At 71.5% G+C, this 230,686-nt stretch carries 198 protein-coding genes and 13 pseudogenes (2 of these 211 only partly in view); 96 read left to right on the forward strand and 115 right to left on the reverse strand.

Annotation, left to right across the window (positions count from 1 at the left end; genetic code table 11):
* The 4 genes from Phou_RS08525 to Phou_RS08540 form a co-directional block, all read right to left on the reverse strand.
* Nucleotides 1-296 carry the 5' portion of a lycopene cyclase domain-containing protein gene (locus Phou_RS08525; protein WP_173055085.1) on the reverse strand. The gene continues 13 nt to the left of window position 1, outside the view, so the window shows 296 of its 309 coding nt (coding positions 1-296); its start codon is at nucleotides 294-296; the stop codon falls past the left edge of the window.
* Nucleotides 293-607: a lycopene cyclase domain-containing protein gene (locus Phou_RS08530; RefSeq protein WP_173055087.1), complete on the reverse strand. Its 315-nt coding sequence runs from the start codon at nucleotides 605-607 to the stop codon at nucleotides 293-295. The genes Phou_RS08525 and Phou_RS08530 overlap by 4 nt, the downstream gene beginning before the upstream one ends.
* A 2-nt stretch (nucleotides 608-609) precedes the next feature.
* Nucleotides 610-981 carry an Rv2175c family DNA-binding protein gene (locus Phou_RS08535; protein WP_173055089.1) on the reverse strand — a complete coding sequence of 124 codons (372 nt, stop codon included), beginning with the start codon at nucleotides 979-981 and terminating at the stop codon, nucleotides 610-612.
* A 343-nt stretch (nucleotides 982-1,324) separates the two neighbouring features.
* Entirely contained in the window at nucleotides 1,325-1,687 is a 363-nt protein-coding gene (locus tag Phou_RS08540; protein ID WP_173055091.1) for a hypothetical protein, read from the reverse strand.
* Nucleotides 1,688-1,766: 79 nt separating this feature from the next.
* Between Phou_RS08540 and pknB the strand changes: the two genes are divergently transcribed.
* Genes pknB through bfr form a run of 4 tightly spaced genes read left to right on the forward strand, consistent with a single transcriptional unit; the run spans nucleotide 1,767 to nucleotide 5,438 of the window.
* A complete protein-coding gene (gene pknB / locus Phou_RS08545) occupies nucleotides 1,767-3,722 on the forward strand; it encodes a Stk1 family PASTA domain-containing Ser/Thr kinase (RefSeq protein WP_173055093.1) in 1,956 nt (651 codons plus the stop codon).
* Between the two features lie 46 nt (nucleotides 3,723-3,768).
* Nucleotides 3,769-4,653 (forward strand): deoxyribonuclease IV, encoded by an 885-nt coding sequence (locus Phou_RS08550; protein WP_173055096.1) that lies wholly within the window; start codon nucleotides 3,769-3,771, stop codon nucleotides 4,651-4,653.
* A gap of 56 nt (nucleotides 4,654-4,709) precedes the next feature.
* A complete protein-coding gene (locus Phou_RS08555; RefSeq protein ID WP_173055098.1) occupies nucleotides 4,710-4,901 on the forward strand; it encodes a (2Fe-2S)-binding protein in 192 nt (63 codons plus the stop codon).
* A gap of 54 nt (nucleotides 4,902-4,955) precedes the next feature.
* Nucleotides 4,956-5,438, forward strand: coding sequence for a bacterioferritin (gene bfr / locus Phou_RS08560; RefSeq protein WP_173055100.1), 483 nt, complete (start codon nucleotides 4,956-4,958; stop codon nucleotides 5,436-5,438).
* A 52-nt stretch (nucleotides 5,439-5,490) separates the two neighbouring features.
* Here bfr and Phou_RS08565 read toward each other — a convergent pair whose 3' ends face one another.
* On the reverse strand, nucleotides 5,491-5,946 hold the full coding sequence (locus Phou_RS08565) for an SRPBCC family protein (protein WP_246273412.1): 456 nt from the start codon (nucleotides 5,944-5,946) through the stop codon (nucleotides 5,491-5,493).
* A 129-nt stretch (nucleotides 5,947-6,075) separates the two neighbouring features.
* On the opposite strand from Phou_RS08565, the gene Phou_RS08570 reads away from it, so the two are divergent.
* Entirely contained in the window at nucleotides 6,076-6,645 is a 570-nt protein-coding gene (locus Phou_RS08570) for a GNAT family N-acetyltransferase (protein WP_173055104.1), read from the forward strand.
* 869 nt (nucleotides 6,646-7,514) lie between these two features.
* On the opposite strand, the gene Phou_RS08575 is transcribed toward Phou_RS08570, so the two are convergent.
* From Phou_RS08575 to Phou_RS08585, 3 genes are all read right to left on the reverse strand, one after another.
* Nucleotides 7,515-8,534: a threonine aldolase family protein gene (locus tag Phou_RS08575; RefSeq protein ID WP_173055106.1), complete on the reverse strand. Its 1,020-nt coding sequence runs from the start codon at nucleotides 8,532-8,534 to the stop codon at nucleotides 7,515-7,517.
* Complete coding sequence (locus Phou_RS08580; protein WP_173055108.1) at nucleotides 8,531-9,922, reverse strand: class II 3-deoxy-7-phosphoheptulonate synthase; 1,392 nt, start codon at nucleotides 9,920-9,922, stop codon at nucleotides 8,531-8,533. Before Phou_RS08580 ends, Phou_RS08575 begins: the two co-directional genes overlap by 4 nt.
* An 869-nt stretch (nucleotides 9,923-10,791) precedes the next feature.
* On the reverse strand, nucleotides 10,792-11,601 hold the full coding sequence (locus Phou_RS08585) for a DUF6807 domain-containing protein (protein WP_173055110.1): 810 nt from the start codon (nucleotides 11,599-11,601) through the stop codon (nucleotides 10,792-10,794).
* 95 nt (nucleotides 11,602-11,696) lie between these two features.
* On the opposite strand from Phou_RS08585, the gene Phou_RS08590 reads away from it, so the two are divergent.
* From Phou_RS08590 to Phou_RS55380, 7 genes and pseudogenes are all read left to right on the forward strand, one after another.
* Nucleotides 11,697-12,728, forward strand: a complete 1,032-nt coding sequence (locus Phou_RS08590; protein WP_246273417.1) for a LacI family DNA-binding transcriptional regulator — start codon at nucleotides 11,697-11,699, stop codon at nucleotides 12,726-12,728.
* A gap of 75 nt (nucleotides 12,729-12,803) precedes the next feature.
* The gene (locus Phou_RS08595) at nucleotides 12,804-13,148 is read left to right on the forward strand and encodes an L-rhamnose mutarotase (protein ID WP_173055114.1); all 345 of its coding nucleotides are present in this window, start codon (nucleotides 12,804-12,806) and stop codon (nucleotides 13,146-13,148) included.
* On the forward strand, nucleotides 13,141-14,301 hold the full coding sequence (rhaI, locus tag Phou_RS08600; RefSeq protein WP_173055116.1) for an L-rhamnose isomerase: 1,161 nt from the start codon (nucleotides 13,141-13,143) through the stop codon (nucleotides 14,299-14,301). The genes Phou_RS08595 and rhaI overlap by 8 nt, the downstream gene beginning before the upstream one ends.
* A 4-nt stretch (nucleotides 14,302-14,305) precedes the next feature.
* Nucleotides 14,306-14,737 (forward strand): class II aldolase/adducin family protein, encoded by a 432-nt coding sequence (locus Phou_RS54355; RefSeq protein ID WP_281365010.1) that lies wholly within the window; start codon nucleotides 14,306-14,308, stop codon nucleotides 14,735-14,737.
* Entirely contained in the window at nucleotides 14,647-16,353 is a 1,707-nt protein-coding gene (gene rhaD, locus Phou_RS08605) for a bifunctional rhamnulose-1-phosphate aldolase/short-chain dehydrogenase (RefSeq protein WP_281365011.1), read from the forward strand. Before Phou_RS54355 ends, rhaD begins: the two co-directional genes overlap by 91 nt.
* On the forward strand, nucleotides 16,350-17,780 hold the full coding sequence (locus Phou_RS08610; RefSeq protein ID WP_173055118.1) for a rhamnulokinase: 1,431 nt from the start codon (nucleotides 16,350-16,352) through the stop codon (nucleotides 17,778-17,780). The genes rhaD and Phou_RS08610 overlap by 4 nt, the downstream gene beginning before the upstream one ends.
* 653 nt (nucleotides 17,781-18,433) lie before the next feature.
* Nucleotides 18,434-18,520 (forward strand): annotated as a pseudogene (locus Phou_RS55380) (hypothetical protein); the annotation flags it as partial.
* Nucleotides 18,521-18,641: 121 nt separating this feature from the next.
* On the opposite strand, the gene Phou_RS08615 reads toward Phou_RS55380, so the two are convergent.
* Nucleotides 18,642-19,808, reverse strand: a complete 1,167-nt coding sequence (locus Phou_RS08615; protein WP_218578877.1) for a Glu/Leu/Phe/Val family dehydrogenase — start codon at nucleotides 19,806-19,808, stop codon at nucleotides 18,642-18,644.
* A gap of 79 nt (nucleotides 19,809-19,887) precedes the next feature.
* On the opposite strand from Phou_RS08615, the gene Phou_RS08620 reads away from it, so the two are divergent.
* The 9 genes from Phou_RS08620 (at nucleotide 19,888) to Phou_RS08660 (ending at nucleotide 31,229) form a co-directional block, all read left to right on the forward strand.
* Entirely contained in the window at nucleotides 19,888-20,532 is a 645-nt protein-coding gene (locus Phou_RS08620) for a class I SAM-dependent methyltransferase (RefSeq protein WP_173055120.1), read from the forward strand.
* 110 nt (nucleotides 20,533-20,642) lie between these two features.
* A complete protein-coding gene (locus tag Phou_RS08625; protein ID WP_173055122.1) occupies nucleotides 20,643-20,795 on the forward strand; it encodes a hypothetical protein in 153 nt (50 codons plus the stop codon).
* A 4-nt stretch (nucleotides 20,796-20,799) separates the two neighbouring features.
* Nucleotides 20,800-21,978, forward strand: a complete 1,179-nt coding sequence (locus tag Phou_RS08630) for an FxsB family cyclophane-forming radical SAM/SPASM peptide maturase (RefSeq protein WP_173055124.1) — start codon at nucleotides 20,800-20,802, stop codon at nucleotides 21,976-21,978.
* Nucleotides 21,979-22,112: 134 nt separating this feature from the next.
* Nucleotides 22,113-23,297, forward strand: a complete 1,185-nt coding sequence (fsxC, locus tag Phou_RS08635; protein WP_173055126.1) for an FxsC protein — start codon at nucleotides 22,113-22,115, stop codon at nucleotides 23,295-23,297.
* 104 nt (nucleotides 23,298-23,401) lie between these two features.
* Nucleotides 23,402-24,073, forward strand: a complete 672-nt coding sequence (locus tag Phou_RS08640; protein WP_173055128.1) for a TIR-like protein FxsC — start codon at nucleotides 23,402-23,404, stop codon at nucleotides 24,071-24,073.
* Complete coding sequence (gene fxsT, locus Phou_RS08645) at nucleotides 24,060-27,983, forward strand: FxSxx-COOH system tetratricopeptide repeat protein (protein ID WP_173055130.1); 3,924 nt, start codon at nucleotides 24,060-24,062, stop codon at nucleotides 27,981-27,983. Before Phou_RS08640 ends, fxsT (Phou_RS08645) begins: the two co-directional genes overlap by 14 nt.
* A gap of 151 nt (nucleotides 27,984-28,134) precedes the next feature.
* A complete protein-coding gene (locus Phou_RS08650; protein ID WP_173055132.1) occupies nucleotides 28,135-28,326 on the forward strand; it encodes a hypothetical protein in 192 nt (63 codons plus the stop codon).
* Nucleotides 28,327-28,344: 18 nt separating this feature from the next.
* Nucleotides 28,345-29,514: an FxsB family cyclophane-forming radical SAM/SPASM peptide maturase gene (locus Phou_RS08655; protein WP_218578879.1), complete on the forward strand. Its 1,170-nt coding sequence runs from the start codon at nucleotides 28,345-28,347 to the stop codon at nucleotides 29,512-29,514.
* On the forward strand, nucleotides 29,511-31,229 hold the full coding sequence (locus tag Phou_RS08660; RefSeq protein WP_173055134.1) for an HEXXH motif domain-containing protein: 1,719 nt from the start codon (nucleotides 29,511-29,513) through the stop codon (nucleotides 31,227-31,229). The genes Phou_RS08655 and Phou_RS08660 overlap by 4 nt, the downstream gene beginning before the upstream one ends.
* A 4-nt stretch (nucleotides 31,230-31,233) precedes the next feature.
* On the opposite strand, the gene fxsT (Phou_RS08665) is transcribed toward Phou_RS08660, so the two are convergent.
* Together fxsT (Phou_RS08665) and Phou_RS08670 are read right to left on the reverse strand one after the other, a co-directional pair.
* A complete protein-coding gene (gene fxsT, locus Phou_RS08665; protein ID WP_173055136.1) occupies nucleotides 31,234-35,148 on the reverse strand; it encodes an FxSxx-COOH system tetratricopeptide repeat protein in 3,915 nt (1,304 codons plus the stop codon).
* A 25-nt stretch (nucleotides 35,149-35,173) separates the two neighbouring features.
* Nucleotides 35,174-36,415 (reverse strand): TIR-like protein FxsC, encoded by a 1,242-nt coding sequence (locus Phou_RS08670; RefSeq protein WP_173055138.1) that lies wholly within the window; start codon nucleotides 36,413-36,415, stop codon nucleotides 35,174-35,176.
* A 180-nt stretch (nucleotides 36,416-36,595) separates the two neighbouring features.
* Between Phou_RS08670 and Phou_RS08675 the strand changes: the two genes are divergently transcribed.
* Nucleotides 36,596-37,771, forward strand: a complete 1,176-nt coding sequence (locus Phou_RS08675) for a cytochrome P450 (RefSeq protein WP_246273418.1) — start codon at nucleotides 36,596-36,598, stop codon at nucleotides 37,769-37,771.
* An 81-nt stretch (nucleotides 37,772-37,852) separates the two neighbouring features.
* On the opposite strand, the gene Phou_RS08680 is transcribed toward Phou_RS08675, so the two are convergent.
* Nucleotides 37,853-38,026 (reverse strand): hypothetical protein, encoded by a 174-nt coding sequence (locus tag Phou_RS08680; protein ID WP_173055141.1) that lies wholly within the window; start codon nucleotides 38,024-38,026, stop codon nucleotides 37,853-37,855.
* Nucleotides 38,027-38,246: 220 nt separating this feature from the next.
* On the opposite strand from Phou_RS08680, the pseudogene Phou_RS55385 reads away from it, so the two are divergent.
* Nucleotides 38,247-38,480 (forward strand): annotated as a pseudogene (locus Phou_RS55385) (transposase); the annotation flags it as partial.
* Nucleotides 38,481-38,715: 235 nt separating this feature from the next.
* On the opposite strand, the gene bioD reads toward Phou_RS55385, so the two are convergent.
* Nucleotides 38,716-39,453, reverse strand: a complete 738-nt coding sequence (gene bioD / locus Phou_RS08685; protein ID WP_173055143.1) for a dethiobiotin synthase — start codon at nucleotides 39,451-39,453, stop codon at nucleotides 38,716-38,718.
* Nucleotides 39,441-40,577 (reverse strand): 8-amino-7-oxononanoate synthase, encoded by a 1,137-nt coding sequence (locus Phou_RS08690; protein ID WP_173055145.1) that lies wholly within the window; start codon nucleotides 40,575-40,577, stop codon nucleotides 39,441-39,443. The genes bioD and Phou_RS08690 overlap by 13 nt, the downstream gene beginning before the upstream one ends.
* A gap of 35 nt (nucleotides 40,578-40,612) precedes the next feature.
* Between Phou_RS08690 and bioB the strand changes: the two genes are divergently transcribed.
* Together bioB and bsaP are read left to right on the forward strand one after the other, a co-directional pair.
* Complete coding sequence (gene bioB / locus Phou_RS08695; RefSeq protein ID WP_173055148.1) at nucleotides 40,613-41,608, forward strand: biotin synthase BioB; 996 nt, start codon at nucleotides 40,613-40,615, stop codon at nucleotides 41,606-41,608.
* Nucleotides 41,605-41,805, forward strand: coding sequence for a biotin synthase auxiliary protein BsaP (bsaP, locus tag Phou_RS08700; protein WP_173055149.1), 201 nt, complete (start codon nucleotides 41,605-41,607; stop codon nucleotides 41,803-41,805). Before bioB ends, bsaP begins: the two co-directional genes overlap by 4 nt.
* Before the next feature lie 49 nt (nucleotides 41,806-41,854).
* Here the strand turns inward: bsaP and Phou_RS08705 are convergent, their stop codons facing one another.
* Complete coding sequence (locus Phou_RS08705) at nucleotides 41,855-42,802, reverse strand: GGDEF domain-containing protein (protein WP_173055151.1); 948 nt, start codon at nucleotides 42,800-42,802, stop codon at nucleotides 41,855-41,857.
* A gap of 319 nt (nucleotides 42,803-43,121) precedes the next feature.
* Here Phou_RS08705 and Phou_RS08710 point away from each other — a divergent pair, with 319 nt between their 5' ends.
* Nucleotides 43,122-43,328, forward strand: coding sequence for a DUF397 domain-containing protein (locus Phou_RS08710; protein WP_173055153.1), 207 nt, complete (start codon nucleotides 43,122-43,124; stop codon nucleotides 43,326-43,328).
* A 69-nt stretch (nucleotides 43,329-43,397) separates the two neighbouring features.
* On the opposite strand, the gene Phou_RS08715 is transcribed toward Phou_RS08710, so the two are convergent.
* The 3 genes from Phou_RS08715 to Phou_RS08725 form a co-directional block, all read right to left on the reverse strand.
* A complete protein-coding gene (locus tag Phou_RS08715; RefSeq protein ID WP_281365064.1) occupies nucleotides 43,398-44,222 on the reverse strand; it encodes an SAM-dependent methyltransferase in 825 nt (274 codons plus the stop codon).
* A 16-nt stretch (nucleotides 44,223-44,238) separates the two neighbouring features.
* Nucleotides 44,239-45,060, reverse strand: a complete 822-nt coding sequence (locus Phou_RS08720; protein ID WP_281365013.1) for a helix-turn-helix domain-containing protein — start codon at nucleotides 45,058-45,060, stop codon at nucleotides 44,239-44,241.
* 221 nt (nucleotides 45,061-45,281) lie between these two features.
* Nucleotides 45,282-47,645, reverse strand: coding sequence for a glycoside hydrolase family 9 protein (locus Phou_RS08725; protein ID WP_246273423.1), 2,364 nt, complete (start codon nucleotides 47,643-47,645; stop codon nucleotides 45,282-45,284).
* A 399-nt stretch (nucleotides 47,646-48,044) separates the two neighbouring features.
* Here Phou_RS08725 and Phou_RS08730 point away from each other — a divergent pair.
* Nucleotides 48,045-49,609: pseudogene (locus Phou_RS08730) on the forward strand (aldehyde dehydrogenase family protein).
* Between the two features lie 399 nt (nucleotides 49,610-50,008).
* Here the strand turns inward: Phou_RS08730 and Phou_RS08735 are convergent.
* The 8 genes and pseudogenes from Phou_RS08735 to Phou_RS08770 all read right to left on the reverse strand — a co-directional run bounded on the left by Phou_RS08735 (nucleotide 50,009) and on the right by Phou_RS08770 (nucleotide 58,696).
* Nucleotides 50,009-51,073 carry a GNAT family N-acetyltransferase gene (locus Phou_RS08735; protein WP_173055159.1) on the reverse strand — a complete coding sequence of 355 codons (1,065 nt, stop codon included), beginning with the start codon at nucleotides 51,071-51,073 and terminating at the stop codon, nucleotides 50,009-50,011.
* A gap of 75 nt (nucleotides 51,074-51,148) precedes the next feature.
* Nucleotides 51,149-51,892, reverse strand: coding sequence for an ACT domain-containing protein (locus Phou_RS08740; RefSeq protein ID WP_173055161.1), 744 nt, complete (start codon nucleotides 51,890-51,892; stop codon nucleotides 51,149-51,151).
* Between the two features lie 135 nt (nucleotides 51,893-52,027).
* Nucleotides 52,028-53,074, reverse strand: coding sequence for a LacI family DNA-binding transcriptional regulator (locus Phou_RS08745; protein ID WP_173055163.1), 1,047 nt, complete (start codon nucleotides 53,072-53,074; stop codon nucleotides 52,028-52,030).
* A 66-nt stretch (nucleotides 53,075-53,140) separates the two neighbouring features.
* A pseudogene (locus tag Phou_RS08750) lies at nucleotides 53,141-54,567 on the reverse strand (GH1 family beta-glucosidase).
* Nucleotides 54,564-55,415, reverse strand: coding sequence for a carbohydrate ABC transporter permease (locus tag Phou_RS08755; RefSeq protein WP_173055165.1), 852 nt, complete (start codon nucleotides 55,413-55,415; stop codon nucleotides 54,564-54,566). The pseudogene Phou_RS08750 and the gene Phou_RS08755 overlap by 4 nt, the downstream one beginning before the upstream one ends.
* 10 nt (nucleotides 55,416-55,425) lie before the next feature.
* Nucleotides 55,426-56,397: a carbohydrate ABC transporter permease gene (locus tag Phou_RS08760; protein ID WP_173055167.1), complete on the reverse strand. Its 972-nt coding sequence runs from the start codon at nucleotides 56,395-56,397 to the stop codon at nucleotides 55,426-55,428.
* Between the two features lie 113 nt (nucleotides 56,398-56,510).
* Complete coding sequence (locus tag Phou_RS08765) at nucleotides 56,511-57,806, reverse strand: ABC transporter substrate-binding protein (RefSeq protein ID WP_173055169.1); 1,296 nt, start codon at nucleotides 57,804-57,806, stop codon at nucleotides 56,511-56,513.
* A 344-nt stretch (nucleotides 57,807-58,150) separates the two neighbouring features.
* Complete coding sequence (locus tag Phou_RS08770; RefSeq protein ID WP_173055172.1) at nucleotides 58,151-58,696, reverse strand: plasmid pRiA4b ORF-3 family protein; 546 nt, start codon at nucleotides 58,694-58,696, stop codon at nucleotides 58,151-58,153.
* Nucleotides 58,697-58,862: 166 nt separating this feature from the next.
* Between Phou_RS08770 and Phou_RS08775 the strand changes: the two genes are divergently transcribed.
* The 16 genes from Phou_RS08775 (at nucleotide 58,863) to Phou_RS08850 (ending at nucleotide 77,947) form a co-directional block, all read left to right on the forward strand.
* On the forward strand, nucleotides 58,863-59,594 hold the full coding sequence (locus Phou_RS08775) for a pyrimidine reductase family protein (RefSeq protein WP_173055174.1): 732 nt from the start codon (nucleotides 58,863-58,865) through the stop codon (nucleotides 59,592-59,594).
* A gap of 93 nt (nucleotides 59,595-59,687) precedes the next feature.
* Nucleotides 59,688-61,436 (forward strand): ATP-binding protein, encoded by a 1,749-nt coding sequence (locus tag Phou_RS08780; protein ID WP_173058203.1) that lies wholly within the window; start codon nucleotides 59,688-59,690, stop codon nucleotides 61,434-61,436.
* Complete coding sequence (locus tag Phou_RS08785) at nucleotides 61,433-62,581, forward strand: exonuclease SbcCD subunit D (protein WP_173055176.1); 1,149 nt, start codon at nucleotides 61,433-61,435, stop codon at nucleotides 62,579-62,581. The genes Phou_RS08780 and Phou_RS08785 overlap by 4 nt, the downstream gene beginning before the upstream one ends.
* Nucleotides 62,578-65,067, forward strand: coding sequence for an AAA family ATPase (locus tag Phou_RS08790; RefSeq protein ID WP_173055178.1), 2,490 nt, complete (start codon nucleotides 62,578-62,580; stop codon nucleotides 65,065-65,067). Before Phou_RS08785 ends, Phou_RS08790 begins: the two co-directional genes overlap by 4 nt.
* A 121-nt stretch (nucleotides 65,068-65,188) precedes the next feature.
* Nucleotides 65,189-66,139 (forward strand): hypothetical protein, encoded by a 951-nt coding sequence (locus tag Phou_RS08795; RefSeq protein ID WP_173055179.1) that lies wholly within the window; start codon nucleotides 65,189-65,191, stop codon nucleotides 66,137-66,139.
* Between the two features lie 176 nt (nucleotides 66,140-66,315).
* Nucleotides 66,316-67,170 (forward strand): spermidine synthase, encoded by an 855-nt coding sequence (locus tag Phou_RS08800; protein WP_173055181.1) that lies wholly within the window; start codon nucleotides 66,316-66,318, stop codon nucleotides 67,168-67,170.
* A 94-nt stretch (nucleotides 67,171-67,264) separates the two neighbouring features.
* Nucleotides 67,265-67,954, forward strand: coding sequence for a sigma-70 family RNA polymerase sigma factor (locus Phou_RS08805; protein ID WP_173055184.1), 690 nt, complete (start codon nucleotides 67,265-67,267; stop codon nucleotides 67,952-67,954).
* A complete protein-coding gene (locus Phou_RS08810) occupies nucleotides 67,951-68,742 on the forward strand; it encodes an anti-sigma factor family protein (RefSeq protein ID WP_173055186.1) in 792 nt (263 codons plus the stop codon). The genes Phou_RS08805 and Phou_RS08810 overlap by 4 nt, the downstream gene beginning before the upstream one ends.
* A gap of 212 nt (nucleotides 68,743-68,954) precedes the next feature.
* On the forward strand, nucleotides 68,955-69,650 hold the full coding sequence (locus tag Phou_RS08815) for a hypothetical protein (RefSeq protein WP_246273741.1): 696 nt from the start codon (nucleotides 68,955-68,957) through the stop codon (nucleotides 69,648-69,650).
* 257 nt (nucleotides 69,651-69,907) lie between these two features.
* Nucleotides 69,908-70,657 carry a DUF4142 domain-containing protein gene (locus Phou_RS08820; protein ID WP_173055188.1) on the forward strand — a complete coding sequence of 250 codons (750 nt, stop codon included), beginning with the start codon at nucleotides 69,908-69,910 and terminating at the stop codon, nucleotides 70,655-70,657.
* Nucleotides 70,658-70,998: 341 nt separating this feature from the next.
* Complete coding sequence (locus tag Phou_RS08825) at nucleotides 70,999-71,844, forward strand: DNA-3-methyladenine glycosylase family protein (protein ID WP_246273742.1); 846 nt, start codon at nucleotides 70,999-71,001, stop codon at nucleotides 71,842-71,844.
* Nucleotides 71,845-72,290: 446 nt separating this feature from the next.
* Nucleotides 72,291-73,145: a Pecanex-like protein 1 gene (locus Phou_RS08830; protein WP_308784429.1), complete on the forward strand. Its 855-nt coding sequence runs from the start codon at nucleotides 72,291-72,293 to the stop codon at nucleotides 73,143-73,145.
* Nucleotides 73,146-73,254: 109 nt separating this feature from the next.
* Nucleotides 73,255-74,016, forward strand: coding sequence for a YcnI family protein (locus Phou_RS08835; RefSeq protein ID WP_173055194.1), 762 nt, complete (start codon nucleotides 73,255-73,257; stop codon nucleotides 74,014-74,016).
* A gap of 71 nt (nucleotides 74,017-74,087) precedes the next feature.
* The gene (locus Phou_RS08840; RefSeq protein WP_173055196.1) at nucleotides 74,088-75,296 is read left to right on the forward strand and encodes an acyltransferase family protein; all 1,209 of its coding nucleotides are present in this window, start codon (nucleotides 74,088-74,090) and stop codon (nucleotides 75,294-75,296) included.
* A 13-nt stretch (nucleotides 75,297-75,309) separates the two neighbouring features.
* Nucleotides 75,310-76,380 (forward strand): ATP-dependent DNA ligase, encoded by a 1,071-nt coding sequence (locus Phou_RS08845; protein ID WP_173055198.1) that lies wholly within the window; start codon nucleotides 75,310-75,312, stop codon nucleotides 76,378-76,380.
* A 4-nt stretch (nucleotides 76,381-76,384) separates the two neighbouring features.
* The gene (locus tag Phou_RS08850) at nucleotides 76,385-77,947 is read left to right on the forward strand and encodes an alpha/beta hydrolase (protein ID WP_173055200.1); all 1,563 of its coding nucleotides are present in this window, start codon (nucleotides 76,385-76,387) and stop codon (nucleotides 77,945-77,947) included.
* Here Phou_RS08850 and Phou_RS08855 read toward each other — a convergent pair.
* On the reverse strand, nucleotides 77,901-78,335 hold the full coding sequence (locus Phou_RS08855) for a potassium channel family protein (protein ID WP_173055202.1): 435 nt from the start codon (nucleotides 78,333-78,335) through the stop codon (nucleotides 77,901-77,903). The two genes, Phou_RS08850 and Phou_RS08855, sit on opposite strands and share 47 nt — an antisense overlap.
* Before the next feature lie 78 nt (nucleotides 78,336-78,413).
* Between Phou_RS08855 and Phou_RS08860 the strand changes: the two genes are divergently transcribed.
* Nucleotides 78,414-78,863, forward strand: coding sequence for a GNAT family N-acetyltransferase (locus tag Phou_RS08860; protein WP_173055204.1), 450 nt, complete (start codon nucleotides 78,414-78,416; stop codon nucleotides 78,861-78,863).
* A 135-nt stretch (nucleotides 78,864-78,998) separates the two neighbouring features.
* Here the strand turns inward: Phou_RS08860 and Phou_RS08865 are convergent, their stop codons facing one another.
* Complete coding sequence (locus Phou_RS08865; RefSeq protein ID WP_246273425.1) at nucleotides 78,999-79,550, reverse strand: CGNR zinc finger domain-containing protein; 552 nt, start codon at nucleotides 79,548-79,550, stop codon at nucleotides 78,999-79,001.
* 94 nt (nucleotides 79,551-79,644) lie between these two features.
* Between Phou_RS08865 and Phou_RS08870 the strand changes: the two genes are divergently transcribed.
* Complete coding sequence (locus Phou_RS08870) at nucleotides 79,645-79,833, forward strand: hypothetical protein (protein WP_173055206.1); 189 nt, start codon at nucleotides 79,645-79,647, stop codon at nucleotides 79,831-79,833.
* 204 nt (nucleotides 79,834-80,037) lie between these two features.
* Here Phou_RS08870 and ligD read toward each other — a convergent pair whose 3' ends face one another.
* Nucleotides 80,038-81,069, reverse strand: a complete 1,032-nt coding sequence (ligD, locus tag Phou_RS08875) for a non-homologous end-joining DNA ligase (protein WP_173055208.1) — start codon at nucleotides 81,067-81,069, stop codon at nucleotides 80,038-80,040.
* Between the two features lie 27 nt (nucleotides 81,070-81,096).
* Nucleotides 81,097-81,558: a hypothetical protein gene (locus Phou_RS08880; RefSeq protein ID WP_246273430.1), complete on the reverse strand. Its 462-nt coding sequence runs from the start codon at nucleotides 81,556-81,558 to the stop codon at nucleotides 81,097-81,099.
* Between the two features lie 78 nt (nucleotides 81,559-81,636).
* Here Phou_RS08880 and msrB point away from each other — a divergent pair, with 78 nt between their 5' ends.
* From msrB to Phou_RS08900, 4 genes are all read left to right on the forward strand, one after another.
* Nucleotides 81,637-82,053 (forward strand): peptide-methionine (R)-S-oxide reductase MsrB, encoded by a 417-nt coding sequence (msrB, locus tag Phou_RS08885; protein WP_173055210.1) that lies wholly within the window; start codon nucleotides 81,637-81,639, stop codon nucleotides 82,051-82,053.
* Nucleotides 82,054-82,148: 95 nt separating this feature from the next.
* Nucleotides 82,149-83,828, forward strand: a complete 1,680-nt coding sequence (locus Phou_RS08890; RefSeq protein WP_173055212.1) for a right-handed parallel beta-helix repeat-containing protein — start codon at nucleotides 82,149-82,151, stop codon at nucleotides 83,826-83,828.
* 86 nt (nucleotides 83,829-83,914) lie between these two features.
* Nucleotides 83,915-85,189, forward strand: a complete 1,275-nt coding sequence (locus Phou_RS08895; protein WP_173055214.1) for a type VII secretion protein EccE — start codon at nucleotides 83,915-83,917, stop codon at nucleotides 85,187-85,189.
* Nucleotides 85,186-86,355: a hypothetical protein gene (locus Phou_RS08900; RefSeq protein ID WP_173055216.1), complete on the forward strand. Its 1,170-nt coding sequence runs from the start codon at nucleotides 85,186-85,188 to the stop codon at nucleotides 86,353-86,355. The genes Phou_RS08895 and Phou_RS08900 overlap by 4 nt, the downstream gene beginning before the upstream one ends.
* 278 nt (nucleotides 86,356-86,633) lie before the next feature.
* Here Phou_RS08900 and Phou_RS08905 read toward each other — a convergent pair whose 3' ends face one another.
* Nucleotides 86,634-87,068: a VOC family protein gene (locus Phou_RS08905; protein WP_173055218.1), complete on the reverse strand. Its 435-nt coding sequence runs from the start codon at nucleotides 87,066-87,068 to the stop codon at nucleotides 86,634-86,636.
* A 6-nt stretch (nucleotides 87,069-87,074) separates the two neighbouring features.
* On the reverse strand, nucleotides 87,075-91,040 hold the full coding sequence (gene eccCa, locus Phou_RS08910) for a type VII secretion protein EccCa (RefSeq protein ID WP_173055220.1): 3,966 nt from the start codon (nucleotides 91,038-91,040) through the stop codon (nucleotides 87,075-87,077).
* A gap of 104 nt (nucleotides 91,041-91,144) precedes the next feature.
* On the opposite strand from eccCa, the gene eccD reads away from it, so the two are divergent.
* A complete protein-coding gene (gene eccD / locus Phou_RS08915; protein WP_173055222.1) occupies nucleotides 91,145-92,551 on the forward strand; it encodes a type VII secretion integral membrane protein EccD in 1,407 nt (468 codons plus the stop codon).
* A gap of 6 nt (nucleotides 92,552-92,557) precedes the next feature.
* A complete protein-coding gene (gene eccB, locus Phou_RS08920; RefSeq protein ID WP_173055224.1) occupies nucleotides 92,558-93,943 on the forward strand; it encodes a type VII secretion protein EccB in 1,386 nt (461 codons plus the stop codon).
* Between the two features lie 60 nt (nucleotides 93,944-94,003).
* Here the strand turns inward: eccB and Phou_RS08925 are convergent, their stop codons facing one another.
* Genes Phou_RS08925 through Phou_RS08935 form a run of 3 tightly spaced genes read right to left on the reverse strand, consistent with a single transcriptional unit; the run spans nucleotide 94,004 to nucleotide 96,026 of the window.
* Nucleotides 94,004-95,236 carry a S8 family serine peptidase gene (locus Phou_RS08925; RefSeq protein ID WP_173055226.1) on the reverse strand — a complete coding sequence of 411 codons (1,233 nt, stop codon included), beginning with the start codon at nucleotides 95,234-95,236 and terminating at the stop codon, nucleotides 94,004-94,006.
* Nucleotides 95,233-95,451 (reverse strand): hypothetical protein, encoded by a 219-nt coding sequence (locus Phou_RS08930; RefSeq protein ID WP_173055228.1) that lies wholly within the window; start codon nucleotides 95,449-95,451, stop codon nucleotides 95,233-95,235. Before Phou_RS08930 ends, Phou_RS08925 begins: the two co-directional genes overlap by 4 nt.
* A 14-nt stretch (nucleotides 95,452-95,465) precedes the next feature.
* Nucleotides 95,466-96,026, reverse strand: coding sequence for a hypothetical protein (locus Phou_RS08935; protein WP_173055230.1), 561 nt, complete (start codon nucleotides 96,024-96,026; stop codon nucleotides 95,466-95,468).
* A 57-nt stretch (nucleotides 96,027-96,083) separates the two neighbouring features.
* On the opposite strand from Phou_RS08935, the gene Phou_RS08940 reads away from it, so the two are divergent.
* A complete protein-coding gene (locus Phou_RS08940; RefSeq protein WP_173055232.1) occupies nucleotides 96,084-96,590 on the forward strand; it encodes a hypothetical protein in 507 nt (168 codons plus the stop codon).
* Here Phou_RS08940 and Phou_RS08945 read toward each other — a convergent pair.
* From Phou_RS08945 to Phou_RS09020, 21 genes and pseudogenes are all read right to left on the reverse strand, one after another.
* Entirely contained in the window at nucleotides 96,587-97,489 is a 903-nt protein-coding gene (locus tag Phou_RS08945) for an ADP-ribosyltransferase family protein (RefSeq protein ID WP_173055234.1), read from the reverse strand. The two genes, Phou_RS08940 and Phou_RS08945, sit on opposite strands and share 4 nt — an antisense overlap.
* 62 nt (nucleotides 97,490-97,551) lie before the next feature.
* Complete coding sequence (locus tag Phou_RS08950) at nucleotides 97,552-97,848, reverse strand: hypothetical protein (RefSeq protein WP_173055236.1); 297 nt, start codon at nucleotides 97,846-97,848, stop codon at nucleotides 97,552-97,554.
* A 616-nt stretch (nucleotides 97,849-98,464) separates the two neighbouring features.
* Nucleotides 98,465-98,980, reverse strand: a complete 516-nt coding sequence (locus Phou_RS52380; RefSeq protein ID WP_281365065.1) for an ADP-ribosyltransferase — start codon at nucleotides 98,978-98,980, stop codon at nucleotides 98,465-98,467.
* A gap of 212 nt (nucleotides 98,981-99,192) precedes the next feature.
* Nucleotides 99,193-102,771 (reverse strand): hypothetical protein, encoded by a 3,579-nt coding sequence (locus Phou_RS52385; protein ID WP_246273431.1) that lies wholly within the window; start codon nucleotides 102,769-102,771, stop codon nucleotides 99,193-99,195.
* Nucleotides 102,726-104,108 (reverse strand): hypothetical protein, encoded by a 1,383-nt coding sequence (locus Phou_RS56150; protein ID WP_503827002.1) that lies wholly within the window; start codon nucleotides 104,106-104,108, stop codon nucleotides 102,726-102,728. The genes Phou_RS52385 and Phou_RS56150 overlap by 46 nt, the downstream gene beginning before the upstream one ends.
* A gap of 2,104 nt (nucleotides 104,109-106,212) precedes the next feature.
* Complete coding sequence (locus tag Phou_RS56155) at nucleotides 106,213-106,521, reverse strand: SUKH-4 family immunity protein (RefSeq protein WP_503827004.1); 309 nt, start codon at nucleotides 106,519-106,521, stop codon at nucleotides 106,213-106,215.
* A gap of 127 nt (nucleotides 106,522-106,648) precedes the next feature.
* Nucleotides 106,649-107,107, reverse strand: a pseudogene (locus tag Phou_RS56160) (toxin glutamine deamidase domain-containing protein); the annotation flags it as partial.
* Nucleotides 107,108-107,310: 203 nt separating this feature from the next.
* On the reverse strand, nucleotides 107,311-107,619 hold the full coding sequence (locus Phou_RS56165; RefSeq protein WP_503827005.1) for an SUKH-4 family immunity protein: 309 nt from the start codon (nucleotides 107,617-107,619) through the stop codon (nucleotides 107,311-107,313).
* Nucleotides 107,620-107,794: 175 nt separating this feature from the next.
* A pseudogene (locus tag Phou_RS08960) lies at nucleotides 107,795-115,921 on the reverse strand (toxin glutamine deamidase domain-containing protein); the annotation flags it as partial.
* 21 nt (nucleotides 115,922-115,942) lie between these two features.
* On the reverse strand, nucleotides 115,943-116,611 hold the full coding sequence (locus Phou_RS08965) for a hypothetical protein (RefSeq protein ID WP_173055242.1): 669 nt from the start codon (nucleotides 116,609-116,611) through the stop codon (nucleotides 115,943-115,945).
* 21 nt (nucleotides 116,612-116,632) lie between these two features.
* Entirely contained in the window at nucleotides 116,633-117,547 is a 915-nt protein-coding gene (locus Phou_RS08970; protein WP_173055244.1) for a hypothetical protein, read from the reverse strand.
* Nucleotides 117,548-117,904, reverse strand: a complete 357-nt coding sequence (locus Phou_RS08975) for a hypothetical protein (RefSeq protein WP_173055246.1) — start codon at nucleotides 117,902-117,904, stop codon at nucleotides 117,548-117,550.
* A complete protein-coding gene (locus tag Phou_RS08980; RefSeq protein ID WP_173055248.1) occupies nucleotides 117,888-118,310 on the reverse strand; it encodes a YbaB/EbfC family nucleoid-associated protein in 423 nt (140 codons plus the stop codon). The genes Phou_RS08975 and Phou_RS08980 overlap by 17 nt, the downstream gene beginning before the upstream one ends.
* A gap of 67 nt (nucleotides 118,311-118,377) precedes the next feature.
* Nucleotides 118,378-119,268: an SseB family protein gene (locus Phou_RS08985; RefSeq protein ID WP_173055250.1), complete on the reverse strand. Its 891-nt coding sequence runs from the start codon at nucleotides 119,266-119,268 to the stop codon at nucleotides 118,378-118,380.
* A 3-nt stretch (nucleotides 119,269-119,271) separates the two neighbouring features.
* Entirely contained in the window at nucleotides 119,272-120,099 is an 828-nt protein-coding gene (locus tag Phou_RS08990; RefSeq protein ID WP_173055252.1) for an SMI1/KNR4 family protein, read from the reverse strand.
* A 262-nt stretch (nucleotides 120,100-120,361) separates the two neighbouring features.
* Nucleotides 120,362-120,970, reverse strand: coding sequence for a hypothetical protein (locus Phou_RS08995; protein ID WP_173055254.1), 609 nt, complete (start codon nucleotides 120,968-120,970; stop codon nucleotides 120,362-120,364).
* The gene (locus Phou_RS09000) at nucleotides 120,967-123,018 is read right to left on the reverse strand and encodes a hypothetical protein (protein WP_173055256.1); all 2,052 of its coding nucleotides are present in this window, start codon (nucleotides 123,016-123,018) and stop codon (nucleotides 120,967-120,969) included. The genes Phou_RS08995 and Phou_RS09000 overlap by 4 nt, the downstream gene beginning before the upstream one ends.
* A gap of 8 nt (nucleotides 123,019-123,026) precedes the next feature.
* Nucleotides 123,027-123,998, reverse strand: coding sequence for a hypothetical protein (locus Phou_RS09005; RefSeq protein ID WP_173055258.1), 972 nt, complete (start codon nucleotides 123,996-123,998; stop codon nucleotides 123,027-123,029).
* Between the two features lie 125 nt (nucleotides 123,999-124,123).
* A complete protein-coding gene (locus Phou_RS09010) occupies nucleotides 124,124-124,420 on the reverse strand; it encodes a WXG100 family type VII secretion target (protein ID WP_173055260.1) in 297 nt (98 codons plus the stop codon).
* Nucleotides 124,421-124,451: 31 nt separating this feature from the next.
* Nucleotides 124,452-124,874 (reverse strand): WXG100 family type VII secretion target, encoded by a 423-nt coding sequence (locus tag Phou_RS09015; RefSeq protein ID WP_173058207.1) that lies wholly within the window; start codon nucleotides 124,872-124,874, stop codon nucleotides 124,452-124,454.
* Between the two features lie 184 nt (nucleotides 124,875-125,058).
* Nucleotides 125,059-125,334, reverse strand: coding sequence for an isoamylase early set domain-containing protein (locus Phou_RS09020; RefSeq protein ID WP_173055262.1), 276 nt, complete (start codon nucleotides 125,332-125,334; stop codon nucleotides 125,059-125,061).
* A gap of 112 nt (nucleotides 125,335-125,446) precedes the next feature.
* On the opposite strand from Phou_RS09020, the gene Phou_RS09025 reads away from it, so the two are divergent.
* Nucleotides 125,447-125,884 (forward strand): GNAT family N-acetyltransferase, encoded by a 438-nt coding sequence (locus Phou_RS09025; protein ID WP_173055264.1) that lies wholly within the window; start codon nucleotides 125,447-125,449, stop codon nucleotides 125,882-125,884.
* 1 nt (nucleotide 125,885) lies between these two features.
* Here Phou_RS09025 and hemQ read toward each other — a convergent pair whose 3' ends face one another.
* Nucleotides 125,886-126,587, reverse strand: coding sequence for a hydrogen peroxide-dependent heme synthase (hemQ, locus tag Phou_RS09030; RefSeq protein WP_173055266.1), 702 nt, complete (start codon nucleotides 126,585-126,587; stop codon nucleotides 125,886-125,888).
* A 76-nt stretch (nucleotides 126,588-126,663) separates the two neighbouring features.
* Nucleotides 126,664-128,003: pseudogene (locus Phou_RS09035) on the reverse strand (FAD-dependent oxidoreductase).
* A 117-nt stretch (nucleotides 128,004-128,120) separates the two neighbouring features.
* Here Phou_RS09035 and Phou_RS55390 point away from each other — a divergent pair.
* Both Phou_RS55390 and Phou_RS54365 read left to right on the forward strand, forming a co-directional pair.
* A pseudogene (locus Phou_RS55390) lies at nucleotides 128,121-128,609 on the forward strand (SDR family NAD(P)-dependent oxidoreductase); the annotation flags it as partial.
* Nucleotides 128,610-128,704: 95 nt separating this feature from the next.
* Nucleotides 128,705-128,881: an SDR family oxidoreductase gene (locus Phou_RS54365; RefSeq protein WP_281365015.1), complete on the forward strand. Its 177-nt coding sequence runs from the start codon at nucleotides 128,705-128,707 to the stop codon at nucleotides 128,879-128,881.
* On the opposite strand, the gene hemE is transcribed toward Phou_RS54365, so the two are convergent.
* Nucleotides 128,855-129,925: a uroporphyrinogen decarboxylase gene (gene hemE, locus Phou_RS52390; RefSeq protein ID WP_173055268.1), complete on the reverse strand. Its 1,071-nt coding sequence runs from the start codon at nucleotides 129,923-129,925 to the stop codon at nucleotides 128,855-128,857. The genes Phou_RS54365 and hemE overlap by 27 nt on opposite strands.
* A 114-nt stretch (nucleotides 129,926-130,039) precedes the next feature.
* On the opposite strand from hemE, the gene Phou_RS09050 reads away from it, so the two are divergent.
* The gene (locus Phou_RS09050; protein ID WP_173055270.1) at nucleotides 130,040-130,606 is read left to right on the forward strand and encodes a DUF3000 domain-containing protein; all 567 of its coding nucleotides are present in this window, start codon (nucleotides 130,040-130,042) and stop codon (nucleotides 130,604-130,606) included.
* A 140-nt stretch (nucleotides 130,607-130,746) separates the two neighbouring features.
* Here Phou_RS09050 and Phou_RS09055 read toward each other — a convergent pair whose 3' ends face one another.
* Nucleotides 130,747-131,757 (reverse strand): hypothetical protein, encoded by a 1,011-nt coding sequence (locus Phou_RS09055; RefSeq protein ID WP_246273438.1) that lies wholly within the window; start codon nucleotides 131,755-131,757, stop codon nucleotides 130,747-130,749.
* 1 nt (nucleotide 131,758) lies between these two features.
* Nucleotides 131,759-132,913, reverse strand: a complete 1,155-nt coding sequence (locus tag Phou_RS09060) for a S1C family serine protease (protein WP_173055272.1) — start codon at nucleotides 132,911-132,913, stop codon at nucleotides 131,759-131,761.
* Nucleotides 132,914-133,161: 248 nt separating this feature from the next.
* Between Phou_RS09060 and Phou_RS09065 the strand changes: the two genes are divergently transcribed.
* From Phou_RS09065 to Phou_RS09085, 5 genes are all read left to right on the forward strand, one after another.
* Nucleotides 133,162-134,478, forward strand: a complete 1,317-nt coding sequence (locus Phou_RS09065; RefSeq protein WP_173055274.1) for a ribonuclease D — start codon at nucleotides 133,162-133,164, stop codon at nucleotides 134,476-134,478.
* Between the two features lie 80 nt (nucleotides 134,479-134,558).
* Nucleotides 134,559-135,749: a thiolase family protein gene (locus Phou_RS09070; RefSeq protein WP_173055276.1), complete on the forward strand. Its 1,191-nt coding sequence runs from the start codon at nucleotides 134,559-134,561 to the stop codon at nucleotides 135,747-135,749.
* Nucleotides 135,746-137,800, forward strand: coding sequence for a 3-hydroxyacyl-CoA dehydrogenase NAD-binding domain-containing protein (locus Phou_RS09075; RefSeq protein ID WP_173055278.1), 2,055 nt, complete (start codon nucleotides 135,746-135,748; stop codon nucleotides 137,798-137,800). The genes Phou_RS09070 and Phou_RS09075 overlap by 4 nt, the downstream gene beginning before the upstream one ends.
* Nucleotides 137,801-137,930: 130 nt before the next feature.
* The gene (locus tag Phou_RS09080; RefSeq protein WP_173055280.1) at nucleotides 137,931-138,713 is read left to right on the forward strand and encodes a transporter substrate-binding domain-containing protein; all 783 of its coding nucleotides are present in this window, start codon (nucleotides 137,931-137,933) and stop codon (nucleotides 138,711-138,713) included.
* A complete protein-coding gene (locus tag Phou_RS09085; RefSeq protein ID WP_173055282.1) occupies nucleotides 138,710-140,323 on the forward strand; it encodes a cation:proton antiporter in 1,614 nt (537 codons plus the stop codon). The genes Phou_RS09080 and Phou_RS09085 overlap by 4 nt, the downstream gene beginning before the upstream one ends.
* 61 nt (nucleotides 140,324-140,384) lie before the next feature.
* Here Phou_RS09085 and htpG read toward each other — a convergent pair whose 3' ends face one another.
* The 13 genes and pseudogenes from htpG to Phou_RS52395 form a co-directional block, all read right to left on the reverse strand.
* Nucleotides 140,385-142,235, reverse strand: coding sequence for a molecular chaperone HtpG (htpG, locus tag Phou_RS09090; RefSeq protein ID WP_218578884.1), 1,851 nt, complete (start codon nucleotides 142,233-142,235; stop codon nucleotides 140,385-140,387).
* A gap of 89 nt (nucleotides 142,236-142,324) precedes the next feature.
* Entirely contained in the window at nucleotides 142,325-143,530 is a 1,206-nt protein-coding gene (locus Phou_RS09095) for a sensor histidine kinase (RefSeq protein WP_246273441.1), read from the reverse strand.
* Nucleotides 143,527-144,234: a response regulator transcription factor gene (locus tag Phou_RS09100; protein ID WP_173055284.1), complete on the reverse strand. Its 708-nt coding sequence runs from the start codon at nucleotides 144,232-144,234 to the stop codon at nucleotides 143,527-143,529. Before Phou_RS09100 ends, Phou_RS09095 begins: the two co-directional genes overlap by 4 nt.
* Nucleotides 144,235-144,354: 120 nt before the next feature.
* Nucleotides 144,355-145,680 (reverse strand): outer membrane protein assembly factor BamB family protein, encoded by a 1,326-nt coding sequence (locus tag Phou_RS09105; RefSeq protein ID WP_173055286.1) that lies wholly within the window; start codon nucleotides 145,678-145,680, stop codon nucleotides 144,355-144,357.
* A gap of 2 nt (nucleotides 145,681-145,682) precedes the next feature.
* Nucleotides 145,683-146,942, reverse strand: coding sequence for an outer membrane protein assembly factor BamB family protein (locus Phou_RS09110; protein WP_218578886.1), 1,260 nt, complete (start codon nucleotides 146,940-146,942; stop codon nucleotides 145,683-145,685).
* A 40-nt stretch (nucleotides 146,943-146,982) separates the two neighbouring features.
* Complete coding sequence (locus Phou_RS09115) at nucleotides 146,983-148,290, reverse strand: outer membrane protein assembly factor BamB family protein (protein WP_173055290.1); 1,308 nt, start codon at nucleotides 148,288-148,290, stop codon at nucleotides 146,983-146,985.
* A gap of 45 nt (nucleotides 148,291-148,335) precedes the next feature.
* The gene (locus tag Phou_RS50595; protein WP_178134957.1) at nucleotides 148,336-149,673 is read right to left on the reverse strand and encodes a hypothetical protein; all 1,338 of its coding nucleotides are present in this window, start codon (nucleotides 149,671-149,673) and stop codon (nucleotides 148,336-148,338) included.
* Nucleotides 149,674-149,730: 57 nt separating this feature from the next.
* A pseudogene (gene dxs, locus Phou_RS09125) lies at nucleotides 149,731-151,676 on the reverse strand (1-deoxy-D-xylulose-5-phosphate synthase).
* 24 nt (nucleotides 151,677-151,700) lie between these two features.
* Nucleotides 151,701-152,837 carry an ABC transporter ATP-binding protein gene (locus Phou_RS09130; protein ID WP_173055292.1) on the reverse strand — a complete coding sequence of 379 codons (1,137 nt, stop codon included), beginning with the start codon at nucleotides 152,835-152,837 and terminating at the stop codon, nucleotides 151,701-151,703.
* Between the two features lie 71 nt (nucleotides 152,838-152,908).
* Nucleotides 152,909-153,724, reverse strand: a complete 816-nt coding sequence (locus Phou_RS09135; RefSeq protein ID WP_246273443.1) for a carbohydrate ABC transporter permease — start codon at nucleotides 153,722-153,724, stop codon at nucleotides 152,909-152,911.
* Nucleotides 153,721-154,635: a carbohydrate ABC transporter permease gene (locus Phou_RS09140; RefSeq protein WP_173055294.1), complete on the reverse strand. Its 915-nt coding sequence runs from the start codon at nucleotides 154,633-154,635 to the stop codon at nucleotides 153,721-153,723. The genes Phou_RS09135 and Phou_RS09140 overlap by 4 nt, the downstream gene beginning before the upstream one ends.
* Nucleotides 154,619-155,905: an ABC transporter substrate-binding protein gene (locus Phou_RS09145; protein ID WP_173055296.1), complete on the reverse strand. Its 1,287-nt coding sequence runs from the start codon at nucleotides 155,903-155,905 to the stop codon at nucleotides 154,619-154,621. The genes Phou_RS09140 and Phou_RS09145 overlap by 17 nt, the downstream gene beginning before the upstream one ends.
* 398 nt (nucleotides 155,906-156,303) lie before the next feature.
* Nucleotides 156,304-156,456, reverse strand: a complete 153-nt coding sequence (locus Phou_RS52395; protein WP_246273831.1) for a hypothetical protein — start codon at nucleotides 156,454-156,456, stop codon at nucleotides 156,304-156,306.
* Between the two features lie 327 nt (nucleotides 156,457-156,783).
* On the opposite strand from Phou_RS52395, the gene Phou_RS09155 reads away from it, so the two are divergent.
* A complete protein-coding gene (locus Phou_RS09155) occupies nucleotides 156,784-157,011 on the forward strand; it encodes a hypothetical protein (RefSeq protein ID WP_173055298.1) in 228 nt (75 codons plus the stop codon).
* A gap of 24 nt (nucleotides 157,012-157,035) precedes the next feature.
* Here Phou_RS09155 and Phou_RS09160 read toward each other — a convergent pair whose 3' ends face one another.
* Together Phou_RS09160 and Phou_RS09165 are read right to left on the reverse strand one after the other, a co-directional pair.
* The gene (locus Phou_RS09160) at nucleotides 157,036-158,241 is read right to left on the reverse strand and encodes a class I SAM-dependent RNA methyltransferase (protein WP_173055300.1); all 1,206 of its coding nucleotides are present in this window, start codon (nucleotides 158,239-158,241) and stop codon (nucleotides 157,036-157,038) included.
* Nucleotides 158,242-158,243: 2 nt separating this feature from the next.
* Entirely contained in the window at nucleotides 158,244-160,247 is a 2,004-nt protein-coding gene (locus Phou_RS09165) for an APC family permease (RefSeq protein ID WP_173055302.1), read from the reverse strand.
* A gap of 92 nt (nucleotides 160,248-160,339) precedes the next feature.
* On the opposite strand from Phou_RS09165, the gene Phou_RS09170 reads away from it, so the two are divergent.
* Together Phou_RS09170 and Phou_RS09175 are read left to right on the forward strand one after the other, a co-directional pair.
* Complete coding sequence (locus Phou_RS09170) at nucleotides 160,340-161,005, forward strand: potassium channel family protein (protein ID WP_173055304.1); 666 nt, start codon at nucleotides 160,340-160,342, stop codon at nucleotides 161,003-161,005.
* Nucleotides 161,002-161,697, forward strand: coding sequence for a potassium channel family protein (locus Phou_RS09175; RefSeq protein ID WP_173055306.1), 696 nt, complete (start codon nucleotides 161,002-161,004; stop codon nucleotides 161,695-161,697). Before Phou_RS09170 ends, Phou_RS09175 begins: the two co-directional genes overlap by 4 nt.
* An 8-nt stretch (nucleotides 161,698-161,705) precedes the next feature.
* On the opposite strand, the gene Phou_RS09180 is transcribed toward Phou_RS09175, so the two are convergent.
* The 4 genes from Phou_RS09180 to dut all read right to left on the reverse strand — a co-directional run bounded on the left by Phou_RS09180 (nucleotide 161,706) and on the right by dut (nucleotide 164,120).
* Nucleotides 161,706-162,362, reverse strand: a complete 657-nt coding sequence (locus Phou_RS09180) for a DUF3159 domain-containing protein (protein WP_173055308.1) — start codon at nucleotides 162,360-162,362, stop codon at nucleotides 161,706-161,708.
* Nucleotides 162,363-162,365: 3 nt separating this feature from the next.
* Nucleotides 162,366-162,746 (reverse strand): OB-fold nucleic acid binding domain-containing protein, encoded by a 381-nt coding sequence (locus Phou_RS09185; RefSeq protein WP_173055310.1) that lies wholly within the window; start codon nucleotides 162,744-162,746, stop codon nucleotides 162,366-162,368.
* Between the two features lie 106 nt (nucleotides 162,747-162,852).
* Complete coding sequence (locus tag Phou_RS09190) at nucleotides 162,853-163,614, reverse strand: DUF3710 domain-containing protein (RefSeq protein ID WP_173058212.1); 762 nt, start codon at nucleotides 163,612-163,614, stop codon at nucleotides 162,853-162,855.
* Nucleotides 163,611-164,120, reverse strand: coding sequence for a dUTP diphosphatase (gene dut / locus Phou_RS09195; RefSeq protein WP_173055312.1), 510 nt, complete (start codon nucleotides 164,118-164,120; stop codon nucleotides 163,611-163,613). Before dut ends, Phou_RS09190 begins: the two co-directional genes overlap by 4 nt.
* 42 nt (nucleotides 164,121-164,162) lie before the next feature.
* On the opposite strand from dut, the gene Phou_RS09200 reads away from it, so the two are divergent.
* Entirely contained in the window at nucleotides 164,163-164,642 is a 480-nt protein-coding gene (locus Phou_RS09200; RefSeq protein ID WP_173055314.1) for a DUF3093 domain-containing protein, read from the forward strand.
* Here Phou_RS09200 and Phou_RS09205 read toward each other — a convergent pair.
* Complete coding sequence (locus Phou_RS09205; RefSeq protein WP_173055316.1) at nucleotides 164,639-165,412, reverse strand: hypothetical protein; 774 nt, start codon at nucleotides 165,410-165,412, stop codon at nucleotides 164,639-164,641. The genes Phou_RS09200 and Phou_RS09205 overlap by 4 nt on opposite strands.
* Nucleotides 165,413-165,425: 13 nt before the next feature.
* Nucleotides 165,426-165,722 (reverse strand): DUF4193 domain-containing protein, encoded by a 297-nt coding sequence (locus Phou_RS09210; RefSeq protein WP_173055318.1) that lies wholly within the window; start codon nucleotides 165,720-165,722, stop codon nucleotides 165,426-165,428.
* 308 nt (nucleotides 165,723-166,030) lie between these two features.
* Between Phou_RS09210 and Phou_RS09215 the strand changes: the two genes are divergently transcribed.
* A complete protein-coding gene (locus Phou_RS09215) occupies nucleotides 166,031-166,552 on the forward strand; it encodes a LytR C-terminal domain-containing protein (RefSeq protein ID WP_173058213.1) in 522 nt (173 codons plus the stop codon).
* 39 nt (nucleotides 166,553-166,591) lie between these two features.
* On the opposite strand, the pseudogene Phou_RS09220 reads toward Phou_RS09215, so the two are convergent.
* A pseudogene (locus Phou_RS09220) lies at nucleotides 166,592-167,388 on the reverse strand (inositol monophosphatase family protein).
* Between the two features lie 271 nt (nucleotides 167,389-167,659).
* Here Phou_RS09220 and Phou_RS09225 point away from each other — a divergent pair.
* Entirely contained in the window at nucleotides 167,660-169,288 is a 1,629-nt protein-coding gene (locus tag Phou_RS09225) for an RNA polymerase sigma factor (protein WP_173055320.1), read from the forward strand.
* A 246-nt stretch (nucleotides 169,289-169,534) separates the two neighbouring features.
* Nucleotides 169,535-169,774 carry a DUF7455 domain-containing protein gene (locus Phou_RS09230; protein ID WP_173055322.1) on the forward strand — a complete coding sequence of 80 codons (240 nt, stop codon included), beginning with the start codon at nucleotides 169,535-169,537 and terminating at the stop codon, nucleotides 169,772-169,774.
* A 218-nt stretch (nucleotides 169,775-169,992) separates the two neighbouring features.
* Here Phou_RS09230 and Phou_RS09235 read toward each other — a convergent pair whose 3' ends face one another.
* From Phou_RS09235 to Phou_RS09245, 3 genes are all read right to left on the reverse strand, one after another.
* Nucleotides 169,993-171,702 carry a DEAD/DEAH box helicase gene (locus tag Phou_RS09235; RefSeq protein ID WP_281365016.1) on the reverse strand — a complete coding sequence of 570 codons (1,710 nt, stop codon included), beginning with the start codon at nucleotides 171,700-171,702 and terminating at the stop codon, nucleotides 169,993-169,995.
* 101 nt (nucleotides 171,703-171,803) lie between these two features.
* The gene (locus Phou_RS09240) at nucleotides 171,804-172,406 is read right to left on the reverse strand and encodes a trimeric intracellular cation channel family protein (RefSeq protein WP_173055324.1); all 603 of its coding nucleotides are present in this window, start codon (nucleotides 172,404-172,406) and stop codon (nucleotides 171,804-171,806) included.
* A 9-nt stretch (nucleotides 172,407-172,415) separates the two neighbouring features.
* Entirely contained in the window at nucleotides 172,416-172,634 is a 219-nt protein-coding gene (locus Phou_RS09245; RefSeq protein ID WP_246273446.1) for a DUF3039 domain-containing protein, read from the reverse strand.
* Nucleotides 172,635-172,708: 74 nt separating this feature from the next.
* Here Phou_RS09245 and Phou_RS09250 point away from each other — a divergent pair, with 74 nt between their 5' ends.
* Both Phou_RS09250 and Phou_RS09255 read left to right on the forward strand, forming a co-directional pair.
* On the forward strand, nucleotides 172,709-173,614 hold the full coding sequence (locus tag Phou_RS09250; RefSeq protein WP_173055326.1) for a pseudouridine-5'-phosphate glycosidase: 906 nt from the start codon (nucleotides 172,709-172,711) through the stop codon (nucleotides 173,612-173,614).
* Entirely contained in the window at nucleotides 173,611-174,510 is a 900-nt protein-coding gene (locus Phou_RS09255; protein WP_371872091.1) for a carbohydrate kinase family protein, read from the forward strand. Before Phou_RS09250 ends, Phou_RS09255 begins: the two co-directional genes overlap by 4 nt.
* A gap of 4 nt (nucleotides 174,511-174,514) precedes the next feature.
* On the opposite strand, the gene Phou_RS09260 is transcribed toward Phou_RS09255, so the two are convergent.
* The gene (locus Phou_RS09260) at nucleotides 174,515-174,862 is read right to left on the reverse strand and encodes a DUF3099 domain-containing protein (protein ID WP_173055328.1); all 348 of its coding nucleotides are present in this window, start codon (nucleotides 174,860-174,862) and stop codon (nucleotides 174,515-174,517) included.
* A gap of 78 nt (nucleotides 174,863-174,940) precedes the next feature.
* Between Phou_RS09260 and Phou_RS09265 the strand changes: the two genes are divergently transcribed.
* Complete coding sequence (locus tag Phou_RS09265; protein WP_173055330.1) at nucleotides 174,941-175,228, forward strand: hypothetical protein; 288 nt, start codon at nucleotides 174,941-174,943, stop codon at nucleotides 175,226-175,228.
* Nucleotides 175,225-175,536: a YlcI/YnfO family protein gene (locus Phou_RS09270; protein WP_173055332.1), complete on the forward strand. Its 312-nt coding sequence runs from the start codon at nucleotides 175,225-175,227 to the stop codon at nucleotides 175,534-175,536. The genes Phou_RS09265 and Phou_RS09270 overlap by 4 nt, the downstream gene beginning before the upstream one ends.
* A gap of 46 nt (nucleotides 175,537-175,582) precedes the next feature.
* Here Phou_RS09270 and Phou_RS09275 read toward each other — a convergent pair whose 3' ends face one another.
* The gene (locus Phou_RS09275; protein ID WP_173058217.1) at nucleotides 175,583-176,122 is read right to left on the reverse strand and encodes an HhH-GPD-type base excision DNA repair protein; all 540 of its coding nucleotides are present in this window, start codon (nucleotides 176,120-176,122) and stop codon (nucleotides 175,583-175,585) included.
* Nucleotides 176,109-176,684 (reverse strand): HhH-GPD-type base excision DNA repair protein, encoded by a 576-nt coding sequence (locus tag Phou_RS09280; RefSeq protein ID WP_173055334.1) that lies wholly within the window; start codon nucleotides 176,682-176,684, stop codon nucleotides 176,109-176,111. The genes Phou_RS09275 and Phou_RS09280 overlap by 14 nt, the downstream gene beginning before the upstream one ends.
* Nucleotides 176,685-176,905: 221 nt before the next feature.
* Here Phou_RS09280 and Phou_RS09285 point away from each other — a divergent pair, with 221 nt between their 5' ends.
* The 6 genes from Phou_RS09285 (at nucleotide 176,906) to Phou_RS09310 (ending at nucleotide 181,719) form a co-directional block, all read left to right on the forward strand.
* On the forward strand, nucleotides 176,906-177,133 hold the full coding sequence (locus Phou_RS09285) for a hypothetical protein (RefSeq protein ID WP_173055336.1): 228 nt from the start codon (nucleotides 176,906-176,908) through the stop codon (nucleotides 177,131-177,133).
* Nucleotides 177,111-177,629, forward strand: coding sequence for a DUF6879 family protein (locus tag Phou_RS09290; protein WP_173055338.1), 519 nt, complete (start codon nucleotides 177,111-177,113; stop codon nucleotides 177,627-177,629). The genes Phou_RS09285 and Phou_RS09290 overlap by 23 nt, the downstream gene beginning before the upstream one ends.
* A gap of 12 nt (nucleotides 177,630-177,641) precedes the next feature.
* On the forward strand, nucleotides 177,642-178,493 hold the full coding sequence (locus Phou_RS09295) for a helix-turn-helix domain-containing protein (protein ID WP_173055340.1): 852 nt from the start codon (nucleotides 177,642-177,644) through the stop codon (nucleotides 178,491-178,493).
* Nucleotides 178,494-178,788: 295 nt separating this feature from the next.
* Nucleotides 178,789-179,715 carry a helix-turn-helix domain-containing protein gene (locus Phou_RS09300; RefSeq protein ID WP_173055342.1) on the forward strand — a complete coding sequence of 309 codons (927 nt, stop codon included), beginning with the start codon at nucleotides 178,789-178,791 and terminating at the stop codon, nucleotides 179,713-179,715.
* Nucleotides 179,712-179,924 (forward strand): hypothetical protein, encoded by a 213-nt coding sequence (locus Phou_RS09305; RefSeq protein ID WP_173055344.1) that lies wholly within the window; start codon nucleotides 179,712-179,714, stop codon nucleotides 179,922-179,924. Before Phou_RS09300 ends, Phou_RS09305 begins: the two co-directional genes overlap by 4 nt.
* A 352-nt stretch (nucleotides 179,925-180,276) precedes the next feature.
* On the forward strand, nucleotides 180,277-181,719 hold the full coding sequence (locus tag Phou_RS09310) for an RNA-directed DNA polymerase (RefSeq protein WP_218578894.1): 1,443 nt from the start codon (nucleotides 180,277-180,279) through the stop codon (nucleotides 181,717-181,719).
* 496 nt (nucleotides 181,720-182,215) lie between these two features.
* On the opposite strand, the gene Phou_RS09315 is transcribed toward Phou_RS09310, so the two are convergent.
* The 4 genes from Phou_RS09315 to Phou_RS54370 all read right to left on the reverse strand — a co-directional run bounded on the left by Phou_RS09315 (nucleotide 182,216) and on the right by Phou_RS54370 (nucleotide 185,926).
* A complete protein-coding gene (locus tag Phou_RS09315) occupies nucleotides 182,216-183,532 on the reverse strand; it encodes a replication initiator (RefSeq protein WP_173055349.1) in 1,317 nt (438 codons plus the stop codon).
* Nucleotides 183,533-184,212: 680 nt separating this feature from the next.
* Nucleotides 184,213-185,166 (reverse strand): recombinase family protein, encoded by a 954-nt coding sequence (locus Phou_RS50990; protein ID WP_218578896.1) that lies wholly within the window; start codon nucleotides 185,164-185,166, stop codon nucleotides 184,213-184,215.
* Complete coding sequence (locus Phou_RS50995; RefSeq protein WP_218578900.1) at nucleotides 185,148-185,810, reverse strand: recombinase family protein; 663 nt, start codon at nucleotides 185,808-185,810, stop codon at nucleotides 185,148-185,150. The genes Phou_RS50990 and Phou_RS50995 overlap by 19 nt, the downstream gene beginning before the upstream one ends.
* On the reverse strand, nucleotides 185,759-185,926 hold the full coding sequence (locus Phou_RS54370) for a hypothetical protein (protein ID WP_281365017.1): 168 nt from the start codon (nucleotides 185,924-185,926) through the stop codon (nucleotides 185,759-185,761). Before Phou_RS54370 ends, Phou_RS50995 begins: the two co-directional genes overlap by 52 nt.
* A gap of 222 nt (nucleotides 185,927-186,148) precedes the next feature.
* On the opposite strand from Phou_RS54370, the gene Phou_RS09330 reads away from it, so the two are divergent.
* From Phou_RS09330 to dtd, 5 genes are all read left to right on the forward strand, one after another.
* A complete protein-coding gene (locus tag Phou_RS09330; RefSeq protein ID WP_173055351.1) occupies nucleotides 186,149-186,685 on the forward strand; it encodes a hypothetical protein in 537 nt (178 codons plus the stop codon).
* Nucleotides 186,686-186,775: 90 nt separating this feature from the next.
* A complete protein-coding gene (locus Phou_RS09335) occupies nucleotides 186,776-187,891 on the forward strand; it encodes a PQQ-dependent sugar dehydrogenase (protein WP_173055353.1) in 1,116 nt (371 codons plus the stop codon).
* 17 nt (nucleotides 187,892-187,908) lie between these two features.
* On the forward strand, nucleotides 187,909-188,322 hold the full coding sequence (locus Phou_RS09340) for a cupin domain-containing protein (RefSeq protein ID WP_173055355.1): 414 nt from the start codon (nucleotides 187,909-187,911) through the stop codon (nucleotides 188,320-188,322).
* Nucleotide 188,323: 1 nt separating this feature from the next.
* The gene (locus Phou_RS09345; protein WP_173055357.1) at nucleotides 188,324-189,784 is read left to right on the forward strand and encodes a DUF7782 domain-containing protein; all 1,461 of its coding nucleotides are present in this window, start codon (nucleotides 188,324-188,326) and stop codon (nucleotides 189,782-189,784) included.
* Nucleotides 189,785-189,789: 5 nt separating this feature from the next.
* Nucleotides 189,790-190,212: a D-aminoacyl-tRNA deacylase gene (gene dtd, locus Phou_RS09350; RefSeq protein ID WP_173055359.1), complete on the forward strand. Its 423-nt coding sequence runs from the start codon at nucleotides 189,790-189,792 to the stop codon at nucleotides 190,210-190,212.
* 91 nt (nucleotides 190,213-190,303) lie between these two features.
* On the opposite strand, the gene Phou_RS09355 is transcribed toward dtd, so the two are convergent.
* Complete coding sequence (locus tag Phou_RS09355; RefSeq protein ID WP_173055361.1) at nucleotides 190,304-191,092, reverse strand: sporulation protein; 789 nt, start codon at nucleotides 191,090-191,092, stop codon at nucleotides 190,304-190,306.
* Between the two features lie 246 nt (nucleotides 191,093-191,338).
* Between Phou_RS09355 and sigB the strand changes: the two genes are divergently transcribed.
* Nucleotides 191,339-192,304 (forward strand): RNA polymerase sigma factor SigB, encoded by a 966-nt coding sequence (sigB, locus tag Phou_RS09360; protein ID WP_173055363.1) that lies wholly within the window; start codon nucleotides 191,339-191,341, stop codon nucleotides 192,302-192,304.
* A 7-nt stretch (nucleotides 192,305-192,311) separates the two neighbouring features.
* Here sigB and Phou_RS09365 read toward each other — a convergent pair whose 3' ends face one another.
* Both Phou_RS09365 and Phou_RS09370 read right to left on the reverse strand, forming a co-directional pair.
* Nucleotides 192,312-193,106: a class I SAM-dependent methyltransferase gene (locus tag Phou_RS09365; protein ID WP_173055365.1), complete on the reverse strand. Its 795-nt coding sequence runs from the start codon at nucleotides 193,104-193,106 to the stop codon at nucleotides 192,312-192,314.
* 51 nt (nucleotides 193,107-193,157) lie between these two features.
* Entirely contained in the window at nucleotides 193,158-195,680 is a 2,523-nt protein-coding gene (locus Phou_RS09370) for a bifunctional acetate--CoA ligase family protein/GNAT family N-acetyltransferase (RefSeq protein ID WP_371872092.1), read from the reverse strand.
* Nucleotides 195,681-195,749: 69 nt separating this feature from the next.
* On the opposite strand from Phou_RS09370, the gene Phou_RS09375 reads away from it, so the two are divergent.
* Nucleotides 195,750-199,082 (forward strand): NACHT domain-containing protein, encoded by a 3,333-nt coding sequence (locus Phou_RS09375; RefSeq protein WP_173055370.1) that lies wholly within the window; start codon nucleotides 195,750-195,752, stop codon nucleotides 199,080-199,082.
* 3 nt (nucleotides 199,083-199,085) lie between these two features.
* Here Phou_RS09375 and Phou_RS09380 read toward each other — a convergent pair whose 3' ends face one another.
* Genes Phou_RS09380 through Phou_RS09390 form a run of 3 tightly spaced genes read right to left on the reverse strand, consistent with a single transcriptional unit; the run spans nucleotide 199,086 to nucleotide 202,305 of the window.
* Entirely contained in the window at nucleotides 199,086-200,273 is a 1,188-nt protein-coding gene (locus Phou_RS09380) for an acetoin utilization protein AcuC (protein WP_173055372.1), read from the reverse strand.
* 5 nt (nucleotides 200,274-200,278) lie between these two features.
* Entirely contained in the window at nucleotides 200,279-201,523 is a 1,245-nt protein-coding gene (locus Phou_RS09385; RefSeq protein ID WP_308784432.1) for a cytochrome P450, read from the reverse strand.
* Entirely contained in the window at nucleotides 201,481-202,305 is an 825-nt protein-coding gene (locus Phou_RS09390; RefSeq protein WP_173055376.1) for a sulfurtransferase, read from the reverse strand. The genes Phou_RS09385 and Phou_RS09390 overlap by 43 nt, the downstream gene beginning before the upstream one ends.
* An 87-nt stretch (nucleotides 202,306-202,392) precedes the next feature.
* Between Phou_RS09390 and Phou_RS09395 the strand changes: the two genes are divergently transcribed.
* Nucleotides 202,393-203,079, forward strand: coding sequence for an iron-dependent transcriptional repressor DtxR (locus Phou_RS09395; RefSeq protein WP_173055378.1), 687 nt, complete (start codon nucleotides 202,393-202,395; stop codon nucleotides 203,077-203,079).
* A gap of 554 nt (nucleotides 203,080-203,633) precedes the next feature.
* Here Phou_RS09395 and Phou_RS09400 read toward each other — a convergent pair.
* The 4 genes from Phou_RS09400 to Phou_RS09415 all read right to left on the reverse strand — a co-directional run bounded on the left by Phou_RS09400 (nucleotide 203,634) and on the right by Phou_RS09415 (nucleotide 206,667).
* Nucleotides 203,634-204,050: a hypothetical protein gene (locus Phou_RS09400; RefSeq protein ID WP_173055380.1), complete on the reverse strand. Its 417-nt coding sequence runs from the start codon at nucleotides 204,048-204,050 to the stop codon at nucleotides 203,634-203,636.
* Nucleotides 204,051-204,250: 200 nt separating this feature from the next.
* Nucleotides 204,251-205,450 carry an L-2-hydroxyglutarate dehydrogenase gene (gene lhgD, locus Phou_RS09405; RefSeq protein ID WP_173055382.1) on the reverse strand — a complete coding sequence of 400 codons (1,200 nt, stop codon included), beginning with the start codon at nucleotides 205,448-205,450 and terminating at the stop codon, nucleotides 204,251-204,253.
* Nucleotides 205,451-205,509: 59 nt separating this feature from the next.
* Nucleotides 205,510-205,752 carry a C1orf53 family protein gene (locus tag Phou_RS09410; RefSeq protein WP_173055384.1) on the reverse strand — a complete coding sequence of 81 codons (243 nt, stop codon included), beginning with the start codon at nucleotides 205,750-205,752 and terminating at the stop codon, nucleotides 205,510-205,512.
* A gap of 21 nt (nucleotides 205,753-205,773) precedes the next feature.
* Nucleotides 205,774-206,667 (reverse strand): DMT family transporter, encoded by an 894-nt coding sequence (locus Phou_RS09415; RefSeq protein ID WP_173055386.1) that lies wholly within the window; start codon nucleotides 206,665-206,667, stop codon nucleotides 205,774-205,776.
* 233 nt (nucleotides 206,668-206,900) lie between these two features.
* Here Phou_RS09415 and Phou_RS09420 point away from each other — a divergent pair, with 233 nt between their 5' ends.
* Complete coding sequence (locus Phou_RS09420) at nucleotides 206,901-207,368, forward strand: hypothetical protein (protein ID WP_173055388.1); 468 nt, start codon at nucleotides 206,901-206,903, stop codon at nucleotides 207,366-207,368.
* Nucleotides 207,369-208,069: 701 nt separating this feature from the next.
* On the opposite strand, the pseudogene Phou_RS09425 reads toward Phou_RS09420, so the two are convergent.
* From Phou_RS09425 to Phou_RS09440, 4 genes and pseudogenes are all read right to left on the reverse strand, one after another.
* Nucleotides 208,070-210,900: pseudogene (locus tag Phou_RS09425) on the reverse strand (vitamin B12-dependent ribonucleotide reductase).
* A 47-nt stretch (nucleotides 210,901-210,947) separates the two neighbouring features.
* The gene (nrdR, locus tag Phou_RS09430) at nucleotides 210,948-211,472 is read right to left on the reverse strand and encodes a transcriptional regulator NrdR (protein WP_173055390.1); all 525 of its coding nucleotides are present in this window, start codon (nucleotides 211,470-211,472) and stop codon (nucleotides 210,948-210,950) included.
* Between the two features lie 258 nt (nucleotides 211,473-211,730).
* Nucleotides 211,731-212,030 carry an alpha/beta hydrolase gene (locus Phou_RS09435; RefSeq protein ID WP_281365066.1) on the reverse strand — a complete coding sequence of 100 codons (300 nt, stop codon included), beginning with the start codon at nucleotides 212,028-212,030 and terminating at the stop codon, nucleotides 211,731-211,733.
* Between the two features lie 66 nt (nucleotides 212,031-212,096).
* Entirely contained in the window at nucleotides 212,097-212,528 is a 432-nt protein-coding gene (locus Phou_RS09440) for a LysM peptidoglycan-binding domain-containing protein (RefSeq protein ID WP_246273450.1), read from the reverse strand.
* Between the two features lie 276 nt (nucleotides 212,529-212,804).
* Here Phou_RS09440 and lexA point away from each other — a divergent pair, with 276 nt between their 5' ends.
* Nucleotides 212,805-213,605 (forward strand): transcriptional repressor LexA, encoded by an 801-nt coding sequence (lexA, locus tag Phou_RS09445; RefSeq protein WP_173055394.1) that lies wholly within the window; start codon nucleotides 212,805-212,807, stop codon nucleotides 213,603-213,605.
* A 16-nt stretch (nucleotides 213,606-213,621) separates the two neighbouring features.
* Here the strand turns inward: lexA and Phou_RS09450 are convergent, their stop codons facing one another.
* Complete coding sequence (locus Phou_RS09450; RefSeq protein ID WP_173055396.1) at nucleotides 213,622-215,151, reverse strand: PD40 domain-containing protein; 1,530 nt, start codon at nucleotides 215,149-215,151, stop codon at nucleotides 213,622-213,624.
* A gap of 50 nt (nucleotides 215,152-215,201) precedes the next feature.
* On the reverse strand, nucleotides 215,202-216,593 hold the full coding sequence (hflX, locus tag Phou_RS09455; RefSeq protein WP_246273747.1) for a GTPase HflX: 1,392 nt from the start codon (nucleotides 216,591-216,593) through the stop codon (nucleotides 215,202-215,204).
* 128 nt (nucleotides 216,594-216,721) lie between these two features.
* Here hflX and Phou_RS09460 point away from each other — a divergent pair, with 128 nt between their 5' ends.
* Entirely contained in the window at nucleotides 216,722-218,122 is a 1,401-nt protein-coding gene (locus Phou_RS09460) for an NAD-dependent malic enzyme (RefSeq protein ID WP_173055400.1), read from the forward strand.
* 72 nt (nucleotides 218,123-218,194) lie between these two features.
* On the opposite strand, the gene Phou_RS09465 is transcribed toward Phou_RS09460, so the two are convergent.
* The 4 genes from Phou_RS09465 to Phou_RS52400 form a co-directional block, all read right to left on the reverse strand.
* The gene (locus Phou_RS09465) at nucleotides 218,195-218,722 is read right to left on the reverse strand and encodes a hypothetical protein (protein ID WP_173055402.1); all 528 of its coding nucleotides are present in this window, start codon (nucleotides 218,720-218,722) and stop codon (nucleotides 218,195-218,197) included.
* Nucleotides 218,723-218,812: 90 nt separating this feature from the next.
* The gene (gene dapF, locus Phou_RS09470) at nucleotides 218,813-219,589 is read right to left on the reverse strand and encodes a diaminopimelate epimerase (RefSeq protein ID WP_173055404.1); all 777 of its coding nucleotides are present in this window, start codon (nucleotides 219,587-219,589) and stop codon (nucleotides 218,813-218,815) included.
* Nucleotides 219,590-219,597: 8 nt separating this feature from the next.
* Nucleotides 219,598-220,497, reverse strand: a complete 900-nt coding sequence (gene miaA, locus Phou_RS09475) for a tRNA (adenosine(37)-N6)-dimethylallyltransferase MiaA (protein WP_246273748.1) — start codon at nucleotides 220,495-220,497, stop codon at nucleotides 219,598-219,600.
* The gene (locus Phou_RS52400; RefSeq protein WP_371872094.1) at nucleotides 220,482-220,928 is read right to left on the reverse strand and encodes a class III extradiol ring-cleavage dioxygenase family protein; all 447 of its coding nucleotides are present in this window, start codon (nucleotides 220,926-220,928) and stop codon (nucleotides 220,482-220,484) included. The genes miaA and Phou_RS52400 overlap by 16 nt, the downstream gene beginning before the upstream one ends.
* 475 nt (nucleotides 220,929-221,403) lie before the next feature.
* On the opposite strand from Phou_RS52400, the gene Phou_RS09480 reads away from it, so the two are divergent.
* Complete coding sequence (locus Phou_RS09480) at nucleotides 221,404-222,612, forward strand: DUF349 domain-containing protein (protein WP_173055408.1); 1,209 nt, start codon at nucleotides 221,404-221,406, stop codon at nucleotides 222,610-222,612.
* 481 nt (nucleotides 222,613-223,093) lie between these two features.
* Here the strand turns inward: Phou_RS09480 and Phou_RS51000 are convergent, their stop codons facing one another.
* Nucleotides 223,094-223,705: a TetR/AcrR family transcriptional regulator gene (locus Phou_RS51000; protein ID WP_218578902.1), complete on the reverse strand. Its 612-nt coding sequence runs from the start codon at nucleotides 223,703-223,705 to the stop codon at nucleotides 223,094-223,096.
* A 216-nt stretch (nucleotides 223,706-223,921) separates the two neighbouring features.
* Here Phou_RS51000 and Phou_RS52405 point away from each other — a divergent pair.
* The 6 genes and pseudogenes from Phou_RS52405 to Phou_RS09510 all read left to right on the forward strand — a co-directional run.
* A pseudogene (locus tag Phou_RS52405) lies at nucleotides 223,922-224,970 on the forward strand (MMPL family transporter); the annotation flags it as partial.
* Nucleotides 224,971-225,084: 114 nt separating this feature from the next.
* Nucleotides 225,085-226,092 (forward strand): MMPL family transporter, encoded by a 1,008-nt coding sequence (locus Phou_RS52410; RefSeq protein WP_246273749.1) that lies wholly within the window; start codon nucleotides 225,085-225,087, stop codon nucleotides 226,090-226,092.
* A 386-nt stretch (nucleotides 226,093-226,478) separates the two neighbouring features.
* Complete coding sequence (locus tag Phou_RS09495) at nucleotides 226,479-228,122, forward strand: cellulase family glycosylhydrolase (RefSeq protein WP_173055410.1); 1,644 nt, start codon at nucleotides 226,479-226,481, stop codon at nucleotides 228,120-228,122.
* A 162-nt stretch (nucleotides 228,123-228,284) separates the two neighbouring features.
* Nucleotides 228,285-228,866, forward strand: a pseudogene (locus tag Phou_RS09500) (transposase).
* 436 nt (nucleotides 228,867-229,302) lie between these two features.
* Nucleotides 229,303-229,905, forward strand: coding sequence for a cellulose-binding domain-containing protein (locus tag Phou_RS09505; RefSeq protein ID WP_246273454.1), 603 nt, complete (start codon nucleotides 229,303-229,305; stop codon nucleotides 229,903-229,905).
* Nucleotides 229,821-230,669 (forward strand): pectate lyase family protein, encoded by an 849-nt coding sequence (locus Phou_RS09510; RefSeq protein ID WP_503827006.1) that lies wholly within the window; start codon nucleotides 229,821-229,823, stop codon nucleotides 230,667-230,669. The genes Phou_RS09505 and Phou_RS09510 overlap by 85 nt, the downstream gene beginning before the upstream one ends.
* 4 nt (nucleotides 230,670-230,673) lie before the next feature.
* Here the strand turns inward: Phou_RS09510 and miaB are convergent, their stop codons facing one another.
* Nucleotides 230,674-230,686 carry the final stretch of a tRNA (N6-isopentenyl adenosine(37)-C2)-methylthiotransferase MiaB gene (gene miaB, locus Phou_RS09515; protein WP_173055412.1) on the reverse strand. The gene runs 1,445 nt beyond the window's last position, so only the last 13 of its 1,458 coding nucleotides appear in the window; the start codon falls outside the window, past its right edge; the stop codon is at nucleotides 230,674-230,676.

Here is a 230,686-nt window from a genome sequence, read left to right on the forward strand (position 1 = left end):
CTCCGGTCACGGCGCCCCCACCAGGTCCACAGGGAGAGCGTGAGCAACACGAGGGCGAAACCGAACAGCAGGTCCTCAACCGGGGCGTAGACGAGGCGGAGCCCGAGGATCGCGTCCGGGTCGTACCGCACGACGCCCCGCCCGGTCAGGATCCCGTTGGAGATCAGCTGAAAGAACACGATGATCGGGTACGTCGCCCAGAAGACCCGCCGCCGCAACAGGCGCGTCCGCAGCACGAACAGGTCCACGACGACCGCACCGGCCACGCCCAGCAGCGCCGCCGCCGTGTACGTCACCGGTCGCCCAGGACTTTCCGGACCGCTTCGAAGCCGAGGATGGCGCAGATCGGGACCACCAGGAAGAAGAGCAGCTCGTCCAGCGGCAGCCCGCCGGGAAACACCACTCCGGTGGTCTGCGCCGGGTCGAACGTCCAGTGACCGGCGGCGATGGCCAGCAGGTCCCACACGACGAAGACCGCCGCGACCGGCACGAGCGTGAGCACCAGCCGCCGCCACTGCTTGAGCACGCCCACCCGCAGCGCCGGCTCCAGCCAGAGCGCGCCGGCGAGGCAGCCGGCGAGCACGGCCAGGTAGGTGAGGTGCCGCACGGTCAGAAGCCCAGCGCCTGCGCCCGCCGCTTGACCTCGGTGGCCCGGCCGGTGCTCAGCGCGTCCGCGGGCTTACCCGGAAGGGTGTCGTCCGGCTCGTAGAGCCACCGCAGGGCCTCTTCGTCGTTGTACCCAGCGTCGTGCAGCAGGGTCAGGACGCCGGGGAGGTGCTTGAGCACGGTGCGGTTGACCACGAACTCGGCAGGCACCCGGAGCACGCCGTCCCGCCGCACGGCGAGCAACGCATGGTCACGGATCATCTGGTTGACCTTGTTGACCGGTACGTCGATGCGCTCGGCGACCTCCGGCAGGGTCAGCCAGGCGGTGGGTCCACCGGAGGCCGGTGACGAAGAGGCCGGTGCGGAATCGGTCACCCGCTCACCCTGCCACGACGGACCCGACGCACACCAGCACCCCTGACTTTCCCCGTAACCCACGCGCGTTACCGGCGGCGGAAGCCGGCGGGCGCGCCCGTTTCGGGCGGCGGTGACCCCTGGCCGGCCGCCGGAAGGACCTTGTCGTGAGGAACGTAGGCCGTGAGGTGTCGGGCGCCTGGCGCTCACTCCGGTACGACCTCTCCCGTCGACCGGCCGGGCCGGTCGACGACGCACCGGCTGACCTGACCTACCCGCAGTACGAGCCGGCCCACCGGCCGCGGCGGCGGGTGCTGGCCGCCACCACGTTCGGGGCGCTTTCGCTGGCCGGCGCGGCGGGTACCTACTTCGCCGTCGTCGGCGGGCTGAGCGCGCTCGCGAGCGAGGAGGCGGTGCCGCCGCCGAACCGGCTGCCGGCGGTGGCCGGGCCGGCGTCGCCGACACCGACCGCGCGGGGCGTGGCATCCGTGCCGAGCCCGTCGCCGAGCCGTACCGTCGTGGCGCCGGCGGGCGGGGCGGTGCCGAGTCCGAGCGGGCGTGCGGTGCTCGGCCGCGCGCCGGTACGCCCGGCGCCGAGCCCGACGTGCGCCTGCGTGACCCCGCCGGTGCCCACGCCGACGTCCGCGCCGCCGGTCGGGCCGACCCCGGATCCCCCTGCGAGTAGTAGTCCACCAGCGCCGACGCCGTCCGCATCGCCCCCGGCCACACCCGGTCCGAGTGACCCGCCGCCCGCAGGTGGATAGGCTCCTGCCGCCGGGCCTGAGGAAGACATAGACTGCCTGCCGATGGAGATACAGGTCGCCGACACGCTACTGGGCACGCTGGTCGACGGGCGCTACCGCATCCGCGGTCGGGTCGCCCGTGGCGGCATGGCGACCGTGTACATGGGCGTGGACGAGCGGCTCGAGCGCACAGTCGCCCTCAAAATCATCAATCCGGCCCAGGTGCGGGAGGCGCGGTTCGTCGAGCGCTTCACCGACGAGGCCAAGACGATCGCGCTCCTCACCCACCCCAACGTGGTTGCCGTCTACGACCAGGGCACCCACGGCGGCCTGCCCTACCTGGTGATGGAGTACGTGCGGGGTCGCACCCTGCGCGACGTGCTCGCCGAGCGCGGCCGGCTCAACCCGGGCGAGGCGCTGGCGATCCTGGAGCAGATGCTCTCCGCGATTGCCGCCGCGCACCGGGCCGGGCTGGTGCACCGCGACGTCAAGCCGGAAAACGTGCTGGTCGCCGAGGCGCCCAGCGGCGGCTCGGGCAACCTTGTGGACAGCGTGGTCAAGGTCGCCGACTTCGGGCTGGCCCGTGCCGTGGAGGCGAGCGCCGACGACGAGGCCGGCGGCCAGCTTATGGCCACCGTGGCGTACGTGGCGCCCGAGCTCGTCACCAACGGCCACGCCGACGCGCGCACCGATGTGTACTCGGCGGGCATCGTGCTCTTCGAGATGCTGACCGGCCGCGTGCCGTACGACGGGGACAAGCCGGTCGAGGTCGCCTGGCAGCACGTCGACCACGACGTCCCGCCGCCCTCCTCGGTCGTGCACAACCTGCCCGAGGTGCTCGACGACCTGGTGGCCCGCGCCACGCGGCGCGACCCCGGCGCCCGGCCGACCGATGCCGGCGCGCTGCTCGCCGAGGTGCAGCAGGTCCGCGACGACCTGGGCAACTCGGCCAACGCCAGCACCGCCGTCCTGCGCCAGGTGGCCCAGCCCACCCAGATCATCGCGCCCGTGTCGCCGGTCGACCGGCCCTCCTGGGCCCGCCTGCCGGAGCAGAAGCCGCAGCCTCCGGGCCGGCGCCGGGCCGCGCCACCGCCCGACGACGGCATCGGCCAGCGGCTGGGCGGCCTGCGCCTGAGGCTGCTCGGCGACCCACGCGCCCGCCTCGCTGTCGTCGCCGCCGCGGCGGTCCTGCTGCTGCTCGCGGTGATCGGCATCTGGTGGGCCGGATTCGGCCGCTACACCGTCGCCCCGCAGCTGGTCAGCATGACCAAGGCCGAGGCGGAGGCGCAGGCCACGAGCGGCGGCTTCGAGATCCAGTACGCCGAGGGCCGCTACGACGAAGAGATCGCCAAGGACGTCGTGCTCGCCCAGGATCCGCCGTCGACCGCGCGGATCGTCAAGGGCGGCACGCTCACGCTGACCCTCTCGCTCGGACCGGAGCGCTACGACGTCCCCGACGTGATCGGCAAGGACCTCGCGCAGGCCAAGGCGGACGTGGAGGGCGCAAAGCTGGTCCTCAAGGAGGGCCCGGCGAAGTTTGACGACCGGCTCCCGAAGGGCATCGTGCTGGCGGTCGACCCCAAGGCGGGCACCAAGGTCAGGCCGGGCACCACGGTCACCGTGACAGTCAGCAAGGGCCGCGCGCCGATCACGGTGCCGGAGGTCGTCGGCAAGAACATCAACGACGCCCGCGCCCAGCTCCAGGCGCTCGGCCTCGTGGTCGTCGAGCAGTACAAGGACGACAACCGCGCCAAGGACGAGGTGATCGCGCAGACTCCGAGCAGCGGCTCCGGCGTCGAGTCGGGTGCGGAGATCAAGCTCGAGGTCAGCAAGGGCCCGCCGCAGGTCATCGTGAGCCGGGTCATCGACCTCCCCTGCCAGCAGGGCAAGGCGCAGCTTGAGGCGCAGGGGCTGCGGGTGCGCGTCGACTTCAACCCCAACGGCATCGTGCGGATCCAGAACCCGGTGGAAAACACCCCGGTCGCCCCGGGCACCGAGGTCGTCATTGGCTGCTTCTAGACCCGCGCGTTCTACACCCGCGCGCACCCGTCCGAGGTCGCGGCCGGTGGCACGGGCAGCCGCGCAGGTCGCGCCGCGTCCGGTCGGCTCGCACACCCCCACGGCCGGCGGGCTGGCGAAGGCGGCACTGCCCTACGTGGACGGTGCCGGGTCCGAGGTGGCCCAGGTCTACGTCTCCAACTCGCGAGGCTGGGCACTGCCGCCCGGCGACCCCGCGCAGGACGAGGCGTTCCTGGCCGGGTGCGCCGAGCGCGGGCTGGCGGCGTACATCCACGCGTCGCTGCTGGTCAACCTCGGCTCTCCCACGGCGGCGACGGTCGAGCGTTCGGCCGAGACGCTGGCACACGCGCTGGCCCGGGGCGCGGCGATCGGCGCCTCCGGAGTGGTCTTCCACGCCGGCAGCGCCGTCGACGAGGGCCACGCCGACGCCGCGATGAAGCAGCTGCGCGAGGCGCTGCTCCCGCTGCTGGACCGGGCCGCCGCGAGCGGTGGGCCGAAGCTGCTGGTCGAGCCGACCGCGGGTGGCGGGCGCTCACTGGCCTCGAAGGTGGAGCACCTGGGGCCGTACCTGGACGCGGTCGACCACCACCCCTGGCTCGGCGTCTGCTTCGACACGTGCCACGCCTGGGCGGCCGGGCACGACCTCGCCACCCCGGGCGGCATGACGGCCACGCTCGACGCGCTGGTGGCGGCGGTGGGTCCGGACCGGCTGTGGCTCGTACACGCCAACGACTCCCGCGACGGCTGCGGCTCGACACGTGACCGGCACGAGACGGTGGGCAAGGGCACGATCGGCGAGGCCGCTTTCGGCGAGCTGATGCGCCACCCGGCGACAGCCGGAGTGCCCGTCGTCGTGGAAACGCCCACCGAGGGATTTGTGGGCCATGCCGCGGACATTGCCACCCTCAAGGGGCTACGCCCTCTTGCATGACCTGGAGTTTTAGGGCACCCTTACTGAGGCCAGGCTAACCACAGTAAGGGCTGTCTATGTATGTCTGCATCTGCGCGCGCGTCCGCGAGGGTGAGGTCCGTTCCGCCATCCGGCTCGGGGCCCGCTCCGAGGAGTCCGTGGGCGACGCGTGTGGCGCTGGCACCGGCTGTGGCACCTGCCTGGACCGCATCTGCGACCTGATCGACGAGGAGAACTCAGCCGACACGCTGCTGCCCCTGGCTGCCTGACCTGCGCAAGGGCGTAGGCTCACCCCCACACGTTCACCTGTGGGGGTCTTCGGCATGCAAGGCGACGCTCGCGTCATCGAGTTTCTCAACGAGCAACTGACAGCGGAGCTGACCGCGATCAACCAGTACTTCCTGCACGCGAAGATGCAGGAAAACTGGGGGTACACGAAGCTCGCCAAGTTCACGAAGCACGAGTCGATCGACGAGATGCGGCACGCGGAAGTGCTGACCGACCGCATCCTCTTCCTCGAGGGCCTGCCCAACTACCAGAAGCTCTTCGCGCTCCGGATCGGCGAGACCGTCAAGGAGCAGTTCGAGTGCGACATGAAGATCGAGCTGGAGGCGGTCGAGCGGCTGCGCCGCGGCATCGAGTACATGCGGTCCATCGGCGACGTCACCTCGGCGAACATCTTCGAGAGCATCCTCGAGGACGAGGAGCACCACGTCGACTACCTCGAGACCCAGCTGGGACTCATCGAAAAGCTGGGCGAGGCGCTCTACCTGCAAAACGTGACGGAGCACCCCGACCCGTCGTAAGTCTCGTCGTCGAAGGTCCCTGCCGGGCGCGCCCGGCAGGGACCTTTCGCGTTCACTCGAGGCCGAACCGCTCCGCGTAACCCTCGCGCAGCTCCTCCCAGCCGAACTCCTTCGCCTCGTCACCGACGATCGACCCGATCGGGTCGCCGGCGAACAGGTGGTCGGCCACGTCGAGGCAGATGTGCCAGCCGGCGGCGACCATGGGCACCCACGTGCGGTCGCGCACGGTGTGGCGCAGCGTCAGCCGGGTCCCCTCCCCGGTCGCCTCCAGCTCCCAGCGCATGAGGTCGCCGCCCCAGTCGTAGACAAGCAGCGCCGGCGGCTCGACCTTGAGCACCTCGGCGGGCGAGCTCTCGCCGTCCGGGCCGCCGAGCATCGTGAAGGTCGCCGGCCCCGCCCCACCGAGGTCACGGTCCGGCACGAACGGCGCCCACTCCCGCAGCTGCCCCGGCTCCACCAGCGCACCCCACACCTTCTCGCGAGGATGGCGGAAGTCGCGGACGAACACGAGCGTCCACCGGTCGCCATCCCCCCGCTCGACGGAAGCGTCAGCGAGCGGCCCAGGCCTGTATTCGGATCTCTCCATAGGCCCTATATTCCTCACGAGGCATATAGCTGTCAAGGTAAGCTGATCGCCGTGATCGAGGTACACCCGGTCGACGCGGACCGGTGGGACGACCTTGCCGAGCTGTTCGGTCCCAGCGGGGCATACTCGGGCTGCTGGTGCATGTGGTTCCGCATCCCGGGCGGCGAGTTCAGCCGCAACGGCAACGCCGGCAACCGCGCCGCGCTGCGGTCACTCGTGGACGGTGGCGAGGCGGTCGGCCTGCTCGGCTACGCCGCCGGACAGCCGGTCGGCTGGTGCACGGTCGCGCCCCGCCCCGCGTACACCCGGATCCTGCGCTCCCCCGCCCTCAAGCCGGAGGATCCCGCGGATGCCACGGTATGGTCCGTCCCCTGCTTCTTCACCCGCCGCGACCACCGCGGCAGCGGCGTTTCGGTGGCCATGCTCGACGCCGCGGTGAGCCACGCACGGGACGCGGGCGCGGCGGCGCTGGAGGGCTACCCGGTCGACACGGCCGGGGGCCGCACGCCACCGGCGGCCGAGCTCTACACCGGCACGGTCACGCTCTTCGCCCGCGCCGGCTTCACCGAACACCGCCGCCCCCCGACGGGCCGCCGCGTCGTGATGCGCCGCGCCCTCTAAAGCCGGCCACCACCCTGATCCCACAGAGGATTTGAGCTACCGCGATGCCCGTCGTGGTCCGGACCGTTGCTCCCGCGGCCTCAACCTCCGCCGCGCACGCCAGGTCCACCCCCAAAGGGTCCGCCTAGCCCGGACGCGAATGCGAGGGGGTGTCGCACCGCAGGGTGCCTCTCAACCTGGTCGACCAATGCGCGCACGGACCAGTCCCGAGCTGCCGTCCCTAGGCGAAGGTCGCGCCCACAGCCCGGCCCATCCCAAGGGTTGTCTCGCCCGGACGCGGATGCGAGGGTGTCGCGCCGCGGATGCCTCTCAACCTGGGCGCACCAATGCGCCCACGGACCGGTCCGTGGGCCACGGCTAGCCTTCCCGGCGAAGGGCAACCCAGTCGCGTTCCTGGGCAACCCGCGCCGAGGAAGCCTGCCACCAACGTCGGCCATCGCCCAGACCAAGTCTCGGGCCAGGTGATGGGTCAGAATCCGCCGGCCATCCCTCCCTCGGGTCGACCGACACCAACAGCCGCCCTCGCACCCCAGCTCGCGGAGAGCGGGCCGGTGGGCGAGGTCGCACGGGGCGGCAGCGGCGGCCCGTCCGGCTCCGCGGCCGGACCAGCCGGGGCCAGGCGCGGCACCCGAGCAGCCAGGCGGGTCTCCCGCGACTAGTGAGGCCGCGAGGTAACCGGTCTCGGCGACAACGGACATCGCGGCAGCGCGGGACCTCACCCACCGCGGAGGGTGGGGCCGCGGGAGCAACGGTCCGGACCACCGCGGACATCGCGGTAGCTCGCATCTGATCCGGTTTTGGAATCTCTGACGATCGCCAGGTCGCACCGGCCCGACGACCGCGCCGCCATGTCCCCGGGTCGGGCCGGCCTAGCCCTTGAAGATGCGGACCAGAACCTCGACCGCGCGGTCGATGGCGTCGTCGTCGAGGTCGAGGTGGGTGACGAGGCGCGCGATGCGCGGTCCCAGCACCGAGACGAGCACCCCCTCGGCCCGGGCCGCCGCGCCGAGGCTGGGCGCGTCGAGGGCCGCGTGGGTGAGGTCGAGGGCCACGATGTTGGTGCGGACGGCGCCGCTCACCACGTCGAACGGTGCCAGTGCCTCGCCCAGCCGTGCCGCGCGGGCGTGGTCGTCGGCGAGGCGGTCGATGTGGTGGGCGACCGCGTACCGCCCGGCGGCCGCGAGCACGCCCGCCTGCCGCATCCCGCCGCCCAGCCGCTTGCGGATGACCCGGCCCGCGGCGATGCGCTCGGCGCTCCCCACGACCAGCGAGCCCACCGGCGCGCCGAGGCCCTTGGAGAGGCAGACGGAGAGGGTGTCGAACAACGCGCCGTACGTCGCCAGGGGGATCCGCGCGGCCACGTGCGCATTCCAGATGCGGGCGCCGTCGCAGTGCAGCGCGAGGCCGGCACCGTCGGCGACGTTGCGCAGCTGCTGGAGTGTGGCGAGCGGGATGACCTCGCCGCCCCGGCGGTTGTGCGTCTGCTCGACGGCGATGGCGCGGGTCGGCACGGCGTGGAAGCCGTCCGGCCGGATCATCGCGGCCACCACGTCCGTGTCGATGTCGCCGCCCACGGCCGCCCAGGTGCGGGTGGAGATGCCGCCGAGCGCGGCCGCGGCTCCCACCTCGTACGTCACGACGTGCGCGTCTCCGTCGCACAGCAGCTCGCTGCCGCGCGGGGTGACGAGCTGGAGAGCGATCTGGTTGGCCATCGAGCCGGTCGGCGTGAAGAGCGCGGCCTCGTGCCCGAACAGCGCGGCGACCTCGGCCTCCAGCGCGTTGACGCTGGGATCCTCGCCGTACACATCGTCGCCGAGGTCGGCCTCGGTGATGGCCTGCCACATGCCGGCGGTGGGCTTGGTGACGGTGTCCGAGCGGAGGTCGATCATCCCCGCAGCATCTCCGCCACGAGGAAGGCCAGCTCCAGCGACTGCTGGGTGTTGAGGCGCGGGTCACACGCCGTCTCGTACCGGTCGGGCAGGTGCACGTCCTCGATCGCCTGCGCACCGCCCAGGCACTCGGTGACGTCCTCGCCGGTCAGCTCGATGTGCATGCCGCCCGGGTGGGTGTTGAGGTTGCGGTGGACCTCGAAGTAGCCCAGCACCTCGTCCACGATGCGGTCGAAGTGCCGCGTCTTGTATCCATTGGACGACTCCACAGTGTTGCCGTGCATCGGGTCGCACTGCCACACCACCTTGGCGCCGCTCGCGGTCACCTTTTCCACGAGCGGCGGGAGCGCGTCGCGCACCTTGTGGTTGCCCATCCGCGAGACCAGCGTGAGGCGGCCCGGCACGTTGTCCGGGTTGAGCTTTTCGCACAGCTCGATCGCCTGCTCCGGCGTGGTCGTCGGGCCGAGCTTGACGCCGATCGGGTTTGCCAGCCGCGACACGAAGTCGACGTGCGCCCCGTCGATCTGCCGCGTGCGCTCGCCCACCCACAGGAAGTGGCCGGACAGCCCGTAAGCCCGGCCGCCGGCGACGCGGGTGAGCGCCCGGTCGTACTCCAAGGCGAGCGCCTCGTGCGAGCAGTACAGCGTGACGGTGCGCAGCGCGTCGTCGTCAGTCATCCCGCACGCCTGGATGAACGCGAGTGCCCGATCGATCTCACGCGCTATCGCCTCGTAGCGCTCGCCGGCGGGCGAGTCGCGCACGAAGCCCTTATTCCAGTCGTGGACGGCGTGCAGGTCGGCGAGGCCGCCGCCGAGGTAGGCACGGAGCATGTTCATCGCGGCGGCCGAGTTGGCATAGGCCCGGATCATCCGCTGCGGATCCGCCACGCGCGCCTCGGGCACCGCCTCCAGCGAATTGATCATGTCGCCGCGATAGGCCGGCAGCCCCAGAGCGTCGGTCAACGCCGAGCGCGGCTTCGTATATTGCCCGGCGACGCGCGCCACCTTGACCACCGGGAGCGAAGCCCCGTATGTGAGGACGACCGCCATCTGGAGCAACGTGCGCGCGTTGGCGGAGAGATGGCTGTCCGTATTGTCGGCGAACGTCTCCGCGCAGTCGCCACCCTGCAGCAGGAACGCCTTGCCCGCCGCGACGAGCGCCAGCCGCTCCCGCAACTGGTCCACCTCGTAGGGCGCGACGACCGGCGGCACGTTGTCGAGGACGCCGCACACCTCGTCGACCACGGCCGGGTCGGGCCAGGGCGGCATCTGCGCCCTCGGCAGCGTCCGCCAGTGGTCAAGGCCCAACGCCCTGACCTCGGGAGAATCGTCGGTGGGGCGTCCGATCTCGAGCCCTGGGTTACGAACCTGATGCCACTCCTGGCGCATGCCTGAGAGCCTACGGCGCCCCCACCCCGACCCGGCACCCAACCCGTCCGTCACTGCGCCGATCCGGTGGGTTTACCCATGAGATTTTGAGCTACCGATGGCCGAGGCGCCGGGGCCGCGGCGCTTGGTCAGTGTGGGCGGCGCCGGCCCGCCACGTCCGCCTGCCCCGCAATCACCAGGCGCCGGGCTCAATCCGCGCGATTCTGTCCGGCGTGATCGGACCGTTGTGCCCCCGGCGGCTCCGCCTGGACGATCTGCCCACCGGGAAGCGAGGGCGTCGGGTCGGTCCTCGATCGACGGGCGACCTGACCATCCGTGGCGATCAAGGAACCCGCCACCGCCCGAGCCGCCACCGGCCGGGAGCACCGCTGGCCCGGCGTTGATGGGACGGCGGCCCGAGCGCCGCCAACCCGACCCGGCCGCGCCGCTGCGACATCGACGTCATCATCACAGCGACGACCCCGCCAGTCGTCCTCGACGAGCATCGGGACGCACCCCGAGAAAGACAAGCATCGGAGCGCACCCAGAGGCGCACTGCCCGCACCGCACGGTTTCGAGGACCCCGCACGACGGCTCGGACCACCACAGACATCACCCGCAGCGCCTCTCGACCTGCGCACACCCGGTGCGCCCGCGAGCCGACCGCCGCCGCCCAAGCCCGACGCCCGCAGCGCCCACGCCCGCGGTGCCGACAACCACAGTGCCGGCGAGCAGACCGCCACCGCTGACACCGACGCCCCCGCCCCGATCAAAGAACCTCCACCCGGGGCAGAAACAGCGTCAGACTCCACGGCCAGCGAACCTGGACGCCCGCGCGGCCGCAAAAGCACCGAATCCCCCATCGCCGCGCGCCAGGACAGAGCGGAACCCTATTGAATGGTTTCACGGTCCAGGGCGCCGTCGGCGATGACGACGCTGTACCTACGGCTGAGCGTGCCGCCCGCCGGAATCGTCAGCGGGCGCTCCCACGCCAGCGCCGCGCACACGCCCGGATAGTCGGCGGCCCGCACGAACCAGCGGTCGTCGCCCTCGATGCCGCGGAAGACCAGGGTGTATCCGGCGCCGCGCACGGCCAGCCACTCGTCGGCGCTGCCGTTGCACTTCTCCTCGCCTTCCACTGTGGACGTGAAGACTTCGGGCACGCCGGGCGCCAGCCGCCAGAAGAAGCCGCCGTAGCCGGCGCCGCCGGGGCGGCCGTTCGTCGCCGGGCTGCCCAGCGTCACGTCGGAGCCCTCCGGCGCGGTGAGCGTGAACGCGAAGTCGAGCGTCCAGCCCAGCCCGGCGGGTGACGCCTGGACCGTGCGCTCCTCCACGAGCAGCGTCCGCCCCGACGGGTCCAGCCACCGCAGCCGCTCCGCGAGCCGCGAGCCGCCATCGCCCGCGGAGGACAGGGGCGTGAGCCACTCGTCGTGCGCAATGCGCCCGTGGTCGTCCAGCCAGGTGTACCCGGCGCCGCGCACATACGTGCGGCCACCCCACAGGTTGGTGCCGTTGACGTCCTGCACGGCAACGCTCACGCCCAGGTGCCAGCGGTGGTCCTCGGGCAGCGTGTCGGTGACCGCCACGCCGCCGAGCGTGCGCACCGGGTGCAGGTACGGGCGGGGTCCGTGCTTGGGGTCGACCTCCGGCTCCACCGCGTACTCCGCGACCACCCGTCCGGCTACCTGCAAATCCACCATTTCGGCCCCTCTGGAAAGCGCTTGCCCTCGCTTGTGACAGACTGCGCATGGCACACTGCGGTGTCAAGGCGCAGCAGCTGGAGAGGAGCACGCGGGTGGCAGGACCAGCGGTGAGCATCCGCGACGTGGCCAGCCACGCGGGGGTGTCCGTTGGCACCGTGTCCAATGTGCTCAACCGGCCGGACATCGTCGCGCCCTCCACCCGCTCCCGCGTGCTGGCCGCGATCAGCGCACTCGGGTTCGTCCCCAACGACGCCGCCCGCCAGCTGCGCCGCGGCCGGGGCCGCACCCTCGGCCTCGTCGTCCTCGACGTCGCCAACCCCTTCTTCACCGACGTCGCCAAAGGAGTCGAAGACACCACCGGCGCCGCCGGCATGGCCGTCATCTTCTGCAACAGCGACGGCGACCTCACCAAAGAAAACGCCTACCTCGACCTCCTCGAAGAACAACGCGTCCAAGGCGTCCTCATCACACCCATCGACGACGCCAGCGAGCGACTGCACCGCCTGCGCGACCGCGGCGTGCTGGTGGTGCTCCTCGACCGCCGTTCGCGGCAGGCCGACCTGTGCTCGGTGTCGGTGGACGACCGCCTCGGCGGCGAGCTGGCCATGCGCCACCTCGTGGAAAGCGGCCACCGCCGCATCGCGTTCGTCGGCGGACCGCACCGCCTCGAGCAGGTCCGCGACCGGTACGACGGCGCGCTCGAAGCACTCAGGGAAGCCGGCCGGAGCGAGGACGAGCACCTCCGGCGGTACGACACGCCGGCGCTCACGGTCGCGGCCGGGCGGGACGCGGCGGCGCGCATCCTCGGGCAGCCCAAGAGCTCCCGCGCCACGGCCGTCTTCTGCGCCAACGACCTCCTGGCGCTCGGCGTGCTCCAGGGCCTGACCCGCCAGCAGGTGCGCGTGCCGGACGACATCGCCCTCGTCGGCTACGACGACATCGACTTCGCCGCCGCCGCGGCCGTGCCGCTCTCCTCCGTCCGCCAACCCCGCCAGCGCCTCGGCCAGACCGCCGCCGGACTCCTCCTGGACGAGGCCAACAAGCCCGAAACCCACGAGCACCAGCAGGTGGTCTTCGAGCCCGAGCTCGTCGTCCGGGAGTCCAGCCAGTTCATCCGTCCTTGACACGCGTGCAACGGCGCTCGTATGTTTGGGGCACCTCTTTGAAACGGTTCATTTGTGCGCTCAGGAGTTGGCCACATGCGACGTGTCTGCTTCATCCTGCGGGTCCGGCCTGATCGGCTGGCCGAGTACCGGGAGCGGCACACCGCGGTCTGGCCCGACATGCTCCGCGCCCTACGCGACACGGGCTGGCACGACTACTCCCTCTTCCTGCACGACGACGGCCTGCTCGTCGGCTATTTCCGCACGGATGACCTCGCGGCCTCCCTCGCCGCGATGGAGCGCACCGACGTCAACGCCCGCTGGCAGGCCGAGATGGCGCCGTTCTTCGAAGACCTCGACGGCCGCCGGCCGGACGAGGGCTTCACGGTGCTGGACGAGATCTTCAACCTCGATTCGCAACTGGAGGCCCTCGATGACTGATGCGGTACGCGCGGCGCTGCGGGGGCAGCGGATCGAGTTGCCGTCGTGGGCGTTCGGAAACTCGGGGACGCGGTTCAAGGTGTTCGCGCAGCAGGGTGTGCCGCGTACCCCGTACGAGAAGATCGAGGACGCGGCGCAGGTGCACCGGTACACGGGGGTGGCGCCGACGGTGGCGTTGCACATCCCGTGGGACAAGGTGGAGGACTACACGCACCTGGCCGGGTTCGCGAAGGAGCACGGGGTCGGGTTGGGCACGATCAACGCGAACGTGTTCCAGGACAACGACTACATGCTGGGCAGTGTGACCAACCCGGACCCGGCGGTACGGCGTAAGGCCACCGATCACCTGCTGGAGTGCGTGGAGATCGCCGCCGCGGTGGGTGTCCGCGACGTCAAGCTGTGGTTTTCCGACGGCACCAACTACCCCGGCCAGGACTCGATCCGGGCGCGGCAGGACCGCCTGGCCGAAGCGCTCCAGGAGACCTACGACGCGCTGGGCGAGGATCAGCGGCTGCTGCTGGAGTACAAGCTGTTCGAGCCGGCCTTCTACACCACCGACGTGCCGGACTGGGGCACCGCCTACGCGCACTGCCTGCGCCTGGGCGACAAGGCGCAGGTCGTGATCGACACCGGCCACCACGCGCCGGGCACGAACATCGAGTTCATCGTCGCGTTCCTTCTCCGCGAGGCCAAGCTCGGCGCGTTCGACTTCAACTCCCGCTTCTACGCCGACGACGACCTGATGGTGGGTTCGGCGGACCCGTTCCAGCTGTTCCGGATCATGCACGAGATCGTGCTGGCCGACGCGTTGAGGCAGGAGGCGGGGATCGCGTTCATGCTGGACCAGTGTCACAACATCGAGCCGAAGATCCCGGCCCAGATCCGCTCGGTGATGAACGTGCAGGAGGCCACCGCGAAGGCCCTGCTGGTCGACCACGACGCCCTGGCCAAGGCGCAGGACGAGGGTGACGTGCTCGGCGCGAACGCCGTGTTCATGGACGCCTACAACACCGACGTGCGCCCCCTGCTGGCCGAAGTCCGGCAGGAGATGGGGCTGGACCCCGACCCGGTCACCGCCTACCGCGACTCGGGATACGCAGACAAGATCGTCGCCGAACGCGTCGGCGGCCAGCAAGCCGGATGGGGAGCCTGAACTCGTGTCCACGGTTGACGACCTGATCGCCCGCTCGAACCGGCTCGGCGCCGACCGCCGCAACACCAACTACGCCGGTGGCAACACCTCCGCCAAGGGCACCGACACCGACCCGGTCACCGGCCAGCCGGTCGACCTGGTGTGGGTCAAGGGCTCGGGCGGCGACCTCGGCACGCTCACCCCGGCCGGTCTCGCGGTGCTCCGGCTGGACCGGCTGCGCGCGCTGGTGGACGTTTACCTCGGTAGCAGCAATACCCCGAGCCCTGAGCGCGAGGACGAGATGGTGGCCGCCTTCGACTACTGCCTGCACGGGCGGGCGGGGCCGCACCCTCGATCGACACCGCGATGCACGGCTTGGTCGAGGCGGCACACGTCGACCACCTCCACCCCGACGCGGGCATCGCGTTCGCGACGGCGGCCGACGGCGAGGCGCTGACCAAGGAGTGCTTCGGCGACCGCGTGGTGTGGCTGCCCTGGCGGCGCCCCGGCTTCCAGCTCGGCCTCGACATCGCCGCGGTCAAGGCGGCCAACCCCCGCGCGATCGGCGTGATCCTCGGCGGGCACGGCATCACCGCGTGGGGCGGCACCAGCGAGGAGTGCGAGGCCGCCTCGCTGGAGATCATCCGGGCCGCCCAGGCGTTCATCGACGAGCGCGGCCGGCCCGAGCCGTTCGGCCCGGTCGTCGAGGGGTACACCGCGCTGCCCGCGGCCGACCGTCACGCCCGCGCGGCCGCCCTCGCCCCGATCATCCGCGGCCTCGCCAGTACCGACCGGCGCCAGGTCGGCCACTACACCGACACCGACGTGGTGCTCGACTTCCTGGCCCGCGCCGAGCACCCCCGCCTCGCCGCGCTCGGCACCTCGTGCCCGGACCACTTCCTGCGCACCAAGGTCCGCCCGCTCGTCCTGGACCTGCCGCCCACCGCACCCCTCGACGAGGTCAGGGAACGCCTCCGGCAGCTGCACGCCCAGTACCGCGCCGAGTACGCCGCCTACTACGAGCAGCACGCGGCTCCCGACAGCCCGCCGATGCGCGGCGCCGACCCGGCCATCGTGCTGGTCCCCGGCATCGGCATGTTCTCGTACGGCGCCAACAAGCAGACCGCCCGCGTCGCCGGCGAGTTCTACGTCAACGCCATCAACGTGATGCGCGGCGCCGAGGCCATCTCCACGTACAGCCCGATCAGCGAGGTGGAGAAGTTCCGCATCGAGTACTGGGCCCTGGAGGAGGCCAAGCTCCAGCGCATGCCCAAGCCCAAGCCGCTCGCCACGCGCATCGCGCTGGTGACCGGCGGAGGCTCGGGCATCGGCCGCGCGATCGCGCACCGGCTCGCCGCCGAGGGAGCCTGCGTGGTCGTCGCCGACCGCAACGCGGAGAGCGCGGCCACCGTCGCCGGTGAGATCGGGGGTACCGACGTCGCGGTGCCGGTCACCGTCGACGTGACGGACACCGCGGCGGTGCGGGAGGCGCTCCGGCAGGCGGTGCTCGCGTTCGGCGGCATCGACCTCGTGGTCAACAACGCCGGCCTCTCCATCTCGAAGTCGCTGCTGGAGACCACCGACGGCGACTGGGACATCCAGCACGGCGTGATGGCGCGCGGCTCGTTCGTGGTCTCGCGCGAGGCCGCGCGGGCGCTGATCGACCAGGGCATGGGCGGCGACATCGTCTACATCTCCAGCAAAAACAGCGTCTTCGCCGGACCCAACAACGTCGCCTACGGCGCGGCAAAGGCGGACCAGGCCCATCAGGTACGGCTGCTCGCCGCCGAACTCGGCGCGCACGGCATCCGCGTCAACGGGGTGAACCCCGACGGCGTCGTCCGCGGCTCGGGCATCTTCGCCAGCGGGTGGGGCGCGCAGCGGGCGGCCACGTACGGCATCCCGGAGGAGGAGCTCGGCGCGTTCTACGCCCAGCGCACGCTGCTCAAACGGGAGGTACTGCCCGAGCACGTGGCCAACGCCGTCTTCGCGCTCACCGCCGGCGACCTCACGCACACCACCGGACTGCACGTGCCGGTCGACGCCGGCGTCGCGGCCGCGTTCCTGCGATGAGCGTCGTCGCCGCGGTCGACCTCGGCGCGGCCAGCGGGCGGGTGATGGTCGCGTCGGTCTCGCCGGACGGGGTGGAGCTCGACGAGGCGCACCGCTTCGACAACGGCCCGGTGCGGTTGCTCGACACGCTGCACTGGGACGCGCTGCGCATCTACACGGAGGTGCTCACCGGGCTGCGCGCGGCGGTGGCCGCGCACCCCGAGCTGGCCAGCGTCGGCATCGACTCGTGGGCGGTCGACTACGGCCTGCTCGACCGCGACGGCGCGCTGCTCGGCAACCCTGTGCACTACCGCGACGCGCGCACCGACGGTGTGCTGGACGCGGTCGTCGCGAAGCTGGGCGCCGAGTGGCTGTACGGCACGACCGGCCTGCAGCTGCTGCCGTTCAACACGCTCTTCCAGCTCATCGCCGCCGCCGACACTCCGGCGATGGCGGCCGCCGAGCGGATGCTGCTCATCCCGGACCTGCTCTCGTACTGGCTCACCGGCGTCGCCGGTACCGAGGTCACCAACGCCTCCACGACCCAGCTGCTCGATGTGCGTACCCGGGAATGGTCCTGGGATCTGATCGCCCGTGCCGGCCTGCCGGCGCGTCTCCTGGGTGAGCTGCGGCGGCCCGGCGATCCGGCCGGCACCGTGCGCGACCTTGGCGTGCCCGTCACGGCCGTCGGCTCGCACGACACCGCGTCCGCGGTGGTCGCGGTGCCCGCGGACGGCGAGCGGTTCGCCTACATCTCCTGTGGTACCTGGTCACTCGTCGGCGTCGAGCTGACTGAGCCGGTGCTCAGCGAGGCGAGCCGCGCCGCCAACTTCACAAACGAGGCCGGCGTCGACGGCACGGTCCGCTACCTGCGCAACGTGATGGGGCTGTGGGTGCTGCAGGAGTCGATGCGCGCGTGGGGCGCGTCCGACGTGGGCGAGCTGCTCGCCGCAGCCGCCCGCGAGCCCGCGCTCGGCGCGCTCGTCGACGTCGACGACCCGGTCTTCCTACCGCCGGGCGACATGCCGTCCCGGATCGTGGCCGCGTGCGCGGCGGGAGGGCAGCCGGTGCCGCGGTCGCCCGCCGCGTTCACCAGGTGCATTGTGGACAGTCTGGCGCTCGCGCACCGCCGCGCCGTACGCCAGGCGTGCGACCTCTCCGGCCGCGACGTCGACGCGGTGCACATCGTGGGCGGCGGCGCCCGCAACGCGCTGCTGTGCCAGCTCACCGCCGACGCCTGCGGGCTGCCCGTCGTCGCCGGCCCGGTCGAGGCGACGGCGCTCGGTAACGCGCTGGTGCAGGCGCGCGCACTCGGCGTGGTGCGGGGTGGCCTGAGCGACCTGCGCGCGCTGCTGCGGCGCACCCAGGAGCTGACGTTTTACCAGCCCACGGCGGGTGCGGAGGCCGCGTGGCGGGCGGCCGAGGCGCGGGTGCACCCCTCTCACTGAGGGTCCGAACCCACTCGCGTACCCTCACGCCAGCGGCCCCCGGCCGACCTCGATCATTCCATAGTGGACAGTGAGGCGCGGCGTGGGCGAAGCGGGCAACGAGGAGACGGCGGAGTTCCGCGCCCTCGACGTGCCCACCCAGCAGCTGCCCGCGCTGATCCCGGCGATGGCGGACGTACCCCGGATGCCCCTGCCGACGAGCCGGGCCTGGCCCCGCGGTGGCGGTGGCCGCTGGTGGCGCTGGCCGCCGCGGCGCTGGCGAGCGTCCCGATCGCCCTGTTCGCGACGTCCGACGGCGACTCCTCGCGGCACGAGCAGGCGACGCCGCTGCGGTGGCCGCCCGCCGCGCAGGCGGTCTCGCAGTCGCCGACTCCCTCCCCCTCACCCACCGAGGAGACGGCCACGCCGCCATTCCAACCGGTACCGGAAGGCGACGCCGCACCCCCGCGGACCGCGCCATCGCCCACCCCGTCCCCCACCCGGCGGTGCTGTCCTATGAGGCCGAGGCCCCCGCCAACCGCCTGGGCGGCCGCGCCGCGCCGCGCGACGTGGCCGGCGCCTCCGGCGGCCGCGTGGTGGGCTGGGTGGGCGACGACCGCTACAACACGCTGACGTTCGCCGGGGTCACGGTGGCGACGGCCGGGCGGTACGAGGTGACGGTTCACTACGTCAGCCAGGAGCGCCGGGCCGCCGCCATCGAGGTGAACGGCAGCTTCGCCACACTGGTGGACTTCGCGCCCACCGGCGGCTGGGACAAGGTCGGTTCGGTCAAGGTCACGCTGACGCTGCGGGCGGGCGGGCGCCAACACTGTCGAGTTCGGCAACAGGTACTCGTGGGCGCCGGACTTCGACCGCCTGGTGCTACCGGGGTAGCTCCGCCGCCCGCTCGTTCGCCATGGCCAGCGCGGCGGCCCGGGGGGAGCCGCCGGTACCGGCCGCGCGGTCGAGCATCTCGTGGAGCAGCCCGCACAGCGTGGTCGAGATCTTGCCGAACGCGGCGTCCGCCGTCGGCGCGATGTCGCCGAACAGCGTCCACCACCACCAGGCGTTCGTCGCCACGTTGGCGACGAAGTCCGGAATCACCGGTACGCCCCGGGCGGTCAGCGCGGCCTCGCCGCCGGCCGTGGTCGGCACGTTCGCCGCCTCCACCACCAGCCGCGCGGTGACCGCGTCGACGTTGGCCTCGGTGAGCACGTACGAGAGGGCGGCCGGCACGAGGATCTCCGCCTCGACGGTCAGCCACTCCTCCCGGGGCAGCTCGCGGTCGCCGGGGCGCAGCGAGCGCCGGTCCACCCGCCCGAACCTGTCGCGGGTGCGCAGCAGCGCCTCCACGTCGAGGCCCTCGGGGTGCCACACGACGCCGAGCGCGTCGCAGATGCCGACGACCGGCACCCCGCCCCGCGCCAGGTACCGCGCCGTGGCACCGCCCATCGATCCGAAGCCCTGCACGACCGCCCGCGCCCCGCCGTCGAGCAGTCCCACCCGCCGGGCGGCGGCGATCGTCACCTCCGCGACGCCGTAGCCGCCGACCAGGTCGGCGAGGCCCACACCGTCCACATCGACCGCAAACCCGGCCCGCACCCGGTCGAGCGCCTCGCCCGGGTCCGGCACCAGCCGCAGCGCCGCGTCGATCGTCGAACGCATCCCCGCCTCGATCGCCACCTCCTCCAGCACGTCCTGCCGCACGCCGAGGTCCTCCCCGGCCGACCAGTAGGTCTGCAGCAGCGGTTTCATCGCGGCGACGTACCGTGCCATGACGCCGCGCGCGAGCGGGTCGCACGGCGCGCAGTCGATGCCGCCTTTTCCCCCACCGAACGGGACGTAGGCGTCGTCCGGGGAGTAGACGACAGCCTCTTTGAGGGTCATCCCGCGGGCGAGATCGCGCACCTCGTCGAGCGTGCACCCCTCGCGCATCCGCAGGCCCCCGCTGGCCGCACCGCGCACCAGCCGGTCGATGACGAGGTAGCCGCGCTTGCCGGTGACCTCGTCGGTCCACGTCACTTCCAGAAAGCTCTCCTGACTCGCCACTCAGCCAGGGTGCGCAGACCAAACGGCTGAGCGGAGTCGGACACCGGTCAGCAAAACGGTCAATATTAGGATTCGACGGGTGACCGACTCCCGCGGCTTCGTCCGCGCGCACACCCGCCTCTCCCCCGTGCCACTCGTGCCCGAGATCCTCCTGCACCAGGCGGAAGAGGCGATCGCCCTGTGGGAGCAGACGGAACTGTCGTCGTCGGACCGGCAGCCCCCGCCCTTCTGGGCGTTCGCGTGGGCGGGCGGACAGGCGCTGGCCCGCTTCGTGCTGGACAACCCGTCCCTGGTCGGCGGGCACGACGTGCTCGACCTCGCGGCCGGCTCGGGGCTTGTCGCGATCGCCGCCGCCAAGGCCGGCGCGGCGTCGGTGACCGCGGTGGACATCGACCCGCTCTCGCTGGCCGCCGTGGCCGCCAACGCCGCCGCGAACGCCGTGACGGTGACGCCCGTGGAACGCGACGTCCTAGACGAGGCCGCCACCGCCGCCGTCGTCCTGGCCGGCGACGTCTTCTACAGCCGCGAGATGTCCACCCGGATGATGTCGTACTTCCGGCGCGCGGCCGCGGGCGGCGCGAAGGTGCTGGTCGGCGACCCGGGCCGGGCGTACCTGCCGGCGTCGGGCCTGCGGCGGGTGGCGGCGTACGAGGTGCCGGTGGCGGCGACGCTGGAGGACGCCGCCATCAAGCACACGACGGTCTGGCAGGTCACTGTCGATTGAGCACAGCGTGAACAGACATATGCGCAAGCGCCGATACCGGGTACATTCGGTGGCACGATACCGACAACGTCGTGGTATCCCCTCGCACGCAACCGCCGGGAGGGCGACGAATGTTGGCGCACAACGACGCGGACGTCATCTCGAAGATTCCGCGGCTTGAAGAGCTGCCAGACCTCCCACAGGGCGTGCTGTCCGAGATCGTCAGAGAGCTCATCGACCTCGAAGAGCCGATGGCCATGTTCGACAGCGCCCTTTCTCCATAGCTGCATGAGCCCGGAAGAGCAGAGTCAGGCAACCCCGTTTCGCCAGGTGCTGCTCAAGATTCACAGCCGCTGCAACCTGTCCTGCGATCATTGCTACGTCTACGAGCACGCGGACCAGAGCTGGCGACACCGCCCGATGGTGATGTCGAAACGCATCATCGACAACACGGCGGCGAGGATCGGCGAGCATGCCGAGCACCACGCGTTGAAGACAATTGTCGCCATTCTGCACGGCGGGGAGCCGCTGCTTGCCGGCGCGCACACGATCGACTACGCGTTACGCGCGATCCGCCGCGCGGTGCCGCGATCCACGCGGCTCAGATTCGGACTGCAAACCAACGGTCTTCTCCTGGACGAACGTTTTCTCGATCTCTTTTCGCAACACGGGGTCGCCGTCGGCGTGAGCCTGGACGGACCGTCGGAGGCGAACGACCGCCACCGGCGGTACGCGGACGGGCGGGGCAGTCACACCGCCGTCGTTTCGGCCCTGCACCTGCTGCAGAGCGAACGCTATCGACAGTTGTACAGCGGCATCCTGTGCACGGTGGATCTCGACAACGATCCGGTCGGGGTGTACGAGCACCTGCTCGAGTTCCGGCCGCCGGCGATCGACCTGCTGCTCCCGCACGGCAACTGGACGAAGCCACCGCCCGGGCGCCCGGACGACCAGAGCCAGACGCCGTACGCCGACTGGCTGATCAAGGTGTTTGACCGGTGGTACGCCGGTCCGCACCGGGCGACGAGGATCCGGCTCTTCGAGTCGATCATTTCGCTGCTGCTCGGCGGTCCGACGAGCTCAGAGGCGGTCGGCCTCGGAAAGATCGATCTGATCACCGTCGAGACGGACGGAAGCATCGAGCAGGGCGACTCGCTCAAGACCACCGCTGATGGCGCGGCCGCGACCGGCCTCCACGTCGCACACCACTCGTTCGACGACGCGCTGGAGCATCCCGGCATCCGCGACAGACAGCGTGGCATCTCGGCGCTTTCGGAAATCTGCCAGCGCTGTCCCATCGTCAAGATCTGTGGAGGCGGCCTGTACGCCCACCGCTACCGGGTGGACAACGGTTTCGTCAACCCCACGGTCTACTCGGCCGACATGTTCCGGCTGATCCGCCATATCGCCGGGAGAGTGGTCGCTGACCTCGATCGTTGGCGCGTTATCCAACCGTCACCGCATTGACGGGTTCCGGGCCCGGGCACCCGTGCGGTACTAATAGACAGATGCAGCGGGTCATCGCGCCGACGAGCGTGTTGATCACCATGCCCCTCTCTCCAGGGCAGGTCACGAGAGCCTGACGACCGGGAAGGGGGCACATGCGGCATTTCTTCCTCAGCTATTCGCCGGGAGACGACGATCTTTACGTTGCCCGCTTCTTCCTCGACCTGTCGGAAGCGGTCCGTCGCACGCTGGGTGAGGGATCGGAGCGCGAGGTCGGTTTTCTCGATCATGGCAATGCCAATGATCACTGGCCCAGCGAGATCCGCAATGAGCTTTCCAGTTGCCAGACCTTGGTGGTCCTCTGCTCGCCCAAGCTCTTCCTCGACGAGCGGTGCGGCCGGGTCTGGACCGTCTTCAGCGACCGCCTGAGGGCATACCAGAGCGCCACCGGCCGTGGCGCGCCGGCGCTGATCGCGGTGCCGTGGTCCACTCGCGACCTGCCGGTGGTGGCCGAGGGCGACGGCATCGACGTCACCGTGCAGGAGTCCACGGAAGACCTGCGCGTCCTGATCCGCCTGCACAGCTACCGCGGGGCGTACCAGGACTTCGTGACCGGCCTGGCCCGCCGCGTGGTCGAGACCACGAAGGCACACCGCATCCCGCAGGCGCTGCCCGGGGTCGACCTGCGCACCGCGAGCAACGCCTTCGAGCCCTGGCAGCGGCGGCAGCGCGGCAGCCGCGGCCCGCAGTACGTGCACTTCGTCGTCGCCGCCGGCACCCGCGACGAGATGCGGGTGGTCCGGCAGGACCTCGGCTTCTACGGCGAGCGCCAGGAGGACTGGGCGCCGTACCATCCTGCGATCGCCCAGTCGCTCGCGGCGCGGGCGCGTGAGATCGCCGCCGAGCGGCTGTTCGGCTCCGAGGTGGTGCCCATCGGCGCCATCGGCGACCAGGTCGCGCTGGCGCAGGAGCGCAACGAGATCGTCGTGGTGCTCCTCGACTCGTGGGTGGTCGGCCTGGAGTCGTTCCGGCGCGTGCTGGCCACGTTCGACCAGGTCGAAGACTCGGCCGTGGCGGTGCTCGTGCCCACCAGCCGCGAGGACGCGGAGACGAGCGGGCGGCGTGCCGAGCTGCGGGTTGCCGTCAGGGACGTGTTTCCGCACTGCGCCCGCCGCCGCGACACGCTGTTCCGCCTGGAGATAGAGACACCGCACCGGTTCGACCTCGACCTCGCCGCGGCGCTGGAGGAAGCGCAAAATCGCATTTTCGCCAAGGGTCGAATCTTCCGGCGTCCCGCCGACGGTCCGGCCAACGCGAGACCCATTCTTGAAGGGCCTTGACGATGGCGATCCAAAAGCGAGTCGAGCCTGATCCACCATTGGCTCGACATCGATACCCTGTGGCCCACTCGCACCAACGGCTGCTGACGGTGCAGGGAGGAGCGATGCGGTACTTCTTTTTGAGCTACGCCCACGGCCAGCACGACGATCTGGTCGAGGCGTTCTTCACCGACCTCAGTGGCGAGGTCCGTGAGCACGCGGGTCGAGACCGCGACGACGAGGTCGGATTTCGCGCCCACCACGACGCCAACGCGGACCACTGGTCACCCGATCTGGTAAACGCGTTGCAGACCGCACACACATTTATCGCCCTCTGCTCCCCCGGCTACTTCCGCAGCCCGTCCTGCGGCCGGGAGTGGTGGGTCTTCGCCCAGCGGCTCGCCAACCTGCGCGCCGCAGGGCTGCCGCCGCCCGCCCTGATCCCGCTGTTCTGGCTGCCCACAGAGATACCCGCCCACCTCACCGACCTGCAGTACAGCGATCCCTCCTTCGGCTCCGCCTACGAGCAGCACGGCATCCGGCGGCTCCTCCAGCTCGGCCGGCTCCGCGACGACTACCTCGAGTTCGTCACGGCGGTCGCGATCCGGGTGACGGCCACCGCCGAGCAGCACACCCCGCCCTCACTCGTGCCTAGTCCCACCTTCGCCAGCGCGGCGGACGCGTTCGCCGTCGAGGCGCCCCCGCACCGGTCTCCCTCTCCGGTGCGCCGGCGGTCGCCCGCGAAGCTGCCACTGCTGACCTACGAAGAAAATCGTGATGACGATGAATACCGATGAGCCCACCGACCACCGCAACGGCCGGATCATCACCTTCTACTCGTTCAAGGGCGGCGTTGGCCGCACGATGGCCTTGGCGAACGTCGCCTGGATCCTCGCCAGCACCGGCCGCCGCGTCCTGACCGTCGACTGGGACCTCGAGTCACCCGGGCTCCACCGGTACTTCGCACCCTTTCTCGTCGACCGCAACCTGCGCGACTCGCGCGGCGTGATCGACGCGGTCCGCGACTTCGCGAAGAGCGGCACCAGCCCCGGACATGGCGAGCGGGTGCGCGACCTGCAACCCGACGACCTGCTCAGCGCCGCACAGATCCGCCGGTACGCCAGCTCGCTGGTCCGCTACGACTTCCCCGGCGGCGGCTCGATCGACTTCGTGCCGCCCGGCCGCCAGGACCGCGCCTACTCGCACGCGGTGAGCACGTTCAACTGGGACGACTTCTACGAGCGCTTCGACGGCGCCGCCTACCTCGACGCCCTCGGCGAGGACATGCGGCGGCACTACGACATCGCCCTCCTCGACAGCCGCACGGGCCTGAGCGACAACGCGGGGATCTGCACGGTCCAGCTCCCCGACGCGGTCGTCACCTGCTTCACGATGAACAACCAGAGCATCGACGGCGCGGTCGCCGCCGCCAACTCGATCCGCCACCAGCGCGGCGACGGCGTCCAGATCTACCCGGTGCCCACCCGGGTCGAGGACGGCGAGCTGAGCAAGCTCGAGCGCAGCCGCACGTACGCCCGCCAGCGCTTTGAGGACTTCGTCCGGCTGCTCGGCCACCCCGACCCCGACAAGTACTGGGGCATGGTCGAGATCCCGTACAAGGTCTTCTACGCGTACGAGGAGACGCTGGCCACCTTCGGCGACCGCCCCGAGCTGGAAAACTCGCTGCTCGCGGCGTACGAACGGCTGGCCGGCGAGCTGGTCGGCGAGCCGATCGAGTTCGCCGCGCCGCCCGAGCCGCTGCGCCGCGGGTGGCTGGCCGAGTTCGAGCAGCGCGGCTCGGCGGAGTCGGCGCCGCTGCTGATCGCGTACGCGCCACGCGACCGCATCTGGGCCGAGTGGATCGCCTCGCAGCTGCGCCAGGTCGGCCAGCGCAGCGTCCTGCAGGACGTCAACAGCCCGGCGGTCCTCGACAAGGCCGCCCGGGCGCTCATGCTGCTTACCCGCGAGTCGGTCCGGGTGGCGCAGACCCGAAAGTTCTGGCAGGCCGCGATGGTTCGCGACACGCCTGGACCGGGGCGGTTCCTGGTGCCGGTACGGCTGGAAGGCTTCCGCCTGCCGACCCCCTTCGACGACCGCGAGTCCGTCGACCTGTTCAACATCACCGCCGGCCACGCCCGGGAAGCCCTGCTGAGCAAGCTCGGCCTGCGCGACGCGGCGCTGGTGGTCGCCCCGCCCGCCGGCGGCGGCCCGCAGCCGCGCTTCCCGGACGAGCCGCCCCGGGTGTGGCGCGCACCAGCCAGAAACTCCTCCTTCACCGGACGAGACGCGATCCTCGAGCTGCTCCGCGAGCGGCTCAGCGCAAGCACGGCCCTCACCGGCCCGGCGGTCCTCCAGGGCTTCGGCGGCGTGGGAAAGACCCAGATCGCGATGGAGTACCTGCACCGCTTCGCCGCCGACTACGACATCGTCTGGTGGATCTCCGCGGACCAGCCCGCCGTGGCCCGTGCCACGCTGGCAGAGCTCGCCAACGAGCTCGAGCTGCCGGTCGCTGCCGGCGGCACCGAGCAGGTGCAGGCGGTGCTGGAGGCGCTGCGGCGCGGCGAGCCGTCCGGACGCTGGATCGTCGTGTTCGACAACGCCGACGACCCCAGCCAGATCCGTGAGTTTCTGCCGACCGGCCAGGGCGATGTGATTATTACCACACCAGGTCAGGAGTGGGCGCGCGAGGCCTGGACGATCGACGTCAACGTCTTCGAACGCGCCGAGAGCGTGGAGTTGCTGGCCCGCCGCGTCGACACGCTGTCCGCGACCGACGCCAACGCGATCGCCGAAAAGTTGGGCGACCTGCCACTGGCGGTGGAGCAAGCCGCGACCTGGCTCGCCACGACCGCAATGACCGCGCGAAGCTATTTGAATCTTCTCGACGAGCACCTCCCGCGGATCTTGAATGAGCCGCCGCCCCCTGGCTATCCGCACCCGGCCGCGAACACCTGGCGTCTCTCCCAGGAAAGACTCCGCGAATCGAATCCGGCGGCGGCCTACTTGCTAGAGTTGTTTGCCTTTTTTGCCCCAGAACCGATTCCGACGCGGCTGCTCAATAGCCCGGGCATGATCGACGCGCTGGTGGCCTTCGACCCTGCACTCCGTGACCCGCTTCTTCATGGTTCACTCATTCGCGACATCAACCGATACGGTCTGGCGCGGGTCGACCCAGCCATCCCTGCCATCCGCATTCACCGGCTGGTCCAGAGCGTGGTCAGGAGCGATCTGCCGGAGGCTGTCCAGCGTGAAAGACGGAGACAGGTGCAAATAACCTTGGCCGCCGAGCGGCGTGACGATCCAGATCGGCAAGAAAACTGGAGGGTCTACGAGACGCTCCGCCCGCATCTGGAGCCCACCGGCTCGCTCGACTCGGACGACCCACAGGTGCATGCACTGATCATCGACATGGTTCGCTACCTGCGCGCCCGCAGCGACCTGCTCGGCAGCCAGGAGCTCGGCGAGCGCGCGGTCGCCAGCTGGCAGCCGCGGCTGGGCGAGGACCACCGTTCCGTGCTGCGGATCCGCCAAGAGCTGGCCAACACGCTGCAGGCGCTGGGCCAGTACTCCGAGGGCCTGAAGATCTCCGACGCGATCATCCCTCGGCTCTCCCGCTCGCTCGGCGAAAAGCACCCGTACACGCTGATGGCCCGGCGGACCCAGGCCGGGCTCTGGCGCGGCGTCGGCAGATACCGCGACGCGTACCAGACGGACGTGGAGCTGCTCGGTGAATGGCGGGCGACCCACGGTGAGGACCACGACCAGACGCTCCGGGCAGCCAACAACCTCTCCGTCTCCCACCGGCTTGTCGGCAACCTGCAGGAGGCGCTGGACCTCGACGAGGACACGGTTCGCCGGCGCGAGCGGGTCACCGGCTCCACCCATCCCTCGACGATGAACGTGGCCACCCGGTACGGCCGGGACCTACGTGACGTCGGCGACCTCGAGCGCTCGCGCGAGCGGCTCGAAAAGATCCTCGCCACCGCTCGCGAGGTCTACGGCGCCGACCACCGGATCACGCTGATGGCCGCGAAAAACCTCGCGGTCACCTGGCGCCGGCTCGGTCGCCTCGACGAGGCCGCCGAGCTGATCACGACGGTCAACCGCGCGTACGAGCGGACCATGGGGCCTCGCCATCCGCACGCGCTGGCGTGCGCCCTCGAAGTGGCCTGTGTCAAGTCCGCGCGGGGCGACCATGACGAGGCACGCCAGTTGGCGAAGGAGATCGTCGGCCGGTACGAGGAGGTGAGCGGACCCGACCACCCGTTCACGCTCGCCGCCTCCAACGACCTCGCGATCTTCCATATGCGCGCCGGCGACTTCGCCACCGCCAAGCCGCTGGCGGAGGACACCGCCGTGCGCTTCGTGACCGCGCTGGGCGCCAACCACCCGGACACCCTCGTAAGCCAGATGAACCTGGCAAACGCGCACTTCGCCGCCAAGGAGATCAGCGAGGCGCTCCGGCTCGACCAGCACTGCTTCCAGCACCTCTCGGCCCGGTTCAAGCGGGACCACCCGACGGTGCTCGCGGCGACCACCAACCTCGCAATCTCGCTTCAGGCGACCGGCGCCCAGCATGAGGCGGCCACGCGGCTGGAGGAGGCGACGCAGGCCTCGATCAGGGTCCTGGGCGTGGGACACCCGAACACGATCGCGGTGCAGGAAGGGACTCGGATCAACAGCGACATCGAGCCCGCGGAGACATAGAAAACAGCGGCCGTCGCCGCGTGGTCGCGCATGTCCCGCGGCGACGGTTGTTTACATCGGACCGTCCTTCCGTCCACAGAGGGCGGACCATCGGACGGGCCGGCGCGTCGCGGGACCCGCGCCACACGTGAGTCGGCTAATGTATCGGCACGTGAGCTTGGCCACGGCACCCGGGCTTGAGGATTCCGCCGAACCGGCGGTAACCGGGGGCACCATCGTCTATTCGCTCCCGGATGCCGAGCGTGTGGCCCCGGAGCCGCTGGCGAAGATCATTGCTGAGATCCTGCGCCGGCCGGACGGCGAAGACGACGACCTGGCGGCTCCCTTCCAGAGCAGCATCTAGCCCCGGAAGACGGGCAGCATGTCGGCGGCCGTGCGCCAGGTGATCCTCAAGATTCACAGTCGATGCAACCTTGCCTGCGACTACTGCTACGTCTACGAGAGCGCCGACCAGAGCTGGCGCGGCCGGCCGCGCACGATGACGCGCGCCACCATCGACCTCGTCGCGGCCCGGATCGCCGAGCACGCGCGCACCCACCGGCCGCCCCGGCTGACCGTCACGCTCCACGGTGGCGAGCCGATCCTGGCCGGCGCCGACCTCATCGAGCACGCCGTCGCGACGATCAGGCGGGCGGTCCCGTTCGAGACGTGGGTCGAGTTCACGATCCAGACCAACGGGCTCCTGCTCACCGACTACCTGCTTGAGCTCCTGGAATCGCTCGGCGTGCGGGTGGGGATCAGCCTGGACGGCGACCGCGAGGCCAACGACCGCCACCGCATGTTCCGCCACGGCGGTGGGAGCTACTCCCGCGTGCGCGAAGCGCTGGAACTGCTGCGGCAGGAGCGCTTCCGCCACATCTACGGCGGGATTCTATGCACTGTGGACACTGCCAACGACCCGCTGGCCGTGTACCGGCACCTGCTCTCGTTCGCCCCGCCGCGCATCGACTTCCTTCTGCCGCACGGCAACTGGACCACGCCCCCACCACGCCGGGAGCCGGGCGGGAGCGGCACGCCGTACGCGGACTGGCTCATCCCGGTGTTCGACGAGTGGTACGCCGGCGAGGGCAGCAGCGACGTGCGGCTGTTCTCGTCGATCATCGCGCTGCTCGTCGGCGGTACGAGCGCGACCGAGGCGGTCGGCCTCCGCCGGTCGCCGCTGCTCGTCATCGAGACCGACGGCTCCGTCGAGCAGGCGGACAGCCTGAAGACGACGGCGGCCGGGATGGCGGCCACCGGCTGCGACGTCGCGACGCACTCCTTCGACGAGGCGCTCGCACACCCGGGGATCACCGCCCAGTACCGCGGCCTCGCCGGCCTTGCCGCACCCTGCCAAAGCTGCGAGATCGTCTCGGTGTGCGGCGGCGGCCTCTACGCGCATCGCTACAGCGCCGGCAACGGCTTCGACAACCCGACCGTGTACTGCCCTGACCAGCTTCGCCTCATCCAGCACATCAGGCGCCGCGTCGCCACGGACCTCGACGCGGTCGCGGCCACCGCCGCCGCGCGCGGGCTAGCCTCGCAGGCATGAACGCGCCCGCCGGCCTGCCGGCCTACCGGCTCACCGGCGCGGAGTTCGACAGCCTCGGCAGCGGGTACGGTGACGCGCCGGCCCTCGCGACCCTGCGGTCGGCGCAGCTCAGCAAGCGCATGCTCCTGCTCGCCGCGCTGCGCCAGGCGATCGGGACCGACACCGCGGCCTGGCGGGCGCTGCGGGACGTCACCGCCAGCCGGCCGGACATCGCGCGCGAGGTGCTGGGACACCCCTTCGTCGACAGCTGGGCGACCCGCTGCCTGCGCCGGTCCACCGGGGCGCCGGCCGCCGCGTACCTTGCCGGGCTCGCCGTGGCGGCCGCGGCGCGCGCCGGGACCGATCTCGACCTCGATGTCAGCGAGTGCACCGGCGACTTCTTCGTCCCGACGGTCGGCCTGGCGTACGGGCTCGGCACCGGACCTGTCGCGGTCCGCGTGCGCGCCGACAGCCTGAGCTTCACCGGCACCGCGTCGAGCGTCACCGTGCCGGCGCCGTACGCCGTAGACGCGCCGGGCTGGTGCGCGTCGCGACGGTTCACCGTGCACTCCGCGGCGGGTCCGCTCACCGTGACGCTGGAAGACCTCGACCCGTACCGCTCCTGCTTCGGCCACGCCGTCGCACCCCGGCTCGACCGCGCCGCCGCCGGCACGCTGGAATCCCTTGTGGACGGTGCGTGGCGGCTCATCGCGTCCGACCATCCGCAGCACGCCGTGGCGATCGGCGAGTGCCTGCGGTCCCTGGTCCCGCTCGTGGCGCCGCTGAGCGGGTCGACGAGCGCGTCGGCGCAGACGGCGTTCGGTGCCGTCGCGGTGTCCACACCGGACGCAGCGGCCGGACTGGCGCTGCTGATGATCCACGAGACGCAGCACATGAAGCTCGGCGGGCTTCTCGACCTGGTCCGCCTCTGCGAGTCCACGCGCGACGGGGTGTACCACGCGCCGTGGCGGGCCGACCCCAGGCCGGTCCGGGCCCTGCTCCAGGGCGTCTACGCGCACGCGGGCGTGGCCGACTTCTGGCGGGTCCGGCGGACCCGGGTCGCGGGCGGCGAGGCGCGGACGGCGGACTTCGAGTTCGCGTACTGGCTGGCGCAGACCCGGCTGGCGGCCGCCGCGCTCGCCGGCTCGGACGAGCTGACGCCGGAGGGCGAGCGATTCGTCGGCCAGCTCGTGGCGACGCTGGACGGGTGGTGGGCGGACCCCATCGACGCGGACATCCGCGCGGGTGTGGAGGAGCTGATGGTCGCGGTCGCGACGCGGTGGCGGCTGGACAACCACCGCCCGGAGCCGGACGTCGTGGCCGGCCTGACCGCCGCGTGGGCCGCCGGCAGGCGGTGTCCACCTATCGAGCGGCCGGCGGCGGCCCCGGCGGAGGCTGGCGGGCCGGCCCGCGTGGAAGGGCTCGCGGCGCAGGTCCGGGCGCGGCTCACCGGCACCGCGGCACCGGCCGCCACACCGGCCGAGGCCGCCTACCTGTCCGGCCGCGTGCCGGAGTCGCTGTCCGCGTTCCGGAGCGCTGCGATGTCGGTACCCGATGATCCGCCCGGGTGGGTCGGACTCGCGCTCGCCGTGCGGGCCGGCGGCACCGCGGACGCCGCGCGGGCCCTCGCGGAGCGCCCCGACCTGGTCCGGGCGGCCTACGTCCGGCTGCGCGCGGGCGGCCGGGCGCCGGCCCCGGACGAGCTGGCCGCCTGGCTGGCCACGGGCCTTTCCTGACCGCTCACACCTCGGGCGGGTCGATGTCGCAGTTGAGCCGGATCCCGTTTCGGATCGCGGCCGTGTTGAGGTGGTCGGCGCCGAGAACGCGCGTCGCCCGGGCCAGCTGCTCCTGCACCAGCTCCTGCGCGCCGGTGCGGTCGCCCGCGAGCCGGCGGCTGATCGCCAGGTTGTTGGCCGCGGCGATCGAGTCCGGGTGGTCCGGCCCCAGCACCTGCCGGCTGCTGATCAGCGGGTGGATCTCCTCGTCGATGGCGAGCGCCTCGGGGTAGTGGCCGAGGTCGTAGAGCGCGTTGGCCCGGTTGATGAGGCAGGCCAGCGTGTACGGGTGGTCGTGGCCGAGCGCCGCCTCGATCCGGTTGGCGACCCGCTCCGCGATCGCGCCGGCCTCCTCGGCCTGGCCCAGCCGCCGCAGGAAGATCGCGAGGTTGTTTTCGCAGGCGAGCGTGAAGAGGTGGTCGACGCCGAACTTCTGCCGGTGCCGCGCCAGCGCGTCCTCCGCGGTGCGCCGTGCCGCGCGGTCGTCGCCGAGCGCCGACTGGTCGCAGGCCAGGTTGCTGACGCAGGCCAGCGTGTGGGTGTGTGAACGGCCGAGCACGCGGTCGAGGCGGGCCAGCGTCTCCTGGGTGAGCGCGTGCGCGCCGACGACGTCGCCCAGCTTGCGCAGCGTCACCGCGAGCGTCTTGGCGGTGCGCAGCGTGTGCGGGCTGTCCTCGCCGCGCACCGCCTTCATGTCTCGCACCGTCTCGGTGAGCAGGTCCCGCGCCTCGCGGTACCGGCCGAGGTCGCGCAGGCAGCGGGCGTAGTTGTGCGCGTTCTGCAGGGTGGTGGGGTGGCGCTGGCCGACGGTCGCCCGCCGGCGGACGAACGCCTCCTCGCTGTACGTGGCCGCCGCCGTGAAGTCGCCCACGAACTGCAGCGAGATCGCCAGGTTGTTCACCGCGTTCAGCGTGCGGAAGGCGTCCCGCCCGAGGATCCGGGTGGACCGCTCGACAGTTTCCTCGTCGAGCTGCCGGGCCTCCCGGTACCGGCCCAGCCCGCGCAGGTCGCCGGCGAGGCTGCTGCGGCAGGCGATCGTGTACGGGTGTTCCGACCCGACGAGGTCGAGCAGCGCGGCGTGGGTCTGGTCGTGCTCCACCAGGGCCTCGGCGTACCGGGCCTGCGAGCGAAGCGCGTTGCCGAGGTAGAAGCGCATCCAGAGGGTCGTCAGGTCGTCCGGATCGGATCTGGCCGACCGCCACGCCTCGATCGCGTCCCTGGCCTGCTCCTCGCTGCCCTGGTAGTCGCTGATCCGGGCCAGGTAGTTGGTCATGTCGATCACGAGCTGCCGCACGGTCGGCGCGGTCGACTCGAGCGCTCCCGACGCGCGCAGGTGCAGGCGCAGCTGGGCGTACTCCGGCCAGTCCTGCGGCCGGTCCGGGGTCTTCGGGTTGGCGGCGGCCAGGATCTCGTGCACGTGCTTGCGGTTGGTCTCCTGCTCCTGCTCCGACAGCTGCCCCCGGATCACCGCCTGCACGAGGCGGTGCAGTTGCAGCGTCGTGTGCCCGGTGTCCACACTGGCCAGCGCGTACCGGCCGATCTCCTGCACCAGCCGTCCCTGCAGCAGCGGCTCGTTGAGCGACGGATCGAGCGGCAGCAGCACCTCGACGAAGCGCTCGCTGTTGATGAGCCGCATCGGGATCGGCTCCGGGCCGAAGAACGCGCACAGCTCCAGCAGCTTGGCCGCGGCCGGCATCTGCTCGCGCAGCCGCTCCAGGGAGAGAAGCCAGGTCGCCGCGGCCGTGCGCGGGTAGCCGGGCGGCGGGTTTTCGGCCAGCACCTGGGTCAGCCGGGTGTCGAGCAGCTCAAGGTAGCTGCCCACCGGCATGGCCGTGGTGGCCAGCCACGCGCCGGCCTGCTCGATGGCCAGCGGCAGGTCGCCCAGCTTTTCGGCGAGCTCGTTGGCCTCGGCGTCGGTGAGCTCACCCACCCGGCTGCGCAGCAGCGCCACGCTCTCCTCGCGGTGGAAGGCGCCCACCTCGACCGCGCTGGCCTGGCGGCTCCAGGCGACGTTGCGGGAGGTGAGCAGCAGGTGGCCGGTGCCCTGCGGCAGGTACGGGCGGATCGCCTCGGGGTCGTCGGCGTTGTCGTACACCAGGAGCCACCGCCGGGTCGGCTCGCCGCGGCGCAGCGCGTCCAGCACGGCTTCGGCGCGCTCGGCGACGCTCTCCACCTCGGGCAGGCCGAGGCGGGTCGCCAGGTCGCCGAGGGCGGCGCGGACCAGGCCCGGCTGCTCGGCCGAGATCCACCACACCACGTCGTAGTCGGCGGCGAAGCGATGCGCGTACTCGATCGCGACCTGGGTCTTGCCCACCCCGCCGAGCCCGTAGAGCGCCTGCGGCACCACCACGGTGACGCTTGCCGCGAGCCGGTCGCGCAGTCCTTCCAGCAGGGCGGTGCGGCCGGTGAAGGCGACGTTGCGCTGCGGGACGTTCCAGATCGGCGGCTGGTTGGCCGGGTAGCGCGGTGCGGCCGGGTCGTCGGCGCGGCCGTGCGGCAACGGCACGCCGAACACGGCCAGCAGCGCCTCGCGGGCCCGGTCCTCGGAGAGGTTGGCGAAGTCGACGGCGGGCTGGCGCTCGCTGTACGGCGCGGGCACGCGGGTGCCGTCGGTGCGGGCCGAGAGCAGGAAGCGGCTGCCGCCGGCCGGGTCGCGGGCGGCGACCAGGCGCCAGAACTCGGCCGCGTTCGGCGCCTTCACGTAGTCCTGCGAGAGCAGCACGAGCACGCGGTTGACGGCGGTGGCCTGCTCGTGCGGAGCGGGCGCATCGGCCGGGTCGATCGAGAAGTCGACCTGCTGGAGCACCACGCGCAGCCCCACCCGGCCGAGCTCGCTGCCCACCCACTCGGCCCAGGTGCGGTCGATCGACGCGTAACTGATCAGGACGTCGGTGACGGCGGGCGGCTTGGACCGCTCGTACTCCCCGAGGATGCGGCGGCGCTCCCGCTCCTCGATCGCGGGCAGCGCGGCCACGTCGCCGTCGGTGATCGCGTTGGTCAGCCGCTCGAACGAGGCCAGCAGCGAGTGCTCCTGCCGGGACCGCTCGCCGAAGACGGCCAGGATCTCCTCGTACGCGAAGAAGGGCTTGTAGGGGATCTCGACGTCGCCCCAGTACTGGTCGGCCGCCTCGGGGTCCAGCCCGAGGTACTGCCCGAAGCGCAGCCGGGCGTAGTCGCGGCCGGCCTCGAGCTTGACCTGCTCGGCGTCTTCGACACGCATCGGCACCGGCCGGATGAGGATGGGCTCGTCGCGGCGCTGGTTGGCGATCGAGTCGGCGACCGAGGCGGCTCCGTCGATGCTCTGCTCGCTGAGCGTGAAGCAGTCGACCACCATGTCGGGCAGGTGCACCGTGCAGATGCCCGCGGTGTCGCTCAGCCCGGTGCGGCTGTCGATGAGCACGTAGTCGTAGCGCTGGCGCATGTTCTCGCGCAGCGCCTGCAGGAAGATGCCGCCGTTGAGCCGCTCGTAGAAGGCCGGCCAGTCGAAGGTGCTGACCGCACTGGAGTACGACGGGTCCTGCTGGCCGGCGGGCAGCAGGTCGATCACGCCGAAGTCGGGGAAGCGCCAGGCCAGCGACACCGCTTCGCGCTCGACGTCCGCGTACCGGCGGTACCACTGCGCGTCGTCGAAGTTGACGTGCGGGTCGACCGCCGCGGCGGCGAAGTCGCGGATCAGGTCGATCACGCCGCGCGAGCTGCGCAGCTTCTTGTCGGTGAGGAACGGGTGGAAGTAGCGGTGCAGCCCGGGCGACTCCAGGTCCCAGTCGACGGCGAGCACGCGCCTGCCGTTGGCGGCGAGGATCCAGGCGACGTTCGCCAGGGCCATCGTGCGGCCGGTGCCGCCCTTGTACGAGTAGAACGTCACGATGCGGCCGGTCATCGGGGGCTCCTGGGGGCGGGGAGGGTTAGGGGCCTTGCAGGATCGGCCGTCGCACGGCCTGGCCCTGCGGGCGGTTGTGCACGGTGCCGTTGGTGAAGACGCGGTTGCGGGCGGTCTCCAGCACCACCTGGAGGTCGGCGTCGAAGGCTTGGTGGGTCAGGATGCTCGAGCGGAACATGACGTCGTCGCCGTGCACCGTGCGGCGGTAGAAGATCGCGCGGAGCGAGTCGGTCAGCTGCCGCCGGTGCCGCTGGCCCTGCAGGTCGTCGAAGTTGAGCGGGACCATGATGGCGGTGACCGGCTCTTCGGAGTTTTGATCCAGCTGGTTGCACTCGGCGAGCGCCTGCCGGTACTCGTTGAGCATCGTGGACCACACGTCGACGAGCAGCACCACGATCTGGTTGCCGCGTCGCGCGTCCCCGATCCGCTGCGCGAGGCCAGCCGTGCCCGCCACCTCCGCCCGGAAGCTGCGCCGCTCGGCCACCGTGCGGGCGTAGTCGGCGATCGGCACGGGCAGCGTCGGCCGGTACGGCGCCCACTCCACCGACGTGGCGCCGTAGTACTGGCTGTCGCGGTCGATCGTCGCGAGCTCCTCCGCGGACAGCTCGCCCCGCGCCGGCGCCGCGACGACGAACTGCACCTGCTGCGTGTGGCCCGGCTGCCGCGGCACCGCGGCGCGCCCGGTCGCCCGCGGGTGGAAGGCGCTCTGCACGTCTTTGAAGTCGATGCCCGCGCCGGTGGTCGGCACGCGGTGGGCGCCCGCGGTCTGCACGATCTGCCGCGCCAGCTCGACGATGAGGTCGTAGTAGGAGTCCTGGTGCCGCTGCAGGCGCATGAGCTGCCGCAGCCCCGTGCGCCCGTACGCCTCCGGGAGGACGTCGTTCTGGTACTGCAGGGCGGCCACCGCGTCGGGCAGGTTGGGAGGTGGCAGCCACAGCAAGGGCAGCAGCGCCGACGGGGTGACGCCGACATCCCGCTCGTACCGCCGGACGCGCTCCGCGAAGATCGTCCACTCTCGACCGCAGGGCTCGCTCAGCAGGTAGCGCGGAGACACCAACGCGATGAACGACTGGCAACGCGACAGCGCCTCCACCAGTCGCGGCGACCAGGTCGCGCCCACTTCCAGGCTGTGCACGTCGAAGAAGCCGACCTCCTCACCGGCGGCCAGGCCGGCGTGCACGCGGACCTCCTTGGACAGATCGTGGAAGAACTTCTGGACGGAATCGTCGTCGTCGCCCCGGGCATAGCTGAGAAAGAAGTACAGCAACCCGCCCTCCCAGCCGCGTCACAGCACCGATCGTCGCCCCGGGGTCCGATGTGGAAGGAGGCAGACACGACTCTGGGTTGCCCGAGCGGAACAGCCGGTACGAAATCGCTTGCGGCGAGTATATCGGCGCCAACACAGCGCGACGATGTCCGCGATTTGACCCAACGCGCGCGAGGTAGCGTGGCCGGCGTGCTGTTTCGGACCTGGGAGGCGCCGGAGCGGGCGCGGGAGTGGCCCGACGTCGCGACGGTCGCCGACCACGTCGGCGTGGAGCACCTCGTCGTGGCACGCCACGCCCTGGTCCGCGAGGTGCTGGCCGACCAGGCCACCTTCCGCCCGGACAACGCGCTCGACGCGCTCACCCCGATCCCCGTCGCCGCGCTGCGGATCCTGGCGCGCCACGGCTTCCGCCTGCCGCCGACGCTCGCCAACAACGGGCACCCCAGCCACCCCGCGATCCGCGCGATCGTGGCCGACGCGCTGCACCCCAAGCGCGTCGAGGAGCAGCGGGCGTGGCTGACCACCGTCGTACGCGGCCGGGTCGACCGCCTCACCGCCGACCTCGCCCGGGGACGGCCCGTCGACCTCTACGCCGACCTCGCCGCCGACCTGCCCCTGCTGGTACTCGCCCGGCTCGTCGCCCTGCCCGACGCCGACGCCGCCGTGGTCAAGGAGTTCACGCGGGCCGCGCTGGAGCTCTTCTGGGCCCCGGTCGCCCTCGACCGCCAGCTGGCGCTGGCCGAGATCGTGGGGCGGTTTCACAGGGTGCTGCGGGAGTTCGCGCAAGACGGCGCGGGGCTCGCCGCCGACCTGCGCGCGCAGGCGCAGAGCATGGACGTCGTCGTGGGCGCGCTCTTCTTCCTGCTGGTCGCGGGGCAGGAGACCACCTCGCAGTTCCTCACGCTCCTGCTGCACCGCCTGGCCGGCGAGCCGGCGGTGCTCGACGGCCTGCGCGCCGGTAGCGTCGCCGTGGATGATGTGGTCGAGGAGGGCCTGCGCCTGGTGCCACCGATCGTCACCTGGCGGCGCGTGGCCTCCCGCGACACGATGCTCGGCGGCACGCCGGTCGCCCGCGGCACGAGCATCGTGCTGTGGCTCGCCCAGGCCGGGCGCGACCAGGCAGTCGTTGCGAATCCGGACGACTTCCGCCCGGGTCAGCGCGGCTCAAGGCGGCACCTGTCCTTCGGCGCCGGCGCGCACCGCTGCGTGGGCGCCCAGCTCACCCGCATGGAGGCCGCCGTCGTGGTCGCCGAGACCGCGCCGCTCCTGCACGGCACGCGCGTCACCCGCCCGCCGTGGTGCCCGGACAACCTCTCCTTCCGGATGCCGGACGCCTTCATCATCCAAAAACTTTGAGCTACCGCGACGTCCGCCGTGGTCCGGACCGTTGCTCCCGCGGCCTCACCCTCCGCGGTTCAAGACCTCGGTACCCTACCCCTACCCCGCGGGCGCCACAACCGGCTGTCCACGCACCGCCGCTTCCTGACGCGCACGGCGCCCACGACGCCCAAGGCGCACGGCGGCGAACAGACGCTCACGGTCAGCCTCGGCGATCAGCTCACGCTGACGGTCGCGGGCCTGGGCCAGGACGAGGTCCGGGTGCATCATCATCGCTCTGTCTCCCTTGTGTTCCCTGCTCCGCTGATGAGTCAATCCTCGGCGGGTAAGGGCGCGGCCACATCGGGAGCGCTTACCTATCTTGGCGGCCCAGGCACCTTACGCAGCACCTACGAAGACTTACGCGCGTGGCCCAGCCCACACCAACGTCTCTAGGTATGCCTAAGAGGTCCGCGCTCGCGGAACGCAGCGTTCCGACCAGATGTTGCTCCATCGCGACCAAGTGGCCGCCGGCGTGGAGGGGATTCTCGATGCCCACCGTCTTACCGGGGCCTGACCTAATGGCCGGCATCGAGGTCAGGACCGCAGCCCGCATCGACGGTGCGGCGTTCCACACCAGGGGCATATGGCCGCCTACGCCGGCCTGGCCCTCGATCACCGGCCACTCCGGCAGTTCCATCCACGGTGAGCACCCACCCAGGGCGGTCACAAACAGCTCAATCGCGCCGTCGCGGTCGGTGACTGCCGATCAGGTGCAGGCGGTGTGAGCTTCGAAATCTTGGTGAGTTAGCGCGTTATTTCGACGCTAACTTGCCAAGATCTGCCGGAGCGGGCTCCTGGGTTGAGCTTGGCGACCGCGGAGGGTGAGGCCGCGGGAGCAACGGTCCGGACCACCGCGGACGTCGCGGTAGCTCACATCTCATTGGGTTTGAATCGGCGCGGAGAGCGACGCCAGCGCAGTGTCAGCCGGCGTCCTCGGCCCAGGCGCGCCAGTCGTCAAGGACGCCGTGCAGTGCCGGCGTCAGCCAGCCAGGCGCGCTGCGCTGGAAGACGCCCGGCTCCATCGCGCCCGCGCCGTCCGGTAGGGCGCCGACAAGGTTGGGCAGCAGCTCGCCGAGGTTTTCCCAGTGGACCAGCTCGGGCTCGGCCGGCCACGCGCCCAGGACCACGCCCGCGGACACGCTGCGGCGGTCGAGTGCCTCCAGGGTCAGGGCGGTGTGGTTGAGGGTGCCGAGGCCGGCGCGGTTGACCACGACGGCGCGGGCGTCCAGGGACACGGCCAGGTCGGCCACGGTCCACGGCTCGCCGGAGGGGCGCAGGCCCATCGGCACCAGCAGGCCGCCGGCGCCCTCGACAAGCACCAGGTCGTGCTTTTCCGCCTCGGCGCGCACCTCGTCGACCACCGTGTAGAGCTCGAGTGGCGGCAGCTCCGCCACCCGCGCGGCGGCGAGCGGGGCCAGCGGGTCCGGGTAGGAGGCCAGCGTGCGGGCGGTCGCCGGGGCGGCGAGGCGGTTGACGACGTCCACATCGGAGGGGGCGCCGGTCGAGGTGCCGGTCTGGCCGGGCTTGACCACGGCGACGCGCAGCCCGGCGGCCTGGGCGGCGGCCGTGATCGCGGCGGTCACGACGGTCTTGCCGACGTCCGTATCGGTGCCGGTGACCACGACCGGCCCTCTCCAATCACCTGTCACGGCGCGCACTCCACGATCACGTCGAGGGCCCGGTCGAAGTCGGCCCGCGGCACGCCGACGTTGACCGTCAACCGCAGTCGGGCCCGACTGTCCGGAGTGGAAGGTGGACGGAAGCAGCCTACGGCCACGCCGCGGTCGCGGCAGTCCGCGGCCCAGGCCACGGCGGTCTCCGGGCCGGGCGCGGTCACCGACACCACTCCCCCGGCGGGGTCGGAGACCTCGAGGCCGGCGGCGCGCAGGCGGCGTACCAGTGCTGCCGCGCGGTCGGCGAGCTCCACGCGGCGGCCTTCGGAGCCGCGGGCCACTTCCAGCGCAGCGAGCGCGCCGGCGACGACGGCCGGCGGTGGCGCGGTGTCGAAGATGAACGTCCGCCCGGTGTCCACCAGATGGCGGACCAGTGCCGCCGGCCCGGCGATGAAGCCACCGGCCGCGCCGAGCGACTTGGAGAGCGTGGCCGTGACCACCACGTCGGGCTCGCCGGCCAGGCCCGCGGCGGCGACGCCACCCGCCCCGGCCGGGCCGATCACGCCGAGCGCGTGCGCGTCGTCGACGAGCAGCAGCGCCCCGTGCCGGCGGGCCGCGGCGTGCAGGTCGGCGAGGGGCGCGAGGTCGCCGTCGACCGAGAAGATCGACTCGCTGACCACCACGGCCGGGCGGCCGGGTGCGGCGGCCAGGGCCGCCCCGACCGCGGCGGCGTCCGCGTGGGGAGTGACGACGACCTCCGCGCCGGAGATGCGGCACCCGTCGATCAGCGAGGCGTGGTTGTGGGCGTCGGAGACGAGGAGGGTACGCGGCCGCGTCAGCGCCCGCACCGCCCCGAGGTTGGCCAGGTAACCGGAGGAGTACACGAGCGCGGCCTCGGTGCCGAGCCAGCCGGCGAGCCGCTCCTCGAGCTGGTGGTGAGCGCCGGTGGAGCCGCGCACGAGGCGGGAGCCGGTGGCGCCGAGCCCGTACGCGTCGAGGGCCTCCCGCGCCGCCGCGGTCACGTCCGGGTGGTTCGAGAGTCCGAGGTAGTCGTTGCCGGCGAGGTCGACCACCTCGTCGTCCGGAGCCCGGTGCCTCAGCTGCCGTGCCAGCCCCGCCTTCGCGCGCAGCCGCGCCCGGAGCTCCAGCTGCTCAAGCCACTCACTCACGATTCACCTCGACTTCCCCCTTGTAAGGTACGACCATGCCAGAGATCCTCGACCTTGCTCGTACCCAGGTGCTCGAACGGGGCGTCGGCCTCGACGAGGCCGGCGTGTTGGCGGTGTTGCGCCTGCCCGACGAGCATGTGCCGGACGTGCTGCAGCTCGCCCACGAGGTGCGGATGCGCTGGTGCGGTCCGGAGGTCGAGGTCGAGGGCATCGTCTCGCTGAAGACCGGCGGCTGCCCCGAGGACTGCCACTTCTGCTCCCAGTCGGGCCTCTTCACCTCCCCCGTCCGCTCGGTCTGGCTCGACATCCCCTCGCTCGTGGAGGCGGCCAGGCAGACCGCGGCGACGGGCGCGACCGAGTTCTGCATCGTGGCCGCCGTGCGCGGCCCCGACGAGCGGCTCATGAAGCAGATGCGCGAGGGTGTGGCGGCCATCAAGGCCGAGGTCGACATCCAGGTCGCGGCGTCGCTGGGCATGCTCAGCAAGGAGCAGGTGGACGAGCTGGTCGAGATGGGGGTGCACCGGTACAACCACAACCTCGAGACTTGCCGCTCGTACTTTCCGAACGTGGTCACCACCCACTCGTGGGAGGAGCGCTGGGAGACCCTCCGCATGGTGCGCGACTCCGGCATGGAGGTGTGTTGCGGGGGCATCCTGGGGCTCGGCGAGACGGTGGAGCAGCGGGCGGAGTTCGCCGCGCAGCTGGCCGAGCTCGACCCGCACGAAGTCCCGCTGAACTTCCTCAACCCCCGTCCCGGCACCCCGCTCGGTGACCGTCCGGTGGTGGAGGGCAAGGACGCGCTGCGGGCCATCGCCGCCTTCCGGCTCGCGATGCCGCGCACGATCCTGCGGTACGCGGGTGGGCGCGAGATCACGCTCGGTGACCTTGGTACGCGCGACGGCCTGCTCGGCGGGATCAACGCGGTGATCGTCGGCAACTACCTCACCACGCTGGGTCGTCCGGCCAGCGAAGACCTCGCGCTGCTCGACGACCTGAAGATGCCGGTCAAAGCACTCTCGGCGACGTTGTGACCGCGGTGAGCGAGGCGCTCTGGTGTGACCGGTGCGGCGAGCCGGCGGCCGAGGGCGACCACACCGCCTGCGCAGCCGCCCGCCGGCTGGAGCCGCCGCGTTACTGCCCCACGTGCCGCCGGCGGATGAAGGTGCAGGTGCTGCCGGCGGGCTGGTCGGCGACGTGTGTCGAGCACGGCAGGCTCGGTTCGGGCTGACATCCATGCCGCCACTACCGCGCCTTCGGGGCGGTAGTGGCGACCCCCGTCATGGGTCGGAGGGTTCGCGGTCCAGGTGCGGATCGGCCTCCGCGCGGATCGCCAAGCAGTCCGCGGGCATCGTGTCGACCATCGTGCCGGTGTCCGAGTACCGGTAACGCACCAGAGCCGCCCACTCGGAGGCTCCCTCGACCACGCCCGCGCGGCGCATGCCGTCGCGGTGCACCCACACGGGGTCACCCGGCCGGTACGGCACCGCGGGTGCCTGCGCGGTCGGGCCGGGCGGGATGGCGGGGGAGGCAGCCGGCTCGTACATAACCGCGCGACCATCGCCTTCGCCGGCCACGACCCAGGTGATACCGGGCCTGCCGGTCGTGCGCGCGTGCCGCTTGGCGCGGAACATCGCCTGGTCAGCGCGGCGGAGCAGGTCAGCGAGGTCGGCGGGGTGGCTGGCCGGGACGACGCCGATCGAGGCGGTCACGGCAAGCTTGCGGCCCGCCACGTTCATCGGGGGTGCGATCGCCGCGCTGAGCGAGGCGGCGACCTCGTGCCACCACGCCTCGGGGGCGTCCGGGCGGGGCGCGCTGGGCAGCGCCGCGAACTCGTCGCCGCCGAACCGGGCCACCAGGTGGTCGCCGAGGCAGGCGCCCATGCGCCGGGCGATCACACAGAGCACCTCGTCACCGGCGTCGTGCCCGAAGGTGTCGTTGATCGGCTTGAAGCCGTTGAGGTCGAGGATCAGGACCGCGGACGAGCGCTCCTCCGCGCGCAGCAGCGTCGGGGCGAGCGCGTGGAAGAGCCGGCGGTTGGCCAGCCCGGTGAGCGCGTCGTGTCCGGCCATCCAACGGAGCGTGGAACGCTCCTGCTCCAGCCGCTGGACATGGGCTTCGAGCTGGTCGATCCGGGCCTGGAGCCGGGCGGTGTCAGCCTCGGTCCGCATCCCGCCAGCCGGCGGGGCACCGCCGGTGTCGGCGGCTGCGGGATCGAGGATCCGCATCGGCCATCCTCTCAAGACTGCAACGGTGACACCGCCGAGTCGGGACTGAGGGAACAAGGGATTCCCTCGCGCGTACAAAGAATCATGACAGCTTGCCGACGCACGTGCAAGATTTCACCTGGATAACTGTCACGACGACATCGTGCATCGGAACGAGTTTCGGCTACTCTAGGTGCGTGCCACTTTCGTGGTGAAAGAATGATCCGTGCGCCCAAGCGCCGGTTCTGCCTGTCACACGGGCATCGGGTGGCACACCGGTCACCGGCCCGGGGGTCACGCCGGTTACCCACAGCAAGCACTCCGGCGCGAGGGAGTACTGATGAGTAGTGAAGCCGGCTGGATCATGTCCAGCAGGTCGACCGGCAACGGCGGCAGTTGCGTCGAGGCACGCCGCCACGAGGGCCACATCGAGGTCCGCAACAGCAAGGCACGAGACGCCGGCACCGTGGTGTTCACCACCGCGGAGTGGGACTCGTTCCTCTTCGGTGCGAAGCGCGGCGAGTTCGACCAGCTCCTGACGGACTGACCGCAGCGGAACCCCAGACAAAGATCGCCGGCCCCGAGGGGCCGGCGATCGTGCTATGTGGACCGCGGATCAGGCGAGGCGGCCCACCCCGACGTAGAAGCTCGACATCTGCGGGTTGTCCTTGAACTCGTCGACAAGGTCAGGCCCGGGCCGCCACTGGTTGAGCCAGGTGATGCCGGGCTCGACCAGCTCGAAGCCGTCGAAGAACGGGACGACGTCGCTCCTCTTGCGGGGCGTCAAGGGCGTCGAGGTCTGACGCCGGTAGATCTCCTGGGAGCGCTTGAGCAGCTCCGGGTCGAACACCAGCTCGTCAACGGTCGTGTGCGCGAGCACGAGATGACTGCCCGGTGCGAGCGCGGAACGCAGCGTGCGCACGATGCCCCACGCCTCGTCGTTGTCCTCAACGAAGTGCAGGACGGCGACCATCAGCAGCCCGACCGGCTGGCTGAAGTCGATCAGCTTGCCCACCTGCGGGTTGTCGAGGATGGCCTGCGGCTCGCGCACGTTGGCGCGGATGGCGGTCGCGTACTGGTTGCCCGCGAGCATCTCCAGGCTCTCCGACACCGCTTCGGGGTCGATGTCCACGTAGACCACCCGCGCGTCCGGGATGTCCGCCTGCGCGATCTCGTGGACGTTGCCCTCCGTCGGGATGCCCGAGCCGAGGTCGAGGAACTGGCGCACACCGATGGAGGTGAGGTAGCGGACGGCACGGCTGAGGTACGCCCGGTTGTAGCGGGCGATCGTGCGGATCAGCGGCGAGCGCTCGAGCATCGCCTTGGCCGCCTCCTGGTCCGCCGGGAAGTTGTGGATCCCGCCCAGGTAGTAGTCGTACATCCGAGCCGCCGTGGCCGGCTTCTGATGTGCGCCCTGTGCGCCGTTGCCCACGCTTGTCACGCCCTTCCCCAGGTTGTCACCGGTACTCACCTACGGGTACGGAATCCTTGCTGATCAGGTCGAAGATCCGCCGGTACTCGTCGACCTCGGCCTGCTCCTCCAGGTAGAGCGCGCCGACATGGGACTCCAGGTAGACCACGTCGGGGTCGTCCGGGTCGTCGAACTCCAGGATCCGGAAAGCGCCGGCCATCGCCGCGTGCGCGCCCACCGAGAACGGCAGCACCCGGATGTCGACAGCCTCCTCTTGGGACAGTCGCCGCAGGTGCTCGATCTGCGCCTTGAGGACCTGCTCGCCGCCGACCGGCCGGACCAGCGCGCCCTCGCCGAGCACCGTCACGAGGCGGATCGGCGGGTTGCGCGAGAACAGCGACTTCTGCCGCTGCATGCGGAGCTTGATGTGGCGCTCGGCGGCCTCCGTGTCGACCGGCTGCTCGGCGCCGAAGACGCCCCGCGCGTACTCCGGCGTCTGCAGCTCGCCCGGAATGATCTCGCCGTCGTACCCGAACATGCGGGACGCCGACGCCTCCAGACCGACGTAGAGCTTGAACCACTCCGGGATCACCGGGCTGGCGTCCCACCACTCCTGCTGCGACGTGCCGAGCGCGAGCTCGGCGAGCGCGTCGGTGATGCTCTGGTCCGCTCCGTACAGCCAGCAGAGCGCGCGCACGTTTGCCGCGGTGACCGGCACCTTGCCCGTCTCGATGCGGTGCAGCGTCGGCTCCGAGATGCCCAGTCGCGCCTCCGCCACCTCACGCCGGCTCATGCCGGACGCGGTCCGTAATCGAGTGAGCCGTCGCCCCAACGTCCGTCGTACGACACGTTGGCCTGTGACCGGCACTCCCCACCTCCGCCCCGCCAACCCCGTGTGGACGATGACGCCGAATACCGTACCTTCAACGCCGAGTTGTCAACAGGCGACCCGGCGTTGTGAACCAAACAGAAGATGTTGTGGCCGCCTGGCGCAGGTCTGACGAATCGTGATACTCCCACCATCCGGTGGGAATTCGCACGCATGGCACGGGGGCGCACCGACTGGTGCGCCCCCGCGAGTGGACCCTCCTACGCCGCCACGGTGCACGCGGCGCCATTGACGGTGAACGCCGTCGGGCGCGGGTTGGTGCCCGTGTGCGAGGCGTTGAAGCCCACGGAGAGTGACCCTCCGGCCGGTACCGAGCCGTTCCAGGACTCGTTCGTCCCGGTGACCGCGGTGCCGCTCTGCGTCCACCGCGCGCCCCAGCCCTGCGTGATGCGCTGCCCGCCGGAGAAGGCGAACGCCACCGTCCACGACGACCACGCGCTGGTACCCGTGTTGCGGATGGTCAGGCTCCCGGTGAAGCCCGTTGACCAGTCGTTGGTGCTGTACGAGACCGAGCACGGCCCGGACGGCCCCGGCGTCGTCGGCGCCGGAGTCGTGGGTGCGGGCGTGGTCGGCGCCGGCGTGGTGGGTGCCGGTGTGGTCGGCGCGGGCGTGGTGGGCGCCGGCGTCGTCGGGCCGGGCGTGACGTTGCCCGGCGGGTCACCCCAGAGCTTCACGCCGTTTTCGTAGAGCGGCACGGCGCGGTTCGGCCCGGCGGCCGCCTGGTACGAGGGGTCGTTGGCCGGGTTCCAGGTGCCGCCCTCGGGTACCCCGATCTTGAACTGCACCTCCATCCGGTGCTGCGACTGCCCCGCGGGCGCGATCGTGTAGCCGGTGCAGTCGATCTCGACGTACCAGATGTCGCCGCTGTGCTGGCGGGCCGTGGTCGGCGACGGGCACCCCTGGGTGTAGCCGCTGGTCACCACGGGAGCGACCGAGCCCTCGCGGGTGAAGTAGTAGCGGAACACCGAGCGGGTCAGCGCCCGCGCCGGGTACGCCGACTTGTTGTAGACGATCGCCTTGATGCCGGTGGCCCGCGGCTCGTTCTGCATCACCGTGGTCTCGACCGTGAACTGGTCGATGTCGGGCGTCTCGGGCTGCGGGAAGTTGGCCGCCGGCGTGCCGCCGTACTCCTGGACGAGCCGGGCCAGCGCGGAGGTGAAGCCGGCGTTGTAGTCGGTCGCCACCTCGTTCATCACGTAGTCGTTGCGCTCGTCCTTGTACGAGTCGTCCGGCGACGACGGGCCGCCAACCAACGCTCCATAGAGGACATGCCGGGTCGCGGTCGGCGTGGTCATGCTGTCCCACCACGAGCCGTGCGCGGTGCGGTGGTGCGGGTTCTTCGGGTAGTTGTTGCCGAACCCGATGACGTAGCTGGAGTTGCGTGGGTTGGCGCCGAGCGCGTAGTCGATCTGCCGCACGGCGAAGTCGTGGTAGCGGACCTTGCGCGTGGCGTCACTTGTCTTGTCGCTGTAGAGCAGGGCGACGAAGGCGGTGTTGGCCGCGTACCGCAGGGCGCCCCAGGTGTCGACCACCACCATGCCGCCGGGCGAGGTGCGCACCTTCTCACCGTTGACGCCGACAGTGAAGTAGTCGAGCCAGCGGTTGGCGTCGTCGACGTACTTCTGCTTGCCCGTGAGGTTGGCCAGCAGCACGTAGTTGCCGAACTGCTTGTTGTCCCACGCGATCGTCCACTTGTACATCTTCGTGTTGGTCTGGTTTTCGTTGCCCTGCGCGTCGTAGCCGGCCTCGGCCTTCGCGAGGTAGCTGGCCTCGCCGGTGGCCCGGTAGAGCCAGATCGCGCCCCACACAAGCTCGTCGGCGTAGCCGCTCCACGACTTGTAGAAGCTGGTGACGTCGGTGATGCACTCGTGGTACATCCGCTTCACGTTTTCGGCGAACGTGTAGAGCTGCCGCGCGTGGGTCAGCAGGGTGTTGGCGTAGGCGGCGTCGGTGGAGCGGAAGACCATCGAGGACGCGGCCATCGCGGCCGCCGTCTCACCGGCCAGGTCCGCGCCGCCGCAGCTTGCGTCGATTTTGTACGCCGGGCGCGCCATCGGCAGCACCTCGGCCGGTCCCCACCACTTGTGGTCGTCGTCGCCCTTGCCCACCTGTCCATAGAGGACGTTGGCGGACGGATGCGCCTTGATGAAGTAGTCGTTGGGCACGCGGAGGTTGTTGAGCAGGTGGGTGAGCTGGCCCGAGGAGGCGTAGGCGTCGCGGTACTCCACCGCGCCCCACGCGAGCATCGTGGTGGTGAACGCCATCGGGAAGCCGAACTTCACGTGGTCGCCGGCGTCGAACCAGCCGCCCGTGAGGTCGAGCCCCACATCTGAGCCGTCACTCAGCGCGGAGTCGCCACGCCAGGAGACGCGGTTCCAGGATGGCTTTCGACCGGAAACCTGCGCCTCGTAGAAGAAAAGGGACTTTTGAAGGGCTTCGGCATAGTTGTACGCCGGCGCCGCCGCGTCGGACCGTGGCGCCGCCCAGATCGCGGCGACCACCGCGACCAGGACGGCCGAGGCCACGGCGCCCGCACGGCGATACCAGATGATCCTGCCAGACACTAGAATCGCTCCTGTCCGTGTTTCCAGGCTCCGGCCTTCACCTCGCGGCTGCGCGATGCGACGGTCAGAGTCTGCTGTGGAGCCGCGCGCGACTACGCGTAGTGAGGACATCGAGGGGCGGATGTGGGCGCATCCGCCCCTCGCCTCGTTCCGGGAGAGCCGCGAACGGGTGGGTTGGCCTGGGAGAGATGGGAGCGCTCCCATATATAGGGACCAATGTTCCCACATTGTTTCCCGCTTGTGAAGGGCCTCCGTATGCCCTGCTCAGACACATCCACGCGAACGTGCTAATCAGAAAATTGCAGGTAAACGCGCTTTGGCATACGAAAGTACGGTTGCGACCACCTCGTACGGCCAGCGAGCCTCTGCCAAACGGAAAGCCGGACCGAGGAGGCAGCGATGGCCCTGCATTTGGCCCCTGGCACCGCGTGGGCGGACACGCTCGCCCGCGCGGTCGCCGCGGCACCCGAGGCGTTCGACCGCACTACGGACGGTCACGTGACCTTGCGCAACCTGGCCGAGGGCGAGTGGCGTTCCATCGGCACGCCCAGCGCGGTCCGCACACCGGTCGACAACACCGTCCTCGCCCGTCTGTCCCGTGTGGACGCCGGTACGGCGCGGTCGGCGGTCGCCGCCGCGGCCACCGCGCACCGCGCCTGGGCGGCGACGCCGCTGGCGGAACGCAAGTCGCGGGTCGCCGCCGCCCTCGACGAGCTCACCGCGCACCGCGACACGCTCGCGCTGCTGCTCGTCTGGGAGATCGGCAAGCCGTGGCGGCTGGCCTGCGCGGACGTCGACCGGGCGCTGGACGGCGTGCGCTGGTACCTCGACCAGATCGACCGCCAGCTCGCCGCCCGGGACCCGCTGCCCGGCCCGGTGAGCAACATCGCGAGCTGGAACTATCCGATGAGCGTCCTGGTGCACGCCGAGCTCGTGCAGCTGCTCGCCGGCAACGCTGTCATCGCCAAGACCCCGTCACAGGGCGGCGCGGCCTGCCTCACCCTCGCGCACGCGGTCATGCACCGCGCCGGCCTGCCCGCGACGCTGCTGTCCGGGGGCGGCGAGGAGCTCTCCGAGGTGCTGGTACGGGCAAGCGAAATCGGCGCGGTCGCGTTCGTGGGCGGGCGGTCCAACGGCGGGAAGGTGGCCGCCGCACTCCTCGACACCGACAAGCGCCACATGATCGAGCAGGAGGGCCTCAACGCCTGGGGCATCTGGAACTTCTCCCGCTGGGACACCCTCGCCGCCCACCTCAGGAAGGGCTTCGAGTACGGCAAGCAGCGGTGCACGGCGTACCCCCGCTTCGTGGTGCAGCGCGAGCTGGTGGACGCGTTCCTCGACGTGTACCTGCCGGTGATCCGCTCCGTCCGCTTCGGCCACCCCTCGCCGTCGACCCCACCTGGCGGGCCGGCGACCCACTGCCCGAGCTCGACTTCGGCCCGCTGATCAGCGCGGCCAAGGCGGACGAACTCCACCGCAAGGTCGACGAAGCGGTCCGCGCCGGCGCCATCCCCATCCACCGCGGCCGCCTGGACCGCGGCACGTTCCTGCCCGGCCAGGACACCTCCGCCTACGTGGCACCGGCCGCGCTGCTGGCACCGCCCGGCCGCTCCCGCCTGATGCACAGCGAGCCGTTCGGCCCGGTCGACACGATCGTGGTCGTGGACACCGAGCAGGAGCTGCTCGCACAGATGAACGCGTCGAACGGCGCCCTCGTCGCCAGCCTGGCCTGCGACGACGAGGAAGAGGCCGCCAAGCTCGCCGTGGACCTGCAAGCCTTCAAGGTGGGCATCAACAAGCCGCGCTCCCGCGGCGACCGCGAAGAACCCTTCGGCGGCCGCGGCGCATCGTGGAAGGGCGCCTTCGTCGGCGGCGACCTGCTTGTGCGCGCTGTGACCGTTGGCGAGGCGGGCGAGCGCCTGTACGGCAACTTCCCCGACCACACCAGCTACCCCACAACCTGAGCCCGTTCATCCATCGAGCTACCGCGATGTCCGCTGTGGTCCAGACCGTTGCTCCCGCAGCCTCACCCTCCGCCCCCGGTCCAGGTCACCCCCGGCTGCGCCGGGCCACGCCCCTCCCTCCCGCCGCGCCACCGTCCACACCGCACCGTCGCGCGCACCGTGCTCGCTGTGGGCACACAGGCACCTGGCCTCACGCGGCGCCGCCTCCTGACCCCGCGCGGTGCCGCCTCCCGGCCGGGCCGCCACGGGCACCGCGCCGCCACGCGGACAGCGCGCCGCGACTCGCTGGCGGTCTTGCCGGAGGCCATGGTGCGGGACAGCAGTTGGGCCGGCTGCGGGCTCAGAGCGTGACACGGCCCGGCCCCGCACCGGGGCCGGGCCGCCGTCGCCCGCGCTCGCTCAGGTCGAAGCGGCGGGAGTCCTCTTCGGCTGGTCGCCCACCTCGGCTGGCGCGAGCGGCACCGTCACACTCACCACGGTGTCGTCGCGCTCGGGGGCCGGGCCGGGGCGGCCCAGGCGGCGGAGGGTGGCCAGCATCGCGGAGTTGTCGGCGTGGGTGTGCGCGACCAGCGCCGCGTGGCCCGCGCGCTCGCCGTGGGCGACCAGCCGGCGCAGCAGTGCGGTGCCGATACCGCGGCGTTGCCAGGCGTCCTCGACCAGTAGCGCGATCTCGCCGATGTCCCCCTCGGCGACCAGCGTCGCCGTCGCCACCACGCGGTCGTCGGCGGCCAGGGCCACCAGCGTCACGCCGCGGTCGGGGTCGAGCATCCGCTCGACGCGGGCGGCCTGCGGGACCGTGGAGCGGGTCAGGAAGCGGCGGTACCGGGTGAGCGGCGTGCACCTGTCGTGCATCGCGGTGACGGCGGCCAGGTCGTCGCGGACCGCCGGGCGTACCCGGATCTCGGCGCCGTCGGCCAGCACGAGCGTGACCTGCTCCGCGGCCTGGCGCACGACGGTGGCCGCGAGGTCGACCAGGGCCTGGGCCCGCGCGTACTCGGCGGGAGTGAAAGTCGGTGCGGGACGGCTGATCTCGTACGTGCCGCCGGTCGGGTCGACGAGCCGCATGCCGCCCCGGTTGGCGCCGTACCTGTCCTGGCCGGGAGCCGGGCGCCAGATCACCGCGTCGGCGCCGAGCAGGGCGGAGAGGGCGTCGCCGAGCGAGTCGGGGTCGCGCACCAGGCGGCTCGCCAGCGCCAGCGTGCGGGTGGGCCAATCGGCCAGCTCACGGGCCTCGGTGCGGGTCACCCAGGCGTCGCGGCCGCGACCCTTTTCCACCGCGGCGAGCAGGTCCTCGTCGGTCATCGTGTCGGGCGCGTCGACAAGGAAGTCGTCGACCGCGCCGGCCTCGGTGGTGTGCACCTGTACCGCAAGGATGTTGACCGACTTGAGCGCGAGGCTGGCGGTCAGCACCGCCAGGTATCCCGGCCGGTCGTCCACGGTCGCTCTGATCCGCCACAGACCCATCGCGAACCCCTCTCAGTCCCCCGAGATCAAGACTGCACGGTCGCTGTTTCTCTGACGTTACTCAACCGTGATGAGTCATGATCGAGAAACGGCGGATGGGACGCTGACCAGGTCAAGCCGGTCGCCGAGGATGACCGCGGCCGCACGCACGAGCTGCGCGATCCGGTCGACCTCGGTCACGTGGAACGCGGCCGCCGGCAGGCTCTCCGCCTCGCCGCGCGCCACCATCAGCACAAGGCCGGCGCGGCCGAAGGGCGCCACCGCGTACCGCGTCCCGTCGGCGCCGGTCAGCGCACGCGCGCGCAGCGGGGTCACCTCCGGCAGCAGGAGCGGCTGGGGCGCGCGCCAGCTCGAGTACGCCACCGCGGGCTCTCCCCCCGAGACCCCCACCTCGTCGCCGGCGACCGCGCGGGGCGCGGACCCGCTGCGGGCGGCCCAGTCGGCCGGCACCACGGCGGCGGCCGCCCAGTCGGCGGCGAGGAGTCCGGGCACGGCGTCGACGAGCGTGCCGAGGCCGTCCGCCGGGTTGGCCGCGACCTGCGCGAGCAGCTCCGCGTCGTGCCCGCCGGAGACCGGTGCGCCGATGGCCCGCCACACGCCGTCGACCTGGACGCCGGGGATGGCGGCGAGGCCGGCGCGCAGGCGCTCGACCCGGGAGGCGCCGGGCCACACGACGGTGAAGTCGTCGACGGCCCGACCGCCCAACCGCTCCAGAACCACCACCTGGACGATGTCGGCACCGGCGACGCCGAGCGTCCGCGCCACCTGCCCCAACGCGCCAGGCCGGTCCGGCAGGGTCACCCGAACCCGCAACAACATGACAAGCCTCCCGTCGGCAAGCCAGCACGCACTCGCGCTGGCACACTCCAGGGTGCCTGATGACCATTTCGTCCCTGTTGCTGCGCCATGTCTCCGAGAGGAAAACCGCCGGTTAACCCGAACGGAACCTGCTGGTCAGGCGGAGGCGCGCTGCACCATGTGAGTGTTGAGCAGCACGTAGGGCTCGTCGAGGTCGTCCCGTCGGATCAACGACATCAACAGGTGCGCCATCTGCCGGCCCATCTCCTCGACGGGCTGGTAGACGGTGGTCAACGGCGGATCGGCCTGGCGCGCGATCTCCGCGTCCTCGAAGCCGACCACCGCCACGTCTTCAGGCACCCGCCGGCCGGCCTCGCGCAGTGCCCGCAACGCCCCGCTCGCCATGAGGTCGGAGGCAGCGAACACCGCGTCCAGATCGGGCGAGACATCCAGCAGCCGGCGCATGGCCGCCGTGCCGCTCGCCTCGCTGAAGTCCCCGTACGCGATCAGGTCCTCGGTCACGGTGCCGCCGTGGTCCAGGATCGCCTGCTTGTACCCGGCGAGCCGGGTGATCCCCACGCCCATGTCCTGGGTACCGGCGATGGTGGCGACCCGCCGCCGCCCCCTCCCGATCAGGAACTCGACGGCCTGCCGGGCACCGCCGGCGTTGTCCACGTCGACGAAGTTTGCCGCCTGCGCACCCGGCTGGAGCATGCGGGCCGGCCGGCCGCCCAGCACGGTCGGCAGGCCGCGCTGCTCCAGCAGCGTCGGGAGCGGGTCGGCGTCGTGCAGCGACAGCAGCAGTACGCCGTCGACGTGCTGGTTGGTCAGGTGGTGCTCGACCTTTTCCCGCTCGGCCGGCGACTGGGCCAGCGCGAGCCAGAGCTGCATCGGCGTGTCGAGCAGGCCGGCGTGGATGCCCCGGACGATGCCGGCGAAGAAGGGCTCACCGAACAGCCGCTCCCCCGACTCCGAGATCACCAGGGCGACCGAGTCGGTCCGCTGGGTGACCAGGGCCCGGGCCGCGCGGTTCGGCACGTACCCGAGCTCCTCGATCGCCTGCTGCACCGCGGCCCGCGCCTCTGGGCTGACCTGCGGAGAGCCGTTGACGACACGGGACACCGTGCCCCGGCCGACCCCGGCACGGGCCGCGACCGCGTCCAGGGTCGGGCGGCCGAGTGACCGCGTGCGCTGCGTTGTCATCGTCTGCTCCTCGGACGGCGGGCGGGCCTTGACAAACAAGCTGACCAGGCCACATAACTGACCAGCCTATTGTGCGCGTTCCTGCCCTTCCGAGCCGCTCGGGCTCAGACCATTACGGCGTATCACTTCGGCGTACCACTTCGCGCTGGACTTGGGAATCCGGACCTGGCTGTCGTAGTCGACATAGACCATGCCGAAGCGCTTCGAATAACCCCACGCCCATTCGAAGTTGTCCATCAACGACCACGCGAAGTAACCGCGTAGCGGTACGCCCGCCTCGATCGCGTCGGAGCAGGCACGCAGGTGAGCATCGAAGTATGCCACCCGCTCGGGGTCGTCCACCTGCCCGTCCACGACCTTGTCGACGAAAGCCGACCCGTTTTCGGTGATGTAGATCGGAATGGCCGGGTACTCCCGGTGCACCCGCTCCAGCACCTCGACCAGGCCGGGCGCGTCGATCTCCCAGTTCATGTCGGTGACCGGCAGGCCCCGGCTGCCGAAGCGCACGCTTTCGCTGCCCGGCCAGTTGGAGGGCGCGCGCCAGTACGGCCCGGTGGACTCCCCGTCGGGCGCGCCCACCACGTACCGGCTGTAGTAGTTGATGCCCAGCACCGACAGAGGCGTCGAGATGATCGCCAGGTCGCCCTCGCGCACGTGGCCGAAGTCGGTCACCTCGCGCACGTCCTCGATCAGGTCGGCCGGGTACTGCCCACGCAGCACCGGGTCCAGGAAGACCCGGTTTGCCAGGGCGTCGATCCGGCGGGCGGCGTCGGCGTCGGCCGGCGAGTCGGTCTCCGGCGAGATCGCGTACAGGTTGACGGTGATGCCGAGCTGGTGATCGGGCTGTGCGGCCCGCATCGCCTGTACCGCCAGCCCGTGGCCGAGCATCAGGTGGTGCGCCGCGCGCAGGGCGTCGGCGCCGTTGCTGCGGCCCGGTGCGTGCACGCCCGACCCGTACCCGAGGAACGCCGAACACCACGGCTCGTTGAGCGTGGTCCAGTAGCGCACCCGGTCGCCGAGCGCGCGGTGGGCGATCTCGGCGTACTCGGCGAACCGGCCGGCGGTGTCCCGCGCCGGCCAGCCGCCTTCGTCCTCCAGGGCCTGCGGCAGGTCCCAGTGGTAGAGCGTGACCCACGGCTCGATGCCGTGCGCCAGCAGGTCGTCGACAAGCCGGCGGTAGAAGTCCAGACCCGCCTCGTTGGCCGGGCCGCGCCCGTCCGGCTGGATCCGGGGCCAGGCGAGGGAAAACCGGTAGGACTTCAACCCGAGGTCGGCCATGAGCTTGACGTCGTCGGACGACCGGTGGAAGTGGTCGCACGCGACGTCGCCGGTCTCGCCCCCCTTCACCTTCCCGGGGGTGCGGCTGAACGTGTCCCAGATCGACGGCGTCCGGCCGCCCTCGGTGGCGCCCCCTCGATCTGGTAGGCGGCGGTGGCCGCGCCCCAGAGGAAGTCCGGCGGGAAGGCCACCCCGTGGCCGTTCGGGCTTGTCACGCTTTGACTGCACCTTCCATGATGCCGCCGATGATCTGGCGGCCGAACAGGATGAACACCACGATCAGCGGGACGGTGCCGACCGCGGTCGCGGCGAACACCATCGAGTAGTCCGTGTAGTACGCGTACGACAGGGTGGAGAGGGAGACCTGCAGCGTCGGGTTGTCCGACGAGAGGATCGCGAACGGCCACACGAACTCGTTCCAGGTCTGCATGAAGGTCAGCAGGCCGAGCACGGCGGCGGCCGGGCGGAGCGCGGGCAGCACGACGTTCCAGTAGATGCGCCAGGTGGAGCAGCCGTCGATCCGGGCCGCCTCGATCAGCTCGTCGGAGACCGCGGAGCTGGCGTACTGGCGCATCATGAACACGCCGAACGCGCTCGCGAGGAACGGCACGGTGACCGCGAAAAGCGAGTCGTACCAACCGATGTCCTGCATCAAGCCCCAGAGCGGGATGATGCCGAGCTGGGTGGGGACCATCATCGTGGCAACGACCGCGAGCATCAGCCCGTTGCGCCCGCGGAACTTGAGCTTGGCGAACGCGAAGCCGGCCAGCGAACCGGTCAGCACGACCGAGACGGTCACCACGGTGGAGACGATCACCGAGTTGATGATGCCCTGGAGCAGGTTGGCCGTCTCGTTGTCCAGCGCCCGGTTGATGTTGTCGCCGAAGAGTCCCGACGGGCTGAAGGGCGGTGGCGTGTCGTTGATCGCGTCGTTGCTTCGGGTGGCGATCACGAACATGTAGTACAGCGGGTAGATCGAGCTGATCACCGCGATCACCAGCGCGATGTACGTGAGCGGGCTGGTGCGCCAGAGTCGCTTCGACCCGGTGGCGAGGTTGGTCATCGGGTGTCCCTCACTTCACCGAACGCCGGGTGATCACGAAGTTGAGCATGGATACGACGACGATCATCAGGAACAGTGCCCAGGCGACCGCCGCGCCGTACCCAGCCTTGCTGAGGTTGTGGATGCTGTTTTCGAACATGTACATCTGCACGGTCTGGAACTCGCGCTGCGCGCCACCGATCACGTTGCCGTTGGCGAAGATGAGCGGCTCGACGAAGAGCTGCAGGCCGCCGATGGTCGAGAGGATCACGACGAAGACGAAGGTCGGCCGCAGCATCGGCAGCGTCACGGTCCAGAACTGGCGCCACGGGCCGGCGCCGTCCATCGCCGCCGCCTCGTAGAGGTCGCGCGGGATCGCCTGCATGCCGGCGAGCAGGATCAGCGTGTTGTAGCCGGTCCACCGCCAGTCGACCATCGTGGAGATCGCGACCCACGAGGTCCACCGCTCCTGCCGCCAGTCGATGGCGTCCACACCGAAGATGCCGAGGAACCAGTTGATGACGCCGAAGTCGCGCTGGAAGAGCATGCCGAACACGATCGCCACGGCCGCGACCGAGACGACGTTGGGCACGAAGATGGCCATCCGGAAGAACGTGCGGGCCCGCAGCAGCGGCCGGTTGAGCAGGTTGGCCAGGAAGAGCGCGAGTGCCAGCTGGGGCACGGTGGCCAGGATGAACATGCCGAACGTGTTGCGGACTGCGTTCCAGAAGTACTCGTCGCCGAGCAGGGTGCTGTAGTTGTCCAGCCCGATGAAGGTGTGCGTGCCGACCAGGTCCCAGTCGTGCAGCGACATCCACAGTGTCCACAGCATCGGGTACAGGCCGAAGATGCCGAAGAGGACGAAGAACGGCGCGACGTAGAGGTACGGCGAGTACTTCATGTCCAGCCGGGTAAACCGCGAGTAGCCGCGGCGGCGTCGGGGCTGAGCGTGCTTGGATGGCGCGCCGCGGGAGGGCGGTGCCGTGGTGGCCGACAGACTCATGGGTCGTTCCTTCCCGGGTGCGGCCAGCGAGAGGGGCGAAGGGTTGCGGACGGGGTTCGGTGGCGCCCGGGTACTCCCCGGACGCCACCGAGACCGCTATCGGTACGTGTGGATCAGAAGGCGCCCTGCGTCGCGGCATCCTTAGTGAACTGCTCCCACGCCTTTTCCTTGGTGGTCTGCCCGGTCTCGTACGCCCGCAGCGCCGGCTCCATCGCGTTTTCCTTGATCGCCTGGTGCTTGGGGCCGAGGTGAGTCGGGACGATCTCCTTCACGCTCTCGCCGAAGATCTTGCCGGTCGGCGCGTCGCTGAAGTACTTGTTCGTGAAGGAGGTGAAGGACGGGTCCTCCAGCGCCTTCAGGTTGGTCGGCAGCGGGCCGCTCTTCTTGAACGCGGCGACCTGTCCGGCCGTGTTGGTCAGGAACGCCGCCAGCTTCGCGGCCTCCGCCTGGTGCTTGCTCTGGGTCGGCACGCCGAGCCAGGAGCCGCCCCAGTTACCGGCGCCACCGGGCACCGCGGCGAGGTCCCACTTGCCCGAGTTTTCCGGGCCGGAGTTGGTCTCGACGATGCCGAGCATCCAGGACGGGCAGGCCGTCGCGGCGAAGGTGCCCTGCTTGAAGCCGGCGTTCCACTCCGGCGACCAGGTCGTGATCTTCGCGGTGATACCGGCGTCGGCGAGCGCGATCGCCTGGTCCCACGCGGACTTCACCGCGGGGCTCTTGTCGGCGATGTTGTTGTTTTCCTTGTCGTAGAAGAGGTCAGCGCCCTTCTGCTGGAACATCACGCCGTTGACCGCCATGGTGGCCGAGTCCACGAAGGCCTTGCCGCTCGCCTGCTTGTACTTCTGACCGGTCTCGATGAACTTCTCCCAGGTCGGCCAGAGCGCACTCACCTCGTCACGAGCGGTGGGCAGGTTGGCCGCCTTGAACAGGTCGGTGCGGTAGCAGATGCCGAGGCTGCCGACGTCGGTCGGAAGGCCCATGAGCCGGCCGTCGGGCGCCTTGCCGAGCTCGTACTTCCAGGACAGGTAGTCCTTGCTGAGGTCGCCCACCAGGGGTGCCAGGTCGACCCAGTTGTTCGGGTTCAGCTTGAACTCGTTGAGGATGCCCTCTTCGAGCATGATCACGTCAGCCGCACCCTTGCCGGTGGCGAGCGACCGAACGACGCGCGGCCGGAACTCGTTCAGCTGGGCGACCTTGCGCAGCTCGACCTTGATGCCGGTCTGCTGCTCGTACTGCTTGACCAGGTCCTCATATCCGGCCTCGCCGAAGGTGTCGACCACCAGCTTGTCCGGCTTGGCGCTGCTTGAGCTTCCGCCTTCGCTGTCATCTCCGCACGCCGCGGTCGTGGCAAGAGCCGCAACCGTGGCGAGCGCGACCGCCGCGTAGCGCCGGCGCGTCGAAACGCTCATCCCTGACCCCTCTCAGGTCGTGATGTGTGTGGTGGGGGTGTGCCCGATGCACGCCACCGTCGGAGGACGCTGAAATCCGCTGCCCACGACCGCCTCGAAGGCGTGCCTGGCGCCACACGGTGCCCGGTGTGTGGCTCTCACCACACCCCGCCGGGAGCGCTCCCATGAGATTGCCGGCACGTTTCTAGGGTGTCAAGACCCAACTGGGAGCGTTCCCATTTCGTTACTGACCGCAGTGGGGCGAAACGGCACCAGCCACCCGGAACGGGGTTTAGGTGGGCGAGCTGCCTCTACACCGAGTACGCCTATCTATGCGTTCGGCGATGTCGAAGCGGTGGGCACGGCTATGCCAAGCGGCGCAAAAGCGTGGTTGCGCGGTCCATCGCGAAGTCGGTGGGGTCGAACGGACGCCCCACCCACTCGACCATTCCCTCGTGCTCGGGGTGGCCCGGATCACTGATCGCCGAGAGGAAGCGGGCGTAGCCGAACGCGCCGCCGACGTCTTCCGGCGGGCACGCCCGCTCGCCGCCGACGCACGCCGGGTACCGCTCGTCGGGCTCCGCACCGAAGACGTCCTCGACGGTGATCTCGTGCTCCCACCAGTCGCCGAAGTCGTAGGTGTAGAGGAACCGGCCGCCCTTCGCCGCCACCGCGTCCAGCCGCACGTCGAGCTCGTCGCGCAGGGCCAGCTCACCGTCGGGGTCGGGCTCGCCGTACTGAACGCCCTCGATGTCGAACGAGTGCAGGTGGCAGTCCTGCCAACCCATCGCGAGCTGGACGACGCGGTGCATCCGGTCGAGCGTGTAGCCGCCCGGCACGAGCACCCGCCGCCACACCGGCGGGACGACGTCCGCCAGCGACACCTTCAGCTGGAAGATCTGACGCGGCATGGTTGGCACTGTCCCCCGTTCCTGACGTGGTGCTGCCGTAGGGTCTTCACATGATCTGCCAGGCGTGCCGGTCGAGGCGACACGCTGACTGCCGGGGTGGCAGTTGGTGCGATTGTCAGCACCGTACCCCGGCACCCACTCCCCCGGTCACTGGTCCGGCGGGCGAATGAGCGCCTCTCTTGTGCGACTCGAGTCGGGCGCGACGCTCGACGACGACGCGCTGGCCGGCCTGTACCACGCGGACGGCCGGGTCGTGCGGGTCAACTTCGTCACCAGTGTGGACGGAGCGGTCGAGCTCGACGGCTTCTCGGAAGGGCTGTCCGGCGTACCCGACAAGAGGGTCTTCGGCCTGCTCCGGATGCTTTGCGACGGCCTCGTGGTCGGCGCCGGCACGCTGCGCCACGAGGGGTACCGCGCGGTCCGGCTCAACGAGGAGCGCCGGGCGTGGCGGCGCGCGCACGGCCTCGCCGAGTACCCGACGCTCGTGGTGGTCACGGGATCGCTCGACCTCAACCCCGGGCAGGCGGCGTTCGCGGACGCGCCGGTCCGGCCCATCGTGATCACGCACGGCCGGGCGCCCGCCGACCGGCGGGAGATGATCTCCGGTGTGGCCGAGGTGCTCACCGTCGGCGACGAGGCCGTCGACCTCACCGAGGCCCTCGCGCGCCTGCGCGAGCGAGGGCTGGACCACCTGCTCTCCGAGGGTGGGCCGCAGCTGTTCGGCTCACTCGCCGCGGCCGACCTCGTCGACGACGTGTGCCTGACCGTCTCGCCGCTGCTCACCGGTCCGGGCGCCGGGCGCATCACCGCCGGTCCGGCCAGCCCGCCGAAGGGGATGGCGCTGCGCCACGTGCTGGAGTCGGAGGGTTCGCTGTTCCTCCGGTACACCCGAAAGTGACGGTTTAACCACACGTTCTTGTGGATGAAGCTGTGGATGACCACAACTTCTTGTGGATATCGGTGAGTCGTCTGCGGTGATGTCGGTCTGGTGGTGCACGATGAGGCCGTGGCAGATGAGACCGGTGAGGCGGTGGGGCGGGTCCTCGGCACTTCCGACGCCACGCCGCTGCAGTTCTGGACGGCCGTGGCGCCCGGCAGCTACCTCCAGCTTGACGACGTGGTGGTCACCAAGCGCGACATCCCCGGCCGCGGGCCGGTCACCATCGCCGGCGTCGTGACCCAGGTGCGGGCGCGGCACGAGGGCGCCCAGTTCGACTCCGACGTCTTCGCCATCGCCGACGGCACGCTCCCCGCGCAGGTCCAGGAGGCCGCCGAGATCACCACCACCCGGGTCGACCCCGAGCTGTACGTGCCGCCGGCCCCGGGCGCGCTCGTCCGCCGGGCCACCGGCGACCTCCGCGCCGCCGCGCTCCACTTCGACCGGATGGAAAAGCGGGTGCCGATGGGCACCGGGCGCGACGGTCTGCCCGCGTTCCTCAACGCCGACTTCCTCGACGGCAGCCGCGGCGCCCACGTCTCCATCTCCGGCATCTCCGGCGTGGCGACCAAGACGAGCTTCGCCACCTTCTTGCTGTACTCGGTGTTCCGCTCCGGCGTGCTCGGCGGCGACGCGATCAACGCCAAGGCGCTGATCTTCAACGTCAAGGGTGAGGACCTGCTCTTCCTCGACCACCCCAACTCCCGGCTCGACGACGCCACCACCGGGCGGTACGCGGAGCTCGGCCTGCCCGCGACGCCCTTCCCGGACGTGCGGGTCTATGCGCCGCCCCGGGCCAACGACTCCTCCGGCGCGCCCGACGTGAGCAGCCGCCTCGCCGGCGTGGACAGCTTCTACTGGACGCTCGCCGAGTTCTGCGAAAAGCGACTCCTGCCGTACGTGTTCGCGGACGCCGACGACGAGCGCCAGCAGTACACGATGGTCGTCCACGCGGTCACCGCCCACCTGGCCCGCCACGCCCAGCCGGCCGACGGCGGTGTCAGCCTCGACGGCATCCGCCTGGGTTCCTACCCCGACCTCGTCGACTTCGTCGTGGGCCGGCTCACCGACGAGGAGACCCGCGGCACCTGGGCCGGCAGCGCGATCAACACCGGCACGGTCAACGCGTTCGCCCGGCGGCTCATCGCGAGCAAGAAGGACCTGGCCCGGCTCATCCGGGGCGACCTGGCCGCGCGCCGACCGCACGAGGTCAACACCGCCGAGAGCGCCCAGGTCACCGTCGTCGACCTGCACAACCTGCCCGACCGCGCACAGCGCTTCGTGGTCGGCGTGACGCTGAAGACCGAGTTCGAGCGCAAGGAGAAGGCGGGCACGGCCAAGCCGCTGCTCTTCGTCGTACTCGACGAGCTGAACAAGTACGCCCCGCGCGAGGGGTCGTCGCCGATCAAGGAGGTGCTGCTCGACATCGCCGAGCGGGGCCGTTCACTCGGCGTCATCCTGATCGGCGCACAGCAGACCGCCAGCGAGGTCGAGCGCCGGATCGTCACCAACTCGGCGATCCGCGTCGTCGGCCGGCTCGACCCGGCCGAGGCCTCCCGCCCGGAGTACGGCTTCCTGCCGCCCGCGCAGCGCCAGCGCGTCCTGCTCGCCAAGCCGGGCACGATGTTCGTCAGCCAGCCCGACATCCCGGTGCCGCTCTGCGTCGAGTTCCCGTTTCCGGCCTGGGCGACCCGCCCGTCCGAGGCGGGCCAGGCGCCGTCGGCCACGCTCCGCTCGATCGTCCAGTCCGCCGACCCGTTCGCGGTCGTCGGCGGCCGTCCGGAAGACGAGATCCCGTTTTGAGAATCCTGCACACCTCCGACTGGCACGTCGGGAAGGTCCTCAAGGGACAGTCCCGGGTGGACGAGCACATCGCCGTGCTCGCCCAGATCGTGGAGATCGCCCGCGCCGAGCGCCCCGACCTGGTCATCGTGGCCGGCGACATGTACGACACGGCGGCGCCGACGCCGGAGGCGACCCGCCTGGTCACCCGGGCACTGTCCGCGCTGCGCGGCACCGGCGCGCAGGTGGTGGCGATCGGCGGCAACCACGACAACGGCGCCGCGCTCGACGCGCTCCGCCCGTGGGCCGAGGCGGCCGGCATCTCGCTGCGCGGCACGGTGCGCGACTCGGCCGCCGAGCACGTGCTCTCGGGTGAGACCGCGGGCGGCGAGCGGTGGCAGCTTGTCGCGCTGCCGTTCCTCTCCCAGCGGTACGCGGTGCGCGCCGCCGAGATGTACGAGCTCACCGCCGCCGAGGCGAGCCAGACCTACGCCGACCACATCGGACGGCTGCTGGGCGTGCTCTGTAAAGGCTTCGGTGCCGGCACCGTCAACCTCGTGACCGCCCACCTCACGGTCGTGGGCGCCACGATGGGCGGCGGCGAGCGGGAGGCGCACTCCGTCATGGGGTACGCGGTGCCCTCCACCGTCTTCCCCGGCAGCGCGCACTACGTCGCGCTCGGCCACCTGCACCGCGCGCAGCAGGTGCCCGGCCCCGCCCCGGTGCGCTACTGCGGCAGCCCGCTCGCCATCGACTTCGGCGAAGGGGAAAACACGCCGTCCGTCGCGGTGGTGGAGGTGACCGCGGAGAGCACGGCCAAGGTGCGCGACGTGCCGATCACCGCGGCGGTGCCGCTGCGCACGGTGCGCGGCACGCTCGCCGAGCTGTCCATGGTGGACGGTGAGCAGCCCGGCTGGCTCCGGGTGTACGTGCGGGAGGCGCCGCGCGCCGGCCTCCGCGAGGAGGTGCAGGCGCTGCTGCCGCGGGCGCTCGAGGTGCGGATCGACCCGGAGATGCTGCCGGGCACCGCCGCCAGCGCCCGCGCCGAGCGCGCCGGCCGCTCGCCGCGCGACCTGTTCGCCGACTACCTGGAGAGCCGGGGCCACGTCGACGAGGGCGTGCAGGAGCTGTTCGACACCTTGTACGAGGAGGTGGGCGGGGCGTGAGACCGCTGCGGCTGGACATGGCAGGGTTCACGGTCTTCCGTGAGGAGACCACCGTCGACTTCACCGACGCCGACTTCTTCGCGCTCGTCGGTCCCACCGGGTCGGGCAAGTCCACTGTGCTCGACGCGATCTGCTTCGCGCTGTACGGGCAGGTGCCCCGCTGGGCGAGCAGCCGCGGCATCGTCAACGCGCTCGCCCCGTCCGCGACCGAGGCGCGCGTGCGGCTGGTGTTCGAGTCGGCCGGCGCGCGGTACGTGGCGACCCGCGTGGTGCGCCGCGACGGCAAGGGCCGCGTCTCCACCGGCGGCGCGGGCCTGCAGCTCATGCCGCGCGGCTTCGACCCGGCCAAGCTCGACGCCGGGCTCACCCCGGAAGACCTCGGCGAGGTGCTTGCCGGTACCCCCGGCGAGATGGACGCCGCGGTGCTGGAGGCGGTCGGCCTGCCGTACGAGCAGTTCACCAGCTGCGTGGTGCTGCCGCAGGGGCAGTTCGCCGACTTCCTGCACGCCAAGCCCGCCGCCCGCCAGGAGATCCTGGTCAACCTGCTCGGCCTGCACGTGTACGAGGCGATCCAGAAAAAGGCGTCGGCCCGCGCCATGCAGGCGGACGCCCAGCTCGCCGCCGTCGACCAGCTGCTGGACGACCTCTCCGACGCCGACGACGAGTCGCTGGACGCGGCAGCCGCGCGGGTCACCGCGATGCGCGAGCTGGCCACCGCGGTCGAGGCGGACGTGCCCGCGCTGCGCGAGGCCGAGCAGGGTGCCGACAGCGCGGCCGCGGCGCTCAAGGAGCTGGGCGGCGAGATCGACGCCCTCGCCGCCATCCGGCCGCCGGCCGACCACGCCGCCGTGGCCGAGGCGGTCGCCACCGCGCGCGCGGCCGCCGCCGACGCGGCCGCCGCCGTCGCGGTCGCCGAGGAGCGCGAGGAAAAGGTGCGCGGGCAGCTCGCCGGCGCGCCGGACGTCGCCGCGCTCCGCCTGCTGCTGGAGGCGCACGCCGAGCACGACAAGCTGACCGGCCAGGTGCGGACGCTGGCCGAGGCGGTCAAGGCGGCCAAGAAGGAGCACGGTGTCGCGGCCAAGGCGCTCGACAAGGCGAGTGCCGACGCCACGCTCGCCGGCGAGCGGCTGGAGGAGGCGCGCCGGGCGTACCAGGACGCGCAGGCCGCCGACCGGGCCGCCGCGCTGCGCGTACACCTGGTGGCTGGTGAGCCCTGCCCGGTCTGCGCGCAGAAGGTGACGGCGGTGCCGGATGTCGCGGCGCCGGCGGTCGCGGCCGCGGAGGCGGCCGGCAAGGTCGCCCGCAAGGAGGCCGACGCGGCCACCCAGCTCGTGGCCGAGCGCGACAAGGCGTTGCGCGAGCTCGACCGGGTGCTGGAGCGGGCGCGGGCGCAGCACGACCAGCTCACCGCCCGCCTGGCCGAGCTTGCCGAGCGGCTCACCGACTCCCCCGGGCCGGCCACGCTCGGCCGCGAGCTCGAGGCGCGCGCGGCGCTGCAGGGGCGGCTCGACGACGCCGCCGGCGCGGTGCGGGCCGCGCGGGAGGCACAGCGACGGGCGCAGACCGGCGCCGACGCGGCCGACGAGCGCCTGAGGGCGGCGTGGCGGCGCTTCGACAAGGCGCGCGACGCGGTCGGGCGGCTGGGCCCGCCGACCGCCGACCGGGACGACCTTGTCGCCGCCTGGACCACCCTGGCGGAGTGGGCCGCCGCGCAGGCGGCCGAGCGGTCCGGTCAGCGCGCCGACGCGGTCACCCGCCTCGAGGCCGCACGCGCGGCGGTCAAGGACATCCAGGAGCGGTTGGCGGCGCTCTTCACCTCCGCCGAGCTGCCCGTCCCCGACTCCGGCCTGGACGGGGCGGGCGCCAGCCGGGCCGTCGCCGTCGCGGTGGCCCGCGCCGAGGGTGCCCACCAGCGCATCGTCGAGCGCCGCGACCAGGCCGAACGGCTGCGTGAGCAGCGCGTCACCCACGAGCGCGACGGCAACGTGGCCAAGACCCTCGCCGGCCACCTGCGGGCCAACAACTTCGAGCGGTGGCTGCTGGAGGAGGCGCTCGACCTGCTCGTCGACGGTGCCTCGCGGATCCTGCGCGAGCTGTCCGCCGGGCAGTACGAGCTGGTGCACGACAAGGGCGAGTTCTACGTGGTCGACCACCACGACGCCGGGCTGCGCCGGGGCGTGCGCACGCTGTCCGGCGGCGAGACGTTCCAGGCGTCGCTGGCCCTCGCGCTGGCCCTGTCCGAGCAGCTCGCCGGCCTTTCCACCACGTCGGCCAGCCTGGAGTCGATCGTGCTGGACGAGGGCTTCGGCACGCTCGACGCGGCCACGCTCGACACCGTGGCCGCCACGCTCGAAGGGCTCGCCGCCCGCGGCGACCGCATGGTCGGCGTGGTGACGCACGTGCCGTCGCTGGCCGAGCGTGTGCCGGTCCGCTTCGAGGTGCGCAAGGACGCCCGCACCGCGCGCGTGGAACGGGCCGGCCTGTGAGTGAGCGAGTTGGCGCGGCGGCGTCTGGACGGAGCCGCCCCGCCGACGGAGTCGGGGTTTCGGGGTGGCGGAGGAAGACGTCGCCTTCAGCGCCGCACGAGCGAACGAACCCGGAGGCCCTGTGACCCGGCTTTACATGGACACGTGGGCGGCGTCGTATGGCGCGTCCTTCGAGGGTGCGGACGGGCCGACGGCACCCAGCACAGCCGAGGTCGAGACGCACCACGAGGTGGAGCCCGAGTCCTGGCACCCGATCGTGGCACCCGACGGGGTTCGAGCGCCCGACGTGGTGCTGCTCGTCGACGGCGTGCAGCGGGTGGACGGCACATTGTCCACTGAGGAGGACGACGGCGCTTCGTTCCCCGGACTCGCGGCGTCCTTCGCCGCTGGTGTGGTGCGGTGCGACCTCGCTCAGGGTGCCGCCGAGCTGGCGGGGGCGCGGGTGGCCCGGGCACTCTTCACCGCGAGTCCCTCGGTCGAGGACGTTATCGCCGGGCAAGTCCGATATGCCGTGCACAAGGTCGAGGGTTCTGGCGAGCTGCGCAAGCTCCAGGCCTCGGTGCAGGCGCCACTCACCGCGCTCGAGGTCGAGATCTCCGGTGCCGCCCGGACCGACGGCGACCTGTTGGTGGTCGACGGCCCACTGCGCGGCCGGCGGCACCTGCCCCGCACGATCGGCTACATCAAGACCCAACAAAGCCAGTACCTGCCGCCCGGTCTCACGCCCGTCGTCACGTCCCTGACCACCGGGCAGCGCTCACCGATCTTCAAGCAGGGCACGGCGTGGGGCTGCTGGTCGTGGTACCTGCGGCTGCCGGGCGGCAACGGCGCGCCCTGGTCGGGCATGGTCCGCGTCGAGTGCGCCCCCGATCTGCCCGTCGAGTACGCGGTCGAGCTGGCCAACCTGTCGCTGGTCACACTCCCCCGGTTCGCGTCGACCCCGTACAAGGACCCGCGGGCGCCGCAAAACCTCATACCCATCGCCGGCCTTGAGCGCCGCCTGCGCGGCCTGCTCGGCGACGCCCGCCTGCTCCACCGCGCGTTGACCCTGGCGACCGCCCGTCTCGCTTGACGCGCTGGGCAGCTTGCACCAATCGGTCACCGTGCGCGACGGTCCGGGAGGATGTGGCAATGGACGGCGAGCCGCTGCGGTCGGCCGAGCCGTTCCCCCTCGATCTGGATCCCGTCGCGCTGCTGTCCGCGTAGCCAACGCGGTAGCTCGGACGGACCGGGCGCCATACTGCTCTGATGGCAGGTGGGCGGAGGGCGGCGGACCGGGTGTCCGCGCGGGTCGACACCGGCCACGCGGAGCTGGTCCCCGACCCCGACCGGGCGCGGGCGTTCACGCTGGTGCTCGACGGCGCCCCGCAGTCTTACGTCGACCTGGACGATCCCACCTACCTCGACTTCGAGTACATGCGGCGGATGGCGATCGCGGTCGACCTGGCCGCGCCCCCGAAGCGGCCGCTGCGGGTGCTGCACCTGGGCGGCGGGGCGCTCAGCCTGCCCCGCTACGTGGCGAGCACGCGGCCCGGCTCGGCGCAGCGGGTCGTGGAGGTGGACGGCGCGCTGGTCGAGTTCGTGCGGCGGGAGCTGCCCTGGCCGAAGGATCCGCGCCTGCGGGTGCGGGTGGCCGACGCGCGCGCCGCGCTGGAGTCGAGCCGTGACGCGTCGTACGACCTTGTGGTGGCGGACGTCTTCGCGGGCGCGCGCACGCCGGCCCACCTCGCGTCGGTCGAGTTCGCGGGGCAGGTGGCGCGGGTGCTCGCGCCGGACGGGATGTACCTCGTCAACGTCGCCGACGGGCCGCCGCTGGCGTACGCGAAAGGGCAGGTCGCCACGATCCGGGCGGTGCTGGCGCATGCCTGCCTGATGGCCGACTCGACGGTGCTGCGCGGCCGGCGGTACGGCAACCTCGTCGTGGTCGCCGGCCACGTGGAGCCGCCCATCCCGGCGCTGTCCCGGCGGGTGGCGGGCGACTGGTTTCCCGGCCGCGTGGTGTACGACGGCGAGCTCGACCGCTTCACCCACGGTGCACAGGTGGTCGACGACGCGTCAGCTCAGCCGTCCAACCCACCGCCGGCGAGTTTCTGGCGACATTGATCCGTGCGCGGCCGTGACCCGTACTCAAGCATGGTCCGGGTGTCTCGGACCCTGCGACGCATGGAGGTCGGATGGTCACGCCGCTGGACAGCCTATGTATGCGGTAGCCGCGGAGTGGCGCGGTAGCCGCGCGAGGGACCGGGTTTCGGCTGTGCCACCCCAGCGTTCGGCGAATCGGTGGCAGGCTATCGACGGAGGCCCGGCCGCACGCCATGATGAGCGCGTGACGCCACGACCCGCCCCCGGGCGCCACCAAGCCGGGTCATCGACCCCCAACCACGACGACGCTCTGGTTCGGGAGCTGTACGAGGAGCACGCCGGCCCGCTCCTGATGTTCGTGCTGCGGCTGACCGGCGGCGACCGGCAGCGCGCCGAAGACATCGTGCAGGAGACGCTGCTGCGTGCCTGGCGCAACGCGCACCGCCTCGGCGCGCAGGGTCAGTCGTCCCTGCGCCCGTGGCTTGTCACGGTGGCCCGCCGGATCGCGATCGACGACCACCGCAGCGAAAACGCGCGCCCCCCGGAGACGTACGGGCGGGACCTGGAAAACTTCTCCGAGCCGGACGAGACCGATCGGGTCCTCCGGCTGATGACGGTGACCGACGCGCTGCGTACTCTGAGCCAGCCACACCGGGAGATCATCCTGGAGACGTATTTTCGGGGGAAGACGGTGCCGGAGGCGGCGGAGACGCTGGGCCTGCCGTTGGGGACGGCCAAGTCACGGGTCTACTATGCGCTGCGTGCATTGCGTAGCGCGCTTCAGCAGCGGGGCGTGACCGGATGAGCCGGGCGGCCCACTGGGATGTCGCGGCGTACGCGCTGGGCGTGCTCGACCCGCAGGAGTCCGAGCGGTTCGAGGAGCACCTGGCCGGCTGTTGGGCCTGCGCCGGCGAGCTCGAGTCCATGCTGCCCGTGGTCAACCTGCTGTCCGAGGTCGACGGCGAGAGCCTCATCACCGCCGAGCAGTCCCGCTCCGACGGGCGCCTGCTCGACCGCATGATCGTCGAGGTCGGCGCGCACCGGCGCAAGGTTCGCAGCCGGCAGTGGCTGGCCGCCGCGGCCGCGGTCGTCGTGCTGGCGACCACCACCGGCGTCTCGCTCGTGGCCGGCGGCCGCCTGTTCGGCGACGGTGGCTCTCCCACCGACGTGGTCGCCGGGGGCACCACCCCGCCGGCCAGCGCGCCCGCCAATCCCAGCGGTTCGGGCGGGCCGGGCATCGGCGGTCCCGAGCTGAGCGAAGACGGCGAGCCGTTCTCCGCCACCGACATCCAGACCGGCGTCGAGGCCCGGCTCGTGCTGGAGACGAAGACCTGGGGCACCCAGATCTCGTTCCAGCTGACGAAGCTCACCGGCCCGCGCCAATGCCGGCTCACGGTGCTGCGCGAAGACGGCACCAAGGAGGTGCTCAACACCTGGTCGGTTCCGCCGGCCGGTTACGGCACCAAGGAGGAGCCGGAGCCGCTGCTGCTGCAGACCAGCACGGCGACGCCGCGCAACGAGATCGACCGCGTCCAGGTGCAGCAGGTGGGCAAGGACGGCATCGTCGAGTCACTCGTCGAGGTGCCGGTCTAAGACAGAGCTAAGAATTGTGAAGGGTGCCGCCGGAAAACGGCGGCACCCTTTTAACTTCTCTTAAAGATCTGTTGGATGCACACCGCTTGCATACATGCACACGCACGCCGCCAGGCCCTGGTTCAAGGGCCGGCCGTGAAATTGTTTACAGTCGATAGTTCATCTTTTCTGCCCCTCCCTACGTACTAACCGGCGACAAGGCCCAAGTGGACATGTATCAGGGAGGGCAAGTGATACCGGGAAAGCGAACCGCTCTCTTGGCAGGCGCTCTGGCAGGGGCCGCGCTCGCCCTGCAAGGTTGTGCTCCGGCTGGTTACAACCAGAACGACGACCAGGTCTCGGTGGCCAACGAAGCGGCTGCGGCGGCGGAGGCGACCCCCACGCCCGCGCCCGATGCCAGCGAAGAGGCCACCGAGGACACGGGCGACGCGCCCAAGAAGGACGTCCCGATCACGACCAAGCTGACCGCGAAGACCCTGCCCCGGATGGGTCAGGTCGTCGTCGACCAGGACGGCTGGGTGCTGTACCGCTTCGACAAGGACACGGCCAACCCGCCGGCCAGCAACTGCGAAGGCAAGTGCGCGAAGGTCTGGCCGCCGGCGTACACCGAGGACGGCAAGCCCGAGCTCTCCGGCATCGACGAGAGCAAGGTTGGCGTGATCACCCGCGCCGACGGCACCAAGCAGCTGACGATCGGCAACTGGGCCGTCTACCGGTATATCGGTGACAAGAAGCCGGGCCAGTGGAAGGGCCAGGCCGTCGGCGGCACGTGGTTCGTCGTGACCCCGGCCGGCCAGCGCAACGTCACATGCCTGCCGACCAACACCCCCAAGCCGGTCGAGCCGCCGGCCGATGACGCCGCCGCCGGCGACGACAAGGAGAGCGGCGACACGGGCTACGACTACTGACGTACCCAACCCGCACGAAACCCGGCGGCCGGTCACAGTCCCTGAGGCGTGGCCGGCCGCCGGCGTTTCCAGCCCCAAATGACGGTGTCTTCGAACCGCCGGCATCGTCCGAAAGTACGATGGCGCGCCGATGAACCTGGACGCCATAAGTTCGCTTTAAATGTCACGTAAGACTTCCCTATTTCCAGCTGTTCCAGATTGACGATTCCCTGCACTCGCCATAGCGTTTCTCGCAGCTTCTACGTGGGAGGTTGAAGATGTTCTCGGGACGACTTGCGGCACCCGGATCGCGCCGGGCGGCAGCCGTCCTTGCCGGCCTCGCCATCGGCACGCTCGCCACATTCGCGATGCCGATGGCCGCCGCACAGGCCGCGCCGGACACGCCCCTCACCGCCGCCGACAAAAACCTGCTGTCGGCCGTGCGGCTCGCCGGTCTCTGGGAGATGCCCGCCGGCAACATGGCCGCCGAAAAGGGCGGTCGGGTCCGCGTCCGCCAGGTGGGTGCTGAGATCTCCAAGCAGCACTCCCAGTTGGACCGCCTCGTGGTGGACGCGGCCAACAAGCTGAACTACCGGCTTCCCGACGAGCCCAACTCGGACCAGCAGAAGTGGCTGGCCGAGATGGAGGAAGCGAAGGCCGGCGCCGACTTCGACCAGATCTTCGTCGACCGGCTGCGGGCGGCGCACGGCAAGGTCTTCCCGGTCATCGCCGGTGTCCGCACCGGCACCCGAAACGACGTCGTGCGCAAGCTGGCTCAGGACGCCAACGGCTTCGTGCTCACCCACCTGACCCTGCTGGAGAGCACCGGCCTGGTGAAGTACTCGGAGCTGCCCCTTCCCCCCGAGCCGCCGCAGGCCAACCAGGCCGCCGGTAGCGGCATCCTGAGCGGCGCCGAGGCACGCGCCCAGATCGGCGGCGTCGATCCCGCGGTCATCTGGGTGGTCCTGCTCGCGGCTCTGATAGCCGGCGGCGCGACGACGTTCCGACTGTTCCGCTCAGGTAGGTAAAAGCTTTCCGGGCGCAGCGCACCCGCCCTCGGCCCGTGGATGTCGTGTCGGAGAGCCCACGACATCCACGCAGGTCGCGCAACCAGCCAGTGGGCGGTGGCGATCAGTTCCCCCAAACTGGCGCCCCAAGGGAAAGGCCCGGACAAAACCCAGCGCGAAGGGAGTGGTCAGGGTACGGCCACCGGGCCTGCGCAGCGATGCCGGAAAGGGCAGCGCCGGGACACCCCGTCCGTGTCCCGGCGCTCGCCGTTCTTCAACACCTTAACCCTGCCGTCTAGAGTGTGGCCGTGCAGAGGGTCCTCGATCCACCCGAGGGGTACCACCTGGCCGGCTCGGTCGGGATGCTCGCGATGGGCCGGCACGACCCCTGCGCCCGCTTCGTGGACGGCACATTCTGGTACGCCAGCCGCACCCCCGACGGCCCCGGATCCCTTTCCCTGCGCCGTGACGGCGCGTCCGTCGTCGCGACCGGCCACGGGCCGGGTGCCGCCTGGCTTGTCGACCGGTCCCCCGCGATTGCCGGCCTGGAGGACGACCTCACCGGGTTCGCCGAGCTCGCCGCCGCTCACCCCCTCGTCGCCCAGCTCGCCCGCGTCCACCGCGGCCTGCGGTTTCCGGCCACCCGCCGCCTCTTCCCCCGCCTGCTGCGCGCGATCTTCGAGCAGAAGGTCACCGGCAAGGAGGCGTACCGTGCGTACGCGGCGACCGCCCGTCATTTCGGCGAGCCCGCGCCCGGCCCGGTCGAGCGGCTTTTCCTGCCCCCGGAGGCCGAGGCCATCGCGGCCGCGCCGTACTGGGTGTTCCACCCCTTCGGCGTCGAGCAGCGGCGGGCCGACACGCTGCGCCGGGCCGCGGCGGAGGCGTCCCGGCTGGAACGGTGCACCACCAGCGCCGAGGCGACGCGGCGGATGACGGCCATCGTGGGCATCGGGCCGTGGACCGCCGCTGAGGTCGTCCGCACCGTCTTCGGCGACGCCGACGCGGTCAGTGTCGGCGATTTCCACATTCCCAACACGGTGGCCTGGGCGCTGGCCCGAGAAGCGCGCGGCGACGATGCCCGGATGTTAGAACTCCTGGCGCCCTTCACGGGACATAGGGGCCGTGTGTGCGTACTCTTGGAAAGTGCGGGAATTGCGGCGCCACGATTTGGTCCGCGGATGCCGATCCGTTCTTTCGCGCGTTTTTGACGGCACTGCCGGCCACGCTCAGTCAGCGGCTGGCGACGGGGCGACTTCACCGCAGCTCACGGTCCTGACCAGGGATTTCGAAAAAAGTCCCAAGATCGTTGAACCCCCTACATCATCCGAACGGGGGATACATCCGCGTTCAGGCGCCTTCCATAAATCTCCTTTAAGGAAAGCCGCCCAACCTTAATTCCTTCTTCGTGGCTTGACACTAATCGACGGCCACTTTTAGGTTTGCTACGCGGATAGACGTGGTGCGAACTCGTCGCGTATGGAAGTTCGGACGTGTATTCGGCACCCGCACCGGACGAACGTGCTAGAGGAAACCCCTCACGGGACGACGCCTGCCCACCGCGCCGCCCTCAAGGAGAAGGAGAAGGTATCCCCACATGTACAGGTCGGCACAACGGCGCAGATCGACCAGCGGGCGAAACAAGCGCATCATTGCCGTGCTTGCGACGCTTGTGGTGTTCGGCGGCATCATCACCGTGACTCAGGTCTCCAACGCGGGTGACCGGCGCAACCGTGGCGGGCGTGCCCCGGCGACCCAGTGTCGCCCCGCACCGGACGGCACCGCGCCGGCCGGCCAGGCGAACGTCACCGAGACTCGGCAGAACGGCCGCACGGTCCGCAACTACTGGGGTGACGGGCAGGCGTGCACGACGACGCCGGCGAGCCCCACGCCCAGCACGAACGCGTCCGGCGCTCCGAACCAGCCGGCGACCAGCGCGCCGTCGACCACGGCTCCGCAGCCGCCGCTGGAGTTCGGCCCGGACGAGTGCTCCGAGGGCAACAACCTGGAGATCCACGACGGCTTCCAGAACGGCAACCGCTGCGTGGACACCCAGATGGGCGAGGTCGCGAACGCCGACCAGAACCCCACCCTGCTGATCGTCAGCGCACCGCGCAGCGTCGCCGTCAACGAGCCGTTCACGATCCGGGTCAGCACCCGCAACCTCATCCGTGACCGGTTCCTGCCGGCCGGCCGGGGTGGCTACTACGTCGACATGTCGATCCTCAACGCCCAGAACCTGGTCCGCGGCCACTTCCACAGCGCGTGCCGCCAGCTCAACAGCACCCGCGTGGCACCCGACCCCGCGCCGGCCCCCGCGTTCTTCGTCGCCACCGAAGACAACGGCGGCAGCGCGCAGCCGGACGTCATCGAGATCCGCGTGCCGGGCCTGCCCAACCGGGGCACCTTCCAGTGCGCCTCCTGGGCCGGCGACGCCTCGCACCGCATCCCGATGATGCAGCGGGCCAACCAGGTCCCCGCCTTCGACGCGGTCCGGGTCACCGTCCGATAGCGACAGCGAGCCACATGTGACACCGAGGGGGCACGGGCCAGCCAGGCCGGTGCCCCCTTCGCTCCATAAGGGACAGTCGGGAAGAGCAACAAACGTAAGGAGCCGTCCAATGTTCCGCTACCGGCGTACGGCAGTCGTGGCGCTCGGCACCGCGGTCTTCGGTGCCCTCGCGATCGCGTCGCCCGCCTCGGCCGACGTTTCCGCGAACCCGTCGGAGGCCACGCGAGGTGACGGCGCCAAGGTGACGTTCCGGCTGACCGAGGACCGGCCCGGCGCGCACACCGCCAAGGTCCAGCTGATCGCACCGGTGGACAACCCGATCGGCGAGATCTACCCGATGTCCCAGGACGGCTGGGCGCCGGCGACCGAGACCCGCACGCTGGACAAGGCGGTCGCGGGCCTGCACGGCATGCCGGTCAACGAGACCACCGCGTCGATCACCTGGACCCGGGTCGACACCAAGCCCACGTCCACCACCCCGATCGAGCTCATCGTCTCCATGGGACCGATGCCGACGGAGGGCGACGCGCTCGCGTTCACGATCGTGCAGACGTACTCGGACGGCACCGTGGTCCGCTGGGCCGACCCGGCCGGCGGCGCTCACCCGGCCCCGGTCGTCAAGCTTGTGGGACAGGCGGCCCCGGGTGGCAGCGGCCACCACGGCGGCGGCCAGCAGCAGCAGGCGGCACCGCCCGCGGCCGTGGCACAGACGCCGGCCGACGGCGGTTCCTCGTACGGCATCCTCGCCGCCGGCCTGCTCGCCGGCCTCGGACTCGGCGCGCTCGGCGGCTGGCTGATCCTGCGCAGCCGCCGCAACACCACCCCGGCCGCGGCCGCCGAGACCGCCGAGCGGGAAAAGGTCAGCGTCTAGGTACGGGGCACCACGTGGGTTGAGCCCGGCGGTGGATCCCGCGGTTCGCGCCGCGGGCCTACCGTCGGGCCATGTTGGGCCTCACCCGCTCCGCCGCCCGGGGGTACAGCCTCCGGATCGCGCAGGCCACACCGGACACCCGGGACCGCGCGATCGACGGGTTGCGCGCCGCCGCCATCCTCGGCGTGGTCGGTGGGCATTGGCTGGTCACCGCGCTCACCGTGCGGTCCGACGGCAGTCTGCGGATCGACAGCCCGCTGCGGTACCTGGGCGGCTTCGCGCCGGCGAGCTGGCTGTTCGAGACACTGGGCCTCTTCTTCCTCGTCGGCGGGTTCGCCGCGGCGAAATCCTTGGAGCGGCACGGTCCCGACACCGGCGCGTGGGTGCGCCGCCGCATGGCCCGCCTCCTCACGCCCGTCCTCGCCGCCACGGTGGCCCTGGCCGCCGCGCTGCCCGCCGCGTCCCTCGCCGGCGTCGCGGGAGGGACGCTGCGCACGTGGACCGTCCTGTTCGTACAGCCGCTGTGGTTCATCGCGGTCTACGCGGCGGTCACGGCGCTCACCCCGTTCGCGATGCGGCTGGACGACCGCCTGGGTGCCTGGGCCGCGCTTCCCTTCCTCGCCGCGGTGGCCGCCGTCGACCTGATCCGGTACGGGCCGTGGGCGGCTGGAGCGCCCGGCTGGGTGGGATTCCTGACTGTGCTGCCGGCGTGGCTGTTCATGTACCAGCTCGGTGTGGCCTGGGCCCGCGGCCGGTTGGGCCGGCGGGCGGCGGCGTGGCTGGTGGCCGGCGGCGCCGCCCTCTTCGCCGTGCTCGTCGGAGCGCTCGACTACCCCGCCAGCATGGTCGGCGTGCCCGGCGCGGCACGCTCGAACTCCAGCCCGCCGTCGCTGCTCGTGCCCGCGCTCGCCGCCGTGCAGGCGGGCGCCGCGCTGCTGGTCCGCGACCGGCTGGACGGGCTGCTGCGGCGGCGGCCGGCGCTGTGGGCGGCGGTGGCGACCGTCAACCTGTACGCGCTTGCCATTTTCTGCTGGCACCTGACCGCCGTCGTGCTGATGTCGCTCGGCGCTCAACAGCTCGGTGGCGTCGCCGGCCTCACCACGCGGCCGGACACCGCCACCTGGGTCGGCGCGCGGCTCGTGTGGCTGCCGCTGCTGGGGCTCGTGCTGGTCGGCCTCGTGGCGCTCGCCGGGCGGCTGGAGCGGCTCACGTCGGCGCACCGCGTGCTCGCCGGAGTGGCCGCGGCGGGCTTCACGGCCTATGCGCTGGCGGTCTACTGAATATGGTGGTCTCGTGGATCTCCCGATCAACCCGCCGGTCGAGCCGATGCTCGCCAAGAGCGTTGCCGAGCTGCCGACCGCCGAGGGTATGACGTACGAGCCGAAGTGGGACGGCTTCCGCTGCATCATCTTCCGCGACGGCGACGAGGTGGAGCTGGCCAGCCGCGGCGGAAAGACGCTCACGCGGTACTTCCCGGAGGTCGTCGCGCAGGCCCGCGCGCAGCTGCCGCCCCGCTCGGTGGTCGACGGCGAGGTGATCGTCATCCGGCGCGGCGGCGAGGGCGGGCCGCGGCTCGACTTCGAGCTGCTCGGGCAGCGCATCCACCCGGCCGCGTCCCGCGTGGCGATGCTGGCCGAGAAGACGCCCGCCTCGTTCGTCGCGTTCGACCTGCTGGCGCTCGACGACCGCGCGCTGGTCGATCGGCCGTACGCGGAACGCCGTAGCACCCTCGAAGCCGCCTTGAAGGACGTTGTCGCACCGGTCCATCTCACGCCGACCACGGCGGACGTCGCGACCGCGCGGCGGTGGTTCGAGGTGTTCGAGGGCGCGGGGCTCGACGGTGTGATCGCCAAGCCGGCCGACGTGCCCTACGAGCCGGGCAAGCGGCTCATGTACAAGGTCAAGCACGCGCGCACCGCGGACGTGGTGGTGGCCGGCTTCCGGTGGCACAAGTCCGGGCCGGTGGTGGGCTCACTGCTGCTCGGGCTCTACGACGGCGGTCTCCTGCACCATGTCGGCGTATCGGCGTCGTTTCCGATGGCCCGCCGCGCGGAGCTTCTGGAGGAGCTGGCGCCGTACCGGGACGCGCCTTCGCACCCGTGGCTCGAGCCGAGCGAGGCGCAGCGCGTGCCGGGCGCGGTGAGCCGGTGGACCGGCGGGCGCAACCTCGACTGGGAGCCGTTGCGGCCGGAGCTGGTGGTCGAGGTGGCGTACGAGGCGATGGAGGGCGACCGCTTCCGCCACACCGCCCACTTCCAGCGGTGGCGGCCGGACCGGGAGCCGGAGTCGTGCACGTACGAGCAACTCGAGCGGCCCGTGCGCTTCGACGTAGACGAGGTGCTTGGCGGCGGGCGGGTAGCCTAGCCGGGTGGCTCGCACCCAACGCCGGGTTTTGACCGGTCTTGTCGCAGGTGCCCTCCTGGCCGCCGGCTGCGCGCTCCCGGTGTACGCCCCGAACACCGAGGGCGCCGGCGAGCGGGACCCGTCGCCACCCGGTCCCGCCGCCTCGGGCGACGCCGCGACCTGGCGGCCCTGCCCGGACGTGCCGGAGGACCTCGTGGGCCGCACCGCGCCCGGAATGCGGTACGAGTGCGCGAGCATCGCCGTCCCGCAGGACTGGGCCAACCCCGGCGGCAGCGGCACGTTCGAGATCGCGCTGATACGCGCCCGCTCCACCCAGCAGGGCGACCGGATCGGCTCGCTGTTGGTCAACCCGGGCGGTCCGGGCGCCTCGGGCATCGACACGGCGGTGTACCTGTCGTTCGGCGCCGCTTTCGGCGGGCTGCCCGAGGAGATCACCGACCGCTTCGACATCGTGGGCTTCGACCCGCGCGGCGTCTCCCGCTCGTCGCCGGTCGAGTGCATCTCCGACGCCGACCTCGACGCGACCTTCGGCTCCGATCCGGACCCGGACACGCAGGCCGAGTTCGACGAGGTCGTGGCCATCAACAAGCGGGTCGGCGACGGGTGCGGCGCCAAGTACGGCGACCGGCTCACGCTCTTCTCCACCGAGCAGGCGGCCCGCGACATGGACGCGGTGCGCGCGGCGGTGGGCGACGAAAAGCTGACCTACCTGGGGTACTCGTACGGCACGCTGCTCGGCGCCACGTACGCCCAGCTGTTCCCCAACAAGATCCGCGCGCTCGTGCTCGACGGTGCGGTCGACCCCGGGCAGGACATCGTCGCCGGCTCCGAGAGCCAGGCGAAGGGCTTCGAGCGGGCGTTCACCAACTTTTCGAACTGGTGCGCGCAGACCAGCGGCCGCTGCCCGATCGGGCCGGACGCCCGCGGGGCGGTCACGGACGCATTGGAAAAGGCGAGGGTCTCGCCGGTACGCGGCAGCGACGGCCGCGAGGCGACGGCGGGCTGGGTCTTCTACGCGGTCATCTCGTCGCTCTACACCGAGCAGGGCTGGCAGGAGCTGGCCACCGCGATCGACGACCTGCAGGGCGGCGACCCGGCGGCGGTCTTCGAGCTGGCCGACGAGTACGCCACGCGGGACGGCAACGGCCACTACTCGAACCTCTTCGACGCCAACCTCGCGGTCAACTGCGCCGACTCGACGGTCAAGCCGACGCTCGCGCAGATCCGCTCGTACCAGTCGCAGTGGCGGGCCAAGTACCCGCTCTTCGGCGCGCCGCTCGCGGTGGGCATGCTGCCGTGCGCGTACTGGCCGGGTGAGCGTGACCCCTACCCCACCGGCGAGGCGAAGGGTGCGCCGCCGATCCTGGTCGTGGGCACGACGGGCGACCCGGCGACGCCGTACGAGCAGACCGCCGAGCTCGCCGGCATGCTGGGTGTGGGTGTGGTGCTGACGTGGGAGGGCGAGGGGCACACGGCGTACCCGCAGACCGAGTGCGTGACGCAGGCGGTCGACCGGTACCTCATCGATCTGGAGGCGCCCCCGGCGGGGAAGCGCTGCCCTGGGTGAGCTGTTCGAGCATCGCCCGTACCGCGCGGAGGTTCTGCTTGAGCTCCTCCTGCTCCTCGTGCCGGAACGCGTCCGTGTCGACGATGAGCTTGCTGGCGAAATGCGCGGTGATCAGCGGAATGACCAGCAGCACCATCGTGGAGATCAGCAGGCCGGCCAGCACGCGGCCGGCCCAGGTCGTGGGGTACGTGTCGCCGTAGCCCACGGTGGATGCCGTCACGACCGCCCACCACAGCGAGTCACCGACACCCTTGTTTTCGGTGGCGCTGTAGAGGGCGCCGCTGACGACGATGAGGCCGAGATAGGCGAGCATGAGCGTACGCGGCGAGTTGGCCAGCCACACCAGAGCGCGGTAGAGCTGGCGAAACGGCCGCAGCAGCAGCTTCATGGCGCATCATGATGCCGCCTCACGATCACTGCGAACCATCGTCGGTTCGGCTCAGGGTCAGGCCGTAGGGTGGTTCGCGTGGGTGATCTTGTCTTCCGTACCGCCGCCCGGGCCGACCTGCCCGCGATCCTGGCCATGCTGACCGACGACTCGCTGGGCGCCACCCGGGAGTCGGCGGACGACCCGGGCTACGCGGCGGCGTTCGACCAGATCGAGGCGGACCCGCGCAACACGCTGATCGTCGCCGACCGGGATGGCGACGTGGTGGGCACGATGCAGCTGACGTACATCCCGGGGCTCAGCCGTCGCGGCGCCGAACGGCTGCAGATCGAGGCCGTGCGCGTCCGCGCCGACCAGCGCGGCCGCGGCCTGGGGCGGCAAATGATCGAGTGGGCGGTCGACCAGGCGCGGGCCCGCGGGTGCCGGCTGGTCCAGCTGACGACCGACAAGCGCCGGCTGGATGCGCACCGCTTTTATGGATCGCTCGGCTTTACGGCGTCGCACGAGGGGATGAAGCTGGCGCTGTAGGGCGGTTTGGTTCTGCTCGGACCGGCCTTGCGCTGAGTCCGCACATACGCTTGGACCGCACTCCCGCTCAGACCGCACCACGCCCAGGCGGCGCGGTGACGGGCGGCCTCACCGTGGGCGTGCCCGAGCCCGTCATCAGGCCCGAGCGCTGCCGACCACCCGTCGCTGGCGGTAGGCGCGGGTCTTGTTGCGATTACCGCAGGAAGCGCCGCACCAGCACTTCGACGAGTTCTTCGACCGGTCGTAATACGCCCACCGGCACGTGTCCTCGCGACAGATCTTGAGGCGCGTCCAGGTGCCGTCGCGCTCGGCTAGCACCATCGCGGCCACGATCTCGGCGAGCAGACCCGGCACGCCGCTCGCGGTGGGTGCCAGCCCCGCCCCGCCCGCGGTGAAGCGGGCCCGCAGCGGCAGCCCCGCGGCGAGCTCGTCGAGCTCGGCCCGCGAGTCCTGGCCTCCCGCCACGGGAGCCTCGGTGTCGTGCGCGGCGAGCTCGACGCGGAGCGCGGACCGCAGCTGCCAGGCGAGGTCGAGGTCGGCCTGGGCGACCGGCTCGTCGCGTCCCTGTGCGGACAGCCACTGCCGGAAGCGCTCGACAGAGGTCAGCTCGTCGGTGCCCTCCTCGACGTCGACGGTGTTGGCGAATGCCTCCACCAACGCCAGCTGCTCCGGAACCCCGTCCGCCACGACACCTCCAAACCGCCTTGACTAGTAACCATCATCCTACTACCGTCAAGACGACACCATCAAAGATACTTCACTAGTGTCGGGGAGGACACCCATGCACCCGCTGATCGCTTCAATGTGGATCAAGGCATATGACCAGGAGCTGCGGGACGAGGCGCGACATGCGCGCCGGGCCGCCGCGGTCGCGCGCGGTGGCTCGCTCCGCGCCCGCGCCGGTCACGGCCTCATCCGGCTGGGCCAGCGCGTGGGAGGCGAGTCCGTGCGCCAGCCACGCCCGGCATAGCCGACGCCCCAGCCACACCCGGGCGTGACCGACCGCCAGCCACACCCGGTATGAACGACGCGCCACCAATGTCAGGCACGACCGACGCGCCAACCACGCCGGGCACGACCGACGAGACACCGGGCACGACCGACGAGCCAGCCGCGGGCGGACACGGGGGCCGCCCGAGGGACCAGAGACAGGGCCGTCACGCGGACGGCGCCGCTACTCGCTCTCCCAGTTCGCCGCGTTCTTGCGGCTGGGCTGCACGCGGGGCGGCTCGCCCGGCATCTTCGGGTGGTCTGGCGGATATGGCATCTCGCCCTGGCCGTCGCGTTCGTCGCGGGCCGACCACTCCAGCAGCGGCGAGATGTCAAAGGCCTCGTCGTCGATCGCCGCGTGCGGGTCGCCGATCTTCGCGAAGCGTTCGGGCACGGTCCGGATGTCGAAGTCGTCCGGTTCGACCTCGAGCAGCTCGTCCCAGGTGACCGGCGTGGAGACGGTGGCCCGGCCGTTGGCGCGCAGGGAGTAGGCGCAGGCGATCGTGCGGTCGCGGGCCATCTGGTTGAAGTCGACGAAGACGCGTTCGCCCCGCTCCTCCTTCCACCACGACGTGGTGACGAGGTCGGGGCGACGACGTTCGACCTCGCGGGCCAGCGCGATCACGGCCCGGCGCACGCCGACGAAGTCCCACTCCTGGCGGATCCGCACATAGACGTGCACGCCCCGGCCTCCCGAGGTCTTGGGAAAGCCGGTGATGCCGAGCTCTTCGAGCACCTCGCGGAGCACGCCGGCGGCCTTGACCGCGTGGCCGAAGTCGGTGCCCGGGGAGGGGTCCAGGTCGATGCGCAGCTCGTCCGGGTGATCGGGGTCGTCCTTGCGCACCGGCCACGGGTGAAAGACCACGGTGCCGAGCTGGGCCGCCCACGCCACGTGCGCGAGGTCGGCCGGGCACAGCTCGTCGGCCGGCCGCCCGCTCGGAAAGGTGATGCGCGCGGTCTGCACCCACGGCGGCACCCCGCGGGTGGGGATCCGCTTCTGGTAAAACATTTCCCCTTCGATGCCCTCGGGAAAGCGCTGCAGGGTCGTGGGCCGGTCGCGCAGGGCGCGCACGATGCCGTCGCCGACCGCGAGGTAGTACGAAAACAGGTCGTGCTTTGTGTAGCCGCGCTGCGGAAAGTAGACCTTGTCAGGACTGCTCAGTCGCACCTTGTGGCCGGCGACCTCGACCTCGACGGCGCTCGCCTTCGGACTCATGTCGCGACCATACTGCTTTTGAGCAGGTCAGCTGTGCACGCTCCAGTCGCGATGGGTCTCCCACAGGTGCACGAGCATGAAGAGGCGGCGCTCGAAAAAGGGATCCCGGGCCAGCCAGAGCCCGTCGTAGGGCGCGGGGAGCCGCAGCGTCTCGCCCGAGTCGAGGTAGACGGCGACCACCGTGCGGCGGTGGCGGCGCTCCGGCCGGATGTCCACGACCTGCCGCCACGAGGCGACACCCGCCAGCGCCGGCATCGTGCGGCGGATGCCGTAGTCGTCGATCTCGGTCGCGCACCGGCGCCCGGCGGCGACGCCGGCGAGCCCGACCGCGAGCGGGGGCACGACGAGGATCGCGACGCGGAGTTGGGGCGGCGTGACAAAGGAGACAGCGAGGACGACAAACGCACAGACCACGCCGGCGGTCAGTCCCTGCCCGATCGCCTGGCGCCAGGTCGGCCGAAAGCTGACCAGCGCACACCCGTCCCCCACGCCTGATCAACGACACCGTCAGCGGTTGGTAATCAACGGGCGAGGCGGGTCACCCTCGCGCGGTCGTACCGTGGGGGCATGGCTGCTGACGAAATGACCGTGCCCACCACCGACGACGAGTGGCGTGTGCGCCTTTCGCCCGACGAGTACCGCGTGCTCCGCCAGGCCGGCACCGAGGCGCCCTGGACCGGGGAGTACGTGGACACCAAGACCAAGGGCGTCTACCGCTGCCGCGCGTGCGGGGCGGAACTCTTCTCCAGCGACACCAAGTTCGACTCGCACTGCGGGTGGCCGTCGTTCTTCACGCCGCTGGCCGAAGACCGCGTGCGCTACATCGTCGACAGCTCGCTCGGCATGGTGCGCACCGAGGTGCGGTGTGCGCGCTGCGACTCGCACCTCGGCCACGTCTTCGAGGGCGAGGGCTACGCGACACCGACCGACCAGCGCTTCTGCATCAACAGCATTTCCCTGACGCTGGAGCCGGCCGACTCGTAAATACACGGCGTAAAGGCGGGCGGGGCTGAGCCTCGCCTTCAGCGGACGGCGCGCAGTCGCTACGATCCCCAACCAAGGTGTACGGGGAGGACAGCATGGCGCGCATACTGACGGTTTCCTCGCAACGCGCAGGGGCATATCCGACAATTCAGGATGCGCTCGAGGTTGCCGCTGATGGTGCGGTCATCTCCGTCGAGCCGGGGACGTACACCGAGGCGATCCGCATCATGGGCCGCCGCCTCACCATCAACGCCGCCAAGGACCCCGGCTCCGTCACGATCGACGCCAGTGAGGCGGGCGGCCCGGCCGTCGCCGCCGCCCGCGCCGACGTCACGCTCGAAGGCCTGGTGCTCAAGGCCGCCGACTACCCGGCGGTGACCGCGTCCAACACCCGCCTCACCGTCACCAAGTGCGAGGCGAGCGCCGGATACGCCGCGGGCATCTCCGTCACGGACGGCGGGCAGGTGACCGCCACCGACGTCAAGGTGACCGGCGGGCAGTACGGGTTCGTCATCGAGGACTCGGGCGGCGTCATCGACAAGTGTGAGGTCCGCGGCATCTCGGACGACGGCATCATCGTGCGGCTCGGCGCCAACCCCACGATCCGCAACTCGACGATCGCCGGCTGCGGCTACCGCGGCATCTACGTGTACCAGGCCGGTCGCCCCACGATCGAGCGGTGCGACATCTCCGGCACCGGTGACGCCGGCATCTCCGTCGCGCACCAGAGCTCACCCACGATCACCGACAGCTGGGTGCACGACACGTCGGGCGTGGGGATCGCGTTCGGGCGCGGCTGCGGCGGGCTTGTCGAGGGCACGCGCGTCGAGGGCACCGCCGCGCCCGGCATCGACGTCGAAGAGGGCGCGACGCCGACAATCCGGGTGGCCGACGACACCGCGGGCACGTTCAAGGTCGGCGCGACCGCGACCGAGGGCCTCGCCCAGCAGGACACCGTCAAGGTGGAAAAGCTGCTCGCCGAGCTCGACTCGATGATCGGCCTCGGCGGCGTCAAGGCGGAGGTCCGCGCGCTCATCGACGAGATCCAGGTCAACGAGTGGCGGCGCAGCGCGGGCCTCGCGGTCGGCGGCGCCAGCAACCACCTCGTCTTCACCGGCGCGCCCGGCACCGGCAAGACCACCGTCGCACGCATCTACGGCCAGCTGCTCAAGGCGCTCGGCGTCCTTCCCGGCGGCGACTTCAAGGAAGTGTCCCGCCGCGACCTCGTCGGCCAGTACATCGGTCACACCGCCGAGAAGACCACCGTCGCGTTCGAGTCGGCGCTCGGCGGCGTGCTCTTCATCGACGAGGCGTACACGCTCTCCCGCTCCGCCGGCACCAGCGCCGACTTCGGCCAGGAGGCCATCGACACGCTGGTGAAGCTGATGGAGGACCACCGCGACCAGGTGGCCGTCATCGTCGCGGGGTACACGGACGACATGGCCAACTTCCTGGACGCCAACGCCGGTCTGGCCTCGCGATTCGCCAAGACGCTGGAGTTCGAAAACTACTCGCCCGACGAGCTGGTGCTGATCGTGCGGCGGATCGCGCGCAACGACGACTACCTGCTGGGCGCGGGGTTGGACGAGGCGCTGCTGGAGTGGTTCGGGCAGATCGAGCGCGACCAGAACTTCGGCAACGCGCGTGAGGCGCGCAAGCTCCTCGAAGGAATGCGCAAGGTGCAGTCCGGCCGGCTGCGCGCGCTCGGGCGCATGCCGAGCCGTGACGACCTGCGCACCCTCGTGCTCGACGACTTGCTGGGAGCGACGCGCTGAACATCGGTTTCTATGATGGTGAGGTGCACGGCTGAGAAAGCGCCGCCCCGCGTGGGCGGCGAGCGAGGACGGGGGTAGTTGACGGCATGACGGTGTCGCCGCAGACCGTGTCGCCACACCAGGTTCGCGCCGTCGCGCGGGTCGCCTCCGAGTCGCCTGACTCGTCGGGGCCGGCGATCCTCATCCCCCGTCGCCGACCCGGCCACCTCGGCCCGGTGCACATCACCCAGCTGCTGCTCGCCGAGGTGGTGGTGGTCGGCGTCCTGGCCAGCATCACCAGCGAGATCATCGCGCTGATCGCGGGCGCGGCCATCGCCGGCATCCTGCTGCTGCTCGTCACGCTCGGCCGGCGCAACGGCCGGTGGTGGCTTGAGCGGCGCGTGATGACGCGCAACTACAAGCGGCGGCGGCTGAGCTCGACGGCCACGCCTTTCGGTGACGATGCCCGCCTCGGCGCCCTGCGCCGCCTCGCGCCCGACCTCGTGGTGGAAAACGTGTCGGTGGCCGACGGCTCGCACGTGGGCGTGGCCCGCGACGACGCCGGGTGGTACGCGGTGGCCGCCGTCACCTCCAGCGCCCCGATGCGCGACGACCCCGGCCCGATCCCGCTGGAGGCGCTGGCCGCCGCGCTCGCCGAGGCCGACCAGCCCGGGGCGGTGCTGCAGGTGGTCACGCAGACCGTGCCCGCGCCCAGCCTGGAGATGCACCCGTCGTCGGCGGCCGGCCAGTCTTACCGGCAGCTGCTGGCCCGCTTCGGCGCGGTGCCGGTGCCGGCCGACCGGAGCACGTGGATCGCGGTGCGGCTCGACGCCCGTACCCTCGCGGAGGCCGTCGCGGACGGTGAGGCCGACCTCGAGACCGCGCCCGCGGTCGTGGCCGCCCTGGTCCGCCGCGTGGCCAAGTCACTGCGGCGGGTGGGCGTGAGCCACCGCCTCCTCGACGCCGACGAGCTGCTGGAGGTGCTGCTGCGCTCGTGCGACCTGGCGCCGACCACGGCGAGCGCCGAGCCGGTGCAGCCACGCGAAGACTGGTCCGAGTGGCACTCGTCCCGCCTCGTCCACCGGTCGTACTGGATTCGTGGCTGGCCCCCGGTCGACCAGGCCACCGCGCTGCTCGACCTGCTCACGACCATGCCGGCCTCGATGACCAGCCTCTCGCTGACCATGGCGCCCGACGACGACAAGCGGCTGATGGACCTTCGCGGCCTCGTCCGCGTGGCCGCCCCCGCCGACCAGGTCGCGCAGGTCAGCCAGGCCATCCGGCGCGGGGCGGAGCAGGCCAAGGCCGACCTCTTCCCACTCGACGGCGAGCAGGGCCCCGCGGTGTACGCGTCGGCCCCGACCGGAGGTGGCGCGCGATGACCCAACCCAGGCCGTACGAGGACGAGCAGGCCCAGCAGCAGCCGCCCGGCCAGGGCTCCGTTGGCCGCGCCGCCGTCGGTCCCCCACCCGCCGTCGCCCGCCCGGCCGTGCCCACGCAGTACGGCGGCCCGGCGTACGCGCAGCAGCAGGCCGCACCGGCCCCTCCGCCGCGGACGACCGTGCCGCCACCGCCCGCGGTGCCGCAGGTGCCGGTCGCCAACCCGCCGACCGGCGGCATGGTGATCGGCCGCGACCCGACGCTCTCCGCACCCGTGGTGCAGGTCCCGCCCCCGTCCACGGCCGGCCCGCAGAGCACCACCGTCGCCCGCCAGGCCGCCGCGGCGGCCACCGCCGCACAGGCCGCCTCCGCCACCTCCACACACGCCGCCGCCCGCGCGATACCCGACGCGAGCCAGGAGAGCCCGCCCGGCACCGTGTACGACAGCCGCCGCCCGCCGAACGGCGGCGGCCGCGTCCCGCTGCTGGGCAAGCTGGCGCGGCTGCGGATCGGTTCGCACACGATCTCCCGCCCGGCCCTCGCCAAGCTGCGCCTGTCCGTGCCGGGCACCGGCCTGATCCTGGGCGCCGACCGCCAGCAGCGCCCGGTGTCCGTCCGGTTCTTCCGGCCCGAGCCGACCCGGGTCGCCCTGGTCGGCGGCGCGTGGGCGGGCATGCTCGTCGCGTTCCGCGCGCTGGCGCTGGGCGCGCGCGTCGCGGTCATCACCGCCGACCCGCGCACCTGGCACGGCTTCGGCGAGCGCGCCACCGGCCGCGGCGACCGCGTGGCCGTCTTTCCCACCGAGCAGCCGCTCGCCCTCGCCGCCACCGCGCAGCAGCCCGTGCTGCTCCTCTACGACCTCGGCCTCGTCGGGCCGAACGCGCCGCAGCAGCTCGGCCCCTGGCAGACCCAGATGACCGTGCTGCGCCAGCTCGACCAGACCGGCGTGCCGTCCATTCAGGACTGCAACCTCGTGATGCTGCAGCGCCTGGGCAGCGCCGAGGCCGCCCTCGTCGGCGGCGCGCTGCGCCTGCCCGCGCCGAGCACCCAGTTTCTGCAGGTGATGGCCGACGACATGATCGCCCTGGTGGGCGACGGCAGCGACCGCTACATCTGGTTTTCCCAGACCGACGTCGAGCGCCAGTACGCGGGCGCCCCACGCCGCTGACCTTTACAGAAGCCGATATGCCCCGGTCCGCGCCACCCGCGGACCGCATGCTCCCGCGGGCACCGCTCCGGTCGGCGGCGAGCTTGGCGCTCGCCGAGATCCCCGACCTCCACTGCCAGGTCCGCCGCCCAAGCCCAAGCCCGGGTTCTGGCTCTCGGGGTGAGCTGGGCGACCGCGGAGGGTGAGGCCGCGGGAGCAACGGTCCGGACCACGGCGGACATCGCGGTAGCTCGCAGCTGCTTGGTTTGGATCTTTGGGAGGCCGCCACCCGACGGTCGCTAGTTGACGCAGAACTCGTTGCCTTCCGGGTCCTGCATGACCAGCCAGAAGCCTTCCGCGCTGTCCACCCGGCGGTGGATCGACCCGCCGGCGGCGGTGAGCTGCTCCCCCACGGCCTCGATGCGCGCGCGCCGCTCGGCGTCGGGGAAGGGGCCGCCGGCCTTCACGTCGAGGTGCACGCGGTTTTTCGTGGTCTTGGGCTCGGGGACGCGCAGGAAGAAGATGTCCGGGCGCCGGCCCTCCTTGTCCACGATGGTGCGGCCGGAGTTGCGCTGGTCCTCGGGGATCTGGTTGGCGTCCGCCCACTCTTCCCAGGTGGCGAAGCCGTCCGGCGGACCGTGCGGAAAGTCGTAGCCGGGCAGCGCGACCATCCAGAACCGCGCCAGCCGGTCCGGATCGGCGCAGTCGAAGACGATGTGGATGTCGGGGGTCACGCGGCGTCAGGTGGTGGGTGGGGTCCAGGCGAGCTGGATCAGGCGGGCGCCGTGTCGGCGGGTGAACAGCCACGCGCGGCCGGGCGGGAGGATCTGGGGCTTCATGTTGCCGAAGAGCGCGCCCTCCTCGCGCGGCCCGGACATCATGATGCCGGGCGAGGCGAGCTCGCGGATCCGGGCGATCATCGGATCGAACATGGCGCGGTTGGCGCCGCCGATACGGCGGGTGAGCACCACGTGCAGCCCGATGTCGCGGGCCTGCGGAAGAAACTCCAGCAGCGGGGTCAGCGGGTTGGCCGTCGAGCTGGCGACGAGGTCGTAGTCGTCGATGAGCAGGTACAGCTCGGGGCCCTTCCACCAGCTCCGGCTGCGCAGCTGCTCAGGCGTCACGTCGGGGCCGGGCAGGCGCTCGCGCATGACGGTGGCCACCTGCTTGACCAGGTCGGTGGTGGTCTGCTGGGACGTGCCGTACCCGATCAGGTGCTGGCTGTCGACGGTACCCAGCAGGCTGCGGCGGAAGTCGACGAGCATCAGGCGGGCCTGGCTCGGGTCGTAGCTGGCGGTGACCATCTTGGCCAGGCTGCGCAGGAACGAGCTCTTGCCGCTCTCGATGTCGCCGAAGAGGATCACGTGCGGCTCGGCGTCGAAGTCGAGATGGACCGGCTGGAGGTCGGACTCCGCGATGCCGATCGGCAGGCGGCCGCCGGACGGCATGGGCAGCGAGACGAAGGGCAGCTCGGCCGGGAGCAGGCGCACCGCCGGAGCGGGCGGGGCGGTCCAGTAGTCCTGGGAGAGCTTGACGAACTCGGCGACCGCGTCGGCCAGGTCGTCGACGCGCATCTCGCCGTCGATGCGGGGCAGGCCGGTGAGGAAGTGGAAGCCGTCCGGCGTAAGGCCTCGGCCGGGAGCGCCCTCCGGCACGTTGACCGCGGCGCGCCGGTTGATCGCGGAGTCGCTGGGGTCGCCGAGGCGCAGCTCCAGCTTGGTGCCGAACATGTCCCGCGCGACCGCCCGCACGTCCATCCACCGGTTGGCGGCGGCGAGGATGTGGATGCCGTGACCGAGGCCGCGGCTGGCCAGCTCGTTGACCATCGGCTCAAGGTCTTCGAACTCGGCGCGGATCGTGCTCCAGCCGTCGATGACCAGGAAGACGTCGCCGAACGAGTCTTCGGCGAACCTTCCCTGGCGCTTGGCCCGCCGGTACGCCGCGATGCCCTCCACGCCGTGCTGGGCGAACGTCGCCTCGCGCAGCTGCATGAGGCCGTGCATCTCGGCGATCGTGCGGCGCACCTTGTCGACCTCGCGACGCGTGGCCACGCCGCCGACGTGTGGCAGGCCGGAGAGCGCGGAGAGGGCGCCACCGCCGAAGTCGAGGCCGTAGAACTGCACCTCGCGCGGGGTGTGGCGGAGCGTGAGGCTGCCCACCAGGGTCCGCAGGAAGGTGCTCTTGCCGCTCTGCGGACCGCCGACCACCATGAGGTTGCCGCCCGCGCCGGACAGGTCGAGCCACATCGGCTCGCGCAGCTGCTCGAAGGGCTTGTCGATGATGCCGACGAGGCCGTGCAGCGCCCGCTCCGCGCTGAGCGCCTGGGTGGTGAGGCCCCGGTCCGGTGACTGCACGATCGGCGCGAGCATCTGGCCCAGCGTCGGCGGCTCGTCCAGCGGGGGCAGCCACACCTGGTGGGCCGGCGGGCCCTGGCCCTCCATGCGCTCGACGAGCACGTCGAGCAGTGTCTCGCCCACCGCGTTTTCCTCCGGCTCGATCGCCTCGGGCGTGGCCGGCTTGTCGTCGCGCGGCGGTGCGACGTAGAACGTGGTGAAGTCGCGCACCGGGTCGATCTGCCGGCCGCGCGAGGTGGGGCGGTAGCCGTCGCCGCGCACGATCCCCGACACGTACGCCGCGCGGAAGCGGATCAGGCCCTCGGTGCCGGTGCGCAGGTAGCCGTGGCCGGGTGCGCGGGGCAGCTCGTACGCGTCGGGCACGCCGAGCACCGCGCGGCTGTCCATGGAGGAGAACGTCCGCAGGCCGATGCGGTACGACAGGTGGGTCTCCAGCCCGCGCAGCCGCCCCTCCTCCAGCCGCTGCGAGGCGAGCAGCAGGTGGATGCCGAGCGACCGACCCAACCGTCCTATCTGGACGAACATGTCGATGAAGTCGGGCCGTGCGGTGAGCAGCTCGCTGAACTCGTCGACGATCACCAGCAGGCTGGGCAGCGGCGCGAGCGGCACCCCGGCCGCCCGGGCCCGCTCGTAGTCGCGCTGCGACGCGTAGTTGCCCGCCTTGCGCAGCAGCTCCTGCCGGCGGACGAGCTCACCCTGTATGGCGCCGAGCATGCGGTCCACAAGGGACAGCTCCTCGGACAGGTTGGTGATGACGGCGCTGGTGTGCGGCAGCCGGTCGAGCGCGGTGAACGTCGCGCCGCCCTTGAAGTCGACCAGCACGAAGTTGAGGATCTCGGAGCTGTGCGTGACCGCGAGCGCGAGCACCAGCGTGCGCAGCAGCTCGCTCTTGCCGGAACCGGTGGCGCCGACCAGCAGGCCGTGCGGGCCCATGCCGTCCTGCGCGGACTCCTTGAGGTCGAGCTCGATCGGGCGCCCGTCGGGGCCGACGCCGAGCGGCACGCGCAGGCGGTCGCGGTTGGGCCGGCTGGCCCAGGTGGCCGCGAGGTCGAAGTCGCGCGGGTTGCCGAGGTCGAGCAGCTCGGCGAGGCCGAGGTCGATGGTGGCGCCGGCGGCCTGGTCCGTGTACGACGTGGCGGACAGCCGCAGCGGCGACAGCTGCCGGGCGAGCACCTCGGACTGCGCCACGTCGAGCGAGTCCGCCTTGCCCACCTGGGTGGAGCCGTCCATCGTCGTACCGGTGATGGTGCCGTCCTCGCCGATGTCGAGCACCACCGACGTGTCGTCGAGCAGGCGTGGCGGCGGGTTGGACAGGTCGAGGATCGTGACGCCCGAGACGCCGCCGTCGGTCATCAGGTGGTCTGAGCCGGCCGTCGAGCCGCCGTCGATGACGACCACGACGTGCGGCCCGCCGGTGGCGTGAGGTGAGGCGGGGTCGAAGCGCGGCCGGTTGGCCAGCACGTCGTCGAGCATCGCCTCGAGCGAGGTGACCGACGGCGCGAAGAGCCGGATCGGGCCGATCGCGTCGACCTTTGCGGGGTGCTGCGCGTGCGGCAGCCACTTGGCCCACTCCCAGTGCGGCCGCTGCGTGTCCTGCGCGCAGACGCCGACGAGCAGGTCGTCGGGGGCGTGGAAGGTGGCCACCTGCGCGAGCGTCGCGCGCACGAGGTCACGCACCGTGCCCTCGGCACCGCGCAGGTAGACGTGCGAGAAGTCGCGCAGCGCGATGGCGACAGGGAGGTCGGGAACGATCGAGTACGTCGCGACGAACTTGCGCAACGCCATGGCGCACAAGGGCTCCAGCTCGTCGACCGGCCGCGTGGACGGCGGCACCAGCGGGGTGGCCACCTCCTGCGCCCCGAGGCCGATGCGCACGACGCTGAAGTCGGCGTCGGCCCGGCGCCGCTCCCACAGCCGCCCGCCGGTGGCGGAGGACCACAGCGCGTCCGGGTCGGGGTGCCGGTAGTAGATCGCCTCGCGCTGCTGGCGGATCGTGGCGCGGATCTGCGCGCGGAGCTGGGCGAGGCGGCGCATGTACTGCCGGCGGGCCTCAATCATTTCCTTTTTGCCCGGACCCGACTGATTCATCATCATCATCCCCATCATGCCGAGGATGGAGATGCCGAACATGCCACCGGCCACATACGTCAACGGGCCGCCGCCGCCCCGCTGCCCCGCCATCATCAGACCCATCGCGGCACCGCCGGCCGCCATGGGCAGGATCATGAGCATCCGGGTCCAGGCTTTGCCGGACGCCTGCGGCACCTCAGGGGGCGGATCGAGGACGACCTCGCCGCTCGGGAGCAGCGGCGCGGCGCGGCGTGGCGGCCGCTTCACGATCACGGATGTCACCGCTCGTCCTCCCCCGAAGTCGTCCGTCAATCCTATAGACAAGGGCCACAGCGCCAACATGCTAGGTTGAGCGCTGTCTGCACGGTAACGGGGAGGTGACCAGCGTGACGGCCCCGGGCGGCCTGAGTCTGGCCAGGGTAACGGTCGCGGCGCCCAAACGACGCATGGACGTCGCGCTGCCCGACAACCTCATCGTTGCCGAGTTGCTCCCCCATCTTCTGCGGCACGCCGGCGACGACCTCGGCGACGCCGGCGAGCGCCACGGCGGCTGGGTGTTGCGCCGCGCCACCGGCGCCGTGCTCGAGCCCACCCGCAACCTTTCGGTGCAGGGCGTGCGCGACGGCGAGCTGCTGCACCTCGCGCCCCGCCGCGACGACTGGCCCGAGCTGGCGTACGACGACGTGGTCGAGGTCATCGCGAGCGGCGCCCGCCGCGCCGGCCAGTCGTGGGGCGGCAGCGCCACCCGCGCCTGCGGCCTCGCCGTCACCGGCGCGATCCTGCTCGCCGGCCTCCTCGTTCTCGCGATGTCCGGCCCGCCGTGGGGCCTGCCCGGCGGTGTCGCGATCGGCGTCGCCGGCGTCCTCGCCGTGCTCGGCATGCTGCTGGCCCGCGCGATGGCCGACGCCACCGCCGGCGCGGTCGTGGCCGCCGCCGGCCTGCCGTACGCGTTCGTGGGCGGCGCGGTCCTCGGTGCGCCGAGCGACACCCCGCTGACCGGCCTCGGCGCGCCCAGCATGCTGCTCGGCGCGGGCGCGCTGCTGGTCTTCAGCGTCATCGGCTACACCGGTGTCGCCGCGGTGCAGCGCCTCTTCATGGCCGGGCTGGCGACGAGCATCGCCGGCCTGCTGGGCGCGCTGATCTGCCTTGCCGGTGCGTCGCCCGAGGGTTCCGCGGCGGTCACGCTCACCACCGTCATCGGCCTGCTGCCCAGCTACCCGCTGATCGCGAGCTGGCTGGGGCGCCTGCCGGTGCCCGAGCTGCCCGACCGGCCGGAGGCGATTCTCGAAGACCGGCCGGTGCCCAAGCGCGCCGACGTCTTCTCCGCCGTGGCGCGCGCCACCGAGCTGCTCAGCGGCCTCAACCTCGCCGCCGCGCTCAGCTCCACCGCCGCGATCGCCTACCTGGTGCTGGGAGACAGCGGCACCGCGGCCAAGCTGCTGACGTTCTCGGCGGCGACCGCGCTCCTGCTGCGCGCACGCCTCTTCGCGCTGCCGCAGCAGCGGGTGCCGCTGCTGGTGAGCGGCATCCTGGCGATGGCGTTCCTGCTGTTCAGCTTCACGGTCGACGCGAGCACCGGCGGGCGGCTGCTGGTCCTGGTCATCGCCATCGCCATCGCCGGCACCGTGCTGGCGGCGGGCCTGGTGTACAGCCGGCGCACCCCTTCGCCCTACCTCGGCCGGGCGGCCGACATCTTCGACGTGCTCGCCATCATGGCGCTGGTCCCCTTGGCCTGCGCGGTGATCGGCCTGTTCGGCGCGATCCAGGGCCTCTTCGCCTCGATCGGTGGGTGACGTCCGGTGGCGACAAGGCGGGATCAGCTCCACTCGTACCAGTTCCTGACACAGCGGGTCATCTCCGCGTTCGTCATGCGCGAGACCGACCCGCAGCAGTCGCCCCTGCGCCGCGGCGTCGGCGCGGTCTTCGGCGGCGTGATGGTGGCGGTCCTGGTGGCGGCCGGCTTCGGGATCTACGGCATCCTCACGAAGGTCGGCAGCGACGGCTGGAAGACCGAGGGCGCCGTGGTCATCGAAAAGGAGACCGGCGCCAGCTTCGTCTATCTGCAGGGCGTCCTGTACCCGACGCTCAACTTCGCCTCCGCCAAGCTCGCCGGTCGCCCGTCCACGCAGGTCTTCCGGATCTCCAGCAACTCGCTCGGCGAAGTGCCGCGGGGCAACACGATCGGCATACCGGGCGCACCCAACTCGTTGCCCAGCGTCAAAAAGCGCATCGGTCTACCGTGGACGATCTGCAGCCTGCAGACCACCAACCAGTCGGGCAGCCAGGTCACGCTCGACCGGCTCGCCGTGGGGCGGGGCACCACGGGTGGTCGCACGCTCAGCGACACCGAAGGGCTGCTGGTCCGCGAGAGCACCGAGGACAGGACATACCTCATCTGGCGCGGCCGGCACCACCTGCTCCAGGGCGGGGCCGCCATGGCCCAGGCGCTCTTCCTCGAGAAGGTCCCGGAGCGTGTCGGTGCGGGGTGGATCAACTCACTGCCCGCCGGCAAGGTGATCGAAAACATCGTGATCCCCAAGGCCGGCGAGCCCTTCGAGAAGCTGCCGGGCCGGAGGATCGGTGACGTGCTCACCGTGGACATCCCCACCGGCGAGCAAAACTACGTGCTCTACGAGGACGGCGTCGCCCCGATCACGCCCTTGCAGCTCGGGGTCCTCGACTCCCAGGGCGACGCCAAGCGGCGCGAGAAGGTCTCGCTGGCCGAGCGCCAAGACGCGGGCGACAGCCGCTTCGCGCGCCAGTCCAACGACGCGACCGACCCTCCCGCGTCGCCCCCCACGATCGTGGACGTCAGCGACGAGGTGTGCGCGGTCACCTCGGACGGGAGCACCCCGCCGGCAATCGTGGTCGACGGCACCGTCGAGGGCATCGACTCGGCGGCACGGACCGGCTCTGCCACCGCGGCCGGCGACGTGCTCGCCGACGCGGTGCTGGTGCCCGCGGGCCGTGTCGCCGCGGTGCGCGTGATGCCATCGCCGACGGCCGCGGCCGGCTACTTCGTGGTCACCGACACCGGCCACCGGTACGCGGTGCCGAGCGCCGACGTGCTGGAGCAGCTGGGCTACCCCGCCGCCGAGGCGGTCGAGGTCCCCTCCGCGCTGGTGCTGCGCCTGCCGGTCGGCCCGACACTCATCCCGGCCGAGGCACAGAAGGCGGCCTTCTAAGGGGCCTGGCGGCATCAGGCAGGGTGAGATTTCGGCGCCCCTCGGGCTGGGCAAACGCTGTCAGGGGAAGAGCTGCACGGGCGGGCCAGGCTCGTCCGGCTCGGTCTCCCGCTTGGGTGCCGGCGCCACACCGGACCGCCAGAAGCGTCGCCGGCCGCGCGGCATCACCACCGCGACGACGAGCACGATGAGCACCGCCGCCACCGCGATGCCGGTGCCGATCATCGCCACGTCACGGGCGCGCGCCCACGCCGCCGACTCGCCGGTCGCCAGCGGCGGCAGGTCGGGAAGGGGCTGGGCCGAGACGTTACCCAGCCGGGCCGTCACCGCCATGTACGGGTCGACGATGCCCCTGCCGTAAGCCGTGCCGCCGGGCGACGGCACGGCGGTCAGGCCGAGTTGCTGCTCGATGCCACCGCGCTTTTCCCGCAGGTCGCCGCGGCGCGAGTGGACCAGAGCCGCCGCCGCGCCCACAAACCCGGCGGCCACCCCGGTGCCGGTTGCGGTCGACATGCCGCCGCCGATGCTGAGCGTCGTCACGTTTTCGCCGGGTGCCACCAGATCCACGTAATCGCCCTGCTGGGACTTGCCCAACAGCAGGCCGGACTCGCGGATCGCGCCGACGCCGATCACACCTTCGTAGGCAGCCGGGTAAGGCGTGACGACCACCTCGCGCCTGTCGCCCAGGTCGCCCACCGCGGCCACCACCACCACGCCGTTGTTGATCGCCTCGGACACGGCGGCCTGCAGCACCACATTGTCGTCGTACGTGATCGTGGACACCACGATCACGTCGGCCTTCCGGGCGACGGCCGCTCTGATACCGCTGGCCAGCACCTGCGGCGTGGTGCCGGTGCCGGTGCCGATGCGGTCGGCCACGACGCGGATCGGGAGGATGGACACATCAGGTGCCAGGCCGGCAAATCCCGTGGCCTGTGAGTCGCTCGCCCCGATGACACCGGCGATCTGGGTGCCGGTGCCGAGGCAGTCGTCGTCGGCCCGCCCGCTGCCGGCCACCGCGTCAAACCCTTCGAGGACCCGGCCGCCTCCCAGGCGCGGGTGGCTGGCGTCGACGCCCGAGTCGAGCACGGCGACGATCTCGCCACCGCCACGCGTGAACGGCCGGACGCGCTCCGGCCCCAGCATCTTCTGCGCCCACGGGATCGCGGGAATGACAGGGCCGGCCGGGACGCAGTTCTGGCGGGCCGGGGCAGCCGCCGCCGGGACGGCCCCGGCCGTGGACATCGCGGCGGCGACGCAGAACACCGTCGCGGCGCGTGCGAAGCGGCTCACTCCGGGTACCGCCCGGTGTCCGGATCCTGGCCCAGGACCACGCGCGTGCGCCGCTCCAGCTCCCACACCTGATCCGGCGTGGGCGTGCGGCGCCGCTCGGAGTCGGAGCCGTCCGGGGTGAAGTCGGCGTCGTCTATGCCGTAGCGGGCCTGCCACTCGTCGTGCACGCGGGCCAGCTCCATCAGCTTGCGCCGGCGCTCCGGATCCATCTCCACAGGTCCACCTCCGGTCACAGGTCGCGAAACCGGTCTTCCATCTCGTCCGCGAAGTTTTGCCGCCACCGCTCCAGCTGGTCGCGGCGGAAGTGGGCCGGGTTCTGCTCGTACGCCGCGCGGCCGTGCGCGGTCCAGAACGAGGACTCCGGCACCGCGTCGGCACCTTCGGGGATGAACTTGAGAATCTCGCCGAAAGCGGCCACCGCGAGCGCGAACGAACGCATGCGATCGGCGTCGACGGCCGGATCGCCGGTCGCCGGCGACGAGCCGTCCTGGATCCCCACGTCGGCGATGAGCCGCCACTCCCCCGGGTCGAAAAGCTGGGAATGCTCCGGCCCGCCGAAGAAGACGACGTCGTCGGGGCCGGGCACGCTGGGGCGCTCGGGCAGGCGGAAGACGAACTCGCGCAGCGCCTGGCAGCCGCCGCAGACACCGTGGTAGCGCCGGGCCGGCGCCCCCTCGTCGTCGGTGAGCCCACTCTCCCAGGCGGTGTCGACGCTCTGGCAGCGCTCGCAGGGGTGCAGGTCCATGAACAGGTGGGCCTCGTCCCGCGTACGGACAACTGGCAGCGCCATCGCACCTCCCCGTGACAGACCAGCGCTCGTAAATCTAACCGATGCTAGCTTCTCCCCGTGGAGCTGCATCGCGCTGGCGGGGGCGACCGCAAGCTGGCACTCGTCGGCTTGGTGTACGGGGTGGTGAGCTTCGCGGTCGGCGGCCTCTTCGCGGCCGTGGGCGCCTGGCTCGTCTCGTTCATCGTGTGGGTGCCCGGGGTGTTCTTCTTCCTGCTCGGCGTCATCGTGCTGCTCGGCTCGGCACGCCCGTTCCGGATCGCGCTGAGCGAGGCCGGGCTCGACGTGCGGTCGGACGGCCACCGGTTCACCGGACCGTGGAGCCAGGTCGACGGCATCAGCATCGAGCAGACCGCGCCGGCCGGTACCCCGCCGCTGTCCCGGTCGGTGCTCGTGCTGTGGGTGGCCGACGGCGTGCCGATGCGGCATCGGCCCTCGTTTCCGCCCGGCGGCGACGGGCGGAAGGGCCACGTCATCGCCGAGCTGGACAGCCTCCGGGAGACGCACAACCAGGTCGCGGAGATCCTCCGCCGGTACGCGGGCGCGCGCTTCCGGCCCGTGCGTTAGCTCGGGAGGATCCAGCCGGTGACCTCGATGTGGCCGCCGCGCAGGTACACGTCGTCGACGCGGATCGTGAGGTCACACGGGAGGATCAGCTCCCGCTCGTACGGGTGGTGGCTGCGCCGCCCCATCCACAGCGACCGCGTGCCCTTCGGCGCGACGAGGCGCAGCCAGCATCCGGTGGGGTACGCGGGCGTGGCGCCCAGCGAAACGGACAGGTAGCCCGGCTCGGCGTACGTGCCGCCGGCGAGCGAGCGGACATCAGCCGCCCCACCGGTCAGGTGTGCCACGTCCGTGACCCCGCGCAGCGTCTCCACCGGCTCCGGCAGCGGCGACGCGACAGCCTGGTCGAGGAGGCGGAAGCGCTCGGCGAAGTCGCCGTACACCGGTTCGTGCCCGAACGCGGCGGCGGCCTCGCCGGCTCGCTCCGGATCGGCGAGCAGCTCGGCGAGGCGGGCCGCCGGATCGCCCGCCTGCAACAGTTCATTGTGGACAGCCGGGGCGCGGGTGTAGTCGTACGCGGCCTGCTGCACGGTGTTGAGCCCGGCCGGCGGTGCGCCGGGGGTGCCCGATGCGGGCGGCGGGGGCGGCGCGAGGGTCGGGCCCGACGTAGCGGCCGTCGCGGTGAGCTCCGCCAGGCTGCCCGCCTCGGCCACCGGACCGTCCACGACGCCGGCCCGCTCGTCCGCCGGCAGCTCCGCCAGGTGCCGCAGCGCTTCCGCGGGCGGGTGGCCGTCGCCCTTGGCCGCGGCCAGGCGGCGCAGCCACGGCGTGCCCGCGTTCCAGCCGCCGGCACCGGCGGCGGTGCTGTCCAGCCAGCCGGCCGCATCGTCCACATCGGACGCCCAGAGGTAGCCGAGCGTCTCGCCGCCGCGGGTCACCCGGTGGTACGACACGGCGCCCATGGCGGACCCCGCGTAGCGCTCCGGAACCCGGACCGGGCGGAACCGCGGGTCGCCCCAACGGTTCACGGAGCCTCGGGGGTGCGGGCGATCTCCTTCAGCGCCTCGAGGCTCGGCGCCTCCCGCTCCTCGCCGTCGACCGCGCCGGCGTCGTCGGCCGGCTGGCCGGCGAAGCCGCGCACCGCCTCCAGCGGCGGCACACCCCGGCCGGCCGCCTCGTCGAGCCGGGCCACCCAGGTGCCCCACACCTCGTTGTCCTCGACGTCGAAGCCGCGCCGCTCGTACGCCGCGGCCCGGTCGTCCGTGGAAGCCCAGAGGTATCCCATCGTGCGGCCGTTTTTGACGACGGGCAGGTAGCGCACCGGCGCCTCGGTGACCGCGAGGTAGCGCGGGGCACGTGCGGGCTGGACGTGGCGATCTTCGGCTCCCAGCCCTGCGACCGGTCCAGCGGCGTGCCGTCCGGCAGGTACCCGAACGGCGCCGGCGGAAGCTCCGTGATGTCCGGCGGGAAGCCCGGGTTGGCGATCTCGTCGAGCGCGCGCCGGCTCGCCGCCTCCTGCGGGACGGCACCGGCCGGGATGGCGCCCGCCTGCGGGTCCGGCGGCGCGCCGACCCAGCGGCCCAGCGCCTGCGCCGGCGTCAGCCCTGCGGTCTCGGCCTCCCGCAGCCGCTCGCTCCACGCGACCGCGGCGTCGAGGGACCGGTCCAGCGGCGGCGTCATCACGCGCAGGAAGCTCGCCGCGTCATCGGCGACGGAGGCCCACAGGTAGCCGACGAGGTCGCCGTCCACCAGCACCGGCAGGTAGCGGACCGGGCCTTCGGTGAACGGGTTGTAGCCGCCGTGCGGGTACGGATCGGCGCTCGGGGGCAGCGGCGGTGGCGGCACGTCCCACGGCGGGACGTAGCCCTCGCCCGGCCGGCCATCCCCGTTCATCGCCCACTCCATTCGCCTGGACACGCAGCTTTGACACGCAAACCCTACGGCACCCCCGGCCGCCGCACCGTGGCGATCAACTCGAATACGCCGTCCGCGCCGCGCCGCACTCCCGCGATGGTGTATTCGGCGTCCTGCGGCAGGATCAGCTCGCGTTGCCTGGGGTAGACGCTGCTGCTGCCCATCCAGATCGCCGGGTTGCCCCGCGGCACGTCCAGCACCAGCCGGAACGGGTAGCTGTCACCGGCGAACGCGGCGGACGCGCCGAGCGACGTTGACATGTACCCGTTGGCCTGTTGGGTGCTGCCCACCAAGCGGCGCTGGAGGTCTTCGACGGTGAGCGGCTGCCCGTGCTCGTTGAGCCAACGCCCGCTGGGGTCCTGCCGGAAGTTCATCGGGTTGCCGGCCGGGTCGCGCATGAAGTTGATTTCCTGCAGGCCGCGGTTGGTCTGCACCCCGTACCGCAGCGGCGTGGCCCGCATCGCCTCGTCGATGAGCGCCATCCGGGCCCGGATGTCGGCCTCGGTCGGGAAGCGGCCGCCGAACGTGCGGATCAGCATGCCGCGCACGCCGTCGTCGGTGGCGATGCGGTTCAGCACCGCGGCCTGCCGGGCCGGTGGCTCGCTGAGCACCCGGTCGACAAGCCACCGCTCGAACGTGCCCGGCGCCGGGTCGCGCTGGGCCCTCGCGTAGACGTCGGACAGCGTCGGGATGTGTCCACCGAAGAGCCCGCGCACGGCGTCGGCTGTCCCCGCGTTGTCCCACCACTGCTTCAGCACGGTCGACGCGTTCCGCACCCGGGCGATCGTGTTGTACGGCCACGAGTGCCGCGTGTACTCCCGGACCGCCGCCTGCTGGTCCGGCGGCAGGCGGTGGAAGTCCTGGCCGAGCAGGTTTTCCCCGAACGCCTCGCCGGCCGCGTCGCTGTCGAACTCCCACACGCCGTTTTCGTTGAGGTGCCCGTAGTTCGCCGGGTTGGACCCGGTGAGCGTGGGCGGCGCCGGCGGGGCGGTGTGGGCGGCAAGGGTGGTGTGGGCGGCAAGGGTGGTGCGGGCGGCAAGGGTGGTGCGGGCGGCAAGGGTGGTGCGGACGGTGGTGGTGGCGTGGACGGCGGCGCTGGCGGCACGTGGTGCGAGGCGGGCGGCGCGGCGTGCCTCGGCACGTGGCCGCCGTGACTGTCCACTGTGGGCGTTCGCGGCGCGGGGACATGGGGCGGCAGCGGCGGTGTCGGCACGCGCGGTACCGGCGCCGACGACCACGGCCCGGCCGGCGGTGCGGTTCGCGGCCCGGCCGACGGGAACGGCAGCAGGTGCGACGGGTAGCCGAGCCGCGCGAGGTCGCGGTCGACGCCCATCAGCTCCTGCCGGATCGCCAGCTGGTCCAGCGGCGTGCGGGCATTGTGGAACTGCCGCAGCAACAGCTCCCGCTCGTTGAGCCGGGCCCGGACGTGCCCCTCACCGTGCGTCGGGTCGGTGCGCGGCGTGGCCGCCGCCTCCCGGCCGAAGGCGCGCAGGATCGTGTCGACAAGCCGCCGCACCACGCCCTGCGGCCGGTGCTGGGCCAGCGCGGCTCGCATGTGGAGGGTCTCGGTGATCTCGTGTACCCACGCGCGGGTGAGCTGCTCGGGCGCGACCCGGTGGTTGACGACGGTGACGTGCGGGTCCTGGGGCGTACCGGCGCGGACGGTCGTCTGCGCCACGTTCGGCATGCCCTGCCCCACCATGGGCCGGAAGTACGTCGTGCGCCCGTCTGCCGTGTCGACGCGGATGAGGTTGCCCTCGGTGCCCACCCAGAGCACGCCCTCGCCGCGGAAGAACGACGGGTCCACCCGAGCGGCGGCCCAGTGCAGCTCGTCCAGCGACACGTCGGCCACGTGCGCGGCCCGCCCGTCCGGCACGAAGTCGGTCTCGGCGATCGGGCTGGCCGTGTGTGTCGGCCCGCTCGGCACGCCGGCCGGCTGTACCGGACCGCTCAGCTCGGCGGGGGCGTGCCCGTCCGGCTCGACTCGAGGATGCGGTATATGACCGTCTCTGCCGGGAGCGACTCCGCTCCGGTGATCTCCAGCGCGATGCGCTCCGCCGCCGGCCGGTCGACCGCCTGGGCCCGCCCCAGGTGCGTCCGGTCGAAGATCAGGCGATTGACCAGCTCCGGGTTGTACTGCCACTTCCCCTGGGTGTGATCCCAGATCAGGGCTCCGCCACGGACCGGATCCACCACGCAGATCCCCTTCGGTGGGCCCGTGCGCTCCCTCGTCTCGTGGATCGCGTAGTACGCCAGCATCCTCTGCCCTCACCTGGTGGACGGCCGGCAGGTCCGGCAGATCCGATCTGCGCAGCCCGAACTGGGCGGCGACGTCGTCGAGCGTACGGCCGTCGGCGGCGAGCCACTCCCCGTACGCCCGCCACACGTCCGGGTTTTCCCGCGTCCACCAGGCGAGGCTGGTGTCGTAGGGCGGCCAGCGCTCGGCGAGGCCCGGCGGGGTCTGCCCGGACAGGCCGGTGCTGTCGAGGTAGCGCAGGGTCGCGAGGCCGGCGTTCACCCGGGCCACGGGCGACTCGGTGGGCAGCCGCCGGACCTCGTAGAACCCGTGCGTGTCCATGCTCGCCCGCCACGACAGCTCCGTGGGGAACTGCAGCTCCATCAGCTGGCCGCCGGGCGCCCGCAGGTAGACGCAGAGGCCGTTGTACATGTTGCCGGGCGCCCAGTAGTTCTCCACCGTGATGTCGGTGTAGCCGCGCGCGCCCAGGTCGGCGAGGACCGTGTCCAGCGCGGGGGTGTACGCGGCGCCGCCGGGCAGCTGCAGCGAGAACCGGACCGCGTCGTTGACCGTGGTGGCGAAGCGCTCGACGCTCTGCCCGACCGCGATGCCTTCGTCCCGGAACTTGCGGGCCAGCGAGTCGAACTCCTTGACCCGGTACTCCTCGCCGAGCAGCCGCACCTCGCCCGGCGGGTACCCCTGGCTCTCCAGCGTGCGCGACAGGCGGGCGCCGATGTTGTTGAGGTCGCCCATGACGCGGTCGGCCACCTGGTGCGCGTTGCCGAGCAGCTTGGTGAGCACCCGTACCTGGTGGGACGTGAGCTGGGTGACCGGGTCCGCGCTGGGCGGGTCGGCGAGCTCCGGCAGCGGACCGTCCGGATCGGCGCCGGCTACGGGGTCGGCCGGCTCGCGCCCTCCGTGCAGATCCGGTGCAGCTCCTCCTCGGTCGGCAGGTCCTGCCCCAGGACGTCCCGGGCCACCGTCTCCGCCGTCGCCCGGTCGACCGGATCCGTCTTCTCCATCTCCGCGTCGCCGTAGATCGTCCGGGCCGCGATCCCCGGCTCGTAGCTCCACGTCGCCTTCGGGACGTTCCACAGCACCGCGCGCAGCGGGGTCCCCGACTCCACCCACTCCGCTATCACGTTGATGATCGGCCCGGGCGCCTTCTGCTTGTACACCACGTGATAGGCGAACGTCCCCATCAGGCAACCCCAATCTCTCGCCGCGCGGGAAGTCCGCGGGGGTCAGCCCCCGCGCCGCCACGACCTCGGCGAACGTAACACCCTGGTCAGCCAGCTGCCGCTGGTAGTCGGCCCACACCGCGGGCTTTCGGCCGGCCCACTTCGCGAAGCTCGTGTCGATCGCCTCGGGCAGCCGGTCGAGCCCGGCCGGCATCCGGTCGGCGATCCCGTTGACCCGGTTGAGGCGCAGGATCTCCAGGTACGCCTCGACGCGCGCCTCCGGCGTGGCCGTCTCCAGCCGGATGATCTCGTACAGCCGGTGGGTCTGCTTGCCCACCGTCCGGGACGCGTCGGTCGGGAACTGCACCTCGAGCGTGAAGCCGCCCGGCGAGCGCAGCGTCACGTTGACGCCGTTGTGCCGGTTGCCGGGCCGCCAGAAGTTCTTGACGTCGTCGACCGTGTAGCCGCGCGCGGCCAGCGAGTCGAGCACGGTGGTGACGACCTCGCCGTACCGGTGCTCCGGCGTGAGCACCGAGAACCGCACCCTGTCGTTCACCTCGGCCAGGAAGTCGGCGGGTGTGGTGCCCTCGAGCGCGTGCGCGTCGACGAACTTGCGCGCGAGCGAGGGCAGTTCCTTGACCCGGTACTGCTCGTCGACGGTCCGCGGCCGGTCCGCGTCGGTGAACCCGTCCAGGTGCCACGTCACGTCGTGCAGGTCGGCGAGCACCGCGTCGGCGACCGGGCGGGCGGCGGCCACGGAGGCCGCTAGCGCCTGGCGGTGGGCCGGGTCGAGGCTGTCCAGCAGCCGCTGCTCGGCCGCACGCGGGTCGAGGTCCTGCTCGAGTTCGTACGCGTCCGGGTCGCCGGCTAGTCCTGGTTCTGCGGTGGATCCCCCTTCCACTGGAAGATCCACCAGATCGTGTCCTCGTCCGGAAGCTCCTGTCCCCCGTCGCCGTCGGGGTGGCCCGCTCCGCTTCCTCCCGGGTGACCAGGTCCGTCGTCTCCCAGTCGCTGCCACCCACCGCTTGGCCGGCCAGGATCGGGTCGTACATCCACGCGCCCGCCCGGTGACTCCAGATCAGGCCGTGGCCCTCCTCCCCGTCGGCCCCCTGGACCACGATCCCCGCCGGAGTGTGGTCCGTCGCCGACCGGAAGATCACGTAGTAGAACAGCTTGCGCATCAATCTTCTCCAGCCGCTTGGCGACGTCCGGGGAGACCGGGAAGTCGCTCCGGTCCAGGCCGAACTCGGCCACGATGCTCGCGAAGTCCCGCCCGTTGGCATCCAACCACGCCTCGTACCTGGCCCAGGCCTGGGCGTTCTTGGTGATCCAGGAGGCGAAGCTCGTGTCGACCGGCGGGTCGAGGCCGGGCGGGATCGCACCGGCCAGGCCGAAGCGCTTGTTGATCGCCAGCATCTCCAGGTGCGCGTGCACCCGGCGGGCCGGGCTCTCGTCCTCGCGCCGCACCACCTCGTACAGGTCGTGGGTGAGGTCGCCGGCCCGGCCGGACAGGTCGGTCGGGAACTGGACCTCGAAGAGCTGGCCGGTCGACGAGCGGAACGTGGCGTTGTACCCGAAGTGGCGGTTGCCGGGCGACCAGAAGTTCTTGCCGTCGACGAACGTGTACCCGCGCGCCTCCATGCTGGCCCGCACCTGCGCCACCGCCGGCGCGTACGCCGCGCCGTCGGGCAGGCGCATGGTGAAGCGGAGCACGTCGTTGGCGCCGGCCGCGAAGTCTTGCACGGTCATCGGCTTGCGATGGCTCTCGGTCGCAAACTTGCGCTGCAGCGAGTCCGCTTCCTTGACCCGGGTCTCCAGGTGCGCCAGCTCGGCCGGCGGGTCGAGGCCCAGCGCGCGGGTCGCGTGCGCACCGACCTCGGCCAGCGCCGTCTGCACCCCGTCGGCGGCGTGCTCGGCCCGCCCGCGCAGGTCGTCGAGGACCGCGGCGTCCTCCCTGCTGACCGAGTAGTCAGTCAGCTCGGGCTTGGCGAGCAGTACCGGCTGCGGCTGCGCGCCCCACAGGTGTCCCGGCAGCAGGCTGCGCTGCTCGGCCGCGCGGAAGATCGCCATCTCGCCGTACGTCTGCGGCACGGTGCCGCGGGCGTGTACCACGCGGCCCTCGTCGCCGCCGGCCACCCAGCGGCCGTCGGGCAGCTCGCGGATGTCGACGCCGAGCGCGTTGCGGGCGCGGCGGTCCGCCGGCCACTCGTCGGGCCAGGCGTCCAGCCGGTCGCTGGGGCTGTGCACCACGAACGGCACCGCGTCGAGTCCGGCCTCGCGCGCCGCGCGCAGGCGGCGGTTGTCCAAGCTGGACAGTGAGCCGTCGCCCCACCGCACGCCGTGCACCGGCCCGCCCCGCCAGCCGCCGCGGTCCATGTTCCGGACCAGGTCTTCGGCCGTGATGCCATCGCTGGTCTGCGGGCTGACGCTGCGCTGGGTGAAGCGGATCTCCTGCGGCGACACCATCGCGGTCTGGCCCAACGCCTGGTCGTAGCGGCGCTGCTCCTCCGGCGTGAGGCTGGCCCGGTCGAGGCCCAGGTGGTCGTAGGTCGCCCGGCCCACCCCGAGGTCGGCGAGCTCCTGCGGCGTGGGGTCGCGGAACATCTCCTCCGGCCGGGGCTCCCGCGCACCCGCGTCCGGTGTGGACGGCGACGGGTCCGGAGTGGACGAGCCCGGCCGTCCCGGATCGGGGCTCGCGGGTCGGGCGTCGCGGCGTCCGGGGTCGCCGACTCGCCGCGGGCGTGGAACGGCCCGCCCTCGCTGATCGGCTTGACGCCCTTCCAGTTCGCACCGAGCAGCGCGTCCTTGCCGATCCAGCTCGCGTCGCGGCCGTGCTGGCCGTTCCAGCCGGCGCGGCTGACCTCGTTCGGCGTCGGGTAGCCCGGGCTGCCGAACGGGTGCCGTGCCGCGCGGTCAAGGATCTGCTGTCCCGCGTCGTGCTGCCGCCGCAGCTCGGCGATCAGCGCGTCCGGATCGCTCTGGCCGTACCGGCTCCGCAGCGCGTCGATGTCCACCGTGGAGTCACCGGCCGCCCACCGGGCCACCGCCCGCGCGTCCGCCTCGACCCGCCGCATCTCGCCGCGCAGCCGGTCGAAGACGTCGTTGGCGCGGTGCTCGCTGCCCGGCGCCCAGTCGTAGCCGGCCCGCGCCCACGCGTAACCGCCCACAGTGGACGCCGCGTGGATCTCGATGTGCGAGACGCCGGAGTAGCGGTACCAGTCCTCCATGAACCGGTTCCACTCGCCCGCGAAGCCGCGCCCCTGTGCGTCCTGGTTGAGCTTCAGCGACACGTGGGTGACGGCGATGCCACCGTCGGGCAGGCGGCGGAACTCGCGCACGACGCGCCCCGCGTACCCGGTTTCCGGGTCGATGATGTCCAACCGGATGGTCACGTTGTCGCGGTAGACGCTGACCGCGTACGGGTCGTCCAGGTCGATCCGCACGCGCATGCCGCCGAACTCGCGCCCGTCCAGCAGCCGCGCGAACTCGTCGCGTACCGCGTCCGCCCACCGCGCCGCCTCCGCGTCGGTCTGCGGCAGCAGCTCGTCAAGCGACGGCGGTCGCCCTTCGCGATCCCACGGGCGGTCGTTCCAATGCCCGTCGTTCGCGTTCTCCGCGGGAGGCGCCGGGTCCGCGGTCGGACCACCATCCGCATCGGGTACGGGCGACGCGTCCTGCCAACCGGACTCCGGCTGCGGCGTGGGCGGCGTCTGCGTGCTCGGCGACGGTGGCGGCGTGTTCGTGGGCGATGGCGGTGCCCACGGCGGTGTGTGCGTGCTCGGCGCCGGTGGAGGCGCCCACGGCGGCGTGTTCGTCGTCGGCTGTGGCGGTGCCCACGGCGGGGTCGAGGTGGTGGGTGGTGTCGCCCACGGGCTCGGCGACGGCGGCACGGGCGGCAGGGTTGTGGGCGGGGTGGCCCACGGGCTCGGCGGCGGCGGTTGGCTCACGACCGGCGACGGCGGTGACACGACGGCCGGCGACGGCCGCGTGCCGAAGCCGAGGAGGCGGCCCAGCCGGTCGAGCATCCGCCGCCCGAAGCCCCGCGCCGCTCGGTCGGTGGCGGCCCGCTGCTGCATCGCGTCGGCGATCTCGTTCGCCAGCACCTGGTTGAGGTGGTGCGGCGGCGTGCTGCCGTCGATACGGATGACGTGCGGGTCGCCCGGGGTTCCGGAGTGGACGGTCGAGCCGCCGTACCCGACCTCGGTGCGGAAGTGCTGCACCCGCCCGTCGGCAAGCTCGACCCTCAGGTTCGGCCCGTCAGGTCGCACGTCGACCACCGGCCCGCCGCCGAGCTGCTGCGGGGTGAGCCAGGCGGCCGAGTTCCGGACCTGGTCGGTGGTGACGCGATCGGCGCCTACGCCGGTGGCGTCGGCTCGGGCCAGATCTGGCGCCCGCTCAGGTGTCCCGCCCTCCTGGCCTCGCTGTACTCCTCGATCACCATCGGAATGGGAAGGCTCGTATGTACCGTCACCACGCCCGTCCGGTCCACTATGTACGAACCGTGACCCACCTGCATCCCCTTGCTGAGCTGCTCCTCCGTCAGCGCCTGTTTCACCAGCCAGCCGAACTCGAACGGGTACAGGGTCACCTCCGTGCTCCGCCCGACCAGACGCTGGATCAACTCCCGTGCCTGTTCCTCCGTGAGCTGCGGTTCCTGTGACATTCGGCGTTCCCTCGCTGCTGGTTGGTGACGGGCTGCCGGCCAGATGATCCGCCCGGATGTGCCAGAGGGTGTGCGTGGAGGCCATGAACCCGGCCGGCGGCGAGTCCCACGTGCGCCCGCTCTGCGGGTCCCACCAGACCGGGCCGCTCGCGCCCCGCGGGTACACGATCACGAACGCGTGCGCGTCCTCGCGGATGACGTTGCCGTTGACGTCGACGCGGGGCTGGCCGGTTGCCGGGTCGATCGAGATCCAGTCGGCGACGACAAGCGCGGACGCGCCCTCGCCGGCGGCCGCGATCTGGGCGTGCAGGTCGGCGTACTGGCCGGCCACCGCCGCCGCGCGCCCGGTGGGGTCGCCCGGCATCCCGGCGGGTGGGCCGGTCCAGGTGTCGCCGAGCCAGTCGACCGCGCGCCGCAGGCCGTCCGCCTCGCCGGAGCGGTGGTCGGGCGTGCCGTCGGAGTTGACGTCCGCCCAGCGCGGCGCCGCGACCTGCGGCTCGCCGTAGAAGGTGGAGAGCGCCGCGAGCGAGCCGTCGAGGCAGTTGTTGGAGCGGCCGGGCACGCTGGGACCGCCGTCGTTGACCATCCGCCCGTAGGGGTGCGTGGACGGGTCGGCGAGCGCCGTGTACCCCGAGCCGGTGTCGAGCGCCTGCTCCAGGTCCCGCTGGTACTGCGGGGTCTCGATCGGGGCGAGGTTAGTGGGGCCGACAAGCCGCGTGGTGTCGAGCGGCGGTACGCCCGGCGCCAACCCGGCCGGCTCCTGCGGGCCCGCGTCTACCGGGTCGGGGGCTACTGCTGGGTCGGCTCCGGCCAGATCTGGCGACCGGTGAGCCGCCCCTCCCTCTTCGCCTCGCTGTACTGCGCCGTCAGGATCCGCGTCGACAGGCTGGACTGTGCCGTCACCGTCCCGTTCAGGTCGATGATGTAGCTCCCCTGACCGACCTGCATCCCCCGGCTGCGTTCCTCGTCCGTCAGGACCGCTCTCGCCAGCCAGCCGCTCTCGAACCGGTACAGAGTCACCTCCCGGCCCGCCCCGATCAGCCGGGTGATCAGTGCCCGGGCTTCGTCCTCCGTCAGCTCCGGTTCCGCTTGCGTCATTGGGCGTTCCCTCGGTGTTGAAGGTGGATGCCGCGGCCGGCGACGGCGGCGTACCGGTGGCGGTGGAGGCGGCCGGCGCCGCGGGCGCGGCCAGGCCGTCGCCGCGCATCGACCACAGGGTGTGCGTGTCGGCCATGTAGGCCGTGGGCGGTGAGGTCCAGGTCGTGCCGTGCTGCGGGTCCCACCAGACCGGCCCGGGCGCGCCGTGCGGGTACACGATGACGAACGCGTGGGACGACACCGAGTCCACGACGTCGCCGTTGGCGTCGGTGCGGACCTGCCCGGTCGCGTCGTCGAAGTCGAGCCACTCCGCGATCACGAGCGCCGAGGATCCGGGACCGGCGGCCGCGATCTGGGCGTGCAGGTCGGCGTACTGGCCGGCCACCGCGGTCGCCCGGCCGGCGGGGTCACCGGGCATCGGCGCGGTGGGGCCGTCCCAGGTGCCGTTGAGCCAGTTGACCGCGCGGTTGAGCCCGTCGAGCTCGCCGCTCGCGACGTCGGTCGTACCGTCCGGCAGCACGTCCGGCCAGCGCGGCGCGGAGACCTGCGGGTCGCCGTAGAAGCTGGAGAGGGCGGCCAGCGAGGAGTCGAGGCAGTTGTTGCCCCGGCCGGGCACGTTCGGGCCGCCATCGTTGACGAGCTGGCCGTACGGGTGGCTCGACGGGTCGGCGCCCACCTCGTAGCCGGAGCCTGTGTCGAGGGACTGCGCCAGGTCCTGCTGGAACTGCGGGTCCTCGATCGGCGCGAGATGGTCCGGGCCGGTCGTGCGGGTCGTGTCGAGCGGCGGCACGCCCGGCGCCAGCGCGCCGGGGTCGGAGAGCGGGCCGGTCTCTAGCTCGAGGTCCCCGTCGGACCCCACTTCCGGGTGTACATCTCCGCTGCCCGGTCCCCGATCGCCTGTAGTTCCTCCTCGGTCGGCAGGTCCGCTCCCAGGCTCTCCCGAGCGATCCGCTCCGCCGTCGATCGGTCCACGATCTGGATCCGTTCCTCGTAGTCCGGATTGGTCAGGATCGCGCCCAGCGAGGCCTGTGCCTCCGTCCAGTCCACTTCCCTGTGGTCCCACCCCACTACTCGATGGGGAAGAGCCGGGTCCGTCCGTCCTTCCGCCAACAGGCCCACCGGTGCCATCCGGTCCGGGCGGCGGTAGAGAACGTAGTAGGTCCAGCGTTCGCTCATCGAGCTTGCCCTTCTCCGGCACCGTCGGGTCGGCCGGTACCAGCTTCGGATCGATCGGGAAGTCCGCCCGGCTCAGGCCATGATCCCGCACCTCGTCCGCGAACGTGCGGCCTTGGTCGGCGAGCCACTGCTGGTACTCGGCCCACTGCTGCGGCCGGTCTGCGATCCACTTCGCGAAGCTCGTGTTCTTGGACTGCGCCGGGTCGACCCCGCCGGGCACCGGGTCCGCGATCCCCTGGTTGGCCCGCAGGATGCGCAGGAACGCCTCGGCCCGCTCGTGCACCGGGTACTCCCGCCCGGTGATCGGGTCGCGCCCTTCCAGCCGGAAGATCTCGTAGTCCCGGTGCGTGAGCTTTCCGACGTCCCACGACTCGCCGGTCGGAAACTGCAGCTCGACCGGGTGGCCCTCGGGCGTGTACAGCGTGACGTTGCGCCCGTAGAAGCGGTTGCCGGGCCGCCAGAAGCTCTTGTCGTTGGCCGGGTCGTACCGGTAGTTGTACGGGTCCCCGGTGAGCCGGTCGATCGCGGACTGGACGATCTCGGTGTAGCGGGAGCCGTCCAGGACCGACAGGGAGAAGCGGGCGAGGTCGTTCGCGTCGTTTTCCAGGAACGGGCCGAGACCCTCGCGGCTGCCCTCGATGAGGTACTTCCGGGCCAGCGAGGCGAGCTCTTTGACGTCGGTACTGCCGTCGCCCTCGACCCGCACCGTGCCGTCGCCGAACTCGGCGCGCAGGGCGTCGGCCACCTCCGTGAGGCGGGTGCGCATCTGCTCGGCGACCGGCCGGGCGTCGCGGAGCGCCTCCTGCATGGCGATGCGCTCGGCGTCCTTGAGCGCGTCGACGTAGGCCTGCTCGCTGGCCCGCGGGTCGGGCGTGCCGTCCTGCTCGAGCTCCAGATCGTCGGGCGTGGACCCGTCGCCGTCCTGTTCCCTCGTCCCGTCCTGGCTCTCGGTCCGCGGCCCGTCTTCCGTCCGCGACCCGTCTTCCGTCCGCGACCCGTCCTCGGTGCGCGGCCCGTCCTCGGTGCGCGGCCCGTCCTCGGTGCGCGGCCCGTCCTCGGTGCGCGGCCCGTCCTCGGTGCGCGGCCCGTCCTCGGTGCGCGGCCCGTCCTCGGTGCGCGGCCCGTCCTCGGTGCGCGGCCCGTCCTCGGTGCGCGGGCCGTCCTCGGTGCGCGGGCCGTCCTCGGTGCGCGGGCCGTCCTCGGTGCGCGGGCCGTCCTCGGTGCGCGGGCCGTCTTGCGTGCGGATGCCGTCCGGCGTGGTCGTGCTGGGCGTGCCGTCGCCCGGTGGTGGAGTGGCCGCTGTGCTCGACGGACCGGACGGCGACGTCGTGGGGGACGGACCGCTGGACGGGCTGCCATCCGTCGGCGCGATGTCGAACCGTCCCCGCGCGGGGTTCCACTCGGCGACGGGGGTCGAGCCCTCGTCGGTCTCGCGCGTGATCCGGCCGTCCTGGTAGACGACGCGGCTGCCGTCGCCGAGGTAAATCTCGATCTTGCCGACCTGGTCCAGCCGGGTGTCCGCCGCGTTGAGCATCATCCGGCGCACCTGCGACATCAGCGAGAGCGCCGCGTGCTCGAAGTCGAGGCCCCGTTGAGCGTTGGGATCGTTGGGGTCGGCCGGCGCGGCGTTCCGCGCGTCGATGACGACGTCGCCTTCCAGCCGGCTCCCGTCCGGCTGCTCCTCGAACTTCTCCAGCGCCCGGCTCACCTGGTGGTCGATCGCCCGGCGGGTGTTGTGGCCCACGCTCTTGTACTCGACCGGCGTGCCAGGGTCGTCCGGCCCGGTGCGCTCCAGCGCCTCCATCGAGTGGTAGCCCTCGCCGAACTGCGGGTGGCGCGGGGTGCGCGTGACGTGCCGCCCCTCGTCCGCCCGCATGTTGGCGGTCTCGCGCTCCTTGGGCTCGAAGCCCTCGACCGTACCGTCGTGCGCGTCGGTCACTCCCGGCTGGAACTTGTCGCCCAGCGGCCCGGGCTGCTCCGGGTTGACCCCGTCGAAGTGCGACGGCGGCACGTCGTTGCGGTACGGGTCGTTCGGATCGGGTGGCGGCGGCCCTTCCTCGGCTTCGCGGGCGCCGTCCGCGTCGGGCTGGGTCGTCCCATCCGGCTGCGTGGTTCCGTCCGGCTGCGTCGTCGTCGCGTCCGGCTGCGTCGTCGTCCCGTCCGGCTGCGGCGTCGTCGGGTCCGGCGGCGGCGTCCCGTCCGGCGGCGGCGTGCCGTCGGGCCGCGTGCTGCCGCCCGTGCCCGCGCTCGCCTCGGGCTGGGTGTTCGTGCCGGGTTGTCCCGTGCTCGACGGTTGCCCTGTCCCCTGGCCGGCTGGTGTGGCGGACCCGTTGAGATCGGGGAAGCTCATCTGGGTCTGGCTCTGCCGCATCGCGGCGAGGTCGATGCCGTGCGTGCTGGCCACGTGCTGGGTCAGCGGGCCGACGAAGCCACCGTCCCGGCGCACGGCCGGATCGGGATGCATCGACTCGGCGATGGCCGTGCGCGCCTGGCCCAGTATCGTGTCCGGGTCGGTTACGAGCACACCGTCGGGGATCGAGCCGGCCGGCACGTTGTATCGGCGCATCACCTCGGTGCGCAACTGCTCCGGCGTGAGGCCGGCCAGCTCGCGGTACCCGTCCGAGTTGGGGATGCGCGGGTCGGCGGTGGGATCGGGCGAGCGGTGCCCGGCCAGCCCGCGCAGAAACTCCTGCTGCACGGTGAACGCCTGGAACTCCCGCTCCAACCGCAGCTGCGCCCGTATCTCGGCGATCTGGCTGGGCGGCACGTTGGCGTTGATCGCGCGGATGAGCAGCGCGTTGTTGGGCTGGAGCGCGTGCATCCCCTCGTGCACCATCGTGGTCGCGATGGCGCTCAGCGACCGCGGGTCGCCGCTCGTCGTCGTGGGGCTGATGAACATCGCGCCCAGGTTCGGGTCGTAGAACCCCCGCGCTCCCCCGCTGTTGACCTGGTTGATGATCGTCGGCGTGATCGCGCCCGGCGGCAGGATCGCGCGGACCGAGGCCATGTCGATCGGCACCGTACGGTCGAAGAGCCGCGCCGCGTGCGCCTCGAACTCCGGCCCCATGACGTCGCCGATCTTCGCGATCGCGATCGCCTGCGAGATCGGGTCGAACCGCCCGGTGACCGGGTCGATGCTCGCCGCCCGGTTGGCCATCTCGACGGAGTTGAGCGGATCGACGCCATCCAGGTCGCGCCAGCCCGGATCGGCACGCTGGCCGCCGCGGTCGAAGTCGCGCCAGTTGCGGTACGCGTCCGAGTAGGCGTTGACCGCGTTGCTCAGGTCGCGCACCTGCTGTACCAGGTCGCCCATCTCCCCGGTGACGCGCGCGACGTCCGAGGTGACCTGGAGGCGGTTGGCGAGCTGGCGGATATTTTCGAGGTCCGCGAGGCGGGCGGCCACCGCCTCGGGCGAGTAGCGCGCGAGCAGGTTGGCCCGCGCCCGGTCGACCAGCTCGTTAACCTGGCGCGGGAGGTCCGCACCGGTCCGCGGGACGTTGGGCGAGAAGTTCGCCGTCGGCGCCAGCTCCGGATCGATGACCCCGTCCCCGTCGCGGCTCCCGTCACCCCCGTCCGGCGGCGGCCCATCCCCACGAGGCCCGTCCGGCGTGCCGCCATCCGGGGTGGCACCGTCCGGCGGGGCAGCATCCGGCGTCGGCCCGTCGGCGCGCGGTCCATCGGGCGTACCGCCGTCCGGCCGCGACCCATCGGGCGTCGCCGCCTGCGAACCGTCCGGCGTGGGCCCGTCAGCACGCGAACCATCCGGCGTGGGCCCATCCGGCGTCGGACCGTCAGCACGCGAACCGTCGGGCGTCGGACCGTCAGCACGCGAACCGTCGGGCGTCGGACCGTCCGGAGTGGAGCCATCGGGACGCGAGCCGTCTGGCGTCCCCGCCTCGGGACGCGCCCCATCCGGCGCCGGACCATCAGCCCGCGAACCATCCGGCGCAGGCCCATCCGCACGCGGCCCATCCGGCGTCCCCGCATCGGGACGCGCCCCATCCGGCGCCGGACCATCAGCCCGCGAACCATCCGGCGCAGGCCCATCCGCACGCGGCCCATCCGGCGTCCCCGCATCGGGACGCGCCCCATCCGGCGCCGGACCATCAGCCCGCGAACCATCCGGCGCAGGCCCATCCGCACGCGGCCCATCCGGCGTCCCCGCATCGGGACGCGCCCCATCCGGCGTCGGACCATCGGCGCGCGGACCGTCCGGAGTGGACCCATCCGGCGTCGGGCCGTCCGGAGTGGAGCTATCGGGCGTAGGGCCGTCCGGGGTGGGGCCGTTCGGGCCGGTGCCGGGCGGCGCGAGGGTGGAGTCCGGTGCCCGCGCACCCGAAGGCGTCTGCGGACCAACCCCGGCAGGCGTCGGCTCGGGCGTCGGTGAGGCAGGCGTGGGCGACGACGGCGGAGGGGACGGCGGCGTGGGCGACGACGGCGGAGGGGATGACGGCGTGGGTGACGGCGGCGTGGGTGACGGCGACGGGGTGGGCGAGGCGGGCGTCGGGTTGAGCGGCGGTGTGACGGTGCCCTCGCGCAGCTCGCCCAGCCGGGTCGCGATGTCGGCCTGGCTCATCGGGACGCGGTTGCCGCTGCTGTCGACGTTGGTGAAGTTTTGCGACAGGAACTGCTGCAGCCGCCGCCCGTACGGGTTCAGGTTGTCCGAGTTGGTGTTCAGCGCGTGCTGCACCATGTCCGGCGTCAGCAGCGGGGCCCTGCCGTTGGCGCCGTTGGCCCCGCCCGCCCGCGCGCTGAACATCTCGCCCACGCCGGCCGCGTAGTCGGCGCTGACCTGCTGCTCGATCCGCTTGCGCCACTGGTACCACTTCGGCTTCTCGCGGGTGCCGTCGCCGGCCGGCTGGGCACCGTCCTGGCGCGCGCCGCCGTCGGAGCGGCCCGAGGCGCCATCGGAGCGGCCGGAGGAGCTGTCGGGGCGGCTGGAGGAGCCGTCGGGCTGGGTCGCGGGCGGGGTTGCCGCGCTGCCGTCGCCCTCGCCGTCCGGGCCGCCGTCCGTCGTGGGGCCTTCGGGCTGGCCGGACTGCGCGGACGGGTCGGCGGGGGTGGCGCCGTCTCCGGGGGTGGAGCCTTCCGGCGTGGCCGAGCCGTCGCCGGTGGACGTCGTACCGTCGGGCTGGGGCGTGCCGTCGCCGGTCGCCTCCGGCGTGGCGGTGGCGTCGGGGGTCGCACCGTCCGATGTGGAGCTCGCCGGTGTGGTGGAGCCGTCGGCGGTTGGTGTGGCCGTCGAAGAGGACGAAGAGGTCGGCGACGGTCCGGACGTGGAGGACGAGGTAGTGGACGGTGCCGGCGTCCCACCGTCGGGCGTCGCCCGCGTGCCGCCATCCGGCGTCGCCGGCGTCCCCGTCCCAGGAGTTCCACCATCCGGCGTCGCCGTCCCAGGCGTGCCACCATCCGGCGTCGCCGTCCCGCGAGAGCCACCATCGGGCGTCGCCGTCCCGGGGGTGCCACCATCCGGCGTCGCAGGCGTCCCCGTCCCGGGAGTGCCGGCATCCGGCGTCGCCGGGGTACCGGAGCCAGGAGGACCGGCGTCCGGTGTCGCGGGCGTACCGGCATCGGGCGTGGCTGGTGTGCCGCCGTCCGGGGTCGCTGGCGTCCCGCCGTCGGGCGTGGCCGGCACCGGCGTGCCCGGCGTGGGCTGGCCTGGCTGCGGTGTGCCCGCCTGCGGGGTGCCCTCGCCGGGAGTGCTCGACCCGCCGGTCTGACCTTCCGATGTGGACGACGACTCCCCCCGCTGCCCGCCGGAAGAGGACGAAGACGAGGTGGAGGTCGAGGTAGACGAGGGGGGCGAAGAGGTCGACGACGAAGGACCCGTCGCCGACGAACCGCCCGTGCGTCCCGAGCTCTGCGAGCCACTCTGACCCGACTGCCCGCTCTGACCTGACTGCCCAGTCTGACCTGACTGTCCAGACTGGCCCGTCTGCCCGGGAAGGCCCGTCTGACCCGGCAGGCCGGTCTGGCCGGGCAACCCACTCTGGCCCGGCAACCCACTCTGGCCCGGCAACCCACGCTGACCGGGAAGGCCGCTCTGACCCGGCAGGTTGCCGCCCTGGTTGCCGCCACCGAAGAGGTTGCCCAGGCCCTGGTTGAGGGCGGGCGTCACCACGTTCGGCCGGTGGCGGCCGCCCGGCTCGCTCAGGATCTCGCCCAGGAGTGCGGCCGGCGTGACCGCCTCCCACACGTTGTCCAGAGTCATTCCACTGTAGACACCGTTGCGCTGCGCCCACTCCGTGAGGCCCAGCTGGTCGATCATCCGGTCGCGGGCGATCTGCAGGAAGTTGTCGGCGACCTGGCCGAGGCCGAACGCCACGGCCTCGGTGACCCGGCTGTGGATGCCGAACATCAGCGGGCCACCGATCGCGCCCGCGATGAAGCTGTCGACCAGCTCCATACCGAAGCGGCCGGCCCAGCCCTCGGTGAACGGGTCGTGTCCCTCCAGGGCCTGGATCAGCAGGATCCCGCCCTTCATGGCACCCATGAAGCCCGCGTACGCGAGGCCGCCGCGCAGCGCCGCCGCACCCACGCCGCGCATCCCACTCGCGATGAACCGCCGGACGCCCGCCCTGATGGTCTCCTGCCACAGCTTGCGCAGCAGCTCCCGGGCGATGGTGTAGATCGTGGCGCGACCGGTCGCGATCGCGGCCGCGCCCGCCGCGGCGCCGATGCCGGTCCAGATCGTGATGATCGCCTGGATCAGCGCGATCGCCATCATCACGAGCGTGATGACGGCCATCCACTTCATGCTCTCGATCTCGAGCGCCTTGCCGTGGACGAGCTGCTGCATGGAGCCGAGCGCCTCGCCCATGCTGGCGGTCTCGTCCATGTAGCCCTGCAAGGTCTCGCGCACGACCTGGGCGGCGCCGTCGCCCTGCCACACCGAGAGGTCGCGGATGTAGTCCTGGATCTCCTCCAGGTGCGAGGCGTACAGCTCGGCCGCGGCCTGATACGAGTCCGCGAGGTCGAAGAGACGATCGTGGCGGGCCTCCGGCCACTGCGTGATCATCTCAAGGAAGTCACCGAGGACCGGAAGCCACTGGTTGATCTGGTTGAAGGTTTGCCGTATCGACTCCAGCGCGGCATCGGCGGCGTCCTCCGCGACGTTTCCGGTCATCTGGCCCTCCCCCCGGCAGGCTCAGCCGACCCGGTACGCGCGTTCGACGCGTTCAGCCAGGTAGCGGCGGGACCAGGACGCCGGGCGGCCGCCACCGCCCACGACCGTCCACTGTAGGACGTCAACGGCCGACTTCGTCTCGGTGAGGAAGTAACGGACGGAGCAGAACTCCAGCTCCACACCGGTCGCGGCCGCGCGGACCGCCGGCGCCGCGACGAGGGCCGGATCCACCCACTCGTACTCGGCGGCGAACGCGGCCGGGTCGCGCACCAGCACGCCCGCCCGGTGGGCGCCGGTCGCGGCGAACGGCAGTACCGTCTGCTCGTCGATGTGCGGCCCGGAGTACAGCTCGGCGAGGAGCTCCGCGTACGCGATCGGTTCGACGTCGGCACCGAGCCGGCGGCCAAGCTCGCGGATCGTGGCCGGCTCGTTGAGGAAGAGCACCTGATCGCCGGCGAAGAGCAGCCCGTAGGTAATGGCGAAGTTGTCCATGAACCGGTCGGCGACAACCCGCACGGCGGCGTCCACCCACGGCGCCTGACTGATCAGCCAGTCAGCGGGGCGCGCCTCGTACCCGTAGTCGCCCACCATGAAGGTCGAGGCCTCCGGCCAGTCGCGCCGGTCCTCGACCTCCTCGCCGGGCGCCAGCACCCGCTGCTCCAGGGCCGCGACCACCCGATCCCAGTCCACCTCTGCCTCCCCCGTCAACCGTCACGCCGGCACGCGCGCCCGTACCGCCGCGACCAGTTCGAGCACCAGCGCGCCGAGCGCCTCGGGCCCCGCCTCGACCGGCACCCGCCCGGTCAGCTCCTCGATCGAGCCCTGCGCACCGTCGCGCGCGGCCGCGTGCGCCGTGCCGACCACCTCGGCGCCCACCGTCCGCACGTCGAACGAGACGGTGCGGCGCAGGAACTCGTCGGTCGGCAGCCGGGCCGCACCGGCGAGCCGGGCCATGACCTCGTCGCGCTCGTCGCGCCCCGGGCGGTCGGCGGTGCTGAGCGCGGCGGCCAGAGACAGTCCGATGTCGACGGCCGCGACCGAGGTCCGGGTCGAGGCGACCGGGCAGAGCCATCGGGTGCCGAACACCGGCACGAACTGGAGCAGGCCGTCGGTCTCGCAGACCGTGACCGCACCCACGCCGACCTGCCAGCCCGGAGCCGGCGAACGCTCCACGGCCAGCGCGGGCTCACGCCACAGCGGGCGCCCGTCCTCCTCCACGGACGTGCCGGGCGAGAACTCCCGCACGCCCCTGCCCGGCAGGTAGTCGGCGAAGATGTCGCCGTCGTCGCCGTACGCCATCGGGAGCTCGAGCCGGGTGAGCCGGTCGAAGAGTGACCGGCCCAGCGGCCAGCGCGGCCCACGGAACTCAAGGCTCAGCTCGAACTCGTACGGTTCGTACGCCGTACCCGCCGAGGAACCCGGGTCGCCGTCCCGACCCAGGTCGGTGAGGCGCAGGTTGAGGTGCGCCCAGCTGTCGACGCCGATCCACGGCCGGGCGTCGACGGGCAGCACGAAACCCTGGCCACTGTAGAAGTACGAACGCAGGTCGAGCGCCTCCGCCACCCGGTGGGCGAGCCACTGACCCGGGCCCGCGTACTTCACGTAGATCTCGACGGTGTCGGCCATCTACTGGAGGTTCGCCCTGTTGATGTTTGCCCGGTTGTCCTCGTCGACGCCCTGGTACTCGGTCATGGCCAGCACGGTCTTGCCCGCGGACGTGACCAGACCCTCGCCAGCGCGGCCGAGCCCCTCGTCGACGACCTGGCGGAGCGGGACGTCGCTGCCCTCGGGCACGACGTCGTAGGTCTGCTCGAACGCCTGCCCGTACTGGTCGTTGCCCCACGGGCGCTCGGCGTTCACCGCGTTGATGTCGCCGAGGATGGTCTGCGCCTCCGACTGGAAGGTCGTCCCCATCGAGCGCAGGATCGCGGCCGTGCCGCTGACCTGGTTGGGGTCGTCCTGGATGTCAAGGAAGGAACCCATGGCCGTCCTCCTCGTTCTTCTTCAGCGCCTTCGGCAGGTCTGCGTCGTGACTTTCCATCAATACGTCGAAATCCGTCTTCCCGATCAGACCCATTCCACGATCCTTGGGCATGACCTTGTCGACGATCTCCTTCGTCTGCTTGTTGGCGTCTTCGACGGCGGCGCGCACGGTAGACATGATCGACGCGGCCAGCGCCTTCGAGTTGGGCGTGCGGTAGACCCGGGGGTCGATCTCCAGCTCGATGAGCTGACCACGCGGGCCGACAACCGCCTTGATCATCCGGTCGTCGGACCATGCCGTGCCGGTGATCTCCATGATCTGCTGCCGCGTCTGGGCCGCGTTTTCGATGGTCTGCTGGAGCTCGTCGATCACGCCGCGAATCGCGGACCATTGCGGTCGCTCCATGCCTCCCACCTCCCCCTAGGCCCTCGGACCTGCTCCGACAATAGATGATCCACGCATCGATCGGGTATCAGCCCTCGCCTCGCAAGGCCCCACCGATGCCACCGGGCGGCAGTTCGGGCGGCGCGGGCGCCGGGTCCGCGAACGGCGCGACGGGCAGTGGGGGTGGCGGCGGCGGTGGCTGGTCCGAGTCACCGCCGAGGCGGCGCCGCACCAGCTCTTCGGCGTACGCGACAAGGTGCCGCACCCGCTCGCCGGGCAGTGTGATGCCGATGGGTGAGCCCGGGTTGACCGCGAGCCGGTGGTCGTCGCCCGGCCACTGCCGCAGTACCGAGATGAAGTCGAGCGTGACGACCGGAATGTCCAGATCTTGGCCGCCGAGGCAGTCCTCGTAGCGGTCCACCGACGTGAACACCGGCACGGCGAGCACACCGTCCATCGAAAGCGCCTGCGTCGGCACCATCACCTGGGCGGTGACCAGCACGTCGAGGAGTACCTCGGCGTCCGGCGCGACAAGCGCGTCGCGCAGCAGCCGCTCCACCTCGTTGGCCGGGGTGAAGTCGCGCATGGTCCGCTGCGTGGGCACCAGCTCCGGCACGTCCTCGGGCTTGACCAGAATGCCGATCGGGGTCACCGGGTTGACCGCCAGCCCCCAGCCGTCGGGTGTACCGGAGACCACCTCGGTGAGCGTGGTCGCCCGCCAGCCGTCCGCCGGCACCGCGCGGTACAGGGCCTCCGGCGACGTGAAGACAAGCAGGTACGGCACGCCGTCGCGCTCGCGGGTCAGCAGCCGCTGCCGGCCGGGCTGGGCGTCCGCCTCGTCCTGGTACCCGGGCACCACCAGCGGCGCCACGGCGAGGATGCGCATGACCGCGCCGATGTCGCCGTCACCCACGGCGTGCTGGAGCTCGCGCTCCACGTCGTTCGCCGGCGCCCAGGCGCTCGTCTCACCCTCGATCACCGGCTACACCGCCTCGAACATCGACGCCACCGGGTCCCGCCCCGGCCGGCCCTGCTCCTGCCAGGGCGCCTTCAGCTTCGCCGGCAGCCCGGCGCCGACCGCACCGTCCCGCACGAGAGTGACCTGGCCCACGGCCGCGGTGGCAAGCTCGACCAGCGCCGCCGGCGGCCGCACCAGGCGGGCCCACAGGTCGTCGACGCTGTCCGCGCAGCGCTGCAGCAGGTGGCCGCAGACCTCCTCCGGCCCGTACGCCTCGCGGTCGCGCGGGTCGTCGTCGTCCAGGTACCAGACCGAGTCGACGTCGTCGCCGGAGACCTTGACCGCCAGCAGGCCGCCCTGCACGTAGCCGATCGGCAGGAAGTCGACGGTCAGCCGGTCGCGCACCCAGTCGGCCACATAGGACAGGTCCTGGTGGCGGTCTTCGCGGGCGATGCCGAACAGCGGCTGGTCGGCCACGAAGCCGTAGGGCGGGAGCACCGCGGGCGCCGCCGGGCCGACACCGTTCGTCTCGGCCACGAAGCGCCGGTACGCCGGCGGCAGCGGCCACCCCAACGCGCTCTCCAGCAGATCGAGCAGATCATCCGGTACCTCGTCACCGGCCGCCGGTCCGACGGACAGCGGCTCGGCCTCCGGGCGCAGGCCACGCGCGGAGGCCGGCAGCAGGCGCACCCCGCCGGCGTGCCGGAACGACCCGTGCAGCTCGATCGGCACCAAGGCGAGCAGCCGGTCGCCGTCGGGGGTGCCCACGTGTGCCCAGCACCAGCCGGCCGGCGTGGGCACCGCGCCGTCGCGCCCGCCCCGAGCGTGCCCGCCGCGGCCGTCACCGGCCACAGCGGATCGCCCTCCGGCTCGCCGGCCATCCGGGCCATGGCCGCGTTGGCCGTCAACACGTCGAGGATCCGCTGCTCCTCAAGGGTCAGCGCGGCATCGAGCGGCGGCAGCTCGACGACCGCGCGGGCGCACAGCGGCCAGTCGGGAAAGCCGTACGGCGTGACGAGCACACCCTGCCGGAAGCGCACCTGAAGCGTCGGCGAGCCCGGGTGGATCACGCTCATCGCGAAGCGCGCACCGGGGGCCAGATCGCCAGGCGCGCTCATGGCGCCAGCTTCGCGTACGTGCCCTCCGCGACGCGCACGAGGCGCTGCACGACGTCTTTGGGCATGCCGTCGGCGACGTTGACCGCGGCCTGCACCTCGAGCACCAGGTTGCCGTGGTAGCTGGTCAGCTTCACGTCGTCCTTGTCGCCGTCCCAGTACGCGTCCGCGCCGGCGCCGTCGACGTCGGTGTACGGCCGCTTCGCCAGCCGGCGCCCGGTCTCCACGAAGAGCTTCGCCGCGGACTCGGTGGGCAGCAGGTCGGCGTCGATGGTGAGGCTGATGCTCTTGTCCGGCGAGGTACGCCGGGTCACGCACAGCTTCTCGGTGCTGGCCAGCCGCTTGTCGTCCTCCGTGGGATAGAGGTCGGCGAACGGCGCCTGGTCGGCCTTTTCGCACAGGTCGCCGGAGAGCTTGTAGACGACGCCGGTGGGCGGCGCCGCGGAGGTCTTCTCGGTCGACGGCAGCGGCGGCAGCGTGATCGTGCGGTCGCCCGGCTCGTCCGACCCGCCGCAGCCCGCGCCGCCCGCCGCGAGGAGCACGGCGGCGAACACCGCCGCCGTGCCTCGACGAACGGCACCGGCCACCGGGGTACGGGCAGCCCTCATGCGCCCAGGGTCGGCTTGGGCTCCGCCGACCGTGCCTGGTTGCGCGTGGGCGCCGCGTCCAGGACGCCGCCACCGGGTGTCTCCACGGTCCAGGCGCTCTCCTGGGAGAGGATCGCGCTGATCCGGTCGAACTCTTCGTCGATCGTGACCTGCGGGTCCTTGACCTCCCGCTTGCGCGAACCGATCTCCGCCTCGTACCCGCTGTTGCCGTCGTTGCGCTTGCCGCGCATGACACCCGCGGTCGGCTCCGGCGGCTTCGGCGCTCCCGGACCGGCCTGGGCCGAGCGCCCGACCACCGGGCTGGCGGTCGGCCGCTGCGGCGGCGCCAGCGGGTTGAACGGCCCGCCCGGCGTGTTGGCGGCCGGCGTCGTGGGACGCGCCGGGGGCATGCGCTCCGGCGTGCGGGGTGCGGGTCGGCCGAGCACCGGGGGCGCGGCGTCGGGCCGCATCGGGGTGCCGTCGGGGTTGCGCTGCATCGGCGCGCCCGGCAGGCCCGGCGTGCCGCGCCGCGGACCACCGCCGCCCCGGCCCGGCTGCGCGGGCGTGGCGTGCGGGTTGCGCAGGACCGGCGAGGACGGGGTACCGGACGGTCCGCCGAACTGGTCGGTGAGGCCCGGTGTGGTCGGCGTGCCGGGCGTCGCTGGCGTGGGCCGGTCGGGCGCGCCGCCCTTGCCCTGCGGCGGTGCCATCGGGGCGTTGGGCCCGCCCGGCCCGCGGCCCTTGATGGCCGGGGGCGGAGGCGCCTGGCCGGGGCGGCCACCCTGCGGCATGCCCGGTGGGAGGCCCTCCCCGCCGGGCGGCTGCATGCCGGCGCGCAGGACGCCGGGACCGCCGCCGGACTTCAGGTTGCTCAGCAGGCCCTCGCCGGGCGGCATCACGGCTGGACGCGTCGTGGGCAGCCCACCCGGCACGCCCGTCACGGCCGGCGGCGTGATGACCGGCGGCAGCACGGGCGGCGTGACCACGGGGGGTGGCACCACGGGCGTGGTGATGTTCGGCGGCGTGACAGTGGGCGTGGTGATGTCCGGCGCCACGATGTCGTCGACGCTCGGTGCCGTGATGTCGGGCTTGCCGGTGTTCTGGGGGATGTCGGGGACCGTGACGTCGGGCTTCACGATGTTCGGCTTCGTGATGTTGGGATCGACGCCGTCGGGCGTGGTGATGTTGGGCTTGGGGATGTTCGGCATCGGGCCCATCTTGTACCGCGCGATGAACTCCATGTTGGGCATCACCGCGTCGGTGGGTCCCTCGTAGACCGTCGCGCGCCCGCCGGCGTAGTCCTCGCTCATCGTGGACCAGTAGTCGCGGGCCATGTCCCACTGGATCTTCTGCGCCTTGTGGTGCCAGCCGAGCTGTCCCTGGCGCATCCAGGTGATGTACTCCTCGGCCTCGTAGCTGCCCTTCGGGATGGCGTCGGGCGACGAGAAGGGCTTGTTGGTGCCGTACTCGTAGTTTTGTGGGTTGTCCAGCCACATCTGGCTGTGCGCCACCATGCCCTCTTTGTACTCACGCCACAGGTCGGCCATCTCGCCACGGCGCTGGTTGATCACGCTTACCAGCGCCAGCGTGCCCATCCAGTTCTGGAAGGACGCCTGCTCCCAGTCGTCGATCGACTTGAGCGTGGCACCCGGCCCGCGGGCGAGGAACGCGTCGGCACCGGCGCCGGTCCACCCGCCGTTGCCGCCCGCGCCGTCGCCGCCCTCCTTGAGGTTGGTCGCGGCCTTCAGCACGCGGGTGCGCAGGTCGTCGAGGACCTGGTTGAGCTCGAACCACTGGTCGGCGAGCTGGTACAGCACGACCGGGTCCTGGCTCATGATCCGCTTGTAGATCTGCTCGATGCCGTTGGCGTAGTACTCGCGGGTCTCCTCGCCGGGGCTCAGCCCGCCCTCGAACTTCTCCTCGAAGTTCGGCGTCGGCTCGATGTAGTTGCCGTCGCTCGACGCCGGCGGGTAGTACCGGATGTCCTCGCCCATCCGGGTCGCCATGCGGCGGTTTTCCATCAGGGCTTCGTTGCCCGCTGTGGTGTACCCGAAGTAGTCGTCCGACATGGTCCCCCCTAAGCCATGCCGTAGTCGTGCACGGTCTGCTGGTCGCCATCGCTGCCGAGATCCTCGGCGGCGTCGGAGACCGGCGACTCGACGCCGTCGTCCTGGTGGCTGTCGCGCCGCACCGTCGTCTCCGTCGTGACCGGGGTGGAGTCTCCGGCCTGCGTCTGGTTGGAGACGGTCATGCTGCCGTCGGCGTTTTCGGTCGTCGTGCTGGTGCTCTGGCGGCGCTGGTCGCCCTCGCCGGACGTCGTGCTGGTGCTGTTGACCTGGCGGCCGGCGCTGTTTTCGAAGCTGCGCTCGGTGGTGCTCGACAGCAGCTTGCCGTCCGGACCGTAGATGTACACCGTGCTGACGGCGACCAGCTCGCCGTTCGGGCCGCTCTCGTAGCCGGAGTAGGTCTGCTTGCGGGAGCCGTCGCCGAACGTGTAGATCGCGCCGTACGGGTACGACACCGTGTTGGTGGCGAAGCGCTCGTCGCCGGTGAGCGCCTGGGCGTCCATCCCGGACTCCTGGGCCATCCGCTGCTGCCACTCCTGGAAGGTCTCCGTCTTGCGGAAGCCCTCCGGGCCCCGCGCGCCGTAGTCGCCGAAGACGAAGCCGATGTCGCCGAGGTTCGCGCCGTTTTCGTTGTCGGAGCCCTCGTACATCTCCGCCACGACCGCGGCGGCGTTGCCGATGTTGGTGATGCCCGTGGTGACGTCGGCGATGAAGCGCTGGAAGTCGGTGACACGACCGGTCAGGAAGCGGGCCGCCTGCTGCCCCTCGGGCAGGATCTCGCCCTCCAGCGGCGTCGACAGCGCATTGTGAATCATCATCTGCATCTCGGCCATCGCGTTGCTGGCGGCGCCCGTGGCCTCGCCCGAGAGCCGGGTCATCTCTTCCCAGTAGGTGACCAGATCGGTGACCTCGACATTGACCCGGTCCCCGAAGGACTCGTAGTCGTAGGTCGTGCTCCCGCCGCCCTCGTCAGGAATAGCCACCGTGCCTCCCCCGGATCAAACCTTGCGATGTACCAAATCAACATGCTCTGGCAGAAGCCGCTGACGCCGGTCCCGGCGGAGGCAATGCCACCGCCGGGACCCGTCGGCGCCGCACGCCGTGAACGTCAGAAGCCAGCGGAGATCGACTGGTCGACCTGCTGCATGCGCTCGGACGAGGCGCCCAGCGCCTGGCCGAGACGGAGCAGCGCGCCCTTGATCTCGTCAGCGCCGGCGTTCCACTGCTGCTGCGCGGCGTCGCACGCCTGGCCCGCGGCGCCCTGCCACTCGGACGCGAAGAGCGTCTTGAAGTCGTTGTACAGGTCGCCGAGCTCGACGTCCATGTTTCCGGAGTACGTACCAATGGCGGTCGCCACGTCGGCGATGGCGCCGAAGTTGTAAGTGATTGGGAGGTCGCTGCTCATCGTGATTTCGCCTCTCGACTCGGTGTGGACGTCAGCCGCGGAGGGCCGAGATGACCGCGCCGTCGCCGGTCGCGCCGGCAGCGTTGCGGATGGTGGACGCCGCGTCGTCGTCCTGCACCCCGAACTGGGTCGAGGCGTTGCTGATCTTGCCGGACAGCTCGTCCAGCGCGTTCAGAATCTTCGTCAGGCCGTTGTTGAGGTCGGCCGACACACCCTGCAGAGCGGAGTTGGCCGAGCCGCTCATGCCGCTGCCGCCGAGGTCGTTCACCCGGTCCAGCAGCTGTGCCATCCCCGTCGCCAAACGCTCACGGACGTCCTGGCACCGCGTAGCCATCTGGTTCAGCTGTGCCTGGGTGGCGTGGACGTTGCCGATCCCTGGAGTTCCTGTCAAGGCAGACTCACCCCGCTCCTCTGTCGTGCCCCCCGCCCAGGGGAGCCTCCCCTTGGAACGCATGGATACCCATGCGCTGATTACTCGCGACCCGAAGGTAACGCCATTTGTCCACTCGGACCAGCCCGGGGGCCGGCATGTGCCGGTTTTGCCGTCATTGATCCCTACCCCGCGATCAGAGCGTCCCTCATGTTGCCAGCTCACGACGGAGATGGCTCCTCCAATACGAGGGACGCTCCGATCCGGTTCAGAGAACCAGCTCGCCACCCTCGTGGTCGATCCGGTCGGCCTCTTCGTCGTCGAGCCACACGCCACCGTCGGCGAGGTACCGGAAGCGGTACCGCCCCGGCTCCAGCTTGAGTGTGACGGTCCGGGTGCCGTCCTTGCGCGGCACAAGCTCGTGGCGTCCCGGCTCCCACTCGTTGAAGCAGCCGACGACGCTCACCGCTCCCGGAGGCGAGTCCTTCGGCAGGCAGAAAGTCACCCGCGTCTTGGTACCGAACAATTTGTTTCTCTTGATCACCTTGCTCCTCCGTGGCACCGAATGTTGGGGCTCCACCGAGCTTTGCCCGCGCACACCCCGCCAGGTGGAAACGACACACCGTGTTTTCCCGGCGACGTGCAAGGATCGGGCCATGGACCTGCACGTCACCTCCTTCGCTCACCTCGACACCCGCACGCTCTACGAGCTGCTGCGGCTGCGTGTCGACGTGTTCGTGGTGGAGCAGAAATGCGCCTACCCGGAGCTGGACGGTCGGGACACCGAGCCGGAGACGCGTCACATCTGGCTCTCCCGTGACGGCGCACCCGTGGCGTACCTGCGGATCCTGGCCGACCCCGGCGGCGTCGCGCGGGTCGGCCGGGTCGTGGTGACCTCGGCCGAGCGCGGCAGCGGCGCGGCCGCCCAGCTGATGACGGCCGCCCTGGAGCAGATCGGCGACCGCCCGAGCGTGCTCGACGCGCAGGCGCACCTGGTGCGCTTTTACGAGCGTTACGGGTATGTGGTGACCGGACCGGAGTTCATGGAGGACGGCATCCCGCACGTGCCGATGGCACGTGCGAGCGTGAAATGACTCACGGCAGCGCGGCGACGAGCTCGGGCATCGAGCGGCGCCGTCCGGTGTAGAAAGGCACCTCCTCACGCACGTGGCGCCGGGCCCGGGAGGCCCGCAGCTCACGCATCAGGTCGACGATGCGGTGCAGCTCGTCCGCCTCGAAAGCCAACATCCACTCGTAGTCGCCGAGCGCGAACGAAGCCACCGTGTTCGCGCGCACGTCGGGGAAGCCGCGCGCCTGCCGGCCGTGTTCGGCGAGCATGTCGCGGCGATCCTCGTCAGGTAAGAGGTACCACTCGTAGGAACGCACGAACGGATACACGCACACATACGCCCTCGCCTCCTCGCCGGAAAGGAACGCCGGGAGGTGGCTCTTGTTGAACTCCGCCGGCCGGTGCAGCGCCATCTGCGACCAGACCGGGGCGAGGTGGCGGCCGAGCGCGGTGCGGCGGAAGAGCCCGTACGCCTCCTGGAGCGCGTCCGCCGTGGGCGCGTGCCACCACACCATCAGGTCGGCGTCGGCGCGCAGCCCGGACACGTCATAGGTGCCGCGGACGACCACGTCCTTCGCTGCCAGCTGCTCGAACAGCGAGTCCACCTCACCGGCCAGCGACTCGCGCAGCGCCGGCAGCGGGCCGGTCGCCCGGAAGACCGACCACATCGTGTACCGGATCGTCGCGTTCAGCTCTTTGATCCGTCCCGCGTTCGTCTGTTCGCTCATGCCCGTCCTCGCTTCGCTCCGGGCGGGCACGAGGCTCCAAGCGGACTGAGCCCGATGATTCGCTCGCTTCGCTCACTCATGACAGTCCTTTCAGTACGTCGTCGGCCGCGGCCTCGCCGGAGCGCACGCAGGCCGGGATGCCGACACCGTCGTAGCCGGCGCCGGCGAGAGCCACCGTCGGTGGCAGCGTCGCGCGGAGCGCGGCCACCCGCTCCACGTGCCCCACGGGATACTGCGGGAGTGCGCCGCCCCACCGCTGCACGCGCGCGTCGACCGGCTCGGGCAGGCGGCTGCTCACCAATGTGGACAGTTCGGAGTGGACGCCGCGGACCAGCTCGGGATCGCCGGCGTGCAGGCGGTGCTCCTCGCCGTACCGCCCGACGGACGCGCGCACCAGCGCCACCCCGTCGTCGCGGCGCAGGTGGGCCCACTTGGTGGAGAAGAAGGTGGCGGCCTTGACGAGCGTGCCCTCCTGCGCCGGCACCAGGAAGCCGGAGAGGGCGGGCAGCTCGGGAGCGGGCAGGGCGAGCGTCACCAGCGCGACGCTCGCGTAGTCCAGCGGCGGGGGGACGCCGAGCAGGCGGGCCGCGGCCCGGGCCGGCAGCGCCAGCACGACCGCGTCCACAGTGTCCGGTCCGACCCGCCAGCCGCCGGGCACCGGGGTCAGCTCGCGCACCGGCGCGCCCAGCCGGATCCGCGCGCCGGACGCCTCGGCCACCGCCGCCGCCAGTCGGCTCACGCCGCCGGCGACCGTGGCGAAGACCGGCACGCCCGGCGGTCGGGGCGCGGCGGCCAGCGCGGCGCACACCGCTCCGGTCAGCGTGTGCTCCACCCGCGCCGCCCGGGCGAGGCCAGGCATCGTCGCGGCCAGCGAGAGCGCGTCGGCCCGCCCCGCGTACACGCCGCCGAGCAGGGGGTCGACCAGCCGGTCGACGACCTCGTCGCCCAGCCGCCGCCGCACGAACGGCCCGACCGCGACATCCTCCCCGGGCCGAGCAGCGGGCGGCCGCCGTCCCGGTCCAGGTCCGCGTCCGGCCGCGCCACCGCCGCCACTTTCTCCAGATCAGCGGGTACGCCGAGGAGGGTGCCGCCGGGCATGGGCGTGAGCGTGCCGTGCAGCGCCAGCGCGGCCTGCCCGGTCGCCGGATGCACCAGGGCGTCACCCAGCCCCACGCGACGGGCCAGCGCCACGGCGGCCGAGTCGCCGCCGTCCGGGTCGCGCACGAGGAACGCCTCCGCGCCCAGCTCGACCGCCGAGCCGGCCACCTCGCCGGTGCTCAGCTTGCCGCCCACCGCGCCGGACTGCTCGTACACGGTGACGGTCGTGCCCTCCGGCCCGCGGTCCCGCAGCCGGAGGGCGGCGGCCAACCCGGCTATCCCGCCACCCACCACGGCGACGTTCGGCGGTCTGCTCACCGTGTCTACCTTTCGTTCGCGACTGCGGGGCTCGCGGGCGGATGACCGACCGCGGGTCCGGGCCGTCGGAGCTCACTCCTCGCGCTTCACCAGCCAACCGTAACTAAGCTGCGTCCCATGACGGGTGAGCGGGTGGCGGTCGTGACGGGTGCCGCACAGGGCATCGGTCGCCGGGTGGCCGAGGTGTTGAGTGCCGAGGGGTACGCGCTGGCGGTGATGGACCAGCAGCCGGTCGCCGCGGACCTCGCGGTGCTGGGGGACGTGAGCGCGGAGGCCGACGTGATCGCGTTCGCGGCGGCGGTGGACGAGCGCTTCGGGCGCGTCGACGTGGTGGTCAACAACGCGGGTATCGCGTTCATCACGCCGCTGGAGGAGACCACGCTCGACGACTGGCGCCGGGTGCTCGACGTCAACCTGACCGGGCCGTTCCTGCTGTGCCGCGAGTTCGGGCGGCTGATGCTGGGCGCCGGCGCGGGCACGATCATCAACATCGCCTCGGTCGCCGGGCTGCGCGGCGTGGCCGACCGCGCGGCGTACAACGCGAGCAAGCACGGCCTGATCGGGCTCACCCGCACGCTCGCCGCCGAGTGGGGCGGGCGGGGCGTGCGGGTCAACGCGGTCTGCCCCGGCTGGGTCAAGACCGAGATGGACGAGGCGTCCCAGGCCGAGGGGCGTACGGGGACAGCGACATCACCGACCACGTGCCGCAGGGGAGGTTCGCCTCGCCCGACGACATCGCGCAGGCCGTGGCGTTCCTGGCCGACCCGGCCAAGAGCGGCTTCGTCAACGGCGAGACGCTCTCGGTCGACGGCGGCTGGTACGCGGACGGCTCCTGGCAGGCGCTGCGCCTGTCAGCGCGCGCTCGCCTCGTGCACTAGCGCGACCACCCGGGTCAGGACCTCCGGGTCGGTCTCCGGGAGCACGCCGTGGCCGAGGTTGAAGACGTGGCCGGGGGCAGCCCGCCCCTCCGCCAGCACGCGGCGCACCTCGCGCTCGACCACCGCCCACGGGGCGAAGAGCACCGACGGGTCGAGGTTGCCCTGCACCGACCGGTCGGGCCCGACCAGCGCGCTGGCGGTGTCCAGCGGGGTGCGCCAGTCGACGCCGACCACGTCCGCGCCCGCCTCGCCCATCGCGGTCAGCAGTTGGGCGGTGCCCACGCCGAAGTGGATCCGCGGCACGCCGGCGCCAGCCAGCCCGCCGAGAACGTGCGCGGAGTGTGGCAGCACGAAGCGGCGGTAGTCGGCGTCGGAAAGCGCGCCGGCCCACGAGTCGAAGAGCTGCACGGCCGAGACACCCGCCGCCACCTGCACGCGGAGGAACTCCAGGGTGATGTCGGCCAGGCGGCCGCAGAGGGCGTGCCAGAGCTCCGGCGCGCCGTACATCATCGCCTTGGTCTTGGCGTGCGTCCGCGACGGCCCACCCTCGATCAGGTAGCTGGCCAGCGTGAACGGCGCGCCCGCGAAGCCGATCAGCGGGATCGCGCCCAGCTCGGCGACGAGCAGCCGCACCGCCTCGTCCACAAAGGACACGTCGGGCGGTGTCAGGGGCCGCAGCCGGTCCAGGTCGGCCTCGGTGCGGATCGGCTCGGCCACGACCGGGCCCGTGCCCGGCTCGATGTCCAGGTCGACGCCGGCCGCCGCGACCGGTACCACGATGTCGCTGAAGAGGATCGCGGCGTCGACGCCGTGGCGCCGGACCGGCTGGAGGGTGATCTCCGCCACCAGGTCGGGGCGGCGGCACGCCTCCAGCATCGGGATCCCGGCGCGCACCTTCCGGTACTCCGGCAGCGAACGCCCCGCCTGTCGCATGAACCACACCGGCGTGTGCGGGACCGTCCGGCCCCGGCAGGCGCGCACGAACACCGAGTCGGCCGCGGGGCGCTCCCGGTGGGCGGCGCTGCCCTCCATGGTCGTCGTCATCGCGTTCATCGTGCCACGCCGGCCACTCCCGCCCCGGGCCGGTCCGGGCTCCCGTCACCCGCTGTCGGCGCGGCGGTCCCCCGCTGTGGCCGAACGCGGCTTAGGCTGCGGGACATGGTGTCTCCGAACGGGCATCCGGAAGTCTTCACGCGGGCGGTGGCCGGCTTGAAGGCCGCGAAGCCGCGCGCGGAGATCGAGCTGGAGGAGGTGCCCGCCCCGCAGCGCCTCGCGCCGTACTCGTACGCGGTGAGCGGCATCGTCCTCAAGGACGGCGAGGAGGTCGCCACCGGCCGGCTGATCCTGCTGCACGACCCGGCAGGTCACGAGGCGTGGGACGGCACGATGCGCCTGGTCACGTACGTGACGGCGGAGCTGGAGCCGGACCTCGCGGCCGACCCGCTGCTGCCCGCGGTGGGTTGGACCTGGCTGACCGACGCCCTGGAGGCCGAGGAGGCCACGCACACCGCGATCGCCGGCACGGTCACCCAGACGATCTCCACCCGCTTCGGCGACCTCGCCGGCCCGCCGGCCGCCGCCGACATCGAGATCCGCGCCTCATGGACCCCGACCTGCGAAGACCTGGGCGCCCACCTGCTGGCCTGGTGCGCGGTGCTCGCCTCGACGGCCGGCCTGCCGCCGCCCGGGGTGACCGCCCTGCACGGCAGCCGCATGATGGCCTAAAGGACCTCAGGCCGTTGATCAGGGAGTTGGTGGGCGCGGCGCACGGCGTGTCCGACCACGAAGTCCCTGATCAACCACTGGCGACCCTCTGACGCGCCGGAGCGGCCGTGGCGCCGCCACGACCGCTCCGTAAAGCCCTGTTACATGTACCTCTCGGCCTCGTTGCACGGCGCCTCGAGCGCGCTGATCGCGCGGTTGGCCGCGGCCTGGTCGCCGTCGGCCAGCGCGGCGAGGAACGTGTTGACCTTGGTGAGGCAGTCGGCGATGACCGCCTTCTCCTTCTCGGTCTGCTCCTTGGCGTTCTGCGTGCCGGTGAGGTCGCGCTCGGTCTGCGACAGCTTCTCGTTGGCCGCCGTCAGGTCCTTCTTGAGCTTGTCGACCTCGGTGGTCTTGGCCGCGATCGTGTCGTCGCGGGTGCTGACCTGCTCGTTCATCTGCTTCTCGGTGCGCGTCAGGTCACCGGACTTGCTGATGTAGAGGCCGGTCATGATGCCGCCGCCGATGAACAGCAGCGCCGCCACGATGCCGAGGATGAGCGCCGCCTGCCCCCGCTTGGCCGGCGGTGGGACCGCACCGTAAGGCGCGCCGTAGGACGGGCCCGACGTGGGCGGGACGGACATCGGCGCGGCGGAGTACGGCACGCCCGACAGGGGCCCGGCCGGCGGGGCCGACGCCGGGTCGTACGAGGAGGCGGGCGGGTAGCCGGGCTGCGCCGCGTAGCCGGGGCCGGGGTCGGCCGGCGGGTAGGACGGCTGTGCCGGCGGGTACGACGGCTGCGCGGGCGGCTCCGCCTGCGGGTACGCGGCGGTGGGCGGCTGCTGGGCCGGCGGGTACGCGGGCTGCGCGGGGTAGGACGGCTGCGCGGGGTAGGACGGCTGCGCGGCGGGCTGGGCCGGCACGCCGTACGGCGACTGGGGCGCCGATGTCGGCTCCGGCGGCGGGTACGAGGCGGCCGGTACCGAGCCGGTCGGGATCGTGTACGCCTGCTCGTTGCCGCTCGGGAAGGGCTGCGTCGGTGGCTGCTCACCCTGCGGTGGGTACTGTCCGCCTGGCGGGTTCGGGGGTAGGACATCTTTCCTCCTGTGGGCGCTCGGCCGCCCGGTCAGAGCGGCGCTCCCGGCGGTCTCGGGCCGGCCGGGGCGCCGCGGCACGTCAACAGATCTTGAACTGGTCGCAGGCGGTCTTGATCGGCACCGCGAGGCCGATGCCCTCCGCGTCCCGGGCCTTGGCGGTGGCGATGCCGACCACCTGCTTGGCGGCGTTGACCACGGGACCGCCGGAGTTGCCGGGGTTGATCGGAGCGTCAAACTGGATCACAGTGCCGGAGCCGCCCTCGTCCTTGCGGATCGCGCTGATCACACCGGTCGTGACCGTGTCCTCCAGCCCGAGCGGCGCGCCGACGACCACGATCTGCTGGCCCGACTTGGCCGGCTCGCGGGCGGTGGCCAGCCCGGTGAACTTGTTGTTGGTGCGCAGCTGGGCGACGTCGTCCTGCTCGTCGACCCGCACGATCGTCGCCGGCCACCGCTGGTCCTTGCGCTCGATGAACACCTCGCGCTGGCCCGCGTCCCAGACCGACTCGACCACGTGGAAGTTGGTGAACAGGTTGGTGCTGCTGCCGGTCTGCTTGCCGACCGCGAATGCCGTGCCGGTGAACTGCCCGGCAGCCACGCGGAACACGCTGGGCAGGACCTCGCTCGAGATCGCCTCGGGGTTGAACGCCTTGCCGGCCGCGGTCTCCAGCTCGGTGGTGCGCCCGTCGAGCCCGTCCAGGCGGCCCTTGTCGGCGGCCTGCGCCTCGGCGAGCGCCCGGTCACCGGAGGCGACGCGGTCCTGCAGGTCACGGATCTGGATGGCCTGCACGACCGCGACAGCGCCGATGATCAGGGCGAGCACCAGCGCGCTCAGCCCGAGCCAGGAGATCCGGCGGCGGGGTGCCTGCGGGGGTGCGCCGTACATCGGGTAGTGCGGATCGCCGCCGGGCAGCGCCGACATCGGCGGCGCGGACAGCGGGTAACCCGGCGCGGGGAAGGCCGGGGGCGGCGGTCCCGGGTAGGCGGGACCGGGCGGCGGTCCGGGCTGCGGCGGCACCGCGCCATACGGCTGGGCGGGCGGCGGCCCCTGCGGAGGTGGCGGGGGCGGTCCCGGCCGGTACAGCCCGTCCGGGTCGTCAGCGCGCGGCAAGCCGCCGGCGGGCATGCCGGCTCCTCCGGCCGGTGCCACACCCACCTCGTCGTCGAACGAGTGGCGCGGACCGGGCACCTGTGCGCCGGGCTGTGCGGACAGCGGGTCGTACCCAGCAGTCATCGAGATCTCGCCCCTCCCCTAGGACGCCCGTTCCACAGTCGCATCTCGGCACAACCCCACCCGGGCCGATCGGCGGCACCGGTGGACCGTACCGGTGGGAACGACGTTTGTCTCCTTCATGCTGACACGGGCGCCGGGTCCGGTGACGCGCCGAGTGCCCCCGCGCGTACCTCGATCGCACAGTGACGGTCCGACGCGCCGGGCACCGGCTGCTCGTTGCCAGCCGGCGACCACACTACGGTTGTCGGGTGACCGACGAACCACCCCTGCGCCGTCGGGCCGCGCAACGCCAAGCAGGGGACGGACCACACAGCCGGCCAGCTCCGGCAACCGAAAGCGTGGGGCCCGACCCAATAACGCCTGGCGGGCCCGTGCCGCTGACCGCCCCCCGCGAGGGCACCCCTGCCCCCATCGAGACGCCTGACCAGCTTGCCGAGGTCGTGGCCCAGTTCGCCGCCGGTACCGGCCCGGTGGCTGTGGACGCCGAGCGCGCGTCCGGCTACCGGTATACCCAGCGCGCCTACCTGGTGCAGCTGCGCCGAGCCGGCGCCGGCAGCGTGCTCATCGATCCCCTTCCCCTTGGTGACCTGCGCGTGCTCGACGAAGCCATCGCCGACGCTGAATGGGTACTGCACGCCGCGAGCCAGGATCTCCCCTGCCTCGCCGACCTCGGACTGCGGCCCCGTCGCCTATTCGACACCGAATTGGCCGCTCGGCTGGCCGGATTCGAGCGGGTCGGCTTGGCGGCACTGACCGAACAGCTACTTGGGTACACGCTGGAGAAGCACCACTCGGCCGCCGACTGGTCCACGCGACCCCTGCCGGAGTCGTGGCTCACGTACGCGGCGCTGGACGTCGAGCTCCTCGTCGACCTGCGCGACAAGCTCGCGGCCGAGCTGGCGGCACAGGGCAAGGACGGGTGGGCCGCCGAGGAGTTCGCGGCGCTTGTCGCGTCCGGTGCGCAGCCGCCCCGCCAGCGCCCCGACCCGTGGCGGCGCACCTCCGGCATCCACCGCATCCGGGGCGCGCGGGCGCAGGCCCGGGTGCGCGCGATGTGGTACGCGCGGGACGAGATCGCCGCCCGGCGCGACTCGGCGCCCGGCCGGGTGCTGCCAGACGCGGCGATCATCGCGGCCGCGGAGCTCGACCCCAAGGACGAACGGACGCTGCTCACGCTGCCCGGCTTCGGCGGGCGGTCGGTGCGGCGGCTGGCCCGCACCTGGATCGACGCGCTGACCAAGGCCCGTGACCTGCCCGACGACATGCTCCCGGTGGCGCCGCCGCTGGACGGTCCTCCGCCGCCGCACCGGTGGGCCGAGCGCGACCCGGTCGCGGCCGCCCGCCTGGCCCGGTGCCGGGAGGTCGTCACCACGGCCGCCGCCGAGCACACGCTGCCACCGGAAAACCTGATCACGCCCGACTCGGTGCGGCGGCTGGCCTGGACGCCGCCCGAGGAGATCACGCCGGAGACGGTCGCGGCGACCCTCCGCGGGTACGGCGCGCGGGCCTGGCAGGTGGGACTGATCGCGGACGGCTTGGCGGTCGCGCTGCGCGAGCCCGAGTGACCCGTCCCACAGCACGACGCAAGGTTACCGACGGGTAGCATCCAGGGCAGGAGGACTCATCGCCCAGGAGGTGGCCTGTCGTGCCCCGTCAAGTCCGTGATGTCGTCTTTGTCGACGGCGTCCGCACACCCTTCGGCAAGGCGGGCGGCATGTATGCCAACACCCGCGCCGACGACCTGGTGATCCGCTGCATCCGGGAGCTGCTGCGGCGCAACCCCCAGCTGCCGCCGGAGCGGGTGGACGAGGTGGCCATCGCCGCCACCACCCAGATCGGTGACCAGGGCCTCACCATCGGCCGTACCGCCGCGCTGCTGGCCGGCCTGCCGAAGACGGTGCCCGGGTACGCGATCGACCGCATGTGCGCCGGCGCGATGACCGCGGTCACCACCGTGGCGGGCGGGATCGCGATGGGCGCGTACGACGTGGCAATCGCCGGGGGCGTCGAGCACATGGGCCGCCACCCGATGGGCGAGGGCGTCGACCCCAACCCGCGCATCCTCGCCGAGAAGCTGGTCGACCCGTCCGCGCTGGTCATGGGCGCGACCGCGGAAAACCTGCACGACCGGGTCCCCTCGGTCACGAAGGCCCGCGCCGACGCGTTCGGCCTCGCCTCCCAGGAGAAGACCGCGAAGGCGTACGCGGACGGCAAGATCCAGCAGGACCTCGTCTCGGTCGCCGTGCGCGACCCGGAGGCCGGCTGGGGTCTGGCGACCGTCGACGAGGCGCCGCGGGAGACAAGCCTGGAGAAGCTGGCGACGCTCAAGACCCCGTTCCGCCCGCACGGCCGGGTGACCGCGGGCAACGCGGCGGGGCTGAACGACGGCGCCACCGCGAGCATCATCGCCGCCGAGGACGTGGCCCGCGAGCTGGGCCTGCCGATTGGCGCGCGGCTCGTGTCGTACGGCTTCGTCGGTGTCGAGCCCGAGGTGATGGGGTACGGCCCGATCCCCTCGACCGAGAAGGCGCTCCGCCTCGCCGGCCTGTCCATCGGGGACATCGGCCTCTTCGAGCTGAACGAGGCGTTCGCGGTGCAGGTGCTCGCGTTCCTCGACCACTTCGGCATCGCCGACGACGACCCGCGGGTAAACCCGTGGGGCGGCGCGATCTCGGTCGGCCACCCGCTCGCCTCCTCGGGCGTACGGCTGATGACGCAGCTCTCGCGGCAGTTCGCCGAGCACCCCGAGGTGCGGTACGGCCTGACCGCGATGTGCATCGGCATCGGCATGGGCGGCACGGTCATCTGGGAAAACCCGCACTGGGAGGGCAAGTGACGTACACCGAGGTTGTCACAAAGGCGCTGCTGCGCCTCGTGCCCGTGCCCGGTCTCGACAAGCCGGCGGCACTGATCACATTGGACAACGGCTTCGACCACAAGAAGCCCAACACGCTCGGCGCCGAGGGCCTCGCCAGCCTCGACGCGGCGATCACCGAGGCGCTCGCGGCCCAGCCGGCGTTCGTCGCGGTCACCGGCAAGCCGTACATCTTCTGCGTGGGCGCCGACGTCACCGGCCTGCCGACGATCACCTCGCGCGACCAGGCGCTGGAGATCGGGCGGCTCGGACACCGGGTCTTCGCCCGGCTCAAGGACAGCACGGTGCCGACGTTCGCGTTCGTCAACGGCGCGGCCATGGGCGGCGGGCTGGAGCTGGCGCTGCACTGCCACTACCGCACGCTCTCCGGCGGCGCGGCGGCGCTCGCACTCCCGGAGGTGCTGCTCGGGCTGGTACCCGGCTGGGGCGGCACCCAGCTGCTGCCCAACCTCATCGGCATCGCGCCCGCCGCGCAGGTGATCATCCAGAACCCGCTCACCCAGAACAAGATGCTCAAGCCGGCGCAGGCCGCCGAGCTCGGCATCGCGGACGTGCTGCTGGAGCCGGCCGACTTCCTGGAGCGGTCCCTGGAGTGGGCGGCCGCCGTCGTGCGCGGCGAGGTCACCGTCACCCGGCCCGAGGTCGACAAGGACATGTGGGACGGCGTGCTCTTCTTCGCCAAGAAGACGCTCGACGACCGGCTGCACGGCGCGGTGCCCTCCGCCAACCGGGCGCTGGAGCTGCTCGGCCTCGCGCGCGACGCGGACTTCGCCAGCGGTACCGCCGCCGAGGAGGAGGCCCTCGCCGACCTGGTGATGAGCGAGGAGCTGCGCAGCGGCCTGTACGCGTTCGACCTCGTGCAGCGCCGCGCCAAGCGCCCGGCCGGCGCGCCCGCCCCGGGGCTCGCCCGCGACGTCACCAAGGTCGGCCTTGTCGGCGCCGGGCTGATGGCCGGCCAGATCGCGCTGCTGTTCGCCCGCCGCCTGGAGGTGCCGGTCGTGCTGACCGACCTCGACCAGACGCGGGTCGACAAGGGGGTCACGTACGTACACGGCGAGATCGACAAGATGCTCGCCAAGGGCCGGCTGGACCCGGGCAAGGCGGCCAAGCTGCACGGGCTGATCAGCGGCTCGGTGGACAAGGGTGTCTTCGCCGACGCCGACCTCGTGGTCGAGGCGGTCTTCGAGGACCTCGGCGTGAAGAAGCAGGTCTGGGCCGAGCTGGAAAAGATCGTCAAGCCCGAGGCGGTACTGGCGACCAACACCTCCTCGCTCTCGATCACCGAGATGGCGGCCGACCTTGAGCACCCCGAGCGGGTGGTGGGCTTCCACTTCTTCAACCCGGTCGCGGTCATGCCGCTGCTGGAGATCATCCGGGGCGAGCGGACCGACGACGCCACGCTGGCCACCGCGTTCGCGGTCGGCAAGGAGCTGCGCAAGTCCTGCGTGCTGGTCAAGGACGCGCCAGCGTTCGTGGTCAACCGGCTGCTGACCCGCTTCCTCGGCGAGATCTTCGCGGCCGTCGACGAGGGCACGCCGCTCGACGTCGCCAACGAGGCGCTCGACCCGCTCGGCCTGCCGATGCGGCCCCTGCCGCTGATGCAGCTCGTCGGCCCGGCGGTCGCGTACCACGTGGGCGGCATCCTGCACGCCGCCTTCCCGGACCGCTTCCCGGTCTCCGACAACCTGCGCAAGGTCGCCGAGTCCGGCAAGCCGTTCCTTGTCGACGACCAGGTCAACCCCGAGGTGGCCGGGCTGCTGGAGTTCGGCGACCAGCCGTCCACACCGGAGCAGGTGCGCCAGCGGGCGCTCGAAGCGCTCGCCCAGGAGGTCCGGCTGATGCTGGACGAGGGCGTGGTGGCCGAGCCGCAGGACATCGACCTCTGCCTGATCCTGGGCGGCGGGTGGCCGTTCCACCTGGGCGGCATCACGCCGTACCTGGACCGCACCGGCACGTCCGAGCGGGTCACCGGCCAGCGCTTCCTGCCCCGCGGGGTGGCCAGCCTGCCGTGAAACGCGCGCGGGGTGGCCAGCCTGCCGTAAAGCGCGGGGTGGCCAGGCTGGCGTAAGCGCAGGGTGGCCAGCCTGGCGTGATTCGCGCCATTTAGGCCGCTTGTGCCCCGATCCTGCCTAGTGTGATCACATGCGCGGGATCGGGGCGCTGCTCGTTCTGGTGCTGGTGGCCGGATGCGCGCGGGGCGTACCCGCCGCGGGCGACTTCCGGCCCGCGGTGGACGGCGAGCTGACGGTCGCCACCGCCACGCTGCCACTGCCCGGTTTCTGGGAGCAGCCGGGCGGCTTCGAGTACGGCCTCGCGGAAGCGCTCGCCAGCCGCTTCAAGCTGCGGCTGCGGGTGGTGCGCGTGCCGTTCGAACGGATCGTCGCAGGCGATCTGGGCGGCGCGGACCTGGCACTCTCCCAGGTGACCGCGACCCCCGACCGCGATCGGGTGCTCGACTTCTCCCAGCCGTACCTGGCCGCGACGCCGGCCGGCCTCTCCCCCGCCGCGATCCCCGACCTGGCCGCGGCCCGCGACAGGAACTGGGCGGTCACGCGGGGTACGACGCTCGCCACCGTCCTCGCGGACGTTGTCCGGCCCACCGCGCCACCCGCGCTCACCGCCGACGAGCCGGCCGCGCTCGCGCTGCTGGCGGCCGGTTCCGTGGACGCGGTACTGCTGGACCTGCCGGTCGCGCTCGTCATCGCGGACCGCTCGGGCGGAGCGCTGCGGGTGGCGGTGCAGATCGCCTCGGACGACTCGCTCGCGGCCGCGCTCCCCCAGGGCTCGGCAAACCGCGAGGCGGTCGACTCGGCGGTGCGCGCCTTCACCGACGACGGCACGATCGACCGGCTGGCGCGGCGGTGGCTCGGCGCCGACCTGCGGGACGCCGAGGCCGACGTACCGGTCATCGGGAGGGGCGGGTGAGCGCCCCGCACGGCCCGGCGTGGGAGTTTCTGCTGCTGTTCGTCGTGGTGATCGGCGGACCACTGCTGCTGGAGCGCGCCAGGGTGCCGGGAATCATCGGGCTGCTGCTCGGCGGGTACGCGATCGGTCCCAACGGCCTCGGCTGGATCAGCCAGGCCAGCGACACGCTGCCCGACCTGGGGCAACTCGGCCTGCTGTACCTGATGTTCGTGGCCGGTGTGGAGCTCGACCTCGCGCTGCTCCGCGCGTACCGGCGCTCAGCCATCTCGTTCGGGCTGCTCACGTTCGCGATGCCGATGGCGGCGGGCACGGTGGTCGGCTTCGCGCTGGGCTGGAGCGCGCCGTCCGCGTTCCTGCTCGGCTCGCTGCTCGCCTCACACACGCTGATCGTGTACCCCCTGGTCCGCGACGGCGGCGTGGGTGCGGACCCGGCGGTCGCCACGGCGGTCGGCGCCACCGTGCTCACCGACACGCTGGCGCTGATCGTGCTCGCGGTCGTCTCCGGCACCACCGGCAGCGACTCCTCCACCTGGGTGGTGATGGTGCGGCTGGTGGCCGGGTTCACCGTCCTCGGCGGCTTCTGCTTCTACACGCTGCCCCGCGTGGCCCGGTGGTGCTTCCACCGCCTCGGCGGCGAACGCACGGTGCGCTACCTGGTCGCGATCGCCGGCTTCCTCGCGGCGGCGGTGCTGGCCGAGGTGTTCGGCATCGAGGGCATCGTGGGCGCGTTCTTCGCGGGGCTGGCGCTCAACCGCCTCGTACCCAACGAGGGCCGGCTGATGGACCGGATCGACTTCTTCGGCGCGGCCGTGTTCATCCCGGTCTTCCTCGTCTCGGTCGGGCTGATCCTCGACCCGCGCGTGATCGTCGAGCCGCGCACGCTCGCGCTCGCCGCGCTCTTCATCCTGGCCTGCATGGGCGGCAAGGTGCTCGCCGCCTGGCTGGCCCACCTGCTGCTCGGCTTCTCCCGCCCGCAGGCCGGCGTGATGTTCGCGCTGACCACGCCGCAGGCCGCCGCCACGCTCGCGGCGACGACCATCGGGTACCAGATCGGGCTCTTCGGCACCTCGGTGGTCAACGCCGTGCTGGTGCTGATCCTGGTCAGCCTCGTCGTGTCGCCGATCACCGCCCGCCGCTTCATGAGCGCGCTGCCCCACCCGTCCACCACCGACCGCCCGCTCGGCAGCCGCGTGGTGGTCGCGGTGTCCAGAGTGGACGCCTCGCCCGAGGTCTTCCGGCTGGCCGCGCGGATCGCCGCGCCCGACGGCGGCGTGGTGCACCCCGTGCTCCTGCGCCGCGAGTCCGACCCGGCCCACGACGCGGCCGCAGTGAGCGCGCTGGAGGCCGTGGCGAGCCCGCAGGGTGTCGACGGCGCCGCGTCGGTCGTGGTCGACCGCTCCCTACCGGCCGCCGTCGCCCACGCGGCCGCCGCTCACCTGGCCACACTGATAGTGGTGGACGGCCCGATGTGGTCGGAATCCGCCGGCGTGGCCCCGTCCGCGCCGGTGCTGGAGCTGCGCACCGAGGAAACCGCACTCCTCCACGCCGCCCCCACCCCGGAACTGGCCGCCGAGGTCGCCCGGCGCGCCGCGGTCGACATGCGGAGTTGATCAGGGAGTTGGTGGGTGGACACGCCGGCCGACACGCTCACCAACTCCCTGATCAACCGCCTTAGTCGAGGGTGCGGGCCAGGCGGTCGGCGAGCAGGCGGGTGAAGCGGGACGGGTCGGACAGGTCGCCGCCCTCGGCCAGCAGGGCCATGCCGTAGAGCAGCTCGGCCGTCTCGGCCAGGTCCTCAGCGTCCGGGTTTGCGGCGTGGGCGGCGCGCAGGTTGGTCACCAGGGCGTGGTCCGGGTTGAGCTCGAGGATGCGCTTGGTGTGCGGCAGCTGCTGGCCCATCGCCCGGTACATCTTCTCCAGCGTCGGCGTGATGTCGTGCTCGTCGCCGACGATGCACGCGGCCGACGTGGTCAGGCGGGTCGAGAGCCGCACCTCCTTGACGTCCTCGTCCAGCTTGCCGCCGAGCCACGTCAGCAGCGCCGCGAAGTCGGCGGCCTGCTCGGCGGGTGGCTCCGACTCGCCGAGGTCGACCTTGCCCTTGGCCACCGACTGCAGCGGCTTGCCGTCGAACTCGGGCACCTGGTCGACCCACACCTCGTCGATCGGGTCGGTCAGGATCAGCACCTCGTAGCCCTTGGCCAGGAACGCCTCAAGGTGCGGCGAGTGCTCGACCATCGCGCGCGACTCGCCGGTCATGTAGTAGATGTCCTTCTGGCCGTCCTTCATGCGCTCGACGTACTCGCGCAGGGACGTGGACTCGGCGGCCGTGGACGAGAGCCGGATCAGATCGAGCAGCTGCTCGCGGTTGTCCGGGTCTTCGAGCAGCCCCTCCTTCAGCGCCCGGCCGAACTCGGTCCAGAACGTGCCGTACTTTTCGGCGTCGGCCGCCTGCAGGTCCTTCAGCGTGGACAGGACCTTCTTGACCAGCCGGCGGCGCACGGCCTGGATCTGGCGGTCCTGCTGGAGGATCTCGCGGGAGATGTTGAGCGAGAGGTCGTGCGCGTCGACGACGCCCTTGACGAAGCGCAGGTACTGCGGGATCAGCTCCGCGCAGTCGTCCATGATGAACACGCGCTTGACGTACAGCTGGACGCCGCGCCTGCCGTCCCGGCTGAAGAGGTCGAACGGCGCGCGGGAGGGCACGAAGAGCAGCGCCTCGTACTCGAAGGTGCCCTCGCCCTTCATGTGGATCGTCTCGAGCGGGTCCGTCCAGTCGTGGCTGACGTGCTTGTAGAACTCGTGGTACTCCTCGGCGCTGACCTCGCTGCGCGGCCGGGCCCACAGCGCCTTCATCGAGTTGAGCGGCTGCTCCTCGCCGGCCATCCGGATAGGCCACGCGATGAAGTCCGAGTACCGCTTGACGATCTCCCGGAGCTTCCATTCCGCCGTGTAGTCGAAGAGGTTGTCCTCGCTGTCCTCCGGCTTGAGGTGCAGCGTGACCGAGGTGCCCTGCGGCGCGTCGTCGAGCGTCTCGATCTCGTACGTCCCGGCGCCGGTCGACTCCCAGAACGTGGCCGTGCTCTCCCCGGCCTTACGGGTCACCAGCGTGACTTTGTCGGCGACCATGAACGTCGAATAGAAACCGACGCCGAACTGCCCGATCAGCTCCTGCGAGGCGGCCGCGTCCGGCGTCTCGCGCAGTTTGCGCAGCACCTCGCCGGTGCCCGACTTGGCGATCGTGCCAATCAGCGAGACGACCTCGTCGTGGCTCATGCCGATGCCGTTGTCGCGGATCGTCAGCGTGCGGTTTTCCTTGTCCGCCTCGATCTCGATGTGCAGATCCGCGGTGTCGACCTGCAGATCCTTGTTGATCAAAGACTCCAGGCGAACCTTGTCGAGCGCGTCCGAGGCGTTTGATATCAGTTCACGGAGAAAGACGTCCTTGTTCGAGTAGATCGAATGGACCATCAGATGCAGGAGCTGTCGCGTCTCCGCTTGGAACTCCAGCGTTTCCCTGCTCACCGCGAACCCCTTTCGTCAGTCACCAAAAACATCGCAGCCGAAAGGATACTGGCCGCGACGCAACGCTTGGCCGGGCCCCGGTGACGCCGTCAGTGGGTCGGCACCGCGGCCGTCGCGGCCACGACCGGCGTGGTGTCGGCGGCGGGCAGGGTGACTGTGACCTCCAGCCCACCGCCCGGCTGTGCGGCGGCCGTGACGGTGCCGCCGTGCGCGTCGCAGACCGCCCGCACGATCGACAGGCCGAGTCCCGAGCCGCGCGCGCCGGTGCGCTCCCGGCCACCGCGCCGGAACGGCTCGAACAGCCCCGGCACGTCCGTCTGGTCGACCTCGAAGCCGGTGTTGCCGACCACCAGCCACGCCGCCGCCGCGTCCGAGCCGGTGCGCGCCCAGATCTTTCCGTGCAGGTGGTTGTAGCGGATGGCGTTTTCGATGAGGTTGCCCGCGAGGCGGTCGAGCAGGCTGGGGTCGCCGACCACCGGCGCGGGCTGCAGCGAGGTGGTCACGGTCAGCTGGAGGCGGTCGGCCTCACCCTGTACCGCGGAAAGGGCGGTCGTGGCCGCGGTGGCCAGGTCGGTGTTGACCTTGCGGGCCAGCCGCCGGCCCGACTGTGCCTCGCTGCGGGCCAGCACCAGCAGCGCGTCGACGAGGCCGTTGGCGCGCTCCGAGGCGTCGCGCACGACAGTGGCCATCCGCCGGTACTCGGCGACGTCCGCCTCCTCGTCGGCCATCGTCACGTCGATCTCGGTGCGCATGACGGCCAGCGGCGTACGCAGCTCGTGCGACGCGTTGGCCACGAACCGCTTCTGCGTCTCGAACGCCTCACCCAGCCGGTCGAGCATCGCGTCGAACGTGGCGGCCAGCTCGGCCACCTCGTCGTCCGCCCCGGAGTAGCGGATGCGCTGGTCGAGCGTCTCCTCACCGAGCCGCTGAGCGGTAGAGGTGACCTGGTGCAGCGGGCGGAGGGCGCGGCCGGCCACCGCGTACGCACCGGCGACCCCGACCACGCTGATCGCCAGCAGCGCGACGAGGCCCTTGGCGAGCAGCTCCCGCGAGGCGGCGTCGACCACCAGGTCCTGCCACACGCGGGCGTCCAGGTGGCGGCCGTCCGCCAGCTCGACCGTGGTACCGGCGCGGAGCTGGTCGGCCGGGTGCAGCGCGTCGCCGACCAGCAGCCAGGCGAGCAGCACCAGGATCGCGCCGGCGCCGACCAGGAGCACCCCGTTGAGCAGCGTGAGCCGCAGGCGGAGGGTGGGCCGCAGCCGGTGGCGGCCGGGCCGCCCCGAGTACACCGTCACAAGCTCTCCCGGTTCCCTCGCTCGTGCGGCGCTGAAGGCGGCGCTGCCTCCGAGACGCGATAGCCGGCGCCCACGACGGTCTCGATGAGGGGCGGATCGCCGATCTTCTTGCGCAGGGTCATCACGGTCACCCGCACGGTGGTCGTGAACGGGTCGGTGTTGGCGTCCCACACCCGCTCCAGCAGCTCCTCGCTGGACACCACCCCGCCACGCGCCTTGAGCAGCTCCTCCAGCACGCCGAACTCCTTGCGCGTCAGGTCGAGCGGCGAGCCGGCCCGGGTGGCCACCCGCTTGGCCGGGTCGAGCACGAGGTCGGCGACGGAGAGCACCGGCGGCGCGGCGGGTGTGGCCCGACGGCCGAGCGCCTGCACGCGGGCGACGAGCTCGTCGAAGGCGAACGGCTTGGGCAGGTAGTCGTCGGCGCCCAGCTGCAGCCCTTCGACCCGCTCGGCGACCGTGCCGCTGGCCGTCAGCATCAGCACCCGGGTCAGCGCGCCGGAGGACACGAGGTCGGCGCAGATCTGGTCGCCGTGCACGCCGGGCAGGTCGCGGTCGAGCACCACCACGTCGTACCGGGTGACGAACGCCATCTCGTGCCCGGTCGAGCCGTCGTACGCCAGATCCACCGCCATGCCCTGCCTGCGCAGCCCGCGGGCGATCGCGTCGGCAAGGTTGCGCTCGTCCTCGACCACCAGGACCCGCACGGCGGCCACCTCCAACTCTCGTTTGCCAGGCCAGCGTCCACCGGCAGGTGTGAAACCGGCGTGAGCCGGCGTCCACCCGCTGTGGTGAAAACCGGCGTGAGCCAAGGTAACCCGGCGCCTCTACGGGACGGGGTGCCAGACACCCACGGTCGCGTTGAGGCGGCGGCAGATCACCGCGCCCACCTGTACCTCGCAGTCACCGGTGACACCTTTGATCACGCCGAAGAAGTGCGCGCCGCCGCTTCCCGGGTCGACGTGGGCCAGCCAGGCCCGGGAGGTGGTCAGGTCGGTGCGCATCGCGATCAGCTCGCCATCGTCGGCCGGTGGCGCGATCACGTTCCAGCCGCCGAGCCGGGCCACCTCGCGCCCGGTCGCCGGGTCGAGCGCGGCGAGGTCGGTGAGGCCGTCACGGCCGCGCTGCCCGCCGAGGAGGAAGTCGCCGGCGCCGCTGAGGGACGTCCGGCTCGGGTCGGCCCACAGCACCCGCCCGGTGGCCGGGTCGAACACCCGCACGCCGCCCAGGTGCGCCACCGCGCAGAGCTTGTCGCCGCACCGCGGCACCACGTACTCCCGGGCCAGCTCGATCGGGCCGCTCCACCTGCGCTCGAGGCGCTCCACGCCGTACGCCACGGCCGTCGGGCCGTCGCGGACGAGCAGCATGTCGCCGGCGAACTGGACGTAGCTGGCCGGGATGTTCGGCGGGCGGGCCGGCAGGAGGTCGGCGGCGGCCAGCACCCGCGCGTCCTCGACCTCGCGCACCTCGACCGTGCCGGAGGGCAGCAGCGTGACGACGTGGGTGACCGAGTCTCCCGAGTACCGGTACGAGAGCCATCCGCCGGTCGGCACCTTGTAGGTCCACCGGACGCTGCCGCTCACCGGGTCGACGGCCTGCAGCACCTCGCGCCCGGTCGAGGCGGCCGGCGTGCCGTCCGGCGAGGTCCAGAGCAGCACCCTGCCACCCGGCGTCACGCCCTCGAAGAGCGCCCGGCGCCGCCACGCGATCTGGCCGGTGGACTCGCGGATCGAGATGCTCTCGACCTGCTCCTGCAGCTCGGGCTGGGTGCTGATGAGCATCTGGCCGGACGCGGCGCCGACCCCGCGCAGCGCGCCGGACAGCGGAAGCAGCGCCTGCCAGCGCCGGGCGGCGTCGGGCAGCGTGTACGCCGTGATGGTGCGCCGCCCGGCCAGGGTCGTGCGATCGGAGGTGACCACGTAGTACTGCCCGTTGATCGCGAACGCCGTGTCGCCCAGCCGCGCCGGGATCGTGGCCTCCGTCATCGGCACCGGCTCGGGCACCGCCGGACCCATCGTGGTGGCCAGCACGACAAGGGCGACCAGCACCCAGCCGAACCGCGACCGCACCGGCGCGCGCACGGGCTCGTCCGGCACGTCCAGCTCGTGGCCGTGCCGCATCTCGCCGAGCTCGATGACGCTCGTCAGGGTCACGGTTACAGTCTGCGCTCGGGGTACCAGACTCCGATAGATCCGCCCGCCCGCCGGCACACCACGGCGACCGCGGCGGCCTGGCACTGGAAGACGTCCGCGAGCACGCCGAGCACCTCCACGGCCGGTACGAGCGGGTCGAGGCGCGCGACGAGCGCACGGGAGCCGTTTTCCCGAATGCCGAGCATCTGGCCACCCACTGCGGGCAGCGACGCGCTCCACTCGCCGAGCTCGCCGACGACGTGCCCGTCAGTGGGGTCGAGCACGGCGGCCCGCGCGTTTGTCGACTGGCCCCGGCCGTACGCGAGCAGGTAGGGACCGACGCGGTACGCGTACCCCCAGCCGGCCGCGGCCCACCGTGTGCGCCCGGTGGCGATGTCGACGAGGCGGAGCTTCTCGTCGTTGCCGGAGCCCACGCAGAGCGCGTCGCCGCACTCGCCGCTGACGAACTCGTTCTGCAGGTCGATGTCGGCCTGCCAGCGGCGGTCGAGGCGGTCCCTGCCGTACGCCGTGATCACCGGCCGCCCGCCGGACGTCCCGGGGATGAGCAGCAGGTCGCCCACGATCTGCACGGACATCTGCTGGTCGAACGGCAGGTGCGCGGTGGCGAGCAGCGCCCCGCTGTCCGCGTCGAAAAGCCGCGCGATGCCCGCCTTGTCCCAGTGCACGAGGCGATCGCGGTCGATCAGGACCTGTTCGTCCGTGGAGTACTGGCGCGACCAGCGCACGTTTCCGGTCGCCAGGTCGACGTTGAACAGCCGCTGCGCCACCACCGGCGAGTAGTCCTGCAGGAGCCCGTGGCCGGGCCCGGTGCGGTGGTACCACCCGCTGCGCCGCCACACCTCCTGCCCGCTCTCCGGCTCGATGGCGATCGTCTGTACCTTCCCTCCGTCCGCCACGGCCAGCAGCGTCCCGTCCACAAGGGACGCTCCGCGCAGCGGGCCGTCGGTGTAGAGGCGGGCCTCCCACTCGGGGCTCGTCGCGTCCGGCAGGCGGTAGCGGGTGACCGTGCGCAGGCCCGCCCGGACTGTGCCGCGGCTGGGCCGCAGGAGGTAGAGCGCGTCGCCCTCCACCACGACCTCGTCGGCGGCGGTGGCCCGGATGACCACGGAGACCAGCGCCGACCGCTTCGGCGCGGCCGCACTGCCGGTGCCCATCAGCGCGGCGAGGGCGAGCAACGCCGCCATGCCCCGCCGCTGCCGCAGGGAGAGGGGGCGGGGCGCCAGCTCGACCTCGTCCCGAGGCATCCCCAGGTCGATCACCATAAGCAGCCGATCCCCGGCGCCGCCGGAAGGTTCCGGAGGCTCAGCGGTACGTCCAGACGCTCAGCCTGTCGTCCGGCACGCGGCACACGACGCTCTGCTCGCCCGCGACGCAGTCCCATACCCGATATGGCACCACACCGAGCGGCCGCGGCGCTGCCGTGTGCGGTCGCGCGATCGACAGCCAGCTCCGGTCGTCGCCGATCGTGCGACCCACCGAGACGAGCCCGTGCTCGGTGCGCGAGGTCAGGATCGTCTCCAGCCCGCCGAGGTCGAAGAGGGTACGGCCGGTGGCCGGGTCGACCGCCGCCAGGCCGGCCGGCTGCGCGTCCGCCACGAGCACACCGCCCACGTCGAACACCGCGTCCGCGTCGTCGGTGTGCCACACGAGCGCGCCGGTGGCCGGGTCGATGGCCTCCACGCCGAACGCGTTGGGCGTGCAGACCAGAGCGCCGCAGGGGCTGAGACGGCGCGCGTCGTCCTCGCTGAGCGCCCGGCGCCAGCGCAGCTCCAGCGTGCCGGTGTCGTACGCGGCGATTCCCCGGCTGCCCTCCGCGTCCTGGTAGCTCAGCAACAGCGAGTCGCCAACGGTCACCGAGAGGTTGGGGCTCACGCCGGGCGGCAGCACCGCCCGGGAGACCAGCACCCGGCCGGAACGGACGTCGCGGATCTCGACCTGGCCGCCACCGTCGCCGCTGGTCACGGTCACAGCCCGCCCACCGGGTACCGGCCGGATGGTGGTCGGCGCGGCAAGGGTGGACTTCCACAGGTCCCGTCCGGTGGACAGGTCCACCGCACGCACGGTCGGGCCGGACGGCTCGTCCGGGCGCAGCACGCCGCCGATCACGCCGGTGCGCCCGTCGTCGGCGACCGCGACGCGCGTGGGCAGCGTCCAGAGCACCCGGCCGGTGTCCGCGTCGACGGCGGTGGTCGGCGTGGTGATTCCTTCGCCGCCGACGAGGCCGGTGACCAGCACGAGCCCGTCGGCCCGCTGCACGTCGACGAACTGCTCGACGCTCGACTCGTACGGAGCGGTCCACAGTGGACGTCCACTGGGCAGCTCGTACGCGGACAGCAGCCAGCGGTGCTCGGTCGGTGGACCGGTGCGCTCGGCGCTGGCCACCGACACGTACAGCCGGTCGCCGAGCACCACGAAGTCGGTGCGCCGGTCGAGCGCCATGCCGCCGGTGAGCGTGAGGCTTGGCGCCGGCGCGGGCCCGGAGCCGGTCACGGCGAGCAGCAACGCGATGACGAGGGCGAGCGTGACCGGGCGCCACTGCCCGGGCCGCCGCCCCCAGTCACGCAACCGCGCGGCCGGCGGCTCCCGATCCAGCCCGAGATCGATCACCATGCGGACAAGCCTGCCACGCGCCGCCGCCGGGGCACCGCCGCGGGCCTACGCGCGGCCGGCCTGCTGCGGCACGCGGGCGGCGTCGCGCTGCCAGGTCTGCACGTACGTGAACGCCGACATGCGCTCGACGTCGTCGAGCTTGAGCACGTCCGCGACAAGCTCGACCAGCTGGTTGCTGTCGCTGTATCCGCCGGCCGGCGCGTGGCTGTCGAGCGCGGCGTGCACCCGGCTGCGCAGCGACCGCTCCCGGCGAGCGGCCGGGGACGCGGGCGCCGCCTCCGGCTCGGCGTCGGCCTCGGGCGCCGGCGGCTGCTCCGGTACCGGCAGCCGCGCGGTGGTGCGCGAGCGGCGGCGCGGCGAGTCGCCATCGGCCGCGCGGGTGGTGGCACGGCTGGGACGCTGCAGCTCCTCCCACTCGCGCCGGACCGCCTCGATGACCCTGAACTCCTCGCTCGGCTCGGTCAGCGCGGCCGAGGGCACCACGGCGGGCCGCATGGGCAGGACCTCGGTGACCTCCACCGGCTCCAGGTCCTCCGCGACGGGGGTGGGCTCCACCGGTGCGGGCTCCACCGGCCGCACGGCCTGCGGCTCCTCACCCGGCGCCAGGCCGGCAAGGCGCGCGGGCGCGAGGTCGGCGGCGATCAGGTCGGTCAGGCCGTCGTAGTCGGCGCGGCGGGCGAGCCGGGCGGCGATCTCGTCCAGGTCGTACACCGCGAGCGCGATGTCGGCGGTCTTCGGGTCGACGGCGGAACGGATCTTGCGGTGCAGCACCTTCGCGATCGCCCGCTGCCGCCGGTCACGGCGCGTCTCCGCGCGGGCGGCCGCGATCGACGTATAGAGCCCGAGCCCCGAGTCGGCCTTGGCGAGCGACTTCGCGCGCAGCGTGAGCAGCGGGTGGCGCACCCAGTGGGCGAACACCTCGTACGCCGGGGTGGTCGGCGGCAGGTCACCGGTCGCGCGCAGGCGGTCACGGCGCTGGTTTTCGGTGTGCGTGAGCCACACCAGGTAGCCGAGGGCCGACATGCCCGAGAAGAAGCCGCCGAGCAGGTGGTCGTCGTGGGCCAGCCAGTTGAACGCGACCGCGCCCACCGCGATCGCCGCCGACAGCAGGCGGGAGCCGATCGCCCGCTCGCCGAGGCGGCGCCGGACGTCGGCGTTGGCGAGCACGACGATGCCGCCCAGCTCCAGCGCGCCCACGGCCGGTATCGCCGCGGCGAGCGGGATGCCCAGCGCCTCGACGGCGCCGGAGACCTGGCCGGCCAGCGCGACCAGCAGCACGACGACGTAGAAGCACTGCCGCATCACCGAGGCCCGCCGGACGGCCCGCTGCAGGGCAGCGTCCAGGGTCGCCCGGCCTCCGCCAACCGCCCGCTCGTACGCCACCGCGCCTCCCCTCGCTGTGACCGCGACCCGCGCTCGCGCGAGGGCCAGTGCGAGACGTTACTTGGCGGAGGACCCCCGACCAAGGACATTCGCGTCGACGAACGAATGGGCCGGCTCGCCGGCTTCGATGCGGGTCAGCCAGCCGGTGACCTCGCGGGCCACGTCCTGGGCGGTCAGGCCGAGGTCGGCCAGGATCTGGGCGCGGCTGCCGTGCGCGTGCCAGCCCACCGGCACGCCGAGGTCGCGGACCGGCACGTCGACGTCGGCGTCGCGCAGCGCCTTGGCCACCGCGTCGCCCACGCCGCCGGCGCGCACGCCGTCTTCGACAATCACCACGAGACGGTGGAGTCGAGCCAGCGCGACGATCTCCTCCGGCACCGGGCGCACCCAGCGGGGGTCGGCGACCGTCACGCCGTATCCCTGCTCGCCCACCCGCTGCGCCACCTCGAGGCCCAGCTGCCCGAACGCGCCGACCGCGACGAGCAGCACGTCGCGGGAGGACGTCTCGGCCAGCACGTCCACGCCGCCCACCCGGCGGACCGCGGGCAGGTCGGGCGCGACCGAGCCGGTCGGGAAGCGGAGCACGGTCGGACCGTCGTCGACGGCCAGCGCCTCGCGCAGCTCCTCGCGCAGCGTCGCCGCGTCGCGGGGGCCGCGATCCGCAGACCGGGCACCACACCGAGGACCGACATGTCCCAAATGCCGTAGTGGCTCGGGCCGTCCGGCCCGGTGATCCCGGCCCGGTCCAGCACGAACGTCACCGGCAGCTTGTGCATCGCCACGTCGAGCAGCACCTGGTCGAACGCGCGGTTGAGGAACGTCGCGTACACCGCGACGACCGGGTGCAGCCCGCCGAGCGCCAGGCCGGCGGCCGAGGTGGCCGCGTGCTGCTCGGCGATGCCCACGTCGTAGACGCGCTCCGGGTACTTGCGGGCGAGCGCGGCGATGCCGGTCGGCTCGGCCATCGCCGCCGTGATGCCGACCACGTCCGGCCGGTCGTCGGCGATGGCGACGAGCTCCTCGGCGAACACGTTGGTCCACTTCACCGAGGGCGCGGCGAGCAGCTTGCCGGTCTCCACGTCGAAGGCGCTGCTCGGCCCGTGCAGGCAGTCGGCCTCGTCGTCCTCGGCCGGGCGGTAGCCGTATCCCTTGCGGGTCACCGCGTGCACGATCACCGGGCCGCCGAAGCCCTTGGCCCGGCGCAGCGCGGACTCGACCGCCGCGACGTCGTGACCGTCGATCGGGCCGACGTACTTGATCCCGAGGTCCTCGAACATCGCCTGCGGCGCCACAGCGTCCTTGATGCCCGTTTTGACCGCATGGAGTACCTCGTACACCGGGCGCCCCACGATCGGCGTCGCGCCGAGCGTGTCCTTGACCGCGTCGAGCACCCGCTCGTATCCCGGGTTGAGCCGCAGGCTGGAGAGGTGCTCGGCGAGCCCGCCGATCGTCGGCGCGTACGAGCGGCCGTTGTCGTTGACCACGATCACCAGCGGGTTTTTCGCCGCGGCGATGTTGTTGAGCGCCTCCCAGCACATGCCACCCGTGAGCGCGCCGTCACCGACCACGGCGACCACCTGCCGCGCCTCACCCCGCAGGGCGTACGCCTTGGCGAGCCCGTCCGCATACGACAGGGCGGTGGAGGCGTGCGAGTTTTCGATGACGTCGTGCTCGCTCTCCTGCTGGCTCGGGTAGCCGGACAGGCCACCCCGCTGCCGGAGCTGGTCGAAGCCGGCCTGGCGGCCGGTGAGCATCTTGTGCACGTACGCCTGGTGGCCGGTGTCGAAGAGGAACCGGTCCAGCGGCGAGTCGAAGACCCGGTGCATCGCAAGCGTGAGCTCGACCACGCCGAGGTTGGGGCCGAGGTGCCCGCCGGTCCGCGACACCTTCGCCACCAGGAAGTCGCGGATCTCGGCGGCGAGGATCGCCAGCTCCTCCGCTGTCATGCGCTTGACGTCCTGCGGACCAGAGATGCTGCTCAACAGACCCGGTTCAGAGCTCATGCCGGCCGAGTCTATCGGCAACCCTCACAGGGCCGCTCCGGAGTCCGGGTCGAAGAAGTACAGCCTTTCGGGGTTGATTGCCAAGGTCAGAGGCTCGCCGACACTGACTGGCTGGTCAGCCGAGAGGCGTACGGTGAATCTTGCCCGGTCCTCCGGAAGGAGTAGCGCGTCGTCGGCGGTCTGCGCGTCCACCGCGGCCCGGGTCGCCTCGGTGTCCACCCGCGGCGCGTCCAGATCGAAGATCACGAAGCGTTCGTCGCCGAGCTCCTCGACGATATCCGGCCGCACCTCGATGGTCGGCCAGCCGTTGCCGTTTGCCGGCGTGAGGCCGGTGGGGCGCACGCCGAGGATGACCGGCCGCTCCCCCAGGTCCCGCTGGATCGGGATGCGCGCGTCACCGAACGTGACCGCGCCGCCGGCGACGGTCGCGCGGACGAAGTTCATCGACGGCGAACCGATGAACGCGGCAACGAACAGGTTGACCGGCTTGTGGAAGAGCGTCTGCGGGGTGTCGCACTGCTGGAGAAGGCCATCGCGGAGCACCGCCACCCGGCGGCCGAGCGTCATCGCCTCGACCTGGTCGTGCGTCACGTACACCGTCGTGGTGCCCAGGCGCTGGTGCAGCAGCGAGAGCTGGGCGCGCATGCTGACCCGCAGCTTGGCGTCCAGATTGGACAGTGGCTCGTCCATGAGGAAGGCCTGCGGTTCGCGTACGATCGCGCGCCCCATCGCGACCCGCTGCCGCTGCCCACCGGAGAGCGCTCCCGGGCGGCGGTCGAGCAGGTGCTCCAGGCCGAGCACGCCGGCGACCTCGCCGACCCGCCGCTCCCGGTCCGCCTTGGGCGTGCGGCGCATGCGCAGCCCGAACGCCATGTTCCGGCGCACCGACATCCGCGGGTAGAGCGCGTAGCTCTGGAACACCATCGCCACGTCGCGCTGCTGCGGAAGCTCCTCGGTCACGTCCTTGTCACCGATGAAGACCTTGCCCTCGGAGACCTCCTCGAGGCCGGCGATCATGCGCAGCAGCGTGGACTTGCCGCAGCCGGAGGGACCGACCAGCACCATGAACTCGCCCGGCTCGACGGTCAGGTCGACGCCCCGCACCGCCACGACGCCACCCCGGAACTTCTTGGTGACGCCTTCCAACCTGATCCCGACCATCTCTACCTTTCTTGCTCGCTCGCTCAGCGTCGGCCCCGAGGGCCGACGCCTCCTCCGCTCGCTCGCGTGCTCTACCCTTTCAGCGCGCCGGCCATCAGGCCGCGCATGAAGAACCGGCCCAGCAGGATGTACACGAGCAGCGTCGGCACGCTGGCCAGCAGCGCGCTCGCCATCGCCTGGTTGAACGGCACCGTCTGCCCGCCCGCGATGTTGTTGAGCGCCACGGTGATCGGCCAGAACTCGCGGCTGGTCAGCAGGACGCCGAAGAGGAAGTCGTTCCACGCCGAGGTGAACTGCCAGATCAGCGCCACCGCGAAGGCCGGCGGCGCGATCGGCAGCGCCACGAAGAAGAACGTGCGCAGCATCCCGGCACCGTCCACCTTGGCCGCCTCGATGACCTCGTCGGAGAGGCCTGTGAAGTAGCTGCGGAAGATGAGCGTGGTGATCGGCAGGCCGTAGATGACGTGCACGATGATGAGCCCGTCCAGGCCGCCGACAAGGTTGGCGCTCTGCATCGTGCGGTACATCGGGATCAGGATCGCCTGGTACGGGATGAACATGCCGAACAGGATCAGCGGAAAAACGAAGTCGGCGCCGGGAAAGCGCCACTTGGAGAGCACGAAACCGTTGGCCGCGCCGAGCATCGCCGAGATGAGGCTCGCCGGTACCGCCAGCAGCAGGCTGTTGACAAAGCCCTCCCGCAGGTCCGGCCACACGATCCGGAAGTTTTCCATCGAGAACGAGGCGGGCAGCTCCCACATCCGCACCACGCTGACCGAGGCGGGATCTTTGAGGGCGGTGACCAGCAGCGCGTACACCGGCATGAGGAAGAAGCAGGCGAGCAGAAACAGGGCCAGGTAGCGGGTGGTCTTCGCGAGTGTCCTCACTTGCGGCGCTCCGTCCTGACAGACCACCAGATGTACGGCACGATGACCGCCGCGATGCCGAAGAGCAGCAGCGTGGCGATGGTCGCGCCGCGGGCGAAGAAGCCCGGCTGGAAGGTGGTGAACCACATGTACAGCGCGGGGGTGTCGATCCGCAGGTTGCCCTGGTCGATCGCGTAGAAGAGGTCGAACGTCTTCATCGAGATGTGCGCGAGGATCACCACCGCGCTCATCAGCACGGGCAGCAGCATCGGCCGCACCACGTGCCAGAAGACCTTCCGCTCGGGCGCGCCGTCGACCCTTGCCGCCTCTTTCAGCTCCTCGGGCACCGCGCGCAGGCCGGCGAGGAAAAGCGCCATCACGTACCCGGAAAGGGCCCAGCCGGCGGGGAGCGCGATGGCCGCGATCGCCCAGGACGACGGTGTCTTGTGCCAGTCGCTGAAAAGGAAACCAAGGCCGATGTTGTCGAAGAGCTTGTTGAGGCCGGCGGTCGAGGGGCCCGAGCCGTTGTTGAGCAGCCACCGCCAGATGATGGCCGTGGCGATGAACGAGATGGCCATCGGAAACAGGAAGACGCTGCGGAAGAACGCCTCGAACCGCACGCCCTTTTCCAGCAGCATGGCCATGAGGAAACCGAGCAGCAGCGAGCCGCCGATGAACACCACCGTGAAGACGGCCAGGTTGCGCACGTCGATCTGAAAGCGCTCGTTGTCGAACAGCTCGGTGTAGTTGCGCGTGCCCACCCAGTCGTACACCGGCGTCTGGCCGCGCCAGCTCGTGAACGAGACCCGGATGTTCCAGCCCAGGAAGCCGTACACGAAGATGCCGAGCAGGATCAGCGAGGGTGAGACGAGCAGCAGCCCCGGGCCCCAGGCCCGGAGCCGCCGCCTCGCCCTGCTACTTGTTCGCGGCATATGCCTTTGCCACCGCGTCGGCGAACTTCGCCACGTCGCTGTCCTGCACGAAGATCTGCAGCGCCGTGTCGATCTCACCCTTGAACGCGTTGTTCGCCACCACACCGTGCGCCAGCGAGCCCACGATCTTCGTCGCCGGGTTCTGCCACTCGGCGAGGGCCGTCGCCAGGTAGTCGGTGTACTTGCTCTTGTCGGCGTCGACGCGCGCCGGCACCGAACCCTTCTGCGGGTTGAACGCGTCCTGCCCCTCGATCGAGCCGCACTCCACGAGCCACTTCTCCGCCGCGCCCTTGTGCGGCGCGCCGACCGGCAGCGTGAACGAGTCGGAGAGGAAGTTGTAGACGCCCTCGCTGCCCGGCGAGGCCACCACGTCGTACCCGGTCTTGAACTTCAGCGCCTTGGCGCCCTTGAGGTAGCCGTCGGCCCAGTCGCCCATCACGTTGTAGGCGGCGGTGCCGTCCACGACCTTGTCGAGCGCCGGCTGCCAGTCGGCCGCCGCCGACTTGAGGTCCGAGAAACCCAGGATCTTCGTGTACTTGGTGAGCGTCGCGGTCACCTCGGCCGACTTCCAGTCGGTCGACCCGTTCCACAGCCCGGTGTACTTGTCGGTGCCGAGCTCGCCCAGCAGCACGTTTTCCAGCAGGTGTTCCTGCGTCCAGCCGGGCCCGATGGAGAGCGCGGTGATGTTCTTGGACTTGAGCGTGGCCGCCTGGGTGAGAAACTCGTCCCACGTCTTCGGCGGCGCGCTGATGCCCGCCTTCTGCAGCGTTGCCGGGTTGAACCACAGCAGGTTCGAGCGGTGGATGTTCACCGGCACCGAGTAGATCTTGCCGTCGACCGTGATGGCGTCGACGAGCCCTTTGGGAAACTTCTCCTTCCAGCCCTCCTGGTCGTACAGGTACGTGATGTCCTCCACGTACCCGGCCTGGATGTCGCTGGCCAGCTCGAGTCCAGCGTGGACCTGGTACGAGTCCGGCGGGTTCTTCGCCTGGAGGCGGGTGGCGAGCACGGTCTTGGCGTTGGTACCCGCACCACCGGCCACGGCCGCGTTGTTGAACTTGATGCCCGAGTTCTTCTTCGCGAAGTCGGCGATCATCGCTTCCAGGCCCTCTTTCTCGCCCGGCCCCGCCCACCACGAGAAGACCTCGACCTCGGTGTCGCTGCTGCCGCTCGAGCCGCCATCGTCGTTGGCACTGCTGGAGCAGGCGGGCAGCGCGATCAACGCTGCGGCTAAGCCCAGGGCGACAGCGCCCCGTCGGCTGTATCGCATACCACCCTCCCAAAGGTCGCGTTTGCCGTCGAACGATCGCCCTCTGAAGACAAGGTTGTCAACGCCCGGACGCGATACCGTGATCGAGCCGCAACGATGCCGCCCGAACGGGCGGAGAGCGCTCTTCCGCTTGCCCAGAACGCCCTTTCAACCTGCCCATCCGGACACCCGCCGCCCGCGCGCGCCCTCCGCCGCCGCAGGGCCCCAACACTCCAAGATGGACGTCCGCGCTGCAGCGCCCGTCGCGACCGCGGCGTCCCGTCACCGCCGCGCTCCACCCGCCCGCCGTCCAGAAGGCTTCGCCGGGCGGGCCGCAGGGCAGCCCCACGCGTCACTGCCCGCAGAGGTCCGGCCGAGACCCTCCATCACGGAGAGCCCGCCGCGCCGAACCGCTTCCCCTACGCGAGGTGAATCCAGATCAAGCCAGGGCGGCATGAGTCCGGTAGGCGGTCTTGGACGCCGAGGTCGGTCAGGGCGTGCCGCCGGGCCCGTCCACGGCGGTAGACCAGGGCGTTGCCGGTGATCACGCGTTCGATGGTGGTGATGCCCACGGCGGCGAAGTTGGGACGTCAGCCGTGCCGCGCCACGCTTGAGCTGCGTGCGTAGCGCCACCCGGGCTTGCGTTCGGAACCGCGGACCGGCGGTCCGGACCGCAGCGGTCGCTACCGGTCGCAGTCACGTATCCCTTGGACGTTCAGCGAGCGGCCATTGACATTTGTACGAGCCGTTCCGTGATTGGAATTCAGCGCATTGGCGCGCCAATTCCGCGACCCTCGACAATGGAATACCGAGAAGGTTACTGTCGTGACCAGGACACTTTCCCCCATACGAGTTACGAAACGGACAGATGCCCCGAGCCGCCGAGTACGCTCTGTGACATGTCCGCCGCTCCCCCGGCACATCGCGCGCGCCGCCCGGATGGTTCCGCCGCCGGTCAGACGATCGCGATGCTCGTCATTCTGCTGCTGTCACTGCCCTTGCTGCCGTTAGTGCTCATCGTCGTCGCGGTCGTGCGCGTCCGCGATCGGCTCACCACCACTCGGGCGGCGCGCCAGTCGGCGACCCTCACGCAGCCCGCCACCGCTATTCAGCGACCCGTCGTTTAAGGCGCAGGTCCCAAACCGCGCCGCTCACCCTCCGAGCGGAATGCGCGACAACAGCCCCACGCATTCGACGTGGTGCGTCATCGGAAACAGGTCGAACGCCCGCAGCGTCGCGAGCTGCCACCCCCCGTCCCGAAACGTGCGCACGTCCCGGGCGAACGCCGCCGGGTCGCACGCCACGTACGCGACGGCGCGCGGGTCCGCGGCCATCACAGCCTTGGTCACCGCGGCGCCGGCGCCGGTGCGGGGTGGGTCGAGCACGATCAGGTCGACCGGTCCACGCAGCGCCGGCCCGCGCCGGGCGCGGCCACGTCCCGAGCCGACGACGGCGGCCTCCACCGTGGACCGCACCACGCGCAGGCCGGTGAGGTCGGTGAGGTTGTCGCGCGCCGCGGCCACCGCGGAGTGTGCCGCCTCGACCAGCGTGATGTCCGCGTCCGTGCCGAGCTTGCCGGCGAGGGCGGCGGCGAAGAGGCCGGCGCCGCCGTACAGGTCCCACGCGGACTCGCCGGGCCGCGGCTCCAGCAGGTCGAGCACCGCACCGGCCAGCGTGTCCGCCGCCGCGGGGTGCACCTGCCAGAAGGCACCGGCCGGGAGCGTCCACTCGCGGCCGGCGGCCCGCTCGACGATCGGTCCGTCGAAGTCGCCGTCCGGGGCCGCGACGGCCGGGCCGGCCGAGGGCGCCACGGCATCCACTGTGGAGGCCGATGGCCACGGCCGCCCGGTCACCGGCAGCTCCTGGATGGCCGGGTGGGCGATCCGGCACCGGTCGATCGGCACCACCTCGTGCGAGCGGTGCTTGAGCAGTCCGGCGTGGTCGGCGGCGTCGACCGTGTACCGCACCCGCGTGCGCCACCCCAGCGTCCCGCCGGGCAGCGGCTCCACACGTACCGGAAAGTCGGGCAGGCCGGCCAGCCGCGCCAGCTGCTCACGCACGACGGCGGCCTTCCACGAAAGCTGGGCCGCCGGTGCCACGTGCTGGAGGTCGCAACCGCCGCAGGCGTCCGGCCGGGCGTACGGGCAGGGTGGCTCCACCCGGTCCGGTGAGGCCTCCAGCACCGAGATGGCGTCGGCCCGCAGGTACCCGGGATGCTCCTCGGTGATCTCGGCGACCACCCGCTCGCCCGGCAGCGCGTGCCGCACGAAGACCACCTGGCCGGGCGGGTCGCCGACGCGTGCCACGCAATGGCCGCCGTGTGCCACCGCTCCCACGGTCAGCGTGACCCGTTCCATGATCACTGCGGGGGCGTCCGGTCACGCGGTCCGCGCGCGGGCCCGCGGGCCAGGTCGCGGTCGAGGCGGTCGAGGTCCTTCGCGGCGCTGGAGGCGAGCTGCCACGGCACGCTGGTCACCATCACGCCCGGCTCGAAGAGCAGCCGGCCCTTGATGCGCAGCGCGCTCTGGTTGTGCAGCAGGTGCTCCCACCACCGGCCCACCACGTACTCCGGAATGAAGACGGTGACCACGTCCCGGGGTGAGCTGCGGCGGACCGACTTGACGAAGTCCACGATCGGGCGGGTGATCTCCCGGTACGGCGAGTCGACGACGGTGAGCGGCACCGGTATCTCCCGGCGCTCCCACTCCTCCTGGATCCGCCGCGTGTCCTTGTCGTCGACGTTGACCGTGACCGCGGTGAGCGAGTCGGGGCGGGTGGCCTGCGCGTAGGCCAGCGCCCGCAGCGTCGGCAGGTGAACCTTGCTGACCAGCACGACAGCGTGGTTGCGGGCGGGGAGCACCGGGCGGTCCTCGTCCGGCGTGAGCTCGCGGGAGACCGTGTCGTAGTGCCTGCGGATCGCCAGCATCGTCACGTAGATCACGGCCATCGCGGCGATCGCGATCCACGCGCCGAGCAGGAACTTCGTGATCAGCACGATCACCAGCACGGTGCCGGTCAGCGCGGTGCCGAAGGCGTTGATGGCGCGCGAGCGGATCATGCGGCGGCGCTGCTCGGGATCTCGGGTGCGGGGCAGCAGGCGGTTCCAGTGGCGGATCATGCCGGCCTGCGACAGCGTGAAGGACACGAAAACGCCCACGATGTACAGCTGGATCAGGCGCGTGACCTCGGCCTGGAACGCGGCGATCAGCACGATCGCGAAGAGCGCGAGCAGCACTATGCCGTTGGAGAAGGCCAGCCGGTCGCCGCGGGTGTGCAGCTGGCGGGGAAGGTAGCGGTCCTGGGCGAGGATCGAGGCGAGGACCGGGAAGCCGTTGAAGGCGGTGTTCGCGGCCAGGAAGAGGATGAGGGCGGTCGCGGCGGCCACGATGTACAGCAGGATCGAGCCGCCGCCGAAGATCGCCTCGCCCAGTTGGGTGGTGACGGTCTTCTGCTCGTACCCGGCCGGGCCCTCGACGATCTGCAGCCCCGGGTCCTCGACGAACTGCAGATGGGTCAGGCGGGACATCCAGATGATGCCGACCAGCATCGTGACCGCGACGGTGCCGAGCAGCAGCAGCGTGGTCGCGGCGTTGCGGCTCTTGGGCGGTTTGAACGCGGGCACGCCGTTGGAGATCGCCTCCACGCCGGTCAGCGCCGCGCACCCGGACGAGAAGGTGCGTAACAGCAGGAACACCATCGCGAACCCGGTCAGGTGGTCGTCTTCGGCCGCGATCAGCAGGTCGGCGCTGGGCGCGCGCAGGTCGTCACCGAGCACGAAGATGCGGACCAGGCCGGTCAGGAGCATCCCGATGATGACGATCATGAAGCCGTACGTCGGGATCGCGAACGCCGTGCCCGACTCGCGCAGCCCGCGCAGGTTCATCGCGGTGAGCACCACCACCGCGGTCACCGCCACGCCCACCTTGTGCTCGGCGACCCAGGGGATGACCGAACCGAGGTTGGCGACGCCGGACGAGGTCGACACGGCCACCGTGAGCACGTAGTCGACCATCAGCGCGCTGGCCACACCCACGCCCGCCTTGGCCCCCAGGTTGACGGTCGCCACCTCGTAGTCGCCGCCGCCCGACGGGTAGGCATGCACGTTCTGCCGGTAGCTCGCCACGACGGTGAGCATCACGACGACGACGGCCAGCGCCACCCACGGCGAGTAGAAGTACGCCCCGGCGCCGGCGATCGAGAGGGTCAGCAGGATCTCGTCCGGCGCGTACGCCACGCTGGAGAGCGCGTCCGAGGCGAACACCGGCAACGCGATGCGCTTCGGCAGCAGCGTGTGCTGGAGGCGGTCGGACCGGAAGGGCCGGCCGACAAGAAGCCGCTTCAGCAGGGAGGTGGGACTGACCACAAGCGCCGATCGTACGGTGGCGGGGTGGGCTGTGCCCCGCCGGAGCCGATCACGTGGGAGGCTTCACGTGGAAACGAGAGGAGAGTCACGGGGTGCACGTGGTGATCATGGGCTGTGGGCGGGTGGGCTCGACGCTCGCGCACAACCTGGAGGGGCGCGACCACACGGTCGCGGTGATCGACCAAAACGCGGACGCTTTCCGGCGGCTTGGCCCCGAGTTCGGGGGTATCACGGTCACCGGCATCGGCTTCGACGGCGACGTGCTCCGCGAGGCGGGCATCGAGCGGGCCGACGCGTTCGCGGCGGTCTCCAGCGGTGACAACTCCAACATCATCTCGGCCCGCCTGGCCCGCGAGACGTTCGGCGTCTCCCGCGTGGTGGCCCGCATCTACGACCAGAAGCGCGCCGAGGTGTACGAGCGGCTCGGCATCCCCACGGTGGCCACCGTGCGGTGGACCGCCGACCGCATCCTGCGCCAGCTCGTCCCCGAGGGCACCGTCGAGATCTTCCGCGACCCCACCAGCACCGTCTCGATCATCGAGGTGCCGCTGCACAAGGACTGGTTCGGCCACCCGGTCAAGCAGCTCGAGGCCACCACCGGCACCCGCATCGCGTACCTGACCCGCTTCGGCATCGGCACGCTGGCCAGCGGGTCCACCATCCTGCAGGAGGGCGACCAGGTGTTCATGCTGGTCACCGACGACATCACCGAGCGCGTGAGCATGGTCGCCAGCACCGCGCCGGAAGGGGGTCGGTGACCATGCGGGTCGCCATCGCCGGAGCGGGCAACGTGGGTCGCTCGATCGCCCAGGAGCTCATCGAAAACGGCCATCAGGTGATGCTCATCGAGCGCCAGCCCAAGATGCTGCGCCCCGAGCGGGTGCCGGCCGCCGAGTGGGTGCTGGCCGACGCCTGCGAGCTTGCCAGCCTCGAGGAGGCGGCGCTGTCCAGCTGCGACGTGGTCGTGGCCGCCACCGGCGACGACAAGGTCAACCTCGTGGTGTCGCTGCTGGCCAAGACCGAGTTCGCGGTACCGCGGGTGGTCGCCCGGGTCAACCGCGCGGAAAACGAATGGCTCTTCACCGACCAGTGGGGCGTCGACGTGGCGGTCAGCAAGCCTCGCGTGATGGCCGCGCTGGTCGAGGAGGCGGTCACGGTCGGCGATCTGGTGCGGCTGATGACGTTCCGGCAGGGTGAGGCCAACCTCGTCGAGATCACGCTGCCGCCCACCGCGCCCTACGTGGGCCATCCGGTGCACGCCGTCCCGCTCCCCCGCGACGCGGCCCTGGTGGCCATCCTGCGCGGCAAGCGGGTGCTCGTGCCCACCCCCGACGACCCGATCGAGGCGGGCGACGAGCTTGTCTTCGTGTGCACCGCCGAGGTCGAGGACACCGTGCGCGCGGTAATCCTCGGCGCCGACAGCGTCGAGCGCACCCGCGGCGGCGTCTGAGCCTCGCCCTACGCGGGCGCGGCCTCCGTCTCCGGCGCCGACTTGGTCTCGCGCCGCACGGCCCACACCGTGAAGGCGAGCAGCAGCAGGTACGGCGGGTAGCCGAGCACGAGCCGGGCGACGCCGAGCGCGGTGTCCTGGTCGGCGACGTAAAGGGCCGCCTGCACGCCGACCTTGGCCAGCCACACCACGCCCCAGAGCACGGTCAGGCGGCTGAAGAGGCGGATCAGCTTCGGGTCGGTGCGCCACTCGGCCTTGCCGCCGGCGACGATCACGGACCAGATCCAGCCGACGAGCGGCTGCCGGACGGCCACCGAGACCAGCAGGGCCAGGCCGTAACCGATCCCGTACAGGATGCCGGGCAGGTAGAAGTCTTTTTCGTCACCGGTGCGCCACGCGATGAACGCGCCGATGCCCACGCCGAACAGCCCGTTGACCGCGTGGCGGACGGGGCGGCGCTGGATCAGGCGGAGGGCGGCGATGGCCAGCGCCACGCCGACGGAGGCGATGAGGGCCGGGTTGAGGTCGGCGATGATGTTGACGAACACGAACACCACGACCGGCACGCTCGACTCGACCAGGCCCCGCCAGCCGCCCAGCTGGTCGGCCATCTGCTCGGCGAAGCTGGGCAGGCGTTCTTCGTCGTCCTCCGGCTGCGTCGTCATAGGTTATCGAGGCGCTTCCAGCTCGTAGTACGGGTTGTAGATGACTTTACGGTCATCGCGCACCGCGACGCGACCGCGCGCCGTCAACTGCCGGCCGGGCTCGATTCCGGCGATGTGCCGGCGGCCGAGCCACACAAGGGTGACGACGTCACTGCCGTCGTACAGGTCCGCCTCCAGGGTGGGCAGGTTGGTCCGTGGAGTGTAGACCACCGTACGCAACCGGCCGGACACCGATACGAGCTGTCCCCGGCGGCACATGCCCGCCAGGGTGGACCCGGACTCCGCGCTCTCCCGCTGCAGCTCCTCCGCGTCGAGCTCCGCCTCGCTGGCGGTGAGGCGCTGGAAGAACCGGCGTACCGAAGATGAGGATTGGTCGGTCGCCATGACCTTGGGTCTCAGCCTCCTCGACATGCCGGCACCCGCCTGCCGGCTCTAGCCAGCGTACGCGCAGACGGGCAGCACGTCGATCGACGTAGGTCGAAACAGGACCCTAGGTACGGCGAGGGCGGGGCGAGGGCTTGCGGCGGGGCGGCTGGCTCGGGCCCGAGCCGTTGACCGGCGGCGGCGCGTCGTCGACCTCCACCACCGGCTCCTGTGCCCCGGCTGCGCCCTCCTGGGCCTGCGCGGCGAGCTCCTTCGGCAGGCGCAGCGGGAGCGGCTCGCGCACCGGCTTGGCCTCCTGCCCCCGGTCGACCACCAGGCCGTGCAGGCACTCCACCAGCGGGCCGGCGCCGGCCGGGTCGACCGCGGCGCCGCCCTGGTAGACACCGCGGACCATCCACCGCGGCCCGTCGATGCCGACGAAGCGCAGGTCGGTCAGGCCCTCCGGCGTGCGCACGCGGGCGCGCAGCTCCACCCCGTACTCCCCGTCGATCTCCTCGGCGGCCACGCCGTCGTCGAAGAGCGACTTGCGGATCTCGGCGCGCACTTCCTCCCAGATGCCCTCGGACCGCGGCGCGGCGAAGACACCCAGCTGGAGGGCGTTTTCCCCGTGGACCAGCACGACCTGCTGCACCGCCCCGTCGGGGTTGGCCTGCACCCGCACCTCGACGCCGTCGATCGCCGGGATCTTGAGGCTGCCCAGGTCGAGCCGCTGCACGCCATCCGGCGCCTCGGACACGTCGAACGGCCCGACGCTCGGCACGGCCGGCTCGTCGCCGGCCGGCGGCTCGTTGTGCTGCTCAGCGCGGGCGCGGCGCTGGCTGTTGTCCCGCGCGTGCCGCCCGCCCTCTCGCCGTCGCGAGAACATCAGCGCACCTCCCCAACCAGACCGGCGTGCCCGCCCGTCGAACCGTGCCCACCCGCGCCCCGGCTGGAGTCGGGCAGCTCGTCGACCAGCTGGAACACGGCCCGCTCCACCCGCTGCACCACAAGCTGCGCGATCCGGTCACCCCGCGAGATCTTGGCGGTGGCGGCGCGGTCGTGGTTGACCAGGTTGACCTTGATCTCGCCCCGGTACCCGGCGTCGACCGTGCCGGGCGCGTTGAGCACCGTCACGCCCAGCCGCGCGGCCAGCCCCGAACGCGGGTGCACCAGCCCCACGAACCCGTCCGGCAGCGCGATCGCCACGCCGGTGCCGACAAGGGCACGCTCACCCGGCGCGAGCTCCACGTCTTCGGCCGCCACGAGGTCGGCGCCCGCGTCCCCCGGATGGGCGTACGCGGGGAGCGGCAGGTCCGGGTCGAGCCGGCGCACCGGTACGGGCACAGCGTCGGTCACGTCTGTCTCTTTCGTTCGCGTGGGCGTTACCGGGTCCATCCTGCCGTGTCCGGGTAACGGCGTGGGACGTACCCTCACCCCGTGGAGGAGTATGCCGAACGCCTGACCGTCCCGTGGTGGCTGTGGCTGCCGGGTCTCGGCGCCGCGGGCCTCCTCGCGGCCGAGATCTGGATGGGCTCCTCGGGGGTGCGCTCGTGGCTCCCGTTCGTCGTGCTGCTGCCGCTGGCGGTGGCCGGCCTGTGGTGGGTGGGCCGCATCCGGATCCGGGTGGCCGGTGGCGAGCTGTACGTCGACGACGCCCACCTCCCGGTGCGCTTCGTCGCGGACGCGGTGCCGCTCGACGTCGCCGGCCGGCGCGAGGTGCTCGGTGTGGGTGCCGATCCGCTGGCCTTCGTCGTGCAGCGGCCGTGGATCGGCGGGGCGGTGCAGGTGGTGCTCGACGACCCCGCGGACCCCACGCCGTACTGGGTGGTCAGCTCCCGCCACCCCACGCTGCTGGCCGCCGCGCTGCTGGCCGCCCGCGACGCGGTCCGCACGCCGGACGAAGCCGGCACGTCCTAGTCGACGACCCGGCCCTCGATCGCTCCGCGGCCGCGCTGTCGCAGGTCGTCGCGGATCCGGTCGCCGAGGAGCTGCGTCGCCCTCCGGTTCAGGTAGCCGGCGACCGCGGCGCCGGTAAGCAGCGGCCCGAGCGTGGTCAGGTTGCGCCCGAAGCGGCGCAGCAGGCGGTCGCGCAGTTCCTTGCGGGCGGCAGTGCCGAGGACGGCGCCCACGCCGACGCCCGGCATCAGCGGGTTGAACCCGCGCTGCTGCGACCACGCGTGGATCAGGTGCATCGCGCGCTGCGGCCCGGTGCCGGGCACCGGGTTCCCGTACACCTCGTGCAGCTCGCCGATCAGCTTGATCTCGACGGCCACCACGGCGACCGTCTCGGCGGCGAGGAGCACGGGCGCGGTCAGCAGGGTGGGCGTCGCCGCCCACTCGACCGCGGCGATACCGCCGCCGGCCGCACCCACACCGGCCGTCACGCGGCTGGCGTTGCGGACGAGCCGCTCGGCGAGCGCGTCGCCCTCCAGGCCGTCGTGGTGGCGGCGGAGCGTCTCCAGGTCGCGGACCGGAATGTACGGCGCGACGTCGGCCAACGTGTCGGCCATCCATCTGACGACCGTCTTGGGCCGGAACATCGTGCCGATCCGGCGCACGGGCACCGCGCGGGCGACGCGGCGCAGCAGCCGCTTTCGCTCGGACTCGGGCACGTCCTCCCGGCTGAGCTCGGCGATGGCCTTGCTCAGCTCGGGGTCTACTCCGGACTCCGGAACTCCGTCCGTCACGGCGTCGACCTGGTCAGGCGCACTCGGTGCAGATCAGCTCGCCATTGCGCTCGTATGCCAGCTGGCTCCGGTGGTGCACCAGGAAGCAGCGTGCGCAGCGGAACTCGTCCTGCTGCATCGGCAGCACCTTGACGGTCAGCTCTTCGTCGGCGAGGTCGGCTCCGGGCAGTTCGAAGCTTTCGGCTACCTCGGCTTCGTCCACGTCCACGGCGCCCGACTGTGAGTCGACACGCCGTGCCTTGAGCTCCTCCAGGCTGTCCTCGCCGAGGTCGACCTCGTCGCGACGCGGTGCGTCGTAGTCGGTGGCCATCGGTTGTCACTCTCCCGTTCGTGTGTCGCTTCCGGATGTAACCCGGACGACGATGTTTCTGTGCCCAACTGTGGGCGGCGTACCTTACCGCCCCGCGAGCGAGGCATGTATACCGCCCCTGTGGGATGCATGTACGCCCCCGCGCGCGAAGTTGTTCCCAATGTGACTCAGGCGACACGAAGATAGGGGTACCCGCTCCCGACACACGGGCAACACACCGGCGACTCGACCTGTTTCGCGGCATTGCGTGCCACCGTCCGCGCGACCGGCCACCAGGCGCTAACCTCACCGGCATGACCTTTGCCCGAGTGCGAGCGCTCGTCGTCGTCGGCGTACTGGTCGTGTTCGCGCTGGTCTTTGTCGGGGTCGCGCTCGTGCGCGACTCGCAGGGTGGCGAGGTCGCGGCGGCCAGCTGCCCGGAGGGTTGGCCGAAGGGCGACCTGGTGCTTCGCGAGGCGAAAGACATCAAGATCAACGTCTACAACGCGACAGACACCGTCGGCCTCGCCGACTCCGTTGCCCAGGACTTCACCGGCCGCGAGTTCCAGGTGAAGAAGAAGGGCAACGACCCGTCGAAGAAGGCGGTCGAGGGTGTCGCCCTCCTGCGGTACGGGCCGAAGGCCATCGGGTCGTCCCAGGTGATCCAGGCGTTCTTCCTCGGCAAGGCCGACACGCAGTACGACCCGAAGCGCGAGGACGACCTCGTCGACGTGGTGCTCGGCGACCAGTTCCAGCAGCTGGCCACGCCCACCGAGGTCAACCAGTCGCTCGTCGACCTCGGCAGCCCGCAGCTGCCGCCCGGCACCTGCGCGGCCAAGACGGAGGCCTGAGCGGCGACTCAGGGGCCCCCGCGAGGGTCCACGGTGGCCTCAGGGACCCCCGGCGGCGTCCAGCTCGGCCAGGCGGTCGTGGAGCGGCTTGAAGAGCGCCGGCGGTGCGGCGACCACCATGTCCACCCCGGGCGGTGCGCCGCCGAGGCCGGCGACCACGAGACCCGCCTCGGTGGCGACCAGGCCGCCCGCGGCGTGGTCCCAGGGGTTCAGCCCCTTCTCGTAGTACGCGTCGAGCTGCCCGCCCGCCGCCGCGCACAGGTCGAGCGCGGCCGAGCCGAAGCGCCGGATGTCCCGCACGTGCCCGAGCAGGCCGTGCAGCACGCCGGCCTGGTGCACGCGGCGGGCCGGGTCGTACCCGAACCCGGTGCCGACCAGCGCCTGGGCGAGCTCGGTCTGCGGCGAGCCGTGCAGCCGCTCGCCGTCCCGGAAGGCGCCACCCCGAGCGTCGCCGTCCACTCCACGCCGGTCGCCGGGTTTCGCACGACACCGGCCACCACACGCCCTTCCACCTCGGCGGCGAGCGACACCGCGTACTGCGGGAGGTCGTAGAGGTAGTTCACCGTGCCGTCGATCGGGTCGAGGATCCACCGCACCTCACCCCGGGCGCCGCTCGCCCCGTACTCCTCGCCGAGCACCACGTCGCGCGGCCGCCGTACCCGCAAAACGTCGACCACCTGGCGCTCGACGGCGCGGTCCGCCGCGGTCACGACGTCGGTGTCGGTGCTCTTGGTGGCGATGCCGGAGACCCCCTCGACGCGCATCCGGCGGGCGGTCTCGCCCGCCTCTCTGACGATTTCCACAGCGAGCACGAGCAGCTCGGCCGCGTCCGGCATCCCTGACCCCCTAGAAACCGCGGTCGGCCCGTATCATCCTGTCAGAGCTTAGAAAAGACCGTTTGCGGCGGCCCCCGGAGCCGCTCCCCCGGCGTGCGCCGCGGGATGATCGCCGCAGACAGCGTTACAATTCACGCTGCCCACCGCGACGCGGACCGCCACCGCCCGGACGGCCCGCGAGACGGGGGCTCCCACAAAACCGGCCAGCTCGTCACCTCGTGCTGTGCTGGCTGGTTGGCCGCGTTCGTACATCGCCTCCGGAAGGTCATTCGTGACAGAGCCTCGCCACACCGGCGCCGACGTTCGTTCGATCACCGACTCACTGATCGCCCACGCCGAGCGCGCCGGTGGCCAGCTGACCTCGGCGGAGGTCACGCAGACCGTGGAGGCCGCCGCGGTGACGCCGGCCGAGGCCAAGAAGATCCTGCGGGCTCTTGCCGAGCGTGGCGTGACCGTGGTGTGGGACGGCTCCGTCAGCACCCGCCGCCGCGTCTCCGCGGCGCGGTCCGCGACCCCGGCGTCGAAGGCGACGACCGCCAAGGCGACAAAGACCGCGGCCAAGAAGGCGCCGGTGCCCAAACCGGCACCCGGCGAGGAGGCCACCGTGACTCCGCTGAAGAAGGCCGCGCCCGCGGCCGACGCCTCGGCCCGCCCCGCGAAGGCCGCCAAGGCCGCGAAGGCGGCGCCCAAGCCCGCTGACCCGGACGCCGCGCCGACCACCGGCCCGGCCAAGGCGGCGAAGGCCACGAAGGCCGCGCCCGGCGAGCAGCCCGCCGACGGCACCCCGCCCGAGGGCGAGGTCGAGGACATCGATCCCGAGGCGCTGGCCGCCGAGATCGAGGACGTCGTCGTCGAGGCCGAGCCGGCCGAGCTGGCCGAGGCCGCGCAGGCCGACGCCACCGCCGACAGCAACGACTTCGAGTGGGACGACGAGGAGTCCGAGGCGCTCAAGCAGGCGCGCCGCGACGCCGAGCTCACCGCCTCCGCCGACTCGGTCCGTGCCTACCTCAAGCAGATCGGCAAGGTCCCCCTGCTGAACGCGGAGCAGGAGGTCGAGCTCGCCAAGCGCATCGAGGCCGGGCTGTACGCGGCGGAGCGCCTGCGCGCCGCCGAGGAGGGCGAGGAGAAGCTCCCCACCCAGATGCACCGCGACCTGAGCTGGATCGGGCGCGACGGCGAGCGGGCGAAAAACCACCTGCTCGAGGCCAACCTGCGGCTCGTCGTGTCGCTCGCCAAGCGGTACACCGGTCGTGGCATGGCCTTCCTCGACCTCATCCAGGAAGGCAACCTCGGCCTCATCCGCGCCGTCGAAAAATTCGACTACACCAAGGGCTACAAGTTCTCCACATACGCCACCTGGTGGATCCGCCAAGCCATCACCCGCGCCATGGCCGACCAAGCCCGCACCATCCGCATCCCAGTGCACATGGTCGAAGTGATCAACAAGCTCGGTCGCATACAGCGCGAGCTGCTCCAGGACCTGGGCCGCGAGCCCACCCCGGAGGAGCTGGCCAAGGAGATGGACATCACACCGGAAAAGGTGCTGGAGATCCAGCAGTACGCCCGGGAGCCCATCTCGCTCGACCAGACCATCGGCGACGAGGGCGACAGCCAGCTCGGCGACTTCATCGAGGACTCCGAGGCCGTGGTGGCGGTCGACGCGGTGAGCTTCTCGCTGCTGCAGGACCAGCTTCAGCAGGTCCTCCAGACGCTCTCCGAGCGGGAGGCCGGCGTGGTCCGGCTGCGCTTCGGCCTCACCGACGGCCAGCCGCGCACGCTCGACGAGATCGGCCAGGTCTACGGCGTGACACGCGAGCGCATTCGCCAGATCGAGTCGAAGACGATGTCAAAGTTGCGACACCCGTCGCGGTCCCAGGTGCTCCGCGATTACCTCGATTGAGGGACGTTCGTCAACAGAGCGTGTCGCTTTGAACACCACGCGTACATCACGGCGTGGTCATCTCGCCGTTGCCCAGATGTGATCGTTGACGTGGCACCCTTGTCGCACGGCACACTGTCGGTACCCGGGTGTGACCTCGGTCCCCAGAGGGCACTCCGGGAAGGCAGCACCCCCCAAGGGTGTTGGACGATAGGTGAGCAAGGACCGAAGAACGTGTTCATCGGTGACGACCAGAGGAGGAAGGCGATGACCCCGACCCTCACGCCGCCGCCCGAAACGGCGGCCCCGCCAGCCGCCGATGAACGGTGCGACCGCTGTAGCGCGGCTGGCAAGCTGCGAATCACCCTGGCGGGTGGAAGCGAGCTGGTGTTCTGTGGGCACCACGCGAACAAGTACGCCGAGGATCTCGTGAAGATCACGGTCCAGTTCGTGTCCGACCCGGAGTTCAACTGGCGAGGCGCCGACCTGATGGCCAACTCGAACTAGCCAGGTTCAACAACCGCACACACAGACGCAAACCGGCCGGAGGAGGTGTGCCTCCGGCCGGTTCTGTGTGCTCTGACGGGTTCCGCTCTAAGCGAACGCTCCTCGGCCGTCCCATCCCGATCCGGGCGTTTCCCACCTCACTGGGGTGAGTCGCCGTTTTCGCGGGATAGCTGCGGCCCGCGCAGCGGGCCTCGCGGGCCGGCGCGACCGACCGGCCCCTACAGCGTCTGCACCGTGGCGATGCGCTCTTCGAGCTGCTCGATCGTTGCCTGGGCGCTCGGCGGGCCGCCGCACAGGCGGCGCAACTCTGCGTGGATCTTGCCGTGGGGCAGGCCGGTGCGGTGGTGGTGGGCGTTCACCAGGGAGTTGAGCTGGCGGCGCAGCGCGATCCGGCGCTCGCCCGCCGTGCGTGGCCCCGCGGGCTGCGCGGGCACGCCGCCGGCCGGTGCGGGTGCCTTCGTGCGGCGCTGGGCGGCCATCTGGTCGGCCTGGCGCTTGTTGAGCAGCAGGGCCACCTGCTCGGCCGTGAGCAGGCCGGGAAGCCCCAGGTACTCCTCCTCCTCGGGCGTGCCCGCCTGCGCGCCCGTGCCGAACGAGGCGCCGTCGAAGATGACCTGGTCGAGCTCGGCCGTGGCGGAGAGCGCCTCGAACCGCTTTTCCAGCTCGCCGCTCGCCTTCTCGGCGCGCTGCGCGCGCTCGAAGAGCTCCTCTTCCTCGGAGGCGCGCCGCTCGCCGAGCACGTGGTCGCGCTCGGCCTCCATCTCGCTCGCCAGGCCCAGCAGGTGCGGCACGCTCGGCAGGAAGACCGAGGCGGTCTCGCCGGGGCGGCGGGCGCGCACGAACCGGCCGATCGCCTGCGCGAAGTAGAGGGGCGTGGAGGCGCTCGTCGCGTACACCCCGACGGCCAGGCGCGGGATGTCGACGCCCTCGGAGACCATCCGAACGGCCACCAGCCAGCGCTGGTCCGACGCGGCGAACTGGGCGATGCGCGCCGAAGCGCCCTGGTCGTCGGAGAGCACCACGACCGCCTTCTCGCCGGTGACCCGCTCGATCAGCCGCGCGTACGCCCTCGCGGCCTGCTGGTCGGAGGCGATCACCAGCCCGCCCGCGTCGGCCATGCCGCCGACCCGCAGCACCTGCAGGCGCGCGTCGGCCGCCCGCAGCACCTGGGGCATCCACTCGCCGGTCGGGTCGAGGGCGGTGCGCCACGCCTGTGCCACGAGGTCCTGCGTCATCGGCTCGCCGAGCCGGGCGGCCAGCTCGTCGCCGGCGCTGGTGCGCCACCTGGTCTCGCCGGAGTACGCCAGGAAGATCACCGGCCGCACCACGCCCTCGCGGAGGGCGTCGGAGTAGCCGTACACCGAGTCGGAGCGGGACCGCTGGAGCCCGTCAGAGCCCCGCTCGTACGTCACGAAGGGGATGGGGTTGTCGTCGGACCGGAACGGGGTCCCGGTGAGCATGAGGCGGCGTACGGCGGGCTCGAAGGCCGCCCGCACACCCTCGCCCCACGAGCGCGAGTCGCCGGCGTGGTGGATCTCGTCGAGGATCACCAGCGTGCGGCGGGTCATCGTGCGGCGGCGGTGCACCTGGGGAGCGATGCCCACCTGCGCATACGTCACCACGGCGCCGTGGAAGTCGGTCGAGGAGTGGATGTCCGCATTGCGGAACGAGGCGTCCAGCTGGATGCCCACCCGCGCCGCCGAAGCCGCCCACTGGATCTTCAGGTGCTCGGTCGGCGCCACCACGGTGACCGCCTCGACCGTGCCGTCGACGAGCAGCTCGGCCGCGATGCGCAGCGCGAAGGTCGTCTTTCCGGCGCCGGGCGTGGCCACCGCCATGAAGTCCTCGCTGCGACGCCGCAGGTACTCCACCATCGCCTTGCGCTGCCAGGCCCGAAGCGGTGGAAAGTCGTCCAACGCCAGTCGCACCCGACACCCCCTTGACACACGAAATCGCCCCCGCGCGGAGCGCGAAGGCGGCCCTCAGCATAACCGCGCGGAGCCTCGGTGGCTGCCACGCGCCACACGCGTCACACCGCGGTCGGCGGGAGTGGCGCGGACCATTTGCGGAGGAGTGCGACGAGACGTACCCCGAAAATGAGCGCGGCGGGGACCAGCAGCACCACGTTGTGGTGCATCTCGGCGCGCTCCAGCGCGACCACCGCGACCGCGCCGGCGAGCGCGGCGACCGCGTAGATCTCGCGCCGCAGGACGACCGGGATCTCGCCGGTGAGCAGGTCGCGCCCGAGGCCGCCGCCGATGCCCACGAGCATGCCGATCAGGCAGGCGCCCACGGCGGGCACGCCCGCGTCGAGCGCCTTGAGCGTGCCGGTGACGGTGAAGAGGCCGAGCCCGGCGGCGTCGAGCACCAGCACGGTGCGGCGGAGCCGGGCGAGCTGAGGGTGGAGCCAGAAGGTGGCGGTGGCGACGACGGCGGCGACCGCGGCGTAGCGCCAGTCCTCGAAGGCGAGGGGTGGCACCACGTCGATCACGAGGTCGCGGAGGATCCCGCCGCCGAGCGCGGCGACGAAACCCACGAAGATCACGCCGAACAGGTCGAGGCGCTTGGCCACCCCGGCCGACGCCCCGGAGGCGGCGAAGACCGCCACCCCCACGAGGTCAGCGACGAGCAATTCGACCTGTCATTCGGACATCGACTCGTAGATCTCCTTGCACTGCGGGCAGACCGGCGAGCCCTTCTTGGGCACCTTGGTCACCGGAAAGGTCTCCCCGCACAGCGCGATCACGAAGGTGCCCATGACCGCACTCTCGGCGATCTTCTCTTTACGGACATAGTGGAACATCTCAGGACCGGTATCGGCGTCCTTGAGATCGGGAAGCTCAAGAACCTCAGTGCTCACGTGATGACACCTCCAGCCGGTAAGTTTTCCACCTCGGCGTCGGGCGGTCCAACGCGCCACATACGGTAGTGATCGTGACAGACCTTCACATCCGGGTCGGCCCCCATGTCGCCGAGGCGCTGCGCACCGGCCAGCCCGTCGTGGCCCTCGAGAGCACGATCGTCTCACACGGCCTGCCCCGCCCGGACAACCTTCGGGTGGCCCGCGAGATCGAGCGGGCGGTCCGCGCCACAGGCGCCGTACCAGCGACGATAGGCATGATCGAGGGCGCGCTCACCGTGGGCCTCGACGACGAGCAGCTGACCCGCCTCGCCACCGCGGACGGCGTCGCCAAGCTCTCCGTGCGCGACCTCGCCGTCGCGGCCGCCGCCGGCGCGGACGGCGCCACCACGGTCGCCGCCACCAGCGCGGTCGCGGTCGCCGCCGGCATCGGGGTCTTCGCGACCGGCGGGCTCGGCGGGGTGCACCGCGAGGCCTTCGACGAGTCGAACGACCTCATCACGCTCGCCCGCACCCCCATCACCGTGGTCTGCGCCGGCGTGAAGTCGATCCTGGACGTGGGCGCCACCCTGGAGCGGCTGGAGACGCTGGGCGTGACCGTCGTCGGGTACGGCACGCGCCGCTTCCCCGGCTTCTACATCACCGACGCCGGCTTCGACCTGGACTGGTCGGTGGAGACGCCCGAGCAGGTGGCGGCCGTGATGGCGGCGCGGCGCGCGCAGGGCGTGCACGGCGGCGGCCTGGTCGTGGCCAACCCGCTCCCGCTCGACGAGCAGCTCGACCCGGAGCTGCACGACCGTACGCTCGCCGAGGGGCTGGAAAAGCTGCGCGGCGAGGGGATCACGGGCAAGGCGGTGACGCCGTTCCTGCTCGCGCACTTCCACGCCGCGACGGAGGGGCGGAGCCTCGCTGTCAACGTGCGGATCATCCTGCGCAACGCCGAGCTCGCCGGCCGCATCGCGGTGGCGGCAGCAGCTTGATCATCGTCGTCGGAGACCTCGTCACGGACGTGGTTGCGGCGCTCGACGGGGCGCCCGCGGCGGGCACCGACACGGGCGCGCGGATCCGCTTCGCCGGCGGCGGGCAGGGCGCCAACACCGCCGCGTGGCTGGCCGCCGAGGGCGCACCCGTCACGCTGGTCGCCGCGGTCGGCGACGACGAGCCGGGCCGGACCCGGGTGGCGGAGCTGGCGGCCGCCGGGGTGCGCTGCGCGGTCCGCGCCCACTCCGGCACGCCCACCGGTACCGTCATCGTCCTCAGCCACGACGGCGAGCGCACGATGATCAACGACCGCGGCGCCGGCCTGCTGCTCTCCCCCGCCGACATCGACGCCGCGCTGGCCGCCGCGCCGGGCGCGCGGCACGTGCACGTCTCCGGGTACCCCCTGCTGGACCCGGCCTCCCGCGGCGCCGGCCTGCGCGCGCTGGCCGCGGCCCGCGAACATGGGCTGACCACCAGCGTCGACGCGGCGTCCGCGGGCCCGTTGCGGCGCGCGGGCGCCGCCTTCCTGGGTTGGGTACGAGCCATCGACCTCGTCCTCGCGAACGCCGACGAAGCCGCCGTGCTGGCCGGCGGCACCGACCCGGTCGCGCAAGCTCGCACGCTCGCCACGGTCGCGGTGCACGCGGTGGTGAAGCGCGGCCCGGCGGGCGCCGTCTGGGCCGGCCCGGACGGCGTGCACGAGGCACCCGGCCGCCCCGCGCACACGGTCGCCGACCCGACCGGTGCCGGCGACGCCTTCGCCGCGGGCCTGCTCTCCGCCTGGCTCGGCGGCGCGGAGCCGCGGGAGGCGCTGGACCGCGCGGTAGCCCTGGGCACGAAGGCGGTCGGCCTGCTCGGCGCCCGCCCGCCGCTTGAGGGCCGGGGTTCGCGTTAAGTCCTTAGCCGTCGGCGTCGATGGTGCGGGGCGGGGGTTTGCTCGGCAGCGCCTGCCGAGGGCCTTCCTCCGCTTCGGGCGGCTTGTGCCGGAAGCGGTACTGCTCCTTGGGCGGGCGGTCGTTGGCCAGGATCACGGCCAGCCATGGGATCAGGACCATGCCCAGCAGGCAGAGTGGCAGCCAGAGCCAGAGCAGCGGTGCCTTCGTGCCCACCAGGACCGCGGCGACCAGCAGGCAGACGCCTCGGATGGACATCATGACGACGTACCGCACCTGGCGGCTGCGCAACTGCTCCGCCTGGCTGCGGTCAGCGCCGGTGATCAGGATCGGCCGCTGGGCCTTTCGCTTCACCCGTCCATCCTTCCACTCGCTTCACCGTCCCGATTTTTGGCCGCCGTCGCGTATTACGCGCGTGGTACGCTCTGGCGCGTGGGGAGCAGGTTCAGCTTCACCGAAGAGGGCCTGGCCAACCTGCGGCTCTACGAGGTGAGTCCGGGCGAGGTCTGGGAAGCCCTCCACAGCACGCGCCGGATCATCCGGCACCTGGGCGACGACGTCATGGTCGTCTACGCGGCGACCGGTCGCGGGCGGCGGCTCGCGATCCTGCTCATCGAGGCGGACCGCGGTGACAACGACTGGGACGTCCTGTCCGCCCGCGATCTGACCGACGTCGAGTCCAAGCGGTACGACGAGGCACAGCAGGGGTGGCGACGATGAACAGAAACGACGCGCTCAAGCAGTTCCACGAGGGTGGCGACCGGCTCGCCGAGCTCATCGACGAAGGTCAGCCGGCAGAGCTGCCCGCCCCCGACAGCGACGTGCCGATGGTCAGCCGGTCCGTGCGGCTGCCGGTCGATACGTACGAGCGGGTGCGGGAGGCCGCCGAGGCGCGCGGCATCGGAGTCACCACCCTGATGCGGCAGTGGATCGAGGCGGGCTTAGCCGACCTCGACGAGTCCGCGACCGTCTCGCTCGCCGACGTGCGGCGGGCCATCGCGGCGCTCGCGCACCCGCGCGCCGCCTGAGCGCTACTTCTTCGCGGCGCTCGCGCACCCGCGCGCCGCCTGAGCGCTACTTCTTCGCGGCGGCAGCGGCCTTGGCGTCCGCCTTGGCCTGCTGCTTGTACTCGCGCACCTTCACCAGTGCCGCGGCGTCGACGATGTCGGCCACCGACTTGTAGGCGTCGTCCGGCCCGTACGCCCCGGCGGCCTCGCGCCACCCCGCAGGCCGCACGCCGAAGCGCTTGCCGAGCAGCGCCACGAAGATCTGCGCCTTCTGCTTGCCGAAGCCGGGCAGCGCGCTGACCCGCTTGAAGAGCTCCTTGCCGTCGCCCGCGGTGGTCCAGATGCTTTCTGCCTCGCCACCGTACGTATCCACCACGATGCGGCACGCCTCCTGCACCCGAGCGGCCATCGCCTTCGGAAAGCGGTGCAGCGCGGGCGGGGTGGCGAAGATGGCGGTCAGCGCCTCCGGATCGAAGTCGGCGAGCTCCTCCGCGGTCGGCTCGTGTCCGAGCCGGCGGCTCAGCTCGTACGGCGCGGAAAACGCACGCTCCAGCGGAAACTGCTGGTCGCAATAGGCAGCCGGATGTATGTACCTACTCCTTGGCAGCCTTCGCGGCGGCCTTCATCTCCTTCTTGTACGCCCGCACCTTGAGCAGCGACGGCTCGTCCACGATGTCGGCCACCGACTTGTACGTGCGGTCCGGCCCGTAGTCGCCCGCCGCCTCGCGCCAGCCCTTCGGACGCACCTCGTACCGCTTGCCGAGGAGCGCGATCAGGATCTGCGTCTTCTGCTTGCCGAAGCCGGGCACCTCGGAGATCCGCTTGAACAGCTCCTGGCCGGTCTTGGCCTCACCCCACAGCCGCGCGGCGTCACCGTCGTACTTGTCGACCAGGAGCTGGCAGACCTCCTGCACCCGCTTCGCGTTGGCCTTCGGGAAGCGGTGCAGCGCCGGCGGCGTGGCGAAGATGACGGTCAGCGCCTCCGGGTCGAAGTCGGCCAGCTCCTGCGCGGTGGGCTCGTGCCCGAGCCGCCGCACCAGCTCGTACGGCGACGAGAACGCCTTCTCGAAGGGGATCTGCTGGTCGAGCGTCATCCCGATGAGGAGCGCAAGCGGGTTGCGCTGGAGCAGGGCGTTCGCCTCTGCGTCGATGGGCAGCGTAATCGCCATGGCGGCCTCCGGAGGTAGCGGGCTACGCCCTACATCCTGCACTGCCTCCCCGCAGGAGTGCGCAGCCGCACTGCCGGCGCCCGCCAACGACGTTTGTCCGGCGGGTGGCAGCTCGACCGCGAATGGGTTGGCGCAAACTCGCGCACAAGCCTTGAGGCCATTGCCGCGCGCCCCACAAACTCGGAGGCGCCGACAATTCTTATCGCGGAAGGATCGTCAACATGGCACTCCGGTTCCTGGGGAAAGATCCCGACAGCCCGAACGGCGAGTCGCCTACGCTCTACTACGACGAAGATCGGGACACGTACGTATTCCAAGGCTGGAAGGTCACCGACGCCGAGCGCTTGGCGCAGTTGGACATCCCGGCTCACGAGACCGTGATCGAGTTTCCGAAGCGCATGATGCGTTTCTTTCCGGAGGTGAGTGGTGGCGGCGGAGCCGACGCTTGAGGATCTGATGCGCTCCTGCGAGCGGTCCGCGGTTCATCTGGAGCTGCGGGACGGCTACACGCGAAACGATCCGATGCTCGACGACTGGCTTGCCGGCGTCCGGCTCGATCCGGCCGATCGGGCGTCGTGGTGGCATCCGTGGCTGGAGCTCGTGGAGGAAACGATCGGGCGCGGCGTCAGCGTGCGCCGCGCCCGGATCGTCTCCACGCCGGTCAGCGAGTACATCCGGTACGAGTACGACGTCACGTTCCGAAACATCCTCGTCGGCGAAGAAGTGCGCTGGCTGTCGCGGCGCGATGCCACCGACATTCCGTTGCCTGGCAACGACTTCTGGCTCTTCGACGACCGTCTCCTGCTGGTGTACCACTTCGATGGCAAGGACGACCTGGCGGCTCGGGAGGTCACCCGCGAGCCTGGCGTGGTCAAGCTCTGCGGGTCGGCGTTCGAAGCGGTGTGGGAGCGCGCCACGCCACACGACGACTTCCGGCTCGACTGACACACTCGTCTCGTGGCGTCCCCGTCGTCCAGCGCACAGCAGGCGCTCGAAGCGCTCGGCACGCGGCTGCGCGAGATCCGCATCGACGCGGGCCTGACCGGGCGCGACCTCGGCCAGCTGGCCGGCTGGCACTCCTCGAAGGTCAGCCGCATCGAGCACGCCCGGCAGACCCCGTCCACCGACGACATCACCGCGTGGTGCAAGCATTGCGGCGCCGTCGACCAGGCGGCCGACCTCATCGCGTCGCTGCGCGCGGCCGAGGGCATGTACGTCGAGTGGCGCCGCATGGAACAGAGCGGCCTACGCGTGGCGCAACAGGCGGTCGTGACGCTCTGGGAGCGGACGCGCCACTTCCGCATCTACTCCCCTCGCCTGATCCCCGGCCCGGTCCAGACACGCGCCTACATCGCGGCGATGCTTGAGGGTGTACGCGCTCGCCGCGAAGTACCGGACGATGTGGACGCCGCGGTGCGGGTCCGAGTGGAGAAGCAACGCGTCATCCACGAGGGCGCCCATCGGTTCGCCATCCTCCTTGAGGAGAGCGTGCTACGGCACCCTATCGGTGACACGGAGACGATGGCCGGCCAACTCGGCTATCTGCTGACCGCCAGTGCCTTGCCTTCCGTGTCGCTGGGCGTCATCCCACTCGGCGCCGACCGCTCCGGCCAACTCGCCGTCGAGGGCTTCTGGCTCTTCGATGAGAAACAGGTCAATGTGGAGCTGGTCTCCGGGCATCTCACCCTCACACAGCCAAGCGAGATCACCATGTACGCCGAGGTCTTCGCTCGACTCGCCGATCTCGCCGTGTACGGCTCCGCCGCCCGCACTCTGATCACGGCAGCGATCAACGGGCTAAGCGATTGAGGCGTCGCAAACTCCCGCACATTCATTGAGCCGCGTTCGGCGCCGTACCTAGCGTCCTCCGGCAAGCGCTCAGCGCGGGAGGTGATTGGTGTGGGCCAGATCGTGATGGTCGCGGTCGCGTTGGTGGTGGGCTTCCTCGCCGGCCTGTTGGCGTTCAAGCGGTCAAACCGTTGGTGCCCTTCGTGCGGCTACCCGCTGGCCTGCGTGCGTTGCCACCGATCTCGCGCGGACGCGGTTCCTGATGGTCCGACGCGCCGGGCTGCCTGACACCCGGCCGTAACGAGGAGGTTCGGCGGTGCCGACCAAACGAGAGCAGTTTCAGCACTCCATCCGTGCTCGCTATCTGGGCGAGCGGATGCGCAGCCTGCGGGAGGAGCGCGGCCTGACGTTGAAGTACATCGCCGCGTTCCTCGGCGTGGAGTTCTCCACCCTGGCCCGGTACGAACGGGCGGAGTGGCCGTTCCGCGCCGACCACGTGACGGCGCTGCTCGACGTGTACGGCGTGTACGGGGAGCGCCAGCGCGAGGAGCTGGTGGCGCTGGCACGCAACGCGTGGCGGGTGTGCGGCTGGGAGGTCGCCGGCGTCAAAGACACCGGCACGGCTGGGGTCAACGAGCAGCCGATCATCGACCACTGGTGGATCCAGTCCAGGGCCGAGGAGTTGTGCGTCTACTCGCCCGCCCTGGTGCCGACGTTGTTGCGCGCCCGCGACTACGCCGAGGCGCTGATCCGCTTTCGCGACCCGAACACGCCGGTGATGAAGGTCGAGGCGGAGGTCCGCGAGCTGGTGGAGCGGCAGCAGGTGTTGGACGCCCGGCCACCCATGCGGCTCACGGTGATCCTGGAGGAGGCGGCGCTGTCCCGCCGCATCGCCGGGCCGGCCGTGACCCTGGCACAGTGGGAGCACTTGGTCCGCGCGGTCGAACGGCCGCACGTCACCGTCCTGGTCCTGCCCAGCAGCGCCGCCCTGCATCACGGCATCGACGGTGGCTTCACCCTCTGTCGGATGCACGCGCCGTACCCGCCGGTGGCGCTGCTCGACCAGCTCACCGGTCGCGCGGTGGTGGAGGCCGACGCGGCAGAGCGGTACAGCGTCGCGTTCGACAAGTTGAAGGAGGCGGCGCTCAACCCGGCGCATTCGATGGCGCTGATCGAGCAGGAGATCAACGACCTCGGCACGCTGGGACGGACGCCGGCCACTCGTGAGGCGGCGACCGCATGACGATCCCGTTCGACTCTGACGCTAACCGTGCTGCGGTAACGATGGCGGCGCAACGGATCTCTGCCTATGCTGACGCACACGGCATCGTCATCGACGAGGTGCACTGCGAGGACATCGCCCAAGCCGTCGTTCAGATCTATCAGGCATTCCATGCCGGCCTCCTACACAGGCCGCAAGTCGACGACGCACCGCAATCGATCACCTCGTAACGCTTCGGTCCTGGGTTCGTCTCTACACCTTCGGCGGCGAACCCGGGCCCGCGCCTCGTGGCAGGACTTGCAAGCGGCGACCGACTGTCTACGTGGATCGACCAAGACGCACGCACCGTTCCACAAGCCCGGGCCGGATTCTACTCATAACCCCGATCTCCTATTATTGTCGCGCCCTCTTTGCCTGCATAACGGTGTGACGACCCGACCACCGGTGGCATATCGTTAACCTCTGGCAAACTGGCGGGAGCGCACGCGAGGGGTACAAGATGGACTGGGAGACAGTCGTAGACATAGACCAAGCCTTGATTAACTGCCACATTGAGTTGATCGGAGATTGGTACAGGGATCCATGGGATGGCCCGAATTGGATTGGGTCGCCAAGAAACACAAAGAATTAGTGTTTGCACGATTAAAGGCATCGGGCGCCCGAAGCGTTTCACCAATCGATGTTCCCAAAGAGAATTTCATGATCAGGCCAGCGGTTGTTATCGACCCAGTGGATAGACTGGCATATCAAGCCTTAACAGATCGTTTGAGCAAGAGCGTGATCGGCGAGATGCACCGTCAAGCCTACGGATGGCGCCTTCATGTTAAGGACCCGAAGCCCGGCGCCTATTCGACCAACGACGCCCAGTGGGAACTCTACCGTAATCACCTCAGCGCACTAGTCGCTAACTTTGAGGTCGCACTGAAGACAGACGTTGTGTCATGCTTCGCAAGTCTTCGACTTGACGTCATAGCGGATGAATTTTACGCCCGAGCAGGAAGCAGCGCGGTCGTGGAGCGCACCCTCTCGATGCTCGAGTCGTGGGAAAAGGCACCCAATCGCTCAGGAATCCCTCAACGATCGCTCGCTTCAGCAGTCCTCGGAAACATGGTCCTTTCGCGTATTGACGATATCCTCAAGTACCATGCCAAACCCATGTCTCCGGCCGAAGCGGGCCTAAGTTTCGCTCGATGGATGGACGATATTTGGCTCTTTGGGTCCGACGCAGGCGACCTCCGATCTGCCCAGATCGAGATTCAGGATGGCTTGCAAGCACTCGGTTTGCATATCAATACTGGAAAAACCAAGTTGCTTGAAGGATCTGAAATTGCAGATCACGCCCTAAACGTCGCGCACAGTGCAGTAGACGACGGATTCCTAAGTCTTATCGCCGGCAAACCAGCGGATACTGGGCCGCTCGATGAGTTGGTCGAGAAACTCTTGGCAGAGAAAGAAGAAGCTAGCAGAACTAGCATAAAGTTTGCAACGAAGCGCATGCGAGAGCACAAGCACTTCTCCAAGGTGGACGGCTTCGTGGACGTGGCTCCGCGCATGCCTCATGCCGCCGATGCGCTCGCGCGCCTATTTAGAGATGCCGATCGAGCGAACGAACTGGCAAGCTGGTATCTCGAATATCGTTCAACCCCATGGGCCAAGTTACAGTGGTCTAGCGCGCAGCTTGGGACTATGTTTTCGTCCAGTGTTCGGCCACAGGTCGAGGTAGTCGACCACTTTGCAGAGATTCTTTCGGCAGGTGGTCTGTCGCTCCCAATGGCGGCCTTAGCAGCCCAACGTCTGGCAAGCTGGGATGCCTCGAAAGCCCGTGCTGTCATATCTGAAGCCGTCAAGAAATCCGACAGCGCTCTGCAACGCAGAGTTTTAGCCTTGGCCGCCCTCCATGCTGACCACAACCGGACGATTATCAAGAAGTGGCTAAACGACTTCGAAGAAAACTCACTAACCCTAGAAATGCTGAAGGAAACCAACTTCAAGAAACCCAAACTCAAGCCAGATTTTGAAGGGTGACCTCATGGCTCGCCCCCATCCCGTGTGCCGTCGACCCGCACGTACGTGGAGCGGGCCGCCGCCCGGGGCGCCACGTCAAGCGGACCTTGACGGTAAAACGGCGGCTGGCGCCCCGGGCGGGGGTCTGCTCGGCTCGCCCGGGTCGACGGCGCACGGGATGGCTCAGCGCCCACCCACGGACCGCAACACGCGCGCGGAGCGAGACGATCCCGGAGCCGGAGCGCCCCCGCCGGAGGCGCCCTGACCGCAAGAGACGCGACGAGTGCCAGCGCAACGCCTCCTGGGCCAGGCACCACGCCGTCGCCTTCTCGCTCCTTGCGGAGAGGCGCCGTTGACATCCGGTGCGGGCGCTGCCGTAGCTGCGCGGGCTTGCCCCGGCCCGCGTCGCCGGAGGCGTAAGCGGGCCGGGGGCGCTTGCGCCCCGCCCTGAGCCGGCGGGCGCCACGGTGCGCCGCGTCAGCGGCGCCTTGACCCCGTATAGAAACTCGTAACCAGCTCACCCAGACCGGAAGTGCCGTTGCCGGGCCCGAATGGCGTCCACGATGGGCGCCTCCCCGTGCGCGAGTCCGGAGCGCATGAACCTCCACTTGGCATCGATGACGATGTTGCGACCGTCGAGCGGAGGTAGTCCCTGAGAGTGGCGGCGCTCAGCCTGCTGGTGGTCGCGGCGCTCCTGCTGGAGCCGGCCGTAGGTGGTCGAGTAGGCGAGGCTCTTCGTGGCGGCATGACCGCGGTAGCCCAGCATGTGCGCCCAACGAGCAAACGCGATGTCGCGGTGCGCTGGGTCGAGGTCCAGGGCGAAGCACTCCCGCACCATGCGTTCGGCATGCGCGGGCAAGTGGAGCCAGTACAGGTCATCGACGCTCTTAATCCTGCGTGGTGGCAGGCCGGCAATCTCGGCGCCCTTCGTGACGTACTTGGCGATGTACAGCGCAGCTCGCGGGCCGCTGATGCCGTCGCCGGCCTGGCTCACCGGCTGCACGTCGAGCTGAGAACCGAAGCGCACCGTCCGCGAGAAAAGATCGACATACACCGCCGCTGCGGCATGACGTAGGCCGGACTCCAGCAGCTCCACACGCGCCCACGAGGGCGGAGCCGAGGACGGACCGGACGGGCCGTCGATGCGAATCACGACGTGGAAGTGGATGACTCCCCTGGCCTGATACTCGGCGACCTTGAAGAAGGACACCTTGGCCACCTTGCCGAGGCTCGTCCGGCTGGTCCCGACACGCGCTGCGATCTCGCGGCGCAGGTAGATGGTGAGCCGCTTCCACAGCTCGCCCGCGTACGCGTTGAACAGCACCGCGCCGGTGTAGTCGTAGCACTCCAGGCACATCGCCTGACCGACCCGAGGATCACCCTCACCATGCCGCTCCCGGCACGACATCACCACACCGTGCGGGCACGGCTCCGCGTCACGGCGGACGCGACAGCGCAACGGCTTCCCGTCCTTGCCGAGCTGCTTATGCCTACTGTGGACCGCGCCGAACGATGGGGCCGTCAGCGTGGCGAAGATGGCCGGATGCTCGGCCACCGACTCCGGCACGCCCTTGCCGCCGACCAGGCCGGCGCGCCCGATCTGAAACGTGTCGTCCTTCTTGACCTGGGCGCACGACGGGCAGATGACCGCCCGCCGGTTGCCGCACCGGACGAGGCGGTAGCCGGTCGGCTCGTCGTCGGTGCAGTAGTGGTCCAGCACCTCGCCGGTGCCGGCGTCGACCACGGTCCGGTAGCCACGCAAGCGGATCGGGTTCGCGCACGCGCCTGTCAATCTAACTTGACGTTCCCAGGCCGGAAAGTCCGGCATGGCCATACGACTTGCCGCCGCTCGAACGTCCTCGGGCAGGTTCTCGAATCTGTTCAAGCGGCCGCTCCGAAGTCGGAACGACAGACCCTTTCACCATCCGACGGTGCGGGCGGCTCGGCCAGGTCCAGGCCGAGTGTCGCGCAGATGCGACGCCATTTCCGTTCAGACCAGGCGGGCGCTTCAGCAGCCTTTCGGCGTCCCCATTCCCGCGCGCTGATCGGGTCCAAGATTGGGCGGCTCCCTTCCTCGATTCCAGGAAAAGAGCGCGCGAGATCGCCACACCGGCATCCAGCGTCCGACGTGCGAATACAGAAGAGAGGTTGCTACGGAAGCACAATCATGGAATCGAAGAAGGTGTGGCCTGTATGCGTCTGCCTACCGCCAGCAAAATTGTAGGTCCGGGTGAGTCCTACGACAGCGGTCCCCATGCGGCAAATCCCGGTCAGCTTGTAAAGGCAGAGGGCGCGTGCTTCCGTATTCGGTTGTGGCGATGTCTCGCGGCTCTGCAATCGAGAGTAGCCACGCCATCCGACAGTCTCAGCGAATAAAAGCGGCCACCAATATCGACTTCCACCGAGCGTCACGGTGAAGGCCGGTCACAGCCGTCACCAGTCGGTACCCGCGGGTACACGCTGACAACCAATGACAAACGCTGACCGAAGTGACGCAGACCACAAACGTCACTCTCAGTCCTCGCGCCAGATTGGCTCCAACCGCTCCGGGTTCCAGCCGCGCTTTCCGCCCGCCGGGTACACCAGCACCGCCGCGAGCACGTCCTCGATGTAGGCCCGCTTCTCCGCCAGCCCAAGCTTCGGCCACTTGGCCCGAAGGTCAACCGGCCTGCCCGCCGCGGCGTACTGCTTGGCGAGCCAGGCGTCGCGCTCCCCGCTCAAGGTCTGCTCCTCGCGCTCCAGCTCAGGCAACATCGCGAAGTAGCGACTGCTCGAAATCCGCTGGGGACGCGCCCGCCAAGCCGCAGTCAGGTCGGCGATGTCCTGGCGGATCTGGGCCAGCTCAGCTTCTCGCGCCCACGGCGAAGGAGCGCTCCTCGCCTCGCGCCGCTGCGCCTCCAGCTCGTACTTCGCGATGACCGCTTCCGCGATGAACTCATCGGTCTTGCCGCCCGGGATGCTCACCCCACCACAGCCGCCCTTGGCACGGCTCTCACAGGCGTAGTAGAAGAGCCCCGGCGTCTTCACCCGACTCTCGTGCGCCTTGATCGCCCGCAGCTTGTGGCCGCAGTCCGGCTTGCCGCAGCGCAAAGTGCCGGTCAGCAGGTAGATACGCGCATTCGTACCTCGTCCACGGACGGCGTTCGACCCGATGATCGCCGTGACAGCCTGCCACTCCCCGACCGTCAGGATCGGCTCGAACTGACCGATCACCGGCTCCCCCGACGCATCACGCACCACCTCCATGCGCACGTGCTCCTTGCCGGTATCGGGGTCGACCTCCCGCACGTGACGCGAGCGGTAGCCGCAGATGCGCGGGTTACGCAACACCTGCTTGACCGACTCGGCCACCCACTCCTTGCCGAGCGGCGTCTGGAGACCTGAGGCCCGCCATTGGGCTACGACCGCAGCGAGCGGCGCGCCCTCCAGGAGGCGCTGCGCGGCCTTCCTCACCGCGTCCGCTTCCAAAGGCTCCAGCGTGCGCAGATCCCGCTTCCACCCGAATGGACGCCGGCCGCCGGTGGGGTTCCCGCCTGCTCCATCGCCCGGTGCTTGCGGCGCACCCGGCGCGCCGCGTCCACCGACTGCTTGTGGTAGGTCGCCACTACGATCCGGGCGACAGTCCGGCCGTTGTCGGTAAGCAGGTCGAGGGTGCCGGTGATGTCCAGGATGGGGCGGCCGAAGTGCTCGACCACCTCGATGCAGTCTTCGAGGTGGCGGTTGTCGCGTGTGAGCCTGTCGATGTCGTAGACGATGAGGCCGTCAAGCCGCTGCCCATCAGGCGTCAGCCCGCGCTTGAGATCCTCCAGCGCGCCCTCGAAGACCGGGCGCACCACCCGGTACGCCATCCGCCCGTCCGGCAGCCGCACCCGCTTGCGCTTGTAGGCGCTGGTGTCCGGTTCCTCGTACGTGAAGACGTAGTTGCCCTTGCGGCCCTCGACGTAGCCGCGACAGTCCTTGGTCTGCTCGTCCCGGCCCTTGATGTCCCGGCCGGTCATGTACGGCGAGCCTGCGCGCTGCCCTTCAAATTCGAACGACAGCCGGACGAGTCCGGCGAGGTTCAGACCCTCCAGGTCACCCCAGTGCGCCCGTTGTACCAGCTCACCGCCCATGCATCAAACATACGTTCGCCTGTGTGGTGGTCCAGAATCATGCCGACCAACAGAGCCAACGGGCTCCGCTGGAGCAGCTCGTTGGCTTCGGCGTCGATGGGCAGGTTGAGCGTCATAGCCCCATCCTGCCCGATCCGCGCGGCGGCCGGGTGCGGGTGCGCGGCGCGCTCCACTATGGAAAGCGGCGGAGAGCGCACGATTGCCGATCTCGGGGAGGTAATCTCACGCCGTCGACATATGTGGCAGGTCGTCCCACCGAGGATGTTGCGGGGCGCCGCAGGCGTACGGGGGCGCGGCGGTCGGGCGCGGATGGCGGACCCACTGGACAGGAGGCTCCCGTGAGTAGGTACGTCATCACCATCACGCCCGACGACGGCGGCGCCGCCGCCGGCGCCGCGGCACACACCACCGTGCGAGTGGACATCTCCACCGGACAGACGCGAATCACCGAGCTCACCGTGCGCGCGGCCAGCGGCGGTGGCCTCGCCCCGGCCGACCTGCCACCGGTCGACCTCGACCTGCTGGTGCGCGCACTCACCGCACCCGCACCACCGGCCGCTCTGCCACCCGTCGCCGAGACCGTCGATGAAGAGGTCGCGCCCGCACCGCGCCGCCGCGCCCGCAAGACCGCGGCCAAGAAAGCGACGGCCAAAGCCACCACCCGGTCCGCCGCGAAGAAAGCCACCAAACGCGGCGCCGAAAACACCGGCACCCGCGCGTACCGGCGGATGCCCGAAGCCGACGAGGTCATGGACGTGTACCGGCAGACCGGCTCGATCACCGCGGTCGCCGAACACTTCGGTGTACCCCGCCACACCGTCGCCGGGTGGGCCCGCCGCCTGCGCTCACTGGGACACGCCATCGGCCGGCAGTAATCTCCGCACGGCTAGTCTTTCCTCGGGCTTTCGCCCCGTTCTGGTGCGATCGGGACAGCCGACGAGAGGGGCACAACCGTGCGGAAATCCATGGTGGCTCTGGCTGCGGTGGCGGCGCTGACCGCCTGCTCGGGCGACGACGGGGGCGACAGCGGCGGTGGCGAGCCGACGCAGCCGGCGGCCACCGTGCCCACACCGACCGGCTCCGGCGCGAGCAGCACCCCCGGCGGCCCGCCGGACCTCGGTGCGCCGCAGCAGGTGGCGAGCGGGCTGGATGTGCCGTGGGGCCTCGCGTTCCTGCCGGACGGCAACGCTCTCGTGGCGGAGCGCGACACCGGCCGCATCCTCCAGGTCTCGCCCGGCGGGCAGGCGCGCGAGGTGTACGAGGTGCCCGGCGTGGACGCGGGCGGCGAGGGCGGCCTGCTGGGGCTCGCGGTGTCACCCGGCTACGCGCAGGACCGCTGGGTGTACGCGTACCACACGGCCGACTCGGACAACCGCATCGTGCGTTTCCGGCTGGACGGTGACGCCCGGCCCGAGGTCGTCTTCCGGGGCATCCGCAAGGCGGGCAACCACAATGGAGGGCGCATCAAGTTCGGGCCGGACGGCATGCTGTACGCCGGCACGGGCGATGCCGCAAACACCGCCTCCTCGCAGGATCCGGACAGCCCCAACGGCAAGATCCTGCGCCTGACGCCGGAGGGCGACCCGGCGCCGGGCAACCCGCGGGCGGACTCCCCGGTCTACACGATGGGCCACCGCAACGTGCAAGGGCTGGCGTGGGACAGCGCGGGCCGGATGTACGCGACCGAGTTCGGCCAGAACCGCCTCGACGAGGTCAACCGCATCGAGGCGGGCAAAAACTACGGCTGGCCCGATGTGGAGGGCGAGGGCGACACGGACGGCGGGCGGTACACCAACCCGATCGTCACCTGGCCGACCGACGACGCCTCCCCCTCCGGCGCGGCAATCGCCGGCGACACGCTCTACGTGGCGGCGCTGCGCGGCGAGCGGCTCTGGACGGTACCCCTGAATGACGGCGAGGCCGGCGAGCCGCGCGCCGAACTGCGCGACCGCTACGGCCGCCTGCGCACCGTGGAGATCGCGCCCGACGGCGCGCTGTGGCTGGCCACGTCCAACCGCGACGGGCGCGGCGACCTCCGGGACGGTGACGATCGCGTCCTTCGCCACCCCGCGCGACCCTGAGACGCCAGAATGGCCGGATGAGTTCACCCCGACCGCCGCTCGCCGAACAGCTCGACCTCGCCCCCCACCCGGAGGGTGGGTGGTTCCGGGAGACGTGGCGCAGCGACCACGCGTTCGAGCCGGCCGGCTACGACGGGCCGCGCCGCGCCGCCACCGCGATCTACTTCCTGCTCCACCCGGGCGAGGAGTCGCGGTGGCACATGGTGCGCTCGGACGAGCTGTGGCTGTGGCACTCCGGCGGCCCGCTGGAGCTGCGCATGCGCAACCACGAGACCGCCATCCTGGGCGACGACATCGCCGCCGGCCAGGTCCCGCAGGTGCTGGTGCCGGGCGGGGTGTGGCAGGCCGCCGCGCCCGCCGGCGACCAGCATGTGCTGGTCAGCTGCGTGGTGGCGCCGGGCTTCGACTTCGCCGACTTCCGGATGGACTGAGATGCTTTTCACCGACAAGGGCGTGGAGCAGCTGCGCACGGCCCTCCGCGAGTACACGGCCAGCGGCATCGCCGACCGCCTCGGCGAGGTGGCCACCGCCGCCGTGTCCCGCAACGACTTCCGCGCGGCGCTGCGCGCCACCGCCGACCGCGACCCGCTGGCCACGCTGATCCGGCTCTTCGTGTGCGGGCAGACCGAGTCCACCGCCGCGGTGGAGGCCGCGCTCGCGCCGCTCCCCCTCGCCGACGCGCTCGCCGCCGGGCTTGTCGTGCCCGACGGCGACGGGTTGCGGCAGGGGCTCGACCTCGAGGCGTACGGCGACTCGTGGTGGGTCCTCGCCGACCTGCCCGCCACCGCCCACCCGGGCGTGCCGCTGGCGCCCGACCACGTGCTCGGCGTGGGCGGCGCCTCCACCACGCTGGCCGGCGCCACGATCCGCCGCCCGGTGGGTTCGGCGCTGGACCTGGGCACCGGCTGCGGCGTACAGGCTTTGCACCTCGCCCAGCACGCCACCACCGTGACCGCCACGGACGTGAGCGAGCGGGCGCTCAGCTTCGCCGCCACCAACGCCGCGCTCAACGACCTCTCGTGGGAGCTGCTGCGCGGTGACATGGTCGCGCCGGTGGCGGGGCGCCGCTTCGACCTGGTGGTGAGCAACCCGCCCTTCGTGGTGGGTCCGGGCACGGCCACCCACGCGTACCGCGACTCCGGCCGCGCCGGCGACGGCATCAGCGCCGAGCTGGCCGCCGCCGCGCCGGGGCTGCTGACCGAGGGCGGCACGATGCAGTACCTGGCCAACTGGGCGCACGTGGCCGGCGAGGAGTGGGGCGACCGGGTGGCCGGGTGGGTCGCCGGCACGGGCCTTTCCGCCTGGGTGATCCAGCGCGAGGTGGCCGACCCAGTGTCCTATGTGGACCTTTGGCTGACCGACGCGGGCGAGCCGCACGACCCGGCCCGCAGGGCGGCGTGGCTCGACTGGTTCGACGCCCACAAGATCGAGGCGGTGGGCTTCGGCCTGATCACCCTCCGCCGCGCCGGCGCCGACGACCCGGTGGTCCGGGTCGAAGACCTGCGCCAGCAGGTGGCGGGCCCGCTCGGAGCGCAGGTCGCGGCCTGGTTCGACCGCCAGGATTTCCTTCGGGTACGCGACGCGGCCGCCATCCTCGCCGGACGGTACCGGGCGGCCGACGGTCTCCAGCTGCGGCAGGAGGCCACGATGGGCCCCGAAGGCTGGGCGGTGGACCGCCAGGTGCTGGCGATGCCACAGGGCCTGCGCTGGAGCGAGGAGGTCGACCCGCTCGTGCTCGCGCTCGTCGGCGGCTGCGACGGCCAGGTGCCGCTGCGCGACCAGATCGCCGTCCTGGCGGTCGCGCACGAGGTGGCGGAGCAGGATCTGGCCGAGGCCGCGGTGCCGATCGTCGCGCACCTTGTGGAGCGCGGCGTGCTGCTCCCGGAGGGCTGAGCGGGATGCGCGCGGTGGTACAGACCGTCGGCCGGGCGAGCGTGACGGTCGAGGACGAGGTGGTCGGCGCGATCCAGGACGGCCTCCTGGTGCTGCTCGGTGTCACGCACACCGACACGCCCTCGACCGCGGAGACGATGGCCCGCAAGGTGTGGGAGCTGCGGATCCTGGACGACGAGCGCTCGGCCTCGGACGCCGGCGCGCCCGTCCTGGTGGTCAGCCAGTTCACCCTCTACGGCGACGCCCGCAAGGGCCGGCGACCGTCGTGGAGCGCCGCCGCGCCGGCGGAGGTGGCCGAGCCGCTGGTGACCGCGTTCGTCAAGGCGCTGGAGTCGCGCGGGGCCACGGTGGCCACGGGCCGCTTCCGCGCCCACATGCTCGTGGAGAGCGTCAACGTGGGCCCTCGCACGATCCTGCTCGACGTCTAGGCGGCGGACCTCAGAGTTGATCAGGGACCTCGTGGGTGGACGCCGGGCGCCGGCGCTCACGAAGTCCCTGATCAACTTGGGTGGGTCGGTTTTAGAAGAACAGGCCCCTACGTTGAGCCGACTGGCGGAGCCAGGCGTCCAGTTGGCCGGCCCAGTCGGCCTGCTCGGCCCCCGCGTAGTCGACCGTGAAGCGGCCGAACGTGTCGCGGCCCTCGGTGAAGACGCCACCCCGCTTGTCCAGCTCCAGCACCACCTGGAGCTGGTGCGGCGTCGGCAGGAAGGTGACCTCGAGCTGGTTGAACGCCCGCGCGTACTGCGGGGCGGGGTAGAACTCGATCTCCTGGTAGAAGGGCAGCGACTGCTGCACGCCGTGGATGCGGCCGCGCTCGACGTCGGCCTTGCTGAAGCGGAAGCCCAGCCGCAGGAACGCGTCCAGGATGCGCTCCTGTGCCGGCAGCGGGTGCACCGCCACCGCGTCCAGGTCACCCTTGTCGACCGAGCGGGCCACCTCGAGCTCGGTGCGCAGGCCCATGGTCATGCCGTGCAGATGCTGGCCGTACAGCTCGGTGATCGGGGTCTCCCACGGCACGTCGAAGCGGAACGGCACGTCGTGGCGCCCGCCCGGAGCCAGCCGGAAGGAGCCGGTCAGCCGCTGGCGGTGGAACTCCTGCGTCGTGTCGTACTCCGAGTCCCCGCTCTCCACCTCGACGCGGGTGACCAGGCCGACAGCCAGATATTCGATATCGACCGGGTGGTCGCCACCGACCACGTGCACCTGACCCTCCAGGTAGCCGCCCGGCCGGCAGTTTGGGTTGCTGAGCACTGTCTCCACCGACGGGCCTCCCACACCCATCGCCTGCAACATGCGCTTGAAGACCACGTCGTCCTCCCGGATCGGGGGTTAGAGCTATCGCAACCTCAGCACACTAACCCCACGCAGCAACCGGCGACATTTCCCCTAAAAGGTATACCCCGGGCTAATCAACTACCGGATTAGTGCCACCCGGCGCTCGCCTCACTCCCGCTTCACGCCCCGACCGCCAAGCTTTTCTCACCAGCGCCACTCGGGCAGCTGGGACGCGTGCCATCTGTCGACGCGGGGAGGCGACTAAAGGTGGTCCTGCACATGAACGACAACGAGCTCACCCTCGATGCCGACCTCGACGCCACCGACGAGCGGGGAGTGTCGGCCGATCTGGTCCGGGCGTATCTGAACGGTATCGGACGGACCAAACTGCTCACCGCCGTTCAGGAAGTCGAGCTTGCCAAGCGCATCGAGGCCGGGCTCTTCGCCGAGGAGAAGCTCGCGGACGCGGCGCTTCCCCCGGCCGTACGGGAGGACCTCGCGACCATCGCGGTCGAGGGTCGCGCGGCAAAGGACCACCTGCTGGAGGCCAACCTGCGGCTCGTGGTCAGCATCGCCAAGCGGTACACCGGTCGTGGCATGGCCTTCCTCGACCTCATCCAGGAAGGCAACCTCGGCCTCATCCGCGCCGTCGAAAAATTCGACTACACCAAGGGCTACAAGTTCTCCACATACGCCACCTGGTGGATCCGCCAAGCCATCACCCGCGCCATGGCCGACCAAGCCCGCACCATCCGCATCCCAGTGCACATGGTCGAGCAGGTCAACCGCATGGTGCGCGCCCGCCGCGACCTGAGCACCACGCTCGGCCGCGAGCCCACGATCGCCGAGATCGCCAAGGCGATGGTCGTGCCGGAGTTCCAGGTGATCGAGCTGATCTCGTACGACCGGGAGCCGGTCAGCCTCGACCAGGCGGTCGGCGAAGACGGCGAGAGCGCGCTCGGCGACTTCGTGGCGGGCGTCGACCCGCGCGAGGAGCCGGCCGACAGCGTCGCGCAGGGCGAGCTGCGCAGCGAGGTCGAGATCGTGCTCGCCACGCTCTCGCAGCGGGAGCAGGCGGTCATCCGCCTCCGCTTCGGCCTCGACGACGGCCGCCAGCGCACGCTCGACGAGGTGGGCCGCGAGTTCGGCCTTTCCCGCGAGCGGATCCGCCAGATCGAAAAGGTCACCCTGCTGAAGCTGCGCCACCCGTCGCGGGCCAAGCGCCTGGAGGCCTACGCCTCCTGACGGCACGTCAGGCCCGACAGAGCACCTCGCCGTGGAGGATGGCAAACCAGCCGTCCTCCACGGCGCCCCATTTCCGCCACCCTTCGGAGATGCGGTCCAGCTCCACTTGGGGGTACCCCGCGGCGAGCGCCTGCCCGGCGATGGCCGAGTGCGTGATCCGGTCCGCCCACATGCCGCTCCACCAGGCGCGGTCCTCCTCCGAGGCGAAGCACCACACCGACGCCGACGCGGTCACCTCGGCAAAGCCCGCCTGCCGCGCCCACGCGTGCAGCCGCCGGCCGGCGTCCGGCTCGCCGCCGTTGCGCCGGGCCACGTCGCGGTAGAGGTCGAGCCACGCGTCAAGCTCGGGCACCTCCGGGTACCACGTCATCGCCGCATAGTCGGAGTCCCGTGCGGCCACGATCCCGCCGGGCCGGCACACCCGCCGCATCTCGCGCAGCGCGGCCACCGGGTCGCCGACGTGCTGGAGCACCTGGTGGGCGTGCACGACGTCGAACGAGTCGTCGGGAAAGTCGAGCGCGTGCACGTCGGCGACGGCGAACCCGACGTTTGTGACACCCCGCTGGGCGGCCTCCTGGCGCGCCTCGTCCAGCGCCGCGTCGGAGCTGTCGACCGCGGTGACCTGACCCGGCGCCACGCGCACGGCGAGGTCGGCGGTGATCGTGCCGGGACCGCAGCCCACGTCGAGCACGGTGAGGCCGGGTGCCAGGTGGTCCAGGAGGTACGCAGCGGAGTTTTCCACGGTACGCCAGCGGTGCGAGCGCAGGACCGACTCGTGATGCCCGTGCGTGTACGTCGCCATGACCAGCACATTAACGCGGGCTGTCCATAATCTGGGAGATCTATCCCAGTATCAGAGACTGCGCGGCGCGGTGTCGGGACGGTCGGCGGGCGGGCCGAGCACCACCTCGGCGTGCAGCACGGAGACGCCGTCGGGGCGGGCCAGCACCGGGTTGAGCCGCAGCTCGCGTACCTCCGGCCGCTCGTCCGCGAGCCGGCCCACCCGGATCAGCAGCTGGGCCAGCGCTTCACGGTCGACCGGCTCGGCGCCCCGGTACCCGCGCAGCAGCGGCGCGGCCCGCGGCTCGTCGACCATCGCGGCGGCGTCCCGGTCGGTCAGCGGCGCCGGCCGCCACGCGCGGTCGCCGAGCAGATCCGTGGCCACGCCGCCCAGCCCGAATCCCACCACCGGCCCGAAAGCCGGGTCCTCGACCAGCTCCACGACGCAGGCGACGCCCGGCGGCACCATCGCCTGCACCAGCACGCCGGGCCCGAAGCGCTCGGCCATCTCGGCGTACGCCCGGGCGACCGCTGACTCGTCGGTCAGGTCCAGGCGCACCGCGCCGAGGTCGAGGCGGTGGCGCAGCTCCTCGCCGGCCGACTTGAGCGCCACCGGGTAGCCCAGCCGGTCGGCCGCCGCGACCGCCTCGTCCGCCGACTCGGCCGGCAGGGAGGGCGCGACCTCGATGCCGTACGCCGTCAGGACATCGAAGGAGTCCACTGTGGCCACCTCGGGCACCGTCCCGGGAGGACGCCGCAGCCAGTCGGCGTATCCGCAGGCCCGGGACAGCGCGCGCACCGCTTCCTCCACCGACGGGTACGCGGCCACGCCGGCCGGCATCTGGTCCACAAGGGAGGTGACGACGGTCGGCTTGTCACCGGCCAGCGCTACGCTCGCCAGCGCCGCGGCGAAGTCGGCGTCCTCATCGGACAGCTGACCCGGAACGGGTGGCGCAACGGCCACGACGAGCGCGTCCACTCCCGCGTCGGTGGCCGCCTCGGCGAGCACGTCGCCGAAGTCGTGCGCGCCCGCCTGCGGCGGCACGTCCCGCGGGTACCCCTCGGCGACCGCCAGCCCGCCGTCGGCGCAGGCGGCCGCCGCGAGCCGGGTCAGCGCGGTCGAGTTGCCCACGATCCCCACCCGCCGGCCGGTCGGCAACGGCTGGTGGGCCAGCAGCACGCCCACGTCGAAGAGCTCGGCCACCGTCTCCACCCGGATCACGCCGGCGTGCGCGAAGAGCGCGGCCACCCCGGCCCGGTCCGGACCCGCGGCGCCGGCCGCGCGGGCTGCCGAGGCGACCGCGACGATCGGCTTGGTGCGACCGATCCGGCGGGCCAGCCGGGCAAACTTGCGCGGGTTGCCGAAGGTCTCCAGGTACAGCAGGACCACGTCGGTCGCCGGGTCGTCCTCCCAGTACTGGAGCAGGTCGTTTCCGGAGACGTCGGCGCGGTTGCCGGCCGAGACGAAGCTCGACAGCCCCAGCCCGCGCCGGTCCGCCTCGGCGAGCAGTGCCACGCCCAGCGCGCCCGACTGGCTGAAAAAACCCGCCCGCCCGCGCCGCGGCATCCAGGGTGCCAGCGTGGCGTTGAGGCGTACCTCCTCGTGGGTGTTTGCCACGCCGAGGCAGTTGGGGCCGACGACCCGCATGCCCGCGGCGTGGGCCGCACGGATGAGCTCGCGCTCGGCGGCGATCCCGGCGTCGGTACCCGTCTCGCCGAACCCGGCCGAAACCACGACGAGGCCGTGCACGCCGGCGGCGGCCGCGTCGTCGACCACGCCGCGCACCCCCGCCGGTGGGACCGCGACCACGGCGAGGTCGATGTCCTCGGCGAGGCGCGCGGAGCGGAGGGCGGGCAGCCCGCCCACGGTGTCGGCGCTGGGGTGGATCGGGTGGACCGCGCCGGTGAAGCCGCCGTCCCGCAGGTGCCCGAGGATAGCCGCGCCGATGCCGTGGCCGCTGGCGCTCGCGCCGTACACCGCGACGCCGCGCGGGCTGAGCAGCCGGGCGATCGACCGCGCCTCGGCCCGCTGCTCCCGCCGCCACTGCACCTCAAGTGACTGCTCAGTCAGCGCGATCGGGAAGGTGAGGTGCACGACGCCGTCCGCGTACTGCCGCTGCACCTGGTACCCCGCGTCGGCGAACACCCGCAGCATCGCCGAGTTTTCCGGCAGCACCTCGGCCACGAAACGGCTGATCCCGGCGTCCCGCGCCGCGGCGGCGAGGTGCTCCAGCAGCACCGACCCGATCCCGCGCCCCTGGTAGGCGTCCTCCACCACGAGCGCCACCTCGGCGTCGGCCGCCTCCGGACCGAGCCGCTCGTACCGGCCGACCGCGAGGATCCGGCCACCCGTCTGGATGACAAACGCCTCCCGCGCGTCGTGGTCGACGTTGACGAAGCGCTGCAGGTCGCGCTCGGGGATCCGGGGGTACGGCGAGAAGTAGCGCAGGTAGCGCGTGCGCTCGGAGAAGCGCGAGTGCATCGCGACGATCCCCTCCGCGTCACCCGGCTGGATCTGTCGCAGGTGGACGGTGGTGCCGTCGGTCAGCAGCACGTCGGCGGATCGGTCCCGCACTTGTGGCGTCACGCCTCCCATCATTCCCTCTGAGTCATGTTTCCATCACGACCTTGACCCGTCCGGTGCCGCTGCGGAACGTGTACGCACATGCCGCTCTCCCCCTGGGCGCTCGCGCCCACCCCGACCGCACCGCCCGGGCAGTCCGCCGGCGGAGTGCCCGTCGATGTGGTGGTCGCCCTCATCGCCCTCGCCGGCGTGCTGGTCAGCGCGGCCCTCGGGTTCTGGCAGTGGCGGCGCTCCCAGGCGGCACAGCGGGCGCTGGAGGCGGAGCGGGCCGAGCGCGAGCGGGATCGGCTGCGGTACGAGGACCAGCTCTCCCGGGAGCGGGCCCTGTGGGACGACAGCCGGCAGGCCGCCCGCGAGGTCGAGCGCGTGGAGGAGGCGGCGCTGCACGAGGCGCGCCGGGCCGCCGCGAAGGCGAGCGACCTGCGCCAGTCCGCCGAGCACTACCGCACCCTCCTGGTCGAGGAGCTGCGCCGACTCAAGATCCTCGACATGTCCAAGCCGCTCGACCTCGAAGCGCTGTACGTGCAGCTCCAGGTGCGCGAGGAGGCCACCCGCTTCGCCAGCCAGGAGGAGATGGAGGCGCTCGCGCAGGGTACGCCCGAGCGCCTGCTCGAGCTGTCCGCCAAGCACGCCAAGGACGCGCAGGCGACGGCCATGCGGCCCGAGGACGCGGTACGCCGCTTCGGGCGCTTCGTCGTGCTCGGCGACCCCGGCGCGGGCAAGACCACGATGCTGCGGCACCTCGCGCTGCGTACCGCCCGGGGTGAGATCACCCCCGCCCTCACGCTGCCGATCTACGTCGAGCTGCGCGAGTTCGTCGACAGCGGCATGGGCGACGTGATCGCGTACGCCGCGCACAGCTGCGAGCACCGGTACGGCTTCACCGGCGCCCTCGACCACCTGCACGAGCAGCTCGCCACGGGTCGGGCCGCGCTGCTGCTGGACGGCCTGGACGAGGTGCTCGGCGGCGGCTCGGCCGACGAGGCGGAGCGGGCGTACCAGCTCGTGGCCGCCGAGGTGGACCGCATCGCCACCCGCTTTCCGGGCGCGCCGATCGCGGTCACCTGCAGGCGGGCCGGCTGGCGGGGTGGGCTGCGCGCGTTCCAGGTGCTCGACGTGCTGGACTTCGCGTGGCCGCAGATCGTGACGTTCGTCGAAAACTGGTTCGCCGCCGACCGCACCCGCGCCGCCGGGCTCAAGGGCGCGCTGCAGGCGAACGTGCGGATGAGCAGCCTGGCCGCCAACCCGCTGATCCTGTCGCTGGTCGCCATCGTGTACGAGCGCGACCTCGAACTGCCCGAGCGCCGTGCCAAGCTCTACGACCGCTGCGTCGAGGTGCTGCTCAAGGAGTGGGACTCGCACCGCGGGATCCGCCGCTTCGGCCGCTTCACCACGGACCGCAAGCGCGACCTGCTGGAAGAGATCGCCTGGCACTTCCACGGCCTCGGCCTGCGCTACTACCCCGAGCGCGACCTGCTCGCCGTCATCGAGGACTTCCTGCCGACGATCGACATCGAGCCGGCGCACGCGCGGGAGATCCTCGACGAGATCGCCGCGCAGTACGGCCTGCTGAAGATCCAGGCCACCGGCTGGTACGGCTTCCTGCACCTCACGCTCCAGGAGTACTTCGCCGCCGTATCGGCCAGCGAGCGCGGCCCGGACGCGGTGGCGGCCGTGGTGGCGCACCGGCACGACCCGTGGTGGGAAGAGGTGTTGCTGCTGCTGGCCGGCCGCGCCGCCGACGCGTCGGGCCTGCTGCTGGGTGTGCTCGGCCGTGACCCCACCGACCTGGAGCCGCCGGCGGCGGGCGAACCGCTCGCGGCGGACGACGACATCCTGCGCCAGGACCTGATGCTCGCGGCGCGCTGCCTGATCGGCACCCCGAAGGTCAACCTGCGCTGGCTGCGCCCCGCGATCATCGACGCCACCTACGACTGGATGCTCAGCACACCGTCCGAGTCGGTCGCGATGGACGCCGCCCGCGTCCTTGTCTCGATCGGCGGCCGGATGCTGCACGACCGCCTGCTGGACTGCCTGGCCGACCGCGAGGTCGCGATGCTACGCCGGGCGTGGATCGCGGACGCGCTTGGCGACTCGGGCTCGGTCCGGATCGCCGCCGCCCTCACCGGCATGCTCGCCAGCTGGGATCTGGACCGCGACGAGGACGATGCCTACCCGGCGACCTACATGGTCCGCGCCATCCGCCGGATTGGCTACGCACCCGCTGGCGACGTCTTGGTCGGCCTGCTGTCCGGACCCCGTGTCGACTACAACTACAACTGGTCCAGCACCCTGGCCGAGGCCATCGCCACGCTCGCCGGCGCCAGCGGAGCACAGCGGCTGCTGGAGGTCAGCGACAACGTTCCGGAGCCGACCCGATACACCCGCAACGACCTCATCAGAGGTCTCAAACACTCCCGGGACGTGGCCACGGGCGAGCGGCTGCTGGCCCGCATACCGAGCGCACCTCCCGAGGACGTGGGGGCCTACGTCACCGCCGCGCTCGGCATCCTGGGTCCGGCGGCCGCGCGACACGTGCTGGACAGCCTGCTCAAGCGAAGCGACACCGGCTGGTTGGAGGCGGACCCTGCCGCGCTCTCCGCGTTTACGGCAAAGCCGTCGCCCGACCTCGTCGTCCCCCTGACCGAGGCGATCTCCGACCGGCGGCGGGCGCCCGAACTCCGCTGGGCGCTGGTCTCGGTGCTGGAGGCGCTACCTGAGTCGGTCCCCACCCTGTTGGAGATCATCTCGCGCGACGCCGTGGACCTCTGGACCCGCCTGTGCGCCGCCACCGCCCTCGGCAGCCTCCAGCACGACGCCGGACGGCCGGCCCTGCGCGAGGCACTCGACGAGCTCGCCGACGGCAGGCTCGACGGCCTGTGGGCGCTGGGCGATTACGCGATCGCGCCGAGGATCGCTTCCGCCATGGTGGAAATCGGCGACGAGGCGCTCGTGCAACGCAAGCTCGTGTCAATGGTGCAGGAGGTCCTCTCCTCAGCCTCCGATCGCTACGATCTCGACCAGTTCCGCCTCGACACGCTGCTGCCTGCTCTGGCCCTGACCAACCTCGGGCGGATTTCCAAGACGGTGAACGATCTGATACAGGCCGCCGTGACCGCCGACGGGATCCTGGGCACGACCTGGGCGGAACACATCGCCCGCGCGGACAGCGTGCCTGTCCTGCTGGGCATGCTGCGGCCGGAGACGCATGACAAGGTCTACGCGGGCCACCTCCTACGGATCGTCGCGCGGGTCGTCGACGACGTACAGCACGTGCCCCAACTGCTCACGCTGCGCCAGGACCCTGTCCACCGCGGCCGCGTCGACGACGTCTTCGCGGCCCTCTCCCGGCGGTGCCAGGTCCGGATCTTCGAGGATGGCCGTGTCGTCGAGGTGAGGCAGCCGCCCGCCTAACGTTCAGTCCCTCGGGTCGTGCGGGTCCAGGCCGTGCAGGGGAAAGACGGCCTTGCGCGTCGCCATGATGGCGCGGTCGATCGTGTCCGGCTCGCTCTCTGGCTGCCACGGGCGGTACGACACGTCGGCGTCGTCGGTCATGCGCAGCGGCACGTCGCGGCCGGGGCGGCGGCGCTTGGCCAGGTCGCGCCAGCCCAGCGGGGTCAGCGCCGCGGGGTCGATCGGGTCGCCCGTGGCCGTGGCCAGCAGGTGGGTCCAGGTGCGGGGCACGACCTCGACAAGCGCGTACCCGCCGCCGCCCGTCGCGATCCACCGCCCCTCGCACAGCTCGTCGGCCAGGTCGCGCAGGGCCAGGTGGGCGGCGCGCTGGCCGTCGACGGACAGGCGGAGGTCGGCCAGCGGGTCGAGGCGGTGGCTGTCGGCGCCGCACTGGGTGAAGAGCACCTGCGGGCGGAACGCGCGTACCACCGACGGCACCACCGCGTGGAAGGCGCGCAGCCAGCCGGGATCGGACGTGCCGGGCGGCAGCGCGATGTTGACCGACGTACCCTCCGCGCCCTCGCCTCCCGTCTCCTCCGGAAAACCGGTGCCGGGAAAGAGCGCGAGCGGCGTCTCATGCAGGCTGACCGTGAGCACGCGCGGGTCGCCGTAGAAGACGGCCTGCACGCCGTCGCCGTGGTGGACGTCGATGTCGATGTACGCCACGCGCTCCGCACCCAGGTCGAGCATGCGGGCGATGGCGACCGCCGGGTCGTTGTAGACGCAGAAGCCGGCCGCCCGCGCGGGCATCGCGTGGTGCAGCCCGCCGGCCACGTTGACCGCTCGCCGCGCTTCACCGCGCCACACCGCCTCGGCGGCCGCGAGCGTGGCGCCGCAGACCAGCGCGCTCGCGTCGTGCATGCCGTCGAAGACGGGGTTGTCCGGCGTGTTCAGCCCCCATCCGCTGAAGAACGGGTCATCGGGAGCGGCCCGCACCGCGTCGATGTAGTCGGCGCGGTGCACGCGGGTGAGCGCGGCGTCGTCGGCCGGCTTGGGCGCGACGACGCGGACGCCGGGCCGGTCGAGCACGCCAAGCTCGCGGGCGAGCGCGATGGTCAGCTCCACGCGGACCGGGTCGAGGGGGTGGTCGCCCATGTCGTACGCCAGCAGGGCCTCGTCCCACACCACCACGGTGCCGTCCGCAGGAGTCATGCGACTCATCGTCGCACGCGTAGCAGCAGCGGCACGCCGTAGCGGGGACGCAGCGTGATCAACGGTTGCGGCACGACAGGACGTCCGCCGGGCGCGGGCGTGAACGTCCACGTCGCGCAGACCGCCTCGGTCACCCGGACCGATTCCAGCTCGGCGAACTCGTTGCCCACGCACTGGCGAGGTCCGCTGCCGAACGGGAAGTACGCGTACCGCGCGGGTGGCGGCCCGTCCAGCCACCGCTCCGGCCGGAACCGCTCGGGCTCGGGCCACCACGCGGGGTCGCGGTGCATCACCCACGGGCTGAGGATGAGCGTCGCGCCGGCGGGCAGCCGCCGCCCACCGACCTCGCGTGGCTCCGTGAGGTGGCGCCAGATCGCCCAGGCCGGCGGGTAGAGGCGCAGCGACTCGCGCACGACCGCGGTGGTGAACTCCCGGTCGCCGGCCGCGATCCGCTCCTGCGCCGCCGGGTCGTGCGAGAGCAGCGCGAACGTCCACGCCAGCGCGTTGGCCGTCGTCTCGTGCCCGGCCAGCAGCAGCGTGAGCGCCTCGTCGCGGATGCGGCGGTCCGGCATGCCGGTAGCCAGCAGCAGGCTCAGCAGGTCGCTCCCGCCCGGCGCGGCGCGCCGCGCCTCGATCAACCCGTAGACCACGGCGTCGACGGCCGCGCTGTCCGCACGCCACCGCCGGGTCGCGGGGAGGGGCAGGCGGTCCAGGAGGGTACCGCCGGGAAGGATCTCGCGCCGCAGCGCGCGCTGGTTGCGGGCGAGCGCGCGGCTGACCGTGGTGACCGCCGCGTCACCCACGTCCGCGTCGAACACCGTGCGCGCGACGATCGCCAGCGTGAGCGCGGTCATGTCGCGGTGCAGGTCGCGTACCTCGCCGTCGCGCCACCCCGCCGCCGCGGCCGTGGCCAGCGCGGTGAACGTCTCCGCGTACCCGGCCACCCGCTCGCGGTGAAAGAGCGGCTGCACCAGCCGCCGCTGCTGCCGGTGCAGGTCGGGCGGGCTGGTCAGCAGGCCGTCGCCGAGCACCCGCTTGAGTGGTTCACGGCCGCGGCGGCCGACGCCCTTCGCGTACTCCCGCTGGGTGCGGGTGAGCGCCTCCTGGATCGCGATGGGGTCGCTGACGAGGTAGGCGCGGGCGCCCGGCACCGGCAGCCGGGCCACCGCGCCACGGCGGCGGGCCCGCGCCAGGAGGGCGAGAGGGTTCAGGCCACGGGGCGGTCGGGGTCCGTGATCCACTCGCTCCACGACCCCACATAGAGCGCGGCGTCCGTCCTGCCGGCCAGGTGGAGCGCCAGCACGGTGTGCGCGGCGGTGATTCCGGAGCCACAGTACGCACCGACGGGTACCAAATCGTCGACGCCGACCGCCGCGAACCGCGACCGAAGGGCAGCGGCGGCGCGCAACCGGCCATCAGCCTCGAGATGGTCGGTGGTCGGGAGGTTGACCGCGCCCGGAATGTGTCCCGCGACCGGGTCGATCGGCTCGACCTCGCCCCGGTATCGGGGTGCCGCCCGCACGTCGATCAGCACGCCCTCGGTGGCGAGGTGGCCGGCCGCCGCCGCGTCGAGCACCGGCAGGGCGCCGGGCCGCACGGTGAAGTCGCCCGGCGGCGGGTCGGGCACCTCGGTGGTCACCGGGAGGCCGGCTGCCACCCACGCGGGGAACCCGCCGTCGAGCACCCGCACCGCCGCGTGCCCCGCCCAGCGGAGCGTCCACCAGGTGCGGGCGGCGGGGAGGCCGTCGCCGAGGTCGTACACGACGACGGGGCGATCCTCGCGCACACCGGCCGCCCGCAGCACCCGCTGGAGGTCGTCGGGGTCGGGCAGGGGATGGCGCCCGCGCTCACCCGGCGGACCGCAGAGATCGGCGTCAATGTCCAAGTGGACCGCGCCGGGCACGTGGCCCGCGTCGTAGTCGTCCCGCCCGGGCGGACCGGCCAGGCGCCAGCGGACGTCGAGGACGGTGGTCTCCGCCAGCTTCGCAGCGAGGTCAGAGGGGTCCACGATAAGATCGTCGGGTACGGCCACGGGGTCAAGTCAACCACCCTTCGGGGCCGCACTGCGGTACGGGTTGCGCCGTTTCGCGGGGTAGCATGGTGCAGGGAGGGCTGCACTGTGAACGACTTGGTCGATACCACCGAGATGTACCTGAAGACCATCCTCGAGCTCGAAGAGGAGGGTGTGCCGCCGCTGCGTGCCCGGATCGCCGAGCGGCTGCACCAGAGCGGCCCCACCGTAAGCCAGACCGTCGCCCGCATGGAGCGCGACGGCTTGCTCACCGTGGAGGGCGACCGGCACCTGGCGCTCACCGATTCGGGCCGCTCCCACGCGGTTTCCGTGATGCGCAAGCACCGCCTCGCCGAGCTGCTGCTCGTCAACGTGATCGGCTTGCCCTACGAGGAGGCCCACGAGGAGGCCTGCCGCTGGGAGCACGTCATGAGCGACACGGTGGAAAAGAAGGTCTACGAGCTGCTCAACCGCCCCACCCGCTCGCCGTACGGCAACCCGATCCCCGGCCTGGACGCGCTCGGCAACGGCGCGACCGCCACGTCCGGCGGCGAGGAGGGTGGCGAGCGCAACCTCGCGTTCCCGGGCCTGACCGGCCAGGTGGTGGTGCGGCGCATCTGCGAGAGCGTCCAGACCGACGCCGACGTGCTCCGCCAGCTCCACGCCGCGGGCGTCGACCCCGGCGTGACGGTGACGGTGGCCCAGGAGCGCGACGCAGTGACGATCGACCGCTCCGGCGACAAGATCCGCCTCCCCCGCGAGGTGGCATCCCGCGTCTTCGTGGCGGCCCGCTAGCGCGCTCCCAGGGCGGCCTCGGCTCGGTGCGATGCGTGTGTGACGCACACTGAGCTTGAGGCCGCGCGGGGAAACGGGCGCTGCGGAGACCGTGGCGCAACCCGCGGCTGATCCGCGCCACGATCCCTCCGGAGGCCGACTGGCCGTGGAGGGTGAGGCCCCGGGAACGCCTCACGCACCGGCACCGACCACGATGGCTGATCCGTGCCGCAATCCGAGGTCGCCCGAAGCCGGTTGGGCTCGAAGCGGGCCGGGTCGAGCCGCGCGGTAGCAGCTTAGTGGGCGCCGCAAGCCTCATCCGACCGTCGTTGATCAGGGACTTCGTGGGTGGAAACGCCGGCCGACACGCCCACCAACTCCCTGATCAACTCCCAGGGATCGTGCCGTGGTCAGCCGGCAGGACGTGCGGGTGGTGAGGCCGTGGAACGGCCCGCGCCCTGAGCTGGCCCAGCGCGGAGGGTGAGGCCGCGGGAGCAACGGTCTGGACCACCGCGGACATCGCGGTAGCCCGCGTCTGGTTGGGTTTGGTTTTCGGCGGGCGTCGGGCGGCGCGCCTAGACGCTCGTTTGGTTGATTTCCTTTGCGAGCTCTACCAGCTTGGGAGCGAGCGCGTCCGCCGCCGTGCGTGGCTGGCCGGGTGCGAAGGTGTAGCGGAGGATGATCAGCCGGGCGTCGGCGGTCAGCCAGCCCACCTCGACGCCCGGGCCGGCGGAGCCGCCGGCGCCGCGGATCTGGCGGTAGGCGGCCTTGCCCAGGCCCTTGACGCTCGCGCCGCCCTCGGGGACGAGCTCCTCCTGGAAGACCTCGGCGTCGGCGGTCGTCACCGTCACGGACAGCACCAGGTCGGGGCGGGCGGCGCCCATCGACTGGACGGCGCAGGAGTAGGTCTTGTCGACCTTCTGCGCGCCGGCGATGTCGAACTTGACGCCCACGATCCGCTCGATCAGCACGTAGTCGAGCAGCTGGCACACCCCACCCGCGGCGGCCGCGGGATCTCGGGCGCCACCGGCGCGGGAGGGCGGGCGTGTCGGCGGCGGCCTCCGCTCCGCAGCCGGCGAGGAGCAGCAGCAACAGGCTGGCGCTGAGGCGTCGCGCACGCGTCCGCACGGTCGTGGGTCCTCCTGATCGGCGACGGCCTTGCCGGATCCGGTCCGTCGGCCACGATAGGGCCTCAGGCGGCGGCAGGAAAGCCCGGAAGGTGCGACACGATGTGTTTTGCGATCTCGAGGGAGCTGGTGGCGGCCGGCGAGGGGGCATTCAGCACGTGTACCTGCCGCTCGCTCGCCACGATCAGGAAGTCGTCGACCAGCGAACCGTCCGGCGCGATGGCCTGTGCCCGCACGCCCGCCTCGGTGCGCACAAGGTCGCCCTCGGTCACCTCCGGCACCAGGCGGGCGAGGCTCTGCGCGAAGCGGCGGGTGGAGAGCGAGCGGCGCACCTCGGTCAGGCCGTGGCCGAGGTGGCGCCTCGCCAGCCGCCACAGTCCGGAGTAGACGGCGAAGTCGGCGATGTCGCGGGGGTTGACGCGACGCCAGCTGTACCCCTCGCGGGCGAGCGCGAGCACGGCGTTGGGTCCAGCGTGGACGGTGCCGTCGACCATGCGCGTGAGGTGCACGCCCAGGAACGGGAACTGCGGGTCGGGCACCGGGTAGATCAGGCCGCGCACCAGGTCACGCCGCTCGGGGCGAAGCTCGAAGTACTCGCCGCGGAACGGGATGATCCGCGCCGGCGGGTCCACCCCGGCCAGCCGTGCGACGCGGTCGGCGTGGAGGCCGGCGCAGTTCACCAGGACGTCGGCGCGGATGTCGCCCGCCGTCGTCTCGATGATCTGCCGGTCGTCGCGGGCCACGATGCCGGTCACCTTGGTGCCGAAGCGCACCTCGGCACCCGCCTTCTCGGCGAGCGCGGCGAGCGTGTTGCACACCGCGGCGAAGTCGGCAATGCCGGTCGAGGCGACGTGGAGGGCTTGTACGCAGTTGACGTGCGGCTCGTACTCCGTCGCCTCCTCCCTCGTCAGCAGGCGCACCGGCAGGCCGTTGGCCACCGCCCGCTCGTGCAGCGCGCGCAGGCGGGGAAGCTCCTCGGCGTCGGTGGCGACGATCAGCTTGCCGCACACCTCGTGGCGGATGCCGTGCTCGGCGCAGAACTCCACCATCGACCGCGAACCCGCCCGGCAGAGCGTCGCCTTGAGGCTGCCCGGCTTGTAGTACACGCCCGCGTGGATCACGCCGGAGTTGTGGCCGGTCTGGTGCGCCGCCGCGCGGTCCTCCTTCTCCAGCACGGTCACCTGCGCATCCGGGAAGTCCTGGGTGATCCGGTGCGCGACGGCGAGGCCCACGATCCCGGCCCCGACCACGACAAACTTCGCCATGGCCGGACAGTACCCTCCGCCCGGCGCTCCCGGTCCTGGCCAGTCGGCCTGCCGACGCTTCAGCCGGCGGGGTCGCCGTCCACGTACGGGCAGTGGCGGCACCCGCGCCCGCAGCACGAGCCGCGCTTGGCGTGGAAGGCGGCGGTCAGCACGAAGAGGCCCGTGTCCGGGTCGAGGTAGCCCGCCTCTCCGGCCGCGAGCGCCGCGTCGTGGGCCGCGATGATCTCGGCGCGGCGGGGGTGCTCGGGGGACAGCCGGGACGGGTGTGGCTCGTGCAGGGTTCGGGGCGCGAGCCGGTCCACGCCCCGAACCCTATCGCCGGCCTACGTCACCGCCGGCTCGTAGGCCGACTCGGTGACGAGCAGGGCGGCCACCGCGCCGAGCAGTACCACCGTGCCGGCCATCGCCGCGGTCGAGAGCCGCTCCCCCAGCAGCGCCACCGCGATCCCGGCCGCCACCACCGGCTCGAGCAGCGCCACGACCGAGGCGGTCGCCGCGCGCACGTGGGCGAGGCCTGCGAAGAAGAGGCCGTACGCCAGCGCGCTCGGCACAGCACCGAGGTAGAGCAGCCACGCGAGCGTGCCGGCACTGTACGTGACGGTGGCCGGCAGGAGCCCTTCCACCAGCGCGAACGGCAGCAGGCACACCCCACCCACCACAAAGCCGGCGAACGCGGTGTCGTACGCCTGCCCCGAGGTGCCCCGGGCGCGGGTCAGGAGCGTGACGCCCGCGTAGCCGCACGCGGACAGGAGCGAGAGGGCAAGGCCGAGCGCGGGACGGGTACCGGTGCCGCCTGATCCGCTGGTCAGCAGGGCGAGGCCGGCGAGCGCGAGCACGACGGAGACCGCGCCGGCCCGGCCGAGGCGCTCGCCCATCGTGACCCGCGCGCCGAACGCGATCAGCACCGGACCCGCGCCGAGCGTGACGACCGTGGCGACGGCGAGCCCGACGTAGGCGACCGCGCCGTAGAACGCGGTCTGGTACACGGCCAGCCCGAGACCGATCGCGACGAGGTCGCGCCTTCTCGCGCGGCGCGGCGCGGGGGCGGCCCGGCGGCGGCGGAATGCGAGCACCGCGCCGAGGATGGCGACGCCGATGACCATCCGCCACCAGGAGACGGCGATGGGGCCGAGACCGCTGTCCCGGTAGAGGATGGCCGCGGCCGCTCCGCCCGAACCCCAGGCGGCAGCGGCGACGGCGATGAAGAGGAAAGGCATGCGAAGACTCCACTGTGGATGGCTGACGGGACCGCGGGGATGCGGGCGGCAGCCATCGGCCGCGGGACCTCAGGACCGGTCCGGCGGCGTGGGCTCAGTGGAGAAGCCGCCCGCTAGCGGACGGGTGGAGGAAGCACGCCAAGATGCACGCCCACAAACCTAGCCGGCCGCCACGAAAACGTCGCCGGAATTCCTGCCACAGGCTGTCAGTCGCCACCCCGCATGATGCCCGCATGAACAATTTCGACTTCCTCATCGGCACCTGGGACGTCACGAACCGCTACCTGACCAAGCGGTTGGCTGGCAGCGACGAGTGGGAGGAGTTCCCCGGGCGCGCGGCGTCACGGGCGTTCTTCGAGGGCGCCGGCAACTTCGACGAGATCGTCTTCCCCACGAAGGGCTGGCGCGGCGCGACGGTCCGCACGTACGACCCGGCGACGGAACTCTGGTCGCTCTACTGGGTCAGCAGCCGCACGGGCCGCATGGACCCGCCGGTGGTGGGGCGGTTCGTGGACGGCGTGGGCGAGTTCACGGGCACAGACGTGTGGGAGGGGCAACCGGTGCGGGTGCGCTTCATCTGGTCCGACATCACCGCGGACGGGGTGCACTGGCAGCAGGCCTTCGCGACCGGGGACGGCGCGTGGGAGACCAACTGGCACATGTACTTCACCCGCGTGTCCGACGGCCCGGAAAGACTCTAGGCGGGGGTGCGACCGTGGTAGCCGTTTCAGACGATCCAATTAGAAGCAGATCCGGGCTACCGCGGCGTCCGCGGTGGTCCGGACCGTTGCTCCCGCGGCCTCACCCTCCGCAGTCCCCCAGCTCACCCCAAAGAGCCCGCTCCCGCGAATCCAGGGGGTGATCTCGAAGCTCACGGTCCCGCAGGACGGGCCGCGCGCGGCCTTACCCTCGGCGGTCGACCAGCCCTTCAGGCCGAAGATCGGACCGTGATATGGATCCGCCCTTGTGGGGGCGCAGCCCTACAACTATCTGCCCGGCTCCGGCCACAATCCCGGACCCGTCGGCGGCCGCACGGGGCGCCTGAGCACCGCGGAGGGCAAGGCCGCTGGAGTAACGGTCCGGACCACGGCGGACATCGCAGTAGCCCGCCATCTCGTCGGGGGTTGAACTTTCCAGAAAAGGCTCACCCCGACCGCGAACGTCTCTAGGTCCGCCTCCGCGGTTGGCCGACCAGTCCCGACCCGACCCACGCCCAGGGGGCTCTCAAGCTGGGCGCAGCAATGCGCCCAGCTTGAGACGTGCGTTCACTGGCGCCGGTCGGCCGCGAAGGCGGGGCATCAGGCCGGTCCGGGAGCCACGCGAGCGCGCCTCCCGTGCACGCGACCGCGCCCGACAAAACACAGCGCCCGCCCGATCTCGCGATCGGGCGCCGGGGTGTCGCTCAGCTGCAGCCGCTGGTGGAGCCGCAGCCCTCGCAGACGTAGCAGCTGCCCGCGGGCCGCATCTTGGTGCCGCAGGTGAAGCAGAGCGGCGCGTCCGCCGCCTTGCCGATCACGGCCTCCAGCAGCTCGGTCGACGAGCCCACCTGGAGCAGTGGCTTGGCCGGCGCCTCCTCGGAGGTGGCCGACTGGGGCGGGACGGGTGCGGAGACCGGGGCCGACTGGGCCATGCCGGCCAGGTCGAGCGTGGTGCCCTCCGACTCGGCCGCGATCTGGGCGGCGCGCTCCTTGGCGGTGAAGATGCCCAGCTCGGCACGGCGCTCGTACGGCAGGAAGTCGAGCGCCAGCCGCCGGAAGATGTAGTCCATCACCGACGCCGCCATGCGGATGTCCGGGTCGTCGGTCATGCCCGCCGGCTCGAAGCGCATGTTGGTGAACTTGCCGACGAACGTCTCCAGCGGCACCCCGTACTGCAGGCCGATGGAGATGGCCACCGAGAACGCGTCCATCACGCCGGCCAGCGTGGAGCCCTGCTTGGACATCTTGAGGAAGACCTCGCCGAGGCCGTCGTCCGGGTACGACGAGGCGGTGAGGTAGCCCTCCGCCCCGCCGACCGAGAACGAGACCGTCTCGGAGGGGCGCTTCTTCGGCAGGCGCTTGCGGATCGGGCGGTACTCCACGACCTTCTCCGGCGCGACGGCCACCTCGGCGGCCGGCTTCTTCGCGACCGACAGCGGCTGGCCGACCTTGCAGTTGTCGCGGTAGATGGCCAGCGCCTTGAGGCCGAGCTTCCAGCCCTCGTAGTAGATCTGCTCGACGTCCTCGACGGTGGCCGACTCCGGCATGTTGACCGTCTTGGAGATGGCGCCGGAGATGAACGGCTGCACCGCCGCCATCATGCGCACGTGTCCCATCGGCGCGATCGAACGCTCGCCCATCGCGCAGTCGAACACCGCGTAGTGCTCCGGCTTGAGGCCCGGCGCGTCGATCACGTGGCCGTGGTCGGAGATGTGCTCGACGATCGCCTCGACCTGCTCCTCGGGGTATCCGAGAGCGCGCAGCGCCCGCGGGACCGTCTGGTTGACGATCTGCATCGAGCCGCCGCCGACCAGCTTCTTGAACTTGACCAGCGCCAGGTCGGGCTCCACACCCGTCGTGTCGCAGTCCATCATCAGGCCGATCGTGCCGGTGGGCGCGAGCACGGAGGCCTGCGAGTTGCGCCAGCCGTTCTTGTCGCCGACCTTGTTGCCCTGGGTCCACTGCTTGGTGGCCTCGCGCACGATCGAGGCGGCCATCGGGTGCGACGGCTTGATCTCGTCGTTGGCCGCGGCGTGCTTGCGCATGACCCGCTTGTGCGGCTCGGCGTTGCGCGCATACCCCTCGTACGCCCCGACCACGCCGGCCATCTCGGCCGAGCGCCGGTAGGCGGTGCCGGTCATCAGCGAGGTGATCGCGCCGGCGACCGCGCGGCCGCCCTCCGAGTCGTACGGCAGGCCGGAGGCCATCAGCAGCGCGCCGAGGTTGGCGTACCCGATGCCGAGCTGGCGGTAGGCGCGGGTGGTGATCCCGATCTTCTCGGTCGGGAAGTCGGCGAAGCAGATCGAGATGTCCATCGCCGTGATGACGAACTCGACCGACCGCACGAACTTCTCCACCTCGAAGCCGCCGTCGGCCCGCAGGAACTTCATGAGGTTGAGCGAGGCGAGGTTGCACGAGGAGTTGTCCAGGTGCAGGTACTCCGAGCAGGGGTTCGACGCGGTGATGCGGCCGGTCTCGGGGCAGGTGTGCCAGTCGTTGATCGTGTCGTCGTACTGCAGGCCGGGGTCGGCGCACTCCCACGCGGCCTGCGCGATCGAGCCGAACAGCTTTTTGGCGTCGATGGTCTCCACGACCGAGCCGTCGAGGCGGGCGCGCAGGTCGAAGCTGTCGCCCCCGTCGACCGCCCGCATGAACTCGTCGGAGACGCGCACCGAGTTGTTGGCGTTCTGGTACTGGACGCTGACGATGTCCTTGCCGCCCAGGTCCATGTCGAAGCCGGCGTCGCGGAGGGCGCGGATCTTGTTTTCCTCGCTCGCCTTGGTCTGCACGAACTCCTCGATGTCGGGGTGGTCGACGTCGAGGATGACCATCTTGGCCGCGCGCCGCGTGGCGCCGCCCGACTTGATCGTGCCGGCGCTCGCGTCGGCGCCGCGCATGAAGCTGACCGGGCCGGACGCGGTGCCCCGCTGGAGAGCAGCTCCTTGGAGGAGCGGATGCGGGAGAGGTTGACCCCGGAGCCGGACCCACCCTTGAAGATCAGGCCCTCCTCCTTGTACCAGTCGAGGATCGAGTCCATCGAGTCGTCGACGGCGAGGATGAAACAGGCGCTGACCTGCTGCGGCGAGGGCGTGCCGACGTTGAACCACACCGGCGAGTTGAAGCTGAACACCTGGTGCAGCAGCATCCACGTCAGCTCGTGCTCGAAGACCTCGGCGTCGCCCGGTGCCGCGAAGTAGCCGTGCTCCTCCCCCGCCGCGCGGTACGCCTTCACCACGCGGTCGATGAGCTGCTTGAGCGACCATTCCCGCTGCGGCGTCCCGACCGCGCCGCGGAAGTACTTGGTCGTCACGATGTTGGCCGCGTTGACGCTCCAGAAGTCGGGGAACTCGACACCCCGCTGCTCGAAGTTGATCGAGCCGTCACGCCAGTTGGTCATCACGACGTCGCGGCGCTCCCAGGTGACCTCGTCGTAGGGGTGGACGCCCTCGGTGGTCCACACCCGCTCGACCTTCAGCCCCCCGGCCGCGCTACGGGTCGCACGCCCCTTGCCTGCGCTCACGCCTTCCCCCGACATAGTCAAATGCCCCCTCGGAACCCAAAACCTAAAGATCAAAAACCAAACTATTGGGTACGGCCGACGGCCGGCTCAGGCATCGGAGAGCGACTTGCGCTCTCCACTCGCCCAGCGCCGTCACGGGCCACCGCGGCGGCGCGCAGTGACGCGATCTCCCGCTCGAAGTCGCCCAACGACTCAAACGACCGATACACGCTCGCAAACCGCAGGTAGGCCACCTCGTCCAGCTCGCGCAGCGGCCCAAGGATGGCCAGGCCGACCTCGTGGCTGGGGATCTCGGCGGCGCCGCGGGCCCGGACGGTCTCCTCGACCTTCTGCGCGAGCAGCGCGATCGCGTCCTCGTCGACCGGCCGCCCCTGGCACGCCTTGCGCACCCCGCCACTGATCTTGGTGCGGCTGAACGGCTCGGTCACCCCGCTGCGCTTGACGACGGCCAACACCGCCTCCTCGACGGTCGTGAACCGCTTGCCACACTCGGGACAGGCCCGGCGGCGGCGGATCAACTGACCGTCGTCTGCCTCGCGCGAGTCGACGACCCGGGAGTCGGCGTGCCGACAATACGGACAGCGCATCGACACACCTCCCTTCAGCACCCAAGGCTATGCCCGCCGTATGACAACTTCCGCGCACGCCGATGCCCAGCCGACCGCCACGACCTGTGGACACGGCTGTGTATGACGTGTGGGAAAGCTGTGTGGAGCGAACCCCAACCTGTGGACGACTTACACCCTTGTAACTACTACATCTAGGGGTTCGACGTTAGGCCAGCGGACGCCCTGACGCAAGCTCAACGCCACTCCTGCCGCTTGGGTGTCGCAGTGGCGTGCCTCTCAGCACCCGTCGACGGGGTCAGCAGGGCAGGTCGGCGGCGGGCAGGCGCCCGGCCACAGGTAGTCGGTGACCGCCGCGCGCGTGCACTCGCTCGCCTGGCCGCTCAGCAGCGGGACGTGCGTCCGGCGGTCGACGGCGACGAGCCGGGCACCGCGGATGGCGTCGCGGGTGGCCACCGCGCTGGACAGCGGCACCGAGGCGTCCCGCGTGGCCGTGAGCGAGCTGGAGCGGCAGCGGCACGCCGGGCTCGCCCGGCCCGCCGCCGGTGGTGACGAGCACGCCCCTGCGCTTGGCCGGATCGGCGGCCGCGAGCCGGGAAACGGTCACCGTGATCGCCCGGCCGCCGGGGTGGGCGTGATAGCCGATCAGCCGGGGAGCTTGAGCTCCTGACCGGCGTAGACCGTGTAGCCCTCCAGCGCGTTGAGCCGGCGGATCTCCTCGATCACCACCCGCGTCTCGCCTTTGAGGTGGTGGCGGTCGGCGATCGACCAGAGCGTGTCGCCCTGCTGCACGACCGTCGTCGCGGCGGGGCCGGACGGGTCCGCGGCACGGGAGGCGGTGGCGGCGAGCGTGACCGCCAGCGCGGCAAGCAGGAGGAAGAACGCGAAGATGACGACCCGCCCCCGCCGGGTGAGCCGCAGCCTCGGCCGGGCGGCACGGGTGCTGGAGCGGGTGGGCACCACACCGGCCGCGGTCGCCAGCTCCAGCAGGCCGGGCACGGCTGGCGCGCTCGGCACGGCCCGGGTGCGGCTCATGCCGCGGGCACCCATCGCGACCTGTGCTTCCATCGTGTGCATACCGGCCCCATCGATTGGAACGACCCTTGGTCGAACGGCAGTTCGATCGAACGGACGTACGATGGTCTACCAGAACATCTGTGCGATGTCGAGAGTCGACGCGCGACACGCCGACACGCAGGTCGTACAGATGTTTGAAACTGGCCAATCTTGCCGTTACGGTGAGTCCACCGATCCGGGGCACCGCGGCACTATCCCCACAAAGAGGCGGCCGGTCGGGGCGACGAGCACCACTGCGCACCGCGACGCAGCACCGCGACCAGGGAGGACAGACCCGTGGCCACCGACGAGCGAGGCGGGCGGCAAGCGCCGACCCAGCAGAAAAGCGCCAAGGCGACAGCGACGGCGGGTGCGCGGCGGCGCAGCCCGGCCCGTTCCCGGAGCGCCGACGCGCCTGCGCTGCGCGCCGTCACACCGGTGGTGAGCTCCTTCCCCGACCTTGTCACCGCCGACCTCACCGCGCGGCAGCGCCGCATCCTCGAGTTCATCCGCGACTGGGTGGAGCGCTACGGCTACCCGCCGAGCGTGCGCGAGATCGGTGAGGCCGTAGGGCTCGTCTCCCCGTCGAGCGTGGCCTACCAGCTCAAGGAGCTGGAGCGGAAGGGCTTCCTGCGCCGCGACCCCAACCGTCCCCGCGCCGTCGACGTGCGCCCGCCCAGCGACCTTGTCGACGACGAGACCGCGCGCGCGGCCCGCCCCACACCGGCCTACGTGCCGATGCTGGGCCGCATCGCCGCCGGCGGGCCGATCCTGGCCGAGCAGGCGGTGGAAGACGTCTTTCCGCTGCCGCGCGAGCTGGTCGGCGAGGGCGAGGTCTTCATGCTCCAGGTCAAGGGCGACTCGATGGTCGAGGCGGCGATCTGCGACGGCGACTGGGTGGTCGTGCGCCAGCAGCCCACGGCCAACGCGGGCGAGATCGTGGCCGCGATGATCGAGGGCGAGGCGACCGTCAAGACGTACCGCCGCAAGGACGGGCACGTGTGGCTGATGCCGCAGAACCCGGCCTTCGACCCGATCCCCGGCGACGACGCCACGATCCTCGGCCGCGTCGTGGCCGTGCTCCGGCGCGTGAAGTGACCTCGCGCCAGCTCAGTCAGTAGCCCTCGTCGGGCGGGTACATGCCGCCGGCCGGTGGACGGCCGTAGACACCGCCCGACGAGTAGGTCCCGCCGCCGTTGGGGGGCGGACCCTCCTGCGGCGCCCGGCCCTGGCCGCCGCCGTAGACGTTGCCGCCGCCACCGCCGTACACACTTCCGCCGCTCTTCTTGGCGCCGCCGCCGTAGACACCGCCGCCCGAGGACGATGGACGGGCCGGCCCGTATGACGTACCGGCGGGCTGGTAGTCGTCGTCGGGGCGCCCCGACCGGTAGCCGTCGTCGTAGCCGCCCGGCCTGCGGTCCCAGCTCGCCTCGTCGTACCCGAACGCCTTGTCGACCGGCGCGGACGCGGCGGCCACGCCCGAGGCGCCGGGCACCGGCTGGCGGCCGATCGAGCCGGACGGGGTGTCGCGCAGGCCGCCCTTGAGCGGAGGCTCGGAGGCCATGCGCTTGCGCGCGCGCAGGATGCCGAAGACGCCGGCGCCCACCATGATCGCGCCGATCACGCCGATGGCACCCACCATGTACGTGATGTCGCCGATCGTCAGGTCGTCGGTCCACGAACGGCCCGTGTCACCGCCTCCACCGCCCTGCACCCCGGCGGTGACGGGCTCCTTCGGCTTGCTGGCGGACGGCGTGTACCGGAACATGTCGTTGCTCGCGTCCTGGCCGAGGTTGCCCAGGTCGGAGACGGTCAGGAAGGTCTTGCCATCCGGGCTGTACGCAATGGCCTCGCCGAACTGGTCGTTGGTGAGTGGGGTCGCCCGCGCCTCGCCGGTGGTGAGCGCCTTGACCACGTCGCCGTCGGTCACGTCGTACTCGAACGCGTCCGCGTAGGTCCGCAGCACCACCCGGCTGCCGTCGGGCGCGCGGGCCGCGCCGGTGACCGTGAGCCGGCCGATCGCGCCGAACGGGTTGTCGGTCTCCGTCTTCGGCAGCGCCACCTCGCCGACCTTCTTGAGCGGCACGGGCGTCTCGTTGTCGGCCTTGAGCGCCGCGGCGGGGCTGTAGAGCTCGGCCTTGCCCGCCGCCTTGGTGATGATGATCGGCGCGTTGCCGGCACCGATGAGCAGCGCCTCGGCGTCGTGGTGCTTGCCACCCGGGTACGCCACGCGGTGCAGCACCGGCCGGGTCCCGCCGCCGATCGGCATCGTCCACAGCGCCACGCTGCTGCGCCGCTCGCTGGCGTCCGGGTTGTCACCCGTGTCGGCGATCCACAGCGTCTTGCCGTCGGGCGAGACCGCGAGGTCCTCGGTGTCGCGCGGGCCACCCCCGGTGTACTGCACGTTTTTGGTGATGGCGCACTTGCCGCTGAGGTAGAAGACGCGCTTGCGGCTGGAGGAGTCGGTGCTGTCGTTGATCGTGATGTAGCCACCGCTGGTGGCCACGAGACCCGACAGCTCGTCGAGCTTGGAGTCCTCGATGGTGCAGACCTTCTTGCCAGCCGCCATTGCGGGCGCCGGGAAGGCGAGGCCAGTGCCGACGAGGCCCAGCGCAACCACCACCGAGGACACCAAACGACGCATCAGATCAGTGTCGCACGCCGCGCGCACCATGTGTGTAACGCTATGTTTCGTCACTCAGCGTGCACGAACGGCGCCAACTCCGCAGCGAGTGCCTGGTCGACCCGCACGTGCAGCTCCGTGCCGCGGTCGGTGTGGCTCGCCGAGAGCACCTCACCCCGTCGATGGATGCGGGCCACGAGCTCTCCCCGCTCGTACGGCACGACGACCGACAGCTCGACCGCCGGCACCGGCAGCCGCGCCTCGATCGCAGCGCGAAGGTCGTCGATGGCCCGACCGGTGCGCGCGGAGACGAAGATGGCGTCCGGCCACGTGCGCTTGAGGCGCAGCAGCGTCTCCTCGTCGGCCGCGTCGATCTTGTTGACCGCCAGCAGCTCGGGCACCGTGTCGGCACCCACCTCGGCGAGCACCTCACGCACCGCCCGCACCTGCTCCTCGGGGTCGGGGTGTGCCCCGTCGACCACGTGCACGACGAGGTCGGCCTCGGCCACCTCTTCCAGCGTGGAGCGGAACGCCTCGACGATCTGGTGCGGCAGGTGCCGCACGAACCCGACCGTGTCGGAGAGCGTGTAGACCCGCCCGTCGGGCGTCTCGGCCCGCCGCGTGGTCGGGTCGAGCGTGGCGAAGAGTGCGTCCTCGACCAGCACGCCCGCACCGGTCAGCCGGTTGAGCAGGCTCGACTTGCCCGCGTTTGTGTATCCGGCGATGACGATCGCGGGGATCGAGTTGCGGGCGCGGCTGGCGCGCATCGTCTGCCGCACCGTGCGCATGCCCTTGATCTCACGCCGCAGACGCGAGATGCGGGTGCGGATGCGCCGGCGGTCGGTCTCGAGCTTGGTCTCACCGGGACCGCGCAGGCCCACGCCACCGCCGGCCCCGCCGCCACGGCCGCTGCCGCCGCTCTGGCGGGACAGCGCCTCACCCCAACCGCGCAGGCGGGGAAGCAGGTACTCAAGCTGGGCGAGCTCGACCTGCGCCTTGCCCTCCTTGCTCTTGGCGTGCTGGGCGAAGATGTCGAGGATCAGCGCGGTGCGGTCGATCACCTTGACCTTGGTGCGCTGCTCAAGGTTGCGCAGCTGGGACGGGGAGAGCTCGCCGTCGCAGATCACCGTGTCGGCGCCGCTCGACTCGACCACGGAGCCCAGCTCGTCGACCTTGCCCCGGCCGATGTAGGTGGCGGGGTCTGGGCGGCCGCGCCGCTGGATGACCCCTTCGAGCACCTGCGAGCCGGCGGTCTCGGCGAGCGCGGCAAGCTCGGTGAGCGAGTTTTCCGCGTCGGTGACCGAGCCCTCGGTCCACACGCCGACCAGCACTACGCGCTCGAGTCGCAGCTGCCGGTACTCCACCTCGGTGACGTCGGCGAGCTCGGTCGAAAGGCCGGCGACACGGCGCAGTGCGTTTCGGTCCTCAAGCTCCAGCTCGCCGGTCGTGGCGTCTTCGCTCATGAGAACGACGTCCTGCAAGCTGGTCTCCCTGGTGAGTGTCCGATTGGTCCGGCCTTCCATGGTGTCACGCCCGCGCGCCGAACGCACCTGGGTTAAATACCCACCCGCCGCCGGAGTAAAAAGGACGCGTGCCCACGACTCGCCTCCCCAGCGCCGGCTTCTCCATCACCATCCGGGTGAGCGTCACCGCCGACGCGTCCGCGATCGGGCGGCTGACGATGTGCGTCGGCGAGGCCGGCGCGGTCGTCACGGCGCTCGACGTCGTCGACTCCGACCACGTGCGGGTGACCGTCGACATCACCTGCGACACCGCTGACTCGGGCCACGCCGACCAGGTGGTCAAGGCGCTCGAGGTGCTGCCCGGTGTCGAGGTGCACAAGGTCTCCGACCGCACGTTCCTGCTGCACCTCGGCGGCAAGATCGAGGTCAGCTCGAAGGTCGCGCTCCGCAACCGTGACGAGCTCTCCCGGGCGTACACGCCGGGGGTCGCGCGCGTCTGCCTCGCCATCGCGGAAAACCCGGCCGACGCGCGCCGGCTCACCATCAAGCGCAACACCGTTGCCGTGGTCACCGACGGCAGCGCCGTGCTCGGCCTCGGCAACATCGGCCCGGCGGCCGCGCTGCCGGTGATGGAGGGCAAGGCCGCGCTGTTCAAGCGGTTCGGCGGGGTGGACGCGTGGCCGGTCGTGCTCGACACGCAGGACACCGACGAGATCGTGCGGATCGTGCGGGCGATCGCCCCGGCGTACGGGGGCATCAACCTGGAGGACATCGCCGCGCCGCGGTGCTTCGAGATCGAGGCGCGGCTGCGGCAGGAGCTGGACATCCCGGTGTTCCACGACGACCAGCACGGCACCGCGATCGTGGTGCTGGCCGCCCTGACGAACGCGCTGCGCGTCGTGGGCAAGCAGCTCGCGGACGTCCGGGTGGTCGTCTCCGGGGCGGGGGCCGCGGGCACGGCCATCATGAAGCTGCTGCTGCGGCGGGGAGTGGGCGACATCATCGCGTACGACCGGCCGGGTGCGCTGCACCGCGACCTCGACGGGCTGAGCGAGAGCCACCGGTGGCTGGCCGAGCACACCAACTCCAGCGGGTACGCGGGCAACCTGGCCGGCGCGATCCGCGGCGCGGACGTCTTCATCGGCGTGAGCGCGCCCAACCTGCTGACCGGTGACGACATCGCGGGGATGGCGCCGAACGCGATCGTGTTCGCGCTCGCCAACCCCGACCCCGAGGTCGACCCGCGCGAGGCCCGCAAGCACGCGGCGATAGTGGCGACCGGCCGCTCCGACCAGCCCAACCAGATCAACAACGTGCTCGCCTTCCCCGGCGTCTTCCGCGGCATGCTGGACGCCCACGCGGAAGAGTTCACCGAGGAGATGGCCCTGGCCGCCGCACGGGCGATAGCCGACGTGGTGGGCGAGGAAAAGATCAACCCGAGCGTGATCGTCCCCAGCGTCTTCGACGCGCGGGTCTCCACCGCGGTGGCCGCGGCCGTCCGCGACGCCGCCCCGTCCTCTCGCGGTTGATCAGGGAGCGGTTGATCAGGGAGTAGGTGGGCGTGGCGCCACACCAAGTCCCTGATCAACCGAGCGATGAGATCAGGCGGAGGGGCACTGGTTGGACGACTTGCGCTTGGCGATCGCCGCGTCGGCACCGCCCGCGTACTCGACCAGCGTGTCGCCCGCCGGCTCGTAGAGCCACTTGCCGCCGGTCAGCCGCAGCGAGCTGTGGCCGACCTTTTCGCCCTGGCGCCAGGTGAGCTCGACAAGCTCCATGCTGACCGGGCGGACGTCCTGGAGCTCGATCTTCTGCCCCTTCTGGACCGGGCAGGCCTTGTTGACCGCCTCGAACGCTTTCTGCGGTACCTCTTTCTTGGCCGCCTCGGTCCACTGGCCCCACGCGCTTGCCCAGTTGCCCTCGGCCAGCAGCGTGAACTGCTTGTTGGCCACGTCGAGCGCCTCCTGCACGTTCGGACCGTTGGGCACGGGCGTGCCTTCGACCGGGGCGGGGGCGGACGTTCCGGAGGTGCCGCCGGGCGGGCCGGCGTTGTCCCCCTGCGGGCCGTTGCAGCCGGTGGCGAACGCCAGCACAGCGACACCGAGCAGCACACCGCTGGTCCAGCGCATCGGTAGACCTCCACGAACGAGATAGATCAGGGTCAGTGGGAGCGTTCCCAAGCGTGCAGTCTGGCACCTGGACCAACATCGATCAAGAGGTCACTGCAAAAGGTCGCCCGAAGCCACGATCACCGCGGGTCCGGCGAGGTGGCACTCCGCACCGTCGAACGTCACCGTCAGCCGCCCACCCGGCACGTCGACGGTCACGGCCCCGGTATCCCGTCCGGAAGCGGCGAGCGCGACGGCCGCCACGGCCACCGCTCCGGTGCCGCACGACAGGGTCTCCCCCGAGCCGCGCTCGTGCACCCGCATCCGGACGTGCGCCTCATCCACGGGAACGTAGAACTCGACGTTGACCCCGGACGGGTAGAACTCCTCGTCGTGTCCCGGCGGCACGTGCAGGTCGAGCGAGTCCAGCGGCAGGCCGGCGGGGAGCGCGCACACGAGGTGAGGGTTGCCGCAGTCGACCGCCACGCCGGGCAGCTCCAGTCCGCCGACCCGGGCGCTGCTGTCCCCGTACACCTTGGGGAGGCCCATGTCGACGCTGATGGTCTCCTCACCGATCACCGCGCGCACGACGCCGGCCCGGGTTTCGATCGGCACCGTGCCGGCCGCGAGGCCGGCGGCGGCGAGATAGCGCGCGAAGACGCGGACGCCGTTGCCGCACATCTCGGCGAGCGAACCGTCGGCGTTCCAGTAGTCCATGAACCACTCGACGCCGGGCAGCGACGACCGCGCGACGCGCAGCACGCCGTCACCGCCGATGCCGCGCCGCCGGTCGCAGACCGCGGCCACGAACTCGGGCGTCAGCTCGGGCGTGCCCTCCGGCAGGATGACGAAGTCGTTGCCGGTGCCGTGGCCCTTCAGGAATCGCACGCCACCCATCATCCCGCAAGGTCCAGCGCGGCATCGACCAGATCCGGGCGGGTGGCGTCCAGCCAGGTGATTCGCGGGTCACGACGAAACCACGTGCGCTGCCGCCGCACGAAGCGGCGGGTGGCCCGCACGGTCTCGTCCCGGGCCTCCTCGCGCGTGTACTCGCCGGCGAGGTGGGCGAGCACCTGCTGGTACCCGAGCGCGCGGCTCGCCGTCCGCCCCTGCCTGAGTCCCCGCTCAGCGAGCGCCGCGGTCTCGGCGACCAGCCCGGCGGCGAACATCACGTCCACCCGCTCCTCCACCCGCGCGGCGAGGTCGTCGCGGTCGACGCCGATCTGCACCGCGTCGTAGAAGGGCTTGGGGTCCGGCAGCGAGGCGGTGAACGGCGCCCCGGTCAGCGCGATCACCTCCAGCGCCCGCACGATGCGCCGCCCGTTGGTCGGCAGGATCTTCGCGGCCGCGGCGGGGTCGGCGGCACGCAGCCGCTCGTACAGCGGTGCCGGCCCGCCGGCGGCCAACGCCGCCTCGAGCTCGGCGCGCAGCTCCGCGTCGGTGCCCGGAAACTCGAACTCCTCCAGCACCGCGCGCACGTACAACCCTGAGCCGCCGGTCAGGATCGGCACGCGGCCGCGCGCCCGCACGTCGTCGACGGCCGCGCGGGCCACCCGCTGGTACGCCGCGACGCTCGCCGGCTCGGTCACGTCCCAGATGTCCAGGACGTGGTGCGGCACTCCCTCGCGTTCGGCAACGGTGAGCTTGGCCGTGCCGATGTCCATGCCGCGGTACAGCTGCATCGAGTCGGCGTTGACCACCTCGCCGCCGAGCGCGTGGGCGAGCGCGATGCCGAGCGCCGACTTGCCCGCGGCGGTCGGCCCCACGACGGCGACGACGCTCACGCCCGCTCCCAGGTCGCCACGAAGTAGGCCACGCCGTACGGCGCGTCGGCGTACTCCATCGTCGCCCGCCACGTCCCGCCCTCGGCGGCCGCGGCCAGCACCTGCCACGGCGCGCGGCCGGCGACAAGCAGCTCGGCGGAGAGCACCGGGTCCAGGCCGCGCAGGGCGGCGAGGTCCGCGGTAGCCAGGGCCCGTTCGACCGATTTGTCGTACGGGAGCGCGCGCGGGTCGTCGTACCCCGGCGCGGCGGTGCCCCGGCAGGCCGACCCGTCGCCCATCGCGAGCAACGCCCACGGGCCGTCGGGCTCGAACGCGCGGGCGAGATCGGCGCACTCCTGGACAGAGGCACCATCCGCAATCGCGACGAAACGCCGGGTGAACGCCGGAACCGGGACGAACGCCCGATTGATCAGCCACGCGCCAACAGACAGGCTGAGCGGCAACGATGGCGGCTCCCCCGGAGGCTCGGGCAGTCCCCATCGGGCAAACGAGGCCCGCACCGGAGAGCTATAGTCCACCGTCAATGAATCGCTACCCACGACCAGCAGTGACCGGGCGCCAGATGCGGCGAGCCGGCGCACCGCCACGTCACAGGCGGCACGCAGCGGCTCGAGTTCCGCAGCCGCACCGCTGGCCAGTTCTGGGACGATCATGGGCGGATGCGGACACACCGCTGCAGCGACCAATGGCACGAGGACACCGTATCGGTGGGGTCACCGCACCTTCTGGCGGTGGGTTTGTGACAGGCGCAAGGCGACCAAGGACACCGTATGGTCACGGTCAACGTTTAGCGCTCGACGCGGACCGGGTTGGACCTGTGACAATGCCGAGAGATACTCCGCTGCAAACATACTGCGCTGTGGCGGTAGCCGCCGGGTAACCCCCGCCCGACGGCGCCGGGAGAACGAGGATGGGCACATGAGCGACTGGACCGCCTTCGGTCGAGTGGACGCCGATGGCACGGTGTACGTCAAGACGGCCGAAGGCGAGCGAGTGGTCGGGTCGTGGCAGGCCGGGCCGCCGGAGGAGGGATTGGCCCACTTCGCCCGCAGGTTCGCCGACAAGGTCACCGAGGTCAATCTCGTCGAGGCCCGCCTCAACTCGGGCGCCGCGGACGCGGCCCACTCCCTCGCCAGCGTGCGCCGGCTCCGCACCGAGCTGGCCGAGGCGCACGTGGTCGGTGACATCGACGGGCTGTGCGCACGCCTCGACAAGCTGGCCAGCCTGGCCGAGCAGAAGGCCGGCGAGGCCCGCGCGGCCCGCGACGCGGCCCGCGCGGAGGCGTTGGCCCGCAAGACCTCGCTCGTCGAGGAGGCGGAAAAGCTCGCCGCCGAGTCCACCGGCTGGAAGACGGCCGGCGACCGGCTCAAGGAGATCCTCGACGAGTGGAAGACGATCCGCGGCGTCGACAAGAAGACCGACGGCGAGCTGTGGAAGCGGTTCGCGGCGGCGCGTGACTCGTTCACCCGGCGGCGGGGCGCCCACTTCGCCACGCTGGACGCCCAGCGCAAGCAGGCGCAGGGCGCCAAGGAAGAGCTGGTGGTCGAGGCCGAGCAGCTGGCCGAGTCCAGCGACTGGGCGCCGACGGCCGCCCGCCTCAAGGACCTCATGACCCAGTGGAAGGCCGCGCCCCGCGCCTCGAAGGAGGCCGAGCAGCGGCTGTGGGAGAGGTTCCGGGCGGCGCAGGACGCGTTCTTCACGCGGCGCAGCGAGGTCTTCTCGGCGCGCGACGCCGAGCAGCGCGGAAACCTCGATCGCAAGCAGGCGCTGCTGGCCGAGGCGGAGGCGCTCGACGTCGACGCCGACCCGCGCGCCGCGCAGGCCAAGCTCCGCGAGATCCAGGGCCAGTGGCACGAGGCCGGCCGCGTGCCCCGCGAGTCGGCCGCCGGCCTGGACCGCCGCCTCCGCGCGGTCGACGACAAGGTCCGCCAGGCGATGGAGTCGGCGTGGCGGCGCACCGAGCCGTCCGCCAACCCGCTGCTCGCCCAGATGCGCGAGCAGGTCGCCGAGGCCGAGCAGCGCCTCAACCGCGCCCGCGCGGCCGGCGACGCCAAGCGGATCCGCGAGGCGGAGAAGGCGCTCGAGTCGAAGCGGCAGTTCCTGAAGCTGGCCGAGCAGGCGAGCTGACGCTCCCCACCTCACCACACGACCCGCCGCAGGCCCCGGCCCGCGGCGGGTCGCGCCGTTTCACACCGGCCGCGTCGATCACGACCTCCACGTCGCCGAGCCGACGGCAGCAGGTGACGTTGAGCGGTGACTGGTGCCGCGGTGACCGGGGCGTTGCGCGGGGCTGGGCTGCGTCACCCCTCCGTGAGGCCGCGCCGCGGGTCGAGTCGGGCCGGGCTGCCGCGCACGCACGCTCTCAAGCTGGGCGCACCTCTGCGCCCAGCCCACGATCGGCGGCGGGGGTGTCCGCTCCCACACCCGACGACCACCCCCCACGCGATGTCCTGCACACGAGGATCACCGGCGTCGTTATGAGCGCGCCCACCGCGGAGGGTGAGGCCGCGGGAGCAACGGTCCGGACCACGGCGGGCATCGCGGCAGCTCTATTCCTGAATGTCACGCCGCTGCGGACCCGGACCGGCGCGAGCAGCGCGAGTGGGGCTCAGGCGCGCTGGTTTACCGGGACGCGCTGGCTGGCCACGGGGGCGGAGGGCTCGGGCGGCAGCTTCATGCCGAGCACGCCCATCGCGCAGTCGAGCAGCGTCTGGCGCAGGACGATCGGTGAGACCTCGGCGATCGTCACCACCGACGAGACGGCGCCGCCGAGGACCTCGGAGGCGGCGACGGCCTTGATCCGGTCGATCTCGGTCGGGTGGGGGCCGGCCAGCCAGGTGTGCAGTCGCGTGCCGACCTGGACCATCTCCTGGAGGATCGGCTTGACCGAGGCGAGCGCCGGGGTGTCGCGCATGACGATCGCGCACGCGTCGCGGTGGCGGATCATCGTGTCGAGGATGCGGCCGAGCGCGACGCGCACGCTCGCCGGGTCGTTCGGCTCCTGCTCCGCCGCCTCCACCTCGCGCCGCCACTCTTCCACGAGCGGCTCGATCAGCGCGATCAGCAGCGCCTGCTTCGACGGGTAGTGGTAGTAGAGCGAGGCCTTGGTCATGCCGACCCGGTCGGCGATCTCACGCAGGCTCGTCTGCTCGTATCCCTGTGCGGTGAACAGCTCCATCGCCACGGCACGGATCCGGGCCTTGGTGTCATCTGCGACCACGGTCTCGCACCTCCTCAGCGCGCCGATCGTACCCAGCAACGTCCGCGTTACGCACTCTCAGCAGGCTCTCAGCGCGCCTCCCGCATCATCATCCTGCGAGCCTGGTCATACGCCCAGAAAGTCCTTGCCGTACGCTGAGATCTTATCTACCGTGCGGCAGGTAGACATCTACTTGCCGGACGGTAAGGACCGGATTCGGCCGACTGAGGGGGAGTCATGTTCGAACGGTTGGGACGCTTCGTCGTCTACAACCCGTGGAAGGTCATCTTTGCCTGGATCATCGCGGCGGTGGGCATCGTCGTCTTCGCCCCCACCCTGTCCGACGTCACCACCGGTGACCAGGCGAACTTCCTGCCCAACAGCTACGAGTCGGTCAAGGCTCAGGAGCTGGCGGAAGAGAAGTTCTCGCAGTCCAGCGACTCCACGGCGACCGTTGTCGTACGCCGCACCGACGGCCAGCCGCTGACCGAGGCCGACCAGGCCAAGGTCGGCGAGCTGGCCGGCGCGGTGCAGTCGGCCAACATCGAGAAGGTCGCCGGGGTCGCCACCGGACCAGAGGCCCTTTCCCCCAACAAGCAGGTCCAGCTGATCACCATCGGCATCCAGGGCTGGCCGACGACCAGAAGACCCTCGACTCCGTCCAGCGGATCCGCGACACGGTCAAGCCGATGATCGCCGGTACGCCGCTCACGCTCGCGGTGACCGGTGACGTCGCGATGCAGCTGGACAACCAGGACGCCTTCGAAAACGCGCTGACCATCGTCAGTATCGCCACGGTTGTCCTGATCATCCTGCTGCTGCTGGTGATCTACCGCAGCCCCATCGCGGCGCTCCTGCCGATCGTCACGGTCAGCATCGTGAGCGCCATCTCGCCGGGGTTGATCGCGCTCGTCGCCAAGGCCACCGATCTGCAGGTCGACCAGTCACTACAGATCATCCTGACGATCGTGCTGTTCGGCGTCGGCACGGACTACATCCTCTTCCTGCTCTTCCGCTACCGCGAGCGCCTGCGCGCCGGCGACGACAAGAAGGAAGCGCTGGTCAGCGCCGTCTCGCGGGTCGGCGAAGTGATCGCCTCGGCGGCGGCCGCGATCATCATCGCGTTCATGGCGCTGCTGCTGGCCATCTTCGGCGCGTTCCGCAGCCTTGGCCCCGGCCTCTCCATCGCCGTCGCGGTGATGGCGCTCGCCGCGGTCACGCTCGTGCCGGCGGTGGTGTCGCTGCTCGGTCCGCGCGTGTTCTGGCCGTCCAAGTCGTACAAGCGGGTGCCGAAGGGCACCGCCTTCCAGGCCGTCGGCAGGTTCGTCGGCCGCCGGCCGGCGGTGGTGGCGGCCGCTTCCGGCCTCTTCATGATCGCGCTCGCGCTCGGCTCGCTCGGCATGGCCACCGACTACGACCAGACCAGCCAGCTGCCCGAGGACACCGAGTCGTCACAGGGCTTCCGCGACCTGCAGGCCGGCTTCCCGGCGGGCGCGCTCAACCCCACGACGGTGTACCTGCGCAGCGACGGCGGGCGGCTCGACACGGCGACACTGGACCAGTTCGCGACGAAGCTCAAGGAGACGCCGGGCGTCGGCGGCATCATGCCGGCGCGCGGTGGCGCACAGGCGGCGGTGAGCCAGGACGGCTCGGCGGCGCGGATCAACCTGTTGCTCGCGACGAGCCCGTACTCGAACGAGGCGCTCGACCTCGCCGGCGGCGAGCTCCGCGACGTGGCGCACGCGAACGCGCCGGCAGGCACCACCGCGTACGTGGGCGGGGCCAGCTCGATCTTCGCGGACGTCCGTCACGCCAACGACCGCGACCTGCGGGTCATCTTCCCGGTCGCGGGCGTGCTGATCGCGATCATCCTGGCCCTGCTGCTGAGGGCCGTGGTGGCACCGATCTACCTGATGCTCGCGGTGGTGCTCGGCTTCTTCAGCACGCTGGGCGCCACGGTGCTTGTCTTCCAGGGCATCGGCGACCGGCCCGGCCTGTCGTTCATGCTGCCCACGATCTTGTACCTCTTCGTGGTGGCGATCGGCACCGACTACAACATCCTGATGATCGCCCGACTCCGCGAGGAGGCGAGACTCGGCAACGACCCGCGCAAGTCCGCCGACCTCGCGGTGGAGCACGGCGGCCCCTCGGTCGCCTCGGCGGGCCTCATCCTGGCGGGCACCTTCGCCTCGATGATGCTGGCCGGCATCGCGTTCCTGAGCGAGATGGGCTTCGCGGTCTCGATCGGCATCGCGATCTCCGCGTTCGTGATGTCGATGTTCCTGGTGCCGAGCCTGACCGCGCTGCTGGGTCACAAGGCGTGGTGGCCCGGCCACGGCGACGCACCGGGCGGCCACGGCCAGCCCGCGCCCGACCGCGAGCCGGTGGGGGCCGGCACGCGCCAGTAGCTGTTCCTCCTCCCAATGAGGTGAGGGCTCTCCGGCGGCGGGTCGGGGAGCCCTCACCCCTTTCACCTCCGGCGGCGCCGGGGTGCTTGCCCACCGCGGAGGGTGAGGCGGCGGGAGCAACGGTCCGGACCACAACGGACATCGCGGTAGCTCAATTATTTGGAATTGGTCGAAAAGAGAAACTCGCCGCGGACGCGGAATGCTCGAAGGTTGTTGGGCGGCGCAATGCGCACCGTGGGAGCAGCGCGACAAAACGCCTCGCAGGCGGCGCGACCTGGGCAACACAGGGTTTGACGAGGACATTTACAGGGATAAGAATGGGCGGCGGAGCCAGGGCAACGTTCTTTCCTTGACGCTGCATTCCCTCTGAACGGAGAGACCTGGCAATGTCCCGCAGAGCGCTCGCGAGCGCCCTTGCCGTCGCCACCGCCGCAGCCGCCGGATTCCTCGTCGCCATCGCCATGGCACCGGCGGCGCTCGCGGCGGGTACCGGCACCGGCTACCTGCGCACCAACGGCAACAAGATTGTCGACAGCACCGGCGCGACCGTCCGGCTGACCGGCATCAACTGGTTTGGCATGGAGACGGACAACAAGACCTTCCACGGCTTGTGGTCCAACAACCCCTGGCGCGGCCAGCTCGACAAGATGGCCAGCCTGGGCTACAACACCCTGCGCATCCCCTACTCCAACGACGCCCTCAAGGCCGGTGCGACCGCGACCGGCATCAACGACTTCGTCAACCCGGACCTGGTCGGCAACTCGCCGCTGCAGATCCTCGACAAGGTCATCGACTACGCCGGCACCAAGGGCATGCGGGTCATCCTCGACCGGCACCGCCCGACGTCGGCTGGGCAGTCGGCGCTCTGGTACACCCCCACCGTGTCAGAGGCGACCTGGATCAGCGACTGGCAGATGCTGGCCCGGCGGTACGCGGGCAACACCACCGTCATCGGCGCGGACCTGCACAACGAGCCGCACGCCGACGGCACCAACCCCAACGCCACCGGCGCCTGCTGGGGCTGCGGCGTGCAGACGCGTGACTGGCGGCTGGCGGCCGAGCGGGCCGGCAACGCGATCCTCGGCGTGCAGCCCAACTGGCTGATCTTCGTGGAGGGCGTGAGCTGCCCCAGCGGTGGCCTGTCGAACGTGTGGGACGGCGACCCCAGCAACGACGAGAGCTGCGGCTGGTGGGGTGGCAACCTGTCCAAGGCGGGCGAGTTCCCGGTACGGCTGAACGTGGCCAACCGCCTCGTGTACTCGCCGCACGAGTACGCGATCTCGGTGTACCACCAGGACTGGTTCGACGAGCCCAACTACCCGGCGAACCTGCCGGCGATCTGGGACGGCTTCTGGGGTTACCTGTACAAGCAGAACGTCGCGCCGATCATGATGGGCGAGTTCGGCAGCACGCTGGCCGACCCGAAGGACAAGGTGTGGCTGCAGGAGCTGATGCGGTACACCGGCACGGGCGTCAACGGCATGTCCTTCACGTACTGGTCGTGGAACCCCAACTCGGGTGACACGGGCGGCATCGCGCTCGACGACTGGACGAACATCAACACGGAGAAGCAGGCGATCCTCCAGCCGTACCTGATCGCACCGGTCGGCGGCGGACCCACGACGGGTGGGCCGACGACGGGTGGGCCGACCACCGGCGGACCCACGACCGGCGTGCCGACCACGGGCCCGCCGCCCACGACCAACGGGCCGCTCGGCTGCCAGGTGACGTACCAGCAGACGAACGCCTGGCAGGGCGGCTTCCAGGGCAACCTGACCGTGCGGAACCAGACGGGCAACGCGGTCAACCCGTGGAGCGTCGTCTGGACCTGGCCGGCCGGCGTGACGCTCGGCAGCGGGTGGAACGCGACCGTGACGCAGAGCGGCACCACCGTGACCGCGGCGGCGCCGTCCTGGAGTCCGTCGCTGCCGGCGGGCAGTTCGGTGACGATCGGCTTCACGGCGAACGGTGCCGCGACCGCGCCGGCGAACGTGCGTCTCAATGGCGGTAACTGCACGGCGACCGCATAGTGCGGTGACTACCGTGGTTCGCCGGGCTTCCGGCGAACCACGGCCCGTGCCGGACGCGGTGTTTCGGGTCCGGCACGGGCGCTCGCGAGGCCAGGGCGAAGTCTCGGGGTTTGGCACGGGCGTCGGCATGGCGTGATCTTTGGGTGAGCCGTCGTCGGTGACATGAGGAAGCGCGACCCCCAGCCTTGGCTGGTCGGTGACGACCTCTGGGCCCGCATCGAGCCGTTGCTGCCGAAGCAATCGGCTCGTTCGGGCCCTGGTCGTCGGCCGGTCGATGACCGCAAAGTGTTGTGCGGCATCTTGTTCGTCCTGTTCACCGGCATCCGTAGGGAATGGCTGCCCAACGCGTTCGGCTTCGGCCGCGGGGGACGACCTGCGGGCGACGGCTGCGCGACTGGACAGTGCCGGTGTGTGGCAACGCCTGCACGAGGTACTGCAGGCGGCTGGGTAACTCGACTTGTCCCGGGTGGTGGTCGACTCCAGCCATGTCCGAGCGCTCAAGGGCGGCCCAAACCCGGCCGGAGTCCGACGCCCGCGGAATCCCGTTGGCGGTGCTGCTGATCGGCGGCAACCGCAACGACGTCACCCAGCTTCGTCTCGTTAATGCAGACCATCCCGCCGATCCGCGGCAAACGCGGCTCCGGGCTGGGGAAGCGGAGGGAGATCCGCGACGACCTCCACGAAGCCCTGCTCAAGCTGGGTTGCGCCCTGATCTGCAGGCGTCTGAGTTCTTGGAGTTCCTGACGCAATGGGGTGAACCTGGTGGGTGGTGCCATGCCGCCGCTGGCGGGTCGGCCTCGTGGGCATGCGTCGTGGTGAACGGCCGCCGTGGGTCGTTCCGGATGGGTTGGGGCAGCGGGTCGAGCCGTTGCTGCCGGACAAGCCGCGCCGGTTCCGCACGGCGTCCTCTTCGTAGTGCACACGGGCATCCACTGGGAGTTCCGACCCCAGCAGCTCGGCTTCGGTTGCGGGATGACCAGCTGGCGCAGGTTGGGAGAGTGGAACACCGCCGGGGCGTGGACCCAGCTCTACTCATCGATGCTCTTGAGTGGCACCCCGATCCGTGGTTTTATGGGAAAGCGCTTACCTCCGGGCTGGAGGCGCTGAGCCGGATGAGTTCCCACGATCCTCGCGAGGGCAACTGGGCAGGGCCCCCGCAACACGAAGCCCAGGAGACAGCATGTTCAGAACACGGCGTCGCATCGCCCTGTTCACCGCAGCGACCGCCGCCGCAGCCCTCTCCGCGGCGGGCGTCGTCATCGTCGCCACCGGAGCGCAGGCCGCGGCCGGCTGCCGGGTGACGTACACCGTCAGCAACCAGTGGGGCGGCGGCTTCGGTGCCAGCGTGACCGTCACGAACCTCGGCGACCCCATCACGAGTTGGGCGCTCACCTGGTCCTACTCCGCCGGCCAGACCGTCACCCAGGCGTGGAACGCCACCGTGACGCAGAGCGGCAGCCAGGTCACCGCCCGGAACGCCAGCTACAACGGCAACCTCGCCACCAACGCGAGCGCCGACTTCGGCTTCAACGGCTCGTGGAACAACAGCTCCAACCCGGCACCGACCAGCTTCGCGGTCAACGGCACGGCCTGCACCGGCAGCGTCTCGCCGACGACGCCGGGCACCAACCCGACGACGCCGGGCACGAGCCCCGCACCACCCACCACTCCCCGCCGAACAACCCGCCACAGACCGGCCTGGTCGGCTGGGGCACACAGAACGGTGGTACCTCCGGCGGTGGCGGCGCGGGGACCACGACGGTCACCTCCGCTTCCGCACTGACCAGCGCGCTCGGCTCCACCAGTGCCTCGGTCATCCGCGTCTCCGGCACGATCTCCTGCTCCGGCATGCTGCGGGTGCGGTCCAACAAGACCATCATCGGCAACTCGGGCGCGACGATCTCCGGTTGCGGCTTCAACATCAATGGCGACCGCAACGTCATCATCCGCAACCTCACCTTCCGCGGCTGGGACGACGACGCGATCAACGTCCAGGAGTCGGCCACCAACATCTGGATCGACCACAACAGCTTCACCAGCGGGTACGACGGTGCTGTCGACATCAAGCGCGGCTCGGACTTCATCACCGTCTCGTGGAACCGCGTGTTCGGCCACGACAAGTCGATGCTGCTCGGCCACAGTGACGACAACGCCAGCCAGGATCGTGGCCACCTGCGCGTGACGTACCACCACAACTGGTTCGACGGCTCCAACCAGCGCCACCCGCGGGTCCGCTTCGGCAACCCGGTGCACGTCTACAACAACCTCTACAGCAACGTCGGCGGCTACGGCGTGGCGTCCACCGAGGGCGCGGGCGTGCTCGTCGAGGGCAACTACTTCGAGAACACCGACGACCCGTACCACCTGGGCGAGGGCGACTCCGGCCCGGGCACGCTCGTGGCCCGCAACAACTGCTTCGTCAACTCGGGCAGCGGGCAAGCCGGTGGCAGCGTGGCCGGCATCCCGTACTCGTACCAGCTCGACACCGCGTGCAACGTGAAGTCCATCGTGTCCGGCGGCGCCGGCGCGGGGCGGATCAGCCTCTGATCGTCTAAACAGGACGG

The sequence above is a fragment of the Phytohabitans houttuyneae genome (genome assembly GCF_011764425.1).
GTDB lineage: Bacteria > Actinomycetota > Actinomycetes > Mycobacteriales > Micromonosporaceae > Phytohabitans > Phytohabitans houttuyneae.

What these genes read in the sequence shown, in the direction of transcription:
- pknB (WP_173055093.1), top strand. Translation starts at nt 1,767, where the DNA reads ATGGAGATACAGGTCGCCGACACGCTACTGGGCACGCTGGTCGACGGG.
- Phou_RS08555 (WP_173055098.1), top strand. Translation starts at nt 4,710, where the DNA reads ATGTATGTCTGCATCTGCGCGCGCGTCCGCGAGGGTGAGGTCCGTTCC.
- bfr (WP_173055100.1), top strand. Translation starts at nt 4,956, where the DNA reads ATGCAAGGCGACGCTCGCGTCATCGAGTTTCTCAACGAGCAACTGACA.
- Phou_RS08575 (WP_173055106.1), bottom strand. Translation starts at nt 8,534, where the DNA reads ATGATCGACCTCCGCTCGGACACCGTCACCAAGCCCACCGCCGGCATG.
- Phou_RS08580 (WP_173055108.1), bottom strand. Translation starts at nt 9,922, where the DNA reads ATGCGCCAGGAGTGGCATCAGGTTCGTAACCCAGGGCTCGAGATCGGA.
- Phou_RS08585 (WP_173055110.1), bottom strand. Translation starts at nt 11,601, where the DNA reads ATGGTGGATTTGCAGGTAGCCGGACGGGTGGTCGCGGAGTACGCGGTG.
- Phou_RS08595 (WP_173055114.1), top strand. Translation starts at nt 12,804, where the DNA reads ATGCGACGTGTCTGCTTCATCCTGCGGGTCCGGCCTGATCGGCTGGCC.
- rhaI (WP_173055116.1), top strand. Translation starts at nt 13,141, where the DNA reads ATGACTGATGCGGTACGCGCGGCGCTGCGGGGGCAGCGGATCGAGTTG.
- rhaD (WP_281365011.1), top strand. Translation starts at nt 14,647, where the DNA reads ATGCACGGCTTGGTCGAGGCGGCACACGTCGACCACCTCCACCCCGAC.
- Phou_RS08610 (WP_173055118.1), top strand. Translation starts at nt 16,350, where the DNA reads ATGAGCGTCGTCGCCGCGGTCGACCTCGGCGCGGCCAGCGGGCGGGTG.
- Phou_RS08625 (WP_173055122.1), top strand. Translation starts at nt 20,643, where the DNA reads ATGTTGGCGCACAACGACGCGGACGTCATCTCGAAGATTCCGCGGCTT.
- Phou_RS08630 (WP_173055124.1), top strand. Translation starts at nt 20,800, where the DNA reads ATGAGCCCGGAAGAGCAGAGTCAGGCAACCCCGTTTCGCCAGGTGCTG.
- fsxC (WP_173055126.1), top strand. Translation starts at nt 22,113, where the DNA reads ATGCGGCATTTCTTCCTCAGCTATTCGCCGGGAGACGACGATCTTTAC.
- Phou_RS08640 (WP_173055128.1), top strand. Translation starts at nt 23,402, where the DNA reads ATGCGGTACTTCTTTTTGAGCTACGCCCACGGCCAGCACGACGATCTG.
- fxsT (WP_173055130.1), top strand. Translation starts at nt 24,060, where the DNA reads ATGAATACCGATGAGCCCACCGACCACCGCAACGGCCGGATCATCACC.
- Phou_RS08655 (WP_218578879.1), top strand. Translation starts at nt 28,345, where the DNA reads ATGTCGGCGGCCGTGCGCCAGGTGATCCTCAAGATTCACAGTCGATGC.
- Phou_RS08660 (WP_173055134.1), top strand. Translation starts at nt 29,511, where the DNA reads ATGAACGCGCCCGCCGGCCTGCCGGCCTACCGGCTCACCGGCGCGGAG.
- fxsT (WP_173055136.1), bottom strand. Translation starts at nt 35,148, where the DNA reads ATGACCGGCCGCATCGTGACGTTCTACTCGTACAAGGGCGGCACCGGC.
- Phou_RS08680 (WP_173055141.1), bottom strand. Translation starts at nt 38,026, where the DNA reads ATGATGATGCACCCGGACCTCGTCCTGGCCCAGGCCCGCGACCGTCAG.
- bioB (WP_173055148.1), top strand. Translation starts at nt 40,613, where the DNA reads ATGCCAGAGATCCTCGACCTTGCTCGTACCCAGGTGCTCGAACGGGGC.
- Phou_RS08705 (WP_173055151.1), bottom strand. Translation starts at nt 42,802, where the DNA reads ATGCGGATCCTCGATCCCGCAGCCGCCGACACCGGCGGTGCCCCGCCG.
- Phou_RS08710 (WP_173055153.1), top strand. Translation starts at nt 43,122, where the DNA reads ATGAGTAGTGAAGCCGGCTGGATCATGTCCAGCAGGTCGACCGGCAAC.
- Phou_RS08735 (WP_173055159.1), bottom strand. Translation starts at nt 51,073, where the DNA reads ATGGGTCTGTGGCGGATCAGAGCGACCGTGGACGACCGGCCGGGATAC.
- Phou_RS08740 (WP_173055161.1), bottom strand. Translation starts at nt 51,892, where the DNA reads ATGTTGTTGCGGGTTCGGGTGACCCTGCCGGACCGGCCTGGCGCGTTG.
- Phou_RS08745 (WP_173055163.1), bottom strand. Translation starts at nt 53,074, where the DNA reads ATGACAACGCAGCGCACGCGGTCACTCGGCCGCCCGACCCTGGACGCG.
- Phou_RS08755 (WP_173055165.1), bottom strand. Translation starts at nt 55,415, where the DNA reads ATGACCAACCTCGCCACCGGGTCGAAGCGACTCTGGCGCACCAGCCCG.
- Phou_RS08760 (WP_173055167.1), bottom strand. Translation starts at nt 56,397, where the DNA reads ATGAGTCTGTCGGCCACCACGGCACCGCCCTCCCGCGGCGCGCCATCC.
- Phou_RS08765 (WP_173055169.1), bottom strand. Translation starts at nt 57,806, where the DNA reads ATGAGCGTTTCGACGCGCCGGCGCTACGCGGCGGTCGCGCTCGCCACG.
- Phou_RS08770 (WP_173055172.1), bottom strand. Translation starts at nt 58,696, where the DNA reads ATGCCGCGTCAGATCTTCCAGCTGAAGGTGTCGCTGGCGGACGTCGTC.
- Phou_RS08775 (WP_173055174.1), top strand. Translation starts at nt 58,863, where the DNA reads ATGAGCGCCTCTCTTGTGCGACTCGAGTCGGGCGCGACGCTCGACGAC.
- Phou_RS08800 (WP_173055181.1), top strand. Translation starts at nt 66,316, where the DNA reads ATGGCAGGTGGGCGGAGGGCGGCGGACCGGGTGTCCGCGCGGGTCGAC.
- Phou_RS08805 (WP_173055184.1), top strand. Translation starts at nt 67,265, where the DNA reads ATGTATGCGGTAGCCGCGGAGTGGCGCGGTAGCCGCGCGAGGGACCGG.
- Phou_RS08810 (WP_173055186.1), top strand. Translation starts at nt 67,951, where the DNA reads ATGAGCCGGGCGGCCCACTGGGATGTCGCGGCGTACGCGCTGGGCGTG.
- Phou_RS08815 (WP_246273741.1), top strand. Translation starts at nt 68,955, where the DNA reads ATGTATCAGGGAGGGCAAGTGATACCGGGAAAGCGAACCGCTCTCTTG.
- Phou_RS08820 (WP_173055188.1), top strand. Translation starts at nt 69,908, where the DNA reads ATGTTCTCGGGACGACTTGCGGCACCCGGATCGCGCCGGGCGGCAGCC.
- Phou_RS08825 (WP_246273742.1), top strand. Translation starts at nt 70,999, where the DNA reads ATGCTCGCGATGGGCCGGCACGACCCCTGCGCCCGCTTCGTGGACGGC.
- Phou_RS08835 (WP_173055194.1), top strand. Translation starts at nt 73,255, where the DNA reads ATGTTCCGCTACCGGCGTACGGCAGTCGTGGCGCTCGGCACCGCGGTC.
- Phou_RS08840 (WP_173055196.1), top strand. Translation starts at nt 74,088, where the DNA reads ATGTTGGGCCTCACCCGCTCCGCCGCCCGGGGGTACAGCCTCCGGATC.
- Phou_RS08855 (WP_173055202.1), bottom strand. Translation starts at nt 78,335, where the DNA reads ATGAAGCTGCTGCTGCGGCCGTTTCGCCAGCTCTACCGCGCTCTGGTG.
- Phou_RS08870 (WP_173055206.1), top strand. Translation starts at nt 79,645, where the DNA reads ATGCACCCGCTGATCGCTTCAATGTGGATCAAGGCATATGACCAGGAG.
- ligD (WP_173055208.1), bottom strand. Translation starts at nt 81,069, where the DNA reads ATGAGTCCGAAGGCGAGCGCCGTCGAGGTCGAGGTCGCCGGCCACAAG.
- msrB (WP_173055210.1), top strand. Translation starts at nt 81,637, where the DNA reads ATGGCTGCTGACGAAATGACCGTGCCCACCACCGACGACGAGTGGCGT.
- Phou_RS08890 (WP_173055212.1), top strand. Translation starts at nt 82,149, where the DNA reads ATGGCGCGCATACTGACGGTTTCCTCGCAACGCGCAGGGGCATATCCG.
- Phou_RS08895 (WP_173055214.1), top strand. Translation starts at nt 83,915, where the DNA reads ATGACGGTGTCGCCGCAGACCGTGTCGCCACACCAGGTTCGCGCCGTC.
- Phou_RS08900 (WP_173055216.1), top strand. Translation starts at nt 85,186, where the DNA reads ATGACCCAACCCAGGCCGTACGAGGACGAGCAGGCCCAGCAGCAGCCG.
- Phou_RS08935 (WP_173055230.1), bottom strand. Translation starts at nt 96,026, where the DNA reads ATGGCGCTGCCAGTTGTCCGTACGCGGGACGAGGCCCACCTGTTCATG.
- Phou_RS08945 (WP_173055234.1), bottom strand. Translation starts at nt 97,489, where the DNA reads ATGGGCGCCGTGTCGTACCACCGGGTGACCCGCGGCGGCGAGACGCTC.
- Phou_RS52380 (WP_281365065.1), bottom strand. Translation starts at nt 98,980, where the DNA reads ATGCTGATCCGCACGTTCGGCGGCCGCTTCCCGACCGAGGCCGACATC.
- Phou_RS56155 (WP_503827004.1), bottom strand. Translation starts at nt 106,521, where the DNA reads ATGTCACAGGAACCGCAGCTCACGGAGGAACAGGCACGGGAGTTGATC.
- Phou_RS56165 (WP_503827005.1), bottom strand. Translation starts at nt 107,619, where the DNA reads ATGACGCAAGCGGAACCGGAGCTGACGGAGGACGAAGCCCGGGCACTG.
- Phou_RS08970 (WP_173055244.1), bottom strand. Translation starts at nt 117,547, where the DNA reads ATGGCCGACACCGTCGAGATCTACGTGAAGTACGCGGGCCCGGGTCAG.
- Phou_RS08975 (WP_173055246.1), bottom strand. Translation starts at nt 117,904, where the DNA reads ATGGGTTCCTTCCTTGACATCCAGGACGACCCCAACCAGGTCAGCGGC.
- Phou_RS08980 (WP_173055248.1), bottom strand. Translation starts at nt 118,310, where the DNA reads ATGGAGCGACCGCAATGGTCCGCGATTCGCGGCGTGATCGACGAGCTC.
- Phou_RS08995 (WP_173055254.1), bottom strand. Translation starts at nt 120,970, where the DNA reads ATGAGGGCTGCCCGTACCCCGGTGGCCGGTGCCGTTCGTCGAGGCACG.
- Phou_RS09000 (WP_173055256.1), bottom strand. Translation starts at nt 123,018, where the DNA reads ATGTCGGACGACTACTTCGGGTACACCACAGCGGGCAACGAAGCCCTG.
- Phou_RS09010 (WP_173055260.1), bottom strand. Translation starts at nt 124,420, where the DNA reads ATGAGCAGCGACCTCCCAATCACTTACAACTTCGGCGCCATCGCCGAC.
- Phou_RS09015 (WP_173058207.1), bottom strand. Translation starts at nt 124,874, where the DNA reads ATGCGTTCCAAGGGGAGGCTCCCCTGGGCGGGGGGCACGACAGAGGAG.
- Phou_RS09025 (WP_173055264.1), top strand. Translation starts at nt 125,447, where the DNA reads ATGGACCTGCACGTCACCTCCTTCGCTCACCTCGACACCCGCACGCTC.
- hemQ (WP_173055266.1), bottom strand. Translation starts at nt 126,587, where the DNA reads ATGAGCGAACAGACGAACGCGGGACGGATCAAAGAGCTGAACGCGACG.
- hemE (WP_173055268.1), bottom strand. Translation starts at nt 129,925, where the DNA reads ATGACGACGACCATGGAGGGCAGCGCCGCCCACCGGGAGCGCCCCGCG.
- Phou_RS09050 (WP_173055270.1), top strand. Translation starts at nt 130,040, where the DNA reads ATGGTGTCTCCGAACGGGCATCCGGAAGTCTTCACGCGGGCGGTGGCC.
- Phou_RS09060 (WP_173055272.1), bottom strand. Translation starts at nt 132,913, where the DNA reads ATGACTGCTGGGTACGACCCGCTGTCCGCACAGCCCGGCGCACAGGTG.
- Phou_RS09080 (WP_173055280.1), top strand. Translation starts at nt 137,931, where the DNA reads ATGCGCGGGATCGGGGCGCTGCTCGTTCTGGTGCTGGTGGCCGGATGC.
- Phou_RS09110 (WP_218578886.1), bottom strand. Translation starts at nt 146,942, where the DNA reads ATGGTGATCGACCTGGGGATGCCTCGGGACGAGGTCGAGCTGGCGCCC.
- Phou_RS09115 (WP_173055290.1), bottom strand. Translation starts at nt 148,290, where the DNA reads ATGGTGATCGATCTCGGGCTGGATCGGGAGCCGCCGGCCGCGCGGTTG.
- Phou_RS09130 (WP_173055292.1), bottom strand. Translation starts at nt 152,837, where the DNA reads ATGGTCGGGATCAGGTTGGAAGGCGTCACCAAGAAGTTCCGGGGTGGC.
- Phou_RS09140 (WP_173055294.1), bottom strand. Translation starts at nt 154,635, where the DNA reads ATGCCGCGAACAAGTAGCAGGGCGAGGCGGCGGCTCCGGGCCTGGGGC.
- Phou_RS09145 (WP_173055296.1), bottom strand. Translation starts at nt 155,905, where the DNA reads ATGCGATACAGCCGACGGGGCGCTGTCGCCCTGGGCTTAGCCGCAGCG.
- Phou_RS09155 (WP_173055298.1), top strand. Translation starts at nt 156,784, where the DNA reads ATGTCCGCCGCTCCCCCGGCACATCGCGCGCGCCGCCCGGATGGTTCC.
- Phou_RS09160 (WP_173055300.1), bottom strand. Translation starts at nt 158,241, where the DNA reads ATGGAACGGGTCACGCTGACCGTGGGAGCGGTGGCACACGGCGGCCAT.
- Phou_RS09180 (WP_173055308.1), bottom strand. Translation starts at nt 162,362, where the DNA reads ATGACGACGCAGCCGGAGGACGACGAAGAACGCCTGCCCAGCTTCGCC.
- Phou_RS09185 (WP_173055310.1), bottom strand. Translation starts at nt 162,746, where the DNA reads ATGGCGACCGACCAATCCTCATCTTCGGTACGCCGGTTCTTCCAGCGC.
- dut (WP_173055312.1), bottom strand. Translation starts at nt 164,120, where the DNA reads ATGGACCCGGTAACGCCCACGCGAACGAAAGAGACAGACGTGACCGAC.
- Phou_RS09210 (WP_173055318.1), bottom strand. Translation starts at nt 165,722, where the DNA reads ATGGCCACCGACTACGACGCACCGCGTCGCGACGAGGTCGACCTCGGC.
- Phou_RS09230 (WP_173055322.1), top strand. Translation starts at nt 169,535, where the DNA reads ATGACCCCGACCCTCACGCCGCCGCCCGAAACGGCGGCCCCGCCAGCC.
- Phou_RS09270 (WP_173055332.1), top strand. Translation starts at nt 175,225, where the DNA reads ATGAACAGAAACGACGCGCTCAAGCAGTTCCACGAGGGTGGCGACCGG.
- Phou_RS09280 (WP_173055334.1), bottom strand. Translation starts at nt 176,684, where the DNA reads ATGGCGATTACGCTGCCCATCGACGCAGAGGCGAACGCCCTGCTCCAG.
- Phou_RS09285 (WP_173055336.1), top strand. Translation starts at nt 176,906, where the DNA reads ATGGCACTCCGGTTCCTGGGGAAAGATCCCGACAGCCCGAACGGCGAG.
- Phou_RS09305 (WP_173055344.1), top strand. Translation starts at nt 179,712, where the DNA reads ATGACGATCCCGTTCGACTCTGACGCTAACCGTGCTGCGGTAACGATG.
- Phou_RS09310 (WP_218578894.1), top strand. Translation starts at nt 180,277, where the DNA reads ATGGGATGGCCCGAATTGGATTGGGTCGCCAAGAAACACAAAGAATTA.
- Phou_RS09315 (WP_173055349.1), bottom strand. Translation starts at nt 183,532, where the DNA reads ATGGCCATGCCGGACTTTCCGGCCTGGGAACGTCAAGTTAGATTGACA.
- Phou_RS50995 (WP_218578900.1), bottom strand. Translation starts at nt 185,810, where the DNA reads ATGGGCGGTGAGCTGGTACAACGGGCGCACTGGGGTGACCTGGAGGGT.
- Phou_RS54370 (WP_281365017.1), bottom strand. Translation starts at nt 185,926, where the DNA reads ATGACGCTCAACCTGCCCATCGACGCCGAAGCCAACGAGCTGCTCCAG.
- Phou_RS09335 (WP_173055353.1), top strand. Translation starts at nt 186,776, where the DNA reads ATGGTGGCTCTGGCTGCGGTGGCGGCGCTGACCGCCTGCTCGGGCGAC.
- Phou_RS09340 (WP_173055355.1), top strand. Translation starts at nt 187,909, where the DNA reads ATGAGTTCACCCCGACCGCCGCTCGCCGAACAGCTCGACCTCGCCCCC.
- Phou_RS09345 (WP_173055357.1), top strand. Translation starts at nt 188,324, where the DNA reads ATGCTTTTCACCGACAAGGGCGTGGAGCAGCTGCGCACGGCCCTCCGC.
- dtd (WP_173055359.1), top strand. Translation starts at nt 189,790, where the DNA reads ATGCGCGCGGTGGTACAGACCGTCGGCCGGGCGAGCGTGACGGTCGAG.
- sigB (WP_173055363.1), top strand. Translation starts at nt 191,339, where the DNA reads ATGAACGACAACGAGCTCACCCTCGATGCCGACCTCGACGCCACCGAC.
- Phou_RS09365 (WP_173055365.1), bottom strand. Translation starts at nt 193,106, where the DNA reads ATGGCGACGTACACGCACGGGCATCACGAGTCGGTCCTGCGCTCGCAC.
- Phou_RS09370 (WP_371872092.1), bottom strand. Translation starts at nt 195,680, where the DNA reads ATGGGAGGCGTGACGCCACAAGTGCGGGACCGATCCGCCGACGTGCTG.
- Phou_RS09375 (WP_173055370.1), top strand. Translation starts at nt 195,750, where the DNA reads ATGCCGCTCTCCCCCTGGGCGCTCGCGCCCACCCCGACCGCACCGCCC.
- Phou_RS09380 (WP_173055372.1), bottom strand. Translation starts at nt 200,273, where the DNA reads ATGACTCCTGCGGACGGCACCGTGGTGGTGTGGGACGAGGCCCTGCTG.
- lhgD (WP_173055382.1), bottom strand. Translation starts at nt 205,450, where the DNA reads ATGGCGAAGTTTGTCGTGGTCGGGGCCGGGATCGTGGGCCTCGCCGTC.
- Phou_RS09415 (WP_173055386.1), bottom strand. Translation starts at nt 206,667, where the DNA reads ATGCCTTTCCTCTTCATCGCCGTCGCCGCTGCCGCCTGGGGTTCGGGC.
- Phou_RS09420 (WP_173055388.1), top strand. Translation starts at nt 206,901, where the DNA reads ATGAACAATTTCGACTTCCTCATCGGCACCTGGGACGTCACGAACCGC.
- nrdR (WP_173055390.1), bottom strand. Translation starts at nt 211,472, where the DNA reads ATGCGCTGTCCGTATTGTCGGCACGCCGACTCCCGGGTCGTCGACTCG.
- Phou_RS09440 (WP_246273450.1), bottom strand. Translation starts at nt 212,528, where the DNA reads ATGCACACGATGGAAGCACAGGTCGCGATGGGTGCCCGCGGCATGAGC.
- Phou_RS09450 (WP_173055396.1), bottom strand. Translation starts at nt 215,151, where the DNA reads ATGCGTCGTTTGGTGTCCTCGGTGGTGGTTGCGCTGGGCCTCGTCGGC.
- hflX (WP_246273747.1), bottom strand. Translation starts at nt 216,593, where the DNA reads ATGAGCGAAGACGCCACGACCGGCGAGCTGGAGCTTGAGGACCGAAAC.
- Phou_RS09465 (WP_173055402.1), bottom strand. Translation starts at nt 218,722, where the DNA reads ATGCGCTGGACCAGCGGTGTGCTGCTCGGTGTCGCTGTGCTGGCGTTC.
- Phou_RS09480 (WP_173055408.1), top strand. Translation starts at nt 221,404, where the DNA reads ATGAGCGACTGGACCGCCTTCGGTCGAGTGGACGCCGATGGCACGGTG.
- Phou_RS52410 (WP_246273749.1), top strand. Translation starts at nt 225,085, where the DNA reads ATGGCCACCGACTACGACCAGACCAGCCAGCTGCCCGAGGACACCGAG.
- Phou_RS09495 (WP_173055410.1), top strand. Translation starts at nt 226,479, where the DNA reads ATGTCCCGCAGAGCGCTCGCGAGCGCCCTTGCCGTCGCCACCGCCGCA.
- Phou_RS09505 (WP_246273454.1), top strand. Translation starts at nt 229,303, where the DNA reads ATGTTCAGAACACGGCGTCGCATCGCCCTGTTCACCGCAGCGACCGCC.